This window comes from Syntrophus buswellii (assembly GCF_046097065.1).
GTDB lineage: Bacteria > Desulfobacterota > Syntrophia > Syntrophales > Syntrophaceae > Syntrophus > Syntrophus buswellii.
Genome location: NZ_CP175563.1, coordinates 2,682,603 through 2,913,288, shown reverse-complemented (window position 1 = coordinate 2,913,288; position 230,686 = coordinate 2,682,603). Strand labels below are relative to the sequence as shown.

Genomic DNA, 230,686 nt, shown 5'->3' with positions numbered 1-230,686 from the left:
GATGGCAAAGACCGACCGGCCGTTGCGGGTCATTTTATTGTAATAGGAGCTGTTTTTAGGATTGAAATACCGTTTGACCGTGCCCCCTTCGATTGCCTCGATCACGGCGCCTCGACAATCCGTTGACACCCCTTTCCCCAGTCCGACGCTGACAGAGAGATAAGGGGAAGCGAGGGCCATAACCACAACGCTTCCCGAAAAGGCCCGATGGCACATTTCTCCGGCTGAACTGGCGCCGAACAGGGGGACGTCACCAACGACGCTCCGGATTCCGGAAAGCATGGCGTCAAGGTCATAGGAAGCCGGTGCAAAGACGATCACCGCCGTCAGGAAATAGGAGATAATGCCCTCTGTCGCCTGGCTGGCAGCATCCCGACCGGCCCCGAATGAGTCATCCCCCCGGGCGATGCCACATCCCACTTCAATATTCGGGGTGCCCTTCACCCTGGTTCTTTTTCCCGTGCCATGCATTAGAATTGTGCTGTCACTGTCATTTTTTAGGTAGTCTGCATAAAAATCCGTCGCCGCGCCCTTTGATCACGATGTCCGTAACCCGAGGATACAACAGGAAGATCTGATATGAGGTTTTTTTCAGCATGCAGGATAGAGCTTTTTGTAGAAGCAATATCCAAGCCATGAAGAGCGTGTGTTTCCGGGGGGAGCCTTCAGGATTTGAGGCCTGTATACCGGAGGCGGAGGGAATTGCTGACGACCGAGACGGAGCTGAGGGCCATGGCGGCTGCTGCGAACTCCGGGTTCAGAAGGATTCCGGAGAAGGGGTAGAGCACACCGGCGGCGATCGGGATGCCGATGATGTTATAGATGAAGGCCCAGAAGAGATTCTGGCGGATGACCTTCATGGTTTCCAGGGAGAGCCGGATGGCCCGGGGAACGGCCCGGAGATCACCGGTCATCAAGGTAATGTCGCTGGCTTCGATGGCCACGTCCGTTCCGGCTCCGATGGCGATGCCGATGTCCGCCGACGTCAGGGCCGGAGCATCGTTGATCCCGTCTCCCACCATGGCCACGATCTGCCCTTCCTGCTGAAGCCGCCGGATTTCCCGTGCCTTGTCACCAGGCATGACTTCTGCGAGAATTTGATCGATGCCCAGTTGGCGGCCGATAGCTGAGGCGGTGTTGAGATTGTCTCCGGTGATCATGGCCACCCGGAGCCCTGAGGCTTTCAGTTCGGCCACGGCTTCTTTTGCAGATTCCCGCGGGACATCGGACAGGGCGATCAGTCCTGTAACCCGGCCCTCTTCGGCGACCAGGACGCAGGTTTTTCCCTGACCGGCCAGATCGGCGACCCTCCGGTCCAGCCCCTGCAAATCCATCCTTTCCTGATGCATAAGGCGGAGATTCCCCAGCAGGCACGATTTCCCTCCGATGAGAGCCCGTGTCCCCAGTCCGGACAGCGCCTCGAAATGCTCAACGGCCAGGGGGGCCAGCCCCTCCGATCTTCCTCGAACGACGATGGCCTGGGCCAGGGGGTGTTCCGACCGGGATTCAAGAGAAATCGCCGTCTGGAGAACCCTTTCCGGCACAGTTCCCTCCGCGGCCAGGATATCCGTCACCTCCGGCTCTCCCCGGGTCAGGGTGCCTGTCTTGTCGAAGACCACGGAGGTCAGCCGATAAGCCTTTTCCAGGCTTTCTCCTCCCTTGATCAGGATGCCGTGCTCCGCCCCCAGCCCCGTGCCCACCATGACCGCCGTGGGTGTGGCCAGACCCAGCGCGCAGGGGCAGGCGATGACCAGGACGGAAACAAAATTCAGGAGGGCGCGGCTGAAGACAGGTTCCGGGACGAAAAAGAACCACACGATAAAAGTCAGCAGCGCTATCGCAATGACAACGGGAACGAAAACGGCCGCCACACGATCGGCAAGCCGCTGGATAGGGGCCTTGGAACCCTGAGCTTCTTCCACCAGCCGGATAATCTGGGAAAGAGCCGTTTCCGCACCGATCTTCGTGGCTTCAAAGGTAAAGCTGCCGCTGCGGTTCAAGGTGGCGCCGAAGACCTCGGAGCCCGGCTCCTTGTTCGCAGGCACGCTTTCCCCCGTGAGCATGGATTCGTCCACCGCTGAAGAGCCTGAACGGACGATGCCGTCTGTGGGGATCTTTTCTCCCGGCCGCACAACGAGCAGATCCCCCTTGAGAACCTCTTCCACCGGGATGTCCATTTCCTGGTCGTCCCGGATGACGCGGGCCGTTCTCGGCTTGAGTCCCACCAGACGCCGGATGGCCTGGGATGTCCGGCCCCGGGCGCCCGCCTCGAGCAGCCTTCCCAGGAGGATCAGGGTGACGATCATGGCCGCGCCGTCGTAGTAGACATGAGGCATCAGCCCTGCCTCGGCGAAGAACCGGGGGAAAAAAGTGGCCAGGGCGGAATAGATGTATGCCGAGAGTGCCCCGATAGCCACCAGGGTGTTCATGTCGCTGGTTTTCTGCCGGGCCGCTTTCAGGGCGCCGGTAAAGAAGCGGCTGCCCACCCAGAAAACGACGGGGGCGGTAAGGATAAAGAGGACCATCTGGAGGGGCCGCGGCGGAATGCCATGGAGAAAGGGAAACCAGTGCTGCATGGAACCCATGAAGATGATGACACTGAGCACGGCGCCGACGGAAAACCGGAGTTTCAAGTCCTTGATTTCCCGGATCCGCGCGGCGGCGATGGGGTCTTCCTGAAGCTCGTCGATGATCCCCAGGAATTCGTATCCCTGGTCGATCACCGTTTCCTTCAGTCCCGTCACCCCTTGCCAGACGGGTTCATGGAGGACCGTGGCCCGGGCCGTGGCCAGATTGACCGACACATCCTTCACGCCCTCCACTTTTTTCAGGGCGTTTTCGACGCGGCGCACACAGGCGGCACAGGTCATCCCGCCGACGGAAATCGTTGTTTTTTCCAGCCCTCCGGCGGCCGGGCGGTCGATTTTGACGACCTCATAACCCAGTTCCCGGACCCGCTCGGTAAGCTGTTCAGGGAGTACCGTCGCGGAATCGAAGTCCACAACGGCCTGTTCCAGGGCGAAATTGACGGTGGCCTGTTCGACCCCCGCCATTTCCCGCAGTCCCTGCTCAACGCGGCGCACGCAGGAAGCGCAGCTCATTCCGGAGATATGAAGGATTGCCTTATCCGACAACTTCGAACCCCGCCTCGGAAATTTTTTGTTTAATGACTTCCGGGTCCACGGACTTCGTTTCCTCGAACGTGGCTTCACCGGCCTTCAGATCAACGGAAACATCCTCAATGCCCTCGATACCCTTCAAGGCCTTCGTAACAGCCATTACACAGTGGTTGCAGCTCATTCCTGTAATCTTGATCTTTTTCATAATGCCGCTCCTGAGATTGTAATGTATCATAAATATTACAATCTCCTTCTGGTTTGTCAAGGCGAAGACGGCGGCTCACCCTTTTGCGTCCTGAAAAGGAGCACTCGCAAGGGAGAATGAAGCCGGGGCCGTTGGGCGAGAGGACTGGTCGGCACAGGCCATGGTGGCATGGGATCGTGCAAAAAGGGGGCTCTTCTTGAAACGAGCGGGGGGCAGGTCGTCAGGACAGTGATGACAGGTAGGCGCGGAGATTGGTCTTTTCATTGGTGATTCCCAGTTTCCTGCGGATGTTGTTGCGATGAAAATCGATCGTGTTTTTTGAGAGATACAGCAAATCTGCTATTTCCTTCGTTGTTTTACCCTCCCGAATCAGGTTGGCCACATCCAGTTCCTTGGAGGTGAGATTGTACGTCCCGGAGGTCAATCGTCCGTTGAACGAAGTTCTGATGTCTTTGAGGTTTGTTTCAAGAACCTCCAGGCACGATCGATTGCGCGCATCAAGTGGGGCTATCTTCAGCTTTTCGACATAGGGCATGACAAGGTCATTGATGTTTGACAGAATCCTCTCTTCAACTTCCTCTCGATCTTCCTCCTTCTGCCTGAGGAGAACCCTCAGGGCGACATTGGCCTCTTCGAGGGATCGGGATTTCTCATCCAGTTCCCTCTGCCTCTCCTGCAGCGCCTCCTCCGCCTGCTTCCTGTCCGTTACATCCCGGCCCACGCCTTGATGCTCCGAAAGGGTGCTCCCTTCAGAGAAAATCGCCCGCTGGCTCCACTGCTGCCAGCGAACCCCGCCGTTTTCCATCATCCCGCGGCACAAAAAGCAGATGACCGGATGCTCCGGGCTGAGTGACGACATCCTTTCCAGGATGCCCGCCCGGTCTTCCTCGTGAATGAAGGATAGAAAGTCTCTCCCGATCAGCTCCTCGGCCTGTTGGCCCAGGTATGAGCCGTAGGCTTCATTGACGAACGTGAAACGACCGTTCGGCGTCATCCGGCAGATCAGTTCCGTCTGGTCTTCAACAATGCCCCGATAGCGGGCTTCACGGATGCGGAGGATCTCCTCTGCCTGGTGGCGCTGGGTAATGTCGTCGAGCATTTCGATCACGGCCTCGATGGAGTTGTTTCTGTCCAGGATTGCGGAAGAGACGATGCGAAAGAGGCGGGGTTCCCCGCCGACACGGATCGTGCTTTCCGCCTCGTGGACCTGTCCGTCATGGAAGGTCCGGGATGCGGGGCCGGTCAGTTGACGGGTCCCTTCGTCGCGATGCTCTTCAGGCCCGCTGGGACAGGAGCCGGCAGGAGCCAGATCCGGAAACCACTCCTTCATCAGCCGGTTGGCCGCGATGATGTTCTGCTGCCGGTCGAGAACGATGATTCCGATTCCGACATTGTCGATAATGCCCGCGTATTTTTTTTCCGACACGGAAAGGGCATCTTCAATCTGGGCCCTTTTGGCGATTTCAGTGCTTAACTGTTCATTTCTTCTCAGCAATTCAGCGGTCCGCATCTGAACGCGCTTTTCCAGGTCCGCATAAGCGTTCCTGAGAGATTCTTCAATCAGTTTCCGATCCGTGACATCCCGGATGACCGTCTGAAATTCCAGCGGCTGCCCAATCTCATCCGAAATCATCCGCTCCGTGGCATGCTGCCACCGAATCCTTTCGCCGGCCAGGGCCACCCGATATTCATAGGTCGTGATCGGGTTGTCTCTGCTCAACGCCTGCCGGCAGTGTTCAACCGGTTCGCGGTCCGGTTCGCTGACAGAAGCAAAGGCCAGGGAGCCCAGCAGTTCCGAACGGTTTTTTCCGTAATAGCGGCAGTAGGCATTATTGACAAAGATCAACCTACCGTCGGGCAGGTAGCGACAGACCAGTTCCGTCTGATCCTCGACAACCGCCCGATAACGTGCCGCCTCCCTGCGGAGCAGAGACTCCGTCTGCTCGATTTTTTCCATCAGAATATTCATGCTCTTTCCCAGAACGGACAATTCATCACCGCCTGTGACGGCAAAACGGCGGTCCGTATGGCTGCCGTTTCCGATTTCCAGAGCCTCTTTGCTCATGCGGCTCAGGCGCTTCATGACCAGCCGTTCGAAAAGAAGAAGAAAAACGAACAGAAAAACGACGGTACTGATCAGAAGAAACGCGAACATATATCCGATGGTCAGAACACCTTGCCGGTAGATCGACCGTTCTTCCGTCGTAGATAGAAGAAGAGCCGGCTGTCCGAAGATGTCATCGATGCGGGCGTATCCGGAAATGGTCCTTCCGTTGACCGGCTGGACCATGATGGATTTCGATGTCTCCAGCCGGAGGCGCACCTGTTTTAAATCCGTTGTCAATTTGCCGTTCTTGAAGGGGAGCAGCTCGAAATGCTGATGGGTCAACTGCGACATGCTCCTGATTTCTTCCGGGTTGAGAAATCGGCCCATGATCAGATTGCCGCTGGCAGGCCCGCTGAGGTCGCTCTTCAGGACCGGTTGAATGGAGATCATCATGGGACCTTCATCGAGAATTACGATGCCGCTCAATGTTCCCTTCGCCTGAGGGATTGAGGCCTTCAGACGCTTCATGAAGGCTGGGTCCCGGAGCAACCGCGGCACCGGCGCGAAGGAGCCTTTCTGGAGGTTAAATCCGGCTTCATAAATTGAGCTGCCGTTCCGGTCGAGGATCATCAGCAGGTTGAGCTTCTGAGTCGTGTATGTGGAAGCGATCAGGTTTGTCTTGATGTAGGCATGATTGTGGTTCTGGGCAAAGTCATAGGTGTCGTCCCATCCCGAATAATCCAGGGCATTGGAACTCAATTCGGAGACGGTGGCCTGGATGAAGCTCAAAACCCGCTCCACGTTCACCGTGACATTCCGGTTTTCGATTTCCCGCAGACCGCTCTGCAGAATATGCAGAGATACCAGAAGTGTGAGGACCGCCAGGGCCAAAGCGACAGCGGTTGTCGTCATGATGGTTTTCTGTCGCAGCGTCATGAACGTCTTTCTCCGGTTCCAGCAGGGCGGCAAGGGGACATCCCTGAGAAAAAATCCTGTATGACAAGCTAAGGAAAATCGACAGTGGTTTCGTCATTGGATAATGACGGGTAAATCCCATCATTTTATCTGTAGGAAAAAACGAAGGGAAAGTAAGGGAAACAGGAGGTTGATTTGTCAAAGATAGCCAATTTCCTTAGGGAAATATTTTTATTCAATCTTCGTACCACCAAACCAACGTTGGTGCCCATGAGTTTCCCTGTTATTTTTCCCGTCAGCCGTCAAATATTTACAGGAAAGACGATTTTCGATAATTTCCTGTTCAACGTTGAGTCACTTTCGCCTTCTGAGTTCTGTTCGACGTTTTCTCAAAGGGCACCGCGGAATCAGCCGCTTCCCCGAAGAAGGGGCAACGGATCCTGACCGAACTGAAACAATAGAAAAGAAAGGAAGAGAGGAATGATCATGGCAAGCCCACTCTCGAAAAAGGGGTTCACTCTGGTGGAACTGCTGGTAACCATGCTCCTGATCACCATATTTACCGTCGGCCTGGCTTCGGTCAATGTCATGGCCGTTAAAAGCAATTCCTACAGCAGGTTGTCAACGCAGGCGACCGTGCTGGCCAAGGATAAAATGGAGGCCCTGAAGAACATGAATTACGACGCCATGGTATCGGGTGGACCGGAAACGGTGGCGACGGTCTTTTCCCGGCAATGGACTGTTCAGAACAACGTACCGGTCACCAATACGAAAACCGTTACCGTCAATGTGTCCTGGTTGTCGAACGGACTGACCCGGACCGTAACCATCAGAAGCATTATTGATCGATAGGAGTGGAAAAAGATGAGAACGAAACATGAAAGACATGAGAAGCGGAAGCATCTTATGGTCAATGAAAAAGGGGTCACCCTGGTGACGGCGCTGATCGTGATGGCGGCGTTGATGCTCCTGGGAACAACGGCGATGCTCAACATATCAACGGATTTAAAAATCAGCGGCAATTTCAAGTCAGGCGAGCAGGCTCTCTATGCGGCTGAAGCAGGGGCCGAATACGGCGTCAACCGGTTGCGGGAAGCTCTGAAGGTATTGAACGGACCCACCACCGGTGTCGTACCGCCGGCGATTTCCGGATTTTCCTTTCAGAATACCGGTACATTCCTTGCGACGAATTCGACCGTCACGGAAAAAACGATGACGGGGGCATATAACGGACTGACGGCTTACTGTCAGGCCTACACCATCACATCCACCGCCCTTAAAGACGGCACCAACGCCCGTGCCACCGTGGTCTACAAGATGGAAGACCAGCTGATCCCCCTGTTTCAATTCGGCATTTTCTACGAGAACGACCTGGAGATGCTTCCCGGCGGCGATATGACCTTTACGGGAGGGCGCATACATTCCAACAAGGATATCTACATGCGTCCCTGGGGGTCAAAAACGCTCAAGGTGGATTCCATTATCACTTCCGCAGGCGATATCGTTCATCAGAGAAAAGACTATACGGACACATCCGGGGCCGGTGCCGTGAAGATAAAGGATTCGACCGGTACGTATCAATCCCTGACCACGGACAGTTCAAGCGGCACCTGGAAGGCCGATGCCCTGGACAGCTGGGATGGAAGAGTCAAGACGAGCGATCACGGCATCCAGAAGCTCAACCTGCCCCTGTCAACCACGGGCGGGCAACCCATCGATATCCTTGGAACCGGCACGGACAGCCTTTATGTAAAGTCGGGGCTGAGAATTGTCAATGGCGTTGCCTATGACAGATATGGTACAGCCGTTACACTTCCGGCGGGAACCATCACCACAAAGACCTTTACGGACGGAAGGGAAAGCAAGGTGATGACAGCCGTGGAGGTGGATGTCGCCCTTCTGCGCACCAGCACAGCCGCCATGGCCGCGCTGAATGATCCTCCCAGCGGGGGCGAAAACGGCATTCTCTATATTTCATCCGACTCCGTGACCAATCCAGCCGTCCGTCTGGTCAACGGCAGCGAAATGCCCTCCGGCGGACTCTCCGTGGTCACCAACAACCCCCTGTACATCAAGGGAGACTACAACACGGACAATGACCCGGCGGGAATTTTCGCTGATGCCGTAACGGTGCTCTCCAACAACTGGTCGGATGCCAACAGTACCAGCGGGCTGTCCAGCCGAACCGCCTCCAGTACGCAGGTCAACGCCGCGATCATGACGGGAAATAAAAACACGGCCGGCAGCCAGTACAGTGGAGGGGTGGAGAATCTGATCCGTTTCCTGGAAAACTGGTCGGGGAAAACCTACACCTACAGCGGATCACTGACCTGCCTCTGGGAAAGTCAACAGGCCACGGGAAACTGGCCGGGGACCGGAACGGTGTACAATCCCCCGACCCGTAACTGGTCTTACGGGGTCAGCTTGAGCAACCTGCCGCCTGGAACGCCCCGGGTAAGAAACCTGGAAAGAACTTCCTGGCACCAGGTGAGCAACTGATCCAAATCGAATCGACAGGGGTTTGTGTGTTATGAAATCATGCCATAAAAGCGACAACGGGTTTACGCTGGTTGAACTAATGGTTGCCCTGGCGGTTTCTCTTGTCCTCCTGGGGGCTATCTGGGGATTCTTTGAGAATCAGCACCGGAATTACAGCACTCAGGAGCGCCTCACGGAGATGCAGCAGAATGCGCGGGTGGGGCTCGAAATGATGACCCGGGAGATCCGAATGGCCGGCTACAATCCGACCGGCGGCCTTTCGGTCTGCGCGGGAACAAACATGGCTTCAGCCACCAATTCCCCCTGCGTCGGAATTTCAAATGCCTCGGGCAATACGGTCAGCTTCTCGGCGGATCTCAATGGAAACGGCGCCGTCACGCCCGCCACGGCCAGCGCCAATCCGGGAGAAAACATCTCGTATTCGATCTACACCTGCGGAAATCATCAGTGCCTGGGCCGCACATCCAATGGATCCCTCCAGCCCCTGGCGGATCACATAACGGGTCTTACCCTGACGTATTATGACAGCAGCGACGGCATTGCGTCGGACCTGTCCCTCATCCGGAAAGTAAAGATATCCCTCGTCGCGGCGACTTCCGCCCCCGATTTTAAAAACGTCACGCGGACCATGACGCTTACCGCGGATGTAACTCTGCGAAACTATGATTGATCGGCTTCAGAGCAGGCCGGTGCTGAAATACCGTTCTGCCCGGTCCGGGAGCACGGTGGCGATCACCCATTCCGGATGTTCCACGGCTATTTGCCTTGCGCCCCAGATGTTCGCCCCGGAGGAGGTCCCGCATAACAGAGAATTGCTCGTAGCCAGCTCCCGCGTTGTGGCAATGGCATCATCGTCACTGACTTCGAGAATTCTGTCGATCAGGGACGGATCCAGGAGGTCGGGAATGAAACCGTCTCCTATTCCCTGGATCTGGTGCAAACCGGGTTCATGTCCGAGAAGGGCGGAAACATTCTTGGGTTCGACAGCGACAATCATGATGTCCGGACGCTGTTCCTTCAGAAAGGAGCCGATTCCCTGGATGGTTCCGCCACTGCCGATGCCGGAGACGAAGACGTCGATCTTATGCCCTGACTGCTCCCAGAGTTCCGGTGCGGTATGTTTGTAATGAGCCAGTGCGTTCGTCGGGTTCTTGAATTGATTCGGCATATATCCATGAAAGTTCTCAACGAGCTCTTCCGCCTTTTGAATCGCGCCGGCGACACTTTCACTGTCGGGAGTCAGGACAAGATTTCCTCCGAGGACCTTGATGATGTTCTTTCTCTCTTCGCTCATGCCCTCCGGCATGACGATGTAGACTTCATAGCCCCTTGCCACTCCGACAAGGGTTATCCCAATGCCGGTGTTGCCTGACGTCGGTTCAACGATTTTCATCCCCGGTTTCAGGATTCCATCCCGTTCTGCCGCTTCAATCATCGCCAGTGCGGCACGATCCTTTATACTCCCCCCGGGATTGAGGAATTCAGCCTTGGCTATAATGTTTTCATTTCTAAGTCTGATCAGCGGAGTATTTCCGATCAATTCAATAACATCACACCCTTTCATAATCTTTCCCTTCCCATATTTTCCATAACACTTGAAAAGCGGCCGTGCTTCACGGCCTTTTAACACCGGATCGATTTCCTTGAATCCGGGGCTGCATGTATACATAAAATGGAAAAAAAGCACTCAAAAAAAGATGCCCTGCGGGAAAGAGATCGAATTTCCCTGTTGAATTCCCCCGCTTTTGAGGGATTGGCCTGTTGTCCATCTCCTGCCCATGGCGGCTCTGTGGGGAAATGCCCCCCTTAATACTGCTGACATTGTTATGGAAATTATGGTATGAATATCCCCTGCGAAATGGACCGGAGCGTGTGATTCTTCCGGAATGTCGTCTACAAACCCTTCATATGTTTCTTCAAGGAGGTTCTCCATGCTTTTTCAGCGAATCGAGTCTGAAGGAATCGCCCAGTATTCGTATCTTGTCGGCGACAGTCACGAGGCCGTGGTGATCGATCCGCGCCGCGACATCGATGTTTATCTCGAAGCGGCGACCCTTCAGGGGTATCGCATTGTCGCCGTTCTGGAAACCCACCGTCATGAGGACTTTGTCCTGGGTTCGGTTGAACTGGCTGCCCGGACCGGCGCGGAAATCTGGCATGCCGACGGCCAGTGGAAATATCGATATGGCCAGGCTGCCGTTGATGGGCAGACCTGGAAGATCGGCCGGCTGAAGCTCGAAGCGGTCTCTTCGCCGGGCCATACCCCCGGGAGCATGAGTTATCTGCTCTATGAATCCGGCGGCAACCCCTGGATGGTTTTTACGGGGGACGCCCTCTTTGCAGGGGACGTGGGCCGGGTGGATTTTCTCGGGGAAGACCAGATGGTGAGGATGGCAGGTCTCCTGTACGACACCCTGCACCGGCGGCTGCTGCCGTTCGGGGATGAAGTGATCGTCTGCCCCGGCCACGGTGCGGGTTCCGTCTGCGCTGCAGACATTGCCGACCGGTCATGGACGACAATCGGTCTGGAGCGCCGCTATAATCCGAAGCTGCAGTTTCCCGACCGGGATGCCTTTATCCTCGGGGTGGCGCACAAACTGGAATACGCCCCCTATTTCCGGCAGATGGAGCGGCTGAACCTGGAAGGTCCGCCGCTGCTGGGAGCGATGCCCCTGCCGAAGCCGCTGTCGGCGGCAGCGTTCGCTTCTCAGCTTCAATCGTCCATCGTGGTGGACACCCGCATGGAATTGGGGTTCGGGGCGGCCCATGTGCCCGGCTCACTCTCGATCTGGCTGGGCGGACTGCCGGGATATGCCGGCTGGTTCCTTCCCTACGGAAAACCCATCCTCCTGGTTCAGGAGGGCGAAGATTTTTCCCAGACGTTACGCTACCTGATCCGTTTCGGCTACGATACCGTGGCGGGACATCTGGCCGGCGGGATGCTGTCCTGGAATACGGCGGGTTACGAAAGCGGTTCGGTCCGGATGGTTTCCGCTTCATCCCTCTGCAGGCTTGTCGATGAGGGAGAGCAGGCATGGATTCTGGACATTCGAAGCGAAGACGAAGTGGCCACTCACGGGAGCATCTCCGGCGCCCATAACATTCATCTCACGATGCTTCCCGAACGGATGAACGAGGTGCCGAAGAGCGGAACCGTTTATATCCTGTGCGCCAGCGATCTGCGCTCCATGATTGCGGCCAGCCTGCTGCAGAGGGCCGGCTGGCGCAATGCCGTGGTTGTTCTGGGCGGTCTCATCGGCTGGAATTCCACGACATGCCCGATTGTCTGAGCCGAAGCCGGGGATGGGAACCTGCGAATCCCTCTGTCCCGCACGGACAGAGGGATGTTTCTTGTCTGCGAAAAGAAGCGATGATCCATGAAGACCTCTCCAGCGCTCTTCTCCTTCGAATTTCTTGCCCTGAACCTGATCCTGCTGGTGGCCTTCTGCAGCGTCTCCGTCTTTTTCAATTTCTACCATTACCTTGGTGAAATCGGCATTCCTGTCCTCTGGCGGGGGGTCCTCGTGGGGCTGGAGCCCATGGCCGCCTTTCTTTTCCGTCCCTTCGTCATCTCCTGGATCACCGCCCGCAATGCCTTTGCCGTCATGATGGCCTCCATGATCCTGCTGATCGGGGTGTCCTGCTCCTACATTCCGGCAGCGGGAGTTACGTTTCTGATCCTGCTGCGCATTGCCCACGGAGTTGTTTTTGTGGTCCTTACCACGGCGGTAATCGCATTGATCGTCCAGTATATCCCCGGCGAAAAAAGCGGCCAGGGTTTCGGGATTGTCAGCATCGCCACGATGATTCCCCTGGCGACGCTTCCGCCTCTGACGGAGGCGATTCTACCGATGGTCCGCAACGAGGCGGATATCTATGCCGGCGTTTCCCTTTTCACTCTTGTCGCCCTGCTGCTCGGCCTGGTTCTTCGCAAGCGCCTGAGGGGGATGCTGAGCCGTGCGGACGCATCGGTCCTGCGCCGTCCGGGTTTTGCCGAAATCAAAGAGAACTTCCGGCAGCGTTCCGTGGCCCTGCTCCTTTCGGCGGCCTTTTTCCTCTACCTTGCCCACGCGACGGTTTTCTATTTTGCCAAGGATCTTTCCCTGCAGACGGGTGCGGGCCGTGTGGGATTCTTCTTTGCGATTTCCATGGCGATGATGATGGCCGTCCGCGTGGTGGGGGGGAGACTCTTCGACCGGTTCAACAAGCTGCGCTCCTTTCGCCTGGGGCTGGCTGCGCTGGTTTTCTGCTTCGTTTTTCTTCCCTCTGCCGATTCTCTCCGGCCGTTCTATCTGATCGGGGCTTTTTATGGCCTGGCCATGGGGGTGGTCCTGCCCCTTCTGAATGCTCTCCTCTTTTCGGCGTCACCGCCATCCCTCCGGGGATTGAACACGAACCTGACGCTTTTCGCTCTGGATGGGGGGTATTTCCTTCTGCCCTATCTCGGGGGAAGTCTGATTGCCCTGGGGTCGGGCTTTGAAACGCTGTTCTATCTGGCGGCTGGATCGTCGCTGGTAACCCTGGCGCTCACCTTTGGACTGGATGGACTGGATGGACGGGATCAGGATGGCCCTGCCCGGCCTGCCCAAAAGAATTCTTAGCTTTCGAACGTTCTCCGAATCCCTCCAAACCCGGTCATGCCGGACCCCGGAAACCGGGGAATCAGAGGATGCCTTACCCTGCAGGGTGTGGCCTGCTTTTAGCGGCATTCATTGAAGGACCCCATCTCCCACCTTCCCGGAGAAAGTTCCTATAAAACCTAGGCATTATCCTTAGATAAAACCATGGTTTATCTGTATTGACATAATGCAAAATTCTATTAATGATAAAATCCGGTTCAGGATCTTCACTTTTTCTGTCCAGTAATGCAATCATGAGAGACCGCAAGAGGCGCTGTCTGCTTCATGTAATGAATGTGGGGCCGTTGTTTTGGAGGGCATGAGCATCTCTTTAACTCTTTTGGCTTCATCCGTGGAGAGTGCCAAAAGCGGAAAGAATGGATTCGTAAAGGAGGTGGTGAGAGCGTCGAGAATAGCTGGCTGTATGATGAATTTCAGACCCAAAACGAATGGAAGCATCTTGGCTGATTGCAGCAAATCAAGGGGGGAGGAGGATTAAAAGGATGAAGAAACACTATGTTATGACGGCGTTCATGGTCGTTATGGCCATGTTCTTCTTGGTGAGTTCGTCCCATGCCACGCTCTGGGATTTTAACAGCCTGACGGCGGGAACGAATATCAACGGCGTCAACCTGGGAGGGTTAACCATTACGGCACCGGATAGTTATGTAGGAGTCATAGCCGATTATCAGACATTCAGCGGTACACCCAGCATTTGCGCATCATCATGGTCTGGTGGAATGACCTTGACGATGACATTCGATTCTCTGGTAAAATCCGTCTCCATTTATGGAGGGGATTATGGCGGAGATTCTGACTGGTTCAGCATGAAGGCCTACAATGCCCTTGGAAATCAAATTGCTTTTGCCGATACCGGGTCATTCAGCGGCATTGATCCCATCCATACCGTTGCCGGGTGGTCGGGCGACTATCGATATCTCGCCGTAAGTGCCGATGATATCAAATCCGTTGTTTTGACTCAGGTCACCTGGGGCTGTCTCTGGGATAACCTTGATACGACTCCGGTGCCTGTTCCTGCCGCATTCTGGCTGCTCGGTTCCGGTTTGCTGGGGCTGGTGGGGCTCAGAAAGAAATTTAGAAAGTAACACACGCCGTTGAAGATGGATGTAAGAGGCAGGGCCTGATAACGGTCCTGCCTCTTTTTTATGGTGCGCCCGGCATGGGCGCGGCCTTTTATGGCCGACCCCTGTGCCGCTCCGGCATTGTTTGAAGAGCTGTTCTAAATCCTAGTGCCTGAACTTTCTTCGTATCCCTGCCAAGCCGATCAGGCCGGACCCCGGAAGCCGGAAAGCGGCGGGAACGGTCAACGCTGAGGCATCCGTTCCCGGGCCACCGGATTGCTCAATCGGCCGATTTGATCGATTTCAACGGAAATTCGGTTTCCCTCCCGGAGATACAAGGGGGGCTTTCTCGTAAACCCGACTCCTTCCGGAGTCCCCGTCAGGATGACCGTCCCCGGCAGCAGGGTCATCGACTGGCTGAGAAAACTGATGACGACCGGTATCTTGAAAATCATTTCGGATGTGGCGGCATCCTGCAGGATGTCCCTTTCATTGAGCAGGGCGCGGATGCGGAGCCGATCCGGGTCAGGGATTTCATCCTTCGTGACCAGCCAGGGTCCCAGCGGGCAGAAGGTGTCGAAGCTCTTTGCCCGGACCCACTGCCCCTGCTGCCTTCGCAGCTGCCAGTCTCTCGCGCTGACGTCATTGGCGCAGGTATACCCCAGGATACAGTCCATGGCCTCGGAGGGCTGCAGGTTCTTGGCCTTGCTGCCGATCACGACGGCCAGCTCCGCTTCATAATCCACGCTTTCGGGAGCGGCCGCGGGCAGCAGGATCGGTTCCCCGTGGCCGATGACGCTGCTGGATGCCTTCATGAAAAGGATGGGATATTTCGGCGTATCCAGCCGGGTCTCTTCGGCATGACGCCGGTAGTTGAGCCCCAATGCCAGGATGTTCACCGGGGTTACCGGGGGAAGGTATTGCCTGATGTTCACCCTCTCAGAGGTGACCCGGAAATCGCCGAAAAGATCGCCCTCGATGACCCTGGCTTCAGCAGGCCGTTGCGGGTCATATTGTCCATACAGGGTGCGATGGGAGTCCGAGATAAAGCGCACGATTTTCATTTTTTAATTTCCCGCCTGAGCCTTTTTTCGACGGATTCGATCTTTCCGGATATCCGGTCGGGCTTCCCCGGGCGGTCGTCAATCGATAGCGACGTCAGCACTCTTGGTGCGCTCCTCAATGCCTCTTCATGGCACTTCCTGATAAGGTCGATCACCGCGTCCCATTCCCCTTCGATGACGGTTCCCATGGGATTCGTCCTGTAGGGGAGTCCGCTTTCATCAACAAGGCGGATGACCTCTGCAACGCTTTCGCTCAGGCTTTCACCGGTTCCCAGGGGGACGACACTGAACTGGACAAGCATCATGGATCTCCTTAACCGTTGACCGTCTTATGAAGACGGGCGGCGACGGTCTTTTCGAGCGCCCGGCTTATTGTCTTCCCCTCAGCCCAGCTCCGGCGGGAGTTCGTTGTTCTCGCGCATCATGGTCAGCGACCGCATGGCGGCCTCGTAGCCGAGATGGCGGTAGCTCTCGAACTGCGACTCGTCAAAGAACTGGTCCGCTGTGGACTCGTGGGGGAAACTGTTGTGTGTGCGCCGGTAATGCATGATGTCGGGCGGAAGATCCCCGGTGAGCGAGGACTTCAGGTAGATCAGGGTGCCCGTCAGCCCCTTTGCGCCCGGGTATTTGATTTCAGCGATCGCGTAATGCCGCTCGCTGATCCTGTCGCCGGCAGGCAGCGTGTCGTCGCCCTGCGGGCGGATCGCATCGACTTTTGATTTGAACTCGAATTCCACGCCGAAATCGGTATAGCATTTGCGGATCGCCTCGGCGAGATCGTCGAAGGCGTACTTCGGATCGCAGCCCGCATCGCTTGCCAGGATCACCCTGCAGCGCCGCCGCACCAGTTCATAGATGCCCAGGTTCTCGAAGTGTCCGCCGTCGCTGAGGTTCACGAAGGGGCGGTCCAGGTCGGCCGTGCCGGTCAGTTCGGCCAGCCAGTATCTCAGGCTCAGGCCCGGATCGCGCTTTCGCCATGACTTTTCGTGGACGGGGTCTCCACACCAGTGCCCGAGCCGGACATTGAACACGGTCATCAGGAACGCGACAGCGGGTGAGGTATGAAACCCCTGGTTCGGGTTTGCCGCAGCGCCCGAGATGGCCATGACCGAGCCGACCTGTACGGGACTTGCGGCATTGTCCTTCCCGTATTCCGCCGTCGGGCGGTAACCGCCTTTCACCTGGTGCGATGCCGGCTCATAGCCCGAGTACAGAGGAGTGAACGCGAAGGATGCGGCGCGCCGGTTCTGCCACGCGAGCTGCCGGCCGCGATTCAGGTTGATCGATGTCCCGAAGATGTGGAACGGCCGCTGCCCCGCCAGCTCGGCGAGAGCCAGATCGTCTTTGGGATCGAAGCCCGTCAGCAGGTGTGGACGTCGCCCCGTGTTCGTTGCGCCGAGGTAGCAGCGGGAAAGGCGGTTTCGATAAAAATGGTGCAGCGAGAACAGGTTGATGTTGACGCGCCATGACAGAAGGAGAGCTGCCATAAGCGCCGTTGCGGCGACGATCGGAAGCGTCCAGGGCGTCTTGAACCGGAGTTCCATTTGACCGTACTTTTCCTCTGCGATGTTGAGGAAGCGCTCCCATGGAGCCGGGCTGTCGATATCGCGGGCGGTGACGACGGGCGACCCCGCGGCGGATTCGGCTCGCAGATAGATTCCGGGTGCGTTGTGGCCGGGCATCCCGCCGGCCCTGGAAACATGGGATCCCTTGGAAGGGGTATCGCCGGGCCAGATCAGCGACTGGTGCAATCCCCAGGAAAGCAGGAACATCAAGCCCAGCAAGAACACAAAGGGGGCGATGACCGTCAGCTTGTCCATCCAGCCCTGTGACGCCCGATCCCCTGTCTGTTTGCTCTTTCCGGCAAAAATCCCGAATAATGTGGTGGCAATCCAGGTGATGCCTCCCATGCCGACGATCCAGTCGTTTGTCCATCCCAGTATCGCCGCTCCGTAAAATCCGATGGCGAAAAAGATTGCCCACGAGAGGGAACGCCCGATCAGGCGCCCACCGTATACGCTCCATAGCTCCCTGTCGTTTTCGTCGAATTTCCGGCCCATGATGCCGATGTAGACCGTCAGCATCAGGAGGAACGCGGCGATAACTGCCGGAGGCCCGAAGGCCACCGTCGCCCAGAGGCGGTGCGGTTCGGATACCGCCGCAATCGTGTTTACAATCCCCAGAATGACCGACCCTCCCGCTGCGCTGGCCAGGGTCATGGCTAGAATGAACGCCCCCAGCCACTTCAGATTTTCGCGGAGAACCGGAGTTCGGTTCTTTTCCCGGAGCCGGGCTGTGAAGTCACAGAGGAAGGAAATCACGACACCGATGAGCCAGAGGATGACATATTCGAAAAGAGTGGTCCTGAACAGGGATTTTCTGTCGATCTCGCTGTACTGGGCAAATTGCAGAAAGAAACAAACGGTAAGAAACGCGGCAAGGATGACGGGAATGTCATACAGGATGTTGAGCCAGAGGGAGCGCAGGTACCAGGGCCATGGGTGGCGTGGTTTTTCCGTTGCGGCCTGCGTTCGTTTATTCTTTGCGTCTGCTGCCCGGTAGAACAGTCCGAGCGTTGCGACCAGGATCGGAAAAAAGAGGACGGTGATGATGATCCCGTAATAAATGCGGCCGAAGCCGCTCCAGGCTACCAGAGATTCGGCCGCCAGGGCCGTGATCCGGGGAACGATGAGCAGCGCGGTCATCAGCGCAGCCAGGATACAGAGATTAAGGATCAGGTTGCGCAGATATGTGGCGACGGCAACGAGCGTGTCCCCAGTCATCCCCATGCGCGGGGTGAGGTAGTTGCTGAAGGCGCGCAGGAATCGGATCGACGGGGGTTCAAGGTTGTTCTCGTCTCGTTGGTTAATCACTTTTTCGGCCTCGGCGACGTTTCCTCCGGCGCAGCGCTTGATGAAAAGTGAGAGCCAGCCTCCGATGTAGCCGCCCCCCGAGATGGTCGAGAGATAATCGAAGCGCTTCAGCAGGCCCATGGCGGCCAGCGCCTGCGTAACGCCGAGGTTGAACGTCGCGCTGCGGATGCCGCCCCCGGAAAAGGCAAGCCCAAGCGCTTTTCCCTCCGGAGGGCAGCCGGCCCTTGTTTCGGCGGCTTGAACCTCGTCAAAGTGCAGCAGCTTGTTCCTGTCGTCATCACCTTCTCTTGTTGTGTTCATGCCCGTCCTTCTCAGTGTGTGTTCAGTGGAATAACCCTATGTTCTCCCCACCGGGATGATATAGACAGGCTCTTCCTGCTCGGCGAGGTTCAGAATCGCTTTGACCTCCATGTCATGAAAAGCCCCGATGACCACGGCTCCCAGGTTCAGAGACACGGCCTGAAGAGAGACATTCTGCGCCGCCCAGAGAAGCTGCGACAGCTCGGGCAGGGTAAGGGGCGCTCGGATAAAATCCCGGATGGATTGGTGTTTGCGCAGGGCCTCTTCCACAGATTTTTCCCCGGCCGACATCGGTTCGGGAAGCTGGATCGCTTCCGGTTCAGGATGGCCGCCGTGGCCGGGAAGTGCAGAAAGGGCCATATCCCATCCTCCGTTTTACCTTCTATCCAGTTCCTTCCGTATCGCCATCCCGATTTTTTCCAGGTTGTAGGGCTTTCTCACATATTTGCCTGCGCCGAGTTCCTGAGCTTTTCCAACCCGTTCGTCTTCTGAAAAGCCGCTGACGATAATGGCCTTCTGATGGGGCTCGATTGCCCGCACCCTCGTGAACGTTTCCAGCCCGTCAATCCCCGGCTCCATGAGCATGTCCAGCAGCAGCAGATCGACCTTGTGTGTCTTCAGATATTCAAGCGCCGCTTCACCGCTGGAAACGCTGCAGACCTTATAATTCAGCCTGCTCAGCAGATTGACGGCGAGTTCCCGCTGAAACGCCATGTCGTCGACAACGAGGATCGACTCTCCGCATCCCATGTACCGGGCGATATCCGATTTCTCCTGCCTGCGAATCAATTCCTCGGGGGTGACGGGAAAATAAAGCGTGAACGTGCTTCCGACGCCTTCCTCGCTTTTCGCGTCAATGAATCCATGATGATCCTTGACGGTTCCCCAGACGACGGCCAGCCCCAGGCCTGTGCCGCTGCGCCCCATCATCTTCTTCGTGTAGAAAGGCTCGAAGATTTTCCCCAGATCCCTTTCCGGAATGCCCTCCCCGGTGTCTGAAACGGACAAAACGACGTAGTCGCCTTCCTGCATGTCCTCATACCCGTTGACGGCGAAATCGAGATAGCGGTTCTCCGTCCTGATCGTGATGATGCCCTCGCCGGATATGGCTTCCGCGGCGTTGGAAACAAGATTCATGACGGTCTTGATCAGGTGGATGGGGGACCCCTTGATGCGGAACAGATCCTCTTCAAGCTCCGTCCTGACCAGGATGTTCCGATGATAGGACTTCAGCTTCTCGTGTTCGGGCGAATCCAGGTAATCGACGATGACCTTGTTCAGATTGATCACTTCCGAAACGGACACCCCTCTCCTGGCCATGGTCAGAAGGTCCTGGATGATGGCGGCCCCCCGTTCGCTGGATTGCAGAATGTTCCGTGCGTATCTTTGTTGAAGGCTGTTTTCGGGCAGCGTTTCCATCAACAGTTCCGAATATCCGACCAGCACGCCCAGGAAATTGTTCATGTCATGGGCCACGCCGCCGGCAAGCGTACCCAGTGCCTCCATCTTCTCCGCGCGGTTTAAACGGTCCTCTATCCTTTTCTGCTCCGTTATGTCGCGGACGCATTCGATGGCGGCGACGGTTTCTCCCCTGGAGTCGTGCAGCGCAACGGCCTTCGCGGAGCAGTAGCGCTCACCAGCGGCCAGACTGGAGGCAAAACCTTCTCCCTGGATGATGCCGCCTTCTGTAAGGAGGTTTGTGTAAACCCTTTCGAATTTCTCATTGCTGCGGTGGCCAAGGACAAGATCGATCAGAATCGGCCTTCTGCAGCCGTGGAAAGGAATGGCATATTCGTAGTTGCCCCTGCCGAGCATATCTTCCGCCTTGACGCCGGTAAGGGCTTCCATGGCCCGGTTCCAGGCGGTGACCCGACCGTCCTTGTCGACAACCAGGGTCGCGTCGGGGAAAAATTCTATAATTTCTGAAAGTCTCCTCTGCGACTCCTTGAGCGTTTCATCCGCCCGCTTGCGGTCCGTGATATCCAGAAGGGACGCAATACTTTGTTTTGTGTTGGGGATCATATCGACCGTGAGGTGAATTTCTCTTGCCTGGCCGTCTTTGTTGACAAGGCGAAATTCGTAGTTTTTCCGGGCGAAATCCGGTTGAACCCTGCGCAGCCTGTGTTGTGTCATCAGCATGTCCAGATCTTCTTTCGCCGCGAATTCCGTCCAGGATTTTACCCCTTCGATTTCCGCCTTTGTATAACCGGTCAAGTTTTCAAATTCCGTATTGGCGAGACTGATGGTGGTGTCTTCTTCCACCACAATCATGGCTGTCCCCGTATTTTCAAAAATCGTCCGGTACCAGGCTTCGGATGTATTGAGTTCCTCATCCGTGCGTTCCCGGCTGGTGACATCCCGGAATGTCCAGATTCTTCCATAACAGGTTCCGTCCCTCCCCAGGACGGGAGACGTGTACTGGTCCAGGATCGCGCCGTCGATCAATTCGATTTCGTTTCTGCTGGTGTCCTTCGGGTGTCTGTGAAGATGGTCCGCCAGATGGGAAAATTCCCCGGGATCCCTGGTCCGGCCTGCCAGATGGTGAAGAAGAAGTGCTTTATCGTGGCCTTCCCGGATGTGCCGCGGAACTTGCCAGAGTTCCTGGAGATGGTGATTCATCCGGAGGATCTTGCCCTGTTCATCCACCACCAGGATTCCCTTGGCCGCGGCTTCCTTCTGAGCTTCGAGAAATGCCGTTTTCCAGGCAAGTTCTTTCTCTGCCTTGCGATAATCCGCGATTTCAGACGTCAGGCGTTCCCGTTCCTCGAGGAGCGCCTGGTTGGCGAATATTAAATTTGTAATGATTCCAGAGATATTTTCTAAAAGGGAGGCGGCGTTGTCGAGTTTTTCTCTGCTTGCGGCGGGCGATTCCGTCAGCGTCTGTAAAGAGGCCTGTTCGTCGAATCCGAAAGACCGGGCACGCATTCTGAGTTGACTCAAGCCGGGTTCCTGCGGAAAGGGTTGATCCGTCGCCGGGCTTGTGATGTTTTTCCTGCTGGTGATCATCGGAACCACACGATCCGCGAGGCTGTTATCCGTCTGTGCGATAACCCTCCCGCACTGGTTTTCCCTGTGGTTCGAGAGCTTTTGTCTGCTTGTTTCACAGGCGGATTCCGCTGTCGTGCAGACCCTCCGGAGCTTTGTGCCGATACCCCGCCAGTCCGCGGCAATCAGGATGTCCAAGCCGGGGTGATCCAGAAAATTGATGGTAAACCCGGTGGCCTCGGTAAAGAGTTCGAAGATTTTCTGCAGCTGTTCCAGATCCACAATGTCGCCAATGCCGTATTTCCCTTCAATCACGTTGATTCGTTCCGGATCACTCGCTTCCATCGTCACCTCGCATTGTCAGTTGCTACTCTGTTCATTGCGCGGCATGTTATCGATGCCCCTCCATCTGTAAATCCTGAATCGTTTAACTCTGACTTTCGCTCCTTGGTTGTCCGGCTGGTTCTATTTCTGGCTGTTATGTAGCTTTTCCGCAACTGCAACATAAGGCAAGGTTTTCTTGTATGTCAATAAAAAATTGAACATGCTATTAAAAATAATACAAAAATGATCCGAAACGGGTGATCCTGGTATGGTTTTCCTGATAATCCGCAGCATCCCCCAGCGAACAAATCTTGCAGGAAGGAGAAACAGTTCCTGATCTCATGAAAAAAGCGAAGGATTTTTAATCCTCTCTGTCTACCCTGTTGTATACTCAGTGGCATATAGACCTTGATTAAAGAATTCTTCCCCTGTATCTTTTCCTCGTTCTGTTCTTTTTCCTGTGTATGGTCGTGGTGGTTGACAGCATGGAATCCCGATTGAAGAAGTCTCATAGGCTGATCCGGCTCGTCTCGGACATCAAAAGCGCACCCTATCTGACCGTGGAGCAGCTTCTCGTCTCTCACGGGATCAGCCGGGCTCAGTTCTATAAAGACAAGTCGGCCCTCAGGGAACTGGGGTTTGAATTTTTCTGGGATCGCCACCGCCGCCGTTTCAGCATTACCCGCGACGCCTATTTCCCCATCGAAAATCTCAGCCTGAGCGAACGCCTCTCCCTGCTGATGGCCGTCAGGCAACTGTCCGCTGCGGGAGACTACGCCCTCAGCTTCGAAGCCCTCAACGCCGCCCGCAAGTTGATTGCCGATCTGCCTGAGCCCATGCGGGAAACCGCCGTTTCCCTCTTTGACGACCTGGTTCTCCGCGAGGGATTCGGCTGCAGGAAGGAGATTCTCGAAAAGCTCAACACGGCCGTTTCCGAGAACCGCCGCGTTGTTCTTTCCTACCGGAAACCTTCGGCAAAACAGCCCAAGCGTGAAGAGCTTGATCCCTATCATCTTTTCTTCCAGGACCGGTCCCTCTACGTGGAGGGCTACGCCTGCCGTCAGAAGGACATCCGGATGTTCCGGCTCAACCGGATTCAGGACATCGCCTTCACCCCTATCAAGTTTACCATCCAGGAAGATTACAGCTTCGGCCAGCGTTACCGGAACGCCTTTTCCGTCTTTGCGGGAAAAACCACTGAGAAGGTCGTCGTGCTGTTTGCGGCACGCATCCGGACTTATATCGAGGAAACCCTCTGGCATCACAGCCAGATCACCACCAGAAACGATGACGGATCGCTTCGCTTCGAAGTGCATGTCGCCGAACCCCGCGAGGTGATGTGGTGGGCCTTCCGCTGGGGTGCTGGTGCGGAAATCATGGAACCGGACTGGTTGCGGGAAGAGGCGAAGGGGGAGGTGGGGAAGATGAATGTAGTTTATGGGATAATGTGGTGAGTACAGTAGTAACTTCATAAAAACTATCGAAAGAAATAAAAAATGGAAAACATTGCACATGCTGGACAAACATTAGAAGAGCATCTTTGGGGAGTTGCTGAATTAGCTAAAACTCATGCCGAAAAAATCTGCATGGGGAATTACGGGGAACTACTTGGACTTCTGCATGATTTTGGGAAATACAGCAGTGCGTTTCAAAAGTACATTAAAGATGCGATCAGGAAGGATGACCCAAGGTTTAATCCGGATGAAGACGAAGATTTCGAAGATCCGAAAGGAAAGAAAGGCAAGATTGACCATTCTACAGCTGGAGCCCAGTTCCTTGTTCGCAACAATAGTTCCTCTAGTGCACATAAGCTTCTTGGACAATTTCTCTCTCTTTGCCTGGTTTCTCATCACTCGGGGATAATCAATTGTTTAACGACCGACAATAGCGGAACTTGGGATTACTATTCGAAACGGCTGTCAAAGGATGACAATAAAACGTATTTTGAGGAATGTGCCGGAAATGCCGATAAACAATTACTCAAAAGGGTGAATGATATTCTTACAGGCACGTCATTTACGAAACCTTTTGAAAACATGTGCCGTGAAATCTTACGTTCCTCCCCAGAAAAGAATCCCTTTTCAACAGTTGCCCAATTCCAATTCGGCCTGCTAGTGAGGTTTCTCTTTAGTGCTCTTATTGATGCCGATCGACAGGATACGGCAGATTCAGAAAAACCGAAAAACGTCCAGCATCGTCAGCAGGGAATTTATCGCACGTGGGATATTCTGATTGAGCGACTTGAAAATAAATACAGGACTTTTGAGACAAAAAACCATGTGGATAAAATTCGCAAAGACGTAGCGGAACATTGTCTTCGTGCAGCGAAGCGTCCGGGGGGATTGTTTACTTTGACCGTGCCGACCGGCGGAGGGAAGACCCTCGCGAGCCTTCGTTTCTCGTTACACCATGCAAAAGAGCATAGCATGGATAGAATTATCTACGTTATCCCATTCACGACAATTATCGATCAAAATGCTCAGGATGTGCGGGAAATATTTGAACCGAAAGAGTATCCCGAAGACGCCGGTAAAATCATTCTCGAACACCATTCGAACATCGGAGCGGATGTGCAGAGCTGGAAAGAAAAACTTTTAACTGAGAATTGGGATGCGCCAGTTGTTTTCACTACGATGGTTCAATTCCTCGAAACTGTGTTCGGGGCCGGTACCCGTGGGGCAAGGCGCATGCACCAACTCGCGAAAGCCGTCATTATATTCGACGAAATTCAAACGCTGCCAATAAAATGCGTCCATATGTTCAACAACGCCATAAATTTTTTGGTCAATCAATGCGGAAGCACCGTTGTCCTCTGTACCGCTACCCAGCCGCTTCTGGGATCGGTTGATGAGAAGAAAGGGGCCCTCAAGCTGACGGAAGAGAATGAACTTATGCCGGATGTTGACAAACTCTGTGCTGATTTGAAGCGGGTTCATGTTCATGACTGTCGCAAATCCGTTGGCTGGAGTTATCCGGAGATAGCCGCGCTTGCCATTGAGCAGCTCAAGAAAGACGGCAGTTGTCTCGTCGTGGTCAATACGAAGAAGGCCGCCCGGCTCATTTTTGAGGAGGTGCAAAGTGCTGACTTTGAAACATTCCATCTAAGCACGGGAATGTGTCCTGCACATAGAAAGAGGACTTTAAAAGCAATACACCAGAAACTTGCGGATAAAGAGCCGGTTCTCTGCATCAGTACACAGCTGATTGAAGCAGGCGTCAATATAGATTTCCGGTCGGTTATCAGAATGCTTGCCGGACTTGATTCCATAACCCAAGCGGCGGGCCGGTGCAATCGCCATGGCAGTCCGGAACTTGGGAATGTGTTTATAGTGAATCCCGCTGAGGAGAAACTTGAGTTACTGAAGGACATAGCGGTCGGTAAAGAAAAGTCAAATCGTGTTCTGGACGATTACAGAGATGAACCATCAAAATATGACAGCGACGTTATCGGACCCAAAATGCTTGAGTGGTACTATCAGAATTACTTTTACGATCGAAAAGATGCCATGGATTATCCTGTCGATGTAAGTCGCAACGACACTCTTTTAAATCTGCTTTCTTCCAATAGCAGTGCCGTAAGCGAATACGGACGAGTTCAAAAAATTTTACCGGAAATATTTCTTCGCCAACCCTTTATGACAGCGGCAAAACTGTTTAAATCAATCGATGCCCCGACACGAAGCGTTCTTGTCTGCTATGGCGACGAGGGAAAAGAATTGGTCAATCAGCTTTGTGCCACCTTTGAAGTGGATAAGCAATATGGACTCATTAAAAAAGCACAGCAATATTCTGTAAACCTGTTTCCATACGAATTTGAAAAACTGGCAAAACAGAATGCCCTGCATCAGGTCCAGGAAGACACGGAGATATTCTACCTTGATGACAGGTATTACAGTGAAACATTTGGAATTTCCATGGAGCCAATCAATAAGGAGGTTTTTCTGAATGCATGAAACGGCAAAAAACAGCATTGAATTCAAACTATGGGGGCGGTTTGCACTTTTTACCGATCCCCTTACCAAAATCGGTGGCGAGAAATGTTCTTACCATCTACCAACCTATGAGGCGCTGAAAGGTGTGTGTAAATCGATTTATTGGAAACCTACGATTATATGGGTGATTGATTCAGTACGGGTGATGAAGCGGATTCGCACACAGACCAAGGGAACGAAGCCGCTTGAGTATGGCGGTGGGAACACTCTTGCGATTTATACATTTCTCTCCGATGTTGAGTATCAGGTCCGAGCCCACTTTGAATGGAACAATCACCATAAAGCATTGGGGAAAGACCGCATTGATGGAAAGCACTTTGCCATTGCCAAACGGATGCTTGAGCTAGGCGGGCGGCAAGATATCTTCCTTGGCACCCGCGACTGCCAGGGATATGTGGAACCATGCATCTTCGGTGAAGGTGGAGGGGCTTATGATGGGGACGATGAAATTGGTTACGGGCTGATGTTTCATGGGTTTGATTATCCTGATGAAACAGGTACAAACGACTTATACGCTCGTTTCTGGTATCCAAAGCTGAAGAAAGGATTGCTGACTTTTGAAAGACCGGAAGATTGTAAGCTGGAGCTTAAGAAATTTGTGCGAGAAATGGTCCCAAAGACCTTTGGAACTGGGAATCTTAAATCAGTGGATCTTGAAGCCCAGGAACTGGGGGTGATGGAATGAGTTGGATGCAAAAGCTTTATGAAACGTATGAAGTTTGTACTGGTAATGAAAGTATTCCAGGCGTGGATGAGTTGTGTCCTGTCGGATATTCCGTCCAAAATGCCCATATCGAGGTTGTTATTGATCAAAACGGTAATTTCAGAAGAGCATCGCTGATTGATAACAGGGAAGCAAAGACGCTGATTCCTGTAACTGAAAAGTCATTGACGGGAAGAACTAGTGGGATTGCTCCTCACTCTCTTTGCGATTCACTTCAGTATTGTGCTGGAGATTATTCTCGATATGCCGGGGATCGTGAGAGTTATTTTGACTTGTGTAGATTTACCGATAGAGAATTCACTGAGCATAATTTCAATCCAATAACGCTTATTAATCTTATTCTGAAGGAGATACAAGAAACCGAAAAAAAATCATTATCAAAGCAGAAATGTATCCGTTGGCTTAACCTTCTGCTCGTCCTTGCAAATACTGAACGATTTCCTGAGATCCAAACACGTATTCACTACAATCGGGGTGTATTGGAACAAAAGTACCCGGACGAATGTCCTTCAAACAGCTCTTCTTACTTACTTCAATTAGAACGGTGGAATAGATCAAGCTTTTCGCATAATAAAGTCAAAGCAATCTACACTTATGTTTCAAAGAAAGCTTTGGTCGAGGATTTGATTAAACATAATTTACTCGCTGTTAAGGATGGAAAGCTGGCTATTGTTGAAAAAACGGATAAAAAAGAAAAGGTTAAGGTCTTTGCATCAAAAAATGATAAAAATCCACTGTTTATGTATTCAAAGGATCTACATCCTATTTTTAAGCTCCTTACAGCAGATGACAAGGGCATAAAAAGTCAGGGCAAGGTTTTTGTCCGTTGGAAAGTGGAATCCAATGACACACTCTGTGCTGAAACCTGGAAAGATCCGACACTTTTTGAAAAGTGGGCAGAATACTCGGGGTCACTCGGTACTGTGAAGGGTTTCTGTTACATCACTGGAGAGAATGAAACAGATATAGCTCAGAAACATCCCTCAAAGCTGCGTAGCGGAAGGGATGGGGCTAAGCTAATTTCATCTAATGATCTAAGCGGTTTTACTTTTCTTGGCCGGTTTAAATCCGTTAATGAGGCAGCTTCCGTTTCTTGCGTGGTAACACAAAAGGCACATAGTGCCCTGCGTTGGCTTATTGGTCGTAAGCAGGCGTTCCGCAGCGGTGACCAAGTTTTTGTTTCATGGGCCACAACAGGAAAACCGATTCCCGATCCATGCGCCAACTCCTGGGATTTCCTTGGTAATGAATTCCAAATAAACAATACTCCGACTCCACAGATTGGAGATGTCGGGCAATCGTTCGCGCATCGTTTCAATACAAAACTCGCCGGATACAAAGCCAACATTTCCGACACAGAAGACATTGTTGTAATGGGATTGGATTCCGCTACACCGGGACGCATGGCAATCACCTTTTATCGTGAATTAACCGGTTCTGAATTCCTTGAACGCGTAGAAAAATGGCATTCAAATTTGTCATGGTACCAGAATTACGGCAAGGTCAAGAACGACAAGAAGAGCGCAATTATTTTTGAGGGAGCTCCATCACCAAGGGATATCGCAAAGTGTGCATATGGCAGTAAGGTGGAAGGGAAAAACGGCATCAAACTTCTCAATGCCACCGTGGAGCGTTTACTGCCGTCGATAGTTGATGGCAGACCGGTTCCTCGTGATCTTGTTGAGCAGTGTGTCCGTCGTGTTTCGAATCGGGTCGGTCTCGAACCATGGGAGTTCGAAAAATGTCTTGGCATTACATGTTCATTATTCAAAGGGTTTTATAATGGAAGGGGGTACAGCATGGCTCTTGAAGAAGAAAGAACTTCTCGGGATTATCTTTATGGTCGATTGCTAGCGTTGGCAGATCAAATTGAGTTTAAGGCTCTGCAACTCGCTAACGAAAAAAGGGGTACTACAGCGTCTCGGCTCATGCAGCGTTTTTCTGACAGACCGTTTTCAACATGGAAAAATATTGCGGAAGCTCTAAAGCCGTACAAGGACAGGATACGTGCAAAGTATCCCGGCTTGCTCGATGGCTATGAAGAGCTATTGGATTTAATTCATTCAAAAATATTAGCTGCCAATTATATTACAGACACAAGACTCACAGGTGAATACTTGCTTGGATATCATTGTCAAAGACAATGGTTCCGTGAACACAAACGGGAAAAAGGTCAATGGGTGTTAAAATCAGCTAATGATGTGGCAAATCAGGAAACAGATTTAGAAGAATGAAGAATTATAAAAGGAGAAATACTTATGGCTACCTTGAGCAAGAAAATCGATTTCGCAATCATAATGAGTGTAAAGAATGCCAATCCTAATGGAGATCCGTTAAATGGAAACCGTCCCCGTACTGATTATGAAGGACTTGGCGAAATCACGGATGTATGTATCAAACGAAAAATCCGTGATCGCTTGGTGGAGCGGTATGTCGCACTGAAAAATGAAGAAGAAAAGAAGGGGCAAGCTATCTTTGTGCAATCCGATGATCGAAAAATAGACGGAGAGACCAGTCTTCGAAATCGTGCAGAATCAGAAAAAAATGGCTTGGGTAAGAAGGCTTTTGGAACTAATGCGAAAAAAGATGAGACCGCAAAATTAGCCTGTGAGAAGTGGTTTGATGTCCGTACATTTGGACAAGTATTCGCTTTTGGCAAAGGAAATGATGCTGATGGCGTGTCTATTCCTGTCCGTGGACCCGTTACAATTCAGTCTGCATTCAGCAGAGAGCTTGTAGGGATTTCAAGTACTCAAATCACAAAAAGCGTCAGTGGTGAAGGTGATGGTACGAAAAGAAGTTCCGACACCATGGGCATGAAGCATCGCGTTGACCAAGGGATTTATGTCACTTATGGCAGTATGAATCCTCAACTTGCTGAACGCACTGGATTTTCAGATGAAGATGCCGCCGTTATTAAATCGATTCTTCCGAAGATTTTCGAAAATGATGCCTCCTCCGCACGTCCGGAAGGCTCGATGGAAGTGGTTAAAGTGCTTTGGTGGCACCACAACAGTAAATCCGGAGACTACTCTTCCGCAAAGGTTCACAGATCTCTGAAGGTCAATCCTGATGGATCTTACATTATTGAATCCCTTAATGGTTTGGTTCCTGAAGAGATTGCAGGATTTTAATTTGGCGGGGAACTGTAAAGACCGCTCTATCACTTGATGTCATCAATTGAGTCCCGAATCAGGTAATGTGATGCCATGTTCGACGATGATGACTTGATCATGATTTCCGCTCTCCAGCATTATTGCTTCTGCCCTCGGCAGTGTGCCCTGATCCATGTTGAGCAGGTCTGGTCGGAAAACCGGCTGACTGCTGAAGGCCGATTGATGCATGAGCGGGCGCATGAAGAAGGTGGGGAATCGCGCGGGGATGTGCGTATTGCGCGGGCTGTGATGCTGCGGTCCTTTCGTCTAGGGTTGATCGGCATGGCTGATGTCGTGGAATTTCACCGGTTGAAGGATGGCCGCTGGCAGCCCTTTCCTGTGGAGTACAAGCATGGAAAACCCAAAGCGGACGACTGCGATAAGGTGCAACTCTGTGCCCAGGCTATCTGCCTGGAAGAGATGATGAATGTCAAAATACCGGGCGGCGCGTTGTTCTATGGAAAAACGCGCCGCCGCCTTGATGTCGCCTTTGATGAAAACCTCCGTCTGGAAACGGAATCCATAGTACAGCAGACGCACGAGCTGATTTCTTCCGGTAGGACGCCGCCGCCGGTCTATGAAAAACGCTGTGAAAGCTGTTCACTATTGGAGGGATGTTTACCGAAAAAGATGCAGAAGAAACGATCGGTCAAGGCTTATCTATCCAGGATGCTGAGTGATCCATGAAGAAACATCTCAACACGCTTTTTGTGACGACTCAGGGCGCTTATCTCTCCAAAGAGGGAGAAACGGTTGTTGTAAAGGTAGAAAAGGAAGTCCGCCTCCGCGTTCCGGTTCATACGCTCGGCGGAATTGTCTGCTTCGGCAATGTCGGTTGCAGCCCTTATCTGATGGGTTTTTGCGCGGAAAAAAGCGTCTGCATCAGTTTTCTGTCGGAGCATGGCCGTTTTCTGGCCAGGGTCCAGGGGCCTGTCTCCGGCAATGTCCTGCTGCGTCGGGAACAATATCGACGTGCTGACGATCCGAAATTTTCCGCGGATATGGCGCGGCACATCCTTACGGGGAAGATCGCCAATTGCCGCACCGTGCTGCAGCGGGCATTGAGAGACCATGAGGAAAAGATCGATGCCGAGAACCTGCGGCAGACGGTGTCTCATCTCGGACGATGTTTGACGGCGTTGGGAAGGGGAAATTCGCTGGATAACCTGAGAGGGATCGAGGGCGATGCCGCCCATCGATATTTCAGCGTCTTCAGCGAGTTGATCCTGATGCAGAAGGATGCTTTTCCCTTTGATGAACGGAATCGCCGTCCGCCTCTGGATCCGGTGAACTGTCTTCTTTCATTCGCTTATACCCTGCTGGTTCACGACATCCGCTCGGCCCTTGAATCTGTCGGTCTTGATCCCTCCGTGGGTTATCTTCATCGGGATCGTCCCGGCAGGCCGGGGCTTGCCCTGGACCTGATGGAGGAATTCCGTCCTTTCATTGTGGACCGGCTGGTGCTTTCTCTTATCAATCTCCGGAAAGTCCAGGAAAAGGGTTTCAAAAAATCCGAGTCGGGGGCTGTCCTGATGGATGATGAGACTCGCCGCACTCTTCTTGTGTCCTATCAGGAACGGAAACAGGAAGAAATGCTGCACCCCTTTTTGGGCGAAAAGATAACCGTCGGGTTATTATTCCATATACAAGCAATGCTTCTTGCAAGATTTTTACGTGGTGATTTGGACGGCTATCCCCCGTTCATATACAAATGATCATCATGATATCCAACTGCATGAGTTTTTGTGAAAGGGGGAAAAGAGATGATGGTTGTTGTCAGTTATGATGTGGCCAATCTGGAGGGAGGGGGTGCAAAGCGATTGCGGCATGTTGCAAAGACCTGTCAGAATTATGGTCAACGGGTTCAATATTCGGTATTCGAGTGCATCGTTGATCCGGCGCAATGGACGTTGCTCCGTAAGAAGCTGATGGATGCGATTAATCCTGAAGAAGACAGTCTGAGATTTTATTTCATGGGATCGAACTGGCGGCGACGTGTTGAACATATCGGTGCTAAGAAAACAATCGACCAGGAGGGCCCCCTGGTAATTTGAACTTCCGCGAACCTCAAGCGGACAAGTTTTTCCGGGCATGTTCGCGGAAGATTCAAGTTGTTAATATTGTTAAGAACTATGGATCTGGATAGAAAAAACATACGATTGATGCCTCATTTGTTTATCTGTTCGCGAAAGATAGGTAGAATACCTCTTTAAAATCTTAGGTTAGATTTAGGACGTCGCCCCCCGCGCGGGGGCGTGGATTGAAACGGTCTGTGATCCACAAGCCGGGGTTGAGAGCTACGTCGCCCCCCGCGCGGGGGCGTGGATTGAAACGCCGAACGGCTGATGAAGAAGGGCTCCGTCGTAGGTCGCCCCCCGCGCGGGGGCGTGGATTGAAACGTCTTTGTATGGTGCAGTATGGTGCCAGTTTTTGTCGCCCCCCGCGCGGGGGCGTGGATTGAAACAACGGGGGTCGATGTTTCTGCGACGCTGCTTACGTCGCCCCCCGCGCGGGGGCGTGGATTGAAACACATGGCGATAATCACGACCAGCCCGAGCGAGCTGTCGCCCCCCGCGCGGGGGCGTGGATTGAAACTTTTGCCCTACGGAATGAGCTGGCCCTCCGGGACGTCGCCCCCCGCGCGGGGGCGTGGATTGAAACCACGCCGCACGGCCTCTGTTATTGTTGCCGGTCCAAAGTCGCCCCCCGCGCGGGGGCGTGGATTGAAACTAATAAGGAGGAATAGAAAATGGAAAAGAAAACGTCGCCCCCCGCGCGGGGGCGTGGATTGAAACCGCGCGTAGAGGCGACTCGAGACAAAGAAGGTTTTGTCGCCCCCCGCGCGGGGGCGTGGATTGAAACTCAGGGCTTGTTCGACAATCTGATTACGTAGGCCAGCGTCGCCCCCCGCGCGGGGGCGTGGATTGAAACATCAGCACGGAAAACGCATCGGCATAGAGTTCCTGGTCGCCCCCCGCGCGGGGGCGTGGATTGAAACGTTAGCCTCCACTATGGCCCCATCAGCATAGGAGCCGTCGCCCCCCGCGCGGGGGCGTGGATTGAAACACATGTCCTGGTACAGGAAGCGTCCCTGTATTGGTCGCCCCCCGCGCGGGGGCGTGGATTGAAACTTCTGTAAATGCCTTGCACTATAGGGATGGATAGACGTCGCCCCCCGCGCGGGGGCGTGGATTGAAACCCCTGCAAACAGGCGGACCTGTTCCAAGCTCAACGTCGCCCCCCGCGCGGGGGCGTGGATTGAAACTCTCCTTATACCCCAATGCAAGTTTGTTCAAGACTGTCGCCCCCCGCGCGGGGGCGTGGATTGAAACAGAGGCCAAAGGAACTTCTGATGTGGAGGCTATGTCGCCCCCCGCGCGGGGGCGTGGATTGAAACTGGCTATGCAAGGGTTTATGTCAACGGGGTAGCACGTCGCCCCCCGCGCGGGGGCGTGGATTGAAACATCCCCTCTCCTGATACTTCCCGCGGTGACGTTTCTGTCGCCCCCCGCGCGGGGGCGTGGATTGAAACAAGGTGAACCCCGCAGTCTCATCCTCTCCCGCTGTCGCCCCCCGCGCGGGGGCGTGGATTGAAACACCGATGACGGCGTGACGCAGTCGGTTGTCGCAAGTCGCCCCCCGCGCGGGGGCGTGGATTGAAACGGTTCCAGTCGGGGGGGTGTTGATCCTCTCGCCGTCGCCCCCCGCGCGGGGGCGTGGATTGAAACATGAGCAGGGATGATATTGAAAAAATCCGGAAACGGTCGCCCCCCGCGCGGGGGCGTGGATTGAAACGCAGGTGTCAGGATGAAGTTTGTCGAGAACTCCAGTCGCCCCCCGCGCGGGGGCGTGGATTGAAACATTATGAACATAGACCAGGAATGTCAGCCTTACGGTCGCCCCCCGCGCGGGGGCGTGGATTGAAACGATTTCTCGGGGGCCTACGAGGCCCAGGCCCTGGGTCGCCCCCCGCGCGGGGGCGTGGATTGAAACCCATTGTCGTGGCTGGCGACACCATGACCATTCAGTCGCCCCCCGCGCGGGGGCGTGGATTGAAACATTGTCCCGGATTGTTTCGATTATCGCCTCCTCGCGTCGCCCCCCGCGCGGGGGCGTGGATTGAAACACAGGTAAGCCCATCGAATGGTATCTCTACGGAACGTCGCCCCCCGCGCGGGGGCGTGGATTGAAACGTCTCGCGCTTTCGGAGTGCTGCAATCATTGGTTATGTCGCCCCCCGCGCGGGGGCGTGGATTGAAACTCTTTAATATGTCAACAAAATTGTGCCCTTACCGTCGCCCCCCGCGCGGGGGCGTGGATTGAAACATCTCTCGCCTTGGGAGTGCTGCAATCATTGGTTGTCGCCCCCCGCGCGGGGGCGTGGATTGAAACCATCGCCCGTAGCCCCGAACCACTTGGGATTCGACGTCGCCCCCCGCGCGGGGGCGTGGATTGAAACGGTTGTCAAGACTTTTTTTCATTGTTCGTTCATTGTCGCCCCCCGCGCGGGGGCGTGGATTGAAACTCGAACCTTGCTTTATCACTAGAACAATCGTTCTGTCGCCCCCCGCGCGGGGGCGTGGATTGAAACTCAAGGCTCCAGGCTGGCAACTATACGGGTACGGTCGCCCCCCGCGCGGGGGCGTGGATTGAAACGATCCCGAGGAAAACCTCGATGCCGGGGTGCGGTATGTCGCCCCCCGCGCGGGGGCGTGGATTGAAACTTCCCCAACGTGATTTTTTGTGCGCCTGCCCCAAGTCGCCCCCCGCGCGGGGGCGTGGATTGAAACTCGATAACCTTGAACCCATGTTGCTTTTCGGCCTGTCGCCCCCCGCGCGGGGGCGTGGATTGAAACTATAAGATCTTTGATCCCGCCTTTTGAGCGCTTACGTCGCCCCCCGCGCGGGGGCGTGGATTGAAACGGTAGCCAGGTCGAAGCACCGCCCCGCCCTGAAAGTCGCCCCCCGCGCGGGGGCGTGGATTGAAACGTAACATCCCCGGCAGATATTCCTGCCGGATGCAGTCGCCCCCCGCGCGGGGGCGTGGATTGAAACTCGGCATGGCCTCTGCTGCTACTCTCCGTTTACTGTCGCCCCCCGCGCGGGGGCGTGGATTGAAACTACGTCGTCATCCTGGCGTCGGCGGTATACTGTAGTCGCCCCCCGCGCGGGGGCGTGGATTGAAACGTCCTGTCCGGAACATCCACTGAGGCAGACCAATGTCGCCCCCCGCGCGGGGGCGTGGATTGAAACCAATATATCCTGGCTAATCCCTGCAACTCCTTTGGGGTCGCCCCCCGCGCGGGGGCGTGGATTGAAACTGTGGCATGAATCAGGCCGTATTGAGTAGGTTCGGTCGCCCCCCGCGCGGGGGCGTGGATTGAAACGCAATCCGCCTGATATAGGTCATGGTGTCGCTAAGTCGCCCCCCGCGCGGGGGCGTGGATTGAAACAGCAGATCAAACGGGTAAAGGATAAAACCGTAGGTCGCCCCCCGCGCGGGGGCGTGGATTGAAACACCTGTGTTGGGTGCGACGAGGTCGTCCCCAACGGTCGCCCCCCGCGCGGGGGCGTGGATTGAAACACCTGTGTTGGGTGCGACGAGGTCGTCCCCAACGGTCGCCCCCCGCGCGGGGGCGTGGATTGAAACGCTTCAGAAATTGTGCCAATGTTGGCTGGCATGAGTCGCCCCCCGCGCGGGGGCGTGGATTGAAACTGTTTAATCCCAAATCATTACAAACTCATGGGACGTCGCCCCCCGCGCGGGGGCGTGGATTGAAACCATTTCCTTTTATCCTCTATTTCTGCCGTGTGTCGCCCCCCGCGCGGGGGCGTGGATTGAAACCTCAAAACTGCACTCATCCCCGTCGATGCCACAGTTGTCGCCCCCCGCGCGGGGGCGTGGATTGAAACCTGGCCGTCATCACCAACGCGGAAAGCGGCACGGTCGCCCCCCGCGCGGGGGCGTGGATTGAAACTGCCCTACCAGGAGCGGTGGATCGTGGACCGGTCGTCGCCCCCCGCGCGGGGGCGTGGATTGAAACGGCGTCCGGTCGGGAAACTATGCCTCCGGTGACGTCGTCGCCCCCCGCGCGGGGGCGTGGATTGAAACACACCGGAAACAAGGAAAAGGGCAACCAAAAAACGTCGCCCCCCGCGCGGGGGCGTGGATTGAAACTGTTTATACCCTTGTACCAAGTCTGTGACCGTATGTCGCCCCCCGCGCGGGGGCGTGGATTGAAACGACAAATGCTACAAGTGCAAAGCAGAACTCCACGGTCGCCCCCCGCGCGGGGGCGTGGATTGAAACCTCTCATTATCCACAAACCCCACAAATTCTTTCCGTCGCCCCCCGCGCGGGGGCGTGGATTGAAACGATCTTGCTCCCATCGTCCATGCACCTATTAGCGTCGCCCCCCGCGCGGGGGCGTGGATTGAAACTCGCAGGTATTGGCATCGTAGCGCTTGACTAATGTCGCCCCCCGCGCGGGGGCGTGGATTGAAACATGGTCTGTAGCTATATCCGAAATCGGAATGTTATGTCGCCCCCCGCGCGGGGGCGTGGATTGAAACATAAAGCTGCCACCCCGCAGCCCTCGCTTTCCGCGCGATTCCTGGTTTTTTGCCCCTCGTCCAGGACGGACTGCCGCTGAGCTTCCGTGTCGGCTGTTTTCGCCTCGATGGTCCTGGTCGTCATCATGTTCCCCACATGCTTGGAAATGAGCGTCCCCAGGCGATATGCCGCCTTGGCATCATCGGGCTCATCAAGAGTACGCTCAGAAGGATTTTCATCCACAGCTGATCGCGGCTTGTCACTGGTTTGAAAGGAAAGGAAAAACGACTAATCAAGGCTTAACCGGGGGAAATCAAGCGGCTGAGCGCTTCAACCAATTGCTTTACAGTGAAGGGTTTGCTCAGGTAGTCATCCATGCCTGCGGCCAGGCACACGTCGCGGTCACCTTCCATGGCGTGAGCGGTCAACGCGAGAATGGGGATCCGGGAGCTTCCCGATTCCTGCTGACGGATGATCATGGTGGCTTCATAACCGTCCAGTTCCGGCATTTGGCAATCCATGAGGATCACATCATAAGCGGCGCCGGCGATGCGTTCCAGGCATTCATTTCCATTGGAGGCCACCTCGACTCTGCAGCCAAGGGATTCCAGCATGGCCTTTCCCACTTCCTGGTTTACTTCGTTGTCTTCCACAAGCAGAATTCTGCGTCCGGCAAAGCTTGAGGAAAAGGGCTTCTGCATGGGCCCCTCGTTTCCATTTCCGCCCCCGGACGCCTCTCCACTGTCTCCGGGTCTCAAGGCTTTGAGAAGCTCGGTCCGGAGGATCGGCTTGGAGAGGTAAGCGTGAACGCGGTATTCCAGGTTCTCACGATTGGTCCGGGGAATATCCGGGGAGGCGAACACAATCAGCTTCAAGTCGTCCAGGCTTGAATCCATCTGGATGACCTTGGCAAGATCGAAGCCGTTGGTCATCGGCAGCGCTGCGCCCAGGATAACGAAATCATATGGATTTCCATGCCAGACCGCCGACTGGAGCACGTGCAGAGCCCGGCGTCCGCTCTCCGCCTTTTCCGCTTCCGCCCCCAGCCCCCGCAATTGATGGCACAACATGGTACGGTCCGTTTCATGGTCATCAACGACAAGAATCTTCAGCCCCTCCAGCGATTCGTCGGGATGGAGGTCCTCTTCGGGCTTCAGAACCTTCTGTTCTTCCAGGGCAAGCGTAAACCAGAATGTGGACCCCTGCCCGGGTTGACTCTTGACACCCATCGTGCCGCCCATCATCTGGGCGAGCTGTTTTGCGATGGCCAGGCCGAGACCTGTTCCGCCGAAACGCCTCGTGACCGATCCGTCTCCCTGGGAAAAGGCCTCGAAGATGTCCTGCTGCATATCTTCCGAAAGACCGATTCCCGTGTCAGAGACTTCAAACTTGAGCCGCAGCCGCCCCCGGTCGCGGCTGAGCACGGCCACACGAACGGACACGTTGCCCTGTTCGGTGAACTTGATGCCGTTGCCGAGAAGATTTATCAGAATCTGGCGAATTCGGCAGGCGTCACCCCGCAGCGAAAGAGGCACGTCCTCCCCGATATCATAGGCCAGCTCCAGGCCCTTGCGGCGGGCGCTTTCCCTAAGGAAGCCGATCAAGTCTTCCAGGAGATTGTGGAGATCGAACTCGATGAGGGATAACTCCATCCGACCGGCCTCTATCTTGGAAAAATCCAGAATGTCATTGATGACGCTCAGGAGGGAATCGCCGGAGGAGCGGGCCATTTTCAGGAATCGTTTCTGTCGATCGGACAGATGCTCGGTGGACAGAAGTTCCATCATGCCCAGGATTCCGTTGAGAGGGGTGCGGATTTCATGGCTCATATTCGCCAGGAACTGAGATTTGGCCTTGCTGGCGCTTTCCGCATCCTCCTTCGCCTTCTTGAGAGAATTCTCCCAGCGTTTACGCTCCGTAATGTCCCTGACGATGCTCAGGGTATACCATTCGCCTTGAGTATCGAGTGAAGAGGACAGGGATATCTCCACCTGCACCCGTGCGCCGTCCTTTCGGATGACCGGCACTTCGGCGGTAGATCCCTTCAGGGGCTCTTTGCCGGGTCGCTGCAGCTTCGGCCTGTTCGCCGCATAGTCCACATCTGTCGCCGCCGGGCCCAGCAGCTCCTGGAACGGTTTCCCCATGACTTCCGTCTTGGTATAGCCGAAGATCCGCTCCGCGGCAGGATTCCAATAGGTGACCTGCCCGTGCTGATCGGTGACAACGATTCCATCGTGGGCGGATTTTGCCAGGAAACTCAACGTTTTTCTGCTCTGGTGAAGTTCGGCTCTGACCCGGCGCCGCTCTTCCTCGGACTGCAGCGCCGTGACCAGAATTCGAAGGTATTCGCGATCCGCCTCACTCAGGATTATCTGTCCGCCATAACCCAGAAAGAGTATGCCGGACTGCTTGCCGGAAAGGCTGAATTTCTGATAGACCGCTGTTTGAAAAGAGCCGCTGAAAGGGGGATGCAGGATGGACAGATCGCTTCCGGACTCCCGGAATGCGCTTTCGGACAGGACCGCCGTAAACGCCTTGCCTGGATTCAGGCGCGGATCGGCATTCCCTCGGCTCCAGTAGGCGATGGGCTTCAATGAATCCCCGGAGAGGACGGCGTATTCAACCTGGGAGGCCATGAGCTGACTTCCACAGAGGGCAACGAGGCGCTGAATGTTCTCCCTCGAGTCGATTCCGAAACTCAGCAGGCACTCATTGAGCAGCGACAGCCGTTTTTCCGCCCGCCGGCGCTCCCGGATTTCGATGACGAGTCGATCATTGGTCTCAACCAGATCCCGGGTCCTCTCGGCGACAATTCTCTCCAGGTTCTGGCGGTGGCGAAGCAGCTCCCTGTTGGCTTCAACCATTTCCTCCGAGCTCAGATCAAAGGCCCGTTCCAGCATGCCCCTGTCCTGGTCGAACTGGATATAGGTTTCGTTTACCACCTGCATCAAGGTCTTGACGGTTTCGGGGAGAGACAGGACGTCGCCCAGATATCGCTTGATCTGACGTTGGAACAATCTGTGCGGATGATCGATCATGGCTGCCTCTCGTAAAAGGTCGTGATCGTCATGGTCTGGTTGTGGAGTTCGCACTTCGCCCCAGGCCGGAAGGGGGCGATTTCCCCATAGGAGTAGAATCCGGTCAGCGCCGCCTGATCTCCCAGAACTTCCCTGACGCTTTCAACCTCCTCTTCAACCCGCTGCTTCAGGATCAGTTTTCTTCCGATGCAGCTGATCAGGATTGCAAGGGAGGGGAATTCTTCCCTGGTGGATTCACGGCTGATTCTGGCGGCCTCGCTTGCACCGTCAATGAGCCGTTCGAAGTTCGCCTTCATGAGGCGCACGATGGAGCCCTGCGGAACATCTCCGGCGAAGGTCATGCTTCCCGATTCTTCGCATACCCCCAGGATCGTGCGGACTGTATTCATGCCGCCGTTCCCGGTGCCCAGGCTCAGGGGGAACAGGAGAGCCGCAGCGGGAAGCTCCCGGGCATGCTCTCCGAGATACCGTTTGTACAGGGCGAGTGCGGATTTGTTGTCCAGTTCATAAACCGTATTTCCCACAGCCCGGGTCACCAGCCGTTCCGGTCCGAACTGGTCCCAGCCTCCGTAGGATCCGTATCCGACGGAGAGGCGGTCCCCGTAAAACCCGATGGCCACAATGGCCTTTGTTCTGAGGGCCCCATCCCAGATGACCCATGTTTCCCGGAAGCGGTCGCCGTCCGCAGACAGTCCACCCGTTATCGTTACCCGCTCCGGGAGCCCGGCCGAAAGGCCTCGTACCAGTTCGCTGCCGTTGATATTCAAACCGTCGGAGAGAACAAAGATATGACGTAGCCCGTCGCCGTTCAGGACCGCAGCCAGTTTGCGGCCGGCTTCCATGCTTTCCTCCGCGCCGTTGACATCAACTTGAGTGCCCCGCACCCGGGTGCCATCAAATCGAACGGCGGTGACGATCCCCGTGCCGTCGTTCACCTGTGTGTCGACGATCTCCCCCGCGGTAGAACAGCCTGAGATCAGGGCGGCTGGATATGCCTTCCTTACAGAATCCAGAATTTCGGCTGTGCGGACAACCTTGCCGCCGCTGAATACGAGAACCAGTTGGACTTCTTCATCCGGTGCGGGGGCCTCCGGATGCCAGCTTCCGTCCGTGTCGCATGTGTACTGAACCACCTTCACAGCCAGCACCTCCTGTTGTGAAACGTGTCGCTGACGCTGCGTCCGTTATTCTGCTGTCAACGCAGTTTTTCTGTCATCGGTCTTCCTTCGGCGATTAAGAAACGGTTGTCCAAAGCGGACGTGATCCTGCAGCAGAACAGTTGAAATCGCACTCAGGTTTCATCCGTAGTTGATAAGGGCACTAAATTGCTTTGCAATTGCCTTGCCATCAAGGATCTTTACGCTGCATGAAAGGTAAACAGCCGGTTCGGAAGTGATTTCCCCTTGATCGTGCAGATCCGGCCCGGTTATACTGGGTTGGGGAAAAGGGACTTCCTGTAGCGGACTTTTCTATTTCCGCGGGCCATGTCGACTCCTGATGAAGCGGGGTGAACAGGATTCAAGGGGGAAACGATGAAGCTCTTCCTTTTTGCGGCTGCGCTCCTTTTTTTCTGCGGCGCCTTTCCGGCTCAGGGCGGCGAATTCGAGGCTGAGCGAAAAAAGATGGTGAGGGAGGTGATGGCCGATGCGGCCGTGACCGCCCTTTACGTCGGAAGTTCGGCGATCAGCCCTTCCGTCATCAAGGCGATGGAGAAAGTGGAGCGCCATCGCTTTGTGCCGTCCGGACTGGTCCCCCTTGCCTACCTCAACCGCCCCCTTCCGATCGGGCATGGACAGACCATCTCGCAGCCTTACATCGTGGCGCTGATGACCGACCTGATGAAGGTCAAGCCCGGCGACAGGGTGCTTGAGATCGGAACCGGCTCCGGCTACCAGGCAGCGATTCTTGCCGAGCTGGCGGGTTCTGTGTATAGCATTGAAATCATCGAGGCGCTGGGCAGGGAGGCGGATGCCAGGCTGAAGGCGCTCGGCTGCCGCAACGTGAAAGCAAAAGTGGGCGACGGATACTACGGCTGGCCGGAAGCGGCGCCGTTCGATTCCATCATGGTGACGGCAGCCGCCAGCCATGTGCCTCCGCCGCTGATCCGGCAGCTGAAGCGGGGCGGACGCATGGTCATCCCCCTGGGCACGCAGTTTCTGACCCAGTCGCTGATGCTGGTTGAGAAAAAGCAGGATGGGTCCATCACAAGCCGCCAGATCCTGCCGGTGCGCTTTGTTCCCCTTACCGGCGGTCATCCGTGATGACGCGCCCTCCGCTTTTCGCCATCGGAATTCTTTCCGCCTGCGTCCTTGCCTACGAAGTCCTGTTGACGCGCCTGTTCAGCATTGCGCTGTGGCACCACTTCGCCTACATGATCATCAGCGCTGCGATGCTGGGCTACGGGGCCAGCGGAACCGCCCTGACGCTGCTGAAGGGGAGGCTCGTCCGGCGCTTCGGGGCGGCCTACGTCGGAGCCGCTGCGGCGATGGCCGTGCTGATGCCTTCGGCGTTTCTCCTGGCACAGCAGGTCCCCTTCAACCCCCTTGAACTGCTGTGGGACCCAAGCCAGCCGTTCCGTCTGCTTGCCGTCTATCTGCTGCTGATGCTGCCCTTCTTCTTTGGTGGTCTGGGAGTCGGCCTCGTTTTTGCCCTTTCCGGCAAGCAGGCTTCCCGGATCTATGCCTTCGACATCCTGGGCGCAGGCGTCGGCAGCCTGGGCGTCATTGGCGTGATGTTCGTCGTACCGCCTCCCCGGATTCTGGCCCTCCTGACGGCGCTGGCCTTCCTGGCGGCCGCCGTCGCCGTCGTCGAATTGAGGATGCGGCAGAAGTGGCTGGCGGTGCTGTTCTCCTGTTTCGCGGTCCTGGCAGCCGCGGCGGTGCCTCCCTTGCCGGTCGGTCTTTCCCCCTACAAGGATCTGAGCCAGATGCTCAACGTCTTCGGGGCGCGGGTCGTCGAGGAGCGGAGCAGTCCCCTGGGACAGGTTACGGTCGTGGAAAATCTCCGTGTGCCGCTGCGGTATGCGCCGGGGATGAGCCTCAATGCAACGGTAGAACCTCCGCCCCAACTGGGAGTGTTTGTGGACGGAAACGGCCCCTCTGCACTGACTCGGTTTGATGGAAGGCTCGCGCCACTGGAGTATCTCGATCAGCTCACCTCGGCGCTCCCCTACGCCCTCCTGGAACGGCCGCGCGTTCTGGTGCTGGGAGCCGGTGCGGGGAGCGATGTGCTTCAGGCCCTGTATTGCGGAAGCGCCTCGATTGAAGCGGTCGAGCTGGACCGCAACGTCATCGGCCTGGTCCGCGGGCGCTTCCGGGATTATGCCGGCAGCCTGTATCATCTGCCGGGCGTGACGGTGCATGAAGCCGAGGCGCGCGGCTTCGTCAACGCCGGCCGGAAGCGGTATGACCTGATCCAGGTGGCGCTGCTGGATTCCTTCGGAACGGCGTCCGCCGGACTGTATGGCCTGAGCGAAAGCTATCTCTATTCGGTGGAGGCCTTTCAAGCCTGCCTGAAGCGCCTTGCGCCGGGTGGAGTGCTGGCCGTCACCCGCTGGCTTTCACTGCCGCCGCGCGATGCGCTGAAGCTCTTTGCCACGGCGGTGTCCGCCCTGGAGAAGAGCGGCGTTCCCGATCCCGCGGATCGGCTGGTCATGATCCGCGGCTGGAAGACCGTCACGCTGCTGGTGAAAAACGGCGCTTTTTCCGCAGGGGAAATCTCGGCCATCAGGGAGTTCTGCCGGTCGCGTTCTTTCGATCCCGTCTGGTTTCCCGGGATGGAGGCCGAAGAGGCGAACCGCTGCAACCAGCTGGCCCGGCCGTATTTCTTCGAAGGGGCCGTGGCGCTTCTGGGCCCGTCGCGCCGGGCATTTATCGATTCGTACAAGTTCTACATCGAGCCGGCAACCGATGACCGGCCCTACTTCTTCCGCTTCTTCAAATGGAGGGCCGCAGGGGAGCTCTTCGCGCTTCGGGAGCAGGGCGGTATGCCGCTGCTCGACTGGAGCTACCCGCTGCTGGTGGCGACTCTGCTCCAGGCACTGCTGGCAAGCGCACTGCTGATCCTGTTGCCGCTCGGTCTGTCCCGCTGCCGGAAAACCCTTCCGGGCGCACCGGTGGCCCTGTATTTTCTGAGCATCGGCTTTGCCTTCATCTTCGTGGAGATCGCCTTCATCCAGAAGTTCACGCTGTTCCTGGCGCACCCCCTGTACGCCCTGGCGGTCACGTTGTGCGCCTTCCTGGTTTTCGCCGGCCTTGGAGGCTGGCTGGCCGGCCGCTCCCAGGCGGCGGGGAAGGTCCCCCTGGCGATTCTGGCGATGGCGGCCCTGGCGCTTCTCTATCTCGCCATCCTGCCGCCGCTCTTTTCGGCGTTGATCCACTGGTCCGATGCGGCGAAGATCGTTCTGTCCGTGCTGCTGGTTGCGCCCCTGGCGATGTGCATGGGCGTTCCGTTCCCCACGGGGATGTCGCGGCTGGCGCACGGACGCGAAGAGGCCATTCCCTGGGCCTGGGCGATCAACGGCTTCGCCTCCGTGGTGGGCGCCGTTCTCGCCACCCTCCTGGCGGTTCACCTGGGCTTTGCCGCTGTGGTTTTTCTGGCCGTCCTGATTTACGCCGCGGCCGCTGTTGCAGAGAGGAAATTCCCATGATAAAGGTCATGGTGCAGCGAGGTGTTGCAGGGCACAAGGCTCGGAATGCCCGGCTTTTTCGGGCTTTGTGCTGCCGATGACGTTGATGGGCTGATTTTTTCAGAGGAGGCGTTATGAGCCAGATTCGTGCATGGGCCGCCCCTGCGGCCGGAAAACCCCTGGAAGCTTATTCGTTCGATCCCGGTCCCCTTGCGCCGGAGGAGGTCGAGATTGCCGTCGAGCACTGCGGCATCTGCCATTCCGATCTCTCCGTGCTGACCAATGAATGGGGAAACGGAATTTACCCCTGTGTCGCCGGCCATGAGGTTGTGGGGCGGGTTGTCGCTCTCGGTGAGCAGGCAAAAGGCCTGAGCGTCGGCCGGCGCGTGGGGGTGGGCTGGAACTCCGGGAGCTGTAACCAATGCCGTCTATGCCAATCCGGAGACCAGCACCTGTGTTCCAGCGTGCAGCCGACAATTGTCGGCCATCACGGCGGCTTTGCCGAGCAGATGCGCGCCCACTGGACCTGGGTTTTCCCGTTGCCGGACGGTCTCGACAGCCGTGCGGCCGGTCCGCTGCTCTGCGGAGGCATCACCGTGTTTTACCCGCTGCTCAACTATGCCGTCCCGACCCGGCGCGTAGGCGTCGTGGGCATCGGCGGCCTCGGTCACATGGCCCTGAAGTTCGCCGGCGCCTATGGGTGTGACGTGACCGCGTTCACCTCGAGCGATTCGAAGCATGAGGACGCCAGGGCCTTCGGCGCGCACCGCGTGATCGACTCGCGCGATTCCAGCGCTATGAAAGCCATCGCCAGGTCGCTCGATCTGATCCTCTATACGGCCAACGTGCCGCTGGACTGGAAGGCGCTGATGGCGACACTGGCTCCGAAAGGGCGGTTTCATGTCGTCGGCATGGTGCTGGAGCCGATGCTCGTTAAGGCCACAACCCTGATTGCGGCGGAGAAATGCGTCTCCGGATCGCCCACCGGCCCCCCGAGCGCCATTGCGGAGATGCTGGATTTCGCTGCGCGCCACAACATTTCACCCAGGATCGAGCGCTTCCCCATGAGCCGCATAAACGAAGCGCTTGAACACTTGAGTTCCGGAAAGGCGCGTTACCGCATTGTGCTGGATGCCGACTTCGGCTAGACGGTCGTCAGGGACGGCCCGATGAAGGATCAACGATGATTCCTCGTGTCAGCCCGTGACCATTCTTGCCCACGACAATCCAGCGCCATCCGTCCACAACCATGATCATGGGTTGATCGGTTTTCGGGGTTTTAAACCGCAGATAAATGCGGTGGTGCATCCGGCTCTGCGCAGGATGGTCCGTGTCGATGATGAACGTTTCCGTGCTGGATTTAACGGGCAGGGTTTCGCACGTGACGTCCAATTCCGTTAATTTATCCCTGGAATAGAGGATTTTCCCGATGCCCGGCCGGACCACAAGCTCCAGCGTGACCATGCTTTCCGGCTTGAATGCCCGTGAGCCCTGCTCAAACCACAGTTCATTTTGCCTGCCCCCCGAACCGTTGAGCCCTCCGGTGGTGACAATCTTCCCCGATTCCATGGAGGGGCCTGCCGGTGCCCGCGGAGCGTCCAGCAGTCCGAGCGGCATCCCCGATCCGAGCCTGAACTCCAGGAGACCCTGTTCCTGAAGCTTGGCGGCATCGGCTGAAATCACCCTCTTTGGAGCGATGTTCCAGGGGCCGGCGAGCTTTTTTCCCGTTTGCGCTTCGTAGACGGAAATGCTGGCCGCCGCGTTCCCGGAATTCGCGATTGCATAATGCGGCTTGCCGGCTTGCCAGTATTCCTGAACGAAGACCCCTTGATTCCAGTCCAGGCCGATGCCGGTCAATTGCCCGACCATCAGGATTGCCATCAACAGCGCCGGCATTGCCAGATCCTCCACTTGGACCGCTGGTTGTTGTAAATAAAGAAGGCCACCCGTGGGCGGCCTTTCCTGTTTCGGTGCGTTAAGATGCCTTTTCGCCTCCGCCTAAACTTTCCTTCTGCGGCGGGCGCCTGCAAAAACAGCAACCAAGCCGGACCCGAAAAGGATCATTGCGGGGGGAAGCGGGACCGGGGTTACATCCCATCCGATGACATCAAAGGCGCGGAGGTCGGCGCCGGTTATATCCTGAACGGTCGCGGAAGCCAGCGTGGGGTCCATGAGGCCGATATAGACGCCCGTCTTTTCATCAGCCTTCCAATGGCTCGCCTGCTGTCCATCTCCCGTATATCTTCCCGTTGAGAGGGACCACTTGTTATCGACATCACAGAAGTAGGATTCTCCGCCGGTAAGAAGCGAGCGGACTCCCGTCGTAAATGACGCCTCGTCGGTGGGAGTGCCGGCGCCAAAACGGAAGAGGTCCAGCGCATAAAGTGAAATTTCAGCCGTTTCCCCGATCGACAGGTAGTAATCGACGACATCAACGGCGGAGATGAAGCCGAGGACATGACCGATTTCGTGGGCGGCAACGGTTTCAAAGTCATAAGAGCCGGCGCTGACGCCATCTGAATTGTCAAAGTCAAAATTAAAATTGGTGCTGAAGGTGATGTCGGCGTCGCTTGCTCCAAACATGCCGTCCAGACCCTCATAGCCCATTGCCTTGAGGTTTGCCTTGGTCGTGGACATGTCCGAACTCAGGCTGAAACCGGATGGCAGATTGACGCTGAGCTGTGATGCGGTCGGGAGATAGGAAACGATGCCGTTGCCTGCTTCATCGGCGGCGTCCGCCACCATCAGGTTCCGCACATTGTTGTATCCCCAGGACAATGTCACCGCATTTGTTGTTCCCAGGACACCGGTGCCCAAGGCGGCCATATCGGCGTTGATCGTTACCGTGATCGGATCGGCTAGCTGCTTGCCCCAGGAATCGGCGGCGCGCTGAAATGAGCTCAACGCCGCTGCATTGCCCGCCAGTGTGGCTCCCGGATTGATGACGATGTTCGTCGCATAACCGCTTCCCGCAAAACACAGGCATATCAAACATGCCCAAAGAAAACTCCTCGATAATCGTTTCATAAGATACCCCCTGTCTAATCCAGCTCTAGGTTGAACGAATCATAAAAAAACAAGGACACCATCCCCGTTAAAGCGACTGAATTCGTTAGGTAACGAACGCCGTCTCACCCCCTTGCCGTTAGACAGTTTCATCCTCTTTTGGAGCATTTCGATGGATTCCAATGCCGGTTAAAAGAAATAGACGGAAATACAATAGAAAGTTAAAAAATTTGAAAAGATAAGGCAACCTTATTTTCGTGTTTCAAAATTCTTAATATGAGATAAGGGATGGATGCGTTGGTAAGGTTTAGGATTAATCCATCTTCTCTTTGCCTACGAACAGCATGCCCCAAGGGTTTTCTCCAGCCATTGCACGGTCGTTTCCAGAATTCGGGCGTAGACATCCGATTCTGGAATTCCCATGGACTTGGGAATGTGGAAGGAATGGTCGCCGCCCTCAATGACATCCAGATTCCAGGGGGCTTTCAGTTTGGCCAGGACCATCTGAAGCGTCTCCAGGGCGCAAAGCCGATCTTTTGTTCCGGCGAAAAAGAGCATTGGAATTTCGATCCGGTACAGGTGGGCGTCTCGGAGCTTTGAAAGGTCGCCTGCCGGGTGCAGGGGATAACCGAGAAAAATCAGCCCCTCTACGGGCAGCTTCTGACCGGAAACCATCGTTGATGCCACCCGTCCGCCCATGGACTTTCCTGCGGCGATGATGCGGGTCAGCTCAACGCCCGAATCCTCCGAGAAGTAACGGCAGGCCGCCTCCCAGGCCTCTTCCAGCTTTTCAGGCCGGTCCGGCGTCTTTCGCCCCTTCTCCTTATAGGGAAAATTGAAGCGCATCGTCGGATAACCCGCCTCGGCCAGGCCGTCCGAGAAGGCGACCAGAAGCGGATGCTCCATATCGTTTCCGGCTCCGTGCGCCGTGATCACTCCCACACCCTTTTGCCCTGCCGTCGGCAGGGCAAGAACGGCCGATAGAATTTCGCCTCCCGCCAGTGGGATGGTCACTTTCCGTCTTTTCATGGAAGCCCTCCAGATATTTTTTTGAAGAAAATTTGGTTGACATAGAAAATCAATCACATTATATTCGTCCCGCTTGAAGGCAGACTTCAGATATCACAAATAAGAAATCAAGTCTGCGATCTTTTATGCGGTCCATACTGGGGAATCGTTCAATGGTAGGACAACGGACTCTGACTCCGTGAATATAGGTTCGAATCCTGTTTCCCCAGCCAAATAAAATCAAAGGGTTACACGTTATGTGTAACCCTTTTTCGTTTTCTCGCTAAAGAATGGCTAAAGTTTTGGTCACGGAGAAAAAATCCGTGGCATTATTATTTCCTGGCATCCGCCTCAGATGCCATTTTGCTAATCTCTTCTATACCACCTGCTTGTTCAATATCATCGCGTGTCCAACATATCCCCAAACTATCAATAAAGACTTCCTCTTCATAAATTTCTTCCATTTGTTTCTTTTTGCAATGGAAACAGATAGTCCAATCAGCCATAGCCTCATCGGGGAAATATCCACCACAGCAATGGCATTGTTGAAGATTGTTCATACTTTTTTATACAAAAACCGTGATTGTTTCTTACGAACCTGAGCGGAAAGCAAGGCAACTCACGGATTTTGTATGCTCAGGTTAATTATTGCATTGAATATATTATCATTTTAGCGTATATGCCAAATTTGTCAATGTGGATAACTGGAAGGTGGAGGTTAAAATGTCGGAAAATGAAAGTTTTGCTTTTGATCCGCTGGATGCTAAAAATCACTATGAATCTTTGCATAAATTTTCCGATACCAGAGCAAAGGAAATGAATCAAATGTTTCTTCCTTTTATTGACATCACAGATAGATATGGCCTTCTTATTTCTCGGCTAACCATTATACTTGGAAATGCAAAACCAAAGGATACGCAAGACATAGTCCTTAGAGACTTGATGGCTGATGTATTTGATTGCCTGTATGAATCTCGGGATCTAATAATGGGAGCAAAAATAAATGTTGCATTTCCTGTCGTAAGAAGAGCTTATGAATCAATTACGTTACTTAATTTATGCGCGATAAACAAATCTTTTGCTAATAAATGGCATAGCGGGAAAGAAATAAAGAATGCTGAAGTCAGAAAAGAGTTAGATAAACATCCCCTTGGTGAATCAAAAGAGGATATGAAAAAACTTTACAACTTCTATTGTCTAGGATCACATCCAAACCGTGAATTGATACCACGTCGCTTTTTAGGCGAAGGAAATCAGTTTGTACTTGGTGCTATAGGGAAACCAAATTTATGGTTGGCGTGCGATTTATGTATAAAGATACTCGAAATGTGGTTTTGGCTTACGGCGATGGTATCCGTAATATATCACGATATGCTATCAAAAGTAGACATAGGATATAATGACGCATACAGCCAAACATCAAATGATGCAAAAGAGATTAGCAAATGGCTTGTTCTTAATTTCAACAATGTCTTAAAAGAGGAACAAGAATATTGGATTAACAATCCAGTGAAAGATTAATTATTAGAGAGTGTCTGTTGTTAAAATTAAGATTAGGAAAATTTAGGAAAACTTTCTTTCTCGCTAAAATTTCGCTAAAGAAAATCGGGAGAAATAGGTTTTTTTCTTCCCAAACGTTCCCAAGATTTCGTGGCTTATTATTAAGTGATATTGATTAGTTGAAGTAATTTTGCGGAGTTGCAGAAATGCCAAGGGGAATACTCTGACTCCGTGAATATAGGTTCGAATCCTGTTTCCCCAGCCAAACAACAAAAAGGGCTAGACGTTTATCGCTAGCCCTTTTTATATGACGTTATCTGCGCGCGGAAGCCTGAAATAGTGTTTTTCGGTCTCGGGCTGCCGCCATTCCTATGCCTGCAGCTGCTCCACGGGGCCATGAGGGGAACGGCTTTCTCTCCGATTGCCGGGACCGTGTGTTCAGGGAACGTCGCCTTTGGGATCGGTTCGCTTAGCCTTTCGGACAACGACCAAAACGCCGATCACGACATACATGGACAACGCCCCGATAAAAAACCATAGAATATACATCAAGTTCATGATCTGCTCCTGGGCCGTACAGCCTGATTTTGCCCTGTATTTATCTTGACTTAGGTGTATTCAACGGTCGTGCCACAACATGTAGCCGATCCGGAAAATATATTCATCACCGGTCTTTTTCGCCCGCCGGATGTCCTTCTGCCTGAAAAACGGCATTTTCGTTCCGACCGCTCTCATTCCTGCCGCAATTCTCTTTCTTTTTTCCGGCTCTCTGGGGAAGGGCAACCGTATTCCGGGCATCCCCATCGTTGAGAATCTGTCCCGCTCCTTTGGATCGCACAGCCTCGCCTAATGCGTGATGAAATATTTCGCAACATTCTGCGCCGAATAACCACCTGCGGTTGAAAAAGAACCGCCGACCATCAAGTCGGGACCATATGGAAAAAGGAATATGACGTTGCCGTCCGTTCCCGAACCCACACTTTTCCAATTCACGCCGTCCCAGCTCATGATGTGATTCCCTGCGTTTCCCCCGCCGGCAGTAAATGTGCCTCCCGCATACAGTTCGTTATTGTAGGATGCCAGCGTATAGATCTGTCCGCCGCCGCTGATCCCGCTGCCGACGGAAGACCAGCTGGTTCCATTCCATTTCGCAATGCTTGCTGCTGGAACACCACCGGCCGTAGTAAAGGAGCCGCCGGCATACAACATTCCATTGTGAACGGCTAATGCGGTGACCTTCCCGTTCATCCCGCTGCCCAGCGGACTCCAGCTCGTTCCATTCCACCTGGCGATATAATTTGCAGATATGCTCCCCGGATTTTCAGTTCCCTTTGAAGTCAGGTAGGCCGCTCGAGTGAAGAAACCCGACACGACCAACTCCCCGTTGTAGATCACCATGTCGGTTACGTTTGCATTCATTCCTCCACCGACGGGGTGCCATTCCGTTCCGTCAAATCTGGCGATATAGGCAGCGTCTCTCTCGTAGAGTGGAGCGCCGCCCGCCGTGGCAAAGCTGCCGCCTGCGTAAAGCTGCCCGTTGTACACAATCATGGAATTGACATAGCCGGACATTCCGCTGCCGTCATTGCCCGTTCCGCTGCCGCAGGTTGTCCAGCTTCCGCTGCTGAACCTGGCCGCATTGTTGTACCAGTTGCTCTCCGGTGTATATACGGTGAAGTCGCCGCCTGAAAAAAGGACATTATTGAAGTTCGCCAGGGCATATACGTCACCTGAACCAAACAGGGCGTGCAATCCACTCGACTTGTCCGTCCAGGTCGTCCCATTCCATTCTGCAACACCATAACTCGCCGCGTACAGCTTTCCGGCATAAGATACGAATGAATTTACATTGCTTTCTAAACCATTGCCCAATCGACTCCAGACACCGAAACCGCGTGTCGGAGCTACGATCAAATTTGTATTGGTAAAGCTGGTCTTGTAACTCCTCCGACTTCCATCGGCGTTCATGAGCCAGACAGCCGTCTGCCCCGATGCTATCTTTCTCACGATCAGGTCGGTGATGCCGTCGTTGTCGAAATCCCCTGTTCCGACGACCGTGGTGTTCGTATCCGTAAAGATGACCTTGTAGCTTTTGCGTGTTCCATCGGCGTTCATGAACCAGATAGCTGCCTGTCCTGACGATGTTTTTCTCCGGATCAGGTCACAGACGCCGTCCTTGTTGAAGTCCCCGGTTCCGACGATTGCCGTGTTCACATCCGTAAAGATGATCTTGTCGCTTTTCCGCGTTCCATCGGCGTTCATGAACCAGATGGCCGTCTGTCCTGATGATGCCTTTTTCACGATCAGGTCACAGATGCCGTCCTTGTTGAAGTCTCCGGTTCCGACGATTGCCGTGTCCTTATCCGTAAAGATGATCTTGTAGCTTTTGCGTGTTCCATCGGCGTTCATGAACCAGATGGTCGTCTGCCCCGATGTTATTGTTCTCTTGATCAGGTCACAGATGCCGTCCTTGTTGAAGTCTCCTGTCCTGACGACTGTGGCGTTCATATCCGTAAAGATGATCTTGTAGCTTTTGCGTGTTCCATCGGCGTTCATGAACCAGATAGTCGTCTGTCCCGACGATGCTTTTCTCCGGATCAGGTCGGTGATGCCGTCCTTGTTGAAATCTCCGATCCCAATGACGGAGGCATTCGTATCGGTAAAGATGGTCTTTGAGCTTGACCGTGTTCCGTCCGCATTCATGAACCACAGGACGGTCTTGCCAGTGGAATCATATCTCAGCAGCAGATCGGACCTGCCGTCCTTGTTGAAATCTCCTGTTTCCGCCCAGAGCATGCCGGCGCCGAGAAAGCTGAGCAGCACAAACACGATGACCCGTCTACATTTCTTCATAAGCCTGTCTTCCCTTTTCCGTATTTCTGGTTGTCGGTTCCTTGATTGTCATAAACCCATGTTCGACCTGTGAGCGGCACCTTTTCTGAAGATCTGCACGAAAGCGGATGCATGTTCAGAAACTGTCTGAAACAGGGTCTCCGAAGTTTGATATCGGGGATTTGTCGCAATAACTTTACAAGGAATATAAAAAAGAGTTGGGATAAACTGGATTGCTGCAGAATTCAGTCTGGTGGGCTGCTGTTTACAACTCTTTGGCGCCGTCGAGAGAATTCTGAAAGCAAAAAAGGTCCGCGTTATTCAACACGGACCTTTTTCTTCGGTGCTTCAATCTATTCCAGCTGATGCCATGGCGCGAGGCCTATTTTCTCAGCCCTTCCTGCCCCCGGCGGCTTTCGCCCAGGAATCCCGCAGCGGGACAATGCGGTTGAAAACGGGTTTGCCGGGCGCCGTATCCGGATCGGCGCAGAAATATCCCAATCGCTCAAACTGGTATTTGAGCCCCGGCTCCGTAGTTCCCAGGCTGGATTCAGCATAACAGGAGGAGAGGATTTCCAGGGATTCCCTGTTCAGGTGCTTCGTATAGTCCTCTTCGCTTCCCGGATCCTCAATCCGGAACAGCCGGTCGTACAGCCTCACCTCGGCAGGAACGGCATGCCGGGCCGAGACCCAGTGAATCACCCCCTGAACCTTGCGCCCGTCAGCCGGCGGCGCATTCCGGGTTCCGGGATCGTAGGAGCAGTGAAGTTCGATGACCTGCCCGGTCTTTTCGTCCTTCACCATGCTTTCATATCGGATGACGTAGGCATTCCGGAGGCGGACCTCCCGTCCCGGACCCAGGCGGTGATATTTTTTCGGCGGGTCTTCGAGAAAGTCGTCCTGTTCGATGTAAAGCTCCCTGGAGAAGGGCAGCTTCCGTGTTCCCATGTCGGGATCCTGGGGATGGTTGGGGCATTCGATCTCCTCAACCAGGTCCTCCGGATAATTGTCGATCACCACCCGAAGGGGGTTCAGAACGCACAGCGCCCTGGGGGCATGGGCATTGAGGTCCTCCCGGACGCAGTGCTCCAGCAGGGAGATGTCGATCAGGTTGTCATTTTTCGCCACGCCGATCTGGGCGCAGAAGTTCCGGATGGCTTCCGGGGTGTAGCCCCGGCGGCGCATGCCCGTGACGGTCGGCATCCTGGGGTCATCCCAGCCCTGGACGAAATGGTTTTTCACCAGTTCAATGAGCCGCCGTTTGCTGAGCACCGTGTAGCTCAGGTTGAGGCGGGCGAATTCGATCTGCTTCGGACGCGGGCCCGGTATCAGTTTCTCCACGAACCAGTCGTAAAGGGGACGGTTGTTTTCAAACTCCAGGGTGCAGATGGAGTGGGTGATCCCTTCCAGGGCGTCGGAGAGGCAGTGGGCGAAGTCGTACATGGGGTAGATCACCCAGTCGGTGCCCGTCCGGTAGTGGGGCTCCCGCTTGATGCGGTAGATGATGGGGTCGCGCATGACGATGTTCGGCGAGGCCATGTCGATCTTCGCGCGCAGAACATGGGCGCCGTCGGCAAACTCGCCGGCCCGCATCCGGGAAAAGAGATCGAGGTTCTCTTCCACGGACCGGTTGCGATAGGGGCTTTCCCTGCCCGGCTCGGTGAAGCTTCCCCGGTGCTCCCGGATTTCATCGGGAGTGAGGCTGCAGACATAGGCGTCTCCGGATCGGATGAGCTCGACGGCGAACGAATAAAGCCGTTCGAAGTAATCGGAGGCGTAAAAGAGCCGGTCTGCCCAGTCGAATCCAAGCCAGCGGACATCGTGGATAATCGATTCCACGAATTCCATGGACTCTCCCAGGGGGTCCGTGTCATCCATCCGGAGATTGCAGGTTCCCTGGTACTGCTGGGCGATGCCGAAATTGAGGCAAACCGACTTGGCATGACCGATGTGGATGTAGCCGTTTGGTTCGGGCGGGAAGCGGGTGGCCACTCGTCCCTCATGTTTGTTGGTCCGCAGGTCATCGTCGATGATGTCCCGGATGAAATCCGTCGGGTTTGAAGTCGTCGGTTGCGTCATGTTACAGCTCCTTTCGCCTTGATGATTCTGCAGGCAGGACCGCCGGACAGAGGCCCTCCATCTTTCGGAAATTCCGGCGCCGCCCGCCTTGAACACCATGGTGCCCCGGGCCCGGCCCCGAAGGAAAAGCCTCTTCTGTCAAGGTCGAATGCCGGTTGGTTATCTAGTATATTCATGGAAATATATCAAGGGCATAAACTTTCAAATTTCTTCCGGATACAATGCAATTGACTTCATCGGAGTTCTTTTCTTATACTGGCTTCATAAAAATGATGCGTCATCACACGGGACCCCGTCATGACGGGAAATTGGAAAGGCTGAAATGGATATAACCTCCGCGCTTCTCATCGTCCTGGGGCTTGCCCTTTTCGAATCGATCACGAGCATCGACAACGCCATCATCAATGCCGAGACGCTGCAGACCATGCAGCCCAAAGCGCGCAGGTGGTTTCTGACCTGGGGGATTCTCATCGCCGTCTTCCTCGTCAGAGGGGTTCTTCCCTGGCTGATCGTCTGGGTCATGGCGCCGGGCGTCGGCCCCTGGGAGGCCCTGACGGCAAGCCTGACCGGAGATCCGGCGGCGCTCAAGGCCATTCAGGAAAGCTCCCCCGTTCTTCTCATGGGGGGAGGCGTCTTCTTCATCTTTCTTTTCTGCCACTGGATCTTTCTGGAACCCAAGAAAATAGGCCTGCCCGTGGAGGTCCTCATCGCTCGGCAAGGGGCCTGGTTCTATGCGGTCGTGTCGGTCTTCCTGACGGCCATCGTCTGGTTCACTCTCAAGGAGAGCCCCATGCTCGCCTTCGGGGCCGTGGTCGGCTCCACGGCCTTCTTCATCGTCCACGGTTTCAAACGCTACGCTGAAGAGCAGGAGGCTCGCATTCTGTCGGGCGACGTCCATATGACCGATATCGGGAAGGTCCTCTACCTCGAGGTCATCGACCTGACCTTCTCCATCGATGGCGTCGTCGGGGCCTTCGCCTTCACGTTATCCGTACCACTGATCCTTCTTGGAAACGGCATCGGGGCGATCGTGGTCCGGCAGCTGACGTTCTACGGTGTCGACCGGATCAAAAAGTACGTTTATCTGAAAAACGGCGCCATGTACTCCGTCTTTGTCCTGGGCTGCGTGATGCTGGCCCACGGTTTCGGGGTCCATGTGGAAGAGTGGATTACACCCGTGGCCACCTTCCTCATCGTCGGCTATTTTTTCCTCAAATCCAGATGGCATGCAAGGAAAGCCGGGAGCTCTCCCGGATAGGTGCGGACAGGGGCAGGGAACGTTGCGGGCAATGACGGGAACAGGGGGAGGTTTTTCATGAAAAGATGGGATAAAGTCCTCTATGCCTCCTTTTTCTTCCTGCTGGCCGTCATCGGCTCTCTCCAGGGAGGTCCTGCCGGATTTCCCAGGTGGATTTTCCTCCTTCTCGCCGTCGTGATCGTCGTGTACCTGCTGAACAAGGACAAAGTCGACAAGAGCTTCCGGAAGTAACCAGGAATCATCCTTTGTGATATGGAACGGCAACCTGCAAAAACGGAAACCGACCCGGCATACAGGCTTCTCGGCATTGTCCGTGGGCTGTTCAGCGAACTGCGGGGAAAAACCGGGCAGGAGGATCGCGTTTCTCTGGACAGTCTGCTGGACCGCGATCTCGGCTTCGACAGTCTGGCGCGGGTGGAATTGCTGTCTCGAATCCAGCGCTCCTTCGGCGTGGATCTGCCGGAGGAAATCCTCAACCGCGCCGAGACGCCGCGTGACCTGCTCGAGGCCTTGAGGCGGGCGGCCAGGGGACCGGCACAGCAGGAATTGGCCGCTTCCCTGGCGACGCTGGAATCTGCGCAGGGTGAAGCGGCCGGCGCCGACACGTTGCTTGAGGTGCTTGACTGGCATGTGCGCCGGCAGCCCGAACGCGTCCAGATCATTGCGCGCACTGAAAGCGGAGATCAGCCGATCTCCGGACGCAGCCTGGCGCAGGCCTCGGAGGAGATCGCCGCCGGTCTGCAGAACCGGGGGCTTGAACCGGGGCAGTCCGTGGCCATCATGCTGCCGACCTGCCCGGAGTACTTTTACGTCTACCTGGGGATTCTCCTTGCCGGCGGCATTCCCGTGCCCATTTATCCCCCCGCCCGCCTGACCCAGGTGGAAGAGCATGTACGCCGCCATGTAGGGATCCTTTCCAATGCCGGGACCGTTCTGCTTGTTACGGTCCCCGAAGCTCGAGCGGTGTCCCGGCTGCTGCAGGCTCATGTCCTTTCCCTGCATTCCGTGGTCAGTGTGCAGGAATTGCGGTCGTCAGGCGCCTCCTTTATCCGGGTGCCGGTAACGGCCCGGGACGTGGCTTTTATTCAGTACACTTCCGGCAGCACGGGCGATCCCAAGGGGGTGGCGCTGACCCACGCCAATCTGCTTGCCAATGTCCGCGCCATGGGGCAGGCGGTGGGCGTGGGGCCCGATGACGTGTTCGTCAGCTGGCTGCCGCTGTATCATGACATGGGGCTGATCGGTGCCTGGCTGGGGACGCTCTATTTCGGCATCCCGCTGGTTGTCATGTCCCCCCTGGCCTTTCTCGTGCGGCCGGTGCGCTGGCTGCGGGCAATCCATGAGTACCGCGGCACCCTTTCGGCGGCCCCTAATTTTGCCTATGAGCTCTGTGTCAAGAAGATCGGCGAAGAGGAGCTCTCCGGACTGGATCTCAGCTCGTGGCGGCTGGCTTTCAACGGGGCGGAGGCCGTCCTGCCGGAAACGCTGACGCGCTTTCGGCGGCGTTTCGCTCCGTTCGGCTTTCGAACCGAAGCCCTCACGCCGGTCTATGGGCTGGCCGAGAATTCCGTCGGGCTGGCGTTCCCGCCGCCGGGCCGCGGTCCGGTCATCGACTGCGTCCAGCGGGAAACCTTTTCGCGCACCGGACGGGCGGTACGCGCTTTGTCGGAGGAGGCCTCGCCGCTGTGCTTTGTCTCCTGCGGCCGGCCGCTTCCCGGCCACGAACTGCGCATTCTCGATGCGTCCGGTCACGAGCTGGCCGAGCGCCAGGAGGGGCGGATAGAGTTCCGGGGGCCGTCGTCGACGCGCGGCTATTTCAACAATCCACAGGCCACGTCCCAGCTCTTTCACGGCGGCTGGCTGGACAGCGGCGATCGCGGTTACATCGCCGGTGGAGAGGTTTTCCTCACGGGCCGCGCCAAGGACATCATCATCCGGGGCGGGCGCAACATCTATCCTCAGGAACTGGAGGAGATCGTCGGCGAGATACCCGGGGTGAGAAAGGGCTGCGTCGTGGCGTTCGGCAGTCCCGACCCGGCTTCGGGTACGGAGCGGCTCGTTGTGATCGCCGAAACCCGCCGGAGCGATCCGGCTGAACTGGAGCGTCTGCGCGGGGAGATCCATGCTGCCATCTTTGAAGCGCTCGGCGAACCGGCTGACGAACTTGTGATCGTCCCTCCCGGGACCGTTCTCAAGACCTCCAGCGGCAAACTGCGGCGTGCCGCCAATCGTGACCTTTTCGAGGCGGGATTGGCGGATGGGCGCAAGCGGACCGGACGGCGGCAGATGGCCCGCCTTGCGGCAGGCGCCTTGGTTCCCCAGCTGCAGCGCTGGACTGCCAGGGCAGGGGAGGTTTTATTTTCCGCCTGGGCCTGGTCGGTGTTCTATATGGTCATGCCGGCTGTCTGGCTGGCCACGGCCATGACGCAGCGCCCGTCAACGGCCTGGTCCGTCGGCCGGGCAGGGGCGCTGCTGCTGATCCGGCTCACCGGTACGCCCTTTTCGGTGAGCGGGCTGGAGCAGCTGCCAAAAGGGTCGCCCTGCGTTCTGGTGGCCAACCACGCCAGTTACATCGACGGGATCGTCCTGCTGGCGGCGCTTCCGGAGCACTTTGTCTTTGTCGCCAAGCGGGAACTGGGCGAAGGGTTCCTGGCCCGCCTTTATCTCCAGCACCTGGGCGCCCATTTCGTTGAGCGCTTTACAGCCACGGAGAGCGTCCAGGACGCCGGCCGCCTGGAGGAAGTGCTCCGGGCAGGCCATGGGCTGGTCTTCTTCCCCGAGGGCACATTTACCCGGGTGGCCGGCTTGCAGCCCTTCCGAATGGGGGCCTTCCTTGTGGCGGCCAATACAGGGACGCCGGTCGTTCCGGTGGCGATATCCGGCACCCGGTTTGTGCTGCGCGACGGCCAGTGGCGACCGCGGCGCGGCGCGATCCGCGTTTCGGTCGGCGATCCCCTGGTGCCGGCGGCGGATGCCCGGGATGCCTTCGCGGCCGCCGTTGCGCTGCGCGATGCCGCTCGCGCCCATATCCTGCGGCACTGCGGCGAGTCGGATCTCCAGCCGTTCGAAATTTCGGAAAATGGGAGGTGAACAGCAATGGCAGGGTCCATGAAAGCGATGGTGTGCCGGGGGCCGGATTCCTATGGCCTGGAGGATGTTCCGGTTCCTGAAATTCTCGAACCCGGGGATGCGATCGGCAGGGTCCTTCTGACGACGATTTCCGGGAGCGACCTGGCCCTTGTACGGGGGGGGATCCCCGGGGTCCGCTATCCGCTCATTGTGGGCCACGAGTTCTGCGCTGAAATCGTGGAAACGGGTCCCGCGGTAAAAAAGCTGAAAGTCGGAGACCGGGTCGTGGTCTCCTGCTTCGCCTGCTGCGGCGAATGCCGGTACTGCCGGCAGGGCCTTTACGCCCGCTGCCTGAAGGCCGGTTGCGGGACCTTCGGAATGCGCGGACCGGGAGGCTGCCAGGCGGAATACGCCCGCTTGCCGGACGCCGACGCCTACTGCTTCAAATTTCCGGAATCCCTGTCCCCCGGGGATGTCCTCTTCTGCGGCGATGTTCTGTCCGCAGGTTACTTCGCGGCGGAGCTGGCCCGCATCGAGCCCGCTGAAACGGTGGCCGTGGTGGGGGCCGGTCCCGTCGGACTCTGCGCCATGGCATCCGCCCGGTTGTGGGGACCGTCAAGGATCATCGCCGTAGACACGTCGCCGTCCCGGCTGGATGCGGCCATGAAAGCCGGTGTGGCGGATCTGGCTCTCAATCCAGCGGAAGCAAATGTTGTTGAAGCCATCCGGGAGCTTACCGACGGGTTCGGTGCGGACAGGACCATCGAGTGTGCGGGACGGCAGATGACCTTTGACATCGCCTTTTCCGCCCTTCGTTGCGGAGGCGGAATATCAACCGTCGGCATTTATGAAAAGCCGCTCCTCCTTCCCCTGGATGAGGCCTGGGGCACCAATATCACCTTGAGCTGGGGCGTCGCGCCGGTCGATCGTCTGCCCAGGCTGATCGAACTCATCGAAGAGGGGAAAATCGATACCCGCTTCCTGTGCACCCATTCCGTTCCCTTGAATGAAATTCTGAAGGGTTACGAACTGTTCGCCAACCGGACGGCGGGCTGCCTGAAAGTGCTGATCACACCCTGGGAACCGTAAAAATCCCGCTCTGCCGCTCTCTTCCGGGGCGCATGTCGCTCTCAGCGCCGTTTCCCCGGCATCGGGCTGCGCCCTTCCGGCCTTTTGCCGCCCGGCTATTGTTCGTGGGCGCGGAGGGGAATCAGAGATCCAGGGTATGGAGGATGTCGAAAAAGGACATTGCCCGGCCCGGGTCGGGGGGCAACCCGGAGTACAGCGAAGGGGACACCATTCCTGCCAGGCTCTTTTTCAACTCGGCCTGGGTTCTGGTGTCGTCAAACCGCTCCAGGCATTCCAGGGCGAAGGCAATAGCCCGCTCCTGGAGTGAGCTGACGGAGTCGGCCTGCTCCTCTCCCGTCACCGGATGGCGGTAGGTGAGAGTGGACTGGAAGAACCGGGGATCGGATTCCTGGCAGGTAGCGTAGAAGAGGGCTTCGACCGGCTCGATCCGGCGGGCCTGGCGGGGAGCCAGGATGTCGAAGAGGCCGAGGAACTGGTGGACGCGCCTCTGCTGGATGATGTTGTGAATCAGGGCATGCTGCCAGAATGTCAGTTTCAAAGAGGAGTTGGCGGCCAGGATCTTTCCGAAATACAGCAGGTTCAGCAGCTTCAGAAAGGCGCTTTCCTCGTTTTCGTGGTTTCGGTACAGGTCGATGAGGCGCAGGTTTCGAAATGAAGCGTTGCCGTTGCGACTTAACAGGTGGAGATCCAGCGCCGATTCAAGGCGGCGATGGCGGGTCGCGGCGCGGGAGGCCTGGATCGATGGAACATCCTTGTCGTTGCCGCTGAAGTGGAAGATGAGGGGGTGAAAGACCGAATCCACGGCCACATGGGTCATGGCGCCCGCCAGAAAAGGCCGGTATCCCTCCGGCAATGTTTCGGAACTTTTTGCCAGCGGCCCGAAGGGGTTAAAGGGGCTGGAAACCCTGTAGCCGTGAAGCCTGTTCGCCGCCGCGATCAGGTTGGACCGGTTCTGCCCGGTCAAGGCATAATAGGGTGTATCGAAGACAACAGAGCCCAGATAATAGAGGGCTTTGTTTTCCTGGATCTCCGTTTTCAAAAGCCCGTCAGGCATAGCCTGCCAGGTCTGCTCCGCCAGTATCCAGTGTGCTGCTTCCTTGGGCATGACTCTTACTCCTCCGACGCGGCGGCAGACATGGGAATCCTCAACAGGATCAGGCCGCCAAGAACAAAAAGAACAGCGAGGCTCAGTATCCCGTACCGGGATTGGCCGGTCATCCGACTGGCCAGCGCCATCAGCAGGGGTCCGAGAATCGCCGCGAATTTTCCGAAAATGTTATAAAATCCGAAAAATTCAGCAGACTTTTCCTTGGGGATGAGGCGGCCGAAATAGGAGCGGCTGAGAGCCTGAAGGCCGCCCTGGGAGCTGGCGATGAGAACGGCCAGCATCCAATAGAAAAAGATTTTTTTTGACGCCGTGGGCAGTTCGGGAAGGTAGAAGGCGATGAGCACGATGATCAGATACACCCCCAGTCCCACATAGAGCATGGGCTTTGTTCCCAGAAGCACGGCCAGCTTCCCGTAGAGCAGGGCGAAGGGAAAGGCGAGAATCTGGATAACCAGGATGAGGGTCAGCAGCTGGGACGTCGTCATTCCGATGTCCACGCCATAGGCGGTCGCCATGCGGATGATGGTGTCCACGCCGTCGATGTAGAAAAAATAGGCAAGCAGAAAGAGAAACGCCAGCCTGTACTGTCGGATTTCCTGGAAGGTGGCCATGAGGCGGCGGAAACTGCCGCGCAGAGGCTGCGCCGAAGGTGGAATAAAATGGTGCTGATGGACATTCCGGATCATGGGCAGGGAGAAGATCAGCCACCAGAGGGCCGTGAGGACAAAGGAGATGCGGGTGGCCTGCAGCGGGGAATCGAGCCCGGCGAGGGAGGGCTTCTGAATCAGGATCATGGCCAGGACAAAGGGGACGGTGCTGCCGAGGTATCCCCAGGCGAAGCCGTTGGAGGAAATCCAGTCCATTTTCGAGTCGGGAGTGACGTCGACGAGGAAGGCGTCATAGAAGATGTTGGCCCCCGCAAAGCCGATATAGGCCGTCACATAAAGCAGGAGGCACAGCACCTGATCGCCTTCGCCGGGCAGGGTGAGCAGCAGCGTGAAGATCACGCCTAGGAAGAGGAATCCAAGGAAAAATCGCTTCTTCCAGCCCTGGTAATCGGCCAGCGTCCCCAGCAGAGGGGCGAGCAGCGCCACCAGCAGGGAGGCAAAGGCGTTGGCCATCCCCCAGTTTGCCGTGGAGACGGCATTTTCCACTCCCCGGGCTGCCACATTTTTAAAAAAAATGGGCATAATGGCCGTGGAAATCGTCAGAATGAAGGCCGAATTGGCCACATCGTAGAGTATCCAACTTTTTTCTTCCCGGGTCATCTCATTCGGCTTCCTTGGAGTCTCATCTCAGTCAACATCCTTCAACGTCTATCACGTTTTGCAGGTGAGCGGAACTCTTTTGTGAAGGGAATGGGGATTGCACGGCAACGCCATAAACCGTGCAGGAAAAAAATGTCCGGGAGGCTCTTGAGGAATGTTTTTTCCCATAAATTGTGTTATAGGCCGTCGCAATTTATGGGAAAACACCGGGACAGACAGAGGGCTTCCATCTGTTTCAGGCGTTCAGCGATTTATATTGTTCGTGAAGAATAGAGGAGGTTGACATTTCCTTATGCTGGAAACCATTTCGCTGCTGTTTCTTTCCAACCTGTTCATGACGTTCGCCTGGTATGGTCATCTCAAGTACATGAACGGCAAGCCGCTGCTTCTGGTGATCGTCCTGAGCTGGGGCATCGCCTTTTTCGAGTATATTCTGCAGGTTCCCGCCAACCGGATCGGCTTTCGCCATTACGATCTCGGTCAGTTGAAGGTCATCCAGGAAGTCATTACCATGACGGTTTTTGCCGGCTTCGCCTTTTTCATCATGAAACAGCCCTTGAAATGGGACTATCTCTGGGCCGCCTTCTGTCTTGTCGGGGCCGTCTATTTCATGTTCCGGGGCGGGCTGCCTCACGCTTGAACCGGATCCCTCTTCGCCGCGCCTTCAAGGCGGGTGCTGATGAAGCGGCGGATTTCTTCCAGGAAATCCGGGCCATAGCGCTCCAGCTTGTGGGCTCCGACACCGTGGATGTTCTGGAACGCCTCCGTATCCGTGGGCCGGAATGCGGCCATTTGAGCCAGGGAGGTATCGCTGAAAATGACGTAGGGAGGTACGCCGGCCTTGTCGGCCAGCCTTTTGCGCAGGGCGCGCAGGGTTTCGAAAAGCGCCCCGTAGGCGTCAGGCGTTTCCGGACCCTTCCCGCGGCCGGCCTTGCTCTTTTCTTTCGCGGAAACGGTGTCCGCTCTGACTCTCGGTGCGGCCATGGTCAGAGGCTGTTCGCCGCGCAGGATGGGGCGGGCGGAATCCGTGAGCCTGAGGATCGAATAATTGCCCACGTCCTGTTCCAGAAAGCCGTTGTGAACCAGGTGGTGAAGGAGGCTTCCCCAGTACTGCTGGCTCTTGTCCCGGCCGATCCCGTAAGTTGACAGCCGGTGGTGGCCCAGCTCCAGAAGTCGCTCCTTCTGGGAGCCGCGCAGTACGTCGATGACGTGCCCCATGCCGAACCGCTGCCCCACCCGGTAAACGCAGGACAGGGCCTTGCGGGCGTCCTCCGTCACATCGACCAGTTGTGGCGGATGGAGGCAGATGTCGCAATTGCCGCAATCTTCCGCGAGGTGATCACCGAAATAACCCAGCAGGATGCGTCGGCGGCAGCTCAGAGCCTCGGCATAGCTCACCATGGAATTGAGCTTGTGCAGCTCGATCCTCTTCCGCTCAGGATTTTTCGTATTCTCGATCAGACTCCGGGCCACGGCGATGTCGCCATAGCCGAAAAGAAGCAGGGCTTCCGCTGCCAGGCCGTCGCGTCCGGCGCGCCCCGTTTCCTGATAGTAGCTCTCGATGTTTTTCGGGATGTCGTAGTGAACCACATAGCGGATATTGGATTTGTCGATTCCCATGCCGAAGGCTACGGTGGCGACGATGATCCGGATGTCGTCCCGGAGAAAATCCTCCTGCACGTTTTTCCGTTCCCCTGCCGAGAGTCCGGCGTGGTAGGGGGCCGCCCGGAAACCGGCTTCGCGGAGCTGCCCGGCCACCTTTTCCACCCGCTGACGGCTCAGGCAGTACACGATACCGGATTCTCTGTAGCGGGGCTGGATAAAGGTGGTCAACTGGGCGAAAGGCTTTTGCTTTTCCAGGACCGTATAGCGGATATTGGGTCGGTCGAATCCCGAGACATAGCACCGGGCACTCCGGAGGCCCAGGCGGTCCAGGATGTCTGTGCGGGTGTGCGCTTCAGCCGTGGCCGTCAGGGCGATCAAGGGGATGCCGGGGAAGACGCCGCGCAGCCGCCCCAATTGCCGGTATTCGGGGCGGAAGTCATGGCCCCACTGGGAAATGCAGTGCGCCTCGTCAATGGCGAACAGGGCGATGGGAATGCCGGCGAGCCGTTCGAGAAACTCACCGCTCATCAGGCGCTCCGGGGCGATGTACAGCAGATCCAGGTCGCTGCTATGAAGGCGGGCCAGCACCTTTCGCGCTTCCGAACTGTTGAGGGAGGAATTGTAAAAGGCCGCCTTTACGCCGTGGGCCTTGAGGCTGTCAACCTGATCCTTCATCAGGGAAATCAGGGGCGAAACGACAATCCCCACCCCCGGACGGTGCAGGGCCGGGATCTGGTAGCACAGGGATTTGCCTCCGCCCGTTGGCATCAGGACAAAGGCGTCCTCGCCGCTGATCAGCCCTTCGATGATCTCCTGCTGGGAAAGCCGGAAGGCGTCGTACCCGAAGATTTTTTTCAGACTTTCAAGTGGGGTTCTAAGGGAAAAAATTTTTCTGTCGCGTCCTTATTTCAAATTCTGTTACAGGGAAGTCAGGTAATGAGCCAGGGAATCCCTTACCCGGTCGTACTCGTGTTCCAGAGGGGCTACCCGGTTTCCGGCGCCGTCGATCACGCCGCTTCGTGCCATCATCTCCAGCTCTCTGCACTGTTCCGCAAAATTCACGGCTCCCAGGCTCGCGCTCGACGACTTCAGGGTATGGGCTGCTGTCAGGAGGGCGGTAATGTCATGGCTGTTGACGGCATCCAGAATGCCCTTCATCTGCTTTGAGGAGCTGTCCAGATACACGGTGATCAGCTTTGTCAGCAGCTCTTTGGCTCCCTGCGGCTGAAGGGACGCCAGCATCTTCAGGGCCTCGTGGTCAATGGCCGGGGAACTCTCCCGTCCCTGCGCATCGGAAGCGCCGCCTTCCTCCCGCCGCGCGGCGAGCCACTTGTCCAGCATCGCCTGGATATCGGCGATCCTGCATGGCTTGGCAAGACAATCGTCCATTCCCGACCTGAGAATCGCCTCGCTACCGCCCGCCGCGGAAGAGGCGCAAAGGGCCACCATGGGAATCTTTTTCCCGGCCGTTCCCCCCGGGTTTTTCGCCTCCATGCTTCTGATGCTTTCCGCCGTTGCAAAGCCGTCCATTTCCGGAGTCAGGCATTCCAGGAACATCATATCAAAGGATTCGCGGGAACAGGCGTCCACGGCCTCATGGCCGTTCCCGGCGACGTGCACCCGGCAGCCGCAATGCTCCAGCATATCCTTGACGATTTCCCGGTTCAGGGGATCGTTGTCCACAAGCAGAATAACCGGCCTTGTTTCTTCGTTCCGTTTGTCCATGGAGGCTATCCTTTCATCATTGGTGTGAAATTTATACCGTGAGGAGCCGATGCTGTAAATTAAAATTTTCTGTGGGAATTCGCAGAAGCGGTTTCGGTCAGGCGGTGCTTTTGCGACGGGAAGGGGCGTTCACGTGTTTGCCGATCTGCAGGACGGCGTCTCGACACGTCCCGCTTCCTCCTCTTCCGCATGGACCTCCAGGCGGATCAGCCATCGCGAGAGAATGGAGCGGAGCTCCTCGATTTTAAAAGGCTTGCTGAGATAGTCGTCCATACCGGCCATCAGGCAGACATCCCGGTCACCATCCAGGGCATGGGCCGTGAGGGCCACAATCGGCACGTGGCGCTCCTCGCCTTGCCGGCGGGATTCGGCCTCCTTTTCCCGGATCACCGCCGTGGCTTCGTACCCATCCATTTCGGGCATCTGGCAGTCCATGAGGATCAGGTCATACCTTTTCTGGTCCAGTTTTTCGAGGGCCTCCAGGCCATTATCCGCCATGTCGGCGCGGCAGCCGAAATAGGCGAGCATCGCCGTGGTCAAGGCCTGGTTGACGGGATTGTCCTCCACCAGGAGGATGCGGAGTGCGGCAAAAGGCTTCTGCCCCTGCTCTTCGCCCCTGAAGGCGCCGTTCCCGGGTTCCAGGGAGGACCGGACGCGCGGTTCCGCGGTGATGGAGGGGCTGCGCCTTTTCTGCAGCCGGACTGTGAACCGGAAGATGGAGCCCTTTCCTGGTGCGCTTTCGACATCGATCCCGCCCCCCATCATCTGAACGAGTTGACCGGCAATGGCAAGGCCCAGGCCGGTCCCTCCGTACCGCCGCGTCGTGGAGCCATCCGCCTGGGCAAAGGCTTTGAAAATGGACGGGAGAGCGTCCTGCGCAATGCCAATGCCTGTGTCCTGCACCTCGAACCGGAGAAGGGAGGTCTGCTCCGCTTCTTCATCCTGGGAGACGCGGACCGAAATTTCCCCTTTCTCCGTAAACTTTACGGCATTCCCAAGCAGGTTGACGAGCACCTGGCGCAGCCGCACCGGGTCCCCCCGAAGGATCGCAGGCGTTCCTTCGGCGAAATGGCAGGTCAGTTGAATTCCCTTTCTGTGCGCCTGGGTTGTAAAAAACTCAGTCACCTTATTTACAAGATCCGGGAGATCGAATTCCGATACGGAAATTTCCATTTTCCCGGCTTCGATCTTTGACAAATCCAGGATGTCATTGATCAAATGAAGAAGTGTGTCCCCGGAGGCGAGTGCTGTGGCGATGTATTTCTGCTGCTGCAGGGTCAGCCTTCCGTCCTTGTGAAGCAGTTCCAGGAAGCCCAGGATGCCATTGAGCGGCGTACGGATCTCGTGGCTCATGTTGGCGAGGAATTCACTCTTGGCCTTGTTGGCGCTCTCCGCCTTCAATGCCAGCTTCAGGGATTCTTCCATGCTCTTTTGGAGACGCTGGTTGGCGCACTCCGTTTCCTCCTTGGCCTTCCGGAGAAACTCGAAAGCTCGCTTGGATTCCGAGATGTCCGTGATCACACAGAAGGATCCGGAAAAGGAGCCGTTTCCGGCGTACATGGGGGATGCGGAAAGCATGGTGGAGACCGTGCCCCCGTCCTTCCGGATCAGCTCCAGCTCATAGCGTTCGCTGATCCCTTGAATGCGGCGGGCGATGCGTTTCCTGATCCGATTTGCATTGGCGTCATCGACGAAATCAAAGAGGGACCGGTCCTTTATGGATTCCAGGTCGTAGCCGAACATCGTGGCGAATGTCGCATTGGCAAAAGTGATGTTTCCCTGGAAATCAACGGTGAGGATGCCTTCGTTGGACTGTTCCAGGACGCGCCGATAGTTCCCCTCGCTCTCTCGAAGCGCCTGCCGGATGTTCCAGTTTTTCAGCAGGGAGGTGACCAGCGAGTAGAGCTCGTCCTCGTTGAAGGGTTTCTTGACGTAGTAGATGTCGTCCTGCAGGCGCTTCCTCATTTCGGAGGGGCTGACATCCGTATAGGCCGTGATGATAATGATCATGACTTCCGGATCAGCCGCACGGATCGTTTCCGCCGCCGTGAGCCCGTCCACGTTTGTCATGCGCATATCCAGCAGGCACAGGGGGATGCGCTCCCCCCGTCTGTGCTCGGAAAGAAAGAAATCGACCAGCTGAGCGCCATCGGGAAAGGTATGGACCGCGATGGGGGCATCGGCCCTTTTTTTGCCGAAGAAATCCAGGCTGTCATCCTGTTCGAAAATGTTCCGATAGTACTCCAGCAGTTGAACGTCATCATCAGCAATCAACATACGCTTATTCATTGCCTATCTCCAGAAGCAATTCCGCGCCCGAATTCGGGCCGGGACTTGCGATCTTGATCGATCCGTTGTTCTCGTTCAGGAAATTCAGGAGCGAATGCAACCCCAGCCCGTGCCCGTCACTCTTGGTGGTGAAGCCGGAATGGAACATGAAGGGCATATCCTCCGGGCGGATTCCGACACCGCTGTCCACCACTCGTATGACCGCGCGTTCCCGATCTCCGGGCTTGCCGAACAGGTCGACGCGGATTTCCCGCTTTTCCCCCGCACCGGCGTCTATGGCCTCGATGGCATTTTTGATGATGTTGGTGAACCCGTGAACCAGTGGGTTCTTTTGACTTTTTACGCTTATGCCACGATCCAGCTCCAGATGTACAGATATTTTATGCTTTGCCAGGGTCGGCTGGAAATCCTCCATCACGTTTTCGATCATCTCCGCCAGGTTGATGGTCTGCACAAATTTGACATTGCGCTGCCGCGATGTATTGAACATGTCCTGCTGGAACTTGATGGTCTGCACCATGTGATTCTGGGTCCGGGTAATGGCTTCCAGATTCTCCGCGATGCGCGGCAAGGCGCGGTTCAGCAGAATTTCCTCCAGGCGGGCCAGCAGTTCGGGAGTGCGATCGTCCTTCCCGCCGCCGGCCACCGCCTCTTCATGAGCCTCTCTCAGCATCCTGAAGGCTTCAGGATACTGAGTGCCTGATTCCAGAACCCTGCGGATGTTGAGCAGCTTTCCGTTGATGCCGGCCAGGGAGTTCCCTATGTTGTGGAAGTAGGAGCTCGCCGATTCAAAAAGCCCCGCATTGTAAGCGATGAGGGCATCCTTCTCCTTGGTCTTCTCCCGCAATTCACTTTCGACGACGCGGCGGATCGAGGACTGCAGCTCATCGGCCATTTCATTGAAGGAGCGGGCCAGATCCCCCATTTCGTCATTGGAGTTCGCCTCCAGCCGATGGTCCAGCCGGCCGCTCTGGAAAAGGCGGATGCCGGAGATGACGGCGGTGATCCGGCGAGTCAGCACGGCGGCCATCCAGATGGCCACGGCGATGACGAATGCCGCCATCACCAGGGTAGAGAAACTGAGGGACTGGGCGGTTGACGCCAGGGAATAATCGATTTCCTGCTGGGCCAGGCTGTTTTCCCGATCCACCATGTTCACATAGCCTTCGGCGAGTTTCTGCAGCTGCTCGGAAGATTCCGTGGCGGCGGCATGGAATTCGTTCACGTCGGCGCCGATTGTTACATATCCGAAACCCCGCGGTGAATCGGCGTACCGGCCGGTGTAATACGGGATCGTGGCTGCCGTGGTCAGTTTCCACAACCCGGTCCAGAAGATCAGGAACGATCCGGAGCCGCCCTTGCTGGTCAGTTCATGCCATCCCCTGCACTGGGGGGCGAAGTTGAGGAAGCGTCCATCCAATCCGACCCATCCCGCCTTGGTCAGCTCAGCCGCCGGCTTCCTTTTGAGAGAAGGCGATGAGAATTGCGGGGCCTGGCTCAGGAATTGTTCGAGCTCCATGCCGCTTCCTTTCCAGGATTGGTAAATTTCGGCGTCCAGCCAGGGGGTTGCCGCCTTTCCCGTTTGCGGATCGTAGCCGCAGATGCTGTGGTGCCTGGGATGACAGATGCTGCGCCCCTTGTAGTCCCATATGAAGGCATAGTTGCCGGATGCGGCGTCGTTGATGGCGGTGTAACGCTCATCCGTGGGGACAATGGTGCGGGTGAATTCGTTGAGATGGGTATGGTCCAGGGCCAGCGTGACATAACCGACAACCCGGCCCGCATCGACGACCGGGGTCGCCCAGCGGATAATGCCCTGGAACCGGATCCCCACGGGGTTTTCCTTGCCGGCGTATGCCTCCTTTTCCGGCTGGAAGGGGATTCCCCGTTTTCTGGCGGCTTCTTCGGTGTAAGGCCCGATGATGCGGCTGGGGACGTAGGCGCCGATGACATCGGAGACATGGACCTCGCCGGGTTTCAGGCGACGCAGGAAGGAGCCGTAGGTTTCCGCCTTGCAGAAGGTGTTCTCGCGCCTGGTGATGTCCCTGAGTTTCGGAGACAGCCAGGGAACCGTGGTGACCTTGATTTTTTCAACTCCATCAAGGCCGACAAAGGATATTTCCGCGTAAAGGGGAGTCGAGACGGGGCGGCCCTGCCGCTCCGGGGGCCGGTAATGCCAGTCCGTCCGGTTGTCCGGCACTTCCGTCGCCACGGTATCCGTCTGGGGCGGCTCCTGCTCGGCAGGGGCCCATCGGTCTTCCCGGAGCTTCCACGTGCCGTGATCCAGAACAGGGCGTGTCAGGGGTTTCAGGAACTTCCGGTACCGATCCTCCGACGGCTGAAGGTGGGATGCGAGAAGGATCTGCTGATCGCGCTGATAGAGGAAATCCGCCACCTGCCTTGCCGTATCCGTCGTCAGGCGCTCAATGGCCTCCCGCGATTTCAGATCCAGGGCGCGGATCGAATCTTCACCCGCCTTTCTGCCGACCTCCTTCACGAGCTTCCGGGTTTCCTCCACCATGAGGGCCGTCCGCCGTTCGATCTGATTCCCGAGAGAATCGACCTCGTGCCAGGCCAGCCAGCACAGAAGGATGAGGGGGATGACCTTGATCCCGATGAAAATCGCAATCAGCTTCCCCCGGATCCCAAGCCAGAAGGGGCGTTTCAGAGGTTGTCTTTCGGAAGGCGCAGCGGAAGAGGTCGTCCTGTTCTGCCCGTCGCCGGCCTGTCCCCCGGTGGGGGTGCCCTTTTCAGCAGCCATCGCCATCAATCGTCCCCTTCCGGATTTTTTTGCCCCTGTTAGAATTCAAAGGCCCCTCCTAGAACCTGTAGGTCAGTTTGACCCGGAACGTTCTGCCGTCCTGCGAAATGACATCCTGCAGGTGTTCATCGGAGGCAGGCGCTCCGTAATCCTCATCGAAAAGATTGTAGAGAGTACCGGATAATTCCAGATTTTTCCACAGTTCTCGGCTGAGTAGGGTCAGGTTGGCGACGAAAAAATCATCAACCCGGCGGCCCTGGGGTGATTTGCAGGAGGACGTGTACTGGAGCTCCAGGCCGGCGGCGAGCCTCGGGCCGATAACCGGGACGTAAAGTTTCGATTTTACAATATGTTCCGGAGAATTTGGCAATTTGCCTCCTGTATCCTCGTCTGTGCTCTTCTGCCAGGCGTAGCTGATTCTTCCCTCGATGCCGCCCGACCACTTCCCTTCGACTTCGAATTCCGCCCCTTTTGATTTCACCTCTTTCAGATTTTTAAATACGAGAAGGCCATCGGCCGGATCTGTCCAAAGCGAGACCAAATCGCGGATCGAATAGTAATGGCCGGAGAGGGAAAAGCGGTAGTTTTTCCAGTAGTGTTCAAGGGCAAGCTCGTAGGCGTCGATCTTTTCCGGCTGAAGATCGGGATTGGCCTTTTGCGTCTCGTTGGCGTCGCTGTAATAAAGCTCGTAAGGATTCGGAGCCCGGAATCCCCTGCCGTAGTTCAACTTCAGCGCGGTCTGTTCGGCGGGTTTATAGATCAGGGAGGTTCTGAAATTGGTCGTGCCCCCGAAGGTCGAATAATAGTCGTAGCGCAAACCAGCGCTGATGAGGACCCGGTTTTCCAGCAGGGAAAACGAATCCTGAAGATACGCCGCCCAGTTGTAGGAGCTGCGGTTGTCGTCGAGATACGAGAAGGAAGGATTCTCATCGTAGTTCTTCTGCTTCAGGAGGAAATAATCCGTATAGGCTGTGCCGAGAACAGCCGTATGGTTATCAAGGAACCTCTTGATGAATTCCAGTTCGCCGCCCCACCATTCGCTTTTTGTATAGTCCCTGTTGAGGGTATAGGGTTTTGTATTGGTCAAGGGGTTGTCGTCCGCGTCGAAGAGCCAGTCGCCCCGGTAGGAATAGTAATCGTAGAACGTCCGGAGCATGATGCCCGTCGTTTCATTGAAATCCGATCTGTAGGACAGATCCAGGTAGGCCCTCTCATCCTTGAAATGGGTCCGGTTGTCGTTGAAGACGGTCCCGTAGGCGGCCGTGGGAACATCCTTGTCCCGGGAGCCGAAAAGCCCCTGGAGGGAGAATCCCTTGTGTTTCAGGGTTGCGAAGAGGCTGCCTCCTTCCTGGGAATCGCAGGAGTCGGCCTGGCCCTGGTGCGAGAGAGGACTGTCGTATTCCTTGAAATAGAGATCCTGTCCCCTGCTGCTGACGTGTGTTCCCGATAAAAGCACCTGGGCGCCGCTGGAAAATTCCCGGCCATAGGACGCCCTTTCCTTGAAGGACTGAAAGCTCCCCGCTTCTCCGGAAAGCTCCAGGCCGTCAAGCTCCGCTGCGCTTCGGGTAATGACGTTGATGACTCCCAGAAAGGCGTTGCTCCCGTACAGGGAATGGCTTGGACCGCGGATGATCTCCACGCGGTCGATGAGATCCACATCGAGGGGAAATTCCGTGCCGAGATACGCCTGGTTGTAAATGCCGTCGTTAATGCGGTGGCCGTCTACGATGAGGAGAAGCCGCGTATTGTAGTCGCCCGGACGTGAGAACCCGCGGACTCCTGCATAGCTGTAAGACCGGTCATTGCTCGTGTAGAACCCCCGGACGCTTTGCAGAATTTCGGCCAGGGTCCGGTAGCCGTACTTTTTGATGTCCTCTGCCGTCACGATGCTGACCGATGACGGGGCATCCGTTTCCTTCTGCTCGAATTTGGACGCCCCGGAAACGTCCGCAACTTCGATGGTCATGAGTTCCTCGATGTTGAGTTCCAGCAGGTCGTCAGGCCCTTTACCGCCTTCCGGGACCGCTGCAGGGGCAATTGTTGCGGATAAGAGGCACAGGCCGACGATCAGGAGGCATAAAAGGGGAGAAGGCCGTAAACAAGGGCGCTCCCCGGCAGAGGCGCGAAAGGGGCCGCCGCCGTTCATCGCTGTATGGGTCTTTCTTACCGGGATCTTCATGAGATGGCTGTTCCTCTTCCCTGTAGTGTTTTCATGATGCGCCTCCCGGGGCAACCGTCTCCGTTTTCCCGGGGAGGGACAAGAGCAGAGAAGTTATTGCGCTTTCCTCCAGGGGGCGTGAAAACAGGAAGCCCTGCCCCCGGCTGCATTTCATTTTCTGCAGCTTCTCCCTCTGTTCGACCGTTTCGATGCCTTCGGCGACAACATCCATGCCCAGGTTGCTGCCGAGCATCAGGATGGTTTCGATGATGTTTGTCTGCTCCCCGTTGAACGCCAGCTTATTGATGAAGGAGCGGTCGATCTTCAGCGTGTCGATGGGGAGATTCTGGAGATAGCTCAGGGATGAATACCCGGTGCCGAAGTCGTCGAGGGAGATGTGGATGCCGAGGGCCTTCAGCTTGAGCAGCACATTTACGATGGAAGAGCTCTGCTCCATGAGGATGGTCTCGGTAATCTCCAACTCGAGATTTTCCGGATTTACCCCTGATTCCCGGATCACGTTTATCACCATATCCGGGAACCCCGGATCCCTCAGCTGGACCGGAGAGATGTTGACGGCCAGCCGCAGAGGCGGCACCCCACCGTCAAACCAGGTCTTGAGCTGCCGACAGGCGGTGCGCAGCAGCCATTCCCCCAGGGGTACGATCAGGCCTGTCTCTTCTGCCAGGGGAATGAAATCGGAGGGTGCCACTAGTCCCTGGTGGGGATGCTGCCATCGCATCAGGGCCTCCATGCCGACGATGGAGCTGTCCTTCAGGGCGACAATGGGCTGGTAGAAAATCTTGAATTCGTTCCGTTCCAGTGCGGTGCGCAGATCGGATTCGAGCCGGATCAGGGCTACGGCCTGCGACCGCATGTCGGGTGAAAAGACCTCGTAACGGCCCCTTCCCAGGGCCTTGGCCTGATACATGGTGATGTCCGCGTCGCGCAGCAGATCTTCGCCGCAGGGATATTCCGAGGAGCCCAGGGCGATGCCGATGCTGGGGGTGCTGACAATCTCGGCTTCGTTCACGTAAAAAGGTTCTATAAAGGATCTCTGTATCCGTTCGGCGATCCGTTTCGCGTTTTCCAGATTCTTGACGTCCTCGAAGAGCATGACAAATTCGTCTCCTCCGAGCCGGGCTGTGGTGTCTCCTGGACGGGCGCACTGCTCGAGGCGCCGGGCTGTCTCGATGAGGACGGCATCCCCCGCCGAATGGCCGAGGCTGTCGTTGATCATCTTGAAGCGGTCCAGATCGAGGAAGAAAACGGCAAAGAGGTAATCCGGAAGGCGGCGCGTCCTGCGGAGGGCATTGTTGAGCCGGTCCATGAAGAGCGCCCTGTTGGGAAGTCCGGTAAGGCCGTCGTAAAAGGCATCGTGCTGCAGCTGCTCCTCTGCGTGTTTCCTCGCGCTGATGTCCGTGTGGGAGCCCGCCATCCGGTAGGGGCTGCCGGTCTCATGGCGAATGGCGATCCCCCGGGACAGAATCCAGCGATAACTTCCGTCCTTGTGGAGCATTCGGTGTTCGTGGATAAAATGGGTGTTGAGACCCTCCAGGTGGGAGTTGATCTCGATCTTCACCTGCTGCGAATCGTCGGGATGAATGCGGTTGAACCATTCCTCGATGTCTGTGCCGATTTCCTCTTCGCTGTAGCCGAGAAGCCCTTTCCAGCGGCTGGAAAAGTGGACCTCGTTCGTCAGGAGATTCCAGTCCCATAGCCCGTCGTTTGCAGCGAGTGAAGCCAGGGCATAGCGCTCCTCGCTTTCCCGTAATGCCTTTTCCGTCCGTTTCCGTTCCGTGATGTCCCTGACGATGTTCAACGCCTCGTTTTCCCCGCTCCGGATGGTCCGAATCTCCCAGTCGTGAAGCGCTCCCCCGATGGCCACACGGCATTCCAGCAACTGGACGATTCCCGTTTCCAGAGTCTTGTGCACCTGGCCCATGAGCTGGTGGGCGAGCAGTGACGGCAGAAACTCGAAGATGTTGGGGTTGTCCCCTTCAGCGACGGAGGGAAGGTCCCTGTCACTGGAATTTCTTGATTCGAGCAGGGTTCCGTCATGGGAAATCCTCAGCATGCCGTCCGGGATAGCGCCCAGCAGGGCCCTGCTCTTGGATTCCGCGCGATAGACATCATCAAAAGCCTTGCTTGTCCGAAGCAGATAGCGCACCCGATAGCCCAGGAGCAGCCAGTTGATCGGCTTGGTGATGAAGTCCGTTGCTCCCGCCTGGTAGGCGCGGTGAATGGACCCTGTATCTTCAAGGCCTGTCATCATGCAGATCGGGGTCCGCTCATGTCCGGGGGATCTCCGTACCTGCTCACAGGTGGAAAAGCCGTCCAGCTCAGGCATCATGACGTCCAGGAGGATCAGGTCCGGCTTCAAGGCGTTCAGAAGGGACAGCGCCTCCGCGCCGTTTTCCGCCTCCTTTACCCGGTAGCCTTCCCTTGCCAGGGAGGTATGGGCGAGCATACGCATGACCGTGTCGTCATCAACCACAAGGATCAGGGGAGTGTTCTCCCCGTTATGTTCTCTCATCATGCCGTTCTCCTTTCAGGTTTCCTCCCATGCAGCGGCTGTCCGCCGGCATTCATTCCTGAGGTTTTCTTTCCGCCCCGCCGTCTTCTTTTCCCTGTCGGCCGGAAGCAAGCCATCGGGACAGGACGTTATGCAACTCGTGTAATTTGTACGGTTTGCTCAGGTAATCATCCATTCCAGCTTCCAGGCACGTTTCCCGGTCGCCCTCCATGGCATGGGCCGTGAACGCTATGATGGGAATATGGCCGGGCCTTCTACCCCCTAGGGCGGTCTCCTCCCGCCGAATCGCCCGTGTCGCCTCGTAGCCGTCCATCACAGGCATCTGGCAGTCCATCATGATGATGTCGTAGCTCCCGGCGGCAAAGGCGGCAAGGGCCTGCCGGCCGTCTTCGACCACGTCGGTCCGGCAACCCAGGGAGTTCAGCATGGCCACACCCAGGGCCTGGTTGACGGGATTGTCTTCCACAAGGAGGACACGGAACGAAGACAGCTTTCCCTCACCCCCTGGTACGCCGGAAGGCTCTCGGACATCACGGGCTTCGGGGGCGATCGATTCCGCAAGGGAGGCAAGGGCGTTGAAAAGCTCGGATTGCCGGACCGGTTTTTTAAGGGCCGCATGGAGATCCAGCTCCGGACAATCTTCATCGAGGTCCGATCCGGTCGTCAGGAGGAGAATTTTTGTCCCCGCCGTCTCCGGATCGGCGAGAATGGTCCGGGCCAGCCCCGGCCATTCCGCTTCCAGCATGGCCGTATCGAGAATCATGATCCGGTATGGCTTCCCCGCCCCGGCGGCGGAACGGAGCATCCGGAGGGCCTCGGTGCGGCGCTCGGTGCTGCTGCTCCTTATTCCCCAGCCCTCCAGCTGCCGGCTCAGGGTTGTCCTGGCTGTTGCCGATGTTGAGAGGATAAGGGTCCTGAACTGCTGAACCGACGGAGAAGAAAGCCTGGGGGGTTCCGGTGTGCCGTCCCGCCTTTCGAGCCGAGCTGAAAACCGGAATGTGGATCCCTTTCCGGGCGCACTCTCCACATCGATTGCTCCGCCCATCAACAGGGCCAGTTGGCTGGCGATGGTGAGGCCCAGGCCGGTTCCTCCGTAGCGGCGAGTCGTGGATCCATCCGCCTGGGCAAAGGCGTCGAAGATTTTCCCCAGGGCCTCCGGCTCCATTCCGATGCCCGTATCCCGGACCTCGAAGAGGATCATCAGGGACTCTTCCTGTTCTTCCCCCGCCGCGACAACAAGTGAAATTCCCCCCTTTTCGGTGAACTTGACGGCATTCCCCAGGAGATTGAAAAGAACCTGCCTCAGGCGTACAGGATCGCCCCCAAGAATGGAGGGGATGCTGTTCGAAACGTGGCAGGACAGTTCAATCCCCTTGTTCTGCGCCTGGCCGCTGAAGGAATCGACCACTTCCTCAACAAGGGCCAGGAGGTTGAGGTCCGCCGCGACAAGTTCCATTTTGCCCGCTTCGATCTTGGAAAGATCGAGGATGTCATTGATCAGCTGCAGCAGGGTTTCCCCGGAGCGAAGAGCCATGGCGATGTACTTCTTCTGCTGATCACTCATATTCTCCTGCCTCTGCAGGAGTTCGAGAAACCCGATGACGCCGTTCATCGGTGTGCGGATTTCATGGCTCATGTTCGCCAGAAACCGGGATTTGGAAACGCTGGCCGCCTCCGCAGCCTCCTTGGCTGCAAGAAGCTGGAGCTCCATCCGTTTCCTGTCGGCGATGTCGATGAAGCTTTCAAGAAGGATATCCCTTCCCTCGAAAGTCATCCGGATCACATTCTTGATGATCGGAATGTGCCCCCCGCCGACGTGAAGAAGGATCCGTTCCGAATTTTCGACGGTCTGTCCAAGATCCGTCACCGGGCACCGGTTGATCTCGGTCGGGCAGACCGTCTGGTGGCAGATGTTTCCAACCAGCTCACCCTCCGTTTTGCCCGTCAGTTGGCAGGCGAGTCGATTGGCGTACAAAATTTTGTGGGTGTGGGCGTCCACGATGAAGATGCCCGTGAGAACCGACCCGAGAATGCTTTTCAGCCAATGCTCCTGCTCGCGGGCGAGCCTCTCGGCCCTGGCCAGCTCCTCGTTGGCCTTCACCAGTGCATCCGTCCGTTCCCTGACGCGTTTTTCGAGCTGATCCCTGGATTTTCGAAGTTCTTGATCACGCAGGGAAATTTCCGAGAGCATTTCGTTGAACCCGGCCATGAGGATTCCCAGCTCGTCATTTCGCCGATCATCGACCTTGAGCGAAAAATCCTTCGTTTCCGAAACCCCCTTCATGGAATGGGCAAGGCTCAGAATGGGATCCGAGATGGCCCTCTGCAATTTCCGGGTGAGCGGGTAGGCTGCCAATGAGGTGGCGCCCATGATCAGGCCGGCAATGGCGAGGTACCAGGAAAACGCCTCGTAAAGATCGCTGAGGTCTGTGACGATGCAAAGAGTTCCCAGCCGGTCCTTCTCGAACAGGATGCTCCGGGAGACGTTCAGCCGATCCTTCTCGAACACCTCGCCCTCCGTGTCCTTCAGGGTCATGGCGGGAGCGGAACATGAACAGGCAGGGGGATCGTTGCCGGTAGTGCCGGGGCTGCCGTTGTCCTTCAGATACCGTGCGAAGGGGCGGCCGTCCTGTCCGAAGACGCAGGCCGAGAGGATGCGCGGCTCCCCCTTGAGCGCTTTGAGCGTTTCTTCGGCAGACGCCGGATCGCTGAAGAGAAGGGGGGCGACAAGGTTGTTGCCCGTCACCTTTGCCAGGGTGTCCATCCTCGCCACAAGATTGCTTCGGTACGAAAAGAGCTCGTGAGCTGCGAAGAGTGCGACGGCGAGGAACAGGGAGACGCAGCAGGTCGACATGGTGATGCTCGTCAGTTTTTTGCGGATGGAACTGTTGCGGTATGTCATCGTCATTTCCCTATCGGCTGTTTCTCACAAGTTTCGCCAGCCTCAGGAGTTTCGAGCTGATCTGCATTTCTCCCGTTGCCGCTGCATCTGGATTGATCTCGAAGGAGACCTTTCTGTCCTTGATCACAAAGTTGATCATGCCTCCAAAAGCGGCAAAATTTTTCATGTCCCCGATGGTCAGCACGCCCCTTGGCAGGTCTTTCAGGATTTCTTTCACCTGCCTCGATTCTGATCTGCAGATATAGAGAACCTGGCAGATGGACGCCTCATCCCTGGATGCAATCCTCTTCACGGAAAGCGCCTTTCCGGAGGCCGCCTTCCCGGAGAGGGATTCAAGAGCGTTTCCCAGCGGATCGTTTCCCAGCACGCAGAGCGTTATGTCCGGGGCGTCAGGCGGCATACTTTCCCGGGGCCAGAAGACAAACTTGATGAAATTGTAAACAAAGGCCGCCTTGACCTGGGAAGGGTCCGGCTCCACTGCTTCCGCCTGATGGGAATTCCATCCGGAGAGCGTAAAAATTAGAAAAAAAAGGAGCAGAATTCTGAAGATCTTTCTTGTCCTGGAAGTATCCAGGGAAAAAAAAGAGCGGATGAGGATTTCCAGAGCAGCTGTCTCCTTCGTGTCCAATTTCTTGACGGGCTCCTTGTGCGCCTTGCCGGGGCGCGGCGTTACGTTATCTAGTCTTCGGGTACGGGAAATCGTGAAATCCTGATAGAAATGACAGAGCGCATATTCCCCCGCTTATGAGCCTCCGGAACATTTTTCCCGAAAAGGAACGCTGTTCCGGATGTTCTTCTTTCCGCACGAATTTATTGTATTTATCGCATTTGAATTACAAGATGCAGCAATTGGTGTGCCTGACGTGGATCTTTTTGAAATGTCTCCTTCGGAAAAATCGGGGATAAGATGTTCACAAAGCCGCGATAATGCCGCAGGTTGGATTCTGCGCGCCCTTGACGTTTCCGGATGCGGATTATTGTCGCGCCCGTTTAACGAGGAGGGCCGGCGGTTGGCTGAGGCCGCGCGGGCGGCCGATCACCCATCGGCAGCAGGAAGGGGGTCTTGAATGGAGCGGGGGTGCACCGGGAAGTCTGCCGGCGGCTGGAGGAGTGTCGGGATGGGCCTCTCCTGTTTATGGGTGGAAGAAGGGGCCCTTAGAGTCTCTTCATGCCGACCGGCAGGGCGGTCTTTTCAAACCCGCCGCCCAAATTCCCCTCCGACGGGGAAATGAGCCAGCGAAAGAGGATGGAATGGAGCTGATCGGCTTTGTAAGGTTTGCTGAGATAATCGTCCATTCCCGCGTCCATGCAGGCCCGGCGGTCGCCTTCCAGGGCATGGGCCGTGAGCGCGACAATGGGGACCCGGCGGTACCTGGATTTTCCTTCCCCAAGCCTCTCCCGTTTCCGGATTTCCCGGGTCGCTTCATAGCCGTCCATCCGCGGCATCTGGCAGTCCATCAAGATGAGGTCGTAATGCCTGGAGGCCCAGGCATCAACGGCTCCAAGACCGTCCTCCACCACGTCGATGTGACAGCCGAAGTAGTTCAGCATGGCCGTGGCGACCGCCTGGTTGACCGGGTTGTCTTCAGCCAGAAGGATGCGGAAAGCCGAGAAGATTCCCGTGTCGCCTTTTCCGCCGGGGGAGACGCGATCTGGAAGGGATTCCGGCAAGAACCGGGTTCCGGGGACGGCCGGAATGGCGCTCGGTTTTTCGAGGCGCGCAGTGAAGCGGAAGGTGGACCCCCTCCCCGGCGCACTTTCAACCTCGATGGTCCCACCCATCATGGAGACGAGCTGGCTGGCAATCGCGAGCCCCATGCCTGTTCCCCCAAACTGGCGGGTCGTGGAGTCGTCCTCCTGGGAGAAGGCTTTGAAAATTCTCGACTGGGCCTCCGCGGTAATCCCGATGCCCGTGTCCATGACCTCGTACCTCACAAAAACCGCGTCTTCGTCCTCCCGCTCCATGGACACGGAGATAAAAATTTTCCCCCGCCTCGTGAACTTGACCGCATTTCCCACGAGATTGACGAGCACCTGCCTCAGGCGGACAGGGTCTCCCCGAAGCGCCGAGGAAAACCCCTTTTCCACGGAAGTAACCAGTTCCAGCCCCTTTCTGTACGCCGGCTCTCTGAAAAATTCGACTACCTCCCGCACGAGGGAAACGGCGTCGAGCTCCGTATTCGAGAGTTCCATTTTTCCGGCCTCGATCTTGGATAAATCAAGGACATTGTTGATGATCGAAAGCAGGGTCTCCCCCGAGGAAAGCGCCGTATCGACGTATCGGCGCTGCTGCAGCGTGAGGCTCTCTTCTCTCTGGAGAAGTTCCAGGAAGCCGATGATGCCGTTCATGGGAGTGCGGATCTCGTGGCTCATGTTCGCCAGAAACTTGGATTTTGCAAGACTCGCCGCTTCCGCCATGTTTTTGGCCTGAAGCAGCTCCTGCTCCGCCCGTTTCATGTCCGTAATGTCGATAAAGCTCTCGAGCAGGAAATCCCTTCCCCGGTAATCGATCCGGACGACGTTTTTGATAATGGGGATGGAATCCCCTGTGGCTGTAAGAAGCATCCGCTCCGAGTGGTCGGTCCTTTCCCCCAGATTCAAAAACGGGCAGCGACCGGCCTCGGCCGGGCAGATGGTTCCGTGGCACATCGCTCCGACAAGCTCTTCCTCTTTTCTTCCGGAGAGCCTGCAGGTGATTTCGTTTGCATAGAGGACTTTGCGGGTGGCGGCATCGACGATGAAGATTCCCGTCATGACCGACTGAAGAAGGATTCTCTGCCACTGCTCGTTCTCGCGGGCGATCAGTTCCGCCTGGGCAAGCTTCCTGTTGGCCTTGACGAGATCCACCGTTCTCTCCTGTACACGGAGCTCCAGTTCCTCCCTGTCTCTTCGCCTCTGTTCATCACGGAGGCTGATCTCCGAAAGCATCCTGTTGAAGCCCTTCATGAGGACCCCCAGTTCGTCGTTCCGCTGCCCGTCAATCCGGACCGTAAAATCTTTCCGATCGGTGACCCTCTGCATGGAGTCGGCAAGCTGGAGGAGCGGCTTCGAGATGAACTCCTGGAGTTTTCTGGAGAAGAAATAGGCCATCAGGGAGGTCAGGGCCAGGATCAGGATGGCGACGGCGATATACACGTAAAGCTGGGAATAGGCCCCCTTCAGGTCCGAAACGATGCGGAGAGTCCCCACGGAATCTTTTCCCGATGTCAGGGTCCGGGTCACTTCGATCCCATGACCGCGGAAAATCTCATGGTTTCCCATCTGCTGCGGGGTGAGCGACGCAGGGCACAAGGGCCAGCGGTATTCGCCGCCGGTGGTGAGGGGTAGATCAGGCCGCTGGTAGGCGGCAAACCGGCTCCCTTCCTGGCGGTAAACGCAGGCGGACAGGATATGCGGGTCCCCTTTCAGAATCTTCATGATCCTGCCGGCTGCTTTCGGGTCACCGGCGAGAAGCGGTGCGGTGATGCTCTGTCCGGTCACGTTTGCCAGGATGTCGATCTTTTCCACCAGGATTTTCCGATAGCTGACAACCTGATGGACGATGATAAAAAAGGAGGAGAGGGAAAAGGTGACAAGGCAGGTGAACAGAATGATCCTGGTCAACTTTTGACTGATGGAACTGTTTTGAAAACTCCGCATGGATACCCCGGGTTCAGATTGATTCGCACGAGCGCTTCAGGTTTCAAACGTTTTTCACAGGCGGGAATTCCCGCCGCCGCTGCCTGTTCGCAGGCTGTTGGGGATGTCTGCCGGCGGTTCCCGTCCACGGTTTTCAGTCTGCCTTTATCAGCCTTTATGCGAAAAATCAAACAGGGAATGGCGAAAAAATGCTCTTTTGACCTAAGGGATATTCCTTAAGGAAATTAAGATATAAGGCAATGCGCAGTTGCAGATCAGGGTCATTCCGCTGGAATTTTTCTGCGGCCTGCCTCCACGGGGAGCGTCTGGAGTTCTGCCGGCCTTGCGGGGGAGGGGCTGTGGCGTTTTTCAGGGATTTCTGTCTGTATCGACGGGAGGGGTATGGACGACGACGGTCCTTTCCCCGGTGATCTTGATGGTTGTAACGGAGTCCAGCGTTGAATAACAACTGCCGATTTTTTCCCCCCGGTGATCGAAAAGGTCGAAACCAAAGAGGGGGGATTGGCGGATGGCCGACTTCTCTCGCATATTCTGGACCAATTCTTTCATCTTCCCGCCGGAGAGGTCCCTGGGTCTCCACAAATCGGAATTCAGGGTCCAGGTTTTGTCTATACCGATTATGGCGGTGGGATACACGTCCGAACCGCTGACGTAATAGGCCAGATGGTCCTCCAGCCGGAAACGCTCGTAGGCTTCCGTCGCGTCTCTGCTTGGCTGAATTTTCCCGTAACGGCCATCGGCTGTCCGCCAGAGGAGGATGATCGCCAGCGCGGCCACGAGAACACCGATGGCGGTGAAAAGCTCCATATCCAGTTTCATTTCCGATCCTTAAAAAGAAAACGCCAAGCCATCCGATTCCTTGACGAGCTTGGCGTTTCCCCTCTTCAGCTTTCCGGACAGCACCGGGATGTAACGTGATCCGGGGTTATGTCTGGGGTGCGATCTTGATCTCCACCCGCCTGTTCTTCTGGCGCCCCGCCTCCGTTTCATTGGTCGCTACGGGCATCGTTTCCCCAAAACCGATCACCTCGATTCGGTTGTTCGCCACGCCGCGCTGAACAAGAAGATTCTTCACGGCCATGGCTCGCCGGTTCGAAAGATCCTGATTGTAGCTTTCGGAACCGACACTGTCCGTGTGGCCTTCCACCCGGATGAGGGTATTCGGGTACTGAGTCAGCACGCCTGCGACCCGGTCTATTTCAGAGTAGAGCCCCGGCCGGACTGCCGCCGAATTGGTGTCGAAGGTGACGTCGCCCTTGAATGTCACCGCCAGGAGGTTTCCTTCCCGGGAAACAGCGGCCGCTTCGGAAGTACCCAGCGCGCTGCGCATATCCCTTTCCTGGTTGTCCATCATCTTTCCCACCGCAGCGCCTCCCAGCCCGCCGACGGCCGCACCGATGGCCGTGCCGATCAGGGTGCCCTTGGTATCACGGCCGATGACCTGTCCGAGGACTGCTCCGGCTGCAGCGCCGCCGGCCGTTCCATAGACGGCTCCTTTGGTGGTTTTCGTCTGGCTTTCCATCGTCGCGCAACCGCCCAGAAGCAGCATGCAGAGCAAAACAGCCATACCCTTTTTCTTCATTTTTTTCCTCCTTGAAAAGAATATATGTGTTACGTTTCGAAGATCAATAACAGGGTTATCCATCCCGCCGCACCAGAGATCATGCCGCATCCATCTCTTCAAAATCCCCGGGGGCCATGCCTGGGCGAAGGCGGGCCCCCGGATGATTTCGAAATTTTCAACAGGGCAATTATAATCAGTACCGCTTCCGGAGTCAATAAGGTTGAGAACTACTATTCGTTCTGTCCATTCCGTCCGGCCTGTTCCTCTCCTGCCGGTTTTTGATCTTTCATTGTCAACCGGGTTGAAAAACAGGGTTGACAAACAGGAGCCCGTCAACTATAGAAACTGCCGTCCCGCTCCGCCTCGGGAACAGCGAGGGGCAGGGTCGTGTCGGGCAGGTTTAGAATCCCGGAATTCCGGAGAGAACGAGGAGAGGAGAGGAATGAACGGACAGGAAGAAAAGAAGCGGCAGCTGATCGACGACGGGCTGAGATCCATCTGGTTTCCCTTCACGCAGATGCGGGAGTTTTCCCCGGAGGACGTGCTGGTCATCGCCGAAGGCAAGGGGACGCTCCTCCGGGATGTGGACGGCCGGGATTACATCGACGGAGTGTCGTCGCTCTGGACCAATGTTCACGGCCATCGCAAGGAACAGATTGACCGGGCCGTCAAGGAACAGGTGGATCGGCTTTCCCATTCGACCCTCCTCGGCCTGGTCCATGAGCCGGCCATCGAGTGCGCGAAAAAGCTGCTGGAGGTCGTTCCCAAGGGACTGACCCGCGTCTTTTACTCCGAAAGCGGGTCCACCGCCGTGGAGATCGCCCTGAAGATGGCCTTCCAATATCAGAAGCAGGCCGCCGGCGGAAATCCCGACAAGACACGATTTATCTCCTTCACCAACGCCTACCACGGCGACACCCTGGGGGCGGTCAGCGTCGGCGGGATCGACCTGTTTCATGCCGTTTACCACGAACTCCTTTTCCCCACGGTCAAGGCCGAATCGCCGTACTGCTACCGGTGCCCCTTCGGGGCCTCTCAGCCTTCCTGCCAATTCGACTGCCTCAAGCAGTTGGAAAACCTGCTGGCGACGCATGCTTCCGAACTGGCGGCCCTGATCATCGAACCCCTCGTGCAGGGGGCGGGGGGCATTCTGGTGCAGCCTCCCGGCTATCTCAGGCGGGTTCGGGATCTCTGCACGCAGTACGGGGTGCTGATGATCGCCGATGAAGTGGCGGTCGGCTTCGGGAAGACGGGAACGATGTTCGCCTGCCAGCAGGAAGGGGTGACGCCGGACATCATGGCCGTGGGTAAAGGACTCTCCGGAGGCTATCTGCCCCTGGCGGCCACCGTGGCGACGGAGGAAATCTACAGCGGGTTCCTGGGGCGCTTCGACGAATTCAAGACCTTCTTTCACGGGCATACCTACACGGGAAATCCCCTGGCCTGCGCAGCCGCCGTGGCCAGCCTGAACATCTTTACCGAAGAGCGGGTCGTGGAGGGTCTTGCAGGAAAGATCAAACGGTTTTCTCAGGGGCTCCAGCCCATCGCCAAGCTGGGTCACGTGGGGGAAATACGCCAGCGGGGCTTCATGGTCGGGATCGAACTGGTGGCCGACAAAAAGACGAAGGAACTCTATCCCCCCGGTGCGCGCATCGGGCACCGCGTCATTCTGGAGGCGCGGAAGCGGGGGCTGATCATCCGTCCGCTGGGGGATGTCATCGTCCTCATGCCGCCTCTGTGCATTACAAACGAGGAAATCGACCGGCTCTGTGAGATCACCCTTGATTCCATCCGGGCCGTGGTCGGGGATTAGGGAAGATGCCCGATCCGGAGAACCGGAAGGCAGGGGAGCGGCCTGAACGGCCGGATGCGCCGCACAGAGACTCTGTCCTCAGCGGGGTCTTCTATTTCGATCCTGCCGATTCGATTTACGCCGATCATTTCCCCGGCTGTCCCGTCGTGCCGGGCAGTGTGGTTATTTCCGCCTTCCTGAAGGCCGGACGGACGGCCGTTCCGGAGAGAACGCCCGGCAGGATTCAGGATTTCAAGTTTCGCGCCTTTCTTACGCCCGGAGCATACCCCTTCCGCATGGAGGCGGCGGGCCATCGCCTGATGTGCCGACTGTGGCGGCCGGGGGCTGAAACCCGCCGACCGCTGGTGACGGGGACGATTCTCTGCCAAGGCGCCGAATAAGGATCTTTTATGGACCTATTGACCGAAATTCAAGCGATTCTTGTTGAAACCCTTGATCTCGAAGACAAGGAAATCACCGGGGAATCCCGCCTCCGCAGGGACCTGGACATCGAATCCATCGACATGCTGGAACTGGCCCTCTCCTTCAGCTCCCGGTTCGGGATTGAAGTGGATGAGGACGATATCTTTCTGCAGCGGATTCCCCTCTTGATCGAAGAGGCCGAGCAGGAGAGCCGGGAGGTCTCTTCCTTTCTCTCCGCCCGGATTCCCTTCCTCTCCGGCGAACGGATCGGCGAGATCCTTGCCGAAGGAGAGGCCGATCCCAGGGTCCAGGATCTGGTGGACTACGTCTCCTGGCGGCTTTCAAAGGCATCGTAGCTCCATGACGGCCCTGGACTCCCTGATCTGCAGCCGCCGGAGTGTCCGGAAATACCGGAAGGAAATCCCGCCGCAGGAACTGATCGAAGCGATGGTGGCCTGCGCCCTCCAGGCCCCTTCCCCAGCCAACCGGCAGCCGGTCCGTTTCTTCCGGATCGTCCGTCCCGAGGTTCGTGAAACGTTGAGATCCGCCATGGAGGCGGGCTGCAGATCCCGTCTGGCAACGGCGGAGGAGCGAGGGGCGTCGGAAATTCTTAAAAATGTCCTCGCAAATTATTTCCGGTTTCTTCAGTTCATGTTCGATGCCCCCGTGCTGTTTGCCGTGGGAACCGCTCCCGTGCGCCGGAGCGTTGCCGGGAAGCTTTATTCCTCGGGAATTCTGGCCGGGGATTCGCGGACGTCTTCGGATGACGACCTCAGCGTGGGATTGGCCGTCATGGAATGGATGCTCAAAGGGGTGGAACTGGGGCTGGGGTCCTGCATCCTGACGGCGCCGCTGTTCTACCTCGATTCTCCCGAAGAGATCCTGGGCATTTCCCCCGTTACCCTTAAATGTTTCCTGACCCTGGGCTTTCCCGACGAAACGCCCGCTCTTCTCAAGAAAAAAGACCTTTCCGATATCTATCGGGAGCTGTGAAAGGGGTTGCACGTCCGATGTCTTCGGTTCGACGGGTTGCCATAACCGGCCTGGGGGCCATTTCCTCCCTGGGAAATTCTGCAGGGCAGATTCTGGACTCGCTTCGCACCGGCCGTATCTCCTTTGCCGCGTCCCCCTTCGATTCCCGGGTGATTACCTCTCCCGTCCGGGATTTCGAACTGGGGTCCTTTACCGGCTCCTTCAAGGAGCGCCGCTATCTCAACCGTGGGGCCCAGTTCGCGGTCGCTGCGGCGATGTCGGCTCTGCGCGGGGCGTCCCTGCGCAGTGAGGAGATGGCGGAAACGGGGCTCTTTCTCGGCGCCGGCCCCAATATGGATGTAGGGGGGGAAATTCCTGAGATCCGCCAGGGGGAGATCCGTCACGATGCGCTGATGGCCCTCTGGATTCTCCGCTTTCTTCCCAATACCGCGGCGTCCGTCATTTCCATCCTGGCCGGACTCCAGGGAGACAATTTCACCGTCACCTCCGCCTGCTCCTCCTCTCTTCAGGCGATCGGGGAGGCCTTCCACAAAATCCGTGACGGCTACCTGGATCTTGCCCTCGCCGGGGGCGGCGATTCGCGCCTGACAAACGGGGCGGTCCTGGCCTACCGGAAAGCGCGGGCTCTTTACGAAGGGGGAGGAAATCCCGGTGAAGCGAGCCGGCCTTTCGACAACGGAAGGCGGGGTTTCGTTCCCGGCGAGGGCGGGGCCTGCCTGCTGCTGGAAGAGCTGGAGCATGCCCGGAGCCGGGGGGCGGACATTCTGGGGGAGGTCTGCGGCTTCGGCGCCTCTCTGGACGGATACAATGTGACGGCGCCGGACCCTGAAGGAAGAGGCGGGCAAAAGGCCCTGGAAAAGGCCCTGGCGGATGGAGGGCTTGTGCCGGCAGACGTGGAAGCGGTTTCCACACACGGAACGGCGACCCTCCTCAACGACCGGATGGAGGCCGCCTTGCTCGAGCGGGTTTATGCCGGGGCCTTTCCCCGGATCCTGGCCTTCAAGTCCTGGATCGGGCATCTGTCGACGGCCTGCGGGGCCATGGAAACGGCGCTGAGCCTGATCTGCATGCGGAACAGCTACCTCCCGGAAATCCGGAACCTCCACGATCCCTGTTCTCCGGCCCTGCCCTTCGTGCGAAAAGGCGCAGCCTGTCCCACATCCCTCTGGGCCATCCAGAACTTCGGCTTCGGAGGACAGAATGCGGTGCTGATGGTGAAGCGATATCTTCCCGAAGAAGGAACGCGGCGGAATGAAACCTGATTCCCCCCTGCTGAAAATCGACGTGAACACCGGTCAAAGCGGCTTTTCGCTGCTTTCCCGCATTTCGGAATATTCCGGGGAGGGGATATCTGCATACGCCGACTTGCTGGACGCCCCGTCTTATCTGGGCTTGGAGGCCCTGGCCCAGGCGGGTGCCTACCATGCCCGATTTCTGTGCCGTTTTGAAAGGCAGGCCGTTCTGCTCATGGTCAGGGACTGCCGTCTGCCCGCCGAGGAGACACTGACGGGCCGCTGCCATCTTGCCGGTTGCCTGCGCAGCCGGAGCGCCTCTGTTTTTTCCTACGGAATGTCCGCTGAAATAGGGGGCATCAGGTTCCTTGAAGGGGAATTCGTGTTTTCTGCGGTTACCTACAATTCGGACTTCCGGGAAGAGATCCTCCGGAGCTATTACGAGAAAAAATGGATAACTTTATTGAACGGCTGAAAACCCGGTTAAGGCTGCATCGGCAGGCCGGTCTCTACCGTCGGCCGCCGGAAATCATCCGCCGGGAGGGCGCCTCCCTGATCCTGGCCGAAGGCAGGGTCCTGAACTTCGCCTCCAACGACTATTTGGGGCTGGGTGTATCGGAGGTCCTGCGGAAACAGGTCGGGCGCAATTTCGAGAAATACGGCTCGTCTTCCTCCTCCTCCCGCCTGGTATCCGGCAATTATTCCCTCATCGCCGAGGCGGAGAGGGCCTACGCCCGCTACTTCGGCTATGAGGAAGCCCTCTTTTTTCCCAGCGGCTATCAGGCCAACCTGGCTCTGCTCTCCACCCTGTTCGATTCGGGGACGCTCGTCCTTTTTGACAAGCACATCCATGCCAGCAGCGTCAAGGGGCTCGCCCTCAGCCCGGCTCAACTGGCCGGTTACAATCACAGCTCCCTGAACCATCTGCGGAAGCGCCTGGACAGGGCAGGGGAAAGGGAAACCGTCGTCCTGACGGAATCCCTCTTCAGCATGGACGGCGATCTCCTCGATGTTCCGGGCCTCGCCGGGCTGAAGGACCGCTATGGCTTTGTGTGCATCGTCGACGAGGCCCACGCCCTGGGGGTCCTGGGGGAGGGCGGGTGCGGCGTGGCGCGCCCGGTGGCCGACATCGCCGTGGGGACCTTCGGTAAGGCTCTGGGGCTCTTCGGCGCGTTTCTCCTTGTGCCGGCCGTGGTCAAGGAGCACCTCTTCAACTTCGCCTCACCCCTCATTTACTCCACAACCCTTCCCGAGGCCCATGCCGCCTCGGCCATCGACATCCTGGCCCTGCTGGCCCGGCAGGACGAATCCCGGAGGCGTCTCAGGGACATCAGCCTCGAAATGAAAAACGGGCTGAGGGAGGAAGGGTTTACGGTTCAGGGGGATGCCCATATCCTGGCCCTGGAGATTGGCGAAGAGGGGAAGGCGCTGGAGGTTTCGAATCGTCTGCGGGAAAGGGGGATCTTCGTCCTTTCGGCCCGCTATCCCACCGTTCCCCTGGGGAAAGCCATCCTGAGAATTGGGATGACGGCCCTGCACACCCGGGAGGATGTCAAACGCTTTATCCCGTCATTAAAGGAGGTTATGGTAAGAATATGAAAAGGGATGTTCCGGACATCTTCGTGATCGGTACGGACACGGGCGTCGGCAAGACGGTCCTGTCCCTGCTGCTGATGCGCTATTTCTATGACGAGGGGTTTTCCCCCTTCTACTTCAAGCCGCTGCAGACGGGCTGCCGCGATCCCTATGACACGGACTCCGACGCGAAATTCATCTACGACAACATTGAAGAATTGAAGGGCCGGGATCCGGCCGGTTCCGTGGGGTTCTGCTACCGGAATCCCAAAGCTCCGTACTTTGCCGCGCGGGATGAAGGCCGCCAGGTCGACTGGAAGACCCTTCCGGGGACCCTTCAGGAGAAGAGGAGCCGCTTTTCCCCTCTGGTCGTGGAGGCTGCCGGAGGCATCTTCGTGCCCGTCGACGGGGAGAGCCTGGTGATCGACACGATTCCTTCAATGGGCGCTCAACCCCTGATTGCGGCCCGGGCCGGCCTGGGGACCATCAACCACACCCTGCTGACGATTGCCGCCCTGGAACGGAGAAACATCGAGCCTCTCGGCGTCGTTTTTCTGGACAGCGCAGAGCCGGCAACACCGCTGGATATGATCGAGGAAAACAGGGAGGCGATCAGGAGATTTTCCCGGGTCGAAGTCGCCGGTTTGGTGGGCCGGATTTCAGACTTCCGGCATCCGCCTCCCGAGTGCTTTGACGGCTTGAAAAAACTCTTTGCGCGTAGCGTCTGAGATCAGGGCCACGCCGGCATCGCTTTTTACGCAGGCTTCAGGGCTCGATCCACCGGAGGATCGGGATCGGGTTTATAGAGGCAGTACATGTTGCGTCCCCTAGCCTTTGCCTGGTACATGGCCGTGTCGGCATGCTTCATCAGGGAATCCATGTCCTCTCCGTTTCCCGGGTAGATGGCGATCCCGATGCTGGCGCTGGTGAACAGCTCGTTCCCTTCGCAGAAAAAGGGTTTTCTGAAGGCGGCCAGGATCTTTTCAGCGATCTGGGAGCTGTTTGCGGCCTCTCTGAGGACCGGCAGCAGGATCATGAACTCGTCGCCGCCCATCCGGGCCAGGGTGTCCTCTTCCCGGAGGGTTCGGGACAGGCGCTCCCCCACATTCTGCAGAAGCATATCCCCGATGTGGTGACCGAAGGAGTCGTTCACCGTTTTAAAGCCGTCCAGATCGAGCATCATGACAGCCATCGTTCCCTGGCGTCGCTTTGCCTGGGCGATGGCGAGGATGAGGCGGTCGGCGAAGAGCATCCGGTTGGGCAGCCCCGTCAGAACATCATGGTAGGCCAGGTGGCGGATCGCCTCTTCGATCCGCTTGCGTTCCGTAATATCCCGCCAGACCATGTAGAGGATTTTCTGATCCTGCCAGTCAATGACCGAGGAGAGGATTTCCACGGGGAATTCCTCTCCATCGAAGCGGCGGCAGATCCATTCCTGCTGCAGATAGCCCGTTCTCAGGGCCTCGTTCATCAGCTCGTCGGCCTTGTCCAGGGAGGGGCTGCCGTCAGGCTGTGACGGGGGCGAAAAGGCGGAGGGATGGCGGCCGATCAGCTCCTCTTTCGAAGAGCAGCGCATCATTTTCACCATGGCCTCGTTGCAGTCCGTCAGAAGGCATCCATCAGAGAGAAAAATACCCACAGGGGAGTGTTCAAAGAGGATGCGGAACTTGGTATCGGCGTCTGTTCCGCCTTACCGGCCGGAAAAAGCGGAGTCGTGGACATCCCGCCGATGTTCCTCGCGCTGCCCGGTGAGCTGACTGCGCAGGGTCATCACTTCCCTGATCAGCTGCTCCTTGGTTTTCTCTTCATCCTTCATGCGTTCGGATCCTTGGCTCCAATGTATCCCGGCTGCAGGCAAAAATCAAAACATTACAATCCGTCAGGGCTTTCTCAAAAGCAGGGGGCCGCCCCGGACTGAGCCGGACAAAATGGCAGGCTTTCAACGTTTGGGAATGGTTTCCAGATTCACTTCGCCACCAAACCGCTTCTCAAGGATCTTTTGAAGATCTTCGAAGTGTTCAGGTTTTTCCATTTCCACAACGAGTTCCTCATCGTCCAGGACTTTTAACCGGCCATAGGGGCGAACAGCTTCGATAACCTCCAGGGGATCCGTTGTAACCCAGCCTTTCATCCGTCGAAGAAGCTCTTCCCCGTTAAAGGCCCTCTCGATGGTCAAATCGACCCGGCGCTTCTTGGCCTCCCATCCGAGAAGTGCCGGCTGGACGATTTTCGGTGTGACGGGGTCATGCATTGCAGCACAGCGAAACCATAATTTGGCGCGAATCATCGTTAATGACCTCCTGAAATCGTGACGTCTGGTTCGTTCCTTTGTCCGGCTTCCCATTTCTTGACATTCGGCCAAGGCTGGGGTACTCTCCCACTAATGTAGCGAAGGTTCATATCATTTCAAAGGAGGATTCCCCATCCATGGATCTCTCTGCTGTGATCAGGGAGCGTAAAAGCGTCCGAGCCTTCAAACCGGATCCCGTTTCCCGTGAACAGATTGAACGAATCCTCAGCCTGGCCGTCCTGGCCCCCTCTGCGATCAACCTTCAACCATGGGAATTCACGGTTGTTCTGGGGGAGGAAAAGGCAAGGTTAAGTCGGCGGTTGATCAAAGCGTACCATGAAAAGCAGATATCCTGCAGTCCGGGAAATGTCAAGCCGCTTTCCGAGTCGTTCAGCAGGCGGGGAGTTGAGTCCTTTGAAGTCATGAACCCCTGTCTGGCCCAAATGGGTCTTGATTTCAATACCTTCATCAACGAGGGGAGCTGCAATTTCTACGGCGCCCCTGCCGGGATTATTATCTGCCTGGACAACGCCTTTTCCAAGGCTCGACTGGTGGACATCGGGATCACCCTGGGGTTTCTGGTGCTGGCAGCCCATGACCAGGGGCTGGGAACCTGCCCGATCGGGTTGATCAACGCCTACGAGGATGACGTCAAGGATCTTCTCAATATTCCCGATGAGAAAGACGTGGTGATAGCCGTTGCGCTGGGGTATCCGGACTGGGAAAATCCCTTGAACGCTTTGAAGACGCCCCGGGAGACCCTGGACTCGTTTGTGCGCTGGATCGATTGAAATCTCTCTTGATCCGGCACGGTGTCAGTTCATCCCGGTCAAAGGCGGTATTTGGCATTTTTCGGCAGCGGCGGATTGCCGGTTGAGAGGCAATCGGGTCAATGTACTTGTTTTCTGTCTCGGAACGATGTCCGTTCCTTCAATTTCAGTTGCCCTTTTTAAGGAGGAATTCACATGACGATCAAAGTTGGCATTAATGGTTTCGGCCGAATCGGCCGGCTGGTTTTCCGCGCCGCCTGTGCGCGGCCGGACATTGAAGTTGTGGGGATCAACGATCTGCTCGATGCGGATTACATGTCCTATATGCTCCGGTATGACTCGGTACACGGCCGGTTCAAGGGAGCCGTGGATGTAAAGGACGGCAAGCTGGTGGTCAATGGCAAGGCGATTCGCATCACGGCTGAAAAAGACCCCGCAAATTTGAAATGGAATGACGTCGGGGCCGACTATGTCGTCGAATCGACGGGACTTTTCCTCGACAAGGAGAAGGCGGGCGGACATCTTGCCGCCGGGGCGAAAAAGGTCGTCCTTTCCGCGCCATCCAAGGATGACACGCCGATGTTCGTCATGGGAGTCAACCACAAGAGCTATAACGGCGAGCCGATCGTCTCCAACGCCTCGTGCACCACCAACTGTCTGGCCCCCCTCGCCAAGGTCGTTCACGACAACTGGGGAATCCTGGAAGGGCTCATGACCACGGTGCACGCCATAACCGCTACGCAGAAAACCGTTGACGGACCTTCCATGAAGGATTGGCGCGGTGGCCGCGCCGCCGGCTTCAATATTATCCCTTCGTCGACGGGGGCGGCGAAGGCCGTGGGTTCGGTGATCCCCGAACTGAAGGGAAAGCTCACCGGTATGGCGTTCCGCGTTCCCACAATTGACGTTTCCGTGGTGGATCTGACCTGCCGTCTTGCCAAGCCGGCTACCTACGAGGAAATCAAGGCCGCCATGAAGGCCGCTTCCGAAGGGGAGCTCAAGGGAATTCTTGGATACACGGAGGATGAGGTCGTATCGAGCGATTTCATCGGTGAAGAGCGAACCTCCGTCTTTGACGCCAAAGCCGGGATCGCCCTTTCCGACACCTTTGTCAAGCTCGTCGCCTGGTACGACAATGAATGGGGATATTCCAACAAACTTCTCGATCTCCTGGTTCATGTGGCCGGCAGATAAGGCCCCGGGGGATGAAGAGCACCGCAGGAGGAACGGTCTTCCAGGCCGTTCCTCTTTCTTCGTTTCAGGTTCATAGAAAACGATGCCTGTCCGTCTGATGGTTGTTGATGACGACGCCGTGGCCTGCGAATTCCTTCAGGAGGCCCTGCGGCGAACCGGCTACGATGTGGAGACCCGCACATCCGCCCGGGATGCCCTGAAGGAGGATCTGTCCCGCTACGATCTGATCATCTCCGATATCCGGATGCCGGATATGGACGGCCTGCAGCTGCTGCGCCGGATACACGAGAAGTGGCCCGCCCTTCCCGTGATTCTCATGACGGCCTTCGGATCGCTGGAAAGCACGATGGAGGCCCTGCAGCTGGGGGCATGGGATTACATCAGCAAGCCCTTTTCTCCGGAAGCGATCCGCAGCATGGTGAAGAAGGTCCTGGGCATGCGGGAGCTGCAGCGCCACCGCGGTTCAGGAAATGCGGCGGTAAAGGAGGAGCCCCGGCTCATCGGTTCCTCCGCCACGATGGTGGAGTTCTACAAGCAGCTGGTCCGGGTTGCCGATGCCTGGGCCAGTGTGCTCATTGAAGGAGAGAGCGGAACAGGCAAGGAGCTGACGGCTCGCTCCCTCCACCAACTGAGTTCCCGGAGGGACAAACCTTTCGTGGTGGTTCATTGCGGGGCCATTCCGGATACGCTTCTCGAGTCCGAGCTCTTCGGCTATGAAAAGGGGGCCTTTACGGGAGCGGATACCCCCCACCGCGGGCTTCTCGAATCCGCGGAAGGCGGAACCATCTTTCTCGATGAGATCACGGAAATGTCCACCGCCCTGCAGGCAAAACTGCTCCGTTTCATGCAGGACGGGGAAGTGCGCCATCTGGGCGGACACGGGGTCCGCCGGATTCAGGTCCGCGTCGTCGCCGCTGCCAACCGCCATATCGATGAAGAGACCGCCCAAGGCCGCTTTCGCGCAGACCTGCTCTATCGGTTTGTCGTCCGCCTCCACATGCCCCCTCTCCGGGGTCACAAGGAGGATATCCCCCAGCTCATGGAATCCCTGCTGAAAAAGATGGGCTATCCGACGGTGAGAATTTCCGATGAGGCCATGGAATGCCTGATGGCCTACGACTGGCCGGGAAATGTGCGGGAGCTGGGGAATGTTCTTCATCAGACGCTCCTGCTGTCTCCGTTCCTCGTCATTCTGCCGGAACACCTGCCGGAGCGGATCCAATTGAAGAAGGGCAGCCAGGAGGAATCGGGAGCGGCCCTGACGCCCCTGGAAGGGGCGGAGCGGGGACAGATCCTTCAGGCCTTGAAGACGACGGAGTGGAATCAAAGCCGCGCGGCGGCGCTTCTGGGGATCGATCGCAAGACGCTGCGGACCAAAATTCAGCGCTATGGATTTGTCCGGGAAAAGTATCCCTGATCGCGGGTCACTGCGGCTTGGAGACGATGGGGAAGAACAGGGTGATCGTCGTTCCCTCTCCGGGCAGGCTTTCAATTTCAATCGACCCGGCGTGGGCCTTGACGATGTCCTGGACGATGGCCAGTCCCAGACCGCGGATTCCCTCGCCCGGATGGGTGCTGAAGAAAGGTTCGTAGATCCTTTCCATCATCTCCGGAGGGATCCCCGACCCGGTGTCTGAAACGGTCAGGGCAATCGCCTGGCGTTCGGGGGACACCCGGGCTGAAAGGGCCAGTCTGCCCCCGTGGGGCATGGCCTCCAGGGCGTTCTGGATCAGGTTGAACAGGGCCGTTTGAACCCGGTAGTGATCGACGTGCAGAGGCGGGATGTCCCCGTCGGTTTGAACGTCCAGTTCAACGTCGGATTTCGCGAGGATCGGCTCGATCAGCGGCAGGGTATCATCCAGGATGGCCTGGATGGTCAGGGATTCGAAATGCGGTTCCGGCGGGCGGGTCGCCCGGCGGACGTTCTGGATGACCGAATTGAGCCTCTGCGTCTGCTGCAGGATCAGCTCCAGCTTGCGGGAAACATCCGACGGCCAGTCCTTCCGTTCCAGAAGGAGCTGCGTGATGCCTGCCACGGAATGCAGGGGGGTTCCCATGTCATGGGCGAGTGTGGCCGTCAGGTATCCAAGGGCCTTCAACTGCTGAAGCTGGTTGACCTGGCTCTGCAGGTGGACGACCTTGAGGGTGGCTTCTTTGACCCGCAGCTCCAAACCCTCTGTCAATTCCTGATTCTGGCGGATGAATTTTTCTATCTCGTCGGCCATGACGTTGAAGTGGTCCGCCAGTTGCCCCCATTCATCCAGGGAGTGGATTGGGATTCGCTTGGCCTGTTTTCCTGTGCGGAAGTCGTCGATGATTTCAATGATCCGGCGGAGGGGCCTGCCGATCAGAAAGCCGTAGCTCGTTGCCGTCAGGAGGACGATGGCGGCAAGCAGCCCCAGCGAACTGAAAAAAAGCATCCATCGGGCGCGGGCGAGGATTTCCCTGTCGGATTGCGAAAAGAGAATAACCCCGACCATGGTTTGAGCCGCGTGACCTTTTTCCCGCGGAATGGGATAAAGCAGTCCCACTGCGGGTCCTGTCTCCGTCTTCAGGGTGTAATGGCGCTTCGCCTTTTTTTCCGCCGTTTCGTTGATGAGATGCTCAGGCCATTCATAAGCGACCCGTCCGGCTCCGGCGACATAATCAATGTCCTCCCTGGACCGGGAAATGATGTCGATGCGGGCCAGCCGGACATCCGTCGAGATATGCTCCTCCAGGGCTGAATCCAGGGCAGACAGACCCCGCCGGGTGGGAAAGCGCTGGTAAAAGGTGCTTAACGTTTCTGCAATACCGTCAAGTTTTTTGTACTGCTGTTCCGTCAAAATCCTCTCCAGCATGCCGAGCTGCATCCATCCCCAGAAGGCCATGGTGACGGCAAGACCGCAGAGGGTGACGATCATCATTCGCGTTTTCAAGGTCATGGCATTCGATTACCCGAAATATCCCGCAGGAGGGTTTTTTCCGTCCCCCGTCCCTTTTTCTCTATGCCTATTACAGCAAAACCCCCGGAGTTTCATGTAAAAAAAGAGGCACGAGGGGAAATGTTCCCTCGTGCCTCCTGAGCGCGTCAACTTCAGTTCGAAGAGCTTATTTTGCGGCGGGGACGGCTTCAGCCGGAGCAGCCTTCTCTTCAGCAGGTTTCGCGGCCTTCTTGGGGGCCTTCTTTGCCTTGGCCTTCTTGGGGGCTGCCTTCTTGACTTCCTTCTTCGCCGCTTCGGGTTTCGCCGCTTCAACCTTCGCCGGCTCTTCCTTTACGGGCGCGGCAGCCTTGTCAGCTGCGAATGCCGATGAGCAGAACAGGAAAACCAGACCAACCGCAAATACCATAGCCTTCTTCATTTTATCCTTCTCCTTTTCACTTTTTTATTTGCCGCCTCCTCATGGGGACAGCGTTATTTCCATGAGAATCTCATGGATTATCTCACTTTGCGACGCCGGATCCCTTCGCGGGCGGAATATCCGGCTCCTCTTTTTCGCCGGGCTGCAGGATCTTTTTCAAAGGCTTTGCCCTTCGCTGCAGCGTGATCTCCCTCAAGACGTTTTTATCACCCCGGGTGATGTAGCGGACGACAACCTTATCGCCGATCTTGAACTTTGTAATGGGTTTTTCTAACGTGAATTCAAACGTTTCTACTGTTCCTTTAACGGAGCGCTCGATTTTCAGCAGGGTGTCCGTAACCTCCACGACCCTGCCCGTCGTTTTCATCTTGACGGTCTTCAGGGATGTCCCCTTGATGTGTTCGGATTCCGAAGAACCCGGGACTGCCTGGTCACCGGCAAACGCCGCGGCGCTGACAAGAAAGGCCAAGCCGATGATCCATACAGCCAATCTCTCCATGTTCGGGGTGTCTCCTTCCATCAAGTTTGTTCGCCATGCTGCATCGTATGTGCCATGTTCAAGAGACAAACAAAATAATTGTTAAGGGTTGAATTTGTATGGGGAATCGAGAGAAGCTTCAGGAGGGCGGATCGGGAAATGGTCCGGAAATTGATGAATTTTTCTCCACTTCCTGGGGAATAACGAATCAGGGACGTTCCTGGCGGTGCCTCTTTTCAGAAATCCAGCGGTAGATCAGGCAATGGGTAAAAAAGAAAACCGCCGCAGCCCCTCCCTGTACGATCAGGCTTCGACCGATTTCCCGGACCTCCTTCTGCCGACGTGCCTTTGGGTCCGCAAGATAGATTCCAAGAAGGCCGCGGTTGATCAGCCGGTGAAAGGGGGCGTCCGGAAGATCCGATACGCTTTCATCCGCGCGGATACAGAAATGCTTCAGGCGCCGTTCCATTTCCTTCGCGTCCGGGTAAAAGGAGCAGAAATTCAAATCTCCGCCATGGCGGTCTTCCTCCTGATCGATCAGATAGTCCAGAAGAATGTGCAGCCCCTGAACCCAGGGAAAATAGGCACTGGCGATGCGTTCGGCACGATCCCGGTCAAAATTCCGCTGAAAGGCGGAAGCGGTGAGGCAGAAGATTCCCAGAGTCGATCCCGTGCAGGCGGAAAACTCGTACCAGGTCATTTGAGTCTGATATTCCGGGTGGTTCAGAAACATTTGATTCAGCCGCCGGACCCGCTGATCCTTCCGGACATGCTTATGCACCTGCAGCTCCCGGTAATGGCCCGCGAGGCTGTGCAGAAACGGGGCAATGAGGGGGTATGCGGAAAGATTTCCCAATACCTCCTGGCAGGTTGTAACGAGGGCGGCCAGGTATCCCCCGTCGTTTTGCTCCCGGTGCAGGGCATAGTAATCGTCCAGGGAAGACGCGGGAGTCAGCGCGTGCAGCATGGACCGGTGAAGCATGCGGAAGTCTTCGGGATTGAGTGACGTACTGCGGTCGCAGAGGTTGTCCAGGTAGTCGCTGATGGTCTGGTAGGCAATGATGAACCGGAGGGTTTCGTCAAAGTGAGGACCGGCCAACAGGGCATAGATGGAGCCGCCCTCACAGTGAAACGCCTTGGTCGTGATGCTCATGAGGGCCTGCCGGCGCAGTTCGGTATCCGGGATGGCCTCGGCGAACCGCCGCCAGCCATCCAGGTAATGATGGACACGGGGTCGGACCTGCAGAAAAATTTTTGTGATCAAGGTGGTGAGACGGGCTGGAACCTTCAAAAGCCTGCTCCTCTAGACTGGGAGTGCGGAACCGGGTGGACCGGCTCGGAACCCGGGCCGTCGAAAGCCTGCATGGCTTCAAGCCGCAATGCCTCGCCTCTTCCCTTGTACTTGGGTGAATAATGAAAAAGGGAAAGGCGTTTGGCCGCCGCCCGCCGCGCCAGAAAGCCCGCCTGACGGGCGGTCAGATGATACTTCCCCGTCGCCTTTTCAAGATCTTCATGGAGGAAGGTCGCTTCGATGAACAGGTGATCGGCGGAATCGGCCAGGGCGAGAATGCGGCCCACATTTTCGGAACTGAAGACGGCGTCCGTCACGTAGCAGATCCGCTGTCCCCGGGATATCCGGACCGCTTTTTCCTTCAGGAACCCCAGGGGAAAGGTCCGCCGATCCGTCGGCCTGTCCCCGGATTTGCTCCAGATCCCGATGGGGTAATCGTCGGGTCTGCCCTGCAGGATCGCTTCCTTGAGATCCATCAGCCATGGGCCTGTGGGGAGGCCAAGGCCCTCGAGGCCGTTTTTCAGGATGTTCAGCCGGCTTTTTTCTTCGAATCGGAAAGCCAGGCAGGGAATGAGATGATCAAGCAACGTGCAGCGGACGGTAAAAAACGTCTCTTCCGTGAGGGGGGCGGATTCGGGGAGGTCTTCTTCCGTGACCGGCTCGGGGCGGAAAGCGGTTCTGCAGCGATAGAGGCGGGATCGCCGGCTGAGGGGAGAGATTTCCGTAGCCAGAAGTTCGAAGTTGTTGGAGTAATTTTCCACGAGGTTCCACGTGTAGCCCTGCAGCTTGCTTTCAACCTGGCAGAGGAAGCCGGGGGGGCCGAAGAGATGAATCCGCTGGTTTCTTCCCAGGCAGATTCTCAGGATTGTATCGAATCCGATGAAATGGTCCACATGCGTGTGAGACACGAAAATATGCCCGACTTTGAGAATTTCCCGGGGGGCCAGGCCGTGAAGATCCCCGAGATCGAAGAGCACGGACTTCTGGCGGTATTTGCATTTGATCAGGACGGCGGGATCCCCGAACGGATCGTTGACCAGCATGGCGGAATACACGGGCGCAGGCTTTCGTGATGGGATGCCGGGGCATCAGGTGATTTTTGCAAAAATCCGTTCAAAGAAGCTTTTCTTTTCTTTGGGGAAGTAGATCGGGCCTTCATAATCCACAATCAATCGTCCGTCGAGGTGATCGATCTCGTGCTGGGCGATGCGGGCGAGAAAATCCTCGTACCGTTTGCTGATCCGGTTGCCCTTGATGTCGTAGGCCCGCACCTTGATTTCCGGGAAGCGGTAGACCTCGACCTGGACTTCCGGGCAGGAGAGGCACCCCTCCGCCCCCTTGACGGGTTCCCCCCGCGTCTGTGTAATGCGGGGGTTTATGAGCAGGTCATAGTCCCTTTCCTTCCTGGACCAGTGCTCTTCATCAAATCCCTTGTTGCGGAATATGACGATCTTTCTGTTGATTCCAATCTGCGGCGCCGCCAGCCCCAGGGCGCCTTCCAGCTCGAGAAAGGCTTCAACCAGGGTTGAAATCTGCTCCCTGGCTTCAGGGGTCAGGGGGAGAGGGACGTCTGAGGATGGTGTGCGCAGGATGCGCGTCTCCTCATCGGTGAGGGAGATGTCGTCCCAGAGGGTCAGCACTTTGTGATTCTGCGGTTTCATGGACTGCCTCGAATAATGTTCTCGAAGGATTTCATATAACATTTCACGACAACCATTTCAAGGATTGTCATGGCGACAATATTCTTGATAATCTTTTTTCGATCTGTTAGCGTTTTGCCTCTTGCGGAAGAGGGGTGTTTTTCACCCCTCCAAAAGAAACGTCAGCAAACCGGAAAATAAACGTGATCCCATCCATTGTCGGTTATATGGCCCGGCGGAACTTTTCGCGGGTTATGCGCTTCCAGGAGGGCCGGAAGCCTTTCCTGCCCGCCGTGTCGTCGGGCGAGCCCCGCCTCCTGTATCTTCATGTCCCCTTTTGCGAACGCCTCTGTCCCTATTGCTCCTTCAACCGCTTTGTCTTCGAAGAGGGGCGCTGCCGGGAATATTTCTCCGCTCTGCGCAGCGAAATCCGCCTTTACAAGGAGAAGGGCTACCGCTTTGGCGGCGTCTATGTCGGCGGCGGGACGCCCACGATCCTGCCGGATGAGTTGGAGGAAACCCTGGAGCTGGTCCGCCGGTGTTTTTCCATCCGGGAAGTGTCGGTGGAAACCAATCCGAACCATCTGACCCCCGAGCGCCTCGACCGGCTGAGCCGGATGGGAATCAACCGCCTTTCCGTGGGCGTCCAGAGTTTCAATGATGGGCTGCTGAAGGCCATGGACCGCTATGACAAATACGGCAGCGGCGCCGAGATCATGGAAAGGCTTCAACTGGCGCAGGGGCGTTTTGACACCCTCAATGCCGATATGATCTTCAACTTCCCCTCACAGGATATGGCCATGCTGGAACGGGACCTGGATATTCTCCTGGACCTGGGAGTGGACCAGGTTACCTGGTACCCGCTCATGGTTTCGGATTCCACAAGGAAAGTGGTCACCCGGACACTGGGGCGGGTGAGCATGGAGAGGGAAAAAGCCTTCTACGAGCGGATACGGGAGAGGCTCGGCGGGGAGTACCGCTTTTCTTCAGCCTGGTGCTTTTCCCGCAAGGGGACCATGATCGACGAGTATATCGTGGATTATGATGAATACGCGGGTCTGGGGAGCGGCTCCATCGGCTACCTGGACGGCGTCTGCTACGCCAACACCTTTGATCTGGCCGAATACTGCAAGCGTCTGGGCGAGGATGAGCTGCCTCTGATGGCTGCGCGGACATTTACCCTTGAGGAGCGGATGCGGTATGATTTCGTCATGAAGCTCTTTTCGACACGGTTGAACCACTCTGAGTTGACGGCAAAATACGGCGGCCGCCTGTCTCCCTGGCTTTGGCTGGATTTGATCCTTTTCCTGCTCGTCGGCGCTTTGAGGTACTCGGCGCCGGACTGGCAGCTGACCCGGCGGGGCTGCTATCTCTGGGTGGTCATCATGAGGGAATTCTTTACGGCGGTGAATAATTTCCGCGACTTCTGCCGGGCGGACACCCCCGCAACGGATCGTCCCCTTCCTCTCTCCAGAATTCAGGAGCAGGTCCATGAATGAACAGATCCAGACATTGCTGCGGGGACTTCCGAACATCAACGACATTATGCTGCTCCTGGAAGGGCGGGGCACAGGGCGCCAAACTCCCCGTGAAATCGTCCGGGCCGCATGCCGGGAGTCTGTGGAGAATCTGCGCCGTTCGATTCTCCGGCAGAAGGGTTCGGCGGAGAAAATCCGCCTTCCCATGGCCGAGGAAATCGCCGACCTCGTGGAAAAGCGCATTGAGGCCCTGCACGCCCCACGGCTGAAGCGCGTCATCAACGCCACGGGGGTTATTCTGCACACCAACCTGGGAAGGGCGCCGCTGTGCCCGGAGGCGAGAGAACGGCTGCTGGCCGTGGCTGAAGGATACTCCAATCTGGAGTATGACCTGGCCAGAGGCGAACGGGGAAAGCGCTATGATGCCGTCCGGGAGCTGCTCTGTCTTCTTGCGGGGGTTGAGGACGCCCTGGTGGTCAACAACAATGCCGCCGCCGTGCTGCTGGCCCTCAATGCCCTGGCGGAGGGCCGGGAGGTCATTGTTTCCAGGGGGGAGCTTGTGGAGATCGGCGGAGAATTCCGCATTCCGGAAATCATGGAAAAAAGCGGCGCCCGGCTGAGGGAAGTGGGAACGACCAACCGGACCCGCCTGGCGGATTACGAGCGGGCCATTACCCCGGAGACGGGACTGATCCTCAAGGTGCATTCCAGTAATTTCAAGATGACGGGCTTTACGGAAGAGGCTTCGCTGGAGGAACTGGTGGCGCTGGGGAAAAAGCATGCCCTTCCGGTCATGTACGATGTGGGCAGCGGATGCTTTATCGACCTGTCGGAACATGGCCTGCCCGCCGAGCCCGTCGTCCGGGCGGTAGCCGCCACGGGTGTGGATGTCCTGACGTTCAGCGGTGACAAGATGCTGGGGGGGCCGCAGGCCGGGATCATCCTGGGCCGACGGGATCTTCTCGCTGCCATTCAGAGGAATCCCCTGAACCGGGCCCTGCGGATCGACAAGCTGACCCTGGCCGCGCTGGAAGCGACCCTGAGGGTTTACCTGAATCCACGGGAGGCTGTGAACCGGCTGCGGATTCTCAAAGCCCTGACCGAATCCCTGGACGATGTGACGCGCCGGGCCGGCAAATTGAAGCGGCTCTTGAAGCGGGCTTTGCCGGACTCTTTTTCCCTGGCGTTAAGGCCGGGGGCGTCGATGGTCGGGGGAGGGGCCTTGCCTGGAATGGAAATCCCGACCATGATGGTGGGGGTGCGGATGGCCGGTTGCTCTGCCGGGCGTCTGGAAGAGCGCCTGCGCCGGCTTGACCTGCCGATTATTGTCCGGGTGGCCGAAAATGAACTCCTGCTGGATCTGCGCACGGTTGCCGAGGATGAACTGGCGCTGATCCGAAACGGATTTCTTTTTCTTGCCGAGAACACCTGACCTGTCACAGGCATGGACGAGGGAGCCATCTTCCGGACGTATACGGTCAACGGGGCGGACAGCGGTCTGCGACTGGACGTGTTCCTGGTCAGGCAGCGGCCTGACCTTTCCCGGGCGCGGCTCAAGCGGCTCATTGATGACGGACGGGTTGCGGTCTGCGGAGCAAAGGCGGTCCGGGCAAGCCGGAAACTCCGTGCCGGCGATGAAGTGACGCTTGAGGAACCTCAGGCAGAACCCCTGGAGCTGCTCCCCGAGGACATCCCTCTCTCCATCCTCTACGAAGATCATGACCTGCTGGTGCTGGACAAACCGGCCGGACTGGTGGTTCATCCGGCGGCGGGGCATGCGGAAGGAACCCTGGTGCATGCCCTTCTCCACCACTGCCGGGATTTGCCGGGAATCGGAGGAGTTCTGCGTCCGGGAATCGTGCATCGTCTGGACAGGGACACCTCCGGTGTGCTGGTGGTTGCCAAAACCGATGCGGCCCATTCGGGGCTTGCGTCTCAATTCAAGAACCGCCAGGTCCAAAAGACCTATGTCGCCCTCGTTTATGGGAACCCCGGAGAGAATCAGGGGACGATCGATCTGCCGGTTGGGCGGCACCCCGTGGAACGGAAAAAAATGTCGACAAAAAGTCGGCGGGGGAAAAGAGCCGTCACTTCCTGGGAAATAACCGAGCGGTTCGGCGTGGCGGCACTCCTGAAAGTGGCTATTGAAACCGGGAGAACCCACCAGATCCGGGTGCACCTGGCGGCGACAGGACACCCGGTGGTCGGCGATCCGGTTTATGGGAGTACGAAGCGGATTTCCGCCATCACGGACCCGGTCGTCCGGTCCCGCCTGAAGGGAATGAACCGGCAGGCCCTTCATGCAGCGCGCCTTTCGTTTGTTCACCCTGTAGGGGGTGAACAGATGGAATTCGAGGCTCCCCTCCCTGGGGACATGGCGGAACTCTGCCGCTTTCTGCGGGAACATTGCCTTGCCCGCCTTTAGAATGCTCTTTTTTTCAGGTTTCAATCCCTCCGGACAGAGGCAGCGGGGCGTTCTACGTGTCACCATCAGGGAAAATTCAAGGAGAAGACGTGTTCCCCATAGCTCAGCGAAATTCGGTTGCCTTTCTTCAGGCTCCGAATTTACAGGACTTCAAATTTCTAACCCATGCCTTCTGCACCCGCCGGGGCGGGGTCAGTGAGGGACCTTTTGCCTCTTTGAACGTGACTGCCGCACAGGGGGACGACCCGGTGCGGGTTGAAGAAAACTGGAACATTCTCAGCCGCTCCTTCGGCATCCCGCTCCGCTCCTTCCTGGTGCTGGACCAGGTTCACGGAGACGAGGTCCTTGTGGTCAGGGAAGACCTCTCTTCGGCGCCCGACAGGGACGAGCCCGCCTGTGATGCCTGTGTGACGGACCTTCCCGGTGTGGCCCTCTGCATCAAAACCGCCGATTGTGTCCCGGTTTTTCTTCTGGATCCCTGTCGGCAAGTCGTTGGCGCGATTCATGCAGGATGGGGAGGAACCGCATTGAAAATCGCTGCCAGGGTCGTTGACGTCATGGTCAGGGAATTTCAATGCCGTCCGGCGGATATCCTGGCGGCTATCGGCCCTTCCATCGGACCTTGCTGTTATGAAGTCGATGGCCGGGTCTACCGGGCGATGAATCATCATTCCGGGTCGGAACGGTTTTTCCGGTCCAGGTCCCATTTCGAACGCTGGAACCTGGACTTGCCCCAGGCCAATTTTCACCAGCTTCTCGAAAAAGGCCTCCAGGGAAACCATGTCGCGCTTTCCGGCCACTGCACCTGCTGCAACCCGGATCTGTTCTTTTCTCACCGGAGGGAGCGGGGTCACACCGGGCGGCATGTCAATTTTATTATGCTCAATAAAGTTGAAACACACGGAATATAAAAATATTTCTTGACATCACCGGGAGATTATATTATTGCACGGCGCTGAGAAAGGATTATATCAAGCCCTTCCGCATGGATTATTCCTGAGTTCAGAATAGCAATCTATTACATTAATCCACGTTCCTCATTTTTCGCTCGTTGCAAATAAAGTTGCACTTTTCCCGTAAAGAAATGGTTCACTTATGGAGTGTAGGCGCGCTGCCGGGTCGGAGTTGTGCCCCCATGCGCCGCATAGGTATTTCCACCGGGATACTCGTAAGGATAAGAATATGAATATTGAAGAAATCAAAAGACAGCCGATCAGTGAACTGGCCCATCTTGCCAAGGAGTTGAACGTGGTCGGCGCCAGCGGAATGAGAAGGCAGGATCTCATCTTTGCAATCCTGCAGGCTCAGGCGGAAAAAAACGGGATGATCTCAGGGTCGGGCGTGCTTGAAATCCTTCCCGACGGTTTCGGCTTTCTCCGGGCCGTCGATTACAACTACCTCCCCAGCCCCGATGACATCTACATTTCCCCTTCACAGATCCGGCGGTTCAATCTGCGGACCGGGGACACAATCTCCGGGGAGGTCAGGCCGCCGAAGGAGGGTGAAAAGTATTTCGCTCTGCTCAAGGTCGACACCATCAACTATGAGGGCTCGGAATTCGCCCGCGATAAAATCCTTTTCGATAATCTCACCCCCGTCTATCCCCAGGAAAAACTCAATCTGGAAGGTGACCCGGAGAATTATTCCACACGCGTCATGGATCTCTTTACGCCCATCGGCAAAGGCCAGCGCGGGCTGATTGTTTCGCCTCCCCGGGCAGGAAAGACGGTTCTTCTCCAGGATATCGCCCACAGCATCACGGCCAATCACAAAGAGGTCATTCTCATGGTGCTGCTCATCGACGAGAGGCCCGAGGAAGTGACCGACATGCAGAGAAGCGTCAACGGAGAGGTGATCTCCTCCACCTTTGACGAACCCGCGACCCGCCATGTCCAGGTTGCGGAGATGGTCATCGAGAAGGCGAAGCGGCTCGTCGAGCACAAGCGGGACGTCGTCATCCTCCTGGACAGCATCACGCGGCTGGCCAGGGCCTACAACACCGTCGTCCCTCCCAGCGGAAAGGTGCTTTCCGGCGGGGTGGATTCCAATGCGCTCCATAAACCCAAGCGGTTTTTCGGCGCCGCCCGGAATATCGAAAACGGAGGCAGCCTGACCATCATCTCCACGGCCTTGATCGACACGGGAAGCCGTATGGATGAGGTGATCTTCGAGGAGTTCAAGGGGACGGGCAACATGGAGCTGCATCTGGATCGCCGGATTGCGGATCGGCGCGTCTTCCCGGCCTTTGATCTGATCCGTTCCGGAACCAGGAAGGAGGAGCTTCTGACGGCAAAGCAGAACCTCAACAGGATCTGGATTCTCCGCAGGCTTCTCCAGGAGATGAACCCGGTGGATGCCATGGAATTCATCATCGACAAGATGAGAAAGACGGAGACCAATCAGGCGTTCCTGGATTCCATGAATTCGTAACGGGAATAAAAATCCTTGAATTTATGAGCCGGATGATTATAATCCCTCAAAAATTCAGCGTCGGAACAGATGCCGGTTCCCGCCGGTCGAGGAGCACAAGGCGGCATCAAAACATCAGGGAGGTATGCAGAGGATCATGAAAGAAGGAATTCATCCTGAATATAAAACGACAACCATTACCTGCGTCTGCGGAAATGTGATTGAAACCCGGTCAACGAAACAGGACATCAAGGTGGAAATCTGTTCCCAGTGTCATCCCTTTATCACGGGGAAGCAGAAGATCATTGACACGGCCGGCCGGGTGGAGCGTTTTAACCAGAAATACGCCGGGCTTAACGACAAAAAGGCGTAACGGCGTTTTTTCCCTCGAAAACTTCAATTCCGGATCACGGTGAGATCAAGGCGACGATGCAGAGGCGGCGTATTTCTTCTGCCGGAGGTGCCGAAGGGCCGGCCGGTTGCCGGTTCGGATGCGGTCCCGATCCTGAATCGGAGTAAAACGGCGCGGCGGTTTTCTCGCCTTCCGGGCAAATCCGGGAACGAGCCGAAGCGCCGAACCATTTTCCCTCCTTGGACAGAAAATACCTCTTCGAGAATTCTTCTGGGATTTTTCTAGAAAAACCTGCAAGGGTGGGTTCTTCGTGCGGATGTTTTTGGCCCGTTCCGAAGATCGCCGCCTGATGCACAGATAGAAACGGAAATCATGTTCAGCAAACTGAAAGAAGTGGAATCGCGCTACCAGGAACTGGAAAAGCTTTTAAGCGACCCGACCGTTGTGACCCGGCAGAATCTCTATCAGAAATATGCCAAGGAGCACGCAGATCTCCGCGACCTTGTGGATGCTTACCGCGACTATGAGAAGACCAGCGAACGCATTGAAGAAGGGCAGCAGCTGCTGCGGGGGGATGACGAGGAGCTGAAGGAAATCGTCCGGGAAGAATTGCCGGAACTCCGGAATCAGTTGGCTGAACTGGAGGAAAGGCTGAAAATCCTCCTTCTCCCCAAGGATCCCAATGATGACCGGAACGTGTTTCTGGAAATCCGAGCGGGAACGGGAGGCGATGAAGCGGGCTTGTTTGTGGGGGATCTTTTCCGCATGTATGCCCGTTATGCGGAAACGCGGTGCTGGAAGGTGGAGGTGGTCAGCAGCACCCCGTCCGGCGGCGTCGGCGGATTCAAGGAAATCATCGCCTCGATTGCCGGCCAGGGAGCGTTCAGCCAGTTGAAATATGAAAGCGGGGTCCACCGGGTTCAGCGTGTTCCCATAACGGAGGCCCAGGGAAGGATTCATACCTCGGCTGTGACCGTGGCGATTATGCCGGAGGCTGACGAGGTCGAGGTCACCATTGACCCCAATGATCTGCGCATCGATGTCTTCCATTCAAGCGGCCACGGAGGGCAGAGCGTCAATACCACGGATTCTGCCGTGCGGATTACCCATCTCCCCACGGGGCTGGTCGTCAGCTGCCAGGACGAAAAATCGCAGCTCAAGAACAAGGCCAAGGGAATGAAGGTCCTGCGGGCCCGGCTTCTCGACATCATGGTCAAAAAGCAGAATGAGGAGATATCGGAGGCCAGGAAAAGCCAGGTGGGAAGCGGAGACCGGAGCGAAAGAATCCGGACCTACAACTTTCCCCAGGGCCGGGTTACGGATCACCGCGTCGGATTGACCCTTTACAGCCTGGAAAATATCCTGGGGGGAGAGATCCAGGAGTTTGTCGATGCCTTGACGGCCCATTACCAGGCAGAGTCCCTTAAGCAATCGACGAATTGATCGCCGCCGAACGGTCCCTTTTCTGTGACAGAGATGAAAATTGCACAGCAGATTGAAAGCGCGGCGGAGGCGTTCCTTTCTTCAGGGCTGCCGACGCCGCGGCTGGATGCGGAAGTCCTTCTGGCCTCTTTCCTTGGCAAAGACCGGACCTGGCTTTTTGTCCATTCCGACCGGGATATGAGCGATCCGGAGACAGAGGGGTTCCGCACCTGGGTGGCAAGGCGGCAGCAGGGTGAACCGGTGGCCTATCTGGTGGGGCATAAGGAATTCTGGTCCCTGGAATTTGCCGTGGACTCCCGGGTTCTGATCCCGCGCCCGGATACGGAGATCCTGGTGGAGGAAGTCCTGAATGTGCCGGCTCTGAACAGAGCCCCTTGTCCCGGCATTCTCGAACTGGGAACGGGAAGCGGGGCGATTGCCGTTTCCCTGGCCTCTGAACGGGCCGATGCCCGGATTACGGCAACGGATATTTCCCCGGGGGCCCTGGCGGTTGCTGCCGCAAATGCCGCCCGGAATCTGGGGAACAGCCGGATCCAGTTTCTCCAGGGGGATCTCTTTTCTCCGGTGCAGGGCGACTTTGATGTGATCGTTTCCAATCCCCCCTATATCGCTGTGGAGGACTTTTCCCGGCTGTCAAGGGAAATCAGGGACTTTGAACCCCGGCAGGCTCTGCTGGCCGGGAGGGAGGGAATGGATTTTTATTCGGACATCATCCCGCAGGCTCCCCGTTACCTCAAACCGGGGGGATGGCTCCTGCTGGAAATCGGCGACGGCCAGCAGCAGCTGGTCGAGGACTTGTTATCGAGATCCGGCCTGTACCGGGAAGTGGCCTTCCGGAAGGATTATGCGGGGCGCTGGCGGGTTGCGAAGGCGCGAAAGAGAGGAAGCAAGCGTGGATAAAATCATCATTGACGGCGGGAAACCCCTTGCGGGAGAGGTCCGGATCAGCGGCGCCAAAAATGCCGCACTTCCCATCATGGCCGCCTCCCTCCTGACGGATGGCTGGAACACCTTTACCAACATACCGGACCTGATGGACATCCGCACCACGAGAAAGCTTCTGGAGAGTCTGGGCGCGGTCATTGAGGGGACACCCGGAGCCCTGCGCATCAATGCCGGAGAAATTACGAATATCGAAGCGTCCTACGACCTCGTGAAAACGATGCGGGCGTCCATCCTGGTTCTGGGCCCCCTGGTGGCCAGGTTCGGAATCGCCCGCGTATCCCTGCCCGGCGGCTGCGCCATCGGCGCCCGGCCCGTCAACCTCCATATAAAGGCCCTCCAGGATATGGGAGCGGAGGTGGCTCTGAAGGAGGGCTACGTGGAAGCCAAGGCCAGAAGGTTGAAGGGGACGGCCATTTACTTCGACAGCCCGACGGTCGGAGGAACGGAAAATATCATGATGGCCGCTACACTCGCCGACGGGGTTACCCTGTTGAAGAATGCGGCGCGGGAGCCGGAAATCGTGAATCTGGCCGAGGTGCTCATTGGAATGGGCGCCAGGATTGCGGGTGCCGGGACGGACGAAATCCGGGTCGAGGGAGTGGAGCGTCTCCACCCTGTCGAGGCCGAAGTCATTCCCGACCGGATCGAAGCGGGCACCTACATGATCGCGGCGGGCATTACCGGGGGTGAGATCCGGGTGTTGGGCTGTCAGCCGAACCATCTTTGCGCCCTGATCGAAAAGCTCAGGGATGCCGGCATGATTATCGAAACAATGAACGGCGGGCTGCGGGCGGCAGGAAACGGAAGAGTCCGGAGCGTGGATATCAAGACCCTTCCCCATCCAGGATTCCCGACGGATCTCCAGGCCCAGATGATGTCCATGATGGCCGTGGCCGAGGGGCTCAGCGTCATCACGGAAACGGTGTTTGAAAATCGTTTCATGCATGTGGGCGAGCTGATGCGCATGGGCGCCGACATTCATATTCAGGGCAACAGCGCGATCGTCAAGGGGGTGAACGCCCTGAAGGGCGCTCCCGTCATGGCGACGGATCTCCGGGCGTCGGCCTCCCTCATCCTGGCCGGTCTGGCAGCCCGGGGGACAACGGAACTGTCGCGGGTCTATCACCTTGACCGGGGCTATCAGGACATTGAAAAGAAATTTTCAGCCCTGGGCGCCGACATCCGCAGAGTATCGGGGGCATGATGAACATTGTGAAAACGACGGATTCGGATTTTGAAGCCCTTTACCGCCGGATTACCGGGCGGGGCCGGGTCTTCGATGAAGAGCTCTGGAAGGTGGTCAAGGGGATCGTCGAAGATGTGGCCCGCAGGGGGGACGAAGCCCTTTTCGATTACACGCGGCGCTTCGACGGGCACATCCTGACGGCGCAGACCGTGGCCGTTTCCGAGGGTGAACTGGAAGAGGCGGCCGCCCGGGTGGAAGGCCCGGATCTGGCCATACTGCAGCAGGCCGCGCAGAGGATCGAAGCCTTTCATCGTCACCAGATTGCCGAAAGCTGGACCGTATCCGAGAAGCCCGGCAGCATCCTCGGCCAGCGGATCATTCCCCTGGAGCGGGTTGGGATTTACGCGCCGGGGGGATCGGCTTCCTACCCGTCCACGGTGCTCATGGCGGCTATTCCGGCCAGGCTTGCCGGGGTTGAGGAACTTTTTCTGGTCAACCCTTCAAGGGACGGAAAGATTTCCCCGTTGATCGCGGCGGCGGCGAAACTCTGCGGCATCCGTCGCATCTTCAAAATCGGAGGGGCGCAGGCTGTGGCCGCCCTGGCCTACGGTACGGAAGCAATTCCCCGGGTGGACAAGATTGTCGGTCCGGGAAACGCCTATGTGGCCGCCGCAAAAAAAATGGTATTCGGTCAGGTCTCCATTGACATGATCGCCGGTCCAAGCGAAATCCTCGTCATTGCGGACAGCTCGGCGCAGCCTTCCCTGGTCGCGGCGGATCTCCTTTCCCAGGCGGAGCACGACGAAATGGCCAGTGCCGTTCTGCTGACGCCGGATGACGTCCTGGCCCGGGCGGTCTCTGCGGAGTTGGAACGGCAATTGGAGAACCTTCCGCGAAGGGCGATCGCCCAGCGGTCCCTTGAGGCCTTCGGAGCCATCCTGGTCACGGAGAATCTCGATGAGGCCGTGGCCGTGGCCAATCGCTTCGCTCCGGAACACCTGGAACTGATGGTGAAGGACCCCTGGAATCTCCTGGAGGGCATTCGGCATGCCGGAGCGGTTTTTCTTGGTTCCTATACGCCCGAGGCGGTGGGCGACTATATCGCGGGGCCCAACCACGTCCTCCCCACCGGTGGAACCGCCCGTTTTTCCTCGGCCCTGGGGGTCTATGATTTCGTGAAGCGGATCAGTGTCCTTTCCCTGAGCCGGGAAGTGCTTGAGGAATACGGCCCTCAGGCGGCCCGCTTTGCCCATCTGGAGGGCCTTGACGCCCATGGGAAGTCAATTTCATTGAGACTGGCGGGAAAAAATCCTTGACAAAAGCATCCTCTTGAATAAGATAGGCAAGCTTTTTCCTGTATTTTTCAAGGCGGGCGTAATTCAGCGGTAGAATGTCAGCTTCCCAAGCTGGACGTCGTGGGTTCGAGTCCCATCGCCCGCTCCATGATATTCCCCTCCGGGTGATTTGTGATGTCGGAGAAAGCAGTGTATCTGTTGCTGTGGCGTTGTTCGGGAATCTTCCTAAGTCATTGTCGGATCTTCTGGAGTGGGCAGTTGCCCACTTTTTTGTTTTATGAGGTTCCCTGTCGAGCAGAATCGTTGAATCGAACTCATGGCCAGTGAATATGTAAAAAAACTCCGGGAGGACATCTGGCGCCTGGTGGAACCGGTTCTGGAGTCTGAAGGCTTCGAACTGATCCAGGTGGAGTGCCTGCGCATGAAGACCCGGTGGATCGTCCGGATCTATATGGACCGTGAAGGCGGAGTGACCCTGGACAATTGTTCGGGGATCAGCGGTCAGCTCGGTGATCTCCTGGATGTTCATGATCTTCCCCCGGGTCCGTATACCCTGGAGGTATCGTCGCCCGGCCTCGATCGACCCCTCGTCCGGGACAAGGATTTTGTCCTCTATCAGGGGTGTGATGTAAGCGTCCGGCTGGAACAGAAGGTGGAGGGCATCCGCCATTTCCGGGGCAGGCTGGTTGAGTTCCGGGAAGAGGAAGGTCGGAAAGTGCTGGTGGTTGAGATGGGTTCCAAACTGTATCAAATCCCCAGGGACTTGGTTGTCAAGGCGAATCTGATCTATCGGTTCGATTAAGGAAATCCCGGCTGGGACGACTCTGACGGAAAAATCGCCCGACAGGCGTCGCATCGAACCAGATCACTGTTTTCAGCCTGCATCGATGGCATTTCGTGTTGCGCTCTCTGCCACTGGAAAAGGCGGCCAAAAAAAAGCGATTGAAATAGAGAGGTGGAGGAAAATTTCATGGTTCCGGAACTTAAACGTCTGATCGAACAGATGGGTAAGGATAGAGGACTGGATAAGAGTATCATCATCGAGGCCCTTGAGACGGCGATGCTGACGGCGGCGCGGAAGAAGCTGGGGCCCCATGTGGATATCGAAGCTCATTACAACGAGGACCTGGGCGAAATCGAGGTGTTCCAGTTTAAAACGGTGGTTGAAAGGGTTACTGATCCGGATATGCAGATTTCCCTGGAGGTTGCCCACCGGGATCTGGATGAGGAGGCTGAGCCGGGTGACAGCCTCGGGATGAAGATCGAGACGAGCACGTTCGGACGCATCGCCGTTCAGACCGCCAAGCAGATTATTGTTCAGAGGGTGAAGGATGCCGAACGGGACAATGTCTACGACGAGTACAAGGATCGCAAGGGTGAGCTGGTCAATGGCTTTGTGCAGCGGTTCGAGGCGGGGAGCATCATTGTCAATCTGGGCCGTGCGGAGGGGGTGCTCCCGGTGTCCGAACAGATTCACCGGGAGTCTTACAAGCGGGGGGACCGGATCCGCAGTTTCATCTATGACGTAAAAAAAGTTTCCAAGGGGCCTCAGATCCTGCTTTCCCGCACGCATCCCAATTTCCTGAAATCGCTCTTCGAGGTCGAGGTTCCGGAAATTGACGAGGGGTTGATCGAGGTCATCAATGTTTCCCGGGAGCCGGGCAAGCGGGCCAAAATTGCCGTGAGGACGAAGGACAAGGACATCGATCCTGTCGGGGCCTGCGTCGGCATGCGTGGGGCCCGTGTCCAGAGTGTTGTTCAGGAGTTGCGGGGAGAAAAAATCGACATCATCCCCTATTCCGATGATGCCGTGCAATATGTCAGCAGCGCCCTCTCGCCGGCGAAGGTGAGCCGCGTGATCATGGATGAGGCGAATCATGCGATGGAGGTGATTGTTCCGGACGACCAGCTGTCTCTTGCTATCGGGAAGAACGGGCAGAATGTGCGCCTAGCCGTAAAGTTGACCGGGTGGAAGATTGATGTCAAAAGCGAATCGGCTGAGGCCGAGAAGGATAGCCCCGGGTATTCAGACCTCCTGAAGATCCCCGGAATGGAGGAGGCAACCGCTGAGCTGCTCTTCGGCAAGGGCTTGAAGAGTGTCGCCATGATCGCTGCGGCAGATTGTGAGATGCTGTCGGCTCTTTCGGGGGTCGAGGAGTCAACCGCGCAGCTCTGGATCGAGGAGGCGGGAAGGATCATCGATGAAGAGGTTGCCGCCCCAAGGGAAACTTGAGGAAATTTTGGTGTATTTACAATAATATGCGGAGTCAAACATAGAAGCGCTGGGGGTTTCAAGCATGTCAAAAAAGAGGGTTTACGAGTTGGCCCGGGAGCTGGGTATCGACAACAAGGAGCTGATCTCTCGGTTGGAAAAACTCGGTATCACCGTAAAGTCCCACTCGGGAACGCTGGAAGATAACGAAGTGGAACGCGTTATCAAGGAGTTCCATGCCCGGGGAGCCACGGAGATGGTGGAGCAGCGGATCAAGACGACCGTCATCCGGCGGAGAGCTGTGCATGTTCCCCAGGAGGAGCCTGTTGCCGAGGAGCCCCCTGCAGAAGCAGAGAGAGCCGTCCGCGAAGAAGTGCCGGCAAAGCCTGCACCCCCGGAAGAAGTGAAACCCGTTGAAGTTGTCGAGTCCCAGCCTGCGGTTCCGGAAGGGGAACCTTTGCCGGCCGTTAAGAAACCCCTGCCAACTCCGGCGATTCCACCGAAAAAGTCCCCGATTCCTCCAACTCCTGAAATTTCCGGGGAGGAGAAACAAGTAATCCCTGAGAAAATGAAGGAAGAGGCGCCGAAAGAGCCGATTGTTCCGGAGCCTGGGAAGACGCCCCCGGTGGCGAAGAGTGTTCCGGAAGAGGAGAGGGCGCCGGCAAGGGCGCAAGGTGCCGAGGCTGCTGGCAGGGAGGTGGGAAGAATTCCGCCTGGGAGGCGGGAAGGAAGGCCGCCGGCACCCCGTGCCGCTGCCGGAGGAGAAGCTCCTGCAAGGCAGGCACCGCAGCGGGGCGAGGCCAGGAGGCCTGAGACCGGGGCCGCTCCCAGGCCGGCGGCGCCACCGGAAAAGGAAGCTCCAAAGACCGAGGCGGACAAGCTGAAGAAAAAACCGAAGATTCCCGAGGAAGTGCCGGTGCGGGAACTGCCTCCCGCCAAGAAGAAGCCTGCCCTTAAAAAGGCTCCGGATAAAAAGGACTTCCGCAAGACGATCGAAGAAGAAACCGTCGAACGGGTCGCCAGGCCGGGCCGCTGGAAGGAAGAGAAAAAGGCCGCCGCCAAGATGAAGAAGACGGAGATCACCGTGCCGAAGGCGATCAAACGAAGGATCCGGATCGGCGAAGCGGTTACGGTGGGGGATCTGGCCAAGAAAATGGGGGTCAAGGCGAATGAGGTCATCAACAAGCTCATGCGGATGGGACTCATGGCGACCATTAACCAGTCCATTGACTTTGACGCCGCATCGCTCATCGCCACGGAGTTTGACTATCAGGTGGAGCCTGTGGGGATGGAGTACGACGAATCCATGTTCAAAGTGGAATCCGCCGCAGAAAATCTGAAACCCCGGGCACCCGTGGTGACGATCATGGGGCACGTGGACCACGGAAAGACTTCGCTGCTGGATGCCATCCGGAAAACGCGTGTTACCGAGGGAGAGGCGGGAGGCATCACCCAGGCCATCGGGGCCTATCATGTGAATCTCAAGGGGCGGGAAATCGTCTTTCTCGACACGCCTGGACATGAAGCCTTCACGGCCATGCGTGCTCGTGGCGCTCAGGTGACGGACATCGTGGTCCTGGTCGTCGCGGCCGACGACGGTGTGATGGATCAGACGGTGGAAGCAATCAATCACTCCAAGGTGGCCGGCGTGCCCATCATTGTGGCGATCAATAAAATCGACAAGCCTGAAGCCGATCCGGGAAGGATTAAGCAGGCGCTGACGGAATACAGCCTTATTCCGGAAGAGTGGGGGGGAGATACCATCTTCTGCGAGGTGTCGGCGAAGCAGAAAATCGGCATAGAGGAACTCCTGGAGCTCATCCTGCTGCAGGCGGATATCCTGGAACTGAAGGCCGATCCGGACCGTCCGGCTCGTGGCGTGGTGATCGAAGCCCGTCTGGATCGCGGGCGCGGCCCGGTAGCCACGGTTTTAATCCAGGAGGGGACTCTCCATGAAGGGGATGCCTTTGTCAGCAAGACGGAGTACGGGCGTGTCCGGGCCATGAATGATGACCAAGGGCGTCGGATCAGGGTGGCCGGCCCGGCCACGCCGGTCGAGGTGATCGGTTTTTCCCGCGTGCCCCAGGCAAGTGCGGAATTTAACGCCGTCGAGGATGAAAAGAAGGCCCGCAGCATTGGAGAATACTGGCTGCGAAAGGAACGGGAACGGGAGCTCTCCGCGACCTCGAAGATCACCCTGGAGCAGCTGTATGAAAAGATGAAGGAAGGCGTGAAAGAGCTGAATGTCATCCTCCGGGCGGATGTGCAGGGATCCCTGGAGGCCTTGGCGGACGCCCTGACCAAGCTCAGCACCGACGACATCAAACTGAAGGTGATTCATGGTTCCACCGGGGCGATTACGGAGACGGATGTCATGCTGGCGTCGGCATCCAATGCCATCATCATCGGCTTCAATGTCCGGCCTGACGCCCGGGTCACGGAGCTGGCGGAAGCGGAAGGTGTCGACATCAAGCTCTACGACATCATTTACAATGTCATTGCCGACGTCCGGGCGGCCATGGAAGGGCTCCTCGAACCCGAATACCGGGAAATGGTCATTGGCCGGGCCGAAGTTCGGGATCTGTTCCGGGTTCCCAAAGTGGGCACCGTGGCGGGAAGCTTTGTGACCGACGGAAAAATGGTTCGAAAGAGCAATGCCAAGCTGGTTCGGGACGGGGTCATCGTGTTTGACGGGAAAATCGCCTCCCTGCGGCGGTTCAAGGATGATGTCAAGGAGGTGTTGGCCGGATTTGAATGCGGAATCGGCATTGAGGGCTTCAATGACCTCCGGGTGGGCGACCTGATCGAAGCCTATGTCAATGAAAAAGTGGAGCGCAAGCTGTGAATTCAGACCTGAAGGGAATGTGTGAATTCTAGAGGCTTCGCCGCCGCGAGACAGGGGCATACCGTGAGGCGGATGTTACGATGGTCATCGGATCGGGACTGATTGAACTGTGGATTGCAGAATGCCGGTCTTTGAAGGAAAAACGGGGGGTCTTGAAGCGGATCCTTCAGCGGACGCGCAATACCTTCAACGTGTCCATCGCTGAGATCGGCGAAAACGACTCCTGGAAGCGCGCAAAAGTCGGATTTTGCGTCGTGGGAAACGATACGCGCTACGTGAACGGAAAGGTGGATTGCATCCTCTCCTTTATCGAGGAACTCCAACTGGCCGAAGTGCTGGGCAGCAGGATCGAAATCGTTTCTCTGTCGGACGCCATGCCGCATTTCGACGAATCTGCCGGCAAATATGGATCCGAATGACGGTCATCTGTGCCGGACCGGGGCTTCGTCCCGGATTCCGTCTACAGGCCTCTCAGGACAGAAAAGGTGGTCGAAAGCATGTTGGAGTTTAAGAGGGCGGATCGTGTGGCGGATCTGGTGAAAGTGGAGCTTGCGGATATCCTGTTGAGGAGGGTCCGCGATCCAAGGGTCAGCAGGCTGACGGTTACCGGGGTCAAGATGAGCGATGACCTGCGCACTGCCAAGATTTTTTTCGTGGAGATGGGCGAGGATTTCTGCAGCCCCGAAACACTCGAGAGTCTGCAGAAGGCCGGCGGCTTCATCAAGAGGGAACTGGGAAAACGATTGAAACTGCGCTATGTGCCGGATCTCATTTTCAGGCAGGACACCTCCTTTGCCTATGGAAGCCGGATTGATCGGCTTATAAGAGAAATTCACAGAGATGATGAGAATGATGGATCGGATTCTTGATATTATCGATCGTTCCAGGACCTTCCTCATTTCTTCCCATGAACGGCTGGATGGTGACGCCGTTGGGTCGGAGCTGGCTCTTTATGGCCTGCTCCGGCAAACGGGAAAAGAAGCGGACGTTTACAACCAGGATGCAACACCGGAGAACTATCGGTTCCTGCCCGGAAGCCAGGTGATCCGCCAGGAGCTCCCCGCCGATTGTGCTTCTCGGTATGACGCGGCCTTTATCGTGGACTGCAGCGATCTGAGCCGGGTGGGCAGGGGGTCTGAAAAGATTGCCCGCATTGGAACACTCGTCAATATCGATCATCACATCTCCAATTCGATGTTCTCCGAGTTTTCCTATGTTGACCCCCGGGCGAGCTCAACGGGTGAACTGATCTACCGGTTGATATCCCGCATGGGATGTTCCGTGACGCGGGACATTGCGACCAATCTCTATGCGGCCATTTTAACGGATACCGGGGGGTTTCATTACGGGACTACCGGAAGGGAAACATTGATCGCCGCCGGGAATCTGGTCGGCTGGGGCGCCGATCCCCAGGAAATATCGGAGAATATTTACGAGAACAACCCCCTGGCCAAAATCAGGCTGCTGTCCAAAGCCCTGGACACGCTGACCTTCGATCTGGATGGGCGGTTCGGTTACATGGTGGTCTGGCAGAAGGACATGCAGGCCGTGGGGGCTGTCCCGGAACATACGGAAGGCTTTGTCGACCTTCCCCGATCGATTTCAGGGGTAGAGGTATCGGCTCTGTTCAGCGAACAGCACAATGGACCTTTCAAGGTCAGCTTCCGCTCCAAGGGCGAGGTGAACGTGGAGCGGGTGGCCCGCGCCTTTGATGGTGGAGGCCACAGGAATGCATCCGCCTGTCGCATTCAGGGCGACTTTGAAACGGTTTATTCCCGGGTCCTGGATGTGATACGGGACGGAATTTGAACAGATGAACGGCATTCTGATCCTGGATAAATCGCCGGGAAAGACGTCACAGAAGGCTGTCTCAGAGGTCAAGCGGATCCTGGGAGTCCGGAAAGCGGGGCATTCCGGTACGCTTGATCCACTGGCCACGGGAGTGCTTCCCATCTGCCTGGACGAGGCAACCAAGCTGGTTCAGTTCCTTTCCCAGGACGATAAGGAATACCGGGCTACAATGCTGCTGGGGGTGACGACGGACACCCTGGACATCGAAGGGCGGATTACAGGACGCCAGAATCCGGCAGTGGATGAAGCCGCGATCCGGGAGGCTCTGGGCGGGTTGACCGGTGAGATGACTCAGGAGCCCCCCCGGTATTCCGCCGTCAAATATAAGGGGAAACCGCTTTACGCCTGGACAAGAAAGGGGATTGACGTTTCTCTCCCCCCCCGCACCGTCAGAATTTATTCCACGGTGTTGGAGGAGATTTCATTTCCCTATGTCCGTTTTCGGGTCGCCTGTTCGAAAGGAACCTACATCCGCACACTTTGCGCCGATTTGGGAGAGCGACTGGGCTGCGGGGGGTGCCTTGCCGGGTTGCGGAGGCTGCGGAGCGGTCAATTCACTCTGGAGGCGGCTGTCTCGCTGGAGGAAGTTTGCGCGGAGGAACGGGAAAAAATCCTGGCGGCCAGAGTGATTTCCCTGAGCGACGGCCTTCTGCACATGGCGGCCATCGAAATCGGCGGGGAACTGGCGGAAAGGATCCGTGAAGGCTGCCAGCCCGATGGACCCGCTTTGAGGGATTATCATATTCCTTCCCTTGAGAATGGAGATATGGTAAAGTTTCTCACTTCAGATGGGGGGCTGGTTGCCGTAGCCAGACTGTTGTGTCCATCGGTCCAGCTGACCGCTTTGGAGATGGGGCAGCCGGCTGCGAAAATTTTGAGGGTTTTTCGCGATTAAGGCCTGGAAGGATGCCGAAATCCGGAATGTCCCGTTCATGAAGCTATAAAACGGATCAGCGCAAGGGAAGGTGCCGCTGGTCGGTTTGTCGATTGCAGAGATCAAATTGTTTATGGAGGATAAAAAACCGTGTTAAGTTCGGATCGAAGAGAAAGCATCATTGGGAATTATCAGTTGCATGAGAAGGATACGGGATCTCCTGAAGTCCAGATTGCGCTTCTGAGTGCCAGGATTGAATACCTGACGGATCACTTCAAGATCCACAAAAAGGACCATCATTCCCGACGGGGTCTGTTGAAGCTGGTCGGGCAGCGAAGAAGGCTTCTGGACTATTTGAAGAATAAGAATATTGAGCGGTACAGGCAGGTTATTCAGCGTCTTGGGTTGAGAAAATAACCAACATTTTCGCGATGGGGCATAAGTGCGGAGTAAGCGGTAAAGCCTGGGGTATAAGGCTGGGGCTGTTTGCCGTTTAAGTTTCGGCTTTACGCCTCCGGCTTTACTCCTTACTCCCTGATCCGTAGTGCCCTGACCGAAAAAATCGCCCGAAGCAGGGGGGACATGAAATTCGCTGCTTCCTGGAATTGGGACGATCCACCGTCTTGTCGAGGGGGATATGCACAAGGGGAGCGTGCGGGGATTTTTCTTTTCTGAAGATCGGGTCTGGAGAGAGGATTTTTAAGGATGAGTACAATATTCAGTGCGGAATTCGCCGGTAGAAATATTTCCGTAAAAACAGGTTATGTCGCGGGCCAGGCAGACGGCGCTGTCATGGTGATTTATGGAGACACCGTTGTGATGGTTACGGCGGTTTCCCTCAAGAAGGCCCGGGAGGGGGTGGATTTTCTTCCCCTGACCGTGGACTATCAGGAAATGACATATGCCGCAGGTAAAATACCCGGCGGATTTTTCAAACGGGAAGGGCGGCCCAATGAGCGGGAGGTCCTGACGTCGCGGGTGATCGACCGATCCATCCGCCCGCTGTTTCCCAAAGGGTACAGTTATGAAACCCAGCTTGTGGCGACCCTGCTTTCGGTCGATAACGAAAACGACTCGGATGTGGCTGCCCTCCTGGGGGCTTCGGCTGCCCTCGAAATATCCGACATTCCCTTTAAGGGGCCCATTGCAGGTGTTCGGGTGGGTCGGCTGGATGGCCGGTTTGTCTGCAATCCATCCACGGAGGAACAGGAGCGGAGCGATTTGAATCTGTTCCTCGTCGGCAGGAAGGTGGAGCCGGGAACGGACGGCAGGCCCTTCGATGTCAACCTGGTGATGCTGGAGGGCAGTGCCCGGGAAATTGAGGAAGAAACCGTCGTTTCGGCCATTGAGTTCGGGCTGGAATCCATGCGGCCCGTTATGATGCTGCAGGATCAGATCCGGGCGGCGATCGGCCGGTCGAAGAGGCCTTTTTCCGCTGTCGAGATTGACGAATCGCTGGTGGCGGCAGTTACGGAAAAAGCCGCGGAGAAGATGAAAGAGGCCTACCGGATAGCGAGAAAGCTGGACCGTCATGCCGTCCTGGATTCTATCCGGGAGGCTGTTCTGAAGAGCATGACATCGGAGGATGCGGGATTGCGCGGACCGGTGGCGGCCGCACTTGAAGCCCTGGAGAAACGGATTGTCCGGGACATGATCCTAGGGGAAGGAACGAGAATCGACGGCCGATCCCATGCGGATATCCGCGCCATCAGTGCGGAGGTGGGGGTTCTGCCCAGGACCCATGGTTCGGGCCTTTTTAACCGTGGAGAGACCCAGTCTCTGGCGGCTCTAACACTGGGAACTTCATCGGATGAGCAGCGGCTGGATTATGTTGCCGGGGAAGAGACGCGTGCCTTTATCCTCCATTACAATTTTCCCCCTTATTGTGTCGGTGAAGCCAAGCCGCTGAGAAGCCCGGGGCGGCGGGAAATCGGACACGGCAATCTGGCCAGAAGGGCCCTGATGCCGGTGCTTCCTTCCCAGGAAGAGTTTCCCTACACCATCCGCATTGTTTCCGAGATCCTTTCCTCCAACGGATCCTCGTCCATGGCCACGGTCTGCGGGGGCACTCTCTGTCTCATGGATGGCGGCGTTCCCGTCAAGGACGTGGTGGCGGGCATTGCCATGGGACTTCTCAAGGAAGGGGATCAGGTCGTTATCCTTTCCGATATTCTCGGGGATGAGGATCATTCCGGTGACATGGATTTCAAGGTCTGTGGAACCCGGAAGGGTATCACCGCCATGCAGATGGACATAAAAATTGACGGGATCAATCGGGATATCCTCACGAAGGCTCTGGCTCAGGCGAGGGAGGGGCGGCTCTTCATCATTGGAAAGATCCGGGAGACCATATCCGAACCGAGGAAGGAGATCTCCATCTATGCCCCCCGGATTACCACCGTAAAGGTCCGGCCGGAAAAGGTACGTTCCGTCATCGGTACGGGCGGCAAGAATATCCGCCAGATCGTCAGCGAGACAGGGGTAACCATCGACGTGGAAGATGACGGCACGGTGACCATTGCGTCCAGCGATATGGAGGCATCGGCCAGAGCCATTGCCATGGTCCGCTGGCTGACGGAAGACGCGGAAGTGGGTAAAATCTACCGCGGGACCGTCAAAAAAGTTGTTGATTTTGGCGCTTTCGTTGAAATATTACCGGGCACCGAGGGGTTGCTCCATATCTCCCAGCTGGCCAAGGAGCGGGTCAATAAGGTGACGGATATTGTCAACGAAGGCGATGAGGTTATCGTCAAAGTTCTGGAAGTGGACAAACAGGGTAAAATCCGCTTGAGTCGAAAGGATGCCCTGGGAGCAGAGGTGTGACTTCTGCGGATTTTGTGGGCGGCCCATGGCGCTGAAAGAGATCCGGATCCCCGTTCGGAAGCTTCCCCATTTTTCAGGACTTTCCCTGCCGCGGTATGTGACGGGAGGTTCGGCTGGAATGGATCTCCATGCGGCCGTAACGGAGGACGTGCTGATCGGTCCGGGGGAGAGGGCCCTGATTCCCACGGGTCTGATCATCGCGTTGCCGGAGGGGTTCGAAGCCCAGATCCGGCCGCGCAGCGGCCTGGCCTTAACGCACGGCATTACGCTGGTCAATTCCCCCGGTACGATCGATGCCGATTACCGGGGGGAAATCGGCGTCCTGCTGATCAACCATGGCAAAGAACCCTTTCTGATTTCCCGGGGAGCCCGTATTGCCCAGATGGTCGTTACTTCCGTCTACCGGGCAGCCTGGACTGAATCCTGCGACCTGGAATCCACAGTCCGGGGAAACGGCGGTTTTGGCCATTCCGGCACATCCTGAGGTTTGAAGTCATGAAGAGGCACAGAGTCCACAAGACGTATCAGGAGATCAATGAGAAGATAAAGCAGGGAAAGGCTGTCGTCGTGACCGCCGAGGAGATGATCGACGTCGTGGCGCGTCATGGCGATGTCGAAGCGGCTAGGAAAATCGATGTGGTCACGACCGGGACCTTCAGCCCGATGTGCTCCTCGGGAGCTTTCCTCAATTTCGGACACACTTCGCCAAAAATTCGTGCCTCCAGAGTATGGCTTAATGACGTTCCTGCCTATGGCGGTATTGCGGCCGTAGACTGTTATCTCGGCGCCACGGAAGTTGTGGAAGGCGATCCGCTCAACAGTGTCTATCCCGGCGAATTCAATTACGGCGGAGGACACGTCATTCAGGATCTTGTTTCGGGGAATCTGATTCGCCTCAGGGCGGAGGGTTACGGCACGGATTGCTATCCATCCCGGAAGTTTGAAAAAAACATCACCCTGAACGATCTCCGCGACGCCATCCTTTTCAATCCCCGGAATGCCTATCAAAATTATAACTGCGCCGTCAATATGTCGGACAAGACCATTTACACCTACATGGGAGTGCTCCGACCCCGGATGGCTAATGCAAATTATGCCACATCGGGCCAGCTCAGTCCCCTCTTTAATGACCCCTACTACAGAACCATCGGTATCGGAACAAGAATCTTTCTCGGCGGCGCCCAGGGCTTTGTCGCCTGGCCGGGGACCCAGCACAATCCCAATGTGATTCGGGGAAAGAACGGAGTGCCCAAGGAAGGCGCCGCAACGATCGCCACGATCGGAAACCTCAGGGAAATGAGCCCCGAATGGCTGGTGGGGGCGAGTATTCTGGGCTACGGGGTATCGCTGTATGTCGGCATCGGTATCCCGATCCCGATCCTTGATGAGGAAATGGCCCGTTACACCGCGGTCAAGGATGAGGATCTCTATGCCCAGATTTATGATTATGGCATGGACTACCCCAAGGGTGCGGCCAAAAGTCTGGGGGAATTCAGCTATAAAGATCTACGTAGCGGGGGCATTGAATTAAACGGCAAAAAGGTTTCAACGGCCCCTCTCTCCAGTTATTACAAAGCCCGGGAGATCTGTGAATTTCTCAAGGAAGAGATCGAACGCGGTAATTTTCTCCTGGGTGAACCACAACAACTCCTTCCTGCCGTAGATTAAGAATTATCTGATGTAGTATGGCATAATTTGTGATTGTAGTTTCTTCACTACAGGAACATGACGAATTCGACTGCCTCAGATAATTCGTTTCTTACGGTTTCCTTCCCAAACTCTGAAACAAGGAGAACGTTCGAATGAAAATCGGTCGATATCTTGCCCTGTTTGTTTTTCTGATGGGATTGCTCATCACGTTCGGCAATCGCGGATTGCTTGACAATTACATGATGGAGAAACGGCTTTCTTCCCTGAAAAAAGAAAACCAGGAAATCGTTCTTCAGAATGTTCAACTGAGGAACACGATTGCATTGCTCAGGGATGACCTTTCCTACATGGAAACCATTGCGAGAAACGAGTTGGGAATGGTGAAAGAGGGCGACAGGGTCTATCAGTTCGCCAAGTAGAGGATTCAACACATAGGACTTTTCTTCCGGGTATGCGATGCTGGACTTCAAAAGTTTGCTAGACTTCAAAAGTTTATTTCCGGGCAGCAGGCATCTTGCAGGTCTTGACATCGGTTCAAGTTCACTGAAGCTTGCCGAGATTCTGGAATTGCCTAAAGGCGGCTATGTCCTGAACCGCTTTTCACAGATTCCTCTTCCCAGGGGCATCATCGTCGACGGTATCATCAACGATTCCTCCCTGCTGGCGGCAAAAGTCAAAGAACTTTTCAAAACATCGGGCCATCTCCGAAAGGGTATTGTCACCTCCCTTTCCGGCCATTCCGTCATCATCAAAAAAGTAGGCTTTCCGACGATGGAAGAAGAGGAAATGCGCGATATGATCCGTGAGGATGCCGCGCAGTATCTGCCCTTCGACAACATGGAAGAGGTCAACTTTGATTTTCAGATCCTTGGTGAAAATGAGTACAACTCCGATCAGTTGGATGTATTGCTTGTTGCTGCGAAAAGGGACATTATCGACAGCTATACGGATGCCCTTCAAGCGGCGGGACTGGAGGTCGTCATCATGGATGTGGATTCCTTCGCACTGGAAACCGTCTATGAGGAAAATTATGATTTTGACGAGAATGATATTGTCGCCCTCGTCAACATTGGCGCCTCTATCACCAACATCAACGTCGTCAGGAACGACGCCTCCATTTTCACCCGGGATTTTACGCTGGGCGGAAATATCGTAACGGAATCTCTGGCGGAAAGGCTCGGGATTTCCTTTGATGAGGCGGAGCGGATCAAGACAGAGGGGCCTGATGGAAGCGGATTGAGCGCTGATGACTTTTCGGCGAGCCTCATGGGATATGCCGATCCTATTTGTGCGGAAATTGAGCGCTCCATCGAATTCTTTCGATCGACCTTCGGTGGGGATTACATCAAGAATGTCCTGCTCTCAGGTGGCGGCGCCAAGTTATCCGGCATTGCACAGGACCTTCAGCAAAGGCTTGGTGTTGATACGGAAGTCTTCGATCCCTTTAAAAAAATTGACATCAACAACAAATATGTCGACGCTTCTCTGGTTGGGCAGATCGGGCCTGCTCTGGCTGTCTGTATGGGTCTGGCCCTGCGTCGGGTGGAGGATAAATGATTCGGATCAATCTCCTTCCCTATCGAGAGAAAAAAAAGCAAGCCGGTCTTCAAAAGCAGGTTTTTCTTTTCGGCGGTTCCTTCCTGGCTCTTCTTCTGATCCTTGGCGGCATCCATTTGTTCATGATTACCAGCATTCGAAGCTATGAAGGGGATATTAAGGAAAAGGAAGAGGTCCTGGCCAGGCTGAATAAAATTGCCGGCGAGGTTGAGATTTTCAAGAAGGACAAAAATGTCCTTGAGAAGAAGCTTTCCGTTATTTCCCGCCTGGAAGAGAATCGGCTGGCTCCGGTTCGTTATCTGAACGATCTGAACTCCTCCGTTCCAATCGGAGATGCCTGGATCGACCGGATAATCCTCAAAGAGTCGGATCTGAGGTTGGAAGGGGTTGCCCGGAACAATATGGTTCTGTCACGTTTTATGAGAAATCTGGAAGGCCGAAGTTTTCTCTCGGCTGTCGATCTGGTTTCCTCCACACAGAAGGAATATTCGGGAATGAAATTCCATCAGTTTGTCTTGAACTGCAAGATTAAAAAACAAGGAATCTGATCCATGGCTATCTCGCTGGATGATATCAAAAAGCTCTCTCCGCAGAAAAAAGCGCTCCTGGCAGGGGTTTTCCTGCTGCTGGCCGGTTATTTATACTGGTCCTTTTTCCTTTCCACTGCGCTGGAAACTCGGGCAAATCTGAAGTCGCAGGCCGAAGAGCTTTCTCGGAAAGTGGAAGAAAAGCAGCGCATTGCCAGTCAGAAGCAGAAATACGTCAAGGAAGTGGCGCTCCTGAAGCAGAAATTTGAAGTGGCAATGGCCAAGCTTCCTGAAAAAAAGGATATGCCCTCTTTGCTTTACGAGATCGCCATGGCTGGAAAAAATGCCGGCATTGAATCCGTTCATTTTGAACCTGTTGAGAAGTCTGCCGATGCAAAGGAAGGTGACGGCAAGCAGGGAGCGGCAAAAGGGAATGAGCCCAAAGCGGCCGATCATAAGCCGGGCGATAAGGCCTCCAGTGGCAAGACTCCGGAAGCTGGGGGATTTTACGAAGAAATCCCTGTGAAGATGGGTGTTGTCGGCCGTTATCATAACACCGTACTCTTTTTTCAGAAGATGGCCGGGATGCCCCGCATTGTCAACATTGAAGATTTTCTGATAGAAGAGTCCAAGGAATCCAAGGGAACGGGTCGCATCCTGAACACGGCCTGTCTGGTAAAGACCTACATGTTTCTGGAAAAGAAGGATGAACATGCGAAGAAGAAGATCGAAGGAAAGCCGTAGATTCTCCGGCGCATTCATCGTCGGCGTGTTCTTGAGTCTGACGATCGGAACAGCCCAGGGGTGGGGTGCGACATTCTCACCCAAGTCTGTAACCGATCCTGGAGTTTCAGGAACGCGAGAGCCGTTTACAATCAGCTACGCTTCTTACAACTTCTCAAGGAAGCCCGATCCTTTTGAACCTTTTGTCGAAAAGGACCTGTCTCTAAAAAAACGGAAGGCTGTGAAGAAAGTGAAGCCCCTGTCCATCTTCCCTTTGCAGAGAGCATCCGTAAATGAATTCAGGCTGGTGGGAATTGCAGGGACAGATCAGGGCCGAACGGCGATTGTGACCAATGCCCGCGGTAATTTTTTCCCTTTGTCCGTTGGGACCATCATCGGTCTGAATGGAGGGCAGGTCATCGGGATTTTAGAAGATCGCGTGATTGTTGAAGAGAGAATAGCGGCAGGAAAAGGGCAGTATAAGACGCAGCTTATTCCGTTGAAGCTTCAAAAAGTGGAATGAAGTGAGGATGAGATGAAAAAAATAGGGCAGCTATTGGGAATTGCTTTGTTGTTAAGTTCCTTGTGGGTTTTTCCATCAGGGGTTTCAGCAGAAAATGTCGAAGTTGAGAAGGCCGCCGTGAAAGGTAACGGTGCCGTAACATCGGCCCTGGATGCTGGAAATCTTGAAAATATCACCCTGGACCAGATAAAGGGCAGGGAACGGGTCACCTTTATTGCCACCAAGATTTCGAAGTTCAAGGTGGATGAAGAGCCGGGAAGCGCCGTTTTGCTGAAAATGGAAAACCTGCAGGTACCGGAACTCCTTCTTCGGCCATTTTATGATGACGCCATGATCAATATCAGGCAGGTCCTCGCCGAGCAGAAGACCATCAAGGACGTTCCCTGGGTTTATGCCACCATCGATCTGCAGAAGCCGGTTCCCTACAGTGTGCGTCAGGAGGGGCAAAACGTCATCCTGGATTTCAATGTGGCCACCTTGGGAGAAACAGAAAAATCTGCCATGATGAAAAAAGTGGCCCAGGCAAAAGCCGCTTACCGTTCGCCCCAGAATTCGCAAGAGGCCGAACTGGCGGACAATCAGGAAACAGGGAATATTCCACCCAACGGTGGGATTGGCGAAGTCAGGCGTGGTGCTCAGAAAATATCCCTGGATTTTCAGGATGCCGACATGCGCGCGGTTCTTCGTCTGCTGGCGGAGACGGGCGGAGTCAGCATTGTTGCCGGGCCGGATGTGAAGGGGGCCGTCAGCATTCACATGAAGGATGTTCCCTGGGATCAGGCCCTTGAGACCATCCTGGATATCTACGGCATGGCGAAAAAGGAAATGGGCAACGTCATCAGCGTCATGACCCTGGAAAAGAAGAAAAAGGATGAGCAGGCGCGGAAAGCTGCCGAAAAGGATCAGATCGAGGCGGAGGTGGCCCGAAGAGAACGGGAACAGCAGCTCCTGGCTGAAAAGGGCAAGCTTCGGCAAATCGCCATCGAGGCGAAAATTGTCGAGGCAAGCGATGACTTTGTGCGAAATCTTGGAGTTTCATGGGGAGGGAAGTTTACTGCCCGCGTAGGAGACTATTCCTCCCAGACGGCATGGGGTACCAATACGAATAAAACAGAGGGGCAAACGAACCCTGTCTCTTATCCGTATCCAAAAGGAATAACCGCCTCTCCCGCCGGGTCGCAGGCAGCCGTTAACCTGCCGGGGGCTCTTGTTGGAACGCCGACCCTGGGCTTTGTCATCGGCGGTGCCAATGCCGTGTTGGAGGCACAGATCGCCGCGCTGGAATCCACGAGTTCGGGTAAGATCATCTCCACTCCCAAAGTAACGACGATGGACGGTGTTAAGGCAACCATCAAACAGGGTGAAGAAATTCCTTATACCACTTATGAAGCCTCGGGGGGGGCCTCTTACCCAAAGGTCAGTTTCAAGGACGCCTTGCTGAAGCTGGAAGTGACCCCGACCATTACGCCGGACGGCAGGATTTCCATGCTCATCAATGCCACCAACGACCGGGGGGATTATTCAAAAGCGTCAGAGTTGAATGGAAATATCCCCATTATTAAAAATGAAGTGGATTCCAAGGTTGTTGTGGAAGACGGCACGACCGTGGTCATTGGCGGTGTTTCCAAAACGACCGACGACAGGGGGATGAGCGGGGTGCCATGGCTTTCCAAGATCCCTGTCCTGGGCTGGCTTTTCAAATCAGAGAGCATCGATAAGACGAGGAAGCAGCTCTTGATCTTTGTGACCCCAAAAATTATACCGGATGTTGAGACTCCGTCAGTGGCGAAGGCGAGTCTTATCGGCAAGCCGTAATGAGTTTCATCGTGAAAAGGGTCTTTGAAACCATCCTCACCTTTGCCCTGGTGTTCGTATTCCTTGGCCTGGGGCGTTCCGGGGAGGCGGCAGCCTCCGGATCAGGAACATTTCGATGCGGACATGACATGGTGTCCCTGGGAGACAGCATGGCGGATGTCATGTTACGCTGTGGAGAACCTACGTACCGTCATGAAACGGGAGTCAGAGGGAAGGCCCGAACCGTCGTCCGCAAAAGCAGCGAACGTTCGCAGGGCGGTGAAAGTCATCACTCCGAAAAAGCAAAACGGACTGCCCGCAGGACGAACTATAAAGAGCAGGTGACGGAAAGGTGGTATTACAACAGAGGTTCCAATGATTTCGTTTACCGCCTTTCCTTTGAAGGTGGAACCCTGACTAAAATCGACCAGGGGAAGCGGGGCAAATAAACCCCACTCCACACCGGAGCGGATAGCGGGGCTTTAGGACAGAGTACTTGCTTGCACAGGCATCCGTTGAGCCATTGATGCCGGTGCCGGCGCGCGCAGCCCGGGATGTCACAGGCTATTGGAATGCTTGAGGCAATCCGATATTCCGAAGCATGCAAGAAAGTCCCGCATCTGTCTTGACATGCCATCCAGGCTGTGATAGCTCCTCCAACTGTAGGCAGACTTGTTCAAGTCGAATCATACCCGCATTACGTCAAAATTCTCAATACGGTAAGAATTCCATATGGATAGAGCCGCATTTTTCTCCGTAACACAAACCCTGCTTGAGCAAGGCGATTATGAGGGCGCCTTGGAGGCGGTAAAAATCTGGCTTGAAAAGCATCCCGGGGACGTTGATGCGCTTCTGGTTCAGTGCCATGCCTGCATGCGGCTGGGTAAACTCGACGAGGCCTCAGCCCTCGTTGAGGATGTGGAACTGACGGTATTGGGACTGTCTCGTGTCTTTGCCTGCATGGGGGATATCTGTTTCAAGGGGGGGTTGAACCAGGAAGCGGCCAAATTTTATCGTCGCTTTATAGCGTTGAACCCCGTTTCCGATCTTTCCCGGGAGGTATCCGGCAAACTTCGGATGCTTGAGGAGGATCAAGCGGATTCCATTCAGGAATTCAAGGCCGATGAAACTTCCGTCTCTCCCATGACGGCAGGTCTGCAAACGTTGACGATGGCGGACCTGTACATCCGCCAGGGGCATCTGGATGCGGCGGAATCTCTTCTGACACAGATGTTGATCAAGAATCCCGACGACCAGGCCATTCAGGAAAGACTGAACCAGGTCCTGGCTTCAAAGAACTCTTCGGCAACAAAAGCCACTCATCTCCGGCAGCGGGAGAAAGTGATCGAAACCTTGAATCTCTGGCTGATCCGCCTCCAGAAAAGAAGACGTTATGCGTTTTGAACGGAAGGATTATCAAATCCGTTTGTCCCGCTTGCGTTCCAAACGCTTTTTCCAGGGCGGCGTTCAAGCGCTTCTGCTCTTTGACCTGCATAATATTCGCTATTTGACGGGATTTACCGGAAGTGACGGGGTGCTGGTGGTTCGACCACAAGCGGCCACGTTGCTGGTTGACGGACGATACGTGACCCAGGCGCAGGAGGAAGTTCAAAGCGCCGATATCTATTGCTATCAGGACAAGGTGGATGGCATCGTAGCCGTTCTGGACCGGGCAGTGGAAGATCCTGTTGGTTTCGAAGCCTCTGCAGTGAGTTACGATTTCTATCAGAAGCTGGCGGAGCGGCTTCGAAAAGAAAACTTGACGCCTCTGTCGGAAGAGTTGTATTCGCTTCGGGCGGTCAAGGAGGATCGGGAGATTTCCTGTATCCGCCGGGCTGCACAGCTGTCCGCCGGTGTGCTGGAAGCCGTGTCCCGAAGGATTCGTCCGGGGATGTCTGAGCTTGATCTTGCCCTGGAGATTGATTTCGGGGCCAAGAGGGCGGGGGCGGAACGAATGGCCTTTGAAACGATCGTGGCGTCAGGAGCCAATGCCGCTTTGCCCCACGCAAAACCCGGTCGAAAAATCCTGGAATATGGTGATCTGGTTGTTGTAGACTATGGTGCGGTCGTCGATGGGTATTGCTCGGATGAAACCTGCACCTTCTGCCTGGGATCTGCGGATGACAGGAAACGGGAAATATACTCCAGAGTGAAGGAGGCTCATGACAGGGCTCTGGATGAGGTCCGCTCCGGCGTCACCTGCAGCCGCATTGATCATGTAGCAAGGGCTTGCCTGGCTCAATACGGCCTGGATTCCTATTTCACCCACGGCACCGGCCACGGCGTCGGGCTGGAAGTTCACGAAGCTCCGAGGGTATCGAGGAATACCGACACGGTTCTTTCCGAGGGGATGATTATAACCATAGAACCCGGAGTATATCTTCCCGGTCAATGGGGAATCAGAATCGAAGATACCGTGTTGGTGCGTGAGGACGGGGCTGAGGTCCTGACAAAAATGCCGAAAGATTTGCTGGTCTTATAAATTCAACAAACAGGGTGTTAATCTATGAAAATGTTTCCGGATGATCTTCTTTATAGTCGCGAACACATTTGGGTGGCCGTTGACGGCAATATGGCTACCCTGGGTATTACAGAGTATGCCCAGGAAAAGCTTGGAGATGTGGATGAGGTCGAATTGCCCAAGGGGGATATCTTTGTTGAAAGGGATGAACCCTTCGGGACGGTCGAGTCTGCAAGCGACGTATTTGAGCTGGTTTCACCCCTGTCGGGAGAAATCGTCAATGTCAATGAGGACATTCTGGATGACGTGACCATTCTGAACAGTGATCCTTACGATGCCGGGTGGATTGTGGTGATTGAGATGAAAGATCCAGAGGAGTTGGACGATCTTCTGGAGATCAGGGATTATCAGGATTACATTGCCCAGGAAGAGGATTGATTGCGGTGCTGATATTTTTTGGGTGACTCAAATTTTTTAGGTTGCAATTTGAAGCAATATTGCGTATAGAAAACATCTAACTTGTCGTTAGCCTGTTCCTTTTTGAGAGAAGATTGCGAAGTCCGCTCGTTATGTTAAAAAGATGATTTAAAAAGATTGCGAAGGGTTTTTCATATTCAATAAAGGCAGAGTTGCCCAGTAAGGAGTGTGGTAAAACATATTGGTAAAAGCAAAGGGTGGTTTACGGCATGAGAAATCATGATCCGTGCTGCCCTTTTTTTATATAACAGAGACGGAGGGTTAGTTGATGGGGCATTTGATTCGGTAAGATCTTTTACCGATATGAGCGGGTTGGCCGCTTTTTGTCTTAAATGTCTTGAATCCACCTTTCACGCTTGAGTCTTATTGAATTTCAGGTTCCGTCCATCGCTCCGAAGCTTAAACGAAATAAGATAAGAGTCTTCTGTTTTTCCCGCAATTCCAGTTCCAGAATTTCAATGAAGGTATGGCAGCGGCACTGCAGGCGGACACGAGTCGTAGCTTGAAGCGTTGGCAGAATCGACGGCAAAGCATGCCTTCGATAGGGAGCTGAAATGACGCGCCGGTACATTTCTTGTGGCCGCGCCCTTGTTTGGGCTTTTCCTGAGATGCGGTCATTCAGGGACTCGAGCCCGGGGGAGAGTAAGGAGTTAACGAGGTATCATTTGAACCAATATATAGAAAATCCATAAATGATAGAAGGAGATATGATTTGGAAGTTAAAGTGTTCGACAATGATGTGGAAAAGGCCTTGAAGATTTTGAAAAACAAGCTTTCTAAAAGTGGGCTGTTCAAGGAGTTGAAAGTCCGCAGGGCCTATGAGAAGCCATCCGTAAAGCGCAAGAGGAAGGCCATTGAAGCGCGGCGCCGCTTTGCGAAGGTCCAGAGAAGAAGAGGCGCGTAAGCGGAAGTTCATTCGTCCCTTTGCTGTGATGAGTAACGGCTGAACACAGGGTTTTCCATTGTGTCTTTGTAAAAATGACGCAGGCGGGGTTTTCACCGCATGAGCAATCGCCTTTGTCGTCCTGCAGGAAAGCTTTATTTCGGCATGGTGTGGAGTTTATGGCCAAGGTAGAGAAGCAGTATCTTGTAGATGCCCTTTCGATTGAGGAATCATGGCGGATATTCCGCATTATGGCCGAATTTGTAGAAAGCATCGAAGAGCTTTCCACGTTGAGAAACGCCGTCAGCATTTTCGGTTCTGCGCGTGTCAAGCCGGGGGATTCATGCTACCAGCAGGCGGAATACCTGTCGCGGCGCCTGGCGGAAAAGGGGTTCAGCGTGATCACGGGCGGCGGACCCGGCGTGATGGAGGCAGCCAATAAGGGGGCTTCCGAAGGCGGCGGAAAATCCGTGGGGATGAATATCCGTTTGCCCTTTGAGCAGAAGCCGAATCCTTATTCGAATGTCAGCATTGATTACAAATACTTCTTCATCCGCAAGGTGATGTTCGTAAAATATGCCGTGGCCTACGTGATATTTCCCGGAGGGTATGGCACATTGGACGAACTCTTTGAAGCGTTGACGCTCATTCAGACTCGACGCATCAAAAGTTTTCCCGTCGTTCTGCTGGGAAGTTCCTACTGGAAAGGCCTGATGGAATGGATGAGCGACACGATGCTGAAGGAGAATATGATCCTGCCCGAAGACCTTGACCTTATCCGGATTACCGACGATCCCGAAGAAGCCGTTCGGTACATTCAGCGATTCATCATCCTGTAATTTTTTCTTACCCTGGAGACATGGCGATCCGAACGGAAGAATCGGGCAATTCTCTGCGCAGAGTGCTTGCCGACCTCCAGAAGGGACGGCCGGCGCCCTGCTACCTGCTTTACGGTGATGCAGAATACGAAATTCATGACGCCTTTTCAAAGATCGTCAACGCACTGCTCCCTCCGGAAGATCAGACGTTAAACCTCTTTGTTCTGGACGGCGAGGATGAAGATCCTGAACAGATCGGCAAAGACCTCCTGAGCCCGCCCCTGATTCCCGGAAGAAAGGTTGTTGCCGTCCGCCGAACGAGACTCTTTCATTCCCGAAAGACGCTCAGCGATCTGGTGAGGCGGATTCGCCAGCAGATGAATGCCCACCCGCAGCAGGCTGCAAAGAACTTCATGACTTTTCTCGGGATTGCCGGATGGACTCTTGACGATTTTCGGGAGGACGGATGGAAGGCCATTTCCAACCAGGACTGGCAGCAGACGGTGGAGGGAGACCAGGGTGAGGAGCGCGCGAATTGGCTGCCCCGCATAATCGAGGTGTGCACAGGTCTTGGGCTGGGCGGCAAAAGCGCCGCCGTCAGTGACGCCGATTTTCTGGAAAGTATACTGCGCAGAGGTCTTCCCGAGGGCAATGTTCTCCTTTTGACGGCAGAGACCGTGGACAAACGGAAAAGGCTGTTCAAGGCGGTCAGTGAGCTGGGCCGGGTGTTGAACTTTTCTGTTGAGAAAGGCGAAGCACGGCAAAAAAATACCGTGATGGATTCAGCCAAGGCTTTCCTGACGGAAAAGGGGAAAGGAATGACCCCCGGGGCATGGGAGGTCCTGGGAAGCAAAACAGGCTTTCAGTTGCGGACCTCCATGGCGGCGCTGGAAAAACTGGTCACCTATACGGGGGAGCGCCGCACGATCGAGGCTTCCGATGTTGAGGAAGTCATCAGCCGGACCCGGGAGGATAAACTCTTCGACCTGACCGCGGCGCTTGGAGAGAAGAACCTGGAAAAGGGGCTGGTGCTCCTGCGGCGTTTAAAGGATCAGGGAAGCCATCCCCTGGCGATTCTTGCCATGCTCATCCGGGAATTCCGGTTGCTGCTTCATGCAAGGTGGTTGCGGGACAAGGGAGCTCTGCCCGGATATTCGCCCCGGATGGATTACGGGCGTTATACAAAGTCGATTTATCCCATCCTGAAGGCCTGGTCCGGGCAGACGGGGGACGTTCATATTGAGCTGGCGGATCAGCACCCCTATGTAGCCTTCAACACCTTCAGGATTTCGGAGAATTTTTCAGAAAAGCGGCTGAGGCGGCATCTTGAGGATCTATTGGCGATGGATCTCGCCATGAAATCTACGGCCAGGGATCCCGACCTGATGCTGGAACGGTTTGTGTTCGATGTCTGTCAGACCTGAGGCGGATTAAAGTTTTTTCAAGCGGCTTCGAGCTGCCTTCTCGCGTCGGGACAGCCGGTGGGCCGGTCCCTTCTTGCGGGTGCCCCCGGATTTTCGGTCCTCTTCCTCCTCCGTTTCTTCTGGAGGGTCATCGGCACCGGCTGGAGATTTTTCAGAAGCGGCCGCCCTGGCGATCGCCGTTTCAAACTCCGGAGAGGATAAGGCGGTTGCTCCCCTACGAAGAACAAACCCGGCAACATCACGATCCGACGTCACAACAACGGTTTCCTCACCCAGGTGCAACGTCATGCGCTTGATGACATCATCGGCCTTTTCTCCCCTGCGGGAGTATATGATCGTGATCCCTCCCTGGCGGTCCCGCTCCTCGAAAGGGGAACCGCTTTCCCATCCGTCAAAGACAACCGTGATCCGATGTCCCTTCTGCTGTCGGTACAGGGAAACCCGCTGAAGGAGCGCCTGCCTTCCCGCTTCCAGGCTCTGCTTTTCGAAGCGGCGGAAGGTTTCGCTCTGCCGGATCAGATTATAGCCGTCGATGATGATGTGCATGGCAGAAAAGAGACGGGAAGAAACTCCCGGTTCCATGAAGTTCAGGCGGTCGGGAACACGCAATCCGGTGGGCATTTCAGCGCAGAACGCATGGCAGCAAGGGTCTGGCCGTAATGATCGCTGGAAAAAACGGCTGATCCGGCAACCAGTACATCCGCTCCGGCTCGGGCAACGGTGGAAATGTTCTCCCGGTTGATCCCCCCGTCCACTTCGATCAGTACGTGGGGAGCGGCGGCTGAAATCATGGTCCTGGCTTTGCGGATCTTAGGCAGCATGCTGTCGATAAACTGCTGTCCGCCGAATCCTGGATTTACGGTCATGATGAGGAGCAGATCCAGATCGGGGAGAATGTTTTCCAGATGGGACAGCGGCGTTGCCGGATTGACCGAGACGCCTGCCCGGATGCCCCGCTCCTTGATGTGGGAGATCGTGCGGTGCAGATGATTTGCCGCTTCCAGGTGAACCGTAAGAACGTCGGAGCCGGCGTCTAGAAAGGCGTCAAGATAGGCTTCCGGTTGGTCGATCATCAGGTGGACATCAAAGGGCAGCCGGGTGTACTTCCGCAGGGATTGGACAACCGGCGCCCCGATGGTGATGTTGGGGACAAAGTGGCCGTCCATCACATCGATATGAATCCAGTCTGCTCCGGCGGCTTCTACCGCGGCGATTTCTTCGCCAAGACGACCAAAATCGGCGGACAGGATCGAAGGGGCTATCTTTTTCATGAAGCAATACCGTATTCCTGAATGAGTTTGAGTAAAAGGGTTACAACATCTCAGCGGGGCCGTCAAGGGAAAACCCGGAATCTGATGCATACCGCCGGGGGCGGAACGCTGCGCCGAAGAGCAGCGGAAACCGTCCATTCCGCCTCGAGGATTAAAATCCCCGGTGAGCATGGGAAAGAATGGAGCTGAAAGAATGATTTTTCTCTATAATCTGCTGTTGCCTCTGGCCGCCCTTGTCGGCCTTCCCTATTATGCCGTCCGGATGGTTCTTACGGGAAAATACCGCAAAAGTCTCGGACCCAAACTGGGCTTTTATCCGGACAGTAAGGTCTTCTCCGGCCTGGGGGGAAGCCCGCGCATCTGGATGCACGCCGTTTCCGTGGGCGAAGTGACGGCAGCGGCTCCGGTGATGGCCGAACTGCGGACGAGATATCCCCGGGCCTGTCTCGTCCTTTCCACGAGTACGGAAACAGGCCGGGAAATGGCGGATCGCCTCGTCACAGAGGCGACGGCTCACATATACTACCCACTGGATCTGCCCTTCGTCGTGGCAAGGATGCTCAGGCGTGTAAGGCCCGACGTTTTCGTTCCTACGGAAACGGAACTCTGGCCGAACTTTCTGACCCAGTGCAGGGCCAGGGGAGTGCAGGTTGTCCTGGTCAATGGCCGCATCTCCCCCCGTTCATTCCGCCGCTACGGCCGAACACGGTTTTTCTGGAAGGGCTTGCTGGAGGGGCTGGACGGCCTGGGTATGATCTCGGAAACGGATGCCCGGAGGGTGCAGGAACTGGGCGCTTTGCGGGAAAAGGTCCAGGTCCTCGGCAACGCCAAATATGACAGCCTGGCCTCCCGGACCTCTGACGATCTGCGGGCGGAAATTTCCCGGAAGCTCGATATTCGGCCAGGCAGCCCTGTTTTTGTTGCCGGGAGCACCCATGAAGGCGAGGAAGCCGCCTGCCTGGCCGTTTACCGGCGCCTGCTGGAGGTTGATCCGGAATTCCAGCTGATCCTCGTTCCCCGCCATATCGAAAGAGGGGATGCGGTGGCCGACCTGGTCCGGCAGGCCGGTTTCAAGGACATCTTCCGGGTATCCGAAATGGGCGGTGGACGGCGGCGCAAGGGGAATCGCATCGTGATCGTGGATGTCATCGGCGAATTGTTCAAGGCCTACAGCCTGGCCACGGTGGTGTATTGCGGGGGAAGTCTCGTCCCGCGGGGAGGGCAGAATATCCTGGAGGCGGCCGCCTGGGGGAAGGTGGTCTTATACGGGCCGTCAATGGAGGATTTTGAAGGGGAAAAGGCCCTCCTCGAAGAGGCAGGGGCCGGCATTTCTGTTGCCGACGAAGAGGAATTGCTGGCGCGGATGCTCTCTCTCCTTGCCGATCCCGAGCAGTTAAAGCGCCGGGGCGAGCAGGGCCGGCTGGCCATCGCCGCCAATGCCGGCGCGGCCCGGCGGTATGCCGATCTCATCGGGCGGCATCTTGCGGCGAGATAATTTCCTCCAGGAGCTCCAAAAGCGGCCCGAGGCTCTCCGGCTGCAGAGCCGAAACGGCGACGGCCTGAAATCGCCGGCAGAGGATCTCAAGAAGGGCTTTGTCCTCCAAGCGGTCGGCCTTATTGAAAACCCGCAGGGTTTTCTTGCCTGAAATCCCGATTTCCTCCAGAATCTTCTCCACCGCTGCAATATGGTTTTCAAAGCTCCGATTGCTCACGTCGATGACGTGGAGGAGGATGTCCGCCTCGTAGAGTTCCTCCAGGGTGGCCTTGAAGGCGGAAAAGAGATCGCTGGGGAGGTCGCGGATGAAGCCCACGGTATCGGTGATGACGGCTTCCGCATCCCGGGGGAAGCGCAGGCGTGAGCTTTTGGGGTCCAGGGTGGCAAAGAGAAGGTCTTCGGTGAACACGGAACTCTTCGTAAGGGTGTTGAGCAGGGTGGACTTTCCGGCGTTGGTGTAGCCCACAATGGAGATCACGGGCAGGCCTGTACGTTCCCTCCTGAGACGCCGCTGGCCCCTGGCCTTTTCGATATTGCGGATGTCCTGCTCCAGGTGCTGGATCCGCTCCCGCACCCGCCTCCGGTTGATCTCCAGCTTGGTTTCTCCGGGTCCCCGGCCGCCGATTCCCCCGGTGAGGCGGGACATGCCCGTGTGGCGCGTCGCCAGACGGGGCAGAAGGTATTTCAGCTGGGCCAGCTCCACCTGGATCTTGCCCTCCCGGCTATGGGCGCGGCGGGCGAAGATGTCCAGGATGACCTGTGTCCGGTCGATGACTTTCATTTCCGTAAAATCCGCAAGCGAACGGACCTGGGCGGGTGTCAGCTCATGGTCGAAGATGAGCAGGTTGGCATCCATCTGCAGGGCTTTGATGATGACGTCGGCCAGTTTTCCCTTTCCGAGGAGATATTTCGGGTCGAGTTGCGTCCGATGCTGCAGGATCGTATCGAAGACCTCCACACTGCAGGACCGGGCCAGTTCCTTGAGCTCTTCCAGGGAGCCCGCGCTGTCGGAGAGGGGATTCGTTTCAACTCGGATCAGGATGGCCCGGTCGGCGGAATCCACCTTCCGGGACCGCTGGGTTCGGGCAAACTCGTTCTCCAGGGCATTTATAAAGGCCAGAAAGTCCGCCTTCAAATCGGATATCCGTTGCGGTGGAGAAATCAGCCAGTAGCCGCCGTCCGGGTTTTCGGGAATCAGGTGGGCGGTGGAGACGGAGCCCGGCAGTCCATCGGGACCGGCTTCCACCGCACAGATGAGATCAAGGCGAAGAAGGGCCAGGTCACTGAGGTCCTCGGGGCTCAGGGGCTCGGGGTTCAGGTGGGTGTGAACAAGACGGAGACCCTTGAAGCGGGCGGAAGAGGAGCGGAATCCCTCCAGGCTGGGGATCAGGATGCCCCGGTGTGTGCCGACGATCACAAATCCCACTTCTCCGCGGCGGCTCAGCAACACCCCAAGCTGCCGGTTGAGCTCCCGGGACAGCTCCGTAAGCTGCCTGGCCATTTCCTGCGTGACGACGGCATCAGGCGGCACCCGTCTCCGGTAGAATTGCTCCAGCCGTTTGAGTTGGACCGCTTTCAGGCCCGTGAGGTTCCCGTAAATTTTTTGAATCGCGTTTCTCCTTTCGGGTGAGCAAAAGGTGCATCCGTCTCCGGACGATCCAGGATGCTGAGAGGGGCTCTCTATCACCTAACGTAGTTATCATGGGGTGCTGATCCGGTCAAGAAGGGAGATAAAAAAGCGCCCCGGAGGCATTGCCCCGGGGCGCTGAAATGGAACTTTTACAATGGAAATCCGAAACGAAGCTGCTCTTAGAAGCTCAGATCCAGTCTGTGCATCAGCAGATAGGTGTCATCCACATCGTTGTCGGTGGCGCCCTTGTAAATGTCACCGGCCCACAGATAACCGAAGCCGACCGTATAGGTCAGGTTGTCGTAAATCTTGTAAGCGGCGGTGAGATCGAATTCCGTTCCGTATTCGTCATCATCATAGTTGTCCGGCTTCTCGTCGGCAAAGGCATAGCTCAGCTTGGCCTGGACGTCCAGTTTGGGGATCGGTTTGAAACCGCCGTAAATCTGGAAGAGGTGGGCATTTTCCATGACCGCACCGGTATGATGATCGGTACCTAAACTAAGGGCTCTCGCCGTGCTGTCACCCAGCCACTTGTTGGCGTATGCGCCCCAGAGGATCAGGCAGGGATCGAAGATGGAACCGCCGGTGGGCAGACCGGAACGGTAACCGCTGGCACCGAAGAAGTTGGATCCTTCGATCTCTTCGTCGGAGTCGGGATCGTCACCGGAGACATAGGCGTAGAAGGCGCCGACATAGGCGGGGCCGATATTTCCCTTGGCGTGAATGAAGGCGTTCCATGCGCGGATGTCCATGTCGTCCCAATCCAGCTCGGACTCAGCCTCACCGTAGGCATAGTTGATTTCCGCTTCCACGAAGACAGGACCGAAGGTGCCCTGCATATAGGGAGAAAACGTCCAGATTTTGGCCTTGTAATCGCCATCACCGTTGAGATTTGCGAAGTTTTCGGTTGCGTCGTTCATGAACTGAATCTGGAGGCCGGCCAGGCCGCCGTTCCACTTGTACTTGCCATAAACGCCGTAGTTGTCGCGATCGCCGTCATTGACGCCGCCGTCGCTGACCACGTTATCGTAGTCCTCAGCGCCGTAGGCTTCAATCTGCTTCTCGTAGAAAGCACCGACTTCCCAGGGGCCGTTCTTGGTGGAGAAGCGGATGGCTTCCGCATCGAAGCTGTCGCTTGCGAAACGGGTTCCCCATTCGTTCTGGGCCTGACGACCCACATCAAACTGACCGAAGGGGACGGCAAAGCTGACCCAGGCGCGGTCAAAGGCGATGTTGTTGTCATCGGCATCTCTGCCACCCACGTCGTGGCCCTGGCGATCCACAGCCGTTCCCATGTAACCGTACTGGCCCCAACGTCCCTCGAGGGCGTCAAAGCGGGTGTTCAAGGTCAGCCCTTCGGCGATCTTGAAGGCCGTTGCAACTCTCAGCCTCTGAGCGTACACGCCGCCTGCGGATGCATCATCCTTGAGGCCCCAGTTGTCCGCGTAGAGGCCTGTGGCGTAGTAGGAGCCGCTGAATTTGACATCCGCCGCCGATGCGCTCAGGGCGAAGCCTGCGACCACGGCCACGGCAATCAAAGCTACCCAAAATTTCTTCATTGTATCCTCCTAAAGAAAAATTCGTTATTGTCCTGATTTTTCAACGGGCATTGAAAAACCATCTCCAGTTCCTCTGAATCTGATCTCTCTTCAATTCCTTATTCCCGGCACCAACCCCCTTTCGCGAATTTATTTGATGATGCGCTTGCAAATGACATTTCGCGTCTAACTAACACCGAAGGCAAAGCCCTGTCAAGAATGAAGGTAAAACCGCAAAAGGCCTGAACTCATTCCTGATGGTGAAAAACTCCTGCAGATTGCATACCAGCAGAGAAGTTCCCGGGAGATTATCTCAGAAGAGCCTGCCCGCCCCCGGCTTCAGGCGGTATGCAACCGGTTAAATAAAGGAAGAAAATAAACCCCTTCGTTCCATCTCAAAGCATCCTGTACGGCGTTTCAACCCTGAAGGGCAGGTGGTGGTTGCCCAAAGCGGTTTATGGAGATGCCAAAAGCCAAACGTGGCAAAAAAGACACACTTTGCGGGAAGGGAGTGAATCTTTACCACTGTACGGGGCCGAAAATATTACTTGACATCAAAGGCGCATTGATATAGTGCAAGGCGCGTAACACCGTGGTTTGTAGCCATTATTTCCCTCGCGTGCATTCTCGCCGGGGTAAAAAATCCTTATTTAATACACGTTTTTATTTTGTTCATTAGAGATTTGCCCCTCGTGTGTTATATCCATCGCCCATGCTTTCTTTATGATCCGGCAAATGAAGAGTCACGGGGTGGGTTTGCGCAGGGTTCAAGACTGCTTTAAGAGATGTATGGGTACATCCCAGTTTAGAAATGTCCAAGAAGCACCAGTGTTCAAACTATCAAAACCTTAAAGGGAGGTAAAAATGGGAGAAGAGTCGATATTGAAAGAGTTCTATCCGGTGCCTGAGAGAATATTGGCAAAAGCCTGGGTGAAGGGCCGGGCAGAGTATGACAAGCTGTATGCGGAATCCATTGCCGATCCGGCAGCATGGTGGGCGAAGCAGGCTGATGAAATCCTGACCTTCTACAAGAAGTGGGACAAGGTCATGGATTACAACTTTGACATTCGCAAAGGCCCCATCTATGCGAAGTTTTTTGAAGGTGCAAAGCTTAACGTTTCCTATAACTGTCTGGACCGCCATCTGGCGACGAAGGGCGACAAAGTAGCCATCCAGTGGGAAGGCAATGAACCCGGCGAGCAGAAGGCCTATACTTATAAGGATCTCCATACGGAAGTCTGCAAGTTCGCCAATGTCATGAAGAAGCACGGCGTCAAGAAAGGCGACCGCGTCTGCATCTACACCCCCATGGTGGTTGAAGCCGCCATCGCCATGCTGGCCTGTACCCGCATCGGCGCCATCCATGCCATCGTGTTCGGTGGTTTCAGCTCCGACGCACTGGCCGTCCGTATTCAGGATTCCCAGGCGAAACTCCTGGTGGTCTGCGACGGTACCTTCCGCGGCGCCAAGGCCGTTCCCCAGAAGAAGGACGCCGATGTGGCCCTGAAGGAATGCCCCACCGTCGAAAAGGTGATCGTTGTTCAGCGCGTGGGCGACAAGATTGCGTGCGAAATGGCTCCGGGAAGAGACCTCTGGTGGCATGATGAAATGGCCACGGTGGACGCCAACTGCGAATGCGAGCAGATGGATGCGGAGGACACCCTCTTCGTCCTCTACACCTCCGGTTCCACGGGACAGCCCAAGGGCGCCCTCCACACCACGGCCGGCTATCTGCTCTATGCCGCTTACACCTCCAAGTTCGCCTTCGATCTCCATGATGAAGACGTTCACTGGTGCACCGCCGACATCGGCTGGGTCACTGGCCACAGCTATGTCGTCTATGGACCCCTTACCCTTGGGGCGACCTCGATCATGTTCGAAGGCGTTCCCAATTACCCGACCTACAGCCGATTCTGGCAGGTCTGCGAGAAGTACAAGGTCACATCCTTCTATACGGCGCCGACGGCCATCCGCGCCATCGCCAAGGAAGGCGACGAGTGGCTCAAGGGCATCGATCTGTCCTCGTTGAGAGTTCTCTCCTCCGTGGGTGAGCCCCTGCACCCCGAAGCATGGCAGTGGTTCTACGAGAAGATCGGCGGCAGCAAGTGCCCGATCGTCGATACCTGGTGGCAGACCGAAACGGGCGGACACATGATCCTGCCTCTGCCCGGCGCCATTGATATCAAACCGGCAAAACCGGCCCTGCCCATCATGGGCGTTGTTCCCGCTCTGGTTGACGATCAGACCGGCGAACTGAAGACCGCCATGGAAGCCAGCGGCGCCCTCTGCTTCGAGACCGCCTGGCCAGGCATCACCCGGACGATCTACGGCGACCATAATCGTTATCAGGAAACCTATTTCGAACCCTATCCGGGTTATTACTTCTCCGGTGACGGCGCCCTGCGCGACAAGGATGGCTATTACCGGATCACCGGTCGTATCGACGATGTCATCAACGTCTCCGGCCACCGTATGGGGACCGCCGAGATCGAGGCGACCCTCAATGCCCATGAGAAGATTGCCGAATCCGCAGTGGTCGGTTATCCCCATGAGGTCAAAGGGCAGTCCATTTATGCCTATGTCACCCTGAAGAGCGGCTTCGAGCCGTCCGATGACCTGAAGAAAGAACTGACCGCTTACGTCCGGACCATCATCGGTCCCATCGCCACCCCCGAGAAGATCCAGTGGGCGGATGGTCTGCCCAAGACGAGAAGCGGCAAGATCATGCGGCGCATCCTGAAGAAGGTTGCCGCCAATGAGCTCAACGACCTGGGAGACACCAGCACGCTGGCCGATCCCGCCGTTGTGGATGATCTGGTAAAGAACAGACTGTAATTTGAGGTAACGACCGGCGCTGTTTCCTGATCATAAAGGATTCAGTGCCGGACGCTATAACAGAAAAAATTTCGAGGTTGGATGCCCATGTCGGAGAAACAATCCGTCATGAGGAGCATCCCGGAAGGAGGACATGTGAATATTGTTGCATGTGTAAAGCAGGTTCCGGATACGGAAGCACAGATCAAGGTAAAGCCGGACGGTTCCGGCATTGATGAATCCGGCATCAAGTGGGTCATGAACCCCTATGATGAATTCGGTGTTGAAGAAGCGTTAAAGTATAAGGAGAAGTTCGGCGGGGATGTCACCATCGTCTGCTTCGGTCCGGGAAGAGCGATGGAGTCCATCCGCACCGCCCTGGCCATGGGCGCGGACAAAGGCATTCACATTGATGACCCGGCCTACGAGGGAGCGGACGCCTATGCAACCGCCTCCGTCCTGGCTGCGGCAATCAAAGGGATTCCCTATGACATCATTTTCTGCGGTCAGAGAGCCATTGATGATGACTCCGGCCAGGTAGCGGCCATTCTGGCGGAACTTCTGGATCTTCCCCAGCTGACGGTTGTCACCAAGGCGGAATCCGACGGGAAGACCGTTAAGGTCGTACGTCCGGTGGAAGGCGCCTCCTTTGTCATCGAAGCCGCCCTGCCGGCCGTGGTTACGGCGCAGAAGGGTTTGAACGAACCCCGTTATGCTTCGCTGCCCGGCATCATGAAAGCCAAGAAGAAGCCTGTCGATGTGAAAAAAGTGGCCGATCTGGGTGTGACCCTGGAGTCAAAGGCCAAGGTCGTCAAAATGGTGCCGCCTCCGGCCAGACCTCCTGGAAAGATCATCAGCGGTGACGAACCGGCGGCAAAGGCTGCAGAACTGGCCAAACTGCTGAGAGAAGAGGCGAAGGTCATCTAATTATTGAATTAGCGGAGGAAAATCAACATGGCAAAAGGTGTATTTATAGTAGCAGAGCAGAGGGACGGTGCATTCCGCAAGATTTCTTATGAACTTGCGAGCACGGCCCGGAAGCTGGCAGATGAACTGGGTGACGAAGCTGGCGCCATTCTGCTGGGTTCAGGTGTTGAAGGAATAGCAGGCGAACTGGGGAAATACGGTGTTGACAAGGTATTTGTGGTGGACGATGCCGCCATGGAACCCTATACGACCGATGCGTATGCAGCAGCGGTAGCCAAAATCGTCAAGGAAAACGATCCGGCGATTCTGCTCTTCGGTGCCACGGCGCAGGGCAAGGATCTGTCAGCGCGTGTAGCAGGCAAGCTGGCCACCGGGTTGGCCACGGACTGCACGGAATTGAGAATTGCCGACGGTAAGATGGTTGCCGTTCGCCCGATGTATGCGGGCAAATGCTTCGGTGAGGTAGTCACCGCCAGCTTCCCGCAGATGGCATCTATTCGTCCCAACGTGTTTCCCGCTGTGGAGAACGCCAAGGCCGGCGCCGTCACGAAGGTTGATGCCGGAGTGGATCCCGCCCAGCTGAAGACGAAGGTTGTTGAAGTTCAGAAGGACACCAGCGGCAAGATCGACCTGACGGAAGCCAACATCATCGTTTCCGGCGGTCGAGGAATGGGCGGTCCGGAAGGATATGCCATTCTCGAAGAACTTGCGAACATCCTGGGTGCCACGGTCGGCGCATCCCGCGCAGCCGTCGATTCAGGCTGGCGTCCGCAGACGGACCAGGTAGGGCAGACCGGTAAGGTCGTTTCCCCGAACCTCTATGTGGCCTGCGGCATTTCCGGCGCCATTCAGCATCTGGCCGGAATGAGCTCGTCGAAGTATATCGTGGCCGTCAACAAAGACCCCGAGGCTCCGATTTTCTCAAAAGCGGACTACGGGCTTGTTGATGACCTCTATAAAATCGTCCCGGAATTGGCAAAAGAGTGCAAGAAACTTCTGGGATAGCATAAGATAGTGGCCAGCGTTTATTATTCAGCCGCCTTTTCTCGCGAGGAGGCGGCTGAATTCTGAAGGCTGGCCGCTATGGAACATGGGGAGGAGTTTATGGTACAGCCTATAGGTATTGGAAGTGAAGGAAGGGAGATCTTCTGGAATGCAAACTGGAATGATATACATTTTGAGCCCTTCCTTTTTCTTTTTACGGCGGTAGCCCTGGGTATATTCGGCTACGGACTTTATCGCCGCTACCAGATGTGGAAGGCGATGGGAAAGCCCGAGATGCGAATGGACAACATGGGCGAAAGGATTAAACTGCTGCTGAAAAACGCGCTGTTGCAGGTAAAAACTTCAGCCGACGCCTATCCCGGCATCATGCATGGATTGATTTTCTTTGGATTTTTTGTGCTTATCTTCGGGGCGGCCTTCGATGCGACGGAGTTTCACATTACCGAGCCACTCGGCGTGGCCTTTCTGAGAGGAAAGGTTTATCTGACAGCTTCATTCCTTTACGAGGTCTTCGGCCTGGCTGTTCTTGTCGGCGTTATCATGGCAGTGCATAGGCGGTATTTGGCAAAACCCGACCGGCTTGGTTACAAGGGCGTTCCGGATAATCGCCCCGATGATGCGATCGTTCTGCTGCTCATTGGAGCGATCATTGTTACGGGATTTGTCATTGAAGGATTGAGAATCTCCGTCACGCTCGAAGAGACACCATGGGAATACTGGTCCTTCGTGGGATATTTCCTTTCGCACTTCTTCACCGGCATGGAAACCGATACAGCGAAAGCGGCCCATAAGTTCTTCTGGTGGCTTCATACGTTTATCGCCCTGGGCTTTATTGCTTACATTCCCTTCTCCCGCTTGCTCCATATCTTCACGACATCCGCAAATCACTTCTTTACGGATATGAAGCCCACCGGTACGATTGAACCCATCCGCGATTTTGAAAATGCGGAGACGTTCGGTGTCGGCCAACTGGAAGAGTTTACCTGGAAACAGAATTTTGACCTCGATTCCTGCACACGCTGCGGCCGTTGCCAGGACGGATGCCCCGCTTATCTTTCCGGGAAGCCCCTGTCACCGAAAAAACTGATCCAGGATTTGAAGACCTATTGGGAAGAAAGGGCCCCTCAGTTTGTAGCGGCTCAGAAAGCTGCCGGAGTTGGCGGTGAAGTCCAGATTCCCGAGGCGGAAAAGGCCATGGTGGGTGAAGTCATTGACATGCATGAGCTCTGGGCCTGCACCAACTGCATGTACTGTATGGAAAATTGTCCCGCCTCGATCGAGCACGTGCCAAAGATCGTCAATATGAGGCAATACAAGGTTCTCACCGAGGCTGATTTTGCCGGTGAGCTCCAGCTGACTTACAGGAATATGGAAAACAATTCCAATCCCTGGGGCGTGGGATCCCACCTCCGCGGCGACTGGGCGAAGGATCTCGGCGTAAAGACACTGGCGGAAGACCCCGACGTGGAATATCTCTTTTACGTGGGATGTGCCGGTTCGTTTGACGACCGCGGCAAGAAGGTCACCATCGCATTTGCCAAGATCCTGCAGGCAGCCGGAGTGAAATTCGGCATCCTGGGAACGGAAGAAAGCTGCTGCGGCGACTCGGCCATGAGGGGCGGAAACGAATACCTCTATCAGACCCTGGCGCAGATGAACATCGACGCCATGAACGGCTACGGTGTGAAGAAGGTCATCGCCACCTGTCCGCACGGCTACAACGCCCTGAAGAAGGACTACCCTCACTTCGGAGGCAATTTCGAAGTCTATCATCACACCGAGATTCTTGCCGACCTCATTACCAAGGGCAAAATCACCCTGAAGAACCCGGTCAACGGGACCTTTGTGTATCACGATTCCTGCTTCCTGGGCCGCTACAACAAGGTTTATGACGAACCGAGAAAGGTGTTGAAGGCGGTACCTGGCATGAGATTGGCTGAAATGGAGCGGAACCTGGCAAAAAGCTTCTGCTGCGGTGCCGGTGGCGCCCGGATGTGGATGGAAGAGGATATCGGAGAGCGCATCAATGATATGAGAACCGATCAGGCCATTGCGGCGGGAGCCGATACGATAGCCGTGGGCTGCCCTTTCTGTCTGACGATGATGAGCGACGGAATCAAGGACCGCAAGAAAGAGGAAACCATGGTTTCTCTGGATATCGCCGAGATCGTCTGGAAGGCGATGGACATCGAGCCGGCTAAGGAGGCAAGTCCAGAGGAAGGCGCCTAAAGAGGTGCATGCCAGTCCAGGAAATTGAACGAGAAAAATGAAATATCTCAGCCGCGGCACGAAGTAACGCGTTGATCCGCAGCTGAGGAATGAGGAATTGAAGAAGGCCCCTGCCACAAAAGACAGGGGCCTTCTCTGTTTTTTTTCATGACAGCTGACCGTCAATGCGGTAAGAATGGAAGGGAGATTTCTGCATCCCGGCAAGAGACAGCCCTTCCGGAAACCAGGAAGGGGCAGCCTTCCAGGGAGGTGTGGACACGTGAGGCAATCCATCGGATATTCTGACAAGCCCTGGCTTAAGTCTTACAGGAGTGACGTGCCGGAGCACATCGACTTTGAAAAATTATGCCTGCCTGATATTCTCAGGGAGCGAGCAGCCGAGAATCCGGGCTCACGTGCGCTTCTTTACCAGGGATATGTCATGAATTATGAGAAGCTGCAGAAGGAAATCGAACGATTTTCCCTTTTTCTGAGGAATTCAGGCGTGCGAAAGGGACAGGCCGTAGCACTACTGCTGCCCAATTGCATTCCCTTTGTTGTTTCCTATTATGCCGTTCTCCGGATCGGCGGAATCGTTGTCATGAATAATCCCCTTTACACGGACCGTGAGCTGGAATACCAGTTGAATGATTCCGAGGCCTGTGCCCTGATTACCCTGGATCTTTTTGGAAACAGGGGGATTCAATTGCGGAGGAGGACCGGGATCAGGAGCATTGTGATCGCTTCCCTGGGCGACTATCTGCCCCTTCCGAAGAAACTTCTTTTCCATATTTTTGCTAGGAGGAAAAAGCTGTCCGCACCGGTCGATAGGGCGAAGGACCTGGTATACTGGAAAAAATGCCTTCGCCGGTCGGCTGCGGCTCCGACCGGGGAATTGTCGAATCTGGAGGATGTGGCCGTCTATGCTTACACTGGTGGGACAACAGGGATCCCAAAAGGGGTGGAGCTGACTCATGCCAATCTAAGCCTGCAGGTTCAGCAATGCGCCGCCTGGTTTCCCCAATTCAAGAGGGGCAGAGAAATCATGATGGGTGCGCTGCCGTATTTCCATGCTTTCGGGATGACTACGGCCATGAACCTGTCTCTGTACAAGGGCTGGTGTCAAATTCTCGTTCCAAGGCCCAAAGCAGAGCATCTGCTGGAGGCGATCCGGACGTACCGTCCGTCCTTTGCCCCCCTTGTTCCGGCCATGTTGGCCGGAATGCTTAAGCACCCTGACTTGAGGAAGACGGACATGAGCTGCCTGAAAGGGGCTTTTTCCGGCGGTGCACCTCTTTCAGGCAGCCTCCTCCGGGATTTTGAAGAGAAAACCGGGGTGAGAATTGTCGAGGGTTACGGAATGACGGAGACCAGTCCCGTCACCCTCATCAATCCCTTTGACGGGGAGAGCAGGCGAAAACCCGGCAGTGTGGGAATACCCATTTCCGATACCCGCTGCCGGATTGTGGATTCTGAAACGGGTGGAACGGATGTACCACTGGGGAAGCGGGGAGAGTTGATCGTCGCGGGGCCTCAGATCATGAAAGGTTACAAGGGGAGGCCGGAAGAAACGGCAGGGATGTTAAGGGACGGGTGGTGCTATACCGGGGATATCGCCGTCATGGACGATGACGGCTATGTCTTCCTCGTGGATCGCAAAAGGGATCTCATCATCTCCGGGGGATACAACATTTACCCTGCAGAGATTGAAGAGGTGCTGAACAGCCACCCGAAAGTTTCAGAGAGTTGTGCGGTGGGAATCCCCGATGAACTCAAAGGGGAAAAGGTCAAGGTCTTCGTTGTGCTCGGGGAAAGGGAGAGCGCGACCGCGGAAGAATTGCTGGATTATTGCCGCACTCAGCTTGCCGCTTACAAATGTCCCGCCCTGGTGGAGTTCCGCAGGGAGTTGCCGAAATCCATTGTGGGAAAACCCCTGCGCCGTGAGCTTCGGGATTCCGGGGCAAAACAGGACGGGAAGCGCAATTTTTAAGCCCCGAATTTTGTGAGGCGTCCGGCATGGGCCAGGGCAACGGTCATGAGAGAAGACATAGGCATTCTTCCCAGCCCTCCAGACAGGCAGTCTCCTTCACCGAAGTGCTCCACCCGGTCAGGCCGGCAGGTTCGGGCCGAAAGAAGAACGGGTACAGGATGCCAGCTGTGCGAGGCCAGGGCGGCAGGGGTGGAGTGGTCACCGGTGACGACCAGGACATCCGGAGATAGTGCCGTAATTCTGGGAATCAGGGCGTCCACCGCTTCAATGGCCTTCACTTTGGCGTCAAAATTGCCGTCTTCCCCGCGGGAGTCCGTCGGCTTGACGTGCACGAAGAAGAAATCGTAATCCTGCCAGGCTGCTTCCAGGGCCGCGATCTCTTCCTCCAGGGTGGACGTCGGCGAGTAAACGGCCATTCCGAGCAGCCGGGCAATTCCCCGGTACATGGGATAGCTTGCAATAGCCACGGGGAAAAGGCCGAACCGCTCCGACATGGAGTCAAATCGATGATAGCGGGAATAGCCCCTCAGGAGAATCATGTTGGCCTTGGGTTCATCGGCCAGGACCATTTTCGCCTGATTCAGAAGATCCGCCAGCAGATCAGCCGTACCTGAGGCCTCCGTTATCAGCGCTTCCGGGGCCAGGGGGGGAAGGCCGGTTTGCTGCGGGTCCGTTTCCGAAATTTCCTCGCGGAGATTGTCCCCGCGAAGCACAATCAGCGCACGGTGCTCCTTCTCCGTGGCAAAAAAGACCTCCGTTCCGGGAGCAGGACGAATGCCTGCATCCAGCTTCCGGCAGAGGCGTTCGTTGGTTTCCGTATCGATGCGGCCTGCCCGGCGATCGATGACCTGGCCGTCGGAATTCAGCGTGGCAAAATTGACCCGCATGAAGAGATCCCGTTCCGTCATGGGAAAATCGAGGCCGGCGGCGGAGAGGAGCCCTCGTCCCACATTGTTGATGACCGGGTCATAACCGAAAAGGGCAAAGTGGGCCGGTCCGCTGCCCGGCGTTATCCCGGGGGCGATAGGATCCAGGAGGCCGCAGACCCCTCCTCCGGCCAGGGCATCCAGATGGGGCGTGTTTGCCGTTTCCAGTTCCGTTCCCGGTTTGCCCTCCGCAGGTAAACCGCCCAGACCATCCATAATCAAAAAGACGATTTTCGTCCTGCTCGGAATGACTAGTTTATCCATCCATTGAGGGCTCATGGGGTTCTCCTTGGATTTAAAAATGCAGGGGCGGTTTATCTCCTCACCCCTGCATTCGATATTACACTTTATTGCCCTGTTGGGCAATCGTTCTTATTTCAAGATCCGCAACTCACGCTACGCCCTTTCAAGGACGATGGCCATTCCCTGTCCGCCGCCGATGCAGAGCGTCGCCAGGCCGAGGTTCGCATCCTTCTTCTGGAGCTGCATGGCCAGGCTGTAGGTGATCCGGGCGCCGGTGCAGCCCACGGGATGCCCGATGGAGATTCCGCTGCCGTTGATGTTGCACTTGTCCATATCCACGCCCAGCTCCTGGACGCAGCCCAGAGCCTGGGATGCGAAGGCTTCATTCAATTCCACGATATCCATATCCTTCATGGTCAGACCGAGCTGCTTGAAGACCTTGCGGGTTGCCGGAATCGGACCGAGACCCATGTATGCCGGATCGACGCCGCCGGAGGCATAGCCCTTGATCTTGGCCAGCGGTTTGAGACCCAGTTCCTTGGCCTTGTCGGCGCTCATCACGACGACGGCTGCCGCACCGTCATTGATTCCGGAGGCGTTGCCCGCCGTGACGGTTCCATCTTTCTTGAAGACGGTTGCCAGCTTGGCCATCTTTTCCATGCTGGTGTCCATGGGGCGCTCGTCCACGGAGAAGAACTGCGGGGGTGCGCCTTTCTTCGTGGGCATCGGGACAGGGACGATTTCATCGGCAACGGCGCCGCTGGTGATGGCCGCACGGGCTCGCTGGTGGCTCATGAGGGCCAGCTCATCCTGGGCCTGTCGGCTGATGCCGTAGCGGGCGGCGATGTTCTCCGCCGTGAACCCCATGTGATAGCCGTTGAAAATTTCCCAGAGGCCGTCATGGACCATGAGGTCGACAATGGAGCCTGTGGGCATGCTCATCCGGTATCCCCATCGGGCATCGGGCAGCGCGTAGGGGACGTTGCTCATGTTTTCCATTCCGCCCGCCACGATGATGTCCGCATCACCGGCCTTGATGACCTGGGCCGCCAGGACAATGGCTTTCATTCCGGAGGCGCAGACCTTGTTGACGGTGATCGTGTTCGTTTCTTCAGGCAGACCTGCATAGATGCTGGACTGGCGTCCGGGATTCTGTCCCAGGGAGGCCGTCAGGCAGTTTCCCATGATGCACTCGTCGAAATAGACGGGGTTCAGGGATGAATCGTAGTCATAGTACTTCTTGTTGATTTCGGTCATGTCGAAATCGCCGAAGGTGTCGCAACGGCAGGCTTTGACGGCGTCGCTGATGGCCGGACGCAATCCCGCTCTCTTGATGGCCTCCTTGATGACCAGCGCTCCCAGGTCTGTAACCCTTACGCCCTTGAGCGAACCACCGAACGATCCCACGGCGGTTCTGGCGCCGCTTACGATGACAACATCTTTCATGTTTAGCAATCTCCTTTCTTGGATGTTAGTATCTGAAATATTGCTGATGCAAAAAACTCTTAAAGGTTCGGGATGGAGTCTACAAATTCGATCTCCCGCGGCACCTTGTAGGAGGAGAGATACGTCCGGCAGTGCCGGAGAATCTGTCTGTTCTCGACGGGGAAGGCCGAATCCCGGACGATGAAGGCTTTGACGATTTCCCCCCGCAGAAGGTTCGGCTTGCTGATCACCCGGGCCGCCCGCACGGCGGGATGATTTTCCAGCACCATTTCGACCTCCCGTGGATAGACGTTGAAGCCGCTGGTGATGATCATCCGCTTCTTGCGGCCGGTGAGAAAGAAGAACCCCTCCTCGTCCCGATAGGCCAGATCCCCGCTGTGAAGCCAGCCATCCTTCATCACTTCCCGGGTTGCCGCTTCATCCCTGTAATAGCCCTTCATGACGTTTTCCCCCCGAAGGACCAGTTCCCCCACTTCCCCATGGGGGCATTCCGCGCCCTCTTCATTGACGATGCGGATTTCCACGCCGGGGATCGCTGTTCCGATGGAGCCGGGCTTCTGGGGCCCGTCAGGCCTGCTCAGGGTGCACACCGGTGAAGATTCCGTCAGACCGTAGCCGTCGACGAGAATCGTATGGAATTTTCCGTTGAATTCGGGAACGTATTGCGGGGGCATGGTTGCACCGCCGGTGATGCAGAATTTCAGGGAGCGGATATCGTACCGGTCTGCCTCCTCATGAAAAAGCATTCCCAGGAACAGGCGGGGAACGGCGGCGATAAAGGAAACATTTCTCCGGCAGACCACCTGGAAGATTTCGTCGACACTGAAATGATCCATCAGCACCAGGCCGGCTCCGACACGGATGGTGCCCAGCATGTTGGCGACAGCTCCGAACGAATGGAAAAGAGGAATAACCGAAAGGCCCAGGTCGGCATTGTTGACATGGCACAGATTTCCCAGCAGGGCGGACTGCGAGACAAGATTGCGCTGGGTCAGAACCGCGCCCAGCGGCCTTCCCGTCAGACCGGACGTATAGATCATGACGGCGGGATCGTCGTCGGCTAGATCGGGGAGCTCAAGGGAAGAGGAAGAATGCCCGATGAGGGACCAGAAGTCGGAAGCATCCGGAGAGGCCGGCACGGCCGGCTCCGTCCTGTCGGTGACAATGACGTGGCGGCACAGGGGGACTTTGTCCAGGATGGATTCATAACGTGCGGCATTGGATGCCGTGGTGATGAGGATCCGGGCCTCGCAGTTTACCAGGAGATACTGAAGCTCATGGGCCGTTGATGCCGTGTTGAGCGTTACGGCCACGGCGCCGATTTTCTGAGCGGCAAAATAGGAAATGACAAACTCGGGGCAGTTGTGCAGAACAATGGCAATCTTGTCTTCCTTTTTCGCGCCCAGCTCTCTGAGGGCGTTGCCCAGGGCGTTGACCGCGTCGTTCAACACAGAATAGGGAAACGGCCGGTCTTCCGAAATGACTGCGACATGCTCTGGATAGCGTTGACAGGTTTCTTCCAGCATCTGCCCAAGATTCATCTTTTATCCCAAGCCTCCTCAAAATCGTGCCCCCTCTTAACACAGCAAGAGTAATTTTTTCAATAAAATAAAATGAGGACGTTGCGGTAAACAGAGGACTGTATGGGTTGGTTTGGGTTGACAAGAGACGGGTTTTTCTATAATACATCGGACCTCATGTATCGGGTGTAACGGGGTATAATCGGGACGGCCGGGAGCCGAACAGGGATCGATCCTTGTTTTCATCCGCCCGATTCGACCGAATTTCCTGAAATTCATCCTGCTGGACAACATAGACATGAAAAGGTCCCTGACAACAACCGTTGTCCTGTCCCTCTTGCAGATCATCCCGTTGGCGGTAAGACGATTCTTCTTCGCCCATCTTGCCCTCTTGTTCTACTACCTGATTCCAGGAAGGCGCATTATCGCCCTGGACAATCTCCATCACGCCTTCCCCGAAAAATCCGAAGATGAGATTGTGGCCGTCGCAAAAGGCGTTTACCGCAATTTCGGCATCCTGATGGCCGAATTTGTTGAGATCCCCCGCCTGAATGCCGAAAGGGTTTCCCGCATCATGAACATCCAGGGCATGGAAAATTATGTCAAGGCCAAGGCGAAGAATAAAGGGGTGATCATGCTGACCGGTCATTTCGGCAACTGGGAGTTGATGGCCGCCGTCTTTCCCCTTGTCGGTGACTCCATGACGGTCCTGTATCGGCCTTTCGACAACCACGTGATTGAAGATCTCGTTTTCCGGGTGAGGTCATCGACGGGAAACCGGTTTATCGCCGCGGAACGGGCCCTGCGGGAGATGCTCAAGTGTCTGGGGAGCAGAAAAACCCTGGGGCTGCTGATCGATCAGAACTGGGACCGCAAGGAAAGCTGCTTTGTCGAATTTTTCAACCGGCCGGCCTGCACGTCGGCGGGGCTGGCGTACCTGGTCCTCCGCACAGGAGCCCCCGTCCTGCCATGCTTCCTCTCCCGGCAGAGGGATGGAACATACCTGCTTCAGATAGGCGCTGAACTGGAGACGATCGACACCGGCGATATGGAAGCGGATATTGTGGCGAACACCCAGCGCTACACGGACGTCATCGAGGAAGTCGTCAGGATGCACCCGGAACAGTGGTTCTGGGTGCATCAACGGTGGAAGACGAAACCGCGTTCTGCCGGCGCAACGAAACGTTCAAGGTGACAAGTGCTATGAGCAAAAGGATCCATTTCCCCCTGTGGCTGGCCTGTGGGCTTCCCGTCCTGCTGTGGATTTATACCTATGTCGAGAAGATGAATTCCGTCTTTAACGGAGCGGAGGTGTACCGGGAGCACGGACTTGTTGAGAATGCAACCAATCTCTTCCTTCTGGCGGCGATTGTTCTGTTCCTGGTGTGTCTGAAGAAGGCGGAATGGCTCTGGGAAAAATTGTGGCTGCTGATCCTTGCGGTCGGTGCCGTCTACTTCCTCGGTGAAGAAATCAGCTGGGGCTATCATCTGCTGGGCTACGACGTCAATGAGGAATGGATGGCCCTGAATGACCAGAAAGAGCCGAATTTACATAATCTTACGGGGGTTTGGGAAATTGTGTTCGACAAGCTACCGAGGCAGCTCCTCTCGGTCGGCGTCGTCCTGGGCGGACTGCTGGGGGTGTATGCTGACCGCCGGGAATCCTGGCCGAACCGTCCGTTCCTGCGCCGCCTGATCCCCCCCGGGGGTACCCTGTTTGTTGCCGCCGCGGCCAACCTGGTTTCCCTTCCGGAAAGGATCGGGGAGCATCTCTTCGCACAGACACCGAGATGGCTGGTTCTGGGCAATGCCTCGGGGGAATTGAAGGAGTGCTTCCTGGGCCTTTTTATCCTGTTTTACGCCTATGGGCTTTTCCGCCTCTTTTCGGTCCGCGTCGGGAAATAAATGCCGTCAGGGCCGACGGGCAACTGTATGCCGGCCCGATGCGGCAGCGTCACAGAAAAATCCCGGAGCGTTATGAGGATCCCTTCGCCTTGGCGCTGCCGGGTTTGATCATTTCCAGGACCTCCCTCCACATTGAGGCGGTTCGCTCGCGCTGCCGCTCTGCCGAGGTGCGCACCTTCATCCGGATTTTTTCGCCTTCCCCCCGGTCCAGGACCGTATCGATCATTTCCCCGATTCTTCCCCCGGTTCTCTCAATGGGCACCAGCAGTTCCGGGCAGCCGTAATCAGCGAAGAGGGTTTCATACTTGTGGCTCCAGCCGGCGCCGATGCACAGAACTCCCTGCGACAGGGAGCTCACGAGAGCGTGGAATCGTGAGGCGATGACGAGATCGCATGTCCCCAGGATTCCTTTGATCCTCAAGGGGTCCTGTTCGGCCAGGATTTCGATCTTCCGGTTGACCGCCTCCTGAAGCTGCCGGGCGGCGGGGAAGTCCTTCCTTCCCCCGTGGATGAGAAGAAACGGTGTGATCCCCTTCGCTTCCAGATGTTTTACGCACTGGGCGAGGAAGGGGATATACTGCGTTCCTTCGGCACTGGACGTCTTGTCCGTCATCTGGTGGCTCGGAATGATGCAGACCTGGTGCTCCTCTGCGTTCCACTGCTCCGGAACCGTGCCGGAGACGAGATTTGTAAAATCGGGTGCGATCTTGACATTTGCGGGCGCTGCGGCCACATCGTTCACGTAGGCATAGGAAACCGGGTCACGGGCAAAGATGAGATCGGCATGATCGATCAGCCTCTTCAGCGCATCCCGGATGCGCCGGCTGCTGAAGGGTCCCAGGGCCTGGGGGAGGAGAATGACCTTTTTCCCCTGGCGCTTCCAGGCCTGGCTCTGCTTGGCCATCAGGATCGTTTTGTGCTCTCCGAAGGCGTCTCCATAGGCATAACCGGAAACGTCCAGGATCACATCGATCTCCTCGTCAAGGACAACGCCGTACATTTCCCGTATTTCCCCGGGGAACATCTTCCCGATGAAATCCCATGAAATGCCGTGCCTGCTGAGCGTGGCCTTCTGAAGCAGGCCCAGCCTGCCCCTGGCGAAGAAGGAGGGCTGTCCGTATCTCGGCGCCATTGCAAAGGAGGCCTCCGGAATGGCGGGCTTGACTGCCTGCAGGACCGCATGGAGCATCAGTTCAGCCCCCTTGTTGGTAAAACCGGCCCCCTTGATCTCGATCAGCATGGATGATCCCTCCCCCTGTGCCGTTTTCGCCTTCTGCCGCTGCCCGCCCTGTGGGGGCGCCCCGTCGGGCCTGCGACCGTCGGCAGGCGTTCTCCGGCCGCTCTTCCGGGCTTCCGCGCTGGAAGGGGTTTTCAACGCAGAAAGCGCGTTTTCCAGGGCGTTCCGGATCCGCTGGAAGGGCCGTTCCCGGCCCCTTTCCCCTGATCCGCCCTGCTTGAGCATGTCTTCCACCGACGCGAACAGCGCGTCCCGGGATGTGTGGCTGTCCAGGGCCAGCGAAGGCAGGAGATTCGCCCTGTACATATCGTCCGGGATATATTCGGTGACCTCGGCAAGGTGGGGATAAAACGCAGGGAGCTCCATTCCGAATCCATGCCACGCCTCCGTATAGCCCCTCCATTCGCGCCGCTTCCGGTCGATCCTCTGGCCTGCCATGATTTCCCTGTGATCCGCTGCCCTGAGGTGGAGACGTCCGTCTGCAGCAGCCCTGCGGATCAACGTCCGGCCCTGTTCCGTCCTCACAATGACCGCCGATTCGCCCCCTTTGCGGTCGGTTTTCCTGAGGCCGTGGGGATCGCAGACCGTGAGATCGGCCAGTACATTCATTTTGTCAAAGCAGATCCTGCACCGTGCCGGTGTAAAGGCGTTCTTGATGCGGTTTCGGGCGCCGTCGGGAAGCACCGTGGGTTCCAGGCCAGGAGGGCCGATGACGACATTTCCCGGGTATCCCCGGCAGGCCTTGTCCCGAAAGTCGAAGCGCACTGTCCCGCTTGCCGCGAGGCCTGCCTGCCGGATCAGATAGTCGATGGCGCTGTAGGTTAAAATGCGGTCGCAGACCAGCCCGATTTTGTACTTCACAAGCCCGGACAGCGACACATCGATGTCCGCCATGGTGCTCAGTCCGTGGAAATGGCAGGGGAGGCCGACGAGGGCGACGGGGATCTTGCTCCTTCTCACCTCACCGAGGATTTCGAGGGCGGGAACGGGGCAATACTTTGATTTCTGTGCGGAAAGGATCTGCTCCCTTGAGCTGGCGCAGAGAACGATCGGCCGGGGGGGATCTCCCGGAGCCATGGCGCTTACCACGGCCGCTTCGATCTCACGGGAGTCCAGCAGATAAAGGAGAAGGGCGGAAACAATGCCGCCGCTCTGGCTGTTGGCATAGATCTCCTTGTCTGCCGCCTTGCCGACATGGCACTCCAGGGCGTTCCCCTCGAAAGGAGAGGTGCTCAGTGCGGAAAGCATCTCCGTGCCGACGGTCACGCTGGGGCAGACTCGGTAGCAGAGGCCGCAGGCGGAGCACTTTTTCCTGTCAATTTCGGGGAAGAGATGACCGCCCGGGGTTTCCTTGAAGGAGATGGCCTCCTGCCGACAAACGCAGGCACAGGCTCCGCAGGAGCAGCAGAGCCTTTGTTCAACAATTGCGGAAATATCCCCTGGGGCGTTCATGGAAGACATCCGTCATGGGATTCTTTTTTGATTGGCGGGGTCTGCGGACGCTCCTCCGTGGTATCCTGCAGAGCCTCCGCCAGGTCGTAGAGAGTCACCCGCCTGGGATCTTCCTCTTTTTTCCTTCTGTTCCGCCAGCGGTGAACATTCTGAAAAGGCCGCCTATGGATGCTTCGGTCCAGAAAATCCAGCAGATCCCTGTTCCGGTACACCTTTTTAAAGAGCCGGTACAGCGGATTTCTCTCCCCGGAAGGCAGGTCCTGACCCATGGAAATGAGAAGCTTTGTTATTTCACGGCAGGCGCATTCCATGGGCCGTTCCCAGGGGCGACCCATTTCAAAATCGACGTGGTAGAATTGATTTCCCGCCTCAAGAATATTCTGCGTATTGGCGTCGATGTGAAAGAGAAGCGTGTCGCTGGTCCGGAACGCAAGGGCATGCCGCCTGAAAAGATCCTCGAAAAAGATTTCCAGGCGGCCTTCGGCTGAAAAATAGCCCTGCGACAGAATGGATTTCATGGTGACGCCTTCAATGAATGTCGTACAGAGATGCGGAACGCCCTCGTATTCCGGAAAGGGGGAGGCAAGAAGGTGCGGCACGGAAAAGCCCTTTTCTCTCCAGTGCTTCAGGCAGGCCTCTTCGAAGTCTTTCCGCCTTGGCGGTACGCGGTACTCAATCGGCTGGCGCATGCCGATTGCGTCCAGTCTGCTGCGAAGTTCATAGAAAATCCTGGGCTTCTTCGGGCCATACACCTTCAGGAAGAGGAACCGGCCATTCTGGGGGATGCGAAAGGCCTCGTTGCTGTGAACGGACTTCAGGCCATAAGGCGCCAGCCGGCTCAGAAAATCACGGGTCCGATTTCTGGAATACATAGATGAGATCCTGACTGAAGACCGTCGGCCAGAATTTGGCCCGAATCGTTTTTTTGGGGGTGATCAACTGCCGGAGCTCGAATCCCTGCGCCACGACCATTTTTTCGAAGGTTGGACCCGTCTGGAAGTTGACATGGGCTCCGGAAATCGGAGGAAATTTCCCGAGGAGAAATTTAATCCGGTGATGATAATAACAGATATTCGGGATCACCCCGATAAACCAGCCTTTTTCCCTTAAGTTTTTCCGTACATGCCCCAGAAAGCCGATGGGATCGTCCAGATGGTGGACGATTCTGCTGGCGATGATCAGGTCCAGAGGAGGATCGAAGGGGGGCAGTCCATTGTTGAGGTCCCAGATCTGGATGCGGGAGGTGTCGAATCTGTAAAGACCGAATACTTTTTCCGAGATTTCCAGGCCGTATGCTTCATAGAGTTTTGAAAGTTCGCGATAGACGTGGCCTGGACCGACGCCGCAGTCCAGAACGCGCGCTTGTTCGTTTCCGAGGACGCCTTGGGCGACCTCGACAATCTTTTGGTGGACATCCGTATATTGATAATGCTTCCGTTCAATACGATCATCCCAGTACTCATCATAATCGGAAATGCCCGGCTTACCCATCTTTACTCCTGACCCGTTTCTTGAATCCAGTCAAATATCTTGGCCATCTGCTGCCTGTAGGTATAGTGCGACAGGACCTTCTTCTGCCCTGCGGAGGCGATGCGCTCCCTGGCTTCTTCATGTTCAAGATAAAAGCGCACCTTTTCGATCAGCTCATCATCGGATTCAAAAACCTCAACCTCCCTGCCGATTTCAAAGGCCGTTTCAATCCCCGGGGTCTTCCTCCCGAGATAAAAACCGCCACACCCGGCAACGGCGAAGATCCTGTTGCTCAGGTAAAGGCCCGATATGGGGATATCCGCATCCTCTCCGATGAAGATCTTAACATTTCTGACCACATCGCAAAACTCTTTCATGTAGACTTCTCTTCCCGCCCATGCCCGGTGGACGCCTCCGCAGAAATAGGAGAGGTTTTTCCACTGCCTGGAGAGACGGGGCCCCCACCACTTGATGTCCACCTGCTTTTTCCTTAAAAGCATCACCAGTTCACTGCGCTTTTTATAGATCGGATACCCCATGGAGCCGATCATGGCCGCTTCTGCACAGGGGCTGCCCTTTCTGACAGATTCCTGACCGGGAATGCCGAAGAATTCCGGAGCGAACCCCTGATGGATCCAGCGAGTGTTTTTGACCCCGTTGCGGCGGAAAAAGATCTTGATGTCTTCCGTATTGGTTACGACGAAGTCATGGACCTTGGCGAATGGAAGCATCCAGTCTTCCAGGACGCTCGTTGTCAGCCAGAGGATCGTCGTGCAGCCCTTTTGCCTGAAATGCTCAATGAGCCGGGCGGGAAGTTTCTCTCCTTTCAGGGTGAGGACGTACCCGGGTTTTCTGCTCTCGACGATCTCCATCAGCTCCTGTTCGCAGGACGCATGGGATCGGTAATCATAGCCGATCACCTCGTATCCGAGCTGCTGCATTCCCGCGATCATGTACCTGCCCGAATTGAGCGGCTGATCGATGGGACCGCAGAAGAGCACCCTTGTGTTTCCCTCCATTCTGTGCCTCACAGGGAAAGGCCTCGGCGCAGCATCCAGAACAGGCACCAGAGAAAGGAGATGCGGGTGTCGTTGATGATCGTCATAGACCGACCGACCGAAAAGGGCGGCTCGACGGGGAGGGTCGTCTTTTTCTGCTGAATTTCGAACTTCTCCGGATGCCTTTTTTCTCTTTTCCTCAATCTTGAAAGCCTCCTGGGTTCGGGAACGGCAAGGTTCACCAGGATGTCCACAGAATCGAGAAAGCGGCTGGGGACCCAGTTCGAGAAGATCACCGCTCTGCAGTCCCGGGAAGCTAAAAAATCCTGCCAGGACTCTTTGCGAAGGTTCAGCTTCTTCCACGTCAGCCTCCAGAAAGGCGTCGAATACAGTGTGTTGTCGTCAATAACCACAAGGTTCCTTTTTCCGAGGCGGCCGAAGCCGAACCGGGCAAAATCTTTCACAAAAACCGTTTTCCCGCTGCCCGGCAGTCCGGCAACGGCAATGACGATTTTGGGAGAGCGCAGAAGTAGATCTTCCGCTTCCAGGCGAAGCCGCTCCATGCCTTCAATCCCGTCAAACGTTCCGAGATCCTGTATTTTTTCCGTCATGGGACCTCTTTTTCCGCGGGAAAGGCCGGGGCGGGCGTCCGGAAGATCTCGTCCAGCCTGTTTTCAACGGCCAGGAGGACCTCATCGGGGGTCAGTTCCATCAGGCACCGGCTTTCGCCGCCGTCGTCGCGGCAGCCCTTCTTGCCGCAGGGGACGCAATCCCATTTTTTTTGGATGATGACCTGCCCCGCTCCCCGGGGTCCCCATCGCCAGGGCCGTGACGGGCCGAAAATCGCCACGACGGGCGTGCCAACGGCAGCGGCCATGTGCATGGGCCCTGAGTCGATGCCGATAAATAAAAGGGCTTCAGAAAGGAGGGCGGCGGTCTGCTTCAGGGATAGCCGGCCACCGAGATCCAGGGGGGGGCTTTCGGACAGGGCGCATATCTCACGGTTCAAGCGGAGTTCCTCCTTATCCTTTCCGCAGATCAGGATGGTCCGGAGAGACTTTCTTCCCGACAGGTAGTCGCAGAGCTCGGCATAGCCCTCCGCTGTCCAGACTTTGTGGGTTGCCGCGGACGAAGGATGAAGAACGACATAGGGGGCCTTTCCGGGTACGCCGCTGCTCGTTAAGATCTCCCCGCAGGACCTTTGATCTTGAGGAGTCCAGTAGAGGGTCGGTTTTGACGGGAGAACGGAGCATCCCATGGCTTTTGCCAGTTCCAGATGACGATCAATGACGTGGAGCTTTTTCCCGACGGGCACCAAGTCCGTCAGCAGGAGTGAACGACGGAATCGTTTCCTTTTTTTGGGCTTGTAGCCCAACCTTTTTCCGGCGCCGCTCAAAAAGGCCAGCACCGCCGCCCGGTCGTTATGGGTCAGTTCAAGCACCACATCGAAATGAGCGGCACGAATCTCACGGATCAGCTGGAACTGTTTCCGCAGATCCGCCAGGGGCCTAAAATCCCTGATCACGGTAAAAATCCTGTCGATGGCGGGATTTTCCGTCAGCATGTCTTCCGTCCCCTTATTGACGACCGCTGCGATGAAGGCATCGGGAAACCGGGATCTCAGGGCGTCAAAGACCGGGGTGGTGAGCAGGACGTCTCCCAGATAGCGCAATTTGATGACGAGAATGCGGGGAGAACCGTCGGTCATGGCGTGATCCTCCTCCGGTCCGCTCCTTTTTCGTCCCGCACGGCCTCGTATAAATCCAGGACCTGGTCAAGATGATGTTTCCAGGTAAGCTGCTCCAGAATTGACCGGTTGGCATCGGCAATCCGGCTTCCGGAGATCTCCAGCCCCGCGCGGATCTTTGCCGCGATTTCCGCCGGGTCGAGAGGATCTTCGATGACATGGCCGTTTTCCCCTTCGATAATCATCTCCGAGGCCCCGTTGATCCGGGAGGTGACGACGGGCAGGCCTGCCGCCATGGCTTCGATGCACACGTTGCTGAATGGTTCATAGATTGTGGGGAAGATGAAGAGGTCGGCCCCCTGGTAGTACGGAGCCACGTCGGAAATGGGCCCCGTGAAGGAAACGGAGTTTTCGACCCCCAGGCTTTCTGCCAGGCGCCTGTAGGGGGCAAGACGGTCCTTTCCTACGGCTATGAGGTGTGCCGGGGAGGGAAGAAGGGCCAGGGCCCTCAGGGCCGCCGCCAATCCCTTTCGCTGAAAACCGGAGCCGACAAAGAGGAGAAGGGCGCTTTCCGGTTTCAGGCCTAATTGCGAAAGAAGCTTTTCCCTGCTTTCCAGCTTTCTGCCGCAGGAAAAGCGATTTCTCTCGACGGGGCTGTAAATGACGGAAATCTTGTTGTCCGGGACGCCGTAGTGAGTCATGATCTCCTTTTTTCCCCTCCGGGAATTGGCCACGACGGCCCTGCAGCCCTCTTCGCTGAAGATCTGCTTTTCAATCCAGAGGAGGGTCCTGTGCAGCGGGTTGATCCGGTGCAGAAGGCCTTTGCCGGGCGGATCGATTTTCCGGCGCTGGATGAGCCATTCCCTGTGGCAGCCGTCACCGGCCCGGTAAATGTCCTGATACAGGGTCCGCTCGAAGCTGTGGATGATGTCGTAACGGCCCCCTTGAAGCATCTTTCGAACGCTGAAGGCGAAGCTGAGGATCTGCAGGAAGGAGGGGCCTTTGACAACCGGCACTCGGCGCAGAACCGGCCGGAAGGCGAGTGCTTCCGAAGGCCCTTCCTCGCTCCGGGTTTTCCACGTGCTGGCGAAAATTTCGATCTCATGTCCCCGCAGGGCAAGGTTTTCAGCCAGCGAGGCGACATAGCGTTCCGCCCCGCCGAAATCGGTGTATTTTTCTCGAATCAGGGCGATCTTCATTGCCAGAGGCGCTTTCCCTGCCTTTTCCTCAATTCTTCCTCAAGAAGAAAGGCGTATTTCAAGAAGGTGTAGATGCCCTCGAAGGCGGCAATGAGGAAACTGCGATATCCGTCCCGGATGCCCCCCCGGATCAAGACCTTGGCGAAGGCCCAGCAGGGGTTGAAGAACAGGTTGACAAACCGGAACCGCTTCCCGTCCTTCTGCATGAGTTTCGCCGATTGTTCCGCATAGCGGACAAGCCGAAGCATCTGATCCTCCAGGCTCTTGTAGGAGTAGTGATGGAGATCGCCCTGGAGCCTGCCGATGTTGCCTTCGCAGACGACTTTTTCGTGGATCTCCCCCTGAAATTCCCCCTTACCCTTCCGGTAGAGGCGGAGGCGCCATTCGGGGTGCCAGACATGGTTCAGGAAATCTCCCAGGTAATAGGTTTTCCTGTTGAGCTCCCATCCGTCGAAGCGCTTTTCCCGCAGGGCCTCCAGGATGGACCGGCTCAGCGTTGCGGAGACTTCCTCGTCGGCATCGAGCATCAGAACGTAGTCCATTTCAGCGAGAGCGGCCGCGAAATTTTTCTGCCGGGCGAAGCCCAGCCAATCCTGATGGGTTACCTTCGCCCCGAGGCTGGAGGCGATTTCGACCGTCCGATCGCTGGAGCCGGAGTCCACTACGATGACCTCATCGGCAATGTCCCGAACGCTCTCGATGCAGCGGGCGATGTTGTTTTCTTCGTTTTTTGTGATAATGGCGACCGACAGCATGCTTTGCCCGGTTGGATACTTTCCTGAAATATAATAAAATGATTGCGCTGACCTTAGGACAAATACCTTCTGCAAGTCAAGAAAATGTCTTGGAGCCTGTTTTCTGAACGGGGCTTGTGAAGCCAGTGGTCGGCCGGGGATGAGGCCCTGGTGAATTTATGTTGACATTTTTTTATAACTGTCCTAGATAGCAACCGTTTCAGCGTGTTATGAATAAATTTCCGAAACAATTCAAGGTTTTCTCGTCACCTCAACGCACCTTTTCCGTAAGGAAGCTGTTCAACACGGAATCCGTTATCCAGGGTTCCGGCGATAGGTGTGTGATCGGCAGATGCGGCCTTCCCGGAGACGGCAGGCCGGAAGCCTGGGCTGATCCGACCTGCCTTCAGGAAGCACAAGGAATTCCCCCTTGACCAACCCCGCCGCCTTTCCTGCAATGCGCGGTGAAGAGGGGCGTGTTGAATCAGCCCGTCTTTGGCGGCGGGGATGAACTTTCAGGGATGCTGAAAAAGAACTGAATGGGTATCTATTTCGAAATCATCGGCCTTCCGGGATCGGGGAAGTCCATGTTTTTCAAAGCGGCCGTGGAGCACCTGGAAAGGATTGGCGTGAGGGTGTTCCACCGGCAGAACGGACGGCCGGAGCGGCGGCTCCTCTCGCTGTACCTGAGCAGGCATGAACCGCTGCTATGGGGCGGGAGCCTGCGCAGTTTGTGGAGTCCTCTGCGGGATCGTCTCGGTGTCGCGTTTTTGGGATCGAAGGGGCTTGAAGCCGTTCTTTTGAGATCCTTCCTGGATTCGCACATGGAACTGATGGCGTTGATCCTGAAGGTTCTCATCAGGCGCGGCTTTCCTTCCTGGGAGCGGGAGCTCGTTCTGGGGCGTTACCTAGACAGCTTCGCCTTTTTTCAAATCGTCCAGGAGGTGATGGCTGGCAGCGAAGCCATCCTGACGGACCCCGGATTGATCCAGCGGGGAATCGCCCTTTTGGGCTACCGCAGCACTGAAACGCGGGAGAATGATTTTCTGGATTATCTCGGGCTCACCCCCCTTCCGAAGGTCCTGATCTCTGTGCGGGTTCTGCCCGAAGTCTGCCTGGCGAGGATGCAGCAGCGCAGCTTCCCGCGCCGACTGCGTGGCTTGAGCGATCAGGACGTGATGGCGTCTCTCGAAATCTGCCAGACCTATCAGGATGTGGCGGAAGGAGAGATGAAGAAGCGCGGGGTCACGCTCATCAGGGTGGAGAACAAAGGGCCTCTGCAGACGTCCATCGAACAGCTTCAAGCCGGGTTGGACGGGCTGCACTTCAGGGCCTGACAGGCAATGGGCCTTGGCTGTAACGGAAACACGTTTTCCGTGACCCCGAGGCATCCTTGGGAAGGCCGATCAGCAGCGGCAAAGAAAAGAGACCCGGACAATCATCAGGCGGTACAGCCCGGGGATGTCAATCCTGGATGAATCCATGAAAACACTGAAGAAAAAAATCAAGCGCATCAAGAAAAAAATCAACCGGCAGTTCTGGGAATCCAAACCCATCGCCCTGCTCACGCAGGTCAGGCGTTCACGTGAGCTGGCTTTGCGCAGATCCCGTGAGTCCAGGCCTTTTGCCCTTCCTCTGGAAGAATATCCCGATCTTCGTTTCTATCCGTTCAAAAAGGCTACCGCGGAATTTTTCTTCGGAAATATCGGTCGGACGGACATCAAGGTGGGCGATACCCCGCATTACCGCCTCGCCCGTGCCCTGGCCGCCGGGAACGCCGGGGAAATCAAGGCGGCAGCGGCCCTTTATGAAGCCTATCTGGCCGCTGCTTCGCAGTCGAGCGACAGCGCCCCGCCCGAGCTGAGCCTAGCGGAATTCAGAAAGGAACTGAACGGGATTCGGCAGCACCCGCAGAAGGTTGCGCCGGTCGTGGTGACGCAGATCCTCCCCGAGGGAGAGTATTTCGTCGTCGATGGAAATCATCGCATTGCCATGGCGCTGGCTCTCGGGCTGGAAATCCCCATCGAGCGGTGGCCCTTCGAACTGGCCTTCATGAAATTTTCGCCTTTTACGGAATTCTATGGCACCAGGCACAACAACCGCCCCTATCAGAGCATCTATTTCCGCCGGCGGATTGCTGTCCCCGGACGCCGGCAGGATACGGCGGAGCGCCTCGCCATGATACCGCCGCAGGTGCTGGAGGGGGCACGGATACTGGATGTCGCCAGCAATTTCGGGATGAGCAGCATTCTGGCCCGCTCATTCGGCGCTTTGTCCGTGCTGGGGCTTGAGATTTCAAGCAGCATGGTCGATCTTGCCAGCCGCTTTTCCATGTTTGAAGGGACTTATCCCGAGGTTCAATTCCGGCAATTCAACATCGACAGGGATCTCCTCGGAGACGACGAACGCTTCGACATCGGATTCATGTTTTCCATTTTTGCCCATCTCTCTGATCCGGCACGACTGACCCGGATCGCTGAACGCAACATCGGCAGATACGTTGTCTTTGAGGCGCATCCCGGAGGGACGTACGACACGTACAGGAGTTTTTTTGACAGCGGCCTTTTTGCGTCCGTGGAGGAGCTGGGGCGTCTCTCCCGCTCCGTCTTCAAGCCGGAAGAGAGAACACGTATCCTGTGGCTGTGCACGAAGGCGAACTCCCACTGATCGTCAGCGACAGAAAACTTTTTTCCGAATAGCATCGATAGAGCGGGATCGTGCAGCTCCTTGCCTTTCGTGTGTTCTGCCCCAGGCCCGCAAAAAAATCCCCCCATCATCCCAAGCGGATAGTTCGTATCCATCTGGATACCGAAGATGAGTATTTTCTATTCAGAATCATTCCTCCAACCAAAGCGATTTCAGGTGCCCGGCGTGAGCTTTGTTCCGTAAACCACCGTCTTTCTTCGTTAAGTTTGCTGCACCGCGGGCTGGCACGGGAAATGCCCTGAAGCAGGCAAAAGACCATCCCCTCCGGGACATCTGGACCGGACCAGGTGAAGCAGCTTTCGTCCAGGAAGGGATGACGTCGGAGATCTCAGCGTCAACGCTATAAAAAATGGAAAGAAAGGAGTCGAACGGATGAAAAAAATTGTTGTTGGATCCATCCTCTGGATGCTGGCCGCGGTCCTTCCCATACCGGCGATGGCCGGCGTGGATATCCATGTCAGTATCCCCCTTCCCCCGCCTGTCGTGTTTTCCGCACCGCCGGTGGCGGTGGTGATTCCCGGAACTTATGTCTACGCTCTACCTGACGTACCCGAGGACATCTTCTTCTACGGCGGCTGGTGGTGGCGCCCGTGGGAAGGACGCTGGTATCGTTCAAGGCAGTATCATTCCGGCTGGTCTTCCTACCACGGTGTTCCCGCCTTTCATTCACGCATCCCCCCGGGTTGGAGGAGCGACTACAGGGCGCGCCATTGGAAGGGCCACCCGTGGGATTACCGGCACATCCCTCCGGGACAGCTTCCGCACAACTGGAAGACCTGGAAAAAGAACAAGCATTGGGAAAAGGAAAACAACTGGGGGGTCAGGGGCATGCAATTCCAACCCTCTTCCCGGAAGGACCACCGGAAACACGTTTCCCCGCGGCGCCCGGGAAACGGGGGCCACTCGCCGCATGCTCAATTCCATCGGGGCCAGCCCCACCGGCAGGTGAGCCCCGGCCCTCATCAACAGCCTGGACAGAAGGACAGGCAGAAGGATCCTCACGACAGGGGAGGGGATAAAAGGCAGGCTCGAAGATAAATGATGGCCGCCACCCGGGAACATTTCCGGAATGCATCGGCATCGGGGCGCCGGTGCATTCCTTATCATGGACTGCAGTGCCTTTGCAGCCGCTTTTTCTTTGACAGCCAACTTCCCGTTGCTTTATAGTATCAGCATTCCGAGACCTCCAGGCAGTACCCGGTTTGTCCTGCGGTTGAACCGATAGATTTAATGACGAATCATGAAGGGAGCTTCCATGATACAGAAGACTCTGAGCTCGATTGAAGAGCGATTGAAAAAGGTGACGTCGGTGACCGACGAGAACCGATCCGAATTGCTGGATCTCGTCTCGACTCTGAAGACTGAAATCGAGGAGCTTTCCAAGACGCACACGGAGCACGCGGAAAGCATCACGGGATTTGCCGCCGTATCGACCCGCGAGGCCACCCGGCAGGAGAAGAATCCGGCGCTTCTACAACTGTCGCTCGACGGCCTGGCCGCCTCCGTTGAGGGATTCGAAACTTCACATCCGACGCTGGTCGGCGTGGTCAATCGAATCTGTTCCATGCTTGCCAATCTGGGGATATAACGGCTTGCTGCCCTGTTCCCTGCCGACCGGAAGGGGGGCTCCTGGAAAAGCGGATCGATTTTCTGAAAGGAACGCCGGGACAGGCTGCGGCCCCTTCCTTTCAAGGCTTCCCTCCAGAGGATAGCGGATAGCCGACGTCAGATTCTTTGGCATCCGGGACCGATCAGGGTGCTGCGGCCCCCTGTCCCGGGAATGACCTGGATCTGCGTGCCGATGCGCTCCTTCAACGCCGGGACATGGGAGATGAGGCCGATCAGCTTGCCGTCCTGCCGCAGCCCGGCCAGGGTTTCCAGGGCCGTTTCCAGGGCGTCTTCGTCAAGGGTACCGAAGCCCTCGTCGAGGAAGAGCGAATCGACCCGTACATTCCGGCTGGCCATCGAAGAGAGGCCAAGGGCCAGGGCCAGGCTCACGAGAAAGCTTTCACCGCCGGAGAGATTCTTCGTGGAGCGGATCTCCCCGGCCTGATAATTGTCGATGACATTCAACTCCAGGGGCTGAAACGCATCCCGGATCAGCAGATAGCGGTCCGTCATCTTCCGGAGCTGCCGGTTGGCGTGTTTGGTCATGATCTCGAAGGTCAGGCCCTGGGCAAAATTGCGGAACTTTTTCCCGTCCGCTGAACCGATGAGCTCACGGAGATCATTCCAGCGGGCGCATTCCCGCTTCTGGGCTTCAAGCTTCCCGAGGCGCTCCTGCTGTCTTTCCATCATTTTCTGGTCTTCACTCATCATCTTCAGGATCCCGCCGGTCTCAAGGCCGACCTGCTTCAGGTCCGCCTCACAGGCATTGAGGCTTTCCTGAAGGGTTTCGAGCGGCTGATCGGTGAGGTTCTTCCGGCGCTCGGAGGCGAGGGCCTCCAACCTGTCCCTTCGCCGGGCCTCCAGTTCGGCCCCTTCGAGAACCAGGGCGTTTTCCCTGCGGGCCAGCAGCTCCCGTTCGTCTTCCGGCAGCCTCGCGGCAAGGTATTGCGCCTCCGTTTCGAAGCCCGCCGCTGAAATCCGCTCCGCGAAACCCTGTTCCGCCTTGGCCAGTTCCCTGCTTCTCAGCTCGGTGCCGGTGGTCAGCCGGGAAATCGTATCCTGCAGAGCGCCGATCTCCTTTTCGATTCCGCCCTGCCTTTCCCGAGCCTGCTCCAGCGCTCTGCCGGCGGATTCCAAGGCAGCGGCGAGTTCCTTCTCCGCCCTGTCCGGGTCCTGCTCGCCAAAGATTTCCCGGCGGCCGGCAACCAGCTCGTCGTGCTCACTGCTCTGCTCCCGCCGCTTTTTGCTCCTTGCCGCCAGGTCCTGTTCGAGGCTGGTCAACAGGGCCCGGTTCGTGTCGATCCCGGCCAGCAGTTCAGCGATCTCCCTTTCCAGGGCTTCCTTCCGTTCCTGCCTCGCCTGCCAGGCATCCCGACGCTCCCTCAGAGATTTCAGAATGATGTCCAGATCGGCGGAGCGAATCTCCTGCATGCCGAAGGGTTCGACGTCCTCGATCGCAGCGGTGCGAGCCCTGCAGGCTTCCTCCGCGAGAGCGGCGCATTCTCTGGCGAGCCGCTCATATTCCAGATCGGCTGTCTCCCGCCGATGGCGGCAGTCCTGGAGGGCCTTCCCGGACGTTTCCAGGGCCAGCCTCTTCTCCTTCAGGCTGGTTTGTGCCGCTTTCTCCCTTCCGATCTTTTCCTCGGCGGCGGTAACGATGCGGGAAATTTCGGCAATCTTCCGCCGGGTCTGCTCCATTTCTTCGGAAACTCTTCCGGACCGCCCTTCCGGGACAGACTCGATGTCCAGAGCCCGCAGGATCTGCAGGCACTGTTCTTCATCCCCTTCGCGGAGGGCCGTCCTTTCCTCCAGTTCCCGTCCGGCATGGAACATTTCCGCTTCTGTCCCCGCCCGGCCGGCTTCCAGCTTTCTGAGTTTTTCCAGCACCCCTTTGAGTTCCTTCCTCTTGCTCTTCAGCTTGGCTTCCGTTTCGTTCAGCTGCGGAACATTGCCCCGTGCGTAGGGGTGTTCCGTGGCGCCGCACAGGGGGCAGGGGTTGCCGTCCTCCAGTCTTTTCCTGTCTTCCTCCAGGTCACGGATGCGCGCCAGAAGCGCTGCCCGGATCTCCAGATTTTCAATTTCCGCCTCCAGGAACCTCTTTTCTCCCACAGCCGGTTCGATCTCTCCTTCCAGGACGGTCAGGGCGTCTTTTGCGGCTTCAAGGGCCTTGGACAGGGCTTTCAGCGCCGAGTCCGCCTTTCTGATCCCGTCGATTCTTTCCAGGGACGAGGCCAGCAGACGTTCCCGGTTCATGAGGGCGTCCCTGTCTTCCCGCCACTGGGCCATCTCCCGTCCCTGAAGAAGATCGAAAATCTCCCGTGACAGCAGGGAGGCTTCCTTCTGCCCTTTCTCATAATCCTGTTGCCGTCTGCCGCATTCGCCCTCGCATGCTTCGTATTCCGCCAGGAGCGTCGCTCTCTTGCCGGATGCCGCAATGGCCGCTTCCCGAAGAAGGGAATGCCTGGACTCGATATTCCGGAGGTACTCGAACGAGCGGGCGATGGCGGAAAGGTCCGTCAGCAAAGCGGCGTCGGAAAGGGTTTTTTCTTGAGCGTTCTGGATGCTCTCCAGGTCTGCCTGGCGGCTTTTCCTGTCCCGCTCCGCCGATTCGACGGCAGACACGAACATTCTCTTATGCTGTTCCGTGGCCTCCAGCGCCTTGCCCTGCTCATCGAGCTGCCTTTTCTGCTCGCGAATCCGCGCGTCCAGCTCCCGAGCCTTTTTAATGACCTCCGCTTCCGCCATCTGCCCGGCCTTTGCCTTGACCAACGCGGCTTCAGCGGCCCGGCTGGCGTCCAGCGCAGCACCGCGGATTCGCTCCTTCTGAGGCATCCTGGCCATCGCTTCGGCCAGATCTTCAAGCTCCATCGCCTGCTGACTGCGCAGGGCAAGGACTCCGCGATAGTCACCCTCCAGGATCAGGGCCTTCCGGGCGTGCTCCAGCTTCCTTGCCTCCGGTTCGAATTGCGCACGGCGCTGAACAAAAAGCCCCTGCTTCTGATCCAGTTCGGCCAGTTCCTTCTCGAGGCCCCTGATTCCTTCAAGCCAGAGCAGGGCCCTGCGCATGTGATCGGCCTTTCCGGCAAGCACCTTCTCCCGCTCCTGCTTCTCCTGCAATGAGTTCTGCAGATCCCTCTTTTCCTCGCCGTTCAACAACCGGATTCCCTGGAGTTCAGACTGAAGCAGTTCCAGGGTGCCCCGCTCCTTCGAGTGGCGTTCGTACACTTTTTCAGAGATCCGGCTGTAGATTTCCGTGCCTGTGATCTGTTCCAGAATGGGTGCCCGCCTGTCGGCAGAGGCCTGGAGAAAGGCCGTGAATCCGCCCTGGGCGAGAAGCATGGACCGGGTGAAGCGCTCGTAATCCATTCCCGTGACCTTCTCGATCATCCCGCCCACGGAGGTCATCTTCGATTCCAGGACTTTTCCGGAATCCGCATCGCTGATTTCATGGCGCGCAAGCTGCAACTCTCCGTCGGGCCTTCGTCGGGCGCGGTGCTGGCTCCAGGAACAGCGGTAGCGCCCCTTCTGCGTTTCGAACTGGACCTCGGCCGAACACTCTCCTGCCTGGCGCGACATGATTTCGTTGGTGCTCCTGGTAACCCTGTCCAGGCGGGGGGTCCGGCCATAGAGGCCGAGGCAGATGGCATCCAGAAGCGTGGTCTTCCCCGCTCCGGTGGGACCGGTAATGGCGAAAAGCCCGTCGGAGAGGTAATCCGGGTGGGTAAAATCAATCTCCCACTCGCCGGAGAGAGAATTCAGATTCTTGAACCTTACGCTGAGTATTCTCATCCTCGATCCTTCTATTCTGCCTGCGGGTCTGCCTCCTGCAGGGAGACCAGAATCTCCCTGTAGGCCTCCATCAAAACCACGCACTGTTCCCGGGGGATTTCGTGGGCGTCGAGGCAACGCCTGAACACATCCGTTACGTCAAGGTCATCCAGGCTTTCCTCCCGGTTCTCTGCGCCCAGCGCCTTCTCCATCACCCTGGTGTTTTTGACCCTGAGGATTTCCATGGCCGTTCCCGCAACGGCTTCATCCAACTTCGTCCGCAGAGATGAAGCAATCTCGGATCCTTCGTAGACGACCTCCAGCCAGGCCCGGCTGTCCAGTGCTTTCAATTCGCCGATTTTCCGGGCCAGGGTGCCCCAGTCCCCTCGCAGGGTCTTCAGTTCCTGAAACCGGGGTACAGGAAGCATAGAAACCGCAGGCGCAGCGCCGGAAAAATCCACCAGGGTGACGCTCTTCACCTGATCCGACTCCCCGAACCCGATGGGTAGGGGCGAACCGGAATAGCGGACCCGATCGGAGCCGCTCACCCTCTGGGGGATATGAAGATGGCCCAGGGCCAGATAATCGAGGCTGTCGGGAAAAACATCTCTGCCAACCTGGGCAAGGGAGCCGATATAAAGCTCGCGAACACCGTCGCCGTCAACCGTCTGACCGCCCGCCGCAAAGAGATGGCCCATCGCCACGATGGGAACCGGCTTTCCCAGTTCGGCCCGCCTGCGCTCCGCCGCCTCGCAGACCAGGCGGTAATGACTCCGAATCCCTTCGACGATTTTCCGCTCCTTGTCCCCGGTGCTCTCTCCCGCTTCGGAGGTGCGGAGATCGTGGTCCCGGAGATAGGGAACGGCGCAGACAATCATGGCCGGGCCGCGGTTTCGTCCGGGCAGAACGATCAGCTCCTGCTCCGGCTTACCAGGGGCATATCCGACCACATGAATGTTGAGAAATTTCAGGAGCTCCTTCGGGGCGTTCAGAAAGGAGGGTGAGTCGTGATTCCCGGCTGTGATCACCACGGAACGGCCGGTGGAGGCCGCACGGCAGAGAAACCGGTAATACAGCTCCTGCGCACGGTTGCTTGGCGTGCTGTTGTCGAACACATCCCCGCAGACAAGGAGAGCGTCGATCTCTTCGGCCTCGATCACGTCGGCCAGCCAGTTCAGAAAGGCCTCGTGCTCATCATATCTCCTGCGGCCATAGAGCGTGCGCCCGATGTGCCAGTCGGAGGTGTGGAGGATCTTCATCGTTAAAAAATCCGGATCAGGAATTTTCATGGGGATCGGCGGTCTGCGATCCCTCTCCCTTCGGCAACGGATCGGCGGTCTGCGATCCCTCTCCCTTCGGCAACGGATCGGCGGTCTCCGATCCTTCCCCGCCAGGCAGCGGAGTTGCGGGATCGGCAGGGGCCGGGGTCTCGCCGCCGTGTTGGGGACAGTACGTGGTCGGTTCGGTGCCGGCGATGTAGAATTCCTCTTTCGTTTCCGGGCAGTCCGGCATGGCCAGGAAGCCCGTGGCCGGGTCGATGGATACGGAAACAACCGACTCCGGCCTCTGGAAATCCACCACCGGTTTGGAGGCCAGGGCGGAGCGCATGAAGCTTTCCCATATCGGCGCACAGATGGAACCTCCGGTAAAGCCCGTTCCGCCAGATTGCGGTTTGTCATGGCCCACCCAGATCCCGGTGATGACCTGGGGCGTATAGCCGATAAACCAGGCATCCTGATAGTTGTCGGTGGTGCCGGTCTTTCCGGCCGACGGGCGCTCCCGGTAAAAATTCTTCAAGGTTTTGGCTGTTCCGTAAGTCAGAACGTCTTGCATCATCGAGGTCGTGACGAAGGCGGTGGCGGGGGAGAGCACCGGGGTGACGATGGGTGGATTTTCCGTCCAGGTATTGGAATAGCGATCATAGATCCGGATGATGGTCCGCGCCTCGGCCCGGGAACCGCCGCTGGCCAGCGGTGTGTAGGCCTCCACGAGATCGGTCAGGGTGACTTCCTCCGTCCCCAGGGCCAGGGAGAGGTTGCGTGAGCGCAGCGGAAGCCCCATCTTCTCGGAAAACTCGACAAAATAGGGGATGCCGATGGTTTCGAGAAGCCTTACGGCGATCACGTTGTCCGAGTAGGCCAGGGCCTTCCGCAGGGGGATTTCTCCATAATGCTTATTCCCGTAATTATGGGGTGTCCAGCTTTCATCGGTTCCCCAGGTGTAGGTGACCGGCTCGTCATTCCAGATGCTGCCCGCTGTATACCGCTTTTCCAGGGCGGCGGCATACAGCAGGGGTTTGATCACGGAGCCGGGCTGGCGCCTGGCGTAAAAGGCCCGGTTATAGGGGCTTGAAGAAAAATCGATCCCCCCCGCCACGGCCAGAACATCCCCCGTGCTGGGATCCAGGCACAGCAGGGCGCCCTGAAGATCCGAAGAAATCCTTCTGACGCCTTCACGCAGGACCTGTTCAGCCCGCTTCTGCAGATTCAGGTTCATGGCGGTAATGACTTCCAGTCCCCCTCTCTCGATAATCTCCGCACCATACCGATCGATCAGTTTGCTCCGGACGGCGTCCACATAGTATGAGGGTTCTCCCTTGCTGATGGGGGATATGGAAGCGGCCATCAGTTTCTGCTTTTTCTGGGGGGAGATCATTTTGAGCTCCTCCATCCGGCTGATGACCAGGTTCCTCCGGTTCCTGACCACAGAGGGTGTCCCCGAAGGATTGTATCGGTTCGGAGCCTTGGGGACGCCTGCAAGCAGGGCGCATTCAGCCTCCGTCAGATTCTGGGGGGATTTGTCAAAATAGATACGGGCGGCCTGGGCAATCCCCCAGGCTCCGTTTCCGTAGTAGATTTCGTTCAGGTACATCTCCAGGATCTGTTTTTTGCTGTACTTTCGTTCATATTCCATGGCCAGAAGACCTTCCTTGATTTTTCTGTCCAGGGTCTTCTGTCCGGAGAGATGCCGGTTTTTGATGAGCTGTTGAGTAATCGTCGATCCGCCTTCAGCGAGCTTCCCCTTGGCAACGTCCTTCACCAGGGCCCGGGCGATTCCGCGGATGTCAATGCCCGGATGGTCGTAAAAGCGGGAATCTTCGATGGCCACCACGGCCTTCTGCAGGAACGGGTTAATCCGGTCGATGGGGACCCAGTATCGCTTTCTGGGAAGGATCCTCCCCACAAAACATCCCTTGTTGTCAAAGATCTTAATGGAGGAGTAGTGGCTGGGCAGGATCGGGTAAGTTCCCAGTTTTTCTGCCGCTTTTGCCGGGAAGGCCAGGACGGATACCAGGAGACATCCTGAAAAAACAAGGGTAAGATATTTCTTGCAAGTTTTTGAAGAAAAGAAAGCCGACAAAAAATCACCTCGAAGTAAAATCATGTAATGTGCCTTCAAACCAGCCAATGGCCTCGTATCTGTTCAGGCAAAATCACGAATGCCGGGATTATCATGCTTTCTTAAGGATTTCCCGGGCGCCGGCCGGATGTGCTGCAGATGTTTTGCGTCGGGCAAGACTTGTATCACACCTGGAAAAAGATCACCATGGGGGTAATCTCCTTCCCGTAAATTTTCCTTCTCGGGGCTTGGTCTTTTCGGATTATTTCAGAGGAGAGGTGAACTCCTGCAGGGGAAGGGAACAGGTAAAGACGGTGCCTTGTTCCCGGGATGTCGAAAACGTCACCTGACCGCCCAGGATCTTTTCTCCGAAGAGTTTCATGGAAAAGGTGCCGATCCCTCTTCCGGCCTGCCCTTTCGTACTGAAATTCCGCTGAAAAATTCTAAGAGCTATGGCCTGAGGGATTTCCTCCGCGTTCCACACCATGAAAGACAACAGACTTCCCTTCCGCTCGCTCCAGATTCGGATAACGCCTTCTTTTCCCGTGGCTTCCAGGGCATTGATCACCATGTTGCACAGAACGCGCAACAGCAAAGAGAGCTCCGTGTTGACCGACACGGCTGGACAATCTTCACAAAATTCGATTTTCTTCCTCTGCACGGCCGGATGGCTGGCGAAAATGGCGCGAAGCTCCGCAAGAACCTGCTTCGGTGTAACAGAGTGCCTTACGGTCTGATATGTGAACGAACCGTTCTGAGACAGGCAGCGCTGAGCGGCTACCTCCGCTTGAAGCCGCAGCGATGCTTCATAGATATTCATGGCAAGGACCGAGGGACTGTCCTGAATGAGAAGTTCACTCGCCCATACCAGAGAGGATAACATATTGTTGACATCATGGAAGAAGGTCCTTTCCAGAGCCGCCCTTTGCTGCTCTTTGGTCATGTCTTGAAGGAACAGTAACAGAAACGTTTTACCATCGATTTTTGTCGGATATGAACGCACCAGCAGGGCGATGTCCACCACCTTGCCGCCCTTTTCCGCCGAAAGGGCGCACATTCTCTCTACAGGCCTGTCCCGTGTCAGGCTGGACACGATGGCAACGGCGGCGCCGCAGGTCGGACAGAATTTCGTGGTGCCGCATCCCCCAGGCTCATCATGGGCATGAATGCACTCCATGGCCTCGCCAAGACGCAGACCGAAGGCCTGTTGCGCATCCTGAATGCCCAGCATCTGCATAAAGGTGTCGTTCAATGCCACCAACTGGCGATGCTCATTCAGAACGGCCAGCAGGCCGCTTACTGAGCACAGCAATCCTTCCATGACAGGATTGCGGCAAACGATTCCAATTTCCGCATTCAGCTCGTCATCCTTTGATTTTTCGGCAGGAGCAAAATAGGTATCCATGGACTCTTCTCCTCCGGGGCATCGCTCTTTGTTCAATTTCCGGCAGATTGCGGGTCTTCCTCAAGCCTCATTCAGGAGATCTTTTGCATAACTTCCAGCGAGTTGATCCTGTCCGGGCTTTCCCGTTTCCTTTGGAAAGGATGCCTGACGTGACCACTCGTTCCAGCCGGAGAAATACATCTTTGCCGAATAAAATCCGGCCAGGTGCAGAGCCAGGAGCACAGCACTCGAGCGGGCCCCTTTGAAGCAATAAACGATGATCTCGTCCCCAGGCGAGAGCCCCGCTGACTTAAAAAGCCGCTGCAGGTCGGTTCGCGATTTGAAGAATCCCGTTCCAGCACCCTCTCGCTCAAACACATCAGTCCAGGGAAGTCCGATGGCACTGGGGATTCTGCCCGGGTCCAGAATGACCTCCCGTGGCGGAGTTCCTTCCCGGATCAGATAGGGCGCAGCGGCTGCGCCTAAAAATTCCGGCGCATTTCGAACGTCGAGAAACTTTGCGCCCCGGTTCAACGCTGCAAGCGTTTCTCTCAATGACAGAAACCGGCTCCTGCCGGCACCGGTGTTGATGACTAATTTGGGCGCCGGATTTGAGCAAGCCTCTCCATGTGCCGGCGGAAAGCCCTGTTGCTTCCATTGGAAATTTCCACCGTCAAGAATGTGCATGATCTCCGGGGGGAATCCCGCGTGCTCAGCCATATAGAATGCGCGGCAGGACCGTCCGAATCCCGAAGACGGAAGCTGTTCGGTGAAGACGATTTGACGGCTTCCGTCGATGCCGCAAGCGAGCATTTCGTCCAGGATCACCTGACGCATAAGTTCCAGTCCGCTGTCACCCCCAACGGAGCGATGATTCCAGAAGGCGGGAATATTGCAGGCCCCTGGAATGTGCAGTTTACGGAAATCCACCGGGTCTGAAACATCGACGACAGCTGTTTCGTCTAACCTTTCTGCAAGCTCGGCAGGCGAGAGAAGGATCTTTTCCGCATAACTCTGCTGAGCTTTCGAAGAGCCAAGGGGCCCGTATTCTCGTTCCTGATCGTTCATCTTACCCATAGCTGTCAAACCTCCTTAACGTCGTTTCCTTTGAAGGTTCGGAGTTCTGAAAATGCCGCAACGTAAAAACGTGGGCTTTTACCTCTTCTGAGAGCAGGGGATGCAGATCAGCCCTTCTGGAGCAGCCAGCATCTTAGAGATCATGGTCATCTCGCCGCAAAGGACGCAGGGTTCGGATGGTTCAATGGGTGCGTAACGGGGTTCTTCGTAGGGAATTTCAGTGGTTGTGAAAATTTCTTTGAAATCCCGCTGCAGGAGATCCTCCACCTTCAACTGTTTCAAAAGACCTTGGTCGCTCTCAGATGCCGTGCCATCGGTTGCGGCAGCATCCAACCGCTCAAAGGTTTTCTTGTCATTCCCTGAATATTCATAATGAACTTTCCGAACGAATCGGTAAGCCTTCTTTTTAGCGCGACTCAAAACCGTAAAGGCGTTCTTTCCAAAATCCCGAAAAATCAGATTACCTTTTCCCAGGCTTGTTCCGAGCAGGACCTGAAGGGCATCCACGGCGCAGGAATCGTTTTCACAGACGGCAACAATTTCTTCATCTCCAGAGCGCTCCAGGTTCATCCGTCTCATCGCTTCTTTTGCGATCAGATAGCCATAGACCAAGCCGGGACAAAGGTGTCCGTGAAATTCCACGCATCGGGCGAGATCTTCCGGGATGCTGGGTATCTTGTTTGTCATCGAAATATGCCCGTTCATATATTGTGTAATTTTTATCGAAATATCATTGATAAAGCAAGGAATTAAAAGGACTTGCCTTTTTCCTGTCCGGAGCGTCTCTGCGTTTGCCAAACCCCATTTGCCTTTTCATCTCCCATGTCCTCATCCCGTAAATCCATGGATAAGATATCCCGTGATCAGCGTAACGCCCGTGATCAGGTATACCTTGATGATGGCGAGGTTTGCGGGGGCCATCTTCAATCGGTCCAGGTAGGAATCCCGCAGGAGTTTTACCGAATGCAGGGCCGGCGGCAGTGCCGCGAGTCCCAGCAGAACCGGCAGTGGTGCCAACCCGAAGAGGACCGAGCCGACAAGGATTCCGAAGGCGCAGAAGAGCCCGGCTTCATAAAGCAGGACCCCGGTCCTGCGGCCGAAGCGAGCGACAAGGTTCATCTTGCCGCTCCGGCGGTCCTCGTCGTAATCGGGGATCTCGTTGATGACGATCATGGACCACATGAGAAAACCGGGAACAAGGGAAACGATCAGCGGCTCCAAGTCCAGCGTCCCGCGCTGGACATAATAGGACCCCAGAACAAGGACGGGCCCAAAGTTGAGGAGGAGGCCTAGTTCCCCGAATCCCCGGTACGCGAACCTCACGGGGGGCACGGTGTAGAAAATCGACGACAGGATTCCGATGGCCCCGATGGCGACCACGGGAAACCCCTTTTCGTATCCGAGGTAGATCCAGGTAGCGATTGTGAAGGCGTAGCAGGCGAAGACGCCTCCCATCAACTCCGTCACGGAAAGGAGCCCGTCGGTGAGCACGCCGCTGCCGCCGGTGTAGGGGTTCTTTTCGTCGCCCCAGGGTTGGTCGACGGCGTGGAGATAATCGAGAACGTCATCGAGCATGTTGAGGCCGAAGTGATGGATGGTGACCGCTGCAAAAACGAGAAGGAAGGCAGCGGGATCGAAAACCGAATAGCGCGCCCAGGCAATGGCGGCGGCAAGGGTGACCGGGATGAAGCTGGGAGGGACAAAGGGGAGACGGACGGCCTGGATCCAGGCTGCGATGCTTCCCTTTCCAGCCCTGCCCGATGTTCTGATCCTGAGGCGCATCGGCCTTCTCCAGAGTGCCCCTGCGGGCCGTCTTGAAACAGGCAGAAGAAGACGGAGGTGCCGATCTCCATTCCACGCGATAGTGAACACCGGAGACGGCGATCGGCACCTTTGACATGACCTTGACGTGGCGCAGAATCGCTTACGCGGGCAGGTTCTTCTCTGCGAAATCCCAGTTGATGATCTTCTCCAGGACGGCCGACACATAATCCGCACGCCTGTTCTGGTAATCGAGATAATAGGCATGCTCCCACACATCGATGACCAGAAGCGGTTTCATGCACTTCTCCAGGGGGGTATCGGCATTGGCGGTCTTGATCACCCGGAGTTTCTGCCCATCCCGCACCAGCCATGCCCATCCGCTGCCGAATTGCGTCATCGCGGCCGTTGCCAGTTCCTTTTTACAGGCTTCCATGCTGCCGAAAGACGCCTCGATCTGTTTTTTCAGGGCAGCGGGCGGTTCGCCTCCACCGTTCGGCTTCAGGCATTGCCAGTAAAAGGTGTGGTTCCAGCTCTGAGCTGCATTATTGAAGATCGCAATCTTATCAGGCTTTCCGGCAGTGGCGGTGATGATTTTTTCCAGGGAGAGATCGGCAAATTCCGTATTTGAAATCAGCTTGTTCAGGTTGTCTATGTACCCCTTATGGTGTTTCCCGTGGTGAAACCCGAGGGTCCTGGCTGAGATATAAGGCTCCAGGGCGTGTTCCGGGTAGGGAAGTGCCGGGAGGACATGGCCTCCTGCCGCCTGGGCGCTTCCAACGAGCTTGCCGAAGGGGATTCCGGCGGAAAGAAATACAGCGGCACCCGTTGACAGGGCAAGAAAATCACGACGGCTGAGCGAGGAAACCCCACCTGTTTCAGTGTTTGTGTTCATAGGACCTCCTTTTTCAAAGACGTTTAAAAGAGCTCAATCTCACAAAACATGTCACCCCTGCCATGTCCGTACATGTCCTTAACGGCGGAGGACTTTCCCCGATTCCTCCCGCTCTGCTCAATTCCACCCTGCAGAAGCGACGTCATGCCATGGCGGCAAGCTGATCCAGAATCGCCAGAATCTCTTTATTTTCCGGTATATCGGACATGGAACTGCCGTAATGGGCATAGCGGATCAACCCCCTCTTGTCGATGACCAGCTGCGCGGGCAGGCGACCCAGCTTCAGCAGCTTTACCTGCTGGCCGTAGCGCCTGGACACGGAATGGTCCGGGTCCGGCAGCCCAATAAAGGGCATGTCGTGGCTGCGCCACCACTCTGCAAAAGGTTCCGGCTTTTCGGGGCCGATTGCGATGACTTCGGCATCCCGTTTTAGAAACTCTTGATAATCCCTGCGCAACTGCGCCATATGCCTTCGGCAGAACGGTCAGAGAAACCCGCGGTTGAAGATCAGAACGACATTTCTTCTCCCCTGGTAGCTGGAGAGCCGAATCTGCCGGCCTTCGCTGTCCGTCAGCTCGAAATCGGGCGCGGATCTGTACTCGGCAACATCGTTTTCCGTCATGAACAATCCTTTTTCTGTCCAGCTGTCGAAAACCGGCCTTATCTTTTCTAAGTTGCGGCCCACAATATTATGAACGATGATTTCTGAGAGTCAAGGGGAGAATGAAGGCCGGACGAAGGCGCATTTTCCGCCGGGATACCTCAGGCGTGTCGTCTGGAAACCCTCTGTGAGGATGAGCGCTCAGAGGTGCCTCTTTCGGCGGAACCCGGTGCCGGTTTCGCGATATTCGGCCGTTGAGTCTCTTTTAAATTGACATCCGGTGCGTTTCCAATTATTTTTTTGTACGGTGATATCAGGAGAAAATTCGTCTTTTTTCAAAGGGGAAATATGAAAAAGAAACTTGTTGAACTGTTGGTCTGTCCGCACTGCCTGCCCGAGGAATACCCTCTGGCCGCCGACATCCTCCAGGAATCAGATGGCGATATCGAAACCGGCACCCTGAAGTGCCCGCAATGCGCCGCCCGGTTTCCCATAACCGAAGGTGTGGCCCTTCTCGATCCCTTTGGCACCGACGAGCAGATAACAGCGAACAAATACGAGACGGATGAAGTGGTTTCCTCATACCTGTGGAGCCATTACGGGGAGTTGCTGGGCGATGAGCAGGCGTCACAGGCCTATCGTGTCTGGGCGGAGCAGATAACGGCTCAGGAGGGAATCGCCCTGGACGCCGGCGCCGCGGTAGGCAGATATGCCTTTGAGACAGCGGCCTGCTGTGATTTTGTCATCGGCGTGGACACCTCCCGCGCGTTCATCCGTGTGGCACGCCGGCTGATGCGGGAGCGCCGCCTCGTGGTTCCATTGAAGGACGAAGGTCTGCTGCGCAGGGAAGTGACGGTGTGCCTTCCCGAGACATGGCGGAGCGAGAAGGTGGAGTTTCTGGTGGCCAATGCCCTGGCCCTGCCATTCAGGAAAAAGACTTTTTCCCTCTTCTCTTCTCTCAACCTGGTGGACAAGGTCCCGTCACCGATGGGGCACCTCCGGGAAATGAACCGGGTTACAAGGGACAGCAACGCCCAGTTTTTGCTCTCCGATCCCTTCTCCTGGTCCACCGATGTCGCACCCGTCGAGGAGTGGCTGGGCGGCAAGCCGGAGGGCCGTTATGCGGGGAGGGGGCTGGCCAATATTTCGGCGCTGCTTTCCGACAGCCGGGGCGAACTGGTTCCGGCCTGGCAGGTGAGCGTACCCGGTGAGGTGTGGTGGAAAATCCGAACCCACAGCAATCATTACGAACTGATCCGCAGCCGCTACATTCATGCCTGCCGATAGGAGGAGCCCATGAAATTTGATTCCGTCTGCCGCCTCTGTTCTTCCTGCTGTCCGATTGAGGCTGAAGTGAGGGATGGCCGCCTGGTTTCAGCACAGCGAAAATCCTTCCTTGCCCCTGAAAAGCGGCTGTCCTGTCCCAAACTGGCCGCCGCTCCGGACATTGTCTATTCCCCCCGGCGCCTGATGAAACCGCTGATCAGAAAGGAGGACGGCTCGGATTTCCGCGAGGCCGACTGGGATGAGGCCCTGGATTGGGTTGTCGCCCGGTTTCTCCATCATCGCGAAAAATCCGGGGCCCAGTCGGTTGCATGGCTGCGGGGTATGGCTGCCGACTGGGGCGCTCCCTGGGATTATCCCAACCGGCTTATGCATGCCTTCGGTTCCCCCAATACGATCGGCAACGGGTCCATCTGCTTTGTGGGGCGCGAATTCGCGCACTCTTACACCTACGGCTCCATGGCCTTTCCTGAGGCCAGGAATGCCCGGTTCATTATCGTCTGGGGAAAGAACGACGGAAATACGGCGCTGGGTGCGGCCGAGGCCGTCTCGTATGCCAGGGAGCAGGGGGCGACACTGGTTGTCATCGATCCCGTTCAGACCGCTCTTGCCCGCCAGGCGGACATCTGGCTGCAGATTAAGCCGGGGCACGACGGCCTGCTTGCCATGGCGATGATCCATCAGATCATTGAGGAAAAACTCTACGATGCCGAGTTTGTTGAACGGTATACGATCGGCTTTGAGCAGCTCAAGGAGGCTGCCGCCCGATATCCCGCCGAGGAGGTTGCCGGAAGAACCTGGCTTGCGGCGGATCAGATCAGGCAGCTGGCCCGCCTCTATGCCACCACCAAGCCGGCATGCATCATCGACGGCAACGGTCTGGACATGCACCGCGAGGTCTTCGACACCACCCGGGCGATTGCCATGCTTCGGGCCTTGACGGGAAATCTGGACAAACCGGGCGGCGACGTGCTGCCCCAGCCGATTCCACTGCGCAACCTTCAGTTGAAGGACCGGCTTCCCGCCGATTCGGTCCCCATCACCTGCGACTACCCCCTCTTCAACTCCTTCAGCGAGACCTGGGGCAACCAGGTCCAGGGATGCCTGGTTGACGCCATTCTCGAGGAAACGCCCTACCCGGTGAAGATGGTCGTGGTCCAGACCGGCAATCCCGTGGTGACCATGGCCGATTCGACGCGGACCCGGGAAGCCTTTTGCAAGTTGGAAACCCTGGTGGTGATCGAGATGTTCATGACCGAGACGGCCAGGCTGGCCGACGTGATTCTCCCGGCTGCCAGCTGCTTCGAGACAACGCAGCTCAACCGTTTCTCCATCCGCAACAACCCCATGTATCTTCAGGATGCCGTCATACCGCCGGTGGGAGATACCTGGCCGAACTGGCGGATCGTTTTTGAACTGGGCCGCAGGCTCGGCTTTGCCGAAGAATTTCCATGGCAGACTGCCGAGGAGGCCATCGATTACCAATTGGGTCCTGCGGGGGTCACGGCGGAGAAGTTGCGCCAGAACGGCAACGGCCTGCGGATTGAGGAGCTGCGCTACGAAAAATACCGGGAGCAGCCCTTTAAAACCCCTTCAGGCAAGGTCGAATTTTTCTCCCGGCGGCTTGCGGAGGCCGGTTTGCCGGGCGTTCCCTTTGCGGAGGGCCTTGGTGACGACCCGATCAGCTTCGCCGATCAGAGCGATTCGTATCCGGTGCTCGGAATCAGCGGCAGCCGCAACATCCGCTTTACAAACTCGCAGTTTTTCAACATTCCCTCCCTGCTCCAGGGGGGGGCGGGCTGCGTCGTCGACATCCATCCCGAGGACGCCCGGCATTATGATCTGCAGGAGGGGGACCGGGTGAGGATTGAATCGCCGAAGGGAGGCATTGAAATGGCGGCCAGAATTTCCGCGACGGTTCGCCCCGGCACCGTGCGCATCGCCTGGGGATGGGGGAACTACGACCCGCTCAGCAACCTGAACACCCTCACGGAAGACGACCGGCGGGGACGGGTAACCGGAACCTCCACCAGCAGAAGTTTCATGTGCCGGTTGAGCAAGGTGCAGAAAAAGTAGTTCCGGCGCCTTTTCCCGTTTGTTTTTAAGAAGGGGAATGCAGGAGAGGTCGCCCGCCGCAGGCCTTCAACCGAGCCTGCGCCTGGCGGAGCATTTTCTCTGTCGTTTGCCAGTCAACGCAGGGATCGGTGATGGAGACGCCGTATTTCAGAAGGGAAAGATCTTTGGGAATCGGCTGATTTCCCGCTTCCAGGTTGCTTTCGATCATGATTCCGCAGAGGCTTCCCTGGCCCGATTCAATTTGCGACAGGATGTGATCGAGCACCAGGGGCTGCTTGGTGTAGTCCTTCGCAGAATTTGCATGGCTGCAGTCCACCATGATGTTCAGCGGAAGGTGCGACTTCTTCAGCAGATCCGCCGTTCTCGCGATGTCTTCAGGCATGTAATTCGGCTTTCTCGATCCTCCACGGAGAACGATGTGGAGATCGGGATTACCTGTTGTCTGCAGGATGGCGGTTTTTCCGTCCTTGTTGATGCCGAGAAAACTGTGGGGATGGAGCGCCGACCTGATGGCGTCCACGGCGATCTGAAGATTGCCGTCGGTTCCGTTCTTGAAGCCGATAGGGAAGGAAAGCCCGCTGGCCATTTCACGGTGAGGCTGGGATTCCGTCGTGCGTGCGCCGATGGCCCCCCAGCTGAGAAGATCGGCCAGATATTCGGGAGTGATGGGGTCAAGCACCTCCGTTGCGATGGGCAGCTTCTTCGCGGTGATGTCGCAAAGAAGGCTTCGCGCGATGCCCAGGCCTTTTGAGATCTGGTGCGTGCCGTTCATGTCGGGATCGTTGATCAAGCCCTTCCAGCCGATGGTCGTGCGCGGTTTCTCAAAATAGACGCGCATGATGAGAAAAAGCTGATCCTCCAACTCCCGGGAGAGAGCGGCGAGCCGGTCGGCATATTCGAGGGCGGCCCTCGGATCGTGAATCGAGCAGGGACCCACGATTACCATCAGGCGCGGGTCCAGGCCATTCAGAATGTTGATGATATGCTGACGGCTTTGTGTGACAAATAGCCCCGCAGCGGCGGAGACCGGAAACACCTGCCGGAGGTCCTTCGGCGCGATGACGGGCGTAATACGTTCTATCTTAAGGTTATTGGTCTTGATCATGGGTTTTGTTTATTTTCGAACCTGCTATTTTAAGGTGGGGATTTGGGAGGCAAAACGTGTTAAAAAGTTCAAAGAAAACCTTTTCCATCGCCTCCTTATGAGCTTTCCTTCTATTCAATTAAGGGGGGTTTGTCAATGGTCAATCCATAGAAATGCTTGAAACCGGGATGGTAAACTCCATGCCTCACAGGGACTCGGATTGATTCAGTCATGACAGGATGGAACATCAAAGGCATCTTCTAAAAAGGGCATGGCAGGCAAATGGCACGAAAAGACGGAGGGGATGGACGGACACGCTGTGAACATCAAGAAACAGGAGGGACGGAAAATGACGTTACAATCATTGTTTCGGATAGAAGTTCTGGATGGAGGGGTGAAGGTGACCCCATCGGAACTGCTTTCATCCATGCCGAGAGAGCAACAGATTGCCACAATTAAGGAGCAAATACGTAATCGTGAAGCAGCTCTGCAAAAGATCAATAATCCAACGGAGGCAAATACGGGAGAGCCGGAGGCATCCGGTCATCATCGGGATGAGGATAAGCGTGAGCTTGAGGTTGCGATTGTGATCTTGAAAAATTTCCTGAAAAGGCTTCTGGAGTCCCATTGGGAAGTTTTAAAACCTTGAAAATTAAAATCGGTTTTTTTCTCAAAAAAGTTTTCCTCAAACCTTATGATGAAAATTGTTATTGAAAAATAAATGTATTAAGGGATCAAATATTTGTTTTTGAAGATGATTTTCATATAACCAACAGGTTTCCATCACATCCTTATTTTCGAGTGTTGTCAAATTGGAGGTTAATGATGGACAGGGTAGACTTGAAATCTTTCATTCTTAATGAAGCATTAAGATTGCGGATCCGGCTTTGCCCATCAACCGGACGTGGTGTGGCTCCATTTAACCGGATTGCCATATCGTTACTGCTTTCTTTCTACCTGGCCTTTCTGGTCCTTCCCGTGGCCCTCGCTGAAGTGCCGGATCGACTCTCTGATGAAGCTGGACAGATCGTATTGAAGCAACATGATCGCGATGGCGTCATTATTGGCGAGTATTACCAATATCTTCCTGCCGGATCGAGCGCCGACTACCGCATACCCATGCCAATCGGAAGCAAACCATTGACAATGGTTGTCCTTGTGCATGGGTCAATAAACAGTGACCAGGGGGCCAGAACGGCGGCGCTGAATTATTTGAACAGGTATAAAGCGGATGCTGATTCGCAGTGGTTTGCCGTGATCGCGCCGGTCTTTAATCAAACAGACTTTGGGGGTGATTCTGGTCCGCTGGGTGGTTATCGCGGCATGATCGGTCGACATCGAAGCGGTGTCGAACCCCGGGTGAGCGATGCAGACGGGTTCGTAAACGCAATTCTTGACGCCTATCAACACAAGCATCCCGAGATCTTCAGCAGGAAGGCCCTCTTCTATGGACACTCTGCCGGGGGCCAATTCCTGAGTCGCTACCTGGTTACGCACCCTGACCGTGTGGCCGCGATGGTGATCAGTTCAGCAGGTACCTACCCCTTCCCCGACCGCTCGATCAGGTGGACAGACGGCATGGATTCTATGAGGCGGTACACCATTTCGTGGGGTTCAGATCGCGATTTCGAATTCTATCCTTCAGAAAGTCTGTTCAAGCGCGCTGCTCGCCTTCCTGTAACCGTCATGGTCGGGGACAGCGAGGACTGCACCATCATTCCCAATGCGAGCCTCACTCCCGGATATGATGACGGAAGCAACGGCGTTGGACCTTGCTGTCCAGAGGGAGGACTAAACTTAATATGGTATAGCGGAACCGGTTTTGCCGTGAGTATCGGTCCTTGCCGGAAACGTCCCGAATGGTCTCCGACCGGCGCCGGAACAAATCATATGCGGGGCAGACTATGGGTTCAGGCGATGCAGGATTTCGCCGGCCTGCGCCCTTCCGATCAAAGAATCGAATTTGAGTCCCCGCACAACGTAAGACATTCTTCTGCCCAGACCCAACCCTTAGCTCTACCTATTCTCATGAGCAGCAAGCCATCAAAATTCAACATAGATTGGCTTTGTTCCACCATGGCGCCCGTGCTGATTCGTTAAAATAGGAACAATAAAACAACGAAATGCCTCAAAGGAAAGGAGAACCGTTATGTGTACAAGAATATTTAAGTCTTTGATTGCATCCATGATTATTACCCTTTTTCTTTCAAGCCCAGCCGTCGCAACGTGGCATTCCGCCGGCTATCTCGCTATCACAGGCATTCTGCTGCATGACGACAGCCTGGAAATTACACTTCAAGGGAATTCCGGATGCAATCGGATATTTCGTCTGTCACAGAGTGAGCCGAATTACAATGTAAAGGCATCAGCCTTGCTATCCGCCTATTATGCCGGACATGAAGTCAATGTTGACTACACAGGAGATCTGAACGCTTGTACCACCCCCCTCCATCGCTTCAAGGTTCGCAGATAGTTTCTCTCTCGCTTAAATAAGGGGGACAAAGTGGGGATAATTTTTTACCGGATCTAAATAAGAAAAGGGGCTCTCGGCCCCTTTATGTCTCTTCAGAGATCTGATTTTACTTGGTGCCGGAGGTGGGAATCGAACCCACATGACCGCAAGGATCGGGGGATTTTGAGTCCCCTGCGTCTACCAGTTTCACCACTCCGGCGCAGGTCCTGATTAGCCCAGCCCGCCTTCTCTTGTCAAGAAAAATCTGTTGACAAGGATGCGAGCCCTGTGTTAAACGTCCCCTTCCAATTCAACGGGGTTGTAGCTCAGTTGGGAGAGCGCTTGAATGGCATTCAAGAGGTCAGGGGTTCGACTCCCCTCAGCTCCACCAGGAAAATCAAGGGGTTAGCGATGGATCGTTAACCCCTTTTCCTTTATTGTTTAACCTATTGCTAACCTTTCCTTTCCTTGCATTTCTTGTAAAGAGATATTTCCCCCGTAAATAATATAAAAAAACTACCAAGTAACTTTCCTCCACAGAAATAAAAAATCCATGATTTTTTGATTTGACTCTTGGCACCCTGCATAGGGTGACAGATAAGCAGTGGAACGTTATATCCCTCTCCCATTTTTCTTTTTCTTAAAATATTCTAATCAAAATTGATCATGGGAGGTAATTATATGGATAAATTCATTGGTAAATTGGCTTATTCGACTGAGGAGGCTGCTGCCGCAATTGGATCGACCAAAGGCATGATGGCAAATTGGCGGTGCAAACGGATCGGTCCAAAATATTATCGTCATAATAGAAAAATATTTTATTTACGTGAGGATTTAATCTCATGGCTGAAAATGAATCCTGTCATGACGAAGGATGCTTATGACATTGAGCGTGTATAGGAAACTAGGGCTATGGAAACTTCCTATTATAAACTTTCTGATACTGAAGAAATATATCGTCCGGTTGATGAACAGATTTCAAAAGATCAGGGCGATAATCTAGGAACGAGGTTGTTCTTGTGAAGAGAGATTCCTTTGTCCGAAAATATCAACGTTCCTTATCTGTTCTTCCGGCACCTGGTGATGGTTGTCATCCTGCACTTCTGGGGGTTGCAAATTATGGAGTTCTCGCTGGAATTGAACCACAGCAGATATTTTGTGATATCCAAGAGTGTCTAAAAAGCGGAAATCGGGTTGTACAAGACAGAGAAATTCAAGATGCTATCATCCGCGCCGTAGCCGACCATAGTGATCGCACGGCGGAATCCTTGTTGCACATATCAAAAAACATTAAAGAAAATTCGCATGATGGCCAGGCTATTCTTCGGTTCATTATCGGTAAGGCTGAATTCTGTAATGAACGTGATCTTGCAGATTTGTCACCGATTCCAATTCCCGAAGATCCATCATTGCATCCAGGGCTGTTTCTAGAAGCGATGTATCTGCCGACTGACTTGAATTTCATTGCAGATAGTACAGATCCCGGAATTATGAATTCTAACATAAAAACCACTGCTGCATGGCTTGATCATTTCAATAATGAAGGTCGAACAGCGCCATTTATCATTGTCAATCCTTTGAATGGTTTACCGGCTATTAAAAAGTCTGGGGGTGGTTCGACGTTCAGAGGAGATGCAAACGTTGAGTGCTTTCGCTACTGCATAGTAGAACACGATAATCTTAACTACGAGGATCAACTTAGATTTTGGGCAGCTGTAGATCTGCCTGTTGCCGCCCTCGTTTACAGTGGTGGAAAAAGTATTCATGGATGGATTGATATCCAGAAGATTGCCAGTGTTACAAGTCATGATCAATGGAATTTTCAGATTAAAGATCGGTTATACAAGCAGTGCCTTATACCAATGGGCTTTGACCCGGCTTGTAAGAATCCAACGAGATTGAGCCGCCTGCCTGGACACTTCCGCGAAGAAAAAAATCAGTATCAGCGGTTATTGTGGTTGCGGGGGAGGTGGTAACAATGAGTATTCAAAATACTGAAGAATATGATTTTTTTGCTCAGATAGACGCCATTAATGCAAGTCTTAAAGAAGGCGAAGAACCCTTTATTGCTGAAGTTGAGCCGGATGAAAAACTTTTGCCGGAAATTGGTTATTCTCTAAATATATTTCCACAGCCGTTCCAAGATTTGATCATGAATGTATCCGAAGCCATCCAAATGCCACCATCAGTTGGTGGCGGCATTGCCATGGCCATTATTTCCGGTGTTGTCGGTAACACTATTCGCGTGGTACCAAAATACGGAATGGAGGTGCCACTGTTTATATGGTTTACATTGATTGCAGAGTCTGGTTCGGGTAAAAGTCCGACACTTAATACCTATATTAAAATATTGTATGAAATTCAGTCTAAACAAAGGTCCAACTATAAAGATAGATTAGAGGATTACGAAAAAGCTTTGCTCCAGTATGAGAAAGATAAAGCCTTATTTAAGAAAGGGAAAGGGGCTTTACCGGAAAAGCCTGAAGAGCCTGTAATGGAGCACACAATTGTTTCTGATTCCACGATCCCGGCTCTTGCCTTTGTATTTGGTGTTACTCCTCGTGGCGTTACCATTGTTATTGATGAGCTGGCGGGTCTTTTCCGCGGAATGGATCAGTATAAGACACACGGTGGGAATGATCGCCAACACTATATTATGCTTTTTGATGCGATGTCTTGGAAAATTGATCGTGCAAAAGGTAGTCAATTCATTCCAAACACAGGGGCGTCAATTTTGGGCGGGATACAGCCGATGGTATTACCGTCTATCATGGGACAAACCAGTTTTGAAGATGGGCTGTTCCCACGGTTTCTGTTGGAATGTCCAAATATTAGAAAAACAACATTCAATAAGAAAGGCATAGATCCCAAACATTTACAATTCTGGGAAAAATTGGTGCTTCAATGTACTAAAATCCCGTTGGAAATGAATGAAGGTTTTTGTAAGCCGAAGATACTCGTATTCGATGAAGTGACGTCAGTGATGTTTGTGACGTTCATTAACGAAATTTTAGAAGATTCAAAGTTTCTTTCTGAACGGGCCAAAGTATTTATTCCTAAATTGATAACATATTTTTTTAAATTTACTGGAATTCTGCATATTATCAATGAGATGTGTAGATATGGTGAGCTAAAATCCACGATAATATCAAGCGATACTGTGAGTAGTGCTATTTATTTAACTAGATATTATATGGGGCAGGTCAGTAAAGTGCTAAAATTATACGGAAATAGTAGGGTTAATATTAGTGAAGACTTGAAAGTATTAATTCAGGTTCTATATGACCTTAAAATAAGTGTAAAAGGAGGGAGGTTATATCTTTCTGAAATTAGGAACAAATATAACAATGTTGTTCCTAATGCACTGAGAATTCCTTCTGATAATAAGACCTTATCTCATATGCTTCAGAAGATCGGTTTAGAAACTGGAAGAGGGACAGGCGGATTCGCTTGCTTAACATGGGAGCCAGAAAAAATGAAAAAGATTTTCTCTAAGTACAACATCACTAAAATCACTGACGTCACTGCGAGTTCATAAATTTAATTAGGTAGTAATCAGCCCATATGAGGAAGTTTTAATTATGAAAAATCCGTATGAGCAAAAAAACCGGGTTACAACACTGTTGTCGGATGAACAGAAAGAGGCTCTTCAAGAACTAGCCTGGGATAGTGGTAGATCAATGAGTAGCTATATAAGATACCTGATCATTCAGGTGTTAAATAATTACAATAAATATGAGGATGAATTCTAAATTGAATGGCTTGTTGCCTTCTCATAAAATGTGAGGATGAGGATAAATATGACAAGAAAATTAACTAATATACAGGAAGACGTAAAGATTAATAAACACGAGGGATATTATTCTACTAAGAAACGTGGAAAATGGTCAGTTGCCGGAATTCCGCACAAGGGCTGGAAATGTTCATATGTTGAAGATCTTGGTGAGCCCATGATAAAGTGCCAAATGTGCGAATCAAATATGATTCGCTACGTTTATCATATGACGCATGAAGATTTTCCCGAGGTATTGCACGTGGGAGGCGTTTGTGCAGGGTACATGGAAGATGATCCTGAAACAGCATGGCGGCGCGATAGAGAATTAAAAAGACAAATTGCAAGGCCAAAAAGATGGACATCGCAGTATCTTGAATTTATGATTAAAAACCGCCATCTTCTGCGTGAACAATGGTTATCAATGGTTTGGAGGACTTCAGAAAAAGGAAATTTATATATCTCTGATAGTGGTTATCGCATTATCATCCAACAGCGTTTTGGTCGTTGGACTTTTATTGTTGCTGATGAACAAAATGATTCATTTGTTTACAATTCAAAAAATAAATTCCCAACACTTGATGAGGCAAAGCTGGCAGCTTATGATCATATTACATCAATTTTAATAGAGATAAGGGATTCGATTAGTAAGTTGAGAAAGAATTGAAATTTTTGGCAATCAAACGAGTATGAACAGCAATAGGCGGATTATCTCCGCCTATTGCTGATGAATATTAAGAAAAAACTGTTTATGACTGTAGCCATTTTACATTGATCCAGATGTATAACCATAAGACATTCCGTTGGATTCCCTAATTATTATTGAATAGTGCCCACTTTTTCAAAAAAATTTAGTGCGTTTTGTAAATACGACAAGTCCCATGATTTGGTCTTCTGGATAATTAGCCGCCGGGGGGTGATACCACTCTCTCTGTGGCCTTGTTTCAGCAGGCTGGACTTTCTTTAATAATTCCACGGTTGGTCTGTTGTGGGAATTAATGAAATCGGATCATTACTTACTGAAGTCAGATAGGTGTCACGAATGCTAAATTTCCTTGATTTCGAGCAGTAATCTTTGACAAAATTCTCATAAATTGTGAAGTTTGTTTTCAGTCCTTATTTTTGATCCTAATACTTATTTTAGATCTCTATGCTAGAGAACTTACCAGAAAAAGTTTATTATTCAACATTTAGGTGCAGAGATGAGCGAAGCCAGAGAGATACGAGACCCGGTTTTTAATTTTATCCGGCTTACTGGAACCGAAGCCGACATCGTTAATAGTTCAGTATTCCAGCGGTTACGCGGTATTCGCCAGCTTGCCTTCGCCAACCTCGTCTATCCAGGCGCACTACACACCCGGTTTGAACATTCATTGGGTGTTTGCCATGTTACGGACTTGATGGCCAAAGCGCTCGATGTTTCTGCTGAGGAGCGGGATCTTTTGCGCCTTTCAGCTCTACTCCACGATATTGGGCATGGTCCATTTTCCCATATTTCCGAAGATATCCTTGAGATATATTCTGATAAAAGAGAACCAGATAATACATACAAAATCCATGAATCCATTACTGGTGATATTATCAAACAGAGCGAAGAACTTAATAGATATATCCGCCAATCTGACATCGATAAAATCATTAAGATTTTAGGGTCAGGTTACGGTGATCCTCTGTTGCATTCCATCGTTTCCGGCCCTCTCGATGCAGATAAACAGGATTACTTGTTGAGGGATAGTTATTTTTGCGGCGTAAAATACGGTGTTTTTGATCTAAATCAACTCCACCGTGAATTAAGGTGGGTAGAAGATGATGTAGAAGGCAAATACTTAATGATCAGTAAAGACGGTGTGCATGCTGTGGAACAGTTTGTTTTAGCAAAGTACTACATTACCAATCAAGTTTATCGCCACCGAGTTAGGTTGATTACAGACCAAATGTTAGTAAGAGCAATTACATGTGGCATCGATCATGACAAGATTGATTCTCTCCAGGATCTTTATACCTACAAATCTGATCAAAAATACTTGGAAGAGTATCTTCTATGGGATGACTCAAAGTTTATGGTGACGCTGACTGATGACAAATTTAAAGGTAAAGAATGCCATGATCTTTTGACTCGGTTGAAAAACAGAAATTTATTCAAGAGAATTTATCAGAAACAAATCAAGGAGTTACCTGAAGTTTGCAGGTTATACCTTTCAGGCATCTCAAAGCCAAAAAATAAGGTATTGCGTGCCAAGCTGGAATCCCATTTATGGGAGCATGTATGCAAATTGGTTTCCGAAAAATGTAATGGCAATATAACATGCTCACCTAACAATTCAAATTACTTGATTGTATATGATTATAAAATCAAATCCGTGCGTGAAATGTCCAGAAATGATGAGGCTTCGATTCCTGTTGAAAAGGGGATTAAGTCACCATCTACCTTTGAAGAAGAATCCACGCTATTTAAATCAATCGATGAGAAACTCAATCAAGCATTTGTTGAAATTTATGCTCCTGTGAGCTATGACACACCTGTTGATCGGACAAAATTAAAAAAGGTCATTGACGAGGTCATTACAGGTCATATTGCCGACTTTTTTGAGGGAGAAGAGAATGCAACCACTTGATTTTGTGCTATTTGCACACGGAGCATTTGATAAAGGAATAACAGGCCGAACGGTACTTCAAAAAATTGTCTATTTCTTGTCGGTAATAATAGGAGAAGATCTTGGTTACAACCCACATTTTTATGGGCCGTATTCTCCAAAAGTGGCTGAGGCAAATTCTGAGCTGAAGGAACTAAATTACGTCGAAGAGACCTCAACGGTTTATGGTTATAACAACCAAGGATTTGAGATGACCAAATACGACTATTCCTTAACTGATGATGGTCTAAAGCTATTGGAACGAAAAAAGAAGCAGTATAATTTGGAATGGGAACAGATATTAACTATTGCGAATAGAATTAAATCCGCTGGCAATATGCATTACATGGAATTAGCTATGGCAGCCAAGGCGTTTATGATCATCAAGCAGCAAGGAGGTATATCAAATAAAGAAATTATTAAAACCAAAGCAAAACAACTCGGTTGGTTAATAGATGATAGAAGCCTTGATAATGCACTTTCATTTTTAGAAAAAATTGAGATTGTGACCTGGAATTAAATATATAAGTAAGAAAGTCAATACATGGTATCCCCTCGACAATTGTAAAACGATGCTTTGAACGTACAGGCACCCAAGAAATTGTGCTTTTGTATCTTGGTTTGATGGTTCCGTAACCTTTGACATGGAAAAGAAATATGTCCAAATAGCTATTGCACCAAGCGCCGAAAAGTGTGGCCTATGTGAATTTGTTGATATATTTTCCAGCCTATCGGGAGGGCGCCCCTTTTCCCTCAGCACCCTCTGACATTTCATGCCCCCCCTGTCGTGTATTCTTGCTTTACCCTGCGGTACCGGCTCAGTCACGCCCCTTGCAAAAGAGCAAAGGGCGCACCTTCGCCGATTTGTCATAGGCATTGATCGATTCCCTTTCCCTTACATCAATGGAAGCCGCCCCGTCGCACTGTTTGCATGGTGGAAACGCAAATAGTGGGCCGGGGCGGCATTGTTCCCGCTTCGCTATAGATCCTCCGTTCGCACTTCGGATCAAGGACTCCCTCGCGAATTCGCTCCGCTTAATATTCGCGTCCCGTGGGCGCTACACTCATACGCTGCGGATTATCTAAAAGGTGTTCAGAATTCGGCAAAAGCGCCTGCATACTTCACGGCGCGTACTCTCTTTGTTCCGCCGCGCCCTTTCTTAGAGTAGGTCTTCCGCTTCGCTCCAGGCAAAACCTTCATAAGGAGGGCCGCTCTGTGCTTTGGTCAGGTCTATTCCGCGTCCTCCGGGAGTAACGGTTTTTCCCCTTCTTTCCCCCCAGGCCCCCTAATCAACCCCTTTTCCCTGTGCGCTTGCTGCTTTCCTCCACCGCTGCGTTCCAGAGTTCCCTTGTGCGGCGGGTGCTTTACTTCGTTCTGCTGTCCTCGCACTGCAGGACCCCTTCCACTTCGCGGATTCCGGGCAGCGGCGCGCGATAAGAGAGATGGTCGGGATAAATTGGACAGGTAACAGGGATTTATAAGTGGGAAACTGCTCCTGGTTGAGTTTCATGCCGCAGCCTGTTTCTGCGGTAGAGAATCAAAGTAAACCATAGCTGGAGTCTTCCTGTCAAAGTTCTGGTGCCATCTCTTTTCATTATAGAACGTAAAATAGGCGGCCAATCCCCTCTTGGTCTCTGCCATAGAATTGTAAGCCTTTAGGTAAATATCCTCGTACTTGACGCTTCTCCATAGCCGTTCGATGAAGACGTTGTCCATCCAGCGGCCTTTACCGTCCATGCTGATCGTAATCCCCCTGGATTTAAGGGCATATGTAAATGTTTCGGCAGTGAACTGGCTGCCTTGGTCCGTATTGAAGATTTCAGGACAGCCGTATTTGGCGATGGCTTCTTCCAAAGCGTCCACGCAGAAAGCACTGTCCAGAGTATTGGAAAGGCGCCAGGACAGAACCATCCGGCTGGCCCAGTCCATAATGGCCACAAGATAACAGAATCCCTTTGCCATGGGAATATACGTGATATCAGTTGCCCACACCTGGTTGGCCCGCTTGATCTCAAGCCCTCGCAGCAGATAGGGATATTTTACATGCTCCGGATGAGGCAGGGAGAGTCTAGGCTTGACATACAGAGCCTCGATGCCCATCCGGCGCATCAGCCGGCGAACCCTGTCACGACCCACGTTATGCTTTCTTGCCCAAAGTTCGTCGCGAATTTTGCGGCTCCCATAAAAAGGAAAGGCCAGATGAATCTCGTCGATTTGACGCATCAGCTCCAGATCTTTTGCACTTAACGGGCTTGGAGCGTAGTAAAATCCGGATCTGCTCAGATCCAGAAGACTGCATTGCCGTGTTATTGGAAGAGGATCTTTCCTGTCGATCATCGTTTTGCGCTCGTGTCTCCTATTCGAACGAGCGCCCCGGATAAAAAATCGTTCTCCATCGATAGCTGGCCAATCTTGGCATGAAGTTCTTTTATGATGGATGATGGATCGGTCTTCTTATCCTTACCGAAAATGTCCGCTGCATGTTCAAGGAGCTGTTTCTTCCAATCTGTAATCTGATTTGGGTGAACCTGGTATCGCTGAGAGAGTTCAACGATCGTCTGGTCGCCTTTCAGGGCGTCTAACGCCACTTTTGCTTTGAACGCTGGTGCATGATTTCTTCTCGGTCTTTTGCTCATATGTTGCTCCTCCTTCGGGGGCATTATAGAGCAGCTTTCTCACTTATGCACCTGTGCAGTTTTTCCCGACCAGCTCTTCCTGCTGGGCCTGAGGGGATCATTTATGGAGATAAGGTCATTAATATTACCAATAAGAGCGGACGAAAAACTTATCCGGAAAAAGAGAAGTCGTATGTGGCTAATGGCGATATAGGCATTATCACTGGCCACCGGAAAACCCAAAAAAAGCCCTGGAAGCCGTATGAGATTGAAGTCGAACTCGCTTCGCAGCCAGGCTTTACTTACAAATATTTACCCTGGGAATTTGATGCACAGGAGAGCACGCCACCACTAGAATTGGCATATGCCCTTACGGTGCATAAAACACAGGGGAGCGAGTTTGGAAAAACTTTTGTGATTATACCGAATCCTTGCCGGAACCTGACTCGTGAGATGCTTTACACCGCGCTCACCCGGCAAAAAGACAAAGTTGTGATACTGCATCAGGGAGATTTTAAGGATCTGATGCCGTATAGCAAAGAGACAGCTTCTGAAATTAGCCGTCGGATGACGAATCTATTCAGCTCTTCGGTACCTGTAGAAATTAAAGTCCGCAACAAATCAATGTATTTGGATGAAAAACAGATTTATCTGACAGAAAATGGAGATCTTGTTCGCTCCAAGTCAGAATGGATCATCGCGGACAAGCTTAAAGCAGCAGGCATTAATTATCAGTATGAACAACCTCTGACGATTGATGGCATTGAACGTTTCCCAGACTTTACCATCCGAGATGATGACAGCAATACCATCTGGTATTGGGAACACAATGGCATGCTCAGCAATGATGACTATAGAGAACGCTGGGAGCGGAAAAAAGATGCCTATAGAAAAACCGGAATTCTGCCTCTTGGAGAAGGTGGCGGAGAGAATGGAACACTCCTTGTAACTGAAGAGCTTGAGGGATCAGGCTTAGATTTGGGCGCGATCATGCATAATATCAATGTAATTCTGGGGAATTGAGTGCATAAAAAAATCAATTATCAGTTTCAATAAACAGTTGTTGACGTCGTTTTTTTGCCGATATGAAAGTCTTCGAATATAAATATGGCATCAATTATACTGCCTTATCTATTAACTCCCGAACTTCACCAACCTTCCTTGCCATTGAGAATTTCCATATTCCATAATTTGCATCAGCATTAACTGCATTGACCCATCTCTGGGCCGCTTGTCTCTTGACTTCCGCTAAATCGTCAAAACCCTTTGTTTCAAGGATCAAGTGTACAACAGGATTAGTCTTCAGACGGATGATGAAGTCAGGAATATAGTCATGGGATTGGCCGTTGTGCAGATAAGGGATTGCAAAGCCGAGCCCAGCATTTTTTACGAAGGAATCAACCATCTTATGGGTGTCGATCAGATAGGTTGCAGACTGCTCCCATACCTTGGTATCAGCAACGGCGTAATTAAGATGGCTGTTCACTACTTCACGAACGTCCTTGCTTGTCCAATAGTCTACATCAGCGGTAGAACCAGGACCACGATTTGTTTCATAACGCGGTACCTCTGGGGCTTCTCCTTGCGAAGTATCTGGTTTTATAGCTTCTACCAAGCGTTCTATCACCCATCCGTAATATGGTGAAAGGAATACATCCAGTATATTAGCCGGCGCGATCGTTTTGACCTTTTCCCTGAGATAGTTCTCTACGACCCTTGTTATCTGGGGAAACAATATGTGCACAGGTACTTCGCAACCTGGCTGAGAAGCATAATCCCGTATCAGGTCACGCGCCAGTTGAAAGGTCAGTTCCTGAAATCTACGCTCCTGTCGATATGGGTTCAGGTCAACATTTTCCAGTTTACCCGGCCCGGTCAGGGAATAGCGCCCGTTATTGTTGGGTAGACCGGCTTTCATCTGAACTTCCGGCGGGATTTTGAGTGGATCAAGATCAAGCGTTGCAACAGCATCCCAGTCAACGGAGATGCGATTTCGGATCGCCTGCCGATAGCCTTCCACTCGGGGGAAGATAATTTCAAAGTGTTTCTTCGCGGGAACAGCGCTGATATGATAGCGCTTGGAAGGCTTTGTTGTCGTTCCCCCTTTGTTTTCCTTGAACGGGATCACCTCAAATGGTACTCCAAAGACCTTTGCTACCTCTTCTGTCAGTTTGCCATCTTCCCCGACCTGATAGCTGGAACGACGTAACCCACGCCCTACCACCTGCTCACAGAGCAGCTGTGACATGAAAGGACGCAGCCCAACGATATGGGTGACTGTGCTGCAGTCCCATCCCTCGGTCAGCATTCCCACACTGACAATACAGCGCACATCCCGTCCCGGCGGGTGAAGAGGGCGCTTCAGCTTATGCGCCAGCACATCGAATCCTTCCGGGTAGATTGGCCTTCCCTGTTTATCCATTGGCCAGGCAATTTTACCCACCGTGTCAAGAGTAAAACGCATCCAGGTTGATTCGTCTCCCTTGCTCTCGTCCGAATCGGTTTCGTGAACTACCTTAGAGTCAACCCGAATGGTGTAGGTCTTATCAGTTGTGTTGCGAAAGGCGGCTATTCCGGCGGAGGGGATGCCTGCCGGTTTCACATCAGCAGCCAGCCATTCGTGGATCATTTTCGCAATTTTGGTATTCTTGCAGACCAGAATAAACACCGGTGGGCGGGGGTCTTCGCTGTTATCCTCCCATTCCTGCCGTAGATCTTCCCAAAGACCAGCAAGCATGGAAACAGGTGTATTGGCCCATTTCAGGATCGCTTCCGGCTTCGGGCTCCCTTTTTTACCACCCCGTTCAGCGGGGGTCAGCTTGGGGAGTATCCAGCGCCAGACATTGAAATAACCCGGTATTTCTGCTCCCGTGGTATCCCGCACCGCAAGCTGGGGGATCTTCACCAGTCCTGATTCAATGGCGTCGGTCAGGCCAAAATCGCAGACGACCCAGGGAAAGGTGCGGTTTGTCTCCTGCCCGACACGTCCCAGATAATAGGGGGTTGCCGACAGATCAACGCAGAAATTGATCTTTCGCAGCTTATGTATCCGGTCCAGCCCGTCAATCCAGACGGTAGCCTCCTTGAAAAACTCTACACTCTCCTCAATCTCACCAAACAGATCGTCTTCAGTTTCCTCAGCCTCTGGTCGGGAAATCCTGTAGGCATGGTGCGCTTCGTCGTTAAAGACCAGGATGTTCTGCTTTCCGCCCACTTCTCTCCCTAAAATCCGGTTAATCATGGCAGTATCGCTTTCAACATACTTGAGCGATTCAACAAAGACCTTTTTTAGGTTGCCCTGTTTGTCATTGTCCTCACTGATGACGGTTAATATTCCTGCGCCGAGCTGCCGCTGGAAATCATCCAAGGTAAGATAACGCTTCCCCCGCGCCGTAGTGGTTTCCTTGCCGATAGTAATAGTCTCTTTCACCCGGATCGGAATCCCTGTCTTGGTCACTTTTGCTCCGATTCCACCGGTCTTCACAACTTGCTGTTCAAACACATGCCAGTTGGTCATAAGTACGCGCCCCTTGGCCAGGTCAGGCATCAGGCGCGGCGGCACAAGATCACGAGTCCGATACAGACTCGCTTCACCACTGGACGGGTCAAGCTCTTGCAGACGGTTCCGGATGGTCACATTGGGGCAGACGATCAGGATTACGTCGGAATACAAAGCGTTCATACGATCGTTGATCTTGTTTAAAATGCTCCATGCCGCCAGCATACCCATAACGGTGGTTTTTCCAGAACCGGTGGCCATTTTGCAGGCATAACGCTGAAAAGCGCTAAAGCCCTCGGCCTTGCGCTCCTCGCTCACATTGTCAACTGGTATGTCAATCCCTTGAAGGAAATCGCCCCGAGCCTCCTTCAAAAAGATAATAGTCTCTGCCGCCTCAAGCTGGGCAAAAAAAAGCCGGTGCTGCCTTCCGTCGCGACGCCAGTAATTGAGAAGTTCCTGTGTGGTGCGGGTAACACCCCCTTCACCACGAAGTGCCAAAGTCCGCCACTCTTTGACCAACGCCCTTATCTGGTTGACCAGAGCCAACTCCAGCCACATACCACGGGCTTCTTGAATGACATCACTCGATGGAGCCTTGGGGTCACGGTAGAAATACCCCGCTTTCCGGCGACCCTTCCTCCGCTCAGGTTGAAGCCCCTCCTCAATATACCAATGTTCAGCGGGCTCATCGTATGGGGAGTTCAGAATCGGTTGATTAACCTCAAAGCTGCTCATCAGTTGGCCTCCTTCAGACTCTTGATGACTTGCAGCTCATTCCCCCGGTCATCAATCACCTTGATGGCAACCTGCGTATTCTCCCCAGCTTCAAAGGGCGCGCTCATGGTTCCGGCCAGATGATCCCAGACGCTCTGTTCGTGGGTGGATTTGAGCGCCTTTTTCAGGTTTCCCCATGCATTGGTGCGGGGGAAGAAGGCTTGAGAAACATGGAAACAGAGTCCGTTATAGTCGGTATCTAGAAACCAGGCTGGGACATCATTTCCCTTGCGGTGATCGGTTCCCAGAGTTGTCGGGTCAAAGACATCCAGCCCCACCAGTTCCACCTGATAACGGACCGGATCGTCCTTGTCTTCCAGTTTTACCGTGTGGACTTTGATTTCCGGCAGGCCGCAAACGCTGAAAATCTGACTGGAGCGCATGTTCTTCAATAAGTCGCCCATCATCAGGTCAGGCGTTGCCTGCACATAGGTGGCCGGAATCATAATCTCGGCGGCATTTTCAATCAGTATCCGTGCATTGGGTTGTATGGCAAAGCCAATAACGTAGAGGTGTGTATACCCTTTCAGGTTGGCTTCCTTTAAAGCTTCATGTACCAGCTTTTCGCTCACTGCGCCGCTTTCTGGACCAAAGACCAGTGCGACTGGCTTTTGTGTAAGTGGAAGCATACCAGCTGATATTTCTAGAGATTCCTGACAGACATCCTCAAGACTTGGATTCTGGCCAGGCGCAGATGCATCCACAAGCGCCTCGGCTGAAAGCGAAAGAGTCTTGGCTGGTGGTCGGATACTCTTTAGCATTACTGACTTGCCACCGCCTAGGTGCAGCAGAGGTGATTTGCGCAGAACTTCAAGCATCCGGTCGATGAATGTGCGATGCTGCTCTGCTGCGCCTATCTCGGGATCATCTTCGCCGTTCCCTTCCCAATCAACTGGTGTAGGGATGGTCGCCTCTACGCAGAACGGTCCGGAAATGCGGGTGATCTTGTTTTCGATTTCCGGTCGGTCAACCAGCACTTCTTCCGATGGCGGTTCATTGTTGGCAATGGATTTCAGGGTGACATGAGGGACAATGCCGCCGACCTCTTCGCCTTTTTTGTTCTGCTTGTGAACGTAGACGAAGCCCCCCGCCGGGCCGCGTTTCTCGTCTCTCAGTTGGTAGTAAGGGAAGGTTGCGGTAAGGAGCCGTTGACGTGCCAGTGCCATCGGCACGCGGGAGGTATCGCAGGTGATCCAGCGACGGCCCCACTGCTCGGACACGTAGGCAGTGGTCCCGCTGCCGCAGGTCATGTCCAACACCAAATCGCCTGGGTCAGTAGTCATGAGGAGGCAGCGTTGTATGACAAGGGAATCTGTCTGAACAACGTATAGCGGTTTTTCAGAAAATCCACTTCCGCCGGTATCAGTCCAGATATTCTTCAATGGGGAAACTGGAAAATCTTTGATATAAAGCTTTGAACAGGGTGTATTGCCTATTATCATAACTCGACCTTTACGGTCGAGTTCTTCTGTATCGTCAGGGCCAAGGCTCCAATGACGATTAGCACCCGGAAAAAAACTTTTACCTTGAAGCGTGATTTCGTTCCGAGTGTTTATGCTGGCTCCGGGTGATGTTAACGGGCCGGGTCGAAAGACGCGATATCCTTCTGGTATAGCTAAAGATTTTGAAAGTTCTTCGTCTGTTAATTTTCGGTATGATTTTCCATCAGGTGTTTCAACCCATACATACTGCTTTGCACCTTCTTCTCCAGGATCTTTACCTGTGTATAGTTGACGAAACTTTATCCGTTCTTTGTCTTTTGCATAATGCAAGACAAAGTCGTATGTACTCGGTAATAAGCTTACCGATTGTCCCCCAGTCTTTCTGAAAGCTATTTGACCTATATAATTCTCAACCCCAAATACCTCATCCATCACCTCCCGGACATGATGCAGGTTTTCGTCGCTGATTTGGACAAAGACGCTGCCGGTTGGATGCAGCAAATCCTTGGCGAGGAAAAGCCGGTCACGGAGATAGGTCAGATAGGAATGAAGCCCAAGTTCCCAAGTATCCCGATAGGCCTTCACCATCTCTGGTTCCCGCGTCATGCACTCATCTTCGTTGTGGGTTACGTCCCGCTTGCGTACGAATGGCTGAAAATTGGAGCCGAATTTCACTCCATAGGGCGGATCGAAGTAGAACATCTGCACCTGTCCGCCCATCCCTTCGTATTGGAGCAGCGAGTTCATCACCACCAGCGAATCCCCCAAAATCATCCGGTTGACCCATTGGTCCTTGTACTCATAAGCTTTCAAAATCTGATCGATAACGGGGTGTTGTGGATCGGCGAACAGACTGAACATATCCAATTGTGCGGATTGGATTTTATGGCTCTTCAGAGTTTCGATGATACCCTTGGTGGAGAGGCGTTCATGAACAAATAGTGGCAAGGTAGGTACATCAAAGGAAAGTCGTTCGGCTTTTCCCGCCCAGTTAAGAAACGGGCTGGAAAGTGCTGCTAGTTCCTGGGCCGCCGTATGTGCTTCCTCAATCGTTCCGGCTTCCAGAATTTTTTTAATAAGTGCTTCCCCTTGCTCGCGCGCCGAATTCTGGCTATCCCAGCGAAGCTCCGGGGAAAGAGATGAGTCATATTTATAAGTTATGGGTGCTTTCTTCTTCTTAAAATTCGCCTGTGTTCCTACCTCAGGACGCATCGGGCTTTCGGCCTCTGGGTGCTTGTAGTTCTTGGCTTCAGTGGTGGTTGCTACTTTCTTTTTAGGTGCCATTGGACTCCTCCAGAAATGTAACAAGAAAATGCGGATCAGGTTAAGGGTTCCAAGTGCTCAATTTTCCTTTCAGAAACTATTTAGGAAAATAAATAGTGTTGTACATAGCAGGAAATGTGGGAAAATGACATCGAAAACAATATACTTTTACGAGGCAAAATTCCCAGGATAGTTTGTAGGGTACAATCGTTTTGACAGAGACCAGTTTAATACTTTTTTACCTTCGCTAAATAAGGCGCTTATAACGACAAGTGTTTAAAATACAAAGTTATACAATTTTCAAAAAATGCAGCCTCTCCCTATCCAGAAGGTTACTTTCACACCTTAATTATCGTTTGTGATTTGCATTTCAGTATGTTGGTAAGTGCTTAATATTGTTAAGTTATTTGTGATTATATTTATTGCTCCATATGAAAATTTGGCTCTAAAATCCGTCAGAAATATTTTATCAATTTTGTCACTATTTTTGGTTCTAAAATATTAAAATATGGTCAATAGTTGTGCTAAGTTTTCTTCCTGTTTCCAGAACAGAACCATACAGAAAACATGTTTTATCTATGGTCTGGATTCATTAACAAAAGATAATCCGTTTTTATAAACGTAATCCTGCTTTCTGTCTGTCCAGTATCTTGAATTCCTGTTCTTCAATGAAATATTTATGATCAAATTGTGATGATACGGCGTTTAGGTGGGAGAATTATTCAATCTGATAGCCATGGAGACTGTAACTAAATTGTAATCGTCGTAACCGAAAAGAAACCAGATATCTTACAGGTATTTTTCAACATCATTTCTGGTTGCTTCCTGGAAAGTGATTATGTTCAACCTGTTTAATTAAGGATTTTGCTTTATCCCAGTAGTCATAATATTTCTCCAACACCCTCTTTTCACGGCAATTTCCCTTATCCGCAGGTATGTCAATATTGCTGATGATATTGGCCCATGGTTTTTCTGGATTCTTTTCTTTTTCGTCGTAAACCTTTAAATATAGTTCGATCTCTTCCCGAAGGCGGGTGGTTCGCGATCCAATCTTGGATTCTTTTTTCTGCTGGGTCCTCAGCCTGAGAATTTCACGTCCGATCTCGTCGGAGGTTGCTTTACTGTGAATATCGACTTTCAAATACAGATATTGCTGATTATCGGGGCTGGAAAAATAATTTCTGAACAGGTCGACCATCTCTTTTATATCTTCAAGTCCAAAGGCTTTTCTGTCCGTATGTTCCAAACTGTTTAGCAAGGATAATTGTGCAAGATTGCTGAGTGTTTTTAGGTCGTGTCTGATATTCAAAATGGTAGTTTTTGTTTTTGAAATTTGCTGCCTGCCTCTTTTCCCCCACCAATAGTCAAAATCGTTTTGATGTACATCACCCCAAAACGAATATATTTTTATAAAATCATTGATGTTTACATCATATTCTTTTTCGAAAAATTTTCTTCTTTCGCCAGCAAAATATTCCACAATTTTTTCTTGTGCAGCCACCGGAATAAATTCCTCGCCTAATTCCTTGTGGTCGGCAACTTCACAAAATATCTTATAGGCCTTACTTCTTTTTAATAATTCCCACCAAAGGCGGTAACGTATTTTTTCTTTATTCATTGAACCCCTCTCTCATCCGAATGTGAGTTCCTTTGGATTCATTAATTTCCTTCTCGAGGTTAAGGACGGCTTCTTTCTTATGGTCGGGACTCAAATGGCTGTACCGTTCGCTCATGGCAATGGATTTGTGACCCATTAGACTGGCAATCGTGTAAATTGGTGTTCCCTGGATTGCCAACCAGCTTGCAAAGGTATGCCTCAAGGAGTGAGCCACAACTTTTTGCCTTGGGTCTGCAATCCCTCTATTAAATCCCAGTTCATCCACAACACGCTCAAAAGACCGAGATATACTTATAATCTTATCCCCTTTCCGATTTTTGAACAGAAAATTCCCAGGCGAATCCGGTTTTCTTGCAAAAAGCATCTCTTTGACGGTTTCTGTCATATAGGCTTTCCGGGGGTGCTTGTTTTTTGGATCGGAAATGTGAATCAAATCATTTACGAAGTCCAAATCCTGACCCCGTAAATTAAAAATTTCACCCATACGCAACCCGCAATAGAGAGATAATATGCAAATATCATGTAGTTGTTGCGACCTCTCTTTCAGCGCGGAAAGCAGGGTATGGGCCTCATCGTGGGATAAGAACCTCTCTCTCTTATTCTGCAGTACAGGCATTTTGACTTTTTTGATCGGGTTGTCACCCTGATAAAGGCCCCATATAATGGCTTTATTGAAAACTTCACCAACAAGAACAAGAATGTGTTTTGCTGTTGCCGGGGACAAACCTTTATTTAGAATATCCTGTTTGAGTCCTTCCAAGGCAAAGGGGTGAATTTCATCTAGCCGTTTTTCGTCAAACCGGGTCAAATGTTTGTAAAGATATGAATCTGTTGTCCGACCGTTCGTTTTACTGGTATCCGCCCAGGCGAGATATTTCTCCATGACTTCCTTAAACATCGGGACCTTTTTTTTCTGCTGCGGAAGATCCTCTCCATGGCGAAGAGAACGCATCCGTTCCGCCCGAATATTGGCAGCCAGCTTGATGCTGTACCCCTCAGAAATCCAACCTATCTTTTCCCAGGTCAGTTTCCCATCGATTTTGAATGCAATGTAATAACAGATATCCGGTTTCCTGTTGTAGATTCGTGTTTCGGAAACGAGCTCGTAAACCCCTTTTTCTCGTGTTGCCTTACGTGTTGCTCCTTGTCGTGCCATGTTTTCCCTATCTACTTTTGAGGCCTTAAAAAGTGCAAAATCTCATAATCAAGTTGCCTTAACCACGGTTAAATGTTTAACCTATTGCTAACCTATTTGATGATTTCTGGTGATTCTAATTAAAAATTAGTCAAGTGATCAGCGATGGAAGTTGTATAATTTTATAGGAGATTAATGTCAAGTGATTTATAGTGATATGGTTAAAAAGTGATATATAATTGAATGGCATTCAAGAGGTCAGGGGTTCGACTCCCCTCAGCTCCACCAGAAAAATAAGGGGGCCAGGTAGACAGCTTAGCCCCCTAAATTTTTATGTGCTGTCCTGTATGCTGCCGGCAGCAATTTTTTGGTCCTTCTATCTTCATCCTTTCTCGGATTAATCGATTTTCCATTTTCTAATATGATTAAAAATTCCAGTCTGTTATAATTGGTCTAATTGAACGGCAAAATTCTCCGACAGTTAGCAAATTTGAAACCCCGGCTATCGAAGTTTTCCTCTGACCGCTTTTTTCTTCAGCCTTGGAAAAGCTGCAGAACTCCTGATGAGGCAATTGGAAAGAGAAGATTCTATTTTATCCGATCTTAAGAAAAGCGGTGGAAACAAATGAATCTCTCGAACAGATCCTTCAGGAAATGGGCATCGAGATGGAGAAACTTGGGACACAACCACTCACCATCCGTGATACCTGCATAGCGGGTGCAGCGGAGACAGATTTCAAGAAAGACTTGGACTGGCTCACTACGGCGATCGCGATGCGTCTACAAAGAGAAAACACATCCTCTACAAAGAATATCTAAAATTAAAAGATTGAACCCGGGACGCACCGGAGAATCTGTTACTCTCCCATCGAGAGAGGATGTTTTTTCAACTTCCATGATTTGAAAAAGGAGGGCGGATATGAAAGCGACACAACAATTAAGAAACGAGCATGAGGGTGTCAAGGTGATGCTCATTATTTTAGAACAGGTCTGTCGACAATTAGAGGCGGACAGGAATCTGAACGAAGAGCATTTTGATGGAATCCTGGAGTTTCTGAAAGTCTTTGTCGACAAATGCCATCACGGCAAAGAGGAAGACCTGCTGTTCCCTGCACTGACAGCCGCGGGCATTCCTGAAGATGGTCCGATTGCAGTCATGCTTCAGGAGCATGAAATGGGTAGAAATTATGTCAAGTCTTTGAGCGATTACTATGCCAAATATGTCGGCGGGGACCAATCTGCATCCAAAACCATCAGTAAAATTGCACTCGCTTACATTGCGCTGCTGAGAAATCATATCGAAAAGGAGAATGATGTTCTGTTTGTAATGGCTGATCGTCTTTTATCGGAACAAAAACAGGACGAACTCTATGAAGGTTTTGAAAGAATAGAAGAGGAGCGAATTGGTGCAGGCAAACATGAAGAATTCCATGGTCTGCTTAAGAGACTGAGCAGAATGTACTCGATCTGACCAGTATTGGAAGGCTGACAAGTGGGCACGCTTCTTTATCGTTAGAGGAGAACTATAATGGTGAAAAAGGGATTGTATCCGGCCTGCAACCTTAAAATATCAAGTTATCCGTTCAACTAACATCGATTGTTGGCGTCAGACGCCATACCGGGATGCGCCGTGGATATCAACCTTTGGTCTGCTTTTGTCCTTGCCACATCGGTCCTTCTCGTTATCCCCGGTCCGACCGTTCTCACGGTAATAAGCTATTCCTTGGCTAATGGTCGTTCCGCACATGTTCCACTCGTTGCCGCCATAGCGCTTGGCGACTGCACGTCTCTTTCCTTATCACTGCTGGGCCTCGGCCCGTTGCTGAGCACCTCGGCCTTCTGGTTCAACGTTGTCAAGATCATGGGCGGTTTGTATCTCCTTTGGCTTGGTGCAACTCTGTTCCGGTCCGGCATTTCCACGATTGCGTTGCCGTCAACTCCAGCGCCCACAACCCGCTGGCGGCTCTTTTTCAATACCTATTTGGTAACCGCACTCAACCCCAAGGGCATCGTCTTCTTTGTCGCTTTCCTGCCCCAATTCGTCAATCCTGCCATTGATGTTACATTCCAGTTATGGGTACTTGCTGTGACCTTTGTCCTTATGGCCATGGCTAACGCCACGGTATATGCCACCTTTGCTGCTACCGCTCGGCGCATACTGTCGTCCCCTCGTACACAACGCCACTTCAAACTCGCAGGAGGTTTACTGCTCTCGGCGGCCGGCGTGTGGGCGCTTCTTGCCCGTCGGGCAACGTGAGCACGCTTGTCTCTGTCCGGGACGTTCAACCGGGGGATGGGGGGACACAAGCGACACGATAGCGTGTTCGTCTTTTGTGACATCCAGGATCTGCCATAAAATCTTTTCTAAATCCTCTTTCAATGATTGACAAACAGCATAGTAATAACTTTTATTATATTGTGTGTCTTATATTAGAATAGAGCAAAGGGCACAAAAAAGACGGTTTCCGTAAACAGAAAGGCTGGACATGGAAAAACGGGAAAGGAGGTTAGAGGATATGTTGCTGAACTTAACGAAAGAACAGAAAAATTCAGTCAGAGTCACCTATAGCTCTAACCGCTTTGTCGTTAATATCGGCAAAAAAGATCCCATACTCAGAGAATATTATTCCGTGGACAATATGAGGAAGGAATTTTACGAGAATGGAATTGAAAAAGCGGATTTTGATGACAGAGCATTTTTTATGTACGAGCAGGGCGATGAATTCAGTGTGATTCATGACTCGGATGAAACACTGCACTGACCGTTCGATATCGTCTGATGATATCTGATTTTCATGCTGAAATGCCGGTCGGATACATTCGGGAGACCGGCATTTCATTTTTTGTGCGGGAGATGTTCAAGGCCCGCGATGGTTCATGCCGGCACGCCCTTTCCTCCTCGTGACATCGCTCCGGGTGACATTATCTGATCTGGCGCAGTATCGGGCCCGGGTGACATGAAAGAAACCCGTTCTGGATGGAGAAGCGCTCCTCCTCCCTGTTTGGCCCTCAAGGCCGCTCTTTCCCATTCGCCATGACGGGGTCCATGGCAAATGATTTGAAAGTGAGTGAATCCCCCGGAAAAGAAAACATTCCGTGAAAACCTTCGCAGGTCCAGCCAGCAGAAATACGATGCCACCCGGGAGAAATTTGCGGATCTGATCAAAGCCATGAAAAGGGCCGAAGCTAGGTTGGATCCGGCTCTTGTACCCTTCGCGACCAGGTGTTATTCATGAAGCACAACCTCAACGCGAAGGCCATCGTGGGGCTCAGCGGTGAAGTGGTCAATGTTCAGGCCAACGTGGACAGTCTTGTTGCGGAGATGGAGACGGCCTTCGCCCAAGCCGACCTGTTTCTTAAAACCCTGCCGTCGGAATAAGCCGAAGAGGATTTGCTCCAGTGCGGGGCATCATGCAAGGCTGAACAATCCGATTCAGAGAGCTCGAACTCAGCTGTTTTCCTGTCAGGCTGATTCCGCAGAACCGCTTGAAGATGTTCGGATGGTATGAAATTGTGAACGAAAGAGGAGCATCATGAAATTGGGTGGATTTTTAAGCACAAGCCGTTTTATTGCCGAAGAATATCTGAAGGTGAATCATGACTTTTTGAGGGCGATCATCGAAAAATTGCAGCGGGTGGACGAAGATTCAGCCGGGGAATTTCTGCGGATCGGTGACAATTATTTCATTACACCCGAAGGCCTGAAAATCTTTGTCTCGAACATGGCCGTTCCGGGAAATATGTTCTATGGCGTGGATAAAACCGCTATCGAGAGATTGTGGAATGACCTTCAGGAAATGGGCATCATTGAGCAGCGCCTTTATTTTCTCCTGAAAAAGGTGAAAGACGAGGGCCTGAGTTCGCGAAGCACGGAGATCCTTCTGCGAACAATACGAAAGTATGGGGCTGACGTTTAATCATCACCGGGGATCTGGCTGATTCCTCTTGCCGCATCTTTCATCGCACTAGCGGCCCCCAAAGGATCGGGCCGCTCAAAAAAGTCCTTCAAAAAAAGATCGGGACGGCTGTCAAATAATCATCGATGTGGGTGGCAAAAGGCCAAAATGTTGGCGAAGCGCCCCCTTTTATCCACAGCTCTATTGATAACCCTGTTGATAACCCTGTTGGCAAAGGGGATAAGTCAGCAATTCTTAGAAATATTGAACGGCTTGCATAAGAGCTGGGCAACGAAAAGGCAGTTAAAAACCACATAATATTAATGGTTTGTGTAATTCATTGGAAAATTTTACTTTTCTTTGCCCGCTGAAAACGTTATGAGAAACGGCAATTGAAAAACAGTGGTTGTCAAAGGGAAAGCACGCGTTTCAGGAAGGAAAAATTTTCATTCTGCTGAAAATTGAAGGCGTCTTCCGAAAAGTCCCAGTAACAATTTCTTCAACAGAATAAGGAACTTGAAATGATCGATGGAAATAGCGCAGGCGTTGGGGAGGACACCCTCAACAGGATCAAGAAGGGTGCATTCTTGACGGTAAAATCTGGAAATGGAGTCAATACCATGACGATTGGGTGGGCTGCCTTCGGCTTTGTCTGGAACAAACCGATCATGATGGTGGCTGTGCGGTCCAGTCGCCACACCTTTGGAATCATTGAAACCGCCCGGGATTTTACCGTGACGGTTCCGCTGGAGGACTTGCGAAAAGAACTTGCCTTCTGCGGTTCGAAATCCGGCCGGGACGTCGATAAGTTCAAGGCATGCAGCCTGGAGACGATCAGCGGGCGCCAAGTCGATTCCCCCGTCATAAAAACCAGGGGACGCCAGTATGAATGCGCGATAATCTACAAAACCGCCATGGATCCGGCCCATCTGGACAGGGAGTATGAATCATCGTTTTATCCTCAAAAGGACTACCATACCCTCTATTTCGGTGAAATACTGGCCTGCTATGAAACAGAGTGATTTTCAGCGGATGTTGAAGGGGATATCCGCCTTTTTCGCCAGGTGACAGCAGGACAGCAACGTGATTCCAATCCATGCCCCGATGATCATTCCCAACGCGAATATGACCGTGGTTCCCATGATTTTCTTCTCCTTCATCGTGATCTGAGCGACGAGCCGACCGCGTTCTTTCCCCGTCGCTGACGGGCTGTCGCCACGGGGCGGCCGTGTGCTTTTGACGGTAAATCACTCAAATCTCATGCCAACCCTTCAGGGTGCGGTGTGTTACAGGCAGGCAACCCGTGATGGATACGGTCGTTTCGCACGCCCAGGTGGGGCACGGGTAAATGTGCCGCCATGCGTGAGTATAAAATGGGGATATGCCTGAAAAACCGATGAGATATGGGAGGAGAAAAGCGTATGGCAAAGGGGGGAGGAATGCCGTTATCGTGCTGAGGACGTTCTTCTTCCGAAGAGGAGTCTGCCGGTCTTGCGGATAACAGCAATGCACAGAAGGACGAGGAGTCCGAGGCAGACGATCGGGACCACAAGGGCCAGGATGGCTATGACGATGGCTCCGACCAGTTCCAGTGTCGCGATCCAGGGATTGGCCGCTCCCGCCGTAGAGAGGGATGATTTTAAGCGGAGTGCGACCATGGATCCTTGAACCAGGCCGGCGATTCCGCCACCGGCCATAATCGCCAGCGTCCATTTCAGAAAGGGGGAGATTTCCGTTACCATGGAAGCCGTGGTGACCGTACCGGCGATGACGGCGGCGGGTGTTGCGATGGTGTCCAGGATGGAATCGAACCAGGGGATATAATAGCCGATGATTTCCGCGACGGTTGCTGTTGCGAAAGCCAGCGTCGCATAGGGGGTGCCGATCCAGGCAAATTCGGGAGAAGGGTGAATGTGGCCGCCCAGGATCGCCAGGTTCATCGCAAGCAGGGGAACAAAAACCCGAAAGCCGCATGCGGCGCTAAGCCCTATACCAACCGCTATTCCCAGTAGTGTTTCCATCGTTTTCCTATAAAAAATTCCGTACCGGATTGCTCAAATTATCAGGACGTTTTCGTAAAATCAAGAAGGTTAAAAACGATCACTTTGTGATATAGAGATCAGATTCACTCAAGCAAAAAAGGAGAATAAGGATTATGGGTTCTTGTGATTCATGTGGTTCAGGAAATACACCGGGAGGAACGGGGTGCCCCGTGTCGGGAAATCAGCAGAATCCCGCCGCACAGAATACCCCCGAAGATGACAAGCTCAAAAAGAGCATGGAGCGTGTTGCTCACAAAATTCTGGTTCTCTCAGGAAAGGGCGGCGTCGGGAAAAGCACCGTGGCCGTCAATCTGGCGGTTGCCCTGGCCCTCGAAGGAAAGCGGGTTGGGCTGCTGGACGTGGATTTTCACGGCCCCAGCATTCCCAAGCTCCTTGCCCTGGAGGACCGCAAGCCGGAGGTGGTCGGTGATGCCATGCTTCCCGTTTCAATGGACTACGGCATGAAGGTCATGTCCCTGGGGTTTCTTTTGAACCGGAAGGATGATGCGGTGATCTGGCGCGGGCCGATGAAGTACGGAGCGATCAAGCAACTGCTTACCGATGTCCACTGGGGCGACCTGGATTATCTGGTCATCGATTTCCCCCCGGGTACGGGAGATGAGCCGCTTTCCGTCGCGCAGTTGATTCCCGATGCGGACGGCGCGGTCGTGGTGACGACGCCTCAGGATGTCTCGACGATCGATGTCAGCAAATCCGTAACGTTTTGCCGGCACCTCAAAATTCCTGTCCTGGGCATTGTTGAAAACATGAGTGGCCTGATCTGTCCACACTGTTCGAAGCTTATTGAACTGTTCAAACAGGGAGGCGGTGAGGAAATGGCCAAACGGATGGATGTGCCCTTTCTGGGGCGGATTCCCATTGATCCCAAGATCGTGCAATCATCGGATGAAGGGCGCCCCTTTATCTTCCACCATAAGGACACGGAGGCTGCCGCTGCATTCCGCCAGGTGGTCCAGCCGCTGCTCAAGCTCGGATAAGGTCCGAAAAAATCCGGTGCGTGTCCGGGGGATTGCCCGAAAATCCCCCGGACATTAACTCTCCCGAGCATGGACGGACGATGATTCCGCTCCAACCCCAGCCGGTCTGGAACATTGGCGGCGCACCCCACTGGAGAAAATTCCATGGCGCTGCATCATGCCGCGCCATGCCACTTCAAGCCGACGGATTCGATCGCCGAACGGTTGGCCAGTACCATAACTTCCGAAGGGCCGAGCAGCCACTGATCAAGGCAGACGACAAGGCCGTGATTCGATGGGCTGCAGCTCACCCAGGCGCTGTTCTGCATCGCTTCCGGGGCTTCGGGGTCCGTATTGGAGACAACCTGCAACCCCTCCTGTGACAGGCTGCCGTCAACGACAACCCGCCCGCCGCGCCGTTCGACCCCGTTCGGGTTGATCACCACCAGCATCTCCTGGTCGTCAAAGATGCGTGACCAGGCAATGATCTGGCCTGCATCCGGGAATGCAAAGGGACGGTCCAGATACGAAATCCGACGAGGGTACTGCCTTCCCCGCCGCAGAGGAATAAAGGCCCGGCGCAGGCGGGTAAGCTCGGCCATCCGCCTGTAAATGGGATGATCTGTATTGAAAACATGATATCCGGCGGTGCCGTGCGGGCCGAAGCCGATCTGGCCGGGGTCGATTTCCCCCTGCACTCCGTCCCATCCTGAAGCCAGAGGATGCTCCGGTCCGAACATGGCTTCACGCAAAAGGCAGTCATGGCCGCCCCAGTCGAGGTATCTGCGCTCTTGCGGTTCGGCTCCTCCGGCCAGGCCCTGTTCCATTCCATAATAAAAGCAGGGAATACCCAGTGTGAAAAGCTGCATGGCAGCGACCGCCGCCGCCTGGTGATCGTTCGGCGCATCCGCGGCCAGCCTCACCTTGGCGCCGAAGACATGGTCGTGGTCATTGCTGATGCTCAGGTGATGAGAACCCCAGTTGCGGTGCGATCCCATCCCCTGGTCATAGTAGTTGAAGCCGCCAAAGAAGTCCGACGCTTTTGCCAGCCCCTTGCCGACATTGCATAGAATCTCCCGTTGTTCGCCGATATCGAGACATGCATTGAGGTTGCGCCCGGCAATGTCCAGGTAGCGGTCCTGCGCCGAACTGCCCCCAGCGACCTCGGCAACAAGCAGAAAGTCATCTTTCCCGAGAATCTCGGCATACTCCCTGATGGCATTGCAGAAATTCCTGGCCTGTTCAAGTGTCACATGCTTGAGGGTGTCGATTCGGAATCCGTCGACGTCTGCGAGGGCGATCCAGTAGTGATATGCAAGCACCAGCGCCGAAAGCGTCTCGCCAGCAAAGAGATTGAACTTGCGCAGTCTTTGGAAATCGGTTCGCTTATGCTCCGCAGATTCGTCGTTGATGTCGCCTTCACCGAGACGGCCTTTCCCCGCCCGGAGATAGCGATCGCGGCCCTGCAGATCGGTGGGCCATACGTAGTCGTCTTCTCCCAGTTTCTGCTCGGGGTCCGTAATGGCCCAGCCGTATCCGTTGCGCGGCCAGAGGGTGCCGTAGCTGCCCCAGGCAAGGTATGGAGGTTCGAAGGCGTTTCCAGAAGAGCTGTCATAGAGCCAGTTACAGCCGGAATGGTTGAAGATGACGTCAAGAACGACGCGCATCCTGTATTGTTCCGAATGTGCCGCATGGACCAGTTCCACGAGGTCTCGCCGGGTTCCGAAACGCGGGTCGATATCGAGAAAGTTCTGGATTCCATAGCCGTGGTAGCTGTCCTCTTCGATGCGCTGGCGGAAGACCGGTGCGATCCAGAGGGTTGTGATGCCAAGGTCTGCCAGATAGTCCAGCTTCGAGCGTATCCCTGCCAGAGTTCCCCCCTGAAAACGGTTCGCCCCGGAAAACTGCCATTTGTCCCAGCGCCACTCCGCGCCTCGCAAGGCCCGGATCCGGGAGATCCCCTCGGGGGCGCTCAGGTCGATGTCCAGAAGACGGTCGGGCGCTTCCTGGCCGTTGGAAAACCGGTCGGGAAGGAGAAAGTAGAAGATTTCATCCCGCCAGTCATTCGGGGACGGTTCATAACGGTCCCTCACCGGCCAGTCAGCCAGGGCTTCGGCTAAACTGCGGGGCGGGGCCTTGTCGAGAATGTCATTGAGGTCAGCCATGATGCACCTCCGGCGAATTCTGCCCTGAACGCTTTCAGGGACAGTCCGCTTCAAAAGGCCGGGGCGGAACGGCCGTTGTCGTCCCGCCCCGGCGGCGTCTGGGAAAGGCGTCCCTTCCGGATCCTTACGGGCATTTTTCGATGGCAATCGCCTTGATCTGCTCCCGGTAATAGATGAAGCGTCGCCCATCTCTTACGTGGGAATAGGCCCAGAGTTTGAGGGCAAAGGCACAGGTGCTGTCGAGGCCGGCAAGCATTCCCGTCCCAGGTGCGGGAGCCGCCGTGCCTCCCGATACGGGCTGGTTGATGCTGCCTGGCAGACCGTTGTTGGAGGCGCCGCTGGCAAGATAATGGACGGTGGGATTGACTCCCTTGGTGTAGTAAAGACCCCACGAGCGAAGCCGGTTGTTTTCCTGCGACACCTGCGCCTGGAAGGTGAGGGACAGGGCAGGGGTCCACGGAATGACACCGCATTCGTTAATGACCGCGGGAATGACGAGCTCCAGATTCGGCGCCTTGTTGTCCAGGGTGATGACAAGGTCGCAGCGGTCAAGCATGGGCGGCAGCACGGCCGGCGGTACGACGGTGCCGTCCCGGTAGTCCACGCCCAGCGCCGAGGTAAGTTTGGCGCCGTTTTCGTCGAACACCTCCAGCCTCAACACGAATTTTCCAGTGTCCTCTTCGGCCAGCAGGCTTTTCCAGGTTCCGATCCAGTCCGGGTTGTACCAGTAGTAATCGCTGAAATTGCGCACTTCATAGAGAGCCGGGATGCCATTGACGGTTTTTGGGCCCAGGGAATGCGATTCGCTGAAGAGGGTTGCCTTTGAGACGCGCGTATCCCCCAGTGGCGTGGTGATGGGGCTGAATTCGCTGCTTCCCTCTCTTGCATAGGAGAGGCGGTAATAGCGCACCGGGATGCCGGTGGACAGGGCGTCGCCGAACTGGCCATAGACCAGCAGGCTGCCTCCGTAGGCGACGTTGCTCAACGGAGCCTCATTGTAAAGGCCGCTGATCTGGTTGATTTTGTAAACCTCATCGTCGCCGATGCGCGTAAAGAACACCGGGGATCCCTCCGGCGGATCATAGCAGTTGCCGTTGCCGCAGATGACCTCTTCGTTGTCGAGATAGAGGTCGATATGGGCATTGTTGACATTCCAGCGGGTGCTGGTGTAGGGATCAAGGTAAATGACCGTCGGTACGCCGTCGATGACCTGCGTCGCCTTGATGATGATGTCCGGGCGGGCGTCGAAGCGCAGCCGGCCGTTGCGGATGTGGAAGGGCCACCATCTGAAGCAGCAGTTGAAAAAGCCGTCGCAGTCCGTCGTGGTCTCACACACCTCCGCCCTGCTGTAAAAGCAGAACGGAAAGATTTGCCACGGCGGGATCTTGGAGGTCAGTGTCAATCGTTCCAGCCGGGCTGCGATGCTGCTGTCCATGAGGCGCGCTTCGCCCACGCGGGTAAAGGCGGGCTGCGATGCCGAAAAGGCGGCTTCGGCCAGGGCGGGGGTTGCCTTCAGGGAACTGGCTGGAGCCAATGACGGGAGGTCCGGCGGTTCGGGCTGGGGGCCAAGGCTGGCCAATCGCGGCCGCAAGGCGCCGATGTCGCCGGCCAGCGTTGAAGCAGCTCCCAGATTCAGCTCCGGTGAAGGATCGGGTCCGGGGAAGGGCTTTACCAGAATGGGAGGCTCCCTGAGCAGATCGGGAATGCGAATCACCGGTCTATCCAGGAGCAGTTCCCACCACTTGCGCAGCGGCGGCCAGAAGCAGTTCTCGCGGTCCACGTCGAAGATCTCAACCTTCACAAAGGGGACGGGACAGACGGTCGTAACCCCGTCGGAGCTACTGACCTTGCGGATGTGTCCGGAAATGCAGATTCGGATCGGCCACCAGGGAAGCCATAGTTCCAGCGGCAGGATGGCATTGTACTGGAGGCGGTACTGCTGTGTCCCTTCGGCCTTCCATTCCGCGGCTGCGAAGGATCTCCTGAAGGCGCTGGAGCGACGGATCTCTTTTGCCATGCCTGACGGACCGATCATGAGGTCCACATCGGCAGGCTGTGACAGCTTCACGGCAACCCTGTAGACTCCTTTCTCATTCAGATCGGCACTCCCCAGCAGGGATCCGGCCTTGTCGAAGACATAGGCGGCCAGCTTCAGCTCCCCCGGCTGGCACTCGGGCTGCTCGCGTGAGATCTGCCCATCGATAAGAAAGCTCCTGATTTTTCTGGACCCAGTCGTCTGACTTTTCTCATTTGCCATGTCCTACCTCCTTATTCCTTTCCTGCTTCAATAGGGTTGTTTTGTTGGGTGCTGGGTTTAAAAATGAGGACGTGACCGCTGTTACTTTGCCAAACCAGGCCTCTGCGGTGTTTGAAGCAACGATTCGACGAAGCTGATGTGTGATGAACTGTGAGTCTATATGAGAAGGCGGCTACGCAGAAACTGTCCGTTGAATAGCGGCTAATTTAGTCAAAAAGGATTCTTAAGACATGCGTTCCGAGCTGGCAGATTTACCTTCCCAGCCTGACATTCAACTAATTGTGGAATGAAATGAAAGATAATTCAACACAGATAGACTACGGAATTTATCCCAGTTAAATCCTGTTACGCCGTTCTGCCTTCCAGGCGGGGAACTTAGCCGTATCCCGTTCCGCGTTCTTCGATGACGGCTATGGCGGGAAAAGAGCCGCCCCGGATTTCAGAGCATTGAAGCAGAGAACCGGCCCGGGAATGAAACGATGCATTTTTTTTCGCTTCAATCCCGGGTGGTCGGAGTCTATTCAGCTTCTCCCACGGGTTCGGCCGACGTTCCCAAAAAACCGCGTCCCTGTGCGAAGTACACATTAATGGGTTTTTCATTGCGGAGAACATCGAGGACGCTTTGGAACATGGCCGAGGGGAGATGCATCCTGATGATCCCTCCGGTATCCGAGTCCGCCTCAAAAAACATGCCGGGATCATTGAACCTGATCCAGGCCAGGGTTTTCCCCGCCGCGTCGTTCAACTGAATCTGTGCGCGGTTTGTCTGATAGCCATCCGGTCCTCCGTAAAATAAAACGCTGTAACTTGAAACTGCTGGCATGTCCTGATCCTCCTTGATATGAATTTGAGCGGTTCCTGCATTGACCGTTCCAGCCAGCCGCCCGCCGTGCCGCAACGGTGATACGCTTGAGCCTTGGGCTGCATCCAACTTCTGCCGACGGCTGCGAGAACCCAAAACGGACGAACTGACGCCTGCTCCGCCCGGCTCTATCCCATCAGGTGTCCATAAATGTTCTGTCGAACCTGTCGATGATTTCCAAGAACTCCGTGGGCAGTCTCTTCCGGACTTCCCCGACGATTTCCCGGGAAATCACCTTGTAAAATGCCTGTGAAATTCCGCCGGCAATACAGGCGATCGTATCGCTGTCTCCGCCTAGTGAGATCGCTTTGCGAATGGCGTCTTCATAATCTTCTGAATCAAGAAAGGAGAGAATGGCTTCCGGAACGGAACCCTGGCAGGAGACATCGAACCTGTAGACCGGTCGGATGTCCTCAACGGTCCGTTTCAGGTTGTAACCGAACCGCTCGCCGATTTCCTTCCGGATGTCCTCTTTGCTTTTTCCCCCTCGAGCGAGAAAAACGGCCAAAGCGGCAGCCTGCGCCCCCTTGATCCCCTCTGGATGGTTGTGGGAGACTTCAGCGCTTTTCCGGGCTTCCGCCAGCACGGCTTCCACCGTGGGGAAAGCGAATCCGATCGGGCTGGCCCGCATGGCTGAGCCGTTTCCCCAGCTGTTGTAAGGTCTGATCTCCGGGGAAAAAAGCCACTTCATAAAATCCCGGCCGTACCCGGCATCGGGGTATCTTCGACCGAAAGATTTCATCGAATCCCCATAATCCGCCGAACGGAGGATGGCATCGGCAACCGCCACAGTCATCACCGTATCGTCGGTAAAGCGGGAGTGCGTCTGGAACAGCGGAATGTTCATTGTTTTCATGCGGCTGTGCTCATAAGCGGAGCCGATGACATCCCCTGCGATGGCGCCGAGCATGGTTCCCATCCTTTCCGGCTCTGAGCCTGGATTCTGATTCCTTCCGACTGATGAGCGGCCAATCCAGCCCGATGGTTCCGTTCATGGATTCTGCCGAGGGTCAGGGGGCCGCCCCGCCAGGAATGCCTCCACGCCCGCCTTCATGCGAAGAAAGTTCCCCATGACATCCGGATTTTCCTTGAAGCGGGATACCCGGCGCCTTTATCGGGTTTCCCGGGAAAAAGGCCTTGAATGCCGCTGCGCTGCGGCGCCTGCCTTCCGCAGGAGATTCCTGGCATCCTGAAACGTCAGCAGCTGCATTCCTTCCTCGCAGGTGCACCATCGCTTTGCACGATTTTCAGGACTCTCCTGCTGGTCGATGTGCTCCAGCAGAAAAAATTGTGTAATGACCTCTTCCGCCTCCATGCGGAATCGGCTCTCTCCCAGTGGCCCTATGACGCTTGCAACAACGCCCGCTTCTTCCCATACCTCGCGCACCGCTGTCCTCTCCAGATCTTCGCCTGGCGTGATGTGGCCCTTTGGAAGAACCCAGTGTTCCGGAATCTTCTTTGCCGACACGATCAGGAAACGAGGTTCTCCACTTTTATCATACCGTACCACGACACCGCCGGCATGTGTGAAATAAGACTGAAAAAAATCCCCCCGGCTCTGCTTTTCCCTTGCACGGACATACGCTGCCTGAATAAGGAATGCGGCAACAAAGGCAGCGGCTGTTGATGCGACGGTGAGAGTTGGCTTGCTGCTGCGCGAGGAAAGCGCCAGGGCGGCAAAAGCGGCTGAAATGAGGCTGTTCATTGCAGAAACGGTGTAAGCCAGCCCACCGAATTTTCGCAGTTCTGAAGGCCGCGTTTTGTCCTGCGGACTGAAAGGCGCGTATCCGAAAAGAACCCCCCGATCGTCATAGTAATCCTGAAACCTCTTCCTGATGTTCCTCATGTCTCTCTTGTAGCCGTCTGTGACTTCATTTCTTTTGATCAGTCTGAAGAGCGTAACAAGACCAACCACGAGCAAAGAAGAAAAGGCAAAGTAGAGGAGGAATTCTTTTGAAAAATCGTATTGAACGCCATCCTTGCCGATGGCGACCAGTGCGGTAATCGCCGCGGTGACCAGTGTAATGAAGAATGTTACGCGCTTTTCACCCGTCTCCTCATTTTTCCAAAAGGAATCCTGCAGATGACTGAGATCTGCCAGAAGCAGTTCCTTGGCGGCGTTTTCCCCCCTGTTTCCCGCCTGATCGTTCATCGACATAATCCCTCCAAGCGATGTATCGGAACCGGTAAAAATTCCCTGTTAAAGGCCGGTTTCCTGGTTCGGCGCCATTCCGAATGTTTTCTCGTACCGTTTCCTGCCGGCGGTTTTGAAAGGAACTGCCGGACATGTCCTGATCTCTCCTGGGCACGCGCTGCTTGTCAGGGCGTTATGCCTTCATAAAAGCGGGTACATCACGTTCTTTTCCGGATCTGTCTTTCTCCTGTCTTTCCCTAAACCACTTCGATGGTCCTGACGGCAAAATGGCCGGCGTGGTCGGCGTCTTCGACCTTGACGGTTCGGATGCCGGGGGAGGCGCCGGCGGTGGTGAGCGTAACGGTCCGCCCGTCGCCTGAAACGGTCGTCGTGATGCCCTGGGAGGGGGTCACGACAACATTTGAGCCCCGCACTGCCGGATCCCCGGGGGCGACTTCGCAGGTCAGGTTCAGGGCGCCCGTGGCGGGCACCTGGTAGGTGGCGGCGCTGCGGAGCATGAAGTGGGGCTTGAGCGTGATCGACGTCTCGATTTCCGTCGAATTGTCGCTCCGTCCGATGCCGATTTTGAAGGTCATGAGGGTTTCTTCCTGGGGCGGTTCCTGGGCGGGGAAGGTCACCTGAATAATCAGCCCGTCGCCCAGGTAGTCGTCAAACCCTTCGGGGTTCGGTTCCTGTGCCGTCAGGGACGGAAGGGGATCGACGTTTCCCGGCGAGGGGGGGCTGCCGGGATAGGAAACGGCGGTCCGGTTGAGCGCCCCGGTAACCGGGGACGGGACGAGCAGATAAGCCGTATCGCCGGGCCGGAGGAGCGAGGTCCGATGGGAATCGAAGGCGGCCGAAAGCTCCGCGAGAGTCGGGATCGCACTGCGGAAATAGAGATCCCGGACGATCTTGACGGAAAACTGCCGGACAGGAACGTGGATATCGCCGAAGAAGAGGGTTTTGTGGTGGTTGAGTCCGGGATCGTCGAAGGTTCCGTCGGCTGCGCTGTAGGCATAACGGCGGCTGATTTCCACGGGCTGCTCTGCGTCGCTGCCGGGCGTTCGGGCAATCAGGGCTGTATCGTTTGCCTGGACAAAGGTGCTTTCCGACGGGTCCGTTACCGTAAGGGCATAGCGCCGGGTGTTGTTCGGGGTGACCTTGATCCGTGCCTCCTGGGTTTCCAGGAGCGTGAGGACGGTGCCGTTGGCGACGGTCAGTCCGGCGCAGGTGACGGAAACGTCCTCGACCGTATCGAGCTCATAATAGATGTTCTGCTTTCCCCAGTCCCGCTGTACCTCCAGGCTTTCAGCCATGTCCGAACCGGCGGCGTTGGGGACGGAGATCCGGTGTTTGCCGCTCCGGGTGAAGGTCACATAGGTGCCGCCGCACCGCTCCAGGGCGGCGGAGGTGGGGAGAAGGGCGGTTTCCGAAGGTGCGAAGCTGGGCGGGTCGGCCATGGTGGTGTCGTTGGGGGTTGCCCAGTTCCTCCGGACAAACCCGTCCGCAAGGCATTCTCCACTGCCGGCGGGGGCCATGGCATCGCCGTTGGGGTTCTGGGAGGCCGGTGCGCCGCCCGTGACCAGGGGAAGCAGCCGCGGCTTGTTGGCGTCATCGTAGTGCACACCGGGGGCGTCAAGCATGTTGGCGGTGATGACGGAAAAATTGCTGCGGTCTCCGCCGGGCCAGGCGAAATACCAGAAGCGGCCGATGTCGCCCACATAGCGGGGTGTATTGCGCAGCCGGCAGAAGGCGGAGTAGAGATCACCGCTTTCCTCAGAGGCCTGCTGCTCCATCCAGGACATGTGCCCCCTCTGCTTGGTCTGCTTGAAGGCGTTGTCGTGCCAGAAAAAGCCGGCTCCGGGAATCACGCACCACGACTGGGTGCCGAAGATATAGCGCGTAATCCGTGTGAAGGTCTGCGTCCAGTTGGAAGGACGGAACTGGTAGTCGATCTGCCCGTAGGGATCGAAAAGCCATTTCATCCAGCCCATGTCGAAATATTCGAGCAGCCAGTCGTCGACCCATCCCATGGCGTCGTTATGGCCGACCTTGGCCACCCGCAGTGAGGTTTCCCCCGTGGGAAGGGGCGGCGCGTCCTTGAGCTCCGCGGTATTCCCGCTGACGTGCATGACCACGGTGGTCTGGCTCTGATTGCCCACGAGCATCTTGACCCGGTCATAGACCGTGAGCGTCAGGGACTCGCCGTTGACCGGTGAAATAGTGATGCGCGCCGGCTGATCGAGGTCGGCCACCTGCGCGGGATAGTAATTATAGGGGTCCAGGGCGCTCGTCGGGTCATGGTTCGAATAGGGGGAAACGCCACCTGGATTGATAAAGCTGACCCGCGTGGAGAGGGTGATGTCATGATCGTTGATCGACGCCACTTCGCGTACCACGGTCGTTTCGCCGGATTTTACGATGACCCGGCTTGCACCGCGCAGGGCCGCCAGACCTTCATCGCCGGTAAGGTGGAGACGGGTGCCGTTGTCTTCGAAGGAAACATCGTAGTAGCGGCCGGCGCGGGACTCCGACAGATGAGCCAGGCCGTAGATCCCCCGGTAGATCAGGAAAAAGAGGCCGCCGTAGACCGTGCCCACCGTGGCATTCATGATCCCGCCGTGGGTGAGGATCTGCAGGATGTTGATGATCCATTCCGGCACGCCTTGCCAGTTGGAGCGGCGTCGGCGGATATAGACATCACTGGTACCGTAATCACGGAGCGGAGAGGGAAGGCGGAATCCTTCACCGGTGTTTCCGGGACCGAGTTCGACCTCCCTGGTCCTTCCTCCCTTGGAGATCTGTACCGGCGTTCCCTCCTCGAAAGAGGTCTCTCCGGGGCTCGGAATGACCAGATACCAGTCTCCTTCGACCTCTTTCAGCCGGCCCTGGACATAGGGGGAATAGGTCGGGTCTTCACCTTCGGAAATCCCGTCGAAGAGGCCTTCGATGGCGCCCAGGGGGATGTAGGAGGTCAGAAGGGGGCCGAACCAGCAGCACTGCCGCGTGTGAATGAGCTCATGCTCGATGAGGCTCTTCTGGCGATCGAACTCCCAGTTTTCCGGATCATCGGGAACCAGGGTGGAACCGCAGCTCAGCGTGCCGCTGACCGTCCTGTCCGTTTCGACGAGGGGAACGACCACGACGGGATTCGTCCCAGCGCTCACGTTGTTGAGAGTCCCCTCGAGGAGGTAGGCGTTGCCTTCCCGCCGGAAGGAGGCGGCGAAATCCGTGTCGATCTTGGTGGTGTCGGGGGCCAGGATGTCGATGCCGGTGCCGGTGAGGGGCGGATCTCCGGCGAAATAGAGTTCATAGTCGAAGGCGGTTGTCTTCACCCGGGCGGCAATGGTCTTGTCCCCACTGACAACCGCCACCTCGACGGCCGCCATTCCGTAGCGCGGCCGCAGATCATAGAGTTTGAAAGAGATCTTATCGGTGGTCACCTGCCCATCGGCGCCCGCTGCACCGACAGGGGTCCCGTCAATTCCGATCCGGGACCACCCCGTGCCGGGATTGGCCGGGGTCATCCGGACGGCGCGGATATCCGTTGCGTTGTCTGCTGCGAGAATCAGGTCATCGCCCTCGACCTCGCAGGTCGTTCCGGAAACGGATTTGATCCGATAGAATCTGTCCTCGGCGCTTGCGGGCAAGCCCGTCGGGTTGGCGGTGAAGGTGACGCGCAGGCATTCATTTTCGCGGAACCGCGGCATCTGGACCCGCGTTCCGGCTCCGCCGACATCGATGAAGGGCAGGACGGAGAGATGCGAGTCGTCCTTTCGCTCGGCATCGTAACGGGGGCCGCTTTCAGCCAGGGGGACCAGTTCAAGGCCCGCTGCCTGGACCGTCACCGGCCGGGTAAGCTCGATGGCTCCGCGAATCTCGTCAATCAGTGCGATCTGAGTATCCGTTCCCTTCCGGAGATAAACGAAGGAATTCGGCTTCAGGTCTGAGGTTCCCGTCGCGGTGGAATGGGCGGCGAACCAGCGGTTGCTGGTCGCGTGTTGGGCGATCTCGATGCCGCTGATCGTTGCGGCTCCCGGCATGGCGTCCGTGACCTGGGCTCCGGTGATCTGGGATAGCTGAAGGGCTTTGGCCGTTGCCGCCGCATCGGCGGGGTCCATCGTGAGGGTCAATTCGGCGCTCAGGGTGCGGTTGTCGTAGGGACCCGTATCGGCAGGCGTCTGCCGGGAAAAGCACTCCACGGAACAGGGGCCTGTCCCGGCCGGCAGGGGATGGGCGGTGACGATGGACTGGTAGCCGAGCCCGGAAACGGAGCGGACGGCGGTTTTGATCGGCTGGCCGGAATCGGCAAATTTGACGAAGCCGGGCGCCGCCGTCGAGATTCTCGCCGGGTTAAAAACAAAGGTGGTACCTGCAGGCGGCGCGGCAATGGTCCCCAGGGGATCGGCGACAGGCCGCAGGAACTGCCAGGAGAGGGGCGTATCGGCCGCGCCCAGGACAGAGGGGTCGCGGTCTACGAGGCGGTCCGTGGCGGTCCCTCCGGGGCCGGTGATCTTCAGGGCGAGCGGATTTGCCGTAGCGCTCGCGGCGACGAGAAATTCTCCCGCCTCCGGAATCGTCGGGCTCGGGCTGCCGTCGGCTTTCACGAAGGAAAGGGTATTGGGTGTGGCCGAGACCTTCGCTTCAAAAGGGCCTTCCGACGCCTGTGCCGTCGTCAGGGTGACCGTTCCGGTAAAGTCTCCGGGCAGGGCCACATCGACGGTCATTTCGGTGTCGAAGGACTTGATGGAGGTGGACAGGACGACATTGTCCGCGGTAATCCGCAGGGGATCGTTGACGGAATAATAATTCTGAGTTGCCGTCGCGCAGTCAAGGGCATCGGGCTGACCGCCCCGGGGCAGGTCTTCCGTGCCCCTGCTTGTCAGGGGGCGGACCGAAACGGAATTTGCCGCAATCGTCCCTTCCGCCGTATCGACGCGGAGCCGCGTTTTTCCGCTCCGCTCCTCGACGGACAGCACCTTGGCAATGGCATAGCCCCCCACCGTATCCGTCAGCAGCAGCCAGGAATCCTGGGCGATTCCCGTTCCGGTGGTTCCGAGTTCGAGAATGAAACGCCTTTCCAGAGTGCCCACCGCGCATTTCGTCCCGACGACGCATTCGGTGCAGGTGGCGCTCTGTGGTCCGCGCAAGCCGGTCCGGGTGTCGAAATGGAATCCCCCCCTGGGGAAAGCAGGGACCGGTGAGCCGGGGATGACGGGTTTTGCCGGTCCTCCGTAGCGCGTCCAGGTCAGGGGCAGATGGTTGGTCTGCATCGAACCTTTTCGCCGCGCCCCGCGCAAAAGAAACGGCCTGCCGCTCTCGGGCGTTACGAGCAGAACGGTGCCGCAATAGGTGGGGACGAATTCCTCATTGGGGGCGAAAACCCGGACATCGGCCAGATTTTCGATTTCTTCCTGGTTGACGATGATGATGTGCTGGAAGGTTTTGGCCCGGTCGTTGGCGAAAGCGCCGTCCCGGAGCACGCCGTAACTTCCCGTGCGGTCGCTGTGGACCCCTTGAGACCAGCCGTAGCGGTCTGCGTTGCCGCTGAAGATGCTTCCCCAGAGGCTGAGGAATCCCTCGTAGCCGAGCCAGCCCACGATGTTGTTCTGCAGCGACCATGTCAGATCGCTGAGCACCATGAGAAACGTCCAGCCTCCCGAGGATTCGCCCTGAATGTCGGCGCGGCTGACGGGATTGTTCTGGCAGACGCAATAGGGACCGGCGGAAGGCTTTTCAACGGGCAGGGACCCGGCGTAGCCGTCTTCCCGGCGCGGATCGCCGGCGGTACCGTCCAGGGGATCGGGGGCGGTGAAATAACCGATGCGCGGATCCAGGAGCCGCGACCGATAGTGCATAAAGCGGCCGTAGCAAGCGGCCCCGAAAAGACCGGGGACGGCATCGTGGGCCAGGAGGGATTCGCCGAAGGCGTCGCGGTGCAGCCGGGTGACGCCCGTCCGGGAAATCATGCGGACCGGGGTGGCGGTGCAGTCAAGGGAAAAGACAACGGCCAGCGGCTCTCCGGGGTTGCCGTCGATGCGGCCCAGGCAGGAAAAGCCGTCCCAGAGGAAGGTATGGCGGACGGTTCCCTTGCGGTCCTTGATCGTCCAGAGCCGGCCGAGATCATCGATGCAGAATGTCGGCGGCAGGGAAGGGAGATCGAGTCGCCGGCCCGATCCGTCGTAGTCAAGGAGGAAAATGCGGCCTTCCGCGAGGCAGGCGATGGGGCGCTTTTCTAAGTTGAGCTGGATCCTGCGTCTTCCCCGGGGCGTGACCAGTGCGGACAGGGCGTCGCCGTCGTATTCGTAACGCCAGGTCCCATCCGGCGTCCGGCAGGCGACGATGCGCTTGCCGCTGTCATAGTCCATCTCGACGCCGTCGACGTGGGTCATCAACCCCGCGGCATCCCAGAGATACTTTTCACACCAGGTATCGCTTCCCGCCCGGACGGTCCGCAGGATGCCGCCGGGGGTGACCGTCTGGCTCATGGAGACGAAGCCGTCGTCGAAGACCCGCCAGCCTCGGTCATAGCGCAGATAGGTCCTGCCGTTGGCGGAGATCTCCAGCAGGCAGCCGGCCTCGTTGCGGGTATAGAGAAGTTCCGTCGTCGTGCCGGGAAGAAGGAAATTTTCAGAAACGGTTTCTGATTTGATGGAATCGGTTGCCGCTGCGGTGGTCATAGAACTCTGAATCCTCCTTTACCCTGAGAACCAATCAGCCGATGGAGCCGGAAACGCTGACCGACGCCGATCCCGAGGTCTCCTGGAACCGGATGGCGTTCAGCAGGGCCAGGATCTCCTGCTTGATGCGTTCCAATGCTGCTTCGAATTCTTCCACGAGCCGCGGCCCTAGAGAATTGATGGATTCCAGAAGTCCTGCCGGATCGATCTTGGCCAACTCCGCGCCCACCTCGTCCAGGGAACGGTCGATGTCCTTCAGCGCCTCCGTCGGCACGGCGGCCTTGATCTTGTTGAGAAACTCGTTGGAGAAGGAAAAACCCGCCAGCAGTTCCGAGGGTTTCAGAACATCGAGCCCCTGAATCAGCCGGTCGATGATCTCCCAGATCTCCTGGGCAAAGACGGCGGGGTCGTAGGCGGCGATCGTGTCCCGGATGGCCTTGTGGATCTCCCCCAGCTCCGCCGCCAGCCGCCGCGGGTCCAGGAGATCGAGCTGCTCCTTGAGGAGATCGATCAGGCCAAGAAACTTCTGCGCCAGGAAGCCGGGATTGAACATCGTCAGGTTTTTCTTGAGACGCTGGACAAAGGCCTTGAGCTCTTCTTCCAGGGAGGCCATCAGGGTCGGGACCTTGGCCATCATGGCGGCGAGGAGGTCATCCAGTTTCCGGGCGATGGGTTCCACATCGAGGGCGGCGAGAAGGTTGTCCAGACCGCCGGTCAGTCCGCTCAGGCTGCACCGTTCCAGGGCGTCCGCCGCCTTTTCCAGCTTGACGCCCACGGAGGCCGCGAGGGTCGCCGCCCGTGTCCGGACCTGATCCGAAACGGCCATTGCTCCCTGACCCAGGGCATCCCGCATTGAGCCCGGTCCCGCCTCGGCGACGACCGCCAGGGAGCCGCTGACGTTGAAGGACCCCGCCGAGAAGTTTCCGGAAATGGCCACCTGAGCCTCGAACTGAGCCTTGGCGAGAGGGGCGAAAAAGGCGTTGGTTTCGCTTTCAAAGCGTTCGCCGATCTCCCAGATCGCCGCCTTCACGTTCCGCAGGTCACGGGCCAGTCCGCTGCACAGCCGGTCCACGGCCTCCAGGGCGTCGCCGGCCGCTCCCGCTTCGAGGTCGGAAAGGGTCTCCCGGAGTTTGTTCGGCAGATAGCCCAGCATGCGGAGCACATCGCCCGGTTTGAATTTCGGTTCGGGCTGCGGAGGACCGCTGGTCGACGCCGTCGATGAAGACGATGATGAAGAGGGCGCTGAGGAAACGGCTCCTCCCGATGACGACGAGGAACCGGCTGTCGGCACGCCCGTCCCCTGGCCTACGGTTCCGGCGATGCCGCTGACAACGGAGTCGCCGATGCCGTTCAGGGCGGTGCGGGTGGCGTCCAGAGCCGAATCCGGAGAGGGCAGGGAAATGCTTGCCAGCAGGGAATCGTATGCCTCTGCCACCGGTTCCAGAAGACGCGCGGGGGAAAACCGGTCGATGGCGTCGAGGGCGGTTTGAAAAGGACCGCGGATCTCCTCCACGAGGGGGCGCGGGTCAAGACCGGTCAGAAAGGACTTGGCCTCGTCGACATACGCGTCCAATTGGCCCAGGAACTGCGCCGGATCGAATTTCTTCAGCTCTTCGAGGAAGGCATTGATTTCCGCTTCGATTTCGGCGATGAGGGTATCGGGGATGAGGTTCGAAATC

Annotated in this window: 180 protein-coding genes, 4 tRNA genes, 2 pseudogenes and 1 CRISPR repeat array (2 of these 187 only partly in view); of the genes and pseudogenes, 105 read left to right on the top strand and 81 right to left on the bottom strand. The window is 55.5% G+C overall.

Features of this window, described 5'->3' with window-relative positions; genetic code table 11:
* The 4 genes from ACJ77P_RS13115 to ACJ77P_RS13100 form a co-directional block, all read right to left on the bottom strand.
* Positions 1-444: the start of an FIST N-terminal domain-containing protein gene (locus ACJ77P_RS13115; RefSeq protein ID WP_367359397.1), read on the bottom strand. It extends 1,932 nt beyond the left edge of the window; only the first 444 of its 2,376 coding nucleotides appear in the window; the start codon lies at positions 442-444; its stop codon lies off the left edge, out of view.
* Between the two features lie 221 nt (positions 445-665).
* Entirely contained in the window at positions 666-3,134 is a 2,469-nt protein-coding gene (locus tag ACJ77P_RS13110; RefSeq protein WP_408998495.1) for a heavy metal translocating P-type ATPase, read from the bottom strand.
* Positions 3,124-3,324, bottom strand: a complete 201-nt coding sequence (locus ACJ77P_RS13105; protein WP_367359395.1) for a heavy-metal-associated domain-containing protein — start codon at positions 3,322-3,324, stop codon at positions 3,124-3,126. Before ACJ77P_RS13105 ends, ACJ77P_RS13110 begins: the two co-directional genes overlap by 11 nt.
* 220 nt (positions 3,325-3,544) lie before the next feature.
* Positions 3,545-6,307, bottom strand: a complete 2,763-nt coding sequence (locus ACJ77P_RS13100) for a PAS domain S-box protein (protein ID WP_408998494.1) — start codon at positions 6,305-6,307, stop codon at positions 3,545-3,547.
* 465 nt (positions 6,308-6,772) lie between these two features.
* Here ACJ77P_RS13100 and ACJ77P_RS13095 point away from each other — a divergent pair, with 465 nt between their 5' ends.
* Genes ACJ77P_RS13095 through ACJ77P_RS13085 form a run of 3 tightly spaced genes read left to right on the top strand, consistent with a single transcriptional unit; the run spans position 6,773 to position 9,455 of the window.
* Entirely contained in the window at positions 6,773-7,138 is a 366-nt protein-coding gene (locus ACJ77P_RS13095; RefSeq protein ID WP_367359392.1) for a prepilin-type N-terminal cleavage/methylation domain-containing protein, read from the top strand.
* A gap of 12 nt (positions 7,139-7,150) precedes the next feature.
* Positions 7,151-8,785: a PilX N-terminal domain-containing pilus assembly protein gene (locus ACJ77P_RS13090; protein ID WP_367359391.1), complete on the top strand. Its 1,635-nt coding sequence runs from the start codon at positions 7,151-7,153 to the stop codon at positions 8,783-8,785.
* A 31-nt stretch (positions 8,786-8,816) separates the two neighbouring features.
* Complete coding sequence (locus tag ACJ77P_RS13085) at positions 8,817-9,455, top strand: PilW family protein (protein ID WP_408998493.1); 639 nt, start codon at positions 8,817-8,819, stop codon at positions 9,453-9,455.
* A 6-nt stretch (positions 9,456-9,461) separates the two neighbouring features.
* Here the strand turns inward: ACJ77P_RS13085 and cysK are convergent, their stop codons facing one another.
* Both cysK and ACJ77P_RS13075 read right to left on the bottom strand, forming a co-directional pair.
* Entirely contained in the window at positions 9,462-10,349 is an 888-nt protein-coding gene (gene cysK / locus ACJ77P_RS13080) for a cysteine synthase A (RefSeq protein ID WP_367359389.1), read from the bottom strand.
* 123 nt (positions 10,350-10,472) lie between these two features.
* Positions 10,473-10,718, bottom strand: coding sequence for a hypothetical protein (locus ACJ77P_RS13075; protein WP_408998492.1), 246 nt, complete (start codon positions 10,716-10,718; stop codon positions 10,473-10,475).
* Between ACJ77P_RS13075 and ACJ77P_RS13070 the strand changes: the two genes are divergently transcribed.
* From ACJ77P_RS13070 to ACJ77P_RS13060, 3 genes are all read left to right on the top strand, one after another.
* Complete coding sequence (locus tag ACJ77P_RS13070) at positions 10,717-12,075, top strand: MBL fold metallo-hydrolase (protein WP_408998491.1); 1,359 nt, start codon at positions 10,717-10,719, stop codon at positions 12,073-12,075. The genes ACJ77P_RS13075 and ACJ77P_RS13070 overlap by 2 nt on opposite strands.
* Before the next feature lie 87 nt (positions 12,076-12,162).
* The gene (locus tag ACJ77P_RS13065) at positions 12,163-13,386 is read left to right on the top strand and encodes an MFS transporter (protein ID WP_408998490.1); all 1,224 of its coding nucleotides are present in this window, start codon (positions 12,163-12,165) and stop codon (positions 13,384-13,386) included.
* Positions 13,387-13,907: 521 nt separating this feature from the next.
* A complete protein-coding gene (locus ACJ77P_RS13060; RefSeq protein ID WP_408998489.1) occupies positions 13,908-14,510 on the top strand; it encodes a VPLPA-CTERM sorting domain-containing protein in 603 nt (200 codons plus the stop codon).
* Between the two features lie 218 nt (positions 14,511-14,728).
* Here ACJ77P_RS13060 and ACJ77P_RS13055 read toward each other — a convergent pair whose 3' ends face one another.
* The 5 genes from ACJ77P_RS13055 to ACJ77P_RS13035 all read right to left on the bottom strand — a co-directional run bounded on the left by ACJ77P_RS13055 (position 14,729) and on the right by ACJ77P_RS13035 (position 22,053).
* Positions 14,729-15,550 (bottom strand): fumarylacetoacetate hydrolase family protein, encoded by an 822-nt coding sequence (locus tag ACJ77P_RS13055; protein WP_408998488.1) that lies wholly within the window; start codon positions 15,548-15,550, stop codon positions 14,729-14,731.
* A complete protein-coding gene (locus ACJ77P_RS13050; protein ID WP_408998487.1) occupies positions 15,547-15,855 on the bottom strand; it encodes an MTH1187 family thiamine-binding protein in 309 nt (102 codons plus the stop codon). The genes ACJ77P_RS13055 and ACJ77P_RS13050 overlap by 4 nt, the downstream gene beginning before the upstream one ends.
* A gap of 78 nt (positions 15,856-15,933) precedes the next feature.
* Positions 15,934-18,723, bottom strand: coding sequence for a hypothetical protein (locus ACJ77P_RS13045; RefSeq protein WP_408998486.1), 2,790 nt, complete (start codon positions 18,721-18,723; stop codon positions 15,934-15,936).
* A gap of 36 nt (positions 18,724-18,759) precedes the next feature.
* A complete protein-coding gene (locus tag ACJ77P_RS13040) occupies positions 18,760-19,083 on the bottom strand; it encodes a nitroreductase family protein (RefSeq protein ID WP_408998485.1) in 324 nt (107 codons plus the stop codon).
* A 15-nt stretch (positions 19,084-19,098) separates the two neighbouring features.
* Positions 19,099-22,053 (bottom strand): PAS domain S-box protein, encoded by a 2,955-nt coding sequence (locus ACJ77P_RS13035; RefSeq protein WP_408998484.1) that lies wholly within the window; start codon positions 22,051-22,053, stop codon positions 19,099-19,101.
* Between the two features lie 464 nt (positions 22,054-22,517).
* On the opposite strand from ACJ77P_RS13035, the gene ACJ77P_RS13030 reads away from it, so the two are divergent.
* The 8 genes from ACJ77P_RS13030 to cas2 all read left to right on the top strand — a co-directional run bounded on the left by ACJ77P_RS13030 (position 22,518) and on the right by cas2 (position 31,957).
* Complete coding sequence (locus ACJ77P_RS13030; RefSeq protein WP_408998483.1) at positions 22,518-23,486, top strand: helix-turn-helix transcriptional regulator; 969 nt, start codon at positions 22,518-22,520, stop codon at positions 23,484-23,486.
* A 42-nt stretch (positions 23,487-23,528) separates the two neighbouring features.
* The gene (cas3, locus tag ACJ77P_RS13025; RefSeq protein WP_408998482.1) at positions 23,529-25,985 is read left to right on the top strand and encodes a CRISPR-associated helicase Cas3'; all 2,457 of its coding nucleotides are present in this window, start codon (positions 23,529-23,531) and stop codon (positions 25,983-25,985) included.
* On the top strand, positions 25,978-26,709 hold the full coding sequence (gene cas5c, locus ACJ77P_RS13020; RefSeq protein WP_408998481.1) for a type I-C CRISPR-associated protein Cas5c: 732 nt from the start codon (positions 25,978-25,980) through the stop codon (positions 26,707-26,709). The genes cas3 and cas5c overlap by 8 nt, the downstream gene beginning before the upstream one ends.
* The gene (gene cas8c, locus ACJ77P_RS13015) at positions 26,706-28,982 is read left to right on the top strand and encodes a type I-C CRISPR-associated protein Cas8c/Csd1 (protein ID WP_367359376.1); all 2,277 of its coding nucleotides are present in this window, start codon (positions 26,706-26,708) and stop codon (positions 28,980-28,982) included. The genes cas5c and cas8c overlap by 4 nt, the downstream gene beginning before the upstream one ends.
* A gap of 24 nt (positions 28,983-29,006) precedes the next feature.
* Complete coding sequence (cas7c, locus tag ACJ77P_RS13010; protein ID WP_367359375.1) at positions 29,007-29,882, top strand: type I-C CRISPR-associated protein Cas7/Csd2; 876 nt, start codon at positions 29,007-29,009, stop codon at positions 29,880-29,882.
* A gap of 75 nt (positions 29,883-29,957) precedes the next feature.
* Entirely contained in the window at positions 29,958-30,590 is a 633-nt protein-coding gene (gene cas4 / locus ACJ77P_RS13005; RefSeq protein WP_367359374.1) for a CRISPR-associated protein Cas4, read from the top strand.
* Positions 30,587-31,618, top strand: coding sequence for a type I-C CRISPR-associated endonuclease Cas1c (gene cas1c / locus ACJ77P_RS13000; protein ID WP_408998480.1), 1,032 nt, complete (start codon positions 30,587-30,589; stop codon positions 31,616-31,618). The genes cas4 and cas1c overlap by 4 nt, the downstream gene beginning before the upstream one ends.
* Positions 31,619-31,666: 48 nt before the next feature.
* A complete protein-coding gene (gene cas2, locus ACJ77P_RS12995; RefSeq protein WP_408998479.1) occupies positions 31,667-31,957 on the top strand; it encodes a CRISPR-associated endonuclease Cas2 in 291 nt (96 codons plus the stop codon).
* Between the two features lie 181 nt (positions 31,958-32,138).
* A CRISPR array of direct repeats spans positions 32,139-36,476; the repeat unit is 32 nt; unit sequence GTCGCCCCCCGCGCGGGGGCGTGGATTGAAAC.
* 279 nt (positions 36,477-36,755) lie between these two features.
* Here the strand turns inward: cas2 and ACJ77P_RS12990 are convergent.
* Together ACJ77P_RS12990 and ACJ77P_RS12985 are read right to left on the bottom strand one after the other, a co-directional pair.
* Positions 36,756-39,494, bottom strand: a complete 2,739-nt coding sequence (locus tag ACJ77P_RS12990) for a response regulator (protein ID WP_408998478.1) — start codon at positions 39,492-39,494, stop codon at positions 36,756-36,758.
* Positions 39,491-40,633, bottom strand: coding sequence for an FIST signal transduction protein (locus ACJ77P_RS12985; RefSeq protein ID WP_408998477.1), 1,143 nt, complete (start codon positions 40,631-40,633; stop codon positions 39,491-39,493). The genes ACJ77P_RS12990 and ACJ77P_RS12985 overlap by 4 nt, the downstream gene beginning before the upstream one ends.
* A 393-nt stretch (positions 40,634-41,026) precedes the next feature.
* Between ACJ77P_RS12985 and ACJ77P_RS12980 the strand changes: the two genes are divergently transcribed.
* The 3 genes from ACJ77P_RS12980 (at position 41,027) to ACJ77P_RS12970 (ending at position 45,269) form a co-directional block, all read left to right on the top strand.
* The gene (locus ACJ77P_RS12980) at positions 41,027-41,755 is read left to right on the top strand and encodes a protein-L-isoaspartate(D-aspartate) O-methyltransferase (protein WP_408998476.1); all 729 of its coding nucleotides are present in this window, start codon (positions 41,027-41,029) and stop codon (positions 41,753-41,755) included.
* On the top strand, positions 41,755-44,142 hold the full coding sequence (locus ACJ77P_RS12975) for an SAM-dependent methyltransferase (protein WP_408999431.1): 2,388 nt from the start codon (positions 41,755-41,757) through the stop codon (positions 44,140-44,142). Before ACJ77P_RS12980 ends, ACJ77P_RS12975 begins: the two co-directional genes overlap by 1 nt.
* A gap of 113 nt (positions 44,143-44,255) precedes the next feature.
* Entirely contained in the window at positions 44,256-45,269 is a 1,014-nt protein-coding gene (locus ACJ77P_RS12970; protein ID WP_408998475.1) for an NAD(P)-dependent alcohol dehydrogenase, read from the top strand.
* A gap of 7 nt (positions 45,270-45,276) precedes the next feature.
* Here the strand turns inward: ACJ77P_RS12970 and ACJ77P_RS12965 are convergent, their stop codons facing one another.
* The 3 genes from ACJ77P_RS12965 to ACJ77P_RS12955 form a co-directional block, all read right to left on the bottom strand.
* Complete coding sequence (locus tag ACJ77P_RS12965; protein WP_408998474.1) at positions 45,277-46,017, bottom strand: hypothetical protein; 741 nt, start codon at positions 46,015-46,017, stop codon at positions 45,277-45,279.
* A gap of 102 nt (positions 46,018-46,119) precedes the next feature.
* Positions 46,120-47,148, bottom strand: coding sequence for an NF038122 family metalloprotease (locus tag ACJ77P_RS12960; protein ID WP_367359366.1), 1,029 nt, complete (start codon positions 47,146-47,148; stop codon positions 46,120-46,122).
* A gap of 312 nt (positions 47,149-47,460) precedes the next feature.
* On the bottom strand, positions 47,461-48,156 hold the full coding sequence (locus tag ACJ77P_RS12955) for an alpha/beta family hydrolase (RefSeq protein ID WP_408998473.1): 696 nt from the start codon (positions 48,154-48,156) through the stop codon (positions 47,461-47,463).
* Between the two features lie 138 nt (positions 48,157-48,294).
* Here ACJ77P_RS12955 and ACJ77P_RS12950 point away from each other — a divergent pair.
* Positions 48,295-48,368: transfer RNA gene (locus ACJ77P_RS12950), tRNA-Gln, on the top strand.
* Positions 48,369-48,467: 99 nt separating this feature from the next.
* Here ACJ77P_RS12950 and ACJ77P_RS12945 read toward each other — a convergent pair.
* Complete coding sequence (locus ACJ77P_RS12945; RefSeq protein WP_408998472.1) at positions 48,468-48,695, bottom strand: hypothetical protein; 228 nt, start codon at positions 48,693-48,695, stop codon at positions 48,468-48,470.
* A 163-nt stretch (positions 48,696-48,858) separates the two neighbouring features.
* On the opposite strand from ACJ77P_RS12945, the gene ACJ77P_RS12940 reads away from it, so the two are divergent.
* The gene (locus ACJ77P_RS12940; protein WP_408998471.1) at positions 48,859-49,656 is read left to right on the top strand and encodes a hypothetical protein; all 798 of its coding nucleotides are present in this window, start codon (positions 48,859-48,861) and stop codon (positions 49,654-49,656) included.
* Between the two features lie 825 nt (positions 49,657-50,481).
* On the opposite strand, the gene ACJ77P_RS12935 is transcribed toward ACJ77P_RS12940, so the two are convergent.
* Both ACJ77P_RS12935 and ACJ77P_RS12930 read right to left on the bottom strand, forming a co-directional pair.
* Positions 50,482-52,488 (bottom strand): FG-GAP repeat domain-containing protein, encoded by a 2,007-nt coding sequence (locus ACJ77P_RS12935; RefSeq protein WP_408998470.1) that lies wholly within the window; start codon positions 52,486-52,488, stop codon positions 50,482-50,484.
* Between the two features lie 369 nt (positions 52,489-52,857).
* Complete coding sequence (locus ACJ77P_RS12930) at positions 52,858-54,546, bottom strand: glutamine--tRNA ligase/YqeY domain fusion protein (protein WP_408998469.1); 1,689 nt, start codon at positions 54,544-54,546, stop codon at positions 52,858-52,860.
* 322 nt (positions 54,547-54,868) lie between these two features.
* Here ACJ77P_RS12930 and ACJ77P_RS12925 point away from each other — a divergent pair, with 322 nt between their 5' ends.
* From ACJ77P_RS12925 to ACJ77P_RS12910, 4 genes are read left to right on the top strand one after another with little or no spacing between them, the layout of a single operon-like run.
* On the top strand, positions 54,869-55,804 hold the full coding sequence (locus ACJ77P_RS12925; protein ID WP_367359360.1) for a DUF475 domain-containing protein: 936 nt from the start codon (positions 54,869-54,871) through the stop codon (positions 55,802-55,804).
* 57 nt (positions 55,805-55,861) lie between these two features.
* Positions 55,862-56,035 carry a hypothetical protein gene (locus ACJ77P_RS12920; protein WP_367359359.1) on the top strand — a complete coding sequence of 58 codons (174 nt, stop codon included), beginning with the start codon at positions 55,862-55,864 and terminating at the stop codon, positions 56,033-56,035.
* Between the two features lie 21 nt (positions 56,036-56,056).
* A complete protein-coding gene (locus ACJ77P_RS12915; protein WP_408998468.1) occupies positions 56,057-58,894 on the top strand; it encodes an AMP-binding protein in 2,838 nt (945 codons plus the stop codon).
* A 6-nt stretch (positions 58,895-58,900) separates the two neighbouring features.
* On the top strand, positions 58,901-59,962 hold the full coding sequence (locus tag ACJ77P_RS12910) for an alcohol dehydrogenase (protein WP_367359357.1): 1,062 nt from the start codon (positions 58,901-58,903) through the stop codon (positions 59,960-59,962).
* A 121-nt stretch (positions 59,963-60,083) separates the two neighbouring features.
* Here ACJ77P_RS12910 and ACJ77P_RS12905 read toward each other — a convergent pair whose 3' ends face one another.
* Together ACJ77P_RS12905 and ACJ77P_RS12900 are read right to left on the bottom strand one after the other, a co-directional pair.
* The gene (locus ACJ77P_RS12905; RefSeq protein ID WP_408998467.1) at positions 60,084-61,067 is read right to left on the bottom strand and encodes a zinc dependent phospholipase C family protein; all 984 of its coding nucleotides are present in this window, start codon (positions 61,065-61,067) and stop codon (positions 60,084-60,086) included.
* Between the two features lie 5 nt (positions 61,068-61,072).
* The gene (locus ACJ77P_RS12900; protein WP_408998466.1) at positions 61,073-62,338 is read right to left on the bottom strand and encodes an MFS transporter; all 1,266 of its coding nucleotides are present in this window, start codon (positions 62,336-62,338) and stop codon (positions 61,073-61,075) included.
* Positions 62,339-62,630: 292 nt separating this feature from the next.
* Here ACJ77P_RS12900 and ACJ77P_RS12895 point away from each other — a divergent pair, with 292 nt between their 5' ends.
* Entirely contained in the window at positions 62,631-62,978 is a 348-nt protein-coding gene (locus tag ACJ77P_RS12895) for a DMT family protein (RefSeq protein ID WP_408998465.1), read from the top strand.
* Here the strand turns inward: ACJ77P_RS12895 and recQ are convergent.
* From recQ to ACJ77P_RS12855, 8 genes are all read right to left on the bottom strand, one after another.
* Positions 62,969-64,831, bottom strand: coding sequence for a DNA helicase RecQ (recQ, locus tag ACJ77P_RS12890; RefSeq protein WP_408999430.1), 1,863 nt, complete (start codon positions 64,829-64,831; stop codon positions 62,969-62,971). The genes ACJ77P_RS12895 and recQ overlap by 10 nt on opposite strands.
* A gap of 30 nt (positions 64,832-64,861) precedes the next feature.
* Positions 64,862-65,668, bottom strand: a complete 807-nt coding sequence (locus ACJ77P_RS12885) for a response regulator (protein ID WP_408998464.1) — start codon at positions 65,666-65,668, stop codon at positions 64,862-64,864.
* A 129-nt stretch (positions 65,669-65,797) separates the two neighbouring features.
* The gene (locus tag ACJ77P_RS12880) at positions 65,798-67,957 is read right to left on the bottom strand and encodes a response regulator (RefSeq protein WP_408998463.1); all 2,160 of its coding nucleotides are present in this window, start codon (positions 67,955-67,957) and stop codon (positions 65,798-65,800) included.
* Complete coding sequence (locus ACJ77P_RS12875; RefSeq protein ID WP_408998462.1) at positions 67,950-70,718, bottom strand: sensor histidine kinase; 2,769 nt, start codon at positions 70,716-70,718, stop codon at positions 67,950-67,952. The genes ACJ77P_RS12880 and ACJ77P_RS12875 overlap by 8 nt, the downstream gene beginning before the upstream one ends.
* A 58-nt stretch (positions 70,719-70,776) precedes the next feature.
* On the bottom strand, positions 70,777-72,897 hold the full coding sequence (locus tag ACJ77P_RS12870) for a TonB-dependent receptor plug domain-containing protein (RefSeq protein ID WP_408998461.1): 2,121 nt from the start codon (positions 72,895-72,897) through the stop codon (positions 70,777-70,779).
* A 31-nt stretch (positions 72,898-72,928) separates the two neighbouring features.
* A complete protein-coding gene (locus tag ACJ77P_RS12865) occupies positions 72,929-75,415 on the bottom strand; it encodes an EAL domain-containing protein (RefSeq protein ID WP_408998460.1) in 2,487 nt (828 codons plus the stop codon).
* A 49-nt stretch (positions 75,416-75,464) separates the two neighbouring features.
* Complete coding sequence (locus tag ACJ77P_RS12860; protein WP_408998459.1) at positions 75,465-78,314, bottom strand: response regulator; 2,850 nt, start codon at positions 78,312-78,314, stop codon at positions 75,465-75,467.
* A 10-nt stretch (positions 78,315-78,324) separates the two neighbouring features.
* Entirely contained in the window at positions 78,325-78,942 is a 618-nt protein-coding gene (locus ACJ77P_RS12855; protein WP_408998458.1) for a YfiR family protein, read from the bottom strand.
* 160 nt (positions 78,943-79,102) lie between these two features.
* Here ACJ77P_RS12855 and ACJ77P_RS12850 point away from each other — a divergent pair, with 160 nt between their 5' ends.
* Positions 79,103-79,381 carry a hypothetical protein gene (locus ACJ77P_RS12850; protein WP_408998457.1) on the top strand — a complete coding sequence of 93 codons (279 nt, stop codon included), beginning with the start codon at positions 79,103-79,105 and terminating at the stop codon, positions 79,379-79,381.
* An 88-nt stretch (positions 79,382-79,469) separates the two neighbouring features.
* On the opposite strand, the gene ACJ77P_RS12845 is transcribed toward ACJ77P_RS12850, so the two are convergent.
* Positions 79,470-81,821 carry an ATP-binding protein gene (locus tag ACJ77P_RS12845; RefSeq protein WP_408998456.1) on the bottom strand — a complete coding sequence of 784 codons (2,352 nt, stop codon included), beginning with the start codon at positions 81,819-81,821 and terminating at the stop codon, positions 79,470-79,472.
* A 27-nt stretch (positions 81,822-81,848) separates the two neighbouring features.
* On the opposite strand from ACJ77P_RS12845, the gene ACJ77P_RS12840 reads away from it, so the two are divergent.
* Positions 81,849-82,172 (top strand): hypothetical protein, encoded by a 324-nt coding sequence (locus ACJ77P_RS12840; RefSeq protein ID WP_367359345.1) that lies wholly within the window; start codon positions 81,849-81,851, stop codon positions 82,170-82,172.
* 129 nt (positions 82,173-82,301) lie between these two features.
* Here ACJ77P_RS12840 and ACJ77P_RS12835 read toward each other — a convergent pair whose 3' ends face one another.
* Both ACJ77P_RS12835 and ACJ77P_RS12830 read right to left on the bottom strand, forming a co-directional pair.
* A complete protein-coding gene (locus tag ACJ77P_RS12835; protein ID WP_367359344.1) occupies positions 82,302-82,772 on the bottom strand; it encodes a hypothetical protein in 471 nt (156 codons plus the stop codon).
* A 106-nt stretch (positions 82,773-82,878) separates the two neighbouring features.
* A complete protein-coding gene (locus ACJ77P_RS12830) occupies positions 82,879-83,535 on the bottom strand; it encodes an OmpA family protein (RefSeq protein WP_367359343.1) in 657 nt (218 codons plus the stop codon).
* A gap of 424 nt (positions 83,536-83,959) precedes the next feature.
* Here ACJ77P_RS12830 and bioA point away from each other — a divergent pair, with 424 nt between their 5' ends.
* The 8 genes from bioA to bioD are packed head-to-tail and all read left to right on the top strand — an operon-like array spanning position 83,960 to position 90,260.
* Positions 83,960-85,330: an adenosylmethionine--8-amino-7-oxononanoate transaminase gene (bioA, locus tag ACJ77P_RS12825; RefSeq protein ID WP_367359342.1), complete on the top strand. Its 1,371-nt coding sequence runs from the start codon at positions 83,960-83,962 to the stop codon at positions 85,328-85,330.
* 5 nt (positions 85,331-85,335) lie between these two features.
* Complete coding sequence (locus ACJ77P_RS12820) at positions 85,336-85,710, top strand: hypothetical protein (RefSeq protein WP_367359341.1); 375 nt, start codon at positions 85,336-85,338, stop codon at positions 85,708-85,710.
* 9 nt (positions 85,711-85,719) lie between these two features.
* Positions 85,720-86,088 (top strand): acyl carrier protein, encoded by a 369-nt coding sequence (locus ACJ77P_RS12815; RefSeq protein ID WP_367359340.1) that lies wholly within the window; start codon positions 85,720-85,722, stop codon positions 86,086-86,088.
* 4 nt (positions 86,089-86,092) lie between these two features.
* Positions 86,093-86,725: a nitroreductase family protein gene (locus ACJ77P_RS12810; RefSeq protein ID WP_408998455.1), complete on the top strand. Its 633-nt coding sequence runs from the start codon at positions 86,093-86,095 to the stop codon at positions 86,723-86,725.
* Positions 86,726-86,742: 17 nt separating this feature from the next.
* Positions 86,743-87,987: a beta-ketoacyl-[acyl-carrier-protein] synthase family protein gene (locus ACJ77P_RS12805; protein WP_408998454.1), complete on the top strand. Its 1,245-nt coding sequence runs from the start codon at positions 86,743-86,745 to the stop codon at positions 87,985-87,987.
* Positions 87,977-88,432, top strand: coding sequence for a hypothetical protein (locus ACJ77P_RS12800; RefSeq protein ID WP_367359337.1), 456 nt, complete (start codon positions 87,977-87,979; stop codon positions 88,430-88,432). Before ACJ77P_RS12805 ends, ACJ77P_RS12800 begins: the two co-directional genes overlap by 11 nt.
* A complete protein-coding gene (locus tag ACJ77P_RS12795; protein ID WP_408998453.1) occupies positions 88,408-89,556 on the top strand; it encodes an aminotransferase class I/II-fold pyridoxal phosphate-dependent enzyme in 1,149 nt (382 codons plus the stop codon). The genes ACJ77P_RS12800 and ACJ77P_RS12795 overlap by 25 nt, the downstream gene beginning before the upstream one ends.
* Positions 89,553-90,260, top strand: a complete 708-nt coding sequence (bioD, locus tag ACJ77P_RS12790) for a dethiobiotin synthase (RefSeq protein WP_408998452.1) — start codon at positions 89,553-89,555, stop codon at positions 90,258-90,260. Before ACJ77P_RS12795 ends, bioD begins: the two co-directional genes overlap by 4 nt.
* 26 nt (positions 90,261-90,286) lie before the next feature.
* Here bioD and ACJ77P_RS12785 read toward each other — a convergent pair whose 3' ends face one another.
* From ACJ77P_RS12785 to ACJ77P_RS12775, 3 genes are all read right to left on the bottom strand, one after another.
* Positions 90,287-91,192, bottom strand: a complete 906-nt coding sequence (locus ACJ77P_RS12785; protein WP_408999429.1) for a diguanylate cyclase domain-containing protein — start codon at positions 91,190-91,192, stop codon at positions 90,287-90,289.
* A gap of 30 nt (positions 91,193-91,222) precedes the next feature.
* A complete protein-coding gene (locus ACJ77P_RS12780; RefSeq protein WP_408998451.1) occupies positions 91,223-91,348 on the bottom strand; it encodes a hypothetical protein in 126 nt (41 codons plus the stop codon).
* A gap of 123 nt (positions 91,349-91,471) precedes the next feature.
* On the bottom strand, positions 91,472-91,819 hold the full coding sequence (locus ACJ77P_RS12775) for a hypothetical protein (RefSeq protein ID WP_367359333.1): 348 nt from the start codon (positions 91,817-91,819) through the stop codon (positions 91,472-91,474).
* Between the two features lie 140 nt (positions 91,820-91,959).
* Here ACJ77P_RS12775 and ACJ77P_RS12770 point away from each other — a divergent pair, with 140 nt between their 5' ends.
* The 3 genes from ACJ77P_RS12770 (at position 91,960) to ACJ77P_RS12760 (ending at position 95,203) form a co-directional block, all read left to right on the top strand.
* Positions 91,960-92,613: a nitroreductase gene (locus ACJ77P_RS12770; protein ID WP_367359332.1), complete on the top strand. Its 654-nt coding sequence runs from the start codon at positions 91,960-91,962 to the stop codon at positions 92,611-92,613.
* 174 nt (positions 92,614-92,787) lie between these two features.
* Positions 92,788-93,786 (top strand): type I glyceraldehyde-3-phosphate dehydrogenase, encoded by a 999-nt coding sequence (gene gap / locus ACJ77P_RS12765; RefSeq protein WP_408998450.1) that lies wholly within the window; start codon positions 92,788-92,790, stop codon positions 93,784-93,786.
* Positions 93,787-93,868: 82 nt separating this feature from the next.
* Entirely contained in the window at positions 93,869-95,203 is a 1,335-nt protein-coding gene (locus ACJ77P_RS12760; protein WP_367359330.1) for a sigma-54 dependent transcriptional regulator, read from the top strand.
* 7 nt (positions 95,204-95,210) lie between these two features.
* Here ACJ77P_RS12760 and ACJ77P_RS12755 read toward each other — a convergent pair whose 3' ends face one another.
* From ACJ77P_RS12755 to def, 6 genes are all read right to left on the bottom strand, one after another.
* Positions 95,211-96,710: a sensor histidine kinase gene (locus ACJ77P_RS12755; RefSeq protein ID WP_408998449.1), complete on the bottom strand. Its 1,500-nt coding sequence runs from the start codon at positions 96,708-96,710 to the stop codon at positions 95,211-95,213.
* A 166-nt stretch (positions 96,711-96,876) separates the two neighbouring features.
* Positions 96,877-97,128, bottom strand: a complete 252-nt coding sequence (locus ACJ77P_RS12750; RefSeq protein WP_367359328.1) for a hypothetical protein — start codon at positions 97,126-97,128, stop codon at positions 96,877-96,879.
* Positions 97,129-97,210: 82 nt separating this feature from the next.
* Positions 97,211-97,627, bottom strand: a complete 417-nt coding sequence (locus ACJ77P_RS12745) for a hypothetical protein (RefSeq protein WP_367359327.1) — start codon at positions 97,625-97,627, stop codon at positions 97,211-97,213.
* Positions 97,628-97,814: 187 nt separating this feature from the next.
* A complete protein-coding gene (locus ACJ77P_RS12740; RefSeq protein WP_408998448.1) occupies positions 97,815-98,897 on the bottom strand; it encodes a tetraprenyl-beta-curcumene synthase family protein in 1,083 nt (360 codons plus the stop codon).
* Positions 98,894-99,952 (bottom strand): MBL fold metallo-hydrolase, encoded by a 1,059-nt coding sequence (locus ACJ77P_RS12735; protein ID WP_367359325.1) that lies wholly within the window; start codon positions 99,950-99,952, stop codon positions 98,894-98,896. The genes ACJ77P_RS12740 and ACJ77P_RS12735 overlap by 4 nt, the downstream gene beginning before the upstream one ends.
* A gap of 33 nt (positions 99,953-99,985) precedes the next feature.
* Positions 99,986-100,558 carry a peptide deformylase gene (gene def / locus ACJ77P_RS12730; protein WP_408998447.1) on the bottom strand — a complete coding sequence of 191 codons (573 nt, stop codon included), beginning with the start codon at positions 100,556-100,558 and terminating at the stop codon, positions 99,986-99,988.
* 182 nt (positions 100,559-100,740) lie between these two features.
* Between def and ACJ77P_RS12725 the strand changes: the two genes are divergently transcribed.
* The 35 genes from ACJ77P_RS12725 to holA all read left to right on the top strand — a co-directional run bounded on the left by ACJ77P_RS12725 (position 100,741) and on the right by holA (position 135,512).
* Positions 100,741-102,036, top strand: a complete 1,296-nt coding sequence (locus tag ACJ77P_RS12725) for a coproporphyrinogen III oxidase family protein (protein ID WP_367359323.1) — start codon at positions 100,741-100,743, stop codon at positions 102,034-102,036.
* Entirely contained in the window at positions 102,029-103,447 is a 1,419-nt protein-coding gene (gene selA, locus ACJ77P_RS12720) for an L-seryl-tRNA(Sec) selenium transferase (protein WP_408998446.1), read from the top strand. The genes ACJ77P_RS12725 and selA overlap by 8 nt, the downstream gene beginning before the upstream one ends.
* 12 nt (positions 103,448-103,459) lie before the next feature.
* The gene (locus tag ACJ77P_RS12715) at positions 103,460-104,440 is read left to right on the top strand and encodes an RluA family pseudouridine synthase (RefSeq protein ID WP_367359321.1); all 981 of its coding nucleotides are present in this window, start codon (positions 103,460-103,462) and stop codon (positions 104,438-104,440) included.
* Positions 104,441-104,529: 89 nt separating this feature from the next.
* Positions 104,530-105,351, top strand: a complete 822-nt coding sequence (pgeF, locus tag ACJ77P_RS12710; protein ID WP_367359320.1) for a peptidoglycan editing factor PgeF — start codon at positions 104,530-104,532, stop codon at positions 105,349-105,351.
* Between the two features lie 271 nt (positions 105,352-105,622).
* Entirely contained in the window at positions 105,623-106,870 is a 1,248-nt protein-coding gene (gene rho, locus ACJ77P_RS12705) for a transcription termination factor Rho (protein ID WP_367359319.1), read from the top strand.
* A gap of 136 nt (positions 106,871-107,006) precedes the next feature.
* Positions 107,007-107,222, top strand: coding sequence for a 50S ribosomal protein L31 (rpmE, locus tag ACJ77P_RS12700; protein WP_367359318.1), 216 nt, complete (start codon positions 107,007-107,009; stop codon positions 107,220-107,222).
* Between the two features lie 351 nt (positions 107,223-107,573).
* Positions 107,574-108,644, top strand: a complete 1,071-nt coding sequence (gene prfA / locus ACJ77P_RS12695) for a peptide chain release factor 1 (protein WP_367359317.1) — start codon at positions 107,574-107,576, stop codon at positions 108,642-108,644.
* 33 nt (positions 108,645-108,677) lie between these two features.
* A complete protein-coding gene (gene prmC, locus ACJ77P_RS12690) occupies positions 108,678-109,544 on the top strand; it encodes a peptide chain release factor N(5)-glutamine methyltransferase (RefSeq protein WP_408998445.1) in 867 nt (288 codons plus the stop codon).
* Positions 109,537-110,793 (top strand): UDP-N-acetylglucosamine 1-carboxyvinyltransferase, encoded by a 1,257-nt coding sequence (gene murA, locus ACJ77P_RS12685; protein WP_367359315.1) that lies wholly within the window; start codon positions 109,537-109,539, stop codon positions 110,791-110,793. The genes prmC and murA overlap by 8 nt, the downstream gene beginning before the upstream one ends.
* Complete coding sequence (gene hisD, locus ACJ77P_RS12680; RefSeq protein ID WP_408999428.1) at positions 110,793-112,091, top strand: histidinol dehydrogenase; 1,299 nt, start codon at positions 110,793-110,795, stop codon at positions 112,089-112,091. The genes murA and hisD overlap by 1 nt, the downstream gene beginning before the upstream one ends.
* Before the next feature lie 52 nt (positions 112,092-112,143).
* A tRNA-Gly gene (locus ACJ77P_RS12675) sits at positions 112,144-112,218 on the top strand.
* Between the two features lie 168 nt (positions 112,219-112,386).
* The gene (rimP, locus tag ACJ77P_RS12670; protein ID WP_408998444.1) at positions 112,387-112,872 is read left to right on the top strand and encodes a ribosome maturation factor RimP; all 486 of its coding nucleotides are present in this window, start codon (positions 112,387-112,389) and stop codon (positions 112,870-112,872) included.
* Between the two features lie 168 nt (positions 112,873-113,040).
* Complete coding sequence (nusA, locus tag ACJ77P_RS12665; RefSeq protein ID WP_367359313.1) at positions 113,041-114,303, top strand: transcription termination factor NusA; 1,263 nt, start codon at positions 113,041-113,043, stop codon at positions 114,301-114,303.
* A gap of 64 nt (positions 114,304-114,367) precedes the next feature.
* Positions 114,368-117,127 (top strand): translation initiation factor IF-2, encoded by a 2,760-nt coding sequence (gene infB, locus ACJ77P_RS12660; RefSeq protein ID WP_408998443.1) that lies wholly within the window; start codon positions 114,368-114,370, stop codon positions 117,125-117,127.
* 80 nt (positions 117,128-117,207) lie between these two features.
* Entirely contained in the window at positions 117,208-117,546 is a 339-nt protein-coding gene (locus ACJ77P_RS12655) for a DUF503 domain-containing protein (RefSeq protein WP_367359311.1), read from the top strand.
* Between the two features lie 78 nt (positions 117,547-117,624).
* Positions 117,625-117,996, top strand: a complete 372-nt coding sequence (gene rbfA / locus ACJ77P_RS12650) for a 30S ribosome-binding factor RbfA (RefSeq protein ID WP_367359310.1) — start codon at positions 117,625-117,627, stop codon at positions 117,994-117,996.
* Positions 117,977-118,936 carry a DHH family phosphoesterase gene (locus tag ACJ77P_RS12645; protein ID WP_408998442.1) on the top strand — a complete coding sequence of 320 codons (960 nt, stop codon included), beginning with the start codon at positions 117,977-117,979 and terminating at the stop codon, positions 118,934-118,936. Before rbfA ends, ACJ77P_RS12645 begins: the two co-directional genes overlap by 20 nt.
* A gap of 4 nt (positions 118,937-118,940) precedes the next feature.
* Complete coding sequence (truB, locus tag ACJ77P_RS12640) at positions 118,941-119,873, top strand: tRNA pseudouridine(55) synthase TruB (RefSeq protein ID WP_408998441.1); 933 nt, start codon at positions 118,941-118,943, stop codon at positions 119,871-119,873.
* Between the two features lie 129 nt (positions 119,874-120,002).
* Positions 120,003-120,269, top strand: coding sequence for a 30S ribosomal protein S15 (gene rpsO, locus ACJ77P_RS12635; protein WP_367359307.1), 267 nt, complete (start codon positions 120,003-120,005; stop codon positions 120,267-120,269).
* 288 nt (positions 120,270-120,557) lie between these two features.
* A complete protein-coding gene (locus ACJ77P_RS12630; protein ID WP_408998440.1) occupies positions 120,558-122,675 on the top strand; it encodes a polyribonucleotide nucleotidyltransferase in 2,118 nt (705 codons plus the stop codon).
* Positions 122,676-122,700: 25 nt separating this feature from the next.
* Positions 122,701-123,159 (top strand): dUTP diphosphatase, encoded by a 459-nt coding sequence (dut, locus tag ACJ77P_RS12625; protein ID WP_367359305.1) that lies wholly within the window; start codon positions 122,701-122,703, stop codon positions 123,157-123,159.
* 11 nt (positions 123,160-123,170) lie between these two features.
* Positions 123,171-124,343: a homocysteine biosynthesis protein gene (locus tag ACJ77P_RS12620; protein ID WP_408998439.1), complete on the top strand. Its 1,173-nt coding sequence runs from the start codon at positions 123,171-123,173 to the stop codon at positions 124,341-124,343.
* Positions 124,344-124,477: 134 nt separating this feature from the next.
* A complete protein-coding gene (locus ACJ77P_RS12615; protein WP_367359303.1) occupies positions 124,478-124,744 on the top strand; it encodes a septum formation initiator family protein in 267 nt (88 codons plus the stop codon).
* A gap of 55 nt (positions 124,745-124,799) precedes the next feature.
* Positions 124,800-125,882, top strand: coding sequence for a type IV pilus assembly protein PilM (gene pilM / locus ACJ77P_RS12610; RefSeq protein ID WP_367359302.1), 1,083 nt, complete (start codon positions 124,800-124,802; stop codon positions 125,880-125,882).
* Positions 125,879-126,430, top strand: coding sequence for a PilN domain-containing protein (locus ACJ77P_RS12605; RefSeq protein WP_367359301.1), 552 nt, complete (start codon positions 125,879-125,881; stop codon positions 126,428-126,430). Before pilM ends, ACJ77P_RS12605 begins: the two co-directional genes overlap by 4 nt.
* Positions 126,431-126,433: 3 nt before the next feature.
* Positions 126,434-127,153 carry a type 4a pilus biogenesis protein PilO gene (locus tag ACJ77P_RS12600; RefSeq protein WP_408998438.1) on the top strand — a complete coding sequence of 240 codons (720 nt, stop codon included), beginning with the start codon at positions 126,434-126,436 and terminating at the stop codon, positions 127,151-127,153.
* On the top strand, positions 127,122-127,655 hold the full coding sequence (locus tag ACJ77P_RS12595) for a pilus assembly protein PilP (RefSeq protein WP_408998437.1): 534 nt from the start codon (positions 127,122-127,124) through the stop codon (positions 127,653-127,655). The genes ACJ77P_RS12600 and ACJ77P_RS12595 overlap by 32 nt, the downstream gene beginning before the upstream one ends.
* Positions 127,656-127,772: 117 nt before the next feature.
* On the top strand, positions 127,773-129,470 hold the full coding sequence (locus tag ACJ77P_RS12590) for a secretin and TonB N-terminal domain-containing protein (protein WP_367359298.1): 1,698 nt from the start codon (positions 127,773-127,775) through the stop codon (positions 129,468-129,470).
* Complete coding sequence (locus ACJ77P_RS12585; protein ID WP_408998436.1) at positions 129,470-129,898, top strand: DUF2845 domain-containing protein; 429 nt, start codon at positions 129,470-129,472, stop codon at positions 129,896-129,898. Before ACJ77P_RS12590 ends, ACJ77P_RS12585 begins: the two co-directional genes overlap by 1 nt.
* Before the next feature lie 283 nt (positions 129,899-130,181).
* Positions 130,182-130,853 (top strand): tetratricopeptide repeat protein, encoded by a 672-nt coding sequence (locus tag ACJ77P_RS12580; RefSeq protein ID WP_408998435.1) that lies wholly within the window; start codon positions 130,182-130,184, stop codon positions 130,851-130,853.
* The gene (locus ACJ77P_RS12575) at positions 130,843-131,931 is read left to right on the top strand and encodes a Xaa-Pro peptidase family protein (protein ID WP_367359295.1); all 1,089 of its coding nucleotides are present in this window, start codon (positions 130,843-130,845) and stop codon (positions 131,929-131,931) included. The genes ACJ77P_RS12580 and ACJ77P_RS12575 overlap by 11 nt, the downstream gene beginning before the upstream one ends.
* A 24-nt stretch (positions 131,932-131,955) precedes the next feature.
* The gene (locus ACJ77P_RS12570; RefSeq protein WP_367359294.1) at positions 131,956-132,348 is read left to right on the top strand and encodes a glycine cleavage system protein H; all 393 of its coding nucleotides are present in this window, start codon (positions 131,956-131,958) and stop codon (positions 132,346-132,348) included.
* 751 nt (positions 132,349-133,099) lie between these two features.
* Positions 133,100-133,291: a 30S ribosomal protein S21 gene (rpsU, locus tag ACJ77P_RS12565; protein ID WP_093881850.1), complete on the top strand. Its 192-nt coding sequence runs from the start codon at positions 133,100-133,102 to the stop codon at positions 133,289-133,291.
* A 158-nt stretch (positions 133,292-133,449) separates the two neighbouring features.
* Entirely contained in the window at positions 133,450-134,109 is a 660-nt protein-coding gene (locus ACJ77P_RS12560) for a TIGR00730 family Rossman fold protein (protein ID WP_367359293.1), read from the top strand.
* A 20-nt stretch (positions 134,110-134,129) separates the two neighbouring features.
* The gene (gene holA / locus ACJ77P_RS12555; RefSeq protein WP_408998434.1) at positions 134,130-135,512 is read left to right on the top strand and encodes a DNA polymerase III subunit delta; all 1,383 of its coding nucleotides are present in this window, start codon (positions 134,130-134,132) and stop codon (positions 135,510-135,512) included.
* A gap of 6 nt (positions 135,513-135,518) precedes the next feature.
* On the opposite strand, the gene ACJ77P_RS12550 is transcribed toward holA, so the two are convergent.
* A complete protein-coding gene (locus tag ACJ77P_RS12550; protein WP_408998433.1) occupies positions 135,519-136,133 on the bottom strand; it encodes an NYN domain-containing protein in 615 nt (204 codons plus the stop codon).
* Entirely contained in the window at positions 136,100-136,783 is a 684-nt protein-coding gene (gene rpe / locus ACJ77P_RS12545; RefSeq protein WP_408998432.1) for a ribulose-phosphate 3-epimerase, read from the bottom strand. The genes ACJ77P_RS12550 and rpe overlap by 34 nt, the downstream gene beginning before the upstream one ends.
* A gap of 193 nt (positions 136,784-136,976) precedes the next feature.
* On the opposite strand from rpe, the gene ACJ77P_RS12540 reads away from it, so the two are divergent.
* A complete protein-coding gene (locus ACJ77P_RS12540; protein WP_408998431.1) occupies positions 136,977-138,278 on the top strand; it encodes a 3-deoxy-D-manno-octulosonic acid transferase in 1,302 nt (433 codons plus the stop codon).
* Here ACJ77P_RS12540 and hflX read toward each other — a convergent pair.
* Together hflX and ACJ77P_RS12530 are read right to left on the bottom strand one after the other, a co-directional pair.
* Positions 138,250-139,809, bottom strand: coding sequence for a GTPase HflX (gene hflX, locus ACJ77P_RS12535; protein WP_408998430.1), 1,560 nt, complete (start codon positions 139,807-139,809; stop codon positions 138,250-138,252). The genes ACJ77P_RS12540 and hflX overlap by 29 nt on opposite strands.
* A gap of 278 nt (positions 139,810-140,087) precedes the next feature.
* Positions 140,088-141,467 carry a hypothetical protein gene (locus ACJ77P_RS12530; RefSeq protein ID WP_408998429.1) on the bottom strand — a complete coding sequence of 460 codons (1,380 nt, stop codon included), beginning with the start codon at positions 141,465-141,467 and terminating at the stop codon, positions 140,088-140,090.
* A gap of 843 nt (positions 141,468-142,310) precedes the next feature.
* Between ACJ77P_RS12530 and acs the strand changes: the two genes are divergently transcribed.
* From acs to ACJ77P_RS12505, 5 genes are all read left to right on the top strand, one after another.
* Entirely contained in the window at positions 142,311-144,281 is a 1,971-nt protein-coding gene (gene acs / locus ACJ77P_RS12525) for an acetate--CoA ligase (RefSeq protein WP_408998428.1), read from the top strand.
* A 135-nt stretch (positions 144,282-144,416) separates the two neighbouring features.
* A complete protein-coding gene (locus ACJ77P_RS12520) occupies positions 144,417-145,187 on the top strand; it encodes an electron transfer flavoprotein subunit beta/FixA family protein (protein ID WP_408998427.1) in 771 nt (256 codons plus the stop codon).
* A 27-nt stretch (positions 145,188-145,214) separates the two neighbouring features.
* Positions 145,215-146,192: an electron transfer flavoprotein subunit alpha/FixB family protein gene (locus ACJ77P_RS12515; RefSeq protein WP_367359962.1), complete on the top strand. Its 978-nt coding sequence runs from the start codon at positions 145,215-145,217 to the stop codon at positions 146,190-146,192.
* A gap of 99 nt (positions 146,193-146,291) precedes the next feature.
* Complete coding sequence (locus ACJ77P_RS12510; protein ID WP_408998426.1) at positions 146,292-148,421, top strand: heterodisulfide reductase-related iron-sulfur binding cluster; 2,130 nt, start codon at positions 146,292-146,294, stop codon at positions 148,419-148,421.
* Positions 148,422-148,680: 259 nt separating this feature from the next.
* Positions 148,681-150,390, top strand: coding sequence for a long-chain-fatty-acid--CoA ligase (locus tag ACJ77P_RS12505; protein ID WP_408998425.1), 1,710 nt, complete (start codon positions 148,681-148,683; stop codon positions 150,388-150,390).
* Here the strand turns inward: ACJ77P_RS12505 and ACJ77P_RS12500 are convergent.
* The 3 genes from ACJ77P_RS12500 to ACJ77P_RS12490 all read right to left on the bottom strand — a co-directional run bounded on the left by ACJ77P_RS12500 (position 150,387) and on the right by ACJ77P_RS12490 (position 154,546).
* On the bottom strand, positions 150,387-151,595 hold the full coding sequence (locus ACJ77P_RS12500; RefSeq protein WP_367359959.1) for a 2,3-bisphosphoglycerate-independent phosphoglycerate mutase: 1,209 nt from the start codon (positions 151,593-151,595) through the stop codon (positions 150,387-150,389). The genes ACJ77P_RS12505 and ACJ77P_RS12500 overlap by 4 nt on opposite strands.
* 117 nt (positions 151,596-151,712) lie before the next feature.
* A complete protein-coding gene (locus ACJ77P_RS12495; protein ID WP_408998424.1) occupies positions 151,713-153,005 on the bottom strand; it encodes an acetyl-CoA C-acetyltransferase in 1,293 nt (430 codons plus the stop codon).
* A 59-nt stretch (positions 153,006-153,064) separates the two neighbouring features.
* Complete coding sequence (locus ACJ77P_RS12490) at positions 153,065-154,546, bottom strand: class I adenylate-forming enzyme family protein (protein WP_408998423.1); 1,482 nt, start codon at positions 154,544-154,546, stop codon at positions 153,065-153,067.
* A 277-nt stretch (positions 154,547-154,823) separates the two neighbouring features.
* Here ACJ77P_RS12490 and ACJ77P_RS12485 point away from each other — a divergent pair, with 277 nt between their 5' ends.
* Positions 154,824-155,720 (top strand): lysophospholipid acyltransferase family protein, encoded by an 897-nt coding sequence (locus ACJ77P_RS12485; RefSeq protein ID WP_408998422.1) that lies wholly within the window; start codon positions 154,824-154,826, stop codon positions 155,718-155,720.
* 8 nt (positions 155,721-155,728) lie between these two features.
* A complete protein-coding gene (locus ACJ77P_RS12480) occupies positions 155,729-156,430 on the top strand; it encodes a hypothetical protein (RefSeq protein ID WP_408998421.1) in 702 nt (233 codons plus the stop codon).
* Positions 156,431-156,500: 70 nt separating this feature from the next.
* Here ACJ77P_RS12480 and ACJ77P_RS12475 read toward each other — a convergent pair whose 3' ends face one another.
* The 8 genes from ACJ77P_RS12475 to ACJ77P_RS12440 are packed head-to-tail and all read right to left on the bottom strand — an operon-like array spanning position 156,501 to position 165,228.
* A complete protein-coding gene (locus ACJ77P_RS12475; protein WP_408998420.1) occupies positions 156,501-159,119 on the bottom strand; it encodes a polysaccharide pyruvyl transferase family protein in 2,619 nt (872 codons plus the stop codon).
* On the bottom strand, positions 159,116-159,991 hold the full coding sequence (locus ACJ77P_RS12470) for a hypothetical protein (RefSeq protein ID WP_408998419.1): 876 nt from the start codon (positions 159,989-159,991) through the stop codon (positions 159,116-159,118). The genes ACJ77P_RS12475 and ACJ77P_RS12470 overlap by 4 nt, the downstream gene beginning before the upstream one ends.
* Positions 159,966-160,610, bottom strand: a complete 645-nt coding sequence (locus tag ACJ77P_RS12465) for a class I SAM-dependent methyltransferase (RefSeq protein WP_408998418.1) — start codon at positions 160,608-160,610, stop codon at positions 159,966-159,968. The genes ACJ77P_RS12470 and ACJ77P_RS12465 overlap by 26 nt, the downstream gene beginning before the upstream one ends.
* Positions 160,611-160,612: 2 nt before the next feature.
* Entirely contained in the window at positions 160,613-161,608 is a 996-nt protein-coding gene (locus ACJ77P_RS12460) for a glycosyltransferase (RefSeq protein ID WP_367359951.1), read from the bottom strand.
* Between the two features lie 8 nt (positions 161,609-161,616).
* A complete protein-coding gene (locus ACJ77P_RS12455) occupies positions 161,617-162,198 on the bottom strand; it encodes a hypothetical protein (protein WP_408998417.1) in 582 nt (193 codons plus the stop codon).
* Entirely contained in the window at positions 162,195-163,295 is a 1,101-nt protein-coding gene (gene rfaQ, locus ACJ77P_RS12450; RefSeq protein WP_408998416.1) for a putative lipopolysaccharide heptosyltransferase III, read from the bottom strand. Before rfaQ ends, ACJ77P_RS12455 begins: the two co-directional genes overlap by 4 nt.
* On the bottom strand, positions 163,292-164,473 hold the full coding sequence (locus ACJ77P_RS12445; protein ID WP_408998415.1) for a glycosyltransferase family 4 protein: 1,182 nt from the start codon (positions 164,471-164,473) through the stop codon (positions 163,292-163,294). Before ACJ77P_RS12445 ends, rfaQ begins: the two co-directional genes overlap by 4 nt.
* Entirely contained in the window at positions 164,470-165,228 is a 759-nt protein-coding gene (locus ACJ77P_RS12440) for a glycosyltransferase family 2 protein (RefSeq protein ID WP_408998414.1), read from the bottom strand. The genes ACJ77P_RS12445 and ACJ77P_RS12440 overlap by 4 nt, the downstream gene beginning before the upstream one ends.
* A gap of 518 nt (positions 165,229-165,746) precedes the next feature.
* On the opposite strand from ACJ77P_RS12440, the gene ACJ77P_RS12435 reads away from it, so the two are divergent.
* The 4 genes from ACJ77P_RS12435 (at position 165,747) to ACJ77P_RS12420 (ending at position 169,501) form a co-directional block, all read left to right on the top strand.
* Entirely contained in the window at positions 165,747-166,544 is a 798-nt protein-coding gene (locus ACJ77P_RS12435; protein ID WP_408998413.1) for a hypothetical protein, read from the top strand.
* A 145-nt stretch (positions 166,545-166,689) separates the two neighbouring features.
* Positions 166,690-167,874, top strand: a complete 1,185-nt coding sequence (locus ACJ77P_RS12430) for a methyltransferase domain-containing protein (protein WP_408998412.1) — start codon at positions 166,690-166,692, stop codon at positions 167,872-167,874.
* Positions 167,875-168,285: 411 nt separating this feature from the next.
* Positions 168,286-168,951, top strand: a complete 666-nt coding sequence (locus ACJ77P_RS12425) for a hypothetical protein (protein WP_408998411.1) — start codon at positions 168,286-168,288, stop codon at positions 168,949-168,951.
* Positions 168,952-169,168: 217 nt separating this feature from the next.
* Positions 169,169-169,501, top strand: a complete 333-nt coding sequence (locus ACJ77P_RS12420; protein WP_408998410.1) for a DUF4404 family protein — start codon at positions 169,169-169,171, stop codon at positions 169,499-169,501.
* Between the two features lie 137 nt (positions 169,502-169,638).
* Here ACJ77P_RS12420 and ACJ77P_RS12415 read toward each other — a convergent pair whose 3' ends face one another.
* The 10 genes and pseudogenes from ACJ77P_RS12415 to ACJ77P_RS12370 all read right to left on the bottom strand — a co-directional run bounded on the left by ACJ77P_RS12415 (position 169,639) and on the right by ACJ77P_RS12370 (position 182,367).
* Entirely contained in the window at positions 169,639-173,310 is a 3,672-nt protein-coding gene (locus ACJ77P_RS12415) for an AAA family ATPase (protein WP_408998409.1), read from the bottom strand.
* Positions 173,311-173,321: 11 nt separating this feature from the next.
* The gene (locus ACJ77P_RS12410; RefSeq protein ID WP_367359971.1) at positions 173,322-174,548 is read right to left on the bottom strand and encodes an exonuclease SbcCD subunit D C-terminal domain-containing protein; all 1,227 of its coding nucleotides are present in this window, start codon (positions 174,546-174,548) and stop codon (positions 173,322-173,324) included.
* Positions 174,549-174,564: 16 nt separating this feature from the next.
* Positions 174,565-176,673, bottom strand: coding sequence for a transglycosylase domain-containing protein (locus ACJ77P_RS12405; RefSeq protein WP_408998408.1), 2,109 nt, complete (start codon positions 176,671-176,673; stop codon positions 174,565-174,567).
* A gap of 217 nt (positions 176,674-176,890) precedes the next feature.
* Positions 176,891-178,033, bottom strand: a complete 1,143-nt coding sequence (locus ACJ77P_RS12400; RefSeq protein WP_408998407.1) for a sensor histidine kinase — start codon at positions 178,031-178,033, stop codon at positions 176,891-176,893.
* 60 nt (positions 178,034-178,093) lie between these two features.
* On the bottom strand, positions 178,094-179,089 hold the full coding sequence (locus tag ACJ77P_RS12395; RefSeq protein WP_367359939.1) for a sulfurtransferase: 996 nt from the start codon (positions 179,087-179,089) through the stop codon (positions 178,094-178,096).
* A gap of 78 nt (positions 179,090-179,167) precedes the next feature.
* A complete protein-coding gene (locus tag ACJ77P_RS12390; protein WP_367359938.1) occupies positions 179,168-179,776 on the bottom strand; it encodes an FmdE family protein in 609 nt (202 codons plus the stop codon).
* Positions 179,777-179,917: 141 nt separating this feature from the next.
* The gene (locus ACJ77P_RS12385; RefSeq protein WP_408998406.1) at positions 179,918-180,871 is read right to left on the bottom strand and encodes a prenyltransferase; all 954 of its coding nucleotides are present in this window, start codon (positions 180,869-180,871) and stop codon (positions 179,918-179,920) included.
* Positions 180,872-181,013: 142 nt separating this feature from the next.
* Positions 181,014-181,745 carry a Fe-Mn family superoxide dismutase gene (locus tag ACJ77P_RS12380; protein WP_408998405.1) on the bottom strand — a complete coding sequence of 244 codons (732 nt, stop codon included), beginning with the start codon at positions 181,743-181,745 and terminating at the stop codon, positions 181,014-181,016.
* 142 nt (positions 181,746-181,887) lie between these two features.
* Positions 181,888-182,217: pseudogene (locus ACJ77P_RS12375) on the bottom strand (peroxiredoxin family protein); the annotation flags it as partial.
* Between the two features lie 12 nt (positions 182,218-182,229).
* Positions 182,230-182,367, bottom strand: coding sequence for a hypothetical protein (locus tag ACJ77P_RS12370; RefSeq protein ID WP_367359935.1), 138 nt, complete (start codon positions 182,365-182,367; stop codon positions 182,230-182,232).
* Positions 182,368-182,694: 327 nt separating this feature from the next.
* Between ACJ77P_RS12370 and ACJ77P_RS12365 the strand changes: the two genes are divergently transcribed.
* Together ACJ77P_RS12365 and ACJ77P_RS12360 are read left to right on the top strand one after the other, a co-directional pair.
* Positions 182,695-183,633, top strand: a complete 939-nt coding sequence (locus ACJ77P_RS12365; RefSeq protein WP_367359934.1) for a methyltransferase domain-containing protein — start codon at positions 182,695-182,697, stop codon at positions 183,631-183,633.
* Between the two features lie 9 nt (positions 183,634-183,642).
* The gene (locus tag ACJ77P_RS12360; protein ID WP_367359933.1) at positions 183,643-185,706 is read left to right on the top strand and encodes a molybdopterin-dependent oxidoreductase; all 2,064 of its coding nucleotides are present in this window, start codon (positions 183,643-183,645) and stop codon (positions 185,704-185,706) included.
* Positions 185,707-185,731: 25 nt separating this feature from the next.
* Here the strand turns inward: ACJ77P_RS12360 and ACJ77P_RS12355 are convergent, their stop codons facing one another.
* A complete protein-coding gene (locus tag ACJ77P_RS12355) occupies positions 185,732-186,811 on the bottom strand; it encodes a 3-deoxy-7-phosphoheptulonate synthase (RefSeq protein ID WP_408998404.1) in 1,080 nt (359 codons plus the stop codon).
* Between the two features lie 328 nt (positions 186,812-187,139).
* On the opposite strand from ACJ77P_RS12355, the gene ACJ77P_RS12350 reads away from it, so the two are divergent.
* The 3 genes from ACJ77P_RS12350 (at position 187,140) to ACJ77P_RS12340 (ending at position 189,263) form a co-directional block, all read left to right on the top strand.
* Positions 187,140-187,439, top strand: coding sequence for a hypothetical protein (locus ACJ77P_RS12350; RefSeq protein ID WP_408998403.1), 300 nt, complete (start codon positions 187,140-187,142; stop codon positions 187,437-187,439).
* Positions 187,440-187,612: 173 nt separating this feature from the next.
* The gene (locus ACJ77P_RS12345; protein ID WP_367359930.1) at positions 187,613-188,890 is read left to right on the top strand and encodes an alpha/beta hydrolase family protein; all 1,278 of its coding nucleotides are present in this window, start codon (positions 187,613-187,615) and stop codon (positions 188,888-188,890) included.
* A gap of 49 nt (positions 188,891-188,939) precedes the next feature.
* Positions 188,940-189,263, top strand: coding sequence for a hypothetical protein (locus ACJ77P_RS12340; RefSeq protein ID WP_367359929.1), 324 nt, complete (start codon positions 188,940-188,942; stop codon positions 189,261-189,263).
* Positions 189,264-189,374: 111 nt separating this feature from the next.
* Here ACJ77P_RS12340 and ACJ77P_RS12335 read toward each other — a convergent pair.
* Positions 189,375-189,462: transfer RNA gene (locus ACJ77P_RS12335), tRNA-Leu, on the bottom strand.
* A gap of 95 nt (positions 189,463-189,557) precedes the next feature.
* Between ACJ77P_RS12335 and ACJ77P_RS12330 the strand changes: the two genes are divergently transcribed.
* The 7 genes from ACJ77P_RS12330 to ACJ77P_RS12300 all read left to right on the top strand — a co-directional run bounded on the left by ACJ77P_RS12330 (position 189,558) and on the right by ACJ77P_RS12300 (position 196,167).
* Positions 189,558-189,633 (top strand) — tRNA-Ala (locus tag ACJ77P_RS12330).
* Positions 189,634-189,923: 290 nt separating this feature from the next.
* Positions 189,924-190,142 carry a hypothetical protein gene (locus tag ACJ77P_RS12325; protein WP_408998402.1) on the top strand — a complete coding sequence of 73 codons (219 nt, stop codon included), beginning with the start codon at positions 189,924-189,926 and terminating at the stop codon, positions 190,140-190,142.
* Between the two features lie 119 nt (positions 190,143-190,261).
* The gene (locus ACJ77P_RS12320) at positions 190,262-191,218 is read left to right on the top strand and encodes a hypothetical protein (RefSeq protein WP_408998401.1); all 957 of its coding nucleotides are present in this window, start codon (positions 190,262-190,264) and stop codon (positions 191,216-191,218) included.
* Between the two features lie 2 nt (positions 191,219-191,220).
* Positions 191,221-192,780, top strand: coding sequence for a DUF3987 domain-containing protein (locus tag ACJ77P_RS12315; RefSeq protein WP_408998400.1), 1,560 nt, complete (start codon positions 191,221-191,223; stop codon positions 192,778-192,780).
* A 262-nt stretch (positions 192,781-193,042) separates the two neighbouring features.
* Positions 193,043-193,681: a hypothetical protein gene (locus tag ACJ77P_RS12310; RefSeq protein ID WP_408998399.1), complete on the top strand. Its 639-nt coding sequence runs from the start codon at positions 193,043-193,045 to the stop codon at positions 193,679-193,681.
* Positions 193,682-194,216: 535 nt separating this feature from the next.
* On the top strand, positions 194,217-195,629 hold the full coding sequence (locus ACJ77P_RS12305) for an HD domain-containing protein (protein ID WP_408998398.1): 1,413 nt from the start codon (positions 194,217-194,219) through the stop codon (positions 195,627-195,629).
* On the top strand, positions 195,616-196,167 hold the full coding sequence (locus ACJ77P_RS12300) for a hypothetical protein (RefSeq protein ID WP_408998397.1): 552 nt from the start codon (positions 195,616-195,618) through the stop codon (positions 196,165-196,167). The genes ACJ77P_RS12305 and ACJ77P_RS12300 overlap by 14 nt, the downstream gene beginning before the upstream one ends.
* Positions 196,168-197,154: 987 nt before the next feature.
* On the opposite strand, the gene ACJ77P_RS12295 is transcribed toward ACJ77P_RS12300, so the two are convergent.
* A protein-coding gene (locus ACJ77P_RS12295) for an IS3 family transposase (protein WP_408998396.1) occupies positions 197,155-198,284 on the bottom strand; the annotation gives its coding sequence in 2 pieces (ribosomal slippage) (positions 197,155-198,026 and positions 198,026-198,284; 1,131 coding nt in all).
* Positions 198,285-198,329: 45 nt separating this feature from the next.
* Here ACJ77P_RS12295 and ACJ77P_RS12290 point away from each other — a divergent pair.
* Entirely contained in the window at positions 198,330-199,286 is a 957-nt protein-coding gene (locus tag ACJ77P_RS12290) for an ATP-binding domain-containing protein (RefSeq protein WP_408998395.1), read from the top strand.
* A gap of 94 nt (positions 199,287-199,380) precedes the next feature.
* Here ACJ77P_RS12290 and ACJ77P_RS12285 read toward each other — a convergent pair whose 3' ends face one another.
* The 4 genes from ACJ77P_RS12285 to ACJ77P_RS12270 form a co-directional block, all read right to left on the bottom strand.
* A complete protein-coding gene (locus ACJ77P_RS12285) occupies positions 199,381-202,497 on the bottom strand; it encodes a BPTD_3080 family restriction endonuclease (protein ID WP_408998394.1) in 3,117 nt (1,038 codons plus the stop codon).
* On the bottom strand, positions 202,497-205,262 hold the full coding sequence (locus tag ACJ77P_RS12280; protein ID WP_408998393.1) for a site-specific DNA-methyltransferase: 2,766 nt from the start codon (positions 205,260-205,262) through the stop codon (positions 202,497-202,499). The genes ACJ77P_RS12285 and ACJ77P_RS12280 overlap by 1 nt, the downstream gene beginning before the upstream one ends.
* 787 nt (positions 205,263-206,049) lie before the next feature.
* Positions 206,050-206,859 carry a hypothetical protein gene (locus ACJ77P_RS12275; protein ID WP_408998392.1) on the bottom strand — a complete coding sequence of 270 codons (810 nt, stop codon included), beginning with the start codon at positions 206,857-206,859 and terminating at the stop codon, positions 206,050-206,052.
* Entirely contained in the window at positions 206,852-208,015 is a 1,164-nt protein-coding gene (locus tag ACJ77P_RS12270; protein WP_408998391.1) for a tyrosine-type recombinase/integrase, read from the bottom strand. The genes ACJ77P_RS12275 and ACJ77P_RS12270 overlap by 8 nt, the downstream gene beginning before the upstream one ends.
* Before the next feature lie 594 nt (positions 208,016-208,609).
* On the opposite strand from ACJ77P_RS12270, the gene ACJ77P_RS12265 reads away from it, so the two are divergent.
* The 7 genes and pseudogenes from ACJ77P_RS12265 to ACJ77P_RS12235 all read left to right on the top strand — a co-directional run bounded on the left by ACJ77P_RS12265 (position 208,610) and on the right by ACJ77P_RS12235 (position 212,912).
* Positions 208,610-208,813 carry a hypothetical protein gene (locus ACJ77P_RS12265; RefSeq protein WP_408998390.1) on the top strand — a complete coding sequence of 68 codons (204 nt, stop codon included), beginning with the start codon at positions 208,610-208,612 and terminating at the stop codon, positions 208,811-208,813.
* Positions 208,814-208,913: 100 nt separating this feature from the next.
* On the top strand, positions 208,914-209,465 hold the full coding sequence (locus ACJ77P_RS12260; RefSeq protein ID WP_367359927.1) for a hemerythrin domain-containing protein: 552 nt from the start codon (positions 208,914-208,916) through the stop codon (positions 209,463-209,465).
* A 159-nt stretch (positions 209,466-209,624) separates the two neighbouring features.
* Entirely contained in the window at positions 209,625-210,251 is a 627-nt protein-coding gene (locus ACJ77P_RS12255) for a LysE family translocator (RefSeq protein ID WP_408998389.1), read from the top strand.
* Positions 210,252-210,480: 229 nt separating this feature from the next.
* Complete coding sequence (locus ACJ77P_RS12250) at positions 210,481-210,756, top strand: cytoplasmic protein (RefSeq protein WP_367359925.1); 276 nt, start codon at positions 210,481-210,483, stop codon at positions 210,754-210,756.
* 306 nt (positions 210,757-211,062) lie between these two features.
* Positions 211,063-211,373: pseudogene (locus ACJ77P_RS12245) on the top strand (DUF2959 family protein).
* Positions 211,374-211,527: 154 nt separating this feature from the next.
* Positions 211,528-211,911, top strand: coding sequence for a hypothetical protein (locus ACJ77P_RS12240; RefSeq protein ID WP_367359924.1), 384 nt, complete (start codon positions 211,528-211,530; stop codon positions 211,909-211,911).
* A gap of 500 nt (positions 211,912-212,411) precedes the next feature.
* Positions 212,412-212,912, top strand: coding sequence for a flavin reductase family protein (locus ACJ77P_RS12235; protein WP_367359923.1), 501 nt, complete (start codon positions 212,412-212,414; stop codon positions 212,910-212,912).
* 423 nt (positions 212,913-213,335) lie between these two features.
* Here ACJ77P_RS12235 and ACJ77P_RS12230 read toward each other — a convergent pair whose 3' ends face one another.
* Positions 213,336-213,911, bottom strand: coding sequence for a DUF4126 domain-containing protein (locus ACJ77P_RS12230; protein WP_367359922.1), 576 nt, complete (start codon positions 213,909-213,911; stop codon positions 213,336-213,338).
* A gap of 134 nt (positions 213,912-214,045) precedes the next feature.
* Between ACJ77P_RS12230 and ACJ77P_RS12225 the strand changes: the two genes are divergently transcribed.
* Entirely contained in the window at positions 214,046-214,930 is an 885-nt protein-coding gene (locus ACJ77P_RS12225) for a P-loop NTPase (RefSeq protein WP_408998388.1), read from the top strand.
* Positions 214,931-215,085: 155 nt separating this feature from the next.
* Here ACJ77P_RS12225 and ACJ77P_RS12220 read toward each other — a convergent pair whose 3' ends face one another.
* The 7 genes from ACJ77P_RS12220 to ACJ77P_RS12190 form a co-directional block, all read right to left on the bottom strand.
* A complete protein-coding gene (locus ACJ77P_RS12220) occupies positions 215,086-217,074 on the bottom strand; it encodes an alpha-amylase family glycosyl hydrolase (RefSeq protein ID WP_408998387.1) in 1,989 nt (662 codons plus the stop codon).
* Between the two features lie 124 nt (positions 217,075-217,198).
* Positions 217,199-219,331 (bottom strand): hypothetical protein, encoded by a 2,133-nt coding sequence (locus tag ACJ77P_RS12215; protein ID WP_408998386.1) that lies wholly within the window; start codon positions 219,329-219,331, stop codon positions 217,199-217,201.
* A 517-nt stretch (positions 219,332-219,848) separates the two neighbouring features.
* Positions 219,849-220,154, bottom strand: coding sequence for a hypothetical protein (locus tag ACJ77P_RS12210; protein WP_367359918.1), 306 nt, complete (start codon positions 220,152-220,154; stop codon positions 219,849-219,851).
* A 175-nt stretch (positions 220,155-220,329) separates the two neighbouring features.
* A complete protein-coding gene (locus ACJ77P_RS12205; protein ID WP_408998385.1) occupies positions 220,330-221,103 on the bottom strand; it encodes an ADP-ribosylglycohydrolase family protein in 774 nt (257 codons plus the stop codon).
* Positions 221,104-221,304: 201 nt separating this feature from the next.
* Positions 221,305-222,351, bottom strand: coding sequence for an NUDIX domain-containing protein (locus tag ACJ77P_RS12200; protein ID WP_408998384.1), 1,047 nt, complete (start codon positions 222,349-222,351; stop codon positions 221,305-221,307).
* A gap of 233 nt (positions 222,352-222,584) precedes the next feature.
* On the bottom strand, positions 222,585-229,007 hold the full coding sequence (locus ACJ77P_RS12195) for a hypothetical protein (protein WP_408998383.1): 6,423 nt from the start codon (positions 229,005-229,007) through the stop codon (positions 222,585-222,587).
* A 34-nt stretch (positions 229,008-229,041) separates the two neighbouring features.
* Positions 229,042-230,686, bottom strand: the 3' portion of a protein-coding gene (locus ACJ77P_RS12190; RefSeq protein WP_408998382.1) for a hypothetical protein. The gene runs 1,643 nt beyond the window's last position; only the last 1,645 of its 3,288 coding nucleotides appear in the window; the start codon falls outside the window, past its right edge; its stop codon occupies positions 229,042-229,044.

Excerpts from the sequence above, each read along its gene's own strand:
- ACJ77P_RS12940 (WP_408998471.1), top strand. The coding sequence starts at position 48,859 with ATGTCGGAAAATGAAAGTTTTGCTTTTGATCCGCTGGATGCTAAAAAT.
- ACJ77P_RS12495 (WP_408998424.1), bottom strand. The coding sequence starts at position 153,005 with ATGAAAGATGTTGTCATCGTAAGCGGCGCCAGAACCGCCGTGGGATCG.
- ACJ77P_RS12910 (WP_367359357.1), top strand. The coding sequence starts at position 58,901 with ATGGCAGGGTCCATGAAAGCGATGGTGTGCCGGGGGCCGGATTCCTAT.
- ACJ77P_RS12390 (WP_367359938.1), bottom strand. The coding sequence starts at position 179,776 with ATGACAAACAAGATACCCAGCATCCCGGAAGATCTCGCCCGATGCGTG.
- ACJ77P_RS13070 (WP_408998491.1), top strand. The coding sequence starts at position 10,717 with ATGCTTTTTCAGCGAATCGAGTCTGAAGGAATCGCCCAGTATTCGTAT.
- ACJ77P_RS12930 (WP_408998469.1), bottom strand. The coding sequence starts at position 54,546 with ATGACGCAACCGACGACTTCAAACCCGACGGATTTCATCCGGGACATC.
- rimP (WP_408998444.1), top strand. The coding sequence starts at position 112,387 with ATGGCCAGTGAATATGTAAAAAAACTCCGGGAGGACATCTGGCGCCTG.
- ACJ77P_RS12220 (WP_408998387.1), bottom strand. The coding sequence starts at position 217,074 with ATGGCTGACCTCAATGACATTCTCGACAAGGCCCCGCCCCGCAGTTTA.
- ACJ77P_RS12575 (WP_367359295.1), top strand. The coding sequence starts at position 130,843 with ATGCGTTTTGAACGGAAGGATTATCAAATCCGTTTGTCCCGCTTGCGT.
- ACJ77P_RS13060 (WP_408998489.1), top strand. The coding sequence starts at position 13,908 with ATGAAGAAACACTATGTTATGACGGCGTTCATGGTCGTTATGGCCATG.
- ACJ77P_RS12405 (WP_408998408.1), bottom strand. The coding sequence starts at position 176,673 with ATGATTTTACTTCGAGGTGATTTTTTGTCGGCTTTCTTTTCTTCAAAA.
- ACJ77P_RS12830 (WP_367359343.1), bottom strand. The coding sequence starts at position 83,535 with ATGAAGAAAAAGGGTATGGCTGTTTTGCTCTGCATGCTGCTTCTGGGC.
- ACJ77P_RS12240 (WP_367359924.1), top strand. The coding sequence starts at position 211,528 with ATGAAATTGGGTGGATTTTTAAGCACAAGCCGTTTTATTGCCGAAGAA.
- ACJ77P_RS12410 (WP_367359971.1), bottom strand. The coding sequence starts at position 174,548 with ATGAAGATCCTCCACACCTCCGACTGGCACATCGGGCGCACGCTCTAT.
- ACJ77P_RS12600 (WP_408998438.1), top strand. The coding sequence starts at position 126,434 with ATGGCTATCTCGCTGGATGATATCAAAAAGCTCTCTCCGCAGAAAAAA.
- ACJ77P_RS12230 (WP_367359922.1), bottom strand. The coding sequence starts at position 213,911 with ATGGAAACACTACTGGGAATAGCGGTTGGTATAGGGCTTAGCGCCGCA.
- ACJ77P_RS12540 (WP_408998431.1), top strand. The coding sequence starts at position 136,977 with ATGATTTTTCTCTATAATCTGCTGTTGCCTCTGGCCGCCCTTGTCGGC.
- ACJ77P_RS12225 (WP_408998388.1), top strand. The coding sequence starts at position 214,046 with ATGGGTTCTTGTGATTCATGTGGTTCAGGAAATACACCGGGAGGAACG.
- acs (WP_408998428.1), top strand. The coding sequence starts at position 142,311 with ATGGGAGAAGAGTCGATATTGAAAGAGTTCTATCCGGTGCCTGAGAGA.
- ACJ77P_RS12800 (WP_367359337.1), top strand. The coding sequence starts at position 87,977 with ATGAAACCTGATTCCCCCCTGCTGAAAATCGACGTGAACACCGGTCAA.
- ACJ77P_RS12935 (WP_408998470.1), bottom strand. The coding sequence starts at position 52,488 with ATGAAGAAATGTAGACGGGTCATCGTGTTTGTGCTGCTCAGCTTTCTC.
- ACJ77P_RS12250 (WP_367359925.1), top strand. The coding sequence starts at position 210,481 with ATGGAAAAACGGGAAAGGAGGTTAGAGGATATGTTGCTGAACTTAACG.
- ACJ77P_RS12880 (WP_408998463.1), bottom strand. The coding sequence starts at position 67,957 with ATGAATAAGCGTATGTTGATTGCTGATGATGACGTTCAACTGCTGGAG.
- prmC (WP_408998445.1), top strand. The coding sequence starts at position 108,678 with ATGAAAATTGCACAGCAGATTGAAAGCGCGGCGGAGGCGTTCCTTTCT.
- ACJ77P_RS12235 (WP_367359923.1), top strand. The coding sequence starts at position 212,412 with ATGATCGATGGAAATAGCGCAGGCGTTGGGGAGGACACCCTCAACAGG.
- ACJ77P_RS13105 (WP_367359395.1), bottom strand. The coding sequence starts at position 3,324 with ATGAAAAAGATCAAGATTACAGGAATGAGCTGCAACCACTGTGTAATG.
- ACJ77P_RS12715 (WP_367359321.1), top strand. The coding sequence starts at position 103,460 with ATGGACGAGGGAGCCATCTTCCGGACGTATACGGTCAACGGGGCGGAC.
- ACJ77P_RS12970 (WP_408998475.1), top strand. The coding sequence starts at position 44,256 with ATGAGCCAGATTCGTGCATGGGCCGCCCCTGCGGCCGGAAAACCCCTG.
- ACJ77P_RS12485 (WP_408998422.1), top strand. The coding sequence starts at position 154,824 with ATGAAAAGGTCCCTGACAACAACCGTTGTCCTGTCCCTCTTGCAGATC.
- prfA (WP_367359317.1), top strand. The coding sequence starts at position 107,574 with ATGTTCAGCAAACTGAAAGAAGTGGAATCGCGCTACCAGGAACTGGAA.
- ACJ77P_RS12955 (WP_408998473.1), bottom strand. The coding sequence starts at position 48,156 with ATGAAAAGACGGAAAGTGACCATCCCACTGGCGGGAGGCGAAATTCTA.
- ACJ77P_RS12605 (WP_367359301.1), top strand. The coding sequence starts at position 125,879 with ATGATTCGGATCAATCTCCTTCCCTATCGAGAGAAAAAAAAGCAAGCC.
- ACJ77P_RS12470 (WP_408998419.1), bottom strand. The coding sequence starts at position 159,991 with ATGTATTCCAGAAATCGGACCCGTGATTTTCTGAGCCGGCTGGCGCCT.
- ACJ77P_RS12270 (WP_408998391.1), bottom strand. The coding sequence starts at position 208,015 with ATGGCACGACAAGGAGCAACACGTAAGGCAACACGAGAAAAAGGGGTT.
- ACJ77P_RS12205 (WP_408998385.1), bottom strand. The coding sequence starts at position 221,103 with ATGCTCGGCGCCATCGCAGGGGATGTCATCGGCTCCGCTTATGAGCAC.
- ACJ77P_RS13030 (WP_408998483.1), top strand. The coding sequence starts at position 22,518 with ATGGAATCCCGATTGAAGAAGTCTCATAGGCTGATCCGGCTCGTCTCG.
- ACJ77P_RS12850 (WP_408998457.1), top strand. The coding sequence starts at position 79,103 with ATGTTCTTCTTTCCGCACGAATTTATTGTATTTATCGCATTTGAATTA.
- ACJ77P_RS12870 (WP_408998461.1), bottom strand. The coding sequence starts at position 72,897 with ATGAAGATCCCGGTAAGAAAGACCCATACAGCGATGAACGGCGGCGGC.
- ACJ77P_RS12815 (WP_367359340.1), top strand. The coding sequence starts at position 85,720 with ATGGACCTATTGACCGAAATTCAAGCGATTCTTGTTGAAACCCTTGAT.
- ACJ77P_RS12980 (WP_408998476.1), top strand. The coding sequence starts at position 41,027 with ATGAAGCTCTTCCTTTTTGCGGCTGCGCTCCTTTTTTTCTGCGGCGCC.
- ACJ77P_RS12905 (WP_408998467.1), bottom strand. The coding sequence starts at position 61,067 with ATGCCCAAGGAAGCAGCACACTGGATACTGGCGGAGCAGACCTGGCAG.
- ACJ77P_RS12365 (WP_367359934.1), top strand. The coding sequence starts at position 182,695 with ATGAAAAAGAAACTTGTTGAACTGTTGGTCTGTCCGCACTGCCTGCCC.
- ACJ77P_RS12885 (WP_408998464.1), bottom strand. The coding sequence starts at position 65,668 with ATGGACAAACGGAACGAAGAAACAAGGCCGGTTATTCTGCTTGTGGAC.
- ACJ77P_RS13065 (WP_408998490.1), top strand. The coding sequence starts at position 12,163 with ATGAAGACCTCTCCAGCGCTCTTCTCCTTCGAATTTCTTGCCCTGAAC.
- ACJ77P_RS12315 (WP_408998400.1), top strand. The coding sequence starts at position 191,221 with ATGAGTATTCAAAATACTGAAGAATATGATTTTTTTGCTCAGATAGAC.
- ACJ77P_RS12355 (WP_408998404.1), bottom strand. The coding sequence starts at position 186,811 with ATGATCAAGACCAATAACCTTAAGATAGAACGTATTACGCCCGTCATC.
- ACJ77P_RS12360 (WP_367359933.1), top strand. The coding sequence starts at position 183,643 with ATGAAATTTGATTCCGTCTGCCGCCTCTGTTCTTCCTGCTGTCCGATT.
- ACJ77P_RS12475 (WP_408998420.1), bottom strand. The coding sequence starts at position 159,119 with ATGAACGCCCCAGGGGATATTTCCGCAATTGTTGAACAAAGGCTCTGC.
- cas8c (WP_367359376.1), top strand. The coding sequence starts at position 26,706 with ATGAGTTGGATGCAAAAGCTTTATGAAACGTATGAAGTTTGTACTGGT.
- ACJ77P_RS12440 (WP_408998414.1), bottom strand. The coding sequence starts at position 165,228 with ATGCTGTCGGTCGCCATTATCACAAAAAACGAAGAAAACAACATCGCC.
- ACJ77P_RS12615 (WP_367359303.1), top strand. The coding sequence starts at position 124,478 with ATGAAAATCGGTCGATATCTTGCCCTGTTTGTTTTTCTGATGGGATTG.
- ACJ77P_RS12960 (WP_367359366.1), bottom strand. The coding sequence starts at position 47,148 with ATGAAACGATTATCGAGGAGTTTTCTTTGGGCATGTTTGATATGCCTG.
- ACJ77P_RS12560 (WP_367359293.1), top strand. The coding sequence starts at position 133,450 with ATGGCCAAGGTAGAGAAGCAGTATCTTGTAGATGCCCTTTCGATTGAG.
- ACJ77P_RS12215 (WP_408998386.1), bottom strand. The coding sequence starts at position 219,331 with ATGGCAAATGAGAAAAGTCAGACGACTGGGTCCAGAAAAATCAGGAGC.
- cas4 (WP_367359374.1), top strand. The coding sequence starts at position 29,958 with ATGTTCGACGATGATGACTTGATCATGATTTCCGCTCTCCAGCATTAT.
- ACJ77P_RS12275 (WP_408998392.1), bottom strand. The coding sequence starts at position 206,859 with ATGAATAAAGAAAAAATACGTTACCGCCTTTGGTGGGAATTATTAAAA.
- ACJ77P_RS12900 (WP_408998466.1), bottom strand. The coding sequence starts at position 62,338 with ATGACCCGGGAAGAAAAAAGTTGGATACTCTACGATGTGGCCAATTCG.
- hisD (WP_408999428.1), top strand. The coding sequence starts at position 110,793 with ATGAACATTGTGAAAACGACGGATTCGGATTTTGAAGCCCTTTACCGC.
- ACJ77P_RS12430 (WP_408998412.1), top strand. The coding sequence starts at position 166,690 with ATGAAAACACTGAAGAAAAAAATCAAGCGCATCAAGAAAAAAATCAAC.
- ACJ77P_RS12810 (WP_408998455.1), top strand. The coding sequence starts at position 86,093 with ATGACGGCCCTGGACTCCCTGATCTGCAGCCGCCGGAGTGTCCGGAAA.
- ACJ77P_RS12445 (WP_408998415.1), bottom strand. The coding sequence starts at position 164,473 with ATGAAGATCGCCCTGATTCGAGAAAAATACACCGATTTCGGCGGGGCG.
- selA (WP_408998446.1), top strand. The coding sequence starts at position 102,029 with ATGAATGAACAGATCCAGACATTGCTGCGGGGACTTCCGAACATCAAC.
- ACJ77P_RS12630 (WP_408998440.1), top strand. The coding sequence starts at position 120,558 with ATGAGTACAATATTCAGTGCGGAATTCGCCGGTAGAAATATTTCCGTA.
- ACJ77P_RS12305 (WP_408998398.1), top strand. The coding sequence starts at position 194,217 with ATGAGCGAAGCCAGAGAGATACGAGACCCGGTTTTTAATTTTATCCGG.
- ACJ77P_RS12975 (WP_408999431.1), top strand. The coding sequence starts at position 41,755 with ATGACGCGCCCTCCGCTTTTCGCCATCGGAATTCTTTCCGCCTGCGTC.
- dut (WP_367359305.1), top strand. The coding sequence starts at position 122,701 with ATGGCGCTGAAAGAGATCCGGATCCCCGTTCGGAAGCTTCCCCATTTT.
- ACJ77P_RS12920 (WP_367359359.1), top strand. The coding sequence starts at position 55,862 with ATGAAAAGATGGGATAAAGTCCTCTATGCCTCCTTTTTCTTCCTGCTG.
- ACJ77P_RS12795 (WP_408998453.1), top strand. The coding sequence starts at position 88,408 with ATGGATAACTTTATTGAACGGCTGAAAACCCGGTTAAGGCTGCATCGG.
- ACJ77P_RS12465 (WP_408998418.1), bottom strand. The coding sequence starts at position 160,610 with ATGGGTAAGCCGGGCATTTCCGATTATGATGAGTACTGGGATGATCGT.
- ACJ77P_RS12990 (WP_408998478.1), bottom strand. The coding sequence starts at position 39,494 with ATGATCGATCATCCGCACAGATTGTTCCAACGTCAGATCAAGCGATAT.
- ACJ77P_RS12325 (WP_408998402.1), top strand. The coding sequence starts at position 189,924 with ATGGATAAATTCATTGGTAAATTGGCTTATTCGACTGAGGAGGCTGCT.
- cas2 (WP_408998479.1), top strand. The coding sequence starts at position 31,667 with ATGATGGTTGTTGTCAGTTATGATGTGGCCAATCTGGAGGGAGGGGGT.
- cas5c (WP_408998481.1), top strand. The coding sequence starts at position 25,978 with ATGCATGAAACGGCAAAAAACAGCATTGAATTCAAACTATGGGGGCGG.
- bioA (WP_367359342.1), top strand. The coding sequence starts at position 83,960 with ATGAACGGACAGGAAGAAAAGAAGCGGCAGCTGATCGACGACGGGCTG.
- cas3 (WP_408998482.1), top strand. The coding sequence starts at position 23,529 with ATGGAAAACATTGCACATGCTGGACAAACATTAGAAGAGCATCTTTGG.
- ACJ77P_RS12835 (WP_367359344.1), bottom strand. The coding sequence starts at position 82,772 with ATGAAACTGGATATGGAGCTTTTCACCGCCATCGGTGTTCTCGTGGCC.
- ACJ77P_RS12310 (WP_408998399.1), top strand. The coding sequence starts at position 193,043 with ATGACAAGAAAATTAACTAATATACAGGAAGACGTAAAGATTAATAAA.
- ACJ77P_RS12645 (WP_408998442.1), top strand. The coding sequence starts at position 117,977 with ATGATGGATCGGATTCTTGATATTATCGATCGTTCCAGGACCTTCCTC.
- rpe (WP_408998432.1), bottom strand. The coding sequence starts at position 136,783 with ATGAAAAAGATAGCCCCTTCGATCCTGTCCGCCGATTTTGGTCGTCTT.
- rho (WP_367359319.1), top strand. The coding sequence starts at position 105,623 with ATGAATATTGAAGAAATCAAAAGACAGCCGATCAGTGAACTGGCCCAT.
- rbfA (WP_367359310.1), top strand. The coding sequence starts at position 117,625 with ATGTTGGAGTTTAAGAGGGCGGATCGTGTGGCGGATCTGGTGAAAGTG.
- ACJ77P_RS12570 (WP_367359294.1), top strand. The coding sequence starts at position 131,956 with ATGAAAATGTTTCCGGATGATCTTCTTTATAGTCGCGAACACATTTGG.
- ACJ77P_RS12385 (WP_408998406.1), bottom strand. The coding sequence starts at position 180,871 with ATGCGCCTCAGGATCAGAACATCGGGCAGGGCTGGAAAGGGAAGCATC.
- holA (WP_408998434.1), top strand. The coding sequence starts at position 134,130 with ATGGCGATCCGAACGGAAGAATCGGGCAATTCTCTGCGCAGAGTGCTT.
- bioD (WP_408998452.1), top strand. The coding sequence starts at position 89,553 with ATGAAAAGGGATGTTCCGGACATCTTCGTGATCGGTACGGACACGGGC.
- ACJ77P_RS12370 (WP_367359935.1), bottom strand. The coding sequence starts at position 182,367 with ATGACGGAAAACGATGTTGCCGAGTACAGATCCGCGCCCGATTTCGAG.
- gap (WP_408998450.1), top strand. The coding sequence starts at position 92,788 with ATGACGATCAAAGTTGGCATTAATGGTTTCGGCCGAATCGGCCGGCTG.
- def (WP_408998447.1), bottom strand. The coding sequence starts at position 100,558 with ATGAAACCGCAGAATCACAAAGTGCTGACCCTCTGGGACGACATCTCC.
- ACJ77P_RS12620 (WP_408998439.1), top strand. The coding sequence starts at position 123,171 with ATGAAGAGGCACAGAGTCCACAAGACGTATCAGGAGATCAATGAGAAG.
- ACJ77P_RS12755 (WP_408998449.1), bottom strand. The coding sequence starts at position 96,710 with ATGACCTTGAAAACGCGAATGATGATCGTCACCCTCTGCGGTCTTGCC.
- ACJ77P_RS13045 (WP_408998486.1), bottom strand. The coding sequence starts at position 18,723 with ATGAACACAACAAGAGAAGGTGATGACGACAGGAACAAGCTGCTGCAC.
- ACJ77P_RS12435 (WP_408998413.1), top strand. The coding sequence starts at position 165,747 with ATGGGTATCTATTTCGAAATCATCGGCCTTCCGGGATCGGGGAAGTCC.
- ACJ77P_RS12915 (WP_408998468.1), top strand. The coding sequence starts at position 56,057 with ATGGAACGGCAACCTGCAAAAACGGAAACCGACCCGGCATACAGGCTT.
- ACJ77P_RS12210 (WP_367359918.1), bottom strand. The coding sequence starts at position 220,154 with ATGCCAGCAGTTTCAAGTTACAGCGTTTTATTTTACGGAGGACCGGAT.
- ACJ77P_RS12865 (WP_408998460.1), bottom strand. The coding sequence starts at position 75,415 with ATGATGAGAGAACATAACGGGGAGAACACTCCCCTGATCCTTGTGGTT.
- cysK (WP_367359389.1), bottom strand. The coding sequence starts at position 10,349 with ATGAAAGGGTGTGATGTTATTGAATTGATCGGAAATACTCCGCTGATC.
- rfaQ (WP_408998416.1), bottom strand. The coding sequence starts at position 163,295 with ATGACCGACGGTTCTCCCCGCATTCTCGTCATCAAATTGCGCTATCTG.
- ACJ77P_RS12515 (WP_367359962.1), top strand. The coding sequence starts at position 145,215 with ATGGCAAAAGGTGTATTTATAGTAGCAGAGCAGAGGGACGGTGCATTC.
- ACJ77P_RS12260 (WP_367359927.1), top strand. The coding sequence starts at position 208,914 with ATGAAAGCGACACAACAATTAAGAAACGAGCATGAGGGTGTCAAGGTG.
- ACJ77P_RS12895 (WP_408998465.1), top strand. The coding sequence starts at position 62,631 with ATGCTGGAAACCATTTCGCTGCTGTTTCTTTCCAACCTGTTCATGACG.
- ACJ77P_RS12420 (WP_408998410.1), top strand. The coding sequence starts at position 169,169 with ATGATACAGAAGACTCTGAGCTCGATTGAAGAGCGATTGAAAAAGGTG.
- cas7c (WP_367359375.1), top strand. The coding sequence starts at position 29,007 with ATGGCTACCTTGAGCAAGAAAATCGATTTCGCAATCATAATGAGTGTA.
- ACJ77P_RS12585 (WP_408998436.1), top strand. The coding sequence starts at position 129,470 with ATGAGTTTCATCGTGAAAAGGGTCTTTGAAACCATCCTCACCTTTGCC.
- ACJ77P_RS12580 (WP_408998435.1), top strand. The coding sequence starts at position 130,182 with ATGGATAGAGCCGCATTTTTCTCCGTAACACAAACCCTGCTTGAGCAA.
- ACJ77P_RS12415 (WP_408998409.1), bottom strand. The coding sequence starts at position 173,310 with ATGAGAATACTCAGCGTAAGGTTCAAGAATCTGAATTCTCTCTCCGGC.
- ACJ77P_RS12480 (WP_408998421.1), top strand. The coding sequence starts at position 155,729 with ATGAGCAAAAGGATCCATTTCCCCCTGTGGCTGGCCTGTGGGCTTCCC.
- ACJ77P_RS12840 (WP_367359345.1), top strand. The coding sequence starts at position 81,849 with ATGGACGATGATAAAAAAGGAGGAGAGGGAAAAGGTGACAAGGCAGGT.
- ACJ77P_RS12780 (WP_408998451.1), bottom strand. The coding sequence starts at position 91,348 with ATGAAGGATGAAGAGAAAACCAAGGAGCAGCTGATCAGGGAAGTGATG.
- ACJ77P_RS12455 (WP_408998417.1), bottom strand. The coding sequence starts at position 162,198 with ATGACGGAAAAAATACAGGATCTCGGAACGTTTGACGGGATTGAAGGC.
- ACJ77P_RS12925 (WP_367359360.1), top strand. The coding sequence starts at position 54,869 with ATGGATATAACCTCCGCGCTTCTCATCGTCCTGGGGCTTGCCCTTTTC.
- ACJ77P_RS13085 (WP_408998493.1), top strand. The coding sequence starts at position 8,817 with ATGAAATCATGCCATAAAAGCGACAACGGGTTTACGCTGGTTGAACTA.
- ACJ77P_RS12875 (WP_408998462.1), bottom strand. The coding sequence starts at position 70,718 with ATGGCTGCTGAAAAGGGCACCCCCACCGGGGGACAGGCCGGCGACGGG.
- truB (WP_408998441.1), top strand. The coding sequence starts at position 118,941 with ATGAACGGCATTCTGATCCTGGATAAATCGCCGGGAAAGACGTCACAG.
- cas1c (WP_408998480.1), top strand. The coding sequence starts at position 30,587 with ATGAAGAAACATCTCAACACGCTTTTTGTGACGACTCAGGGCGCTTAT.
- ACJ77P_RS12350 (WP_408998403.1), top strand. The coding sequence starts at position 187,140 with ATGACGTTACAATCATTGTTTCGGATAGAAGTTCTGGATGGAGGGGTG.
- ACJ77P_RS12775 (WP_367359333.1), bottom strand. The coding sequence starts at position 91,819 with ATGATTCGCGCCAAATTATGGTTTCGCTGTGCTGCAATGCATGACCCC.
- ACJ77P_RS12400 (WP_408998407.1), bottom strand. The coding sequence starts at position 178,033 with ATGGATACCTATTTTGCTCCTGCCGAAAAATCAAAGGATGACGAGCTG.
- ACJ77P_RS12340 (WP_367359929.1), top strand. The coding sequence starts at position 188,940 with ATGTGTACAAGAATATTTAAGTCTTTGATTGCATCCATGATTATTACC.
- ACJ77P_RS13090 (WP_367359391.1), top strand. The coding sequence starts at position 7,151 with ATGAGAACGAAACATGAAAGACATGAGAAGCGGAAGCATCTTATGGTC.
- ACJ77P_RS12820 (WP_367359341.1), top strand. The coding sequence starts at position 85,336 with ATGCCCGATCCGGAGAACCGGAAGGCAGGGGAGCGGCCTGAACGGCCG.
- ACJ77P_RS12500 (WP_367359959.1), bottom strand. The coding sequence starts at position 151,595 with ATGAGCCCTCAATGGATGGATAAACTAGTCATTCCGAGCAGGACGAAA.
- ACJ77P_RS12280 (WP_408998393.1), bottom strand. The coding sequence starts at position 205,262 with ATGGCACCTAAAAAGAAAGTAGCAACCACCACTGAAGCCAAGAACTAC.
- ACJ77P_RS13035 (WP_408998484.1), bottom strand. The coding sequence starts at position 22,053 with ATGGAAGCGAGTGATCCGGAACGAATCAACGTGATTGAAGGGAAATAC.
- ACJ77P_RS12550 (WP_408998433.1), bottom strand. The coding sequence starts at position 136,133 with ATGCCCACCGGATTGCGTGTTCCCGACCGCCTGAACTTCATGGAACCG.
- ACJ77P_RS13050 (WP_408998487.1), bottom strand. The coding sequence starts at position 15,855 with ATGATGCTTGTCCAGTTCAGTGTCGTCCCCCTGGGAACCGGTGAAAGC.
- ACJ77P_RS12425 (WP_408998411.1), top strand. The coding sequence starts at position 168,286 with ATGAAAAAAATTGTTGTTGGATCCATCCTCTGGATGCTGGCCGCGGTC.
- ACJ77P_RS13075 (WP_408998492.1), bottom strand. The coding sequence starts at position 10,718 with ATGGAGAACCTCCTTGAAGAAACATATGAAGGGTTTGTAGACGACATT.
- ACJ77P_RS12530 (WP_408998429.1), bottom strand. The coding sequence starts at position 141,467 with ATGAAGAAATTTTGGGTAGCTTTGATTGCCGTGGCCGTGGTCGCAGGC.
- rpmE (WP_367359318.1), top strand. The coding sequence starts at position 107,007 with ATGAAAGAAGGAATTCATCCTGAATATAAAACGACAACCATTACCTGC.
- ACJ77P_RS12290 (WP_408998395.1), top strand. The coding sequence starts at position 198,330 with ATGCACCTGTGCAGTTTTTCCCGACCAGCTCTTCCTGCTGGGCCTGAG.
- ACJ77P_RS12750 (WP_367359328.1), bottom strand. The coding sequence starts at position 97,128 with ATGAAGAAGGCTATGGTATTTGCGGTTGGTCTGGTTTTCCTGTTCTGC.
- ACJ77P_RS12195 (WP_408998383.1), bottom strand. The coding sequence starts at position 229,007 with ATGACCACCGCAGCGGCAACCGATTCCATCAAATCAGAAACCGTTTCT.
- ACJ77P_RS12760 (WP_367359330.1), top strand. The coding sequence starts at position 93,869 with ATGCCTGTCCGTCTGATGGTTGTTGATGACGACGCCGTGGCCTGCGAA.
- ACJ77P_RS12285 (WP_408998394.1), bottom strand. The coding sequence starts at position 202,497 with ATGAGCAGCTTTGAGGTTAATCAACCGATTCTGAACTCCCCATACGAT.
- ACJ77P_RS12655 (WP_367359311.1), top strand. The coding sequence starts at position 117,208 with ATGGTCATCGGATCGGGACTGATTGAACTGTGGATTGCAGAATGCCGG.
- infB (WP_408998443.1), top strand. The coding sequence starts at position 114,368 with ATGTCAAAAAAGAGGGTTTACGAGTTGGCCCGGGAGCTGGGTATCGAC.
- ACJ77P_RS12395 (WP_367359939.1), bottom strand. The coding sequence starts at position 179,089 with ATGGGTAAGATGAACGATCAGGAACGAGAATACGGGCCCCTTGGCTCT.
- ACJ77P_RS12490 (WP_408998423.1), bottom strand. The coding sequence starts at position 154,546 with ATGAATCTTGGGCAGATGCTGGAAGAAACCTGTCAACGCTATCCAGAG.
- ACJ77P_RS12770 (WP_367359332.1), top strand. The coding sequence starts at position 91,960 with ATGGATCTCTCTGCTGTGATCAGGGAGCGTAAAAGCGTCCGAGCCTTC.
- ACJ77P_RS12965 (WP_408998474.1), bottom strand. The coding sequence starts at position 46,017 with ATGCCGGCGCTGTTGATGGCAATCCTGATGGTCGGGCAATTGACCGGC.
- ACJ77P_RS12510 (WP_408998426.1), top strand. The coding sequence starts at position 146,292 with ATGGTACAGCCTATAGGTATTGGAAGTGAAGGAAGGGAGATCTTCTGG.
- ACJ77P_RS12595 (WP_408998437.1), top strand. The coding sequence starts at position 127,122 with ATGCGAAGAAGAAGATCGAAGGAAAGCCGTAGATTCTCCGGCGCATTC.
- ACJ77P_RS12860 (WP_408998459.1), bottom strand. The coding sequence starts at position 78,314 with ATGACATACCGCAACAGTTCCATCCGCAAAAAACTGACGAGCATCACC.
- ACJ77P_RS12200 (WP_408998384.1), bottom strand. The coding sequence starts at position 222,351 with ATGTCGATGAACGATCAGGCGGGAAACAGGGGGGAAAACGCCGCCAAG.
- ACJ77P_RS12380 (WP_408998405.1), bottom strand. The coding sequence starts at position 181,745 with ATGAACACAAACACTGAAACAGGTGGGGTTTCCTCGCTCAGCCGTCGT.
- ACJ77P_RS12300 (WP_408998397.1), top strand. The coding sequence starts at position 195,616 with ATGCAACCACTTGATTTTGTGCTATTTGCACACGGAGCATTTGATAAA.
- ACJ77P_RS13100 (WP_408998494.1), bottom strand. The coding sequence starts at position 6,307 with ATGACGCTGCGACAGAAAACCATCATGACGACAACCGCTGTCGCTTTG.
- ACJ77P_RS13055 (WP_408998488.1), bottom strand. The coding sequence starts at position 15,550 with ATGAAAATCGTGCGCTTTATCTCGGACTCCCATCGCACCCTGTATGGA.
- ACJ77P_RS13095 (WP_367359392.1), top strand. The coding sequence starts at position 6,773 with ATGGCAAGCCCACTCTCGAAAAAGGGGTTCACTCTGGTGGAACTGCTG.
- nusA (WP_367359313.1), top strand. The coding sequence starts at position 113,041 with ATGGTTCCGGAACTTAAACGTCTGATCGAACAGATGGGTAAGGATAGA.
- ACJ77P_RS12345 (WP_367359930.1), top strand. The coding sequence starts at position 187,613 with ATGATGGACAGGGTAGACTTGAAATCTTTCATTCTTAATGAAGCATTA.
- ACJ77P_RS13040 (WP_408998485.1), bottom strand. The coding sequence starts at position 19,083 with ATGGCCCTTTCTGCACTTCCCGGCCACGGCGGCCATCCTGAACCGGAA.
- ACJ77P_RS12805 (WP_408998454.1), top strand. The coding sequence starts at position 86,743 with ATGTCTTCGGTTCGACGGGTTGCCATAACCGGCCTGGGGGCCATTTCC.
- ACJ77P_RS12745 (WP_367359327.1), bottom strand. The coding sequence starts at position 97,627 with ATGGAGAGATTGGCTGTATGGATCATCGGCTTGGCCTTTCTTGTCAGC.
- ACJ77P_RS12945 (WP_408998472.1), bottom strand. The coding sequence starts at position 48,695 with ATGAACAATCTTCAACAATGCCATTGCTGTGGTGGATATTTCCCCGAT.
- ACJ77P_RS12460 (WP_367359951.1), bottom strand. The coding sequence starts at position 161,608 with ATGGAGGGAAACACAAGGGTGCTCTTCTGCGGTCCCATCGATCAGCCG.